The sequence below is a fragment of the Reichenbachiella ulvae genome (assembly GCF_025833875.1).
GTDB classification, from domain to species: Bacteria; Bacteroidota; Bacteroidia; order Cytophagales; family Cyclobacteriaceae; genus Reichenbachiella; species Reichenbachiella ulvae.
This window is the reverse complement of sequence record NZ_JAOYOD010000001.1, coordinates 1-230,686: the sequence shown is the minus strand read 5'-3', so window position 1 is coordinate 230,686 and position 230,686 is coordinate 1. Positions and strand designations below refer to the sequence as shown.

General features: G+C 41.3%; 163 protein-coding genes and 1 pseudogene (1 of these 164 cut by a window edge). 74 read left to right on the top strand and 90 right to left on the bottom strand.

What is annotated here, in order from left to right; genetic code table 11:
• Together N7U62_RS00820 and N7U62_RS00815 are read left to right on the top strand one after the other, a co-directional pair.
• Positions 1 to 586, top strand: partial view of a peptidase U32 family protein gene (locus N7U62_RS00820; protein WP_264135973.1) — the final stretch only. It extends 665 nt beyond the left edge of the window; the window shows 586 of its 1,251 coding nt (coding positions 666-1,251); its start codon lies off the left edge, out of view; the stop codon is at positions 584 to 586.
• A 3-nt stretch (positions 587 to 589) separates the two neighbouring features.
• The gene (locus N7U62_RS00815) at positions 590 to 817 is read left to right on the top strand and encodes a ferredoxin (protein ID WP_264135972.1); all 228 of its coding nucleotides are present in this window, start codon (positions 590 to 592) and stop codon (positions 815 to 817) included.
• A 43-nt stretch (positions 818 to 860) separates the two neighbouring features.
• Here the strand turns inward: N7U62_RS00815 and N7U62_RS00810 are convergent, their stop codons facing one another.
• The 3 genes from N7U62_RS00810 to N7U62_RS00800 form a co-directional block, all read right to left on the bottom strand.
• Entirely contained in the window at positions 861 to 1,544 is a 684-nt protein-coding gene (locus N7U62_RS00810; protein WP_264135971.1) for a lysoplasmalogenase, read from the bottom strand.
• Between the two features lies 1 nt (position 1,545).
• The gene (locus tag N7U62_RS00805; RefSeq protein WP_264135970.1) at positions 1,546 to 2,724 is read right to left on the bottom strand and encodes an MFS transporter; all 1,179 of its coding nucleotides are present in this window, start codon (positions 2,722 to 2,724) and stop codon (positions 1,546 to 1,548) included.
• Positions 2,725 to 2,833: 109 nt separating this feature from the next.
• A complete protein-coding gene (locus N7U62_RS00800) occupies positions 2,834 to 5,449 on the bottom strand; it encodes a putative LPS assembly protein LptD (protein ID WP_264135969.1) in 2,616 nt (871 codons plus the stop codon).
• Positions 5,450 to 5,720: 271 nt separating this feature from the next.
• Here N7U62_RS00800 and N7U62_RS00795 point away from each other — a divergent pair, with 271 nt between their 5' ends.
• The 4 genes from N7U62_RS00795 to hemE all read left to right on the top strand — a co-directional run bounded on the left by N7U62_RS00795 (position 5,721) and on the right by hemE (position 10,146).
• Complete coding sequence (locus N7U62_RS00795; RefSeq protein WP_264135968.1) at positions 5,721 to 6,506, top strand: N-acetylmuramoyl-L-alanine amidase family protein; 786 nt, start codon at positions 5,721 to 5,723, stop codon at positions 6,504 to 6,506.
• A gap of 8 nt (positions 6,507 to 6,514) precedes the next feature.
• Positions 6,515 to 7,462 carry an MlaD family protein gene (locus N7U62_RS00790; RefSeq protein ID WP_264135967.1) on the top strand — a complete coding sequence of 316 codons (948 nt, stop codon included), beginning with the start codon at positions 6,515 to 6,517 and terminating at the stop codon, positions 7,460 to 7,462.
• A gap of 107 nt (positions 7,463 to 7,569) precedes the next feature.
• Positions 7,570 to 9,039, top strand: a complete 1,470-nt coding sequence (locus tag N7U62_RS00785) for a tetratricopeptide repeat protein (RefSeq protein WP_264135966.1) — start codon at positions 7,570 to 7,572, stop codon at positions 9,037 to 9,039.
• 78 nt (positions 9,040 to 9,117) lie between these two features.
• A complete protein-coding gene (hemE, locus tag N7U62_RS00780) occupies positions 9,118 to 10,146 on the top strand; it encodes a uroporphyrinogen decarboxylase (protein WP_264135965.1) in 1,029 nt (342 codons plus the stop codon).
• On the opposite strand, the gene N7U62_RS00775 is transcribed toward hemE, so the two are convergent.
• From N7U62_RS00775 to N7U62_RS00760, 4 genes are all read right to left on the bottom strand, one after another.
• Positions 10,143 to 12,530, bottom strand: a complete 2,388-nt coding sequence (locus tag N7U62_RS00775; protein ID WP_264135964.1) for a response regulator — start codon at positions 12,528 to 12,530, stop codon at positions 10,143 to 10,145. The genes hemE and N7U62_RS00775 overlap by 4 nt on opposite strands.
• A 102-nt stretch (positions 12,531 to 12,632) precedes the next feature.
• The gene (locus N7U62_RS00770; RefSeq protein WP_264135963.1) at positions 12,633 to 13,826 is read right to left on the bottom strand and encodes a pyridoxal phosphate-dependent aminotransferase; all 1,194 of its coding nucleotides are present in this window, start codon (positions 13,824 to 13,826) and stop codon (positions 12,633 to 12,635) included.
• Positions 13,827 to 14,002: 176 nt separating this feature from the next.
• The gene (recR, locus tag N7U62_RS00765) at positions 14,003 to 14,617 is read right to left on the bottom strand and encodes a recombination mediator RecR (RefSeq protein ID WP_264135962.1); all 615 of its coding nucleotides are present in this window, start codon (positions 14,615 to 14,617) and stop codon (positions 14,003 to 14,005) included.
• Between the two features lie 9 nt (positions 14,618 to 14,626).
• Positions 14,627 to 14,902, bottom strand: coding sequence for an ATP-dependent Clp protease adaptor ClpS (locus N7U62_RS00760; RefSeq protein WP_264135961.1), 276 nt, complete (start codon positions 14,900 to 14,902; stop codon positions 14,627 to 14,629).
• A gap of 112 nt (positions 14,903 to 15,014) precedes the next feature.
• Here N7U62_RS00760 and N7U62_RS00755 point away from each other — a divergent pair, with 112 nt between their 5' ends.
• Complete coding sequence (locus N7U62_RS00755; RefSeq protein ID WP_264135960.1) at positions 15,015 to 15,515, top strand: C40 family peptidase; 501 nt, start codon at positions 15,015 to 15,017, stop codon at positions 15,513 to 15,515.
• A gap of 67 nt (positions 15,516 to 15,582) precedes the next feature.
• Entirely contained in the window at positions 15,583 to 15,927 is a 345-nt protein-coding gene (locus N7U62_RS00750) for a hypothetical protein (protein ID WP_264135959.1), read from the top strand.
• Here N7U62_RS00750 and miaA read toward each other — a convergent pair.
• Positions 15,924 to 16,844, bottom strand: coding sequence for a tRNA (adenosine(37)-N6)-dimethylallyltransferase MiaA (miaA, locus tag N7U62_RS00745; protein WP_264135958.1), 921 nt, complete (start codon positions 16,842 to 16,844; stop codon positions 15,924 to 15,926). The genes N7U62_RS00750 and miaA overlap by 4 nt on opposite strands.
• A 239-nt stretch (positions 16,845 to 17,083) precedes the next feature.
• Here miaA and N7U62_RS00740 point away from each other — a divergent pair, with 239 nt between their 5' ends.
• Positions 17,084 to 17,464 (top strand): DUF1987 domain-containing protein, encoded by a 381-nt coding sequence (locus tag N7U62_RS00740; RefSeq protein WP_264135957.1) that lies wholly within the window; start codon positions 17,084 to 17,086, stop codon positions 17,462 to 17,464.
• A gap of 45 nt (positions 17,465 to 17,509) precedes the next feature.
• Here N7U62_RS00740 and N7U62_RS00735 read toward each other — a convergent pair whose 3' ends face one another.
• Positions 17,510 to 18,847, bottom strand: coding sequence for a dihydrolipoamide acetyltransferase family protein (locus N7U62_RS00735; RefSeq protein WP_264135956.1), 1,338 nt, complete (start codon positions 18,845 to 18,847; stop codon positions 17,510 to 17,512).
• A gap of 60 nt (positions 18,848 to 18,907) precedes the next feature.
• On the bottom strand, positions 18,908 to 20,158 hold the full coding sequence (locus tag N7U62_RS00730) for a competence/damage-inducible protein A (protein WP_264135955.1): 1,251 nt from the start codon (positions 20,156 to 20,158) through the stop codon (positions 18,908 to 18,910).
• A 254-nt stretch (positions 20,159 to 20,412) separates the two neighbouring features.
• Here N7U62_RS00730 and N7U62_RS00725 point away from each other — a divergent pair, with 254 nt between their 5' ends.
• Both N7U62_RS00725 and N7U62_RS00720 read left to right on the top strand, forming a co-directional pair.
• Positions 20,413 to 20,769, top strand: coding sequence for a hypothetical protein (locus N7U62_RS00725; protein WP_264135954.1), 357 nt, complete (start codon positions 20,413 to 20,415; stop codon positions 20,767 to 20,769).
• An 88-nt stretch (positions 20,770 to 20,857) separates the two neighbouring features.
• A complete protein-coding gene (locus tag N7U62_RS00720; RefSeq protein WP_264135953.1) occupies positions 20,858 to 21,520 on the top strand; it encodes a hypothetical protein in 663 nt (220 codons plus the stop codon).
• Here N7U62_RS00720 and N7U62_RS00715 read toward each other — a convergent pair whose 3' ends face one another.
• The 4 genes from N7U62_RS00715 to truA form a co-directional block, all read right to left on the bottom strand.
• The gene (locus N7U62_RS00715) at positions 21,521 to 23,548 is read right to left on the bottom strand and encodes an NADPH-dependent 2,4-dienoyl-CoA reductase (protein WP_264135952.1); all 2,028 of its coding nucleotides are present in this window, start codon (positions 23,546 to 23,548) and stop codon (positions 21,521 to 21,523) included. It abuts the gene before it with no gap.
• Positions 23,549 to 23,684: 136 nt separating this feature from the next.
• Positions 23,685 to 24,131 (bottom strand): c-type cytochrome, encoded by a 447-nt coding sequence (locus tag N7U62_RS00710; protein WP_264135951.1) that lies wholly within the window; start codon positions 24,129 to 24,131, stop codon positions 23,685 to 23,687.
• Between the two features lie 47 nt (positions 24,132 to 24,178).
• Positions 24,179 to 25,153, bottom strand: a complete 975-nt coding sequence (locus N7U62_RS00705) for an SMP-30/gluconolactonase/LRE family protein (RefSeq protein WP_264135950.1) — start codon at positions 25,151 to 25,153, stop codon at positions 24,179 to 24,181.
• 96 nt (positions 25,154 to 25,249) lie between these two features.
• Positions 25,250 to 26,047: a tRNA pseudouridine(38-40) synthase TruA gene (gene truA / locus N7U62_RS00700; RefSeq protein ID WP_264135949.1), complete on the bottom strand. Its 798-nt coding sequence runs from the start codon at positions 26,045 to 26,047 to the stop codon at positions 25,250 to 25,252.
• Positions 26,048 to 26,156: 109 nt separating this feature from the next.
• Here truA and N7U62_RS00695 point away from each other — a divergent pair, with 109 nt between their 5' ends.
• A complete protein-coding gene (locus tag N7U62_RS00695) occupies positions 26,157 to 26,672 on the top strand; it encodes a hypothetical protein (RefSeq protein ID WP_264135948.1) in 516 nt (171 codons plus the stop codon).
• 81 nt (positions 26,673 to 26,753) lie between these two features.
• Here the strand turns inward: N7U62_RS00695 and N7U62_RS00690 are convergent, their stop codons facing one another.
• Positions 26,754 to 27,305, bottom strand: coding sequence for a hypothetical protein (locus N7U62_RS00690; protein ID WP_264135947.1), 552 nt, complete (start codon positions 27,303 to 27,305; stop codon positions 26,754 to 26,756).
• Positions 27,306 to 27,446: 141 nt separating this feature from the next.
• On the opposite strand from N7U62_RS00690, the gene N7U62_RS00685 reads away from it, so the two are divergent.
• From N7U62_RS00685 to N7U62_RS00620, 13 genes are all read left to right on the top strand, one after another.
• The gene (locus tag N7U62_RS00685) at positions 27,447 to 27,839 is read left to right on the top strand and encodes a gamma-glutamylcyclotransferase family protein (RefSeq protein ID WP_264135946.1); all 393 of its coding nucleotides are present in this window, start codon (positions 27,447 to 27,449) and stop codon (positions 27,837 to 27,839) included.
• A gap of 164 nt (positions 27,840 to 28,003) precedes the next feature.
• The gene (bamJ, locus tag N7U62_RS00680) at positions 28,004 to 28,618 is read left to right on the top strand and encodes a BamJ family beta-barrel-assembly machinery protein (RefSeq protein WP_264135945.1); all 615 of its coding nucleotides are present in this window, start codon (positions 28,004 to 28,006) and stop codon (positions 28,616 to 28,618) included.
• A gap of 205 nt (positions 28,619 to 28,823) precedes the next feature.
• Positions 28,824 to 29,654, top strand: coding sequence for an energy transducer TonB (locus N7U62_RS00675; RefSeq protein WP_318840599.1), 831 nt, complete (start codon positions 28,824 to 28,826; stop codon positions 29,652 to 29,654).
• A gap of 186 nt (positions 29,655 to 29,840) precedes the next feature.
• Positions 29,841 to 30,272 (top strand): hypothetical protein, encoded by a 432-nt coding sequence (locus N7U62_RS00670; protein WP_264135944.1) that lies wholly within the window; start codon positions 29,841 to 29,843, stop codon positions 30,270 to 30,272.
• Positions 30,273 to 30,355: 83 nt separating this feature from the next.
• Positions 30,356 to 30,691 (top strand): tRNA-binding protein, encoded by a 336-nt coding sequence (locus tag N7U62_RS00665; protein ID WP_264135943.1) that lies wholly within the window; start codon positions 30,356 to 30,358, stop codon positions 30,689 to 30,691.
• Positions 30,692 to 30,852: 161 nt separating this feature from the next.
• Complete coding sequence (locus tag N7U62_RS00660; protein ID WP_264135942.1) at positions 30,853 to 32,313, top strand: circularly permuted type 2 ATP-grasp protein; 1,461 nt, start codon at positions 30,853 to 30,855, stop codon at positions 32,311 to 32,313.
• A 24-nt stretch (positions 32,314 to 32,337) separates the two neighbouring features.
• On the top strand, positions 32,338 to 33,276 hold the full coding sequence (locus N7U62_RS00655) for an alpha-E domain-containing protein (RefSeq protein WP_264135941.1): 939 nt from the start codon (positions 32,338 to 32,340) through the stop codon (positions 33,274 to 33,276).
• Between the two features lie 2 nt (positions 33,277 to 33,278).
• Positions 33,279 to 34,133 carry a transglutaminase-like domain-containing protein gene (locus tag N7U62_RS00650; protein ID WP_264135940.1) on the top strand — a complete coding sequence of 285 codons (855 nt, stop codon included), beginning with the start codon at positions 33,279 to 33,281 and terminating at the stop codon, positions 34,131 to 34,133.
• A 70-nt stretch (positions 34,134 to 34,203) separates the two neighbouring features.
• Positions 34,204 to 34,734 (top strand): methylated-DNA--[protein]-cysteine S-methyltransferase, encoded by a 531-nt coding sequence (locus N7U62_RS00645; protein ID WP_264135939.1) that lies wholly within the window; start codon positions 34,204 to 34,206, stop codon positions 34,732 to 34,734.
• Between the two features lie 96 nt (positions 34,735 to 34,830).
• On the top strand, positions 34,831 to 37,242 hold the full coding sequence (locus tag N7U62_RS00640) for a methyl-accepting chemotaxis protein (protein ID WP_264135938.1): 2,412 nt from the start codon (positions 34,831 to 34,833) through the stop codon (positions 37,240 to 37,242).
• A gap of 108 nt (positions 37,243 to 37,350) precedes the next feature.
• Positions 37,351 to 38,565 carry a serine hydrolase domain-containing protein gene (locus N7U62_RS00635; protein WP_264135937.1) on the top strand — a complete coding sequence of 405 codons (1,215 nt, stop codon included), beginning with the start codon at positions 37,351 to 37,353 and terminating at the stop codon, positions 38,563 to 38,565.
• Between the two features lie 347 nt (positions 38,566 to 38,912).
• Positions 38,913 to 40,046: a T9SS type A sorting domain-containing protein gene (locus N7U62_RS00630; protein ID WP_318840598.1), complete on the top strand. Its 1,134-nt coding sequence runs from the start codon at positions 38,913 to 38,915 to the stop codon at positions 40,044 to 40,046.
• Between the two features lie 158 nt (positions 40,047 to 40,204).
• Entirely contained in the window at positions 40,205 to 40,747 is a 543-nt protein-coding gene (locus N7U62_RS00620; protein WP_264135936.1) for a mechanosensitive ion channel domain-containing protein, read from the top strand.
• Positions 40,748 to 40,784: 37 nt separating this feature from the next.
• Here N7U62_RS00620 and N7U62_RS00615 read toward each other — a convergent pair whose 3' ends face one another.
• Positions 40,785 to 41,717 (bottom strand): tetratricopeptide repeat protein, encoded by a 933-nt coding sequence (locus N7U62_RS00615; RefSeq protein ID WP_264135935.1) that lies wholly within the window; start codon positions 41,715 to 41,717, stop codon positions 40,785 to 40,787.
• A 120-nt stretch (positions 41,718 to 41,837) separates the two neighbouring features.
• Between N7U62_RS00615 and N7U62_RS00610 the strand changes: the two genes are divergently transcribed.
• From N7U62_RS00610 to N7U62_RS00590, 5 genes are all read left to right on the top strand, one after another.
• On the top strand, positions 41,838 to 42,536 hold the full coding sequence (locus tag N7U62_RS00610; RefSeq protein WP_264135934.1) for a 16S rRNA (uracil(1498)-N(3))-methyltransferase: 699 nt from the start codon (positions 41,838 to 41,840) through the stop codon (positions 42,534 to 42,536).
• A gap of 128 nt (positions 42,537 to 42,664) precedes the next feature.
• Entirely contained in the window at positions 42,665 to 42,796 is a 132-nt protein-coding gene (locus tag N7U62_RS00605; RefSeq protein WP_264135933.1) for a hypothetical protein, read from the top strand.
• 298 nt (positions 42,797 to 43,094) lie between these two features.
• Positions 43,095 to 43,610: a hypothetical protein gene (locus N7U62_RS00600; protein WP_264135932.1), complete on the top strand. Its 516-nt coding sequence runs from the start codon at positions 43,095 to 43,097 to the stop codon at positions 43,608 to 43,610.
• A 354-nt stretch (positions 43,611 to 43,964) separates the two neighbouring features.
• Positions 43,965 to 44,396, top strand: a complete 432-nt coding sequence (locus tag N7U62_RS00595; RefSeq protein WP_264135931.1) for a peptidylprolyl isomerase — start codon at positions 43,965 to 43,967, stop codon at positions 44,394 to 44,396.
• A gap of 211 nt (positions 44,397 to 44,607) precedes the next feature.
• Entirely contained in the window at positions 44,608 to 45,819 is a 1,212-nt protein-coding gene (locus N7U62_RS00590) for a porin (RefSeq protein ID WP_264135930.1), read from the top strand.
• A gap of 92 nt (positions 45,820 to 45,911) precedes the next feature.
• Here N7U62_RS00590 and N7U62_RS00585 read toward each other — a convergent pair whose 3' ends face one another.
• The 3 genes from N7U62_RS00585 to N7U62_RS00575 form a co-directional block, all read right to left on the bottom strand.
• Positions 45,912 to 48,407, bottom strand: coding sequence for a heavy metal translocating P-type ATPase (locus N7U62_RS00585; protein ID WP_264135929.1), 2,496 nt, complete (start codon positions 48,405 to 48,407; stop codon positions 45,912 to 45,914).
• 68 nt (positions 48,408 to 48,475) lie between these two features.
• On the bottom strand, positions 48,476 to 49,045 hold the full coding sequence (locus N7U62_RS00580) for a helix-turn-helix domain-containing protein (RefSeq protein WP_264135928.1): 570 nt from the start codon (positions 49,043 to 49,045) through the stop codon (positions 48,476 to 48,478).
• Positions 49,046 to 49,096: 51 nt separating this feature from the next.
• Positions 49,097 to 51,502, bottom strand: coding sequence for a TonB-dependent receptor plug domain-containing protein (locus N7U62_RS00575; RefSeq protein ID WP_264135927.1), 2,406 nt, complete (start codon positions 51,500 to 51,502; stop codon positions 49,097 to 49,099).
• A 210-nt stretch (positions 51,503 to 51,712) separates the two neighbouring features.
• On the opposite strand from N7U62_RS00575, the gene N7U62_RS00570 reads away from it, so the two are divergent.
• The 6 genes from N7U62_RS00570 (at position 51,713) to N7U62_RS00545 (ending at position 59,947) form a co-directional block, all read left to right on the top strand.
• Positions 51,713 to 53,206 (top strand): carboxypeptidase-like regulatory domain-containing protein, encoded by a 1,494-nt coding sequence (locus N7U62_RS00570; RefSeq protein WP_264135926.1) that lies wholly within the window; start codon positions 51,713 to 51,715, stop codon positions 53,204 to 53,206.
• Between the two features lie 114 nt (positions 53,207 to 53,320).
• A complete protein-coding gene (locus tag N7U62_RS00565) occupies positions 53,321 to 53,722 on the top strand; it encodes a RipA family octameric membrane protein (RefSeq protein WP_264135925.1) in 402 nt (133 codons plus the stop codon).
• A gap of 153 nt (positions 53,723 to 53,875) precedes the next feature.
• On the top strand, positions 53,876 to 56,503 hold the full coding sequence (locus tag N7U62_RS00560) for a PQQ-dependent sugar dehydrogenase (RefSeq protein ID WP_264135924.1): 2,628 nt from the start codon (positions 53,876 to 53,878) through the stop codon (positions 56,501 to 56,503).
• The gene (locus N7U62_RS00555; protein WP_264135923.1) at positions 56,487 to 57,368 is read left to right on the top strand and encodes a sugar phosphate isomerase/epimerase family protein; all 882 of its coding nucleotides are present in this window, start codon (positions 56,487 to 56,489) and stop codon (positions 57,366 to 57,368) included. The genes N7U62_RS00560 and N7U62_RS00555 overlap by 17 nt, the downstream gene beginning before the upstream one ends.
• A 10-nt stretch (positions 57,369 to 57,378) precedes the next feature.
• A complete protein-coding gene (locus tag N7U62_RS00550) occupies positions 57,379 to 59,583 on the top strand; it encodes a TonB-dependent receptor (protein WP_264135922.1) in 2,205 nt (734 codons plus the stop codon).
• A gap of 4 nt (positions 59,584 to 59,587) precedes the next feature.
• The gene (locus N7U62_RS00545) at positions 59,588 to 59,947 is read left to right on the top strand and encodes a transmembrane 220 family protein (RefSeq protein WP_264135921.1); all 360 of its coding nucleotides are present in this window, start codon (positions 59,588 to 59,590) and stop codon (positions 59,945 to 59,947) included.
• 15 nt (positions 59,948 to 59,962) lie between these two features.
• On the opposite strand, the gene N7U62_RS00540 is transcribed toward N7U62_RS00545, so the two are convergent.
• The 4 genes from N7U62_RS00540 to mce form a co-directional block, all read right to left on the bottom strand.
• Complete coding sequence (locus N7U62_RS00540) at positions 59,963 to 61,759, bottom strand: ATP-binding protein (protein WP_264135920.1); 1,797 nt, start codon at positions 61,757 to 61,759, stop codon at positions 59,963 to 59,965.
• Positions 61,760 to 61,880: 121 nt separating this feature from the next.
• The gene (locus tag N7U62_RS00535; protein WP_264135919.1) at positions 61,881 to 62,309 is read right to left on the bottom strand and encodes a hypothetical protein; all 429 of its coding nucleotides are present in this window, start codon (positions 62,307 to 62,309) and stop codon (positions 61,881 to 61,883) included.
• A gap of 89 nt (positions 62,310 to 62,398) precedes the next feature.
• Positions 62,399 to 63,433 (bottom strand): thiamine-phosphate kinase, encoded by a 1,035-nt coding sequence (gene thiL, locus N7U62_RS00530; protein ID WP_264135918.1) that lies wholly within the window; start codon positions 63,431 to 63,433, stop codon positions 62,399 to 62,401.
• Entirely contained in the window at positions 63,434 to 63,838 is a 405-nt protein-coding gene (gene mce / locus N7U62_RS00525) for a methylmalonyl-CoA epimerase (RefSeq protein WP_264140398.1), read from the bottom strand. It abuts the gene before it with no gap.
• 113 nt (positions 63,839 to 63,951) lie between these two features.
• Here mce and N7U62_RS00520 point away from each other — a divergent pair, with 113 nt between their 5' ends.
• Positions 63,952 to 64,278: a HesB/IscA family protein gene (locus N7U62_RS00520; protein WP_264135917.1), complete on the top strand. Its 327-nt coding sequence runs from the start codon at positions 63,952 to 63,954 to the stop codon at positions 64,276 to 64,278.
• Positions 64,279 to 64,282: 4 nt separating this feature from the next.
• Here N7U62_RS00520 and N7U62_RS00515 read toward each other — a convergent pair whose 3' ends face one another.
• Complete coding sequence (locus tag N7U62_RS00515) at positions 64,283 to 65,023, bottom strand: hypothetical protein (protein ID WP_264135916.1); 741 nt, start codon at positions 65,021 to 65,023, stop codon at positions 64,283 to 64,285.
• A gap of 508 nt (positions 65,024 to 65,531) precedes the next feature.
• Between N7U62_RS00515 and N7U62_RS00510 the strand changes: the two genes are divergently transcribed.
• On the top strand, positions 65,532 to 66,542 hold the full coding sequence (locus N7U62_RS00510; protein WP_264135915.1) for a potassium channel family protein: 1,011 nt from the start codon (positions 65,532 to 65,534) through the stop codon (positions 66,540 to 66,542).
• Positions 66,543 to 66,606: 64 nt separating this feature from the next.
• On the opposite strand, the gene N7U62_RS00505 is transcribed toward N7U62_RS00510, so the two are convergent.
• A complete protein-coding gene (locus N7U62_RS00505) occupies positions 66,607 to 68,982 on the bottom strand; it encodes a glycoside hydrolase family 3 N-terminal domain-containing protein (RefSeq protein ID WP_264135914.1) in 2,376 nt (791 codons plus the stop codon).
• Between the two features lie 59 nt (positions 68,983 to 69,041).
• Between N7U62_RS00505 and N7U62_RS00500 the strand changes: the two genes are divergently transcribed.
• Positions 69,042 to 69,806, top strand: coding sequence for an NUDIX hydrolase (locus tag N7U62_RS00500; RefSeq protein WP_264135913.1), 765 nt, complete (start codon positions 69,042 to 69,044; stop codon positions 69,804 to 69,806).
• Positions 69,807 to 69,812: 6 nt separating this feature from the next.
• On the opposite strand, the gene N7U62_RS00495 is transcribed toward N7U62_RS00500, so the two are convergent.
• The 13 genes from N7U62_RS00495 to N7U62_RS00435 form a co-directional block, all read right to left on the bottom strand.
• A complete protein-coding gene (locus tag N7U62_RS00495) occupies positions 69,813 to 70,292 on the bottom strand; it encodes a hypothetical protein (RefSeq protein ID WP_264135912.1) in 480 nt (159 codons plus the stop codon).
• Positions 70,293 to 70,438: 146 nt separating this feature from the next.
• On the bottom strand, positions 70,439 to 72,382 hold the full coding sequence (locus tag N7U62_RS00490; protein ID WP_264135911.1) for a glycoside hydrolase family 97 protein: 1,944 nt from the start codon (positions 72,380 to 72,382) through the stop codon (positions 70,439 to 70,441).
• 175 nt (positions 72,383 to 72,557) lie between these two features.
• Entirely contained in the window at positions 72,558 to 74,738 is a 2,181-nt protein-coding gene (locus tag N7U62_RS00485) for a glycoside hydrolase family 3 C-terminal domain-containing protein (RefSeq protein ID WP_264135910.1), read from the bottom strand.
• Positions 74,739 to 74,982: 244 nt separating this feature from the next.
• Positions 74,983 to 77,814, bottom strand: coding sequence for a TIM-barrel domain-containing protein (locus N7U62_RS00480; RefSeq protein WP_264135909.1), 2,832 nt, complete (start codon positions 77,812 to 77,814; stop codon positions 74,983 to 74,985).
• 42 nt (positions 77,815 to 77,856) lie between these two features.
• Positions 77,857 to 80,229, bottom strand: coding sequence for a glycoside hydrolase family 31 protein (locus N7U62_RS00475; RefSeq protein WP_264135908.1), 2,373 nt, complete (start codon positions 80,227 to 80,229; stop codon positions 77,857 to 77,859).
• A 5-nt stretch (positions 80,230 to 80,234) separates the two neighbouring features.
• Positions 80,235 to 82,709, bottom strand: a complete 2,475-nt coding sequence (gene galB, locus N7U62_RS00470; protein ID WP_264135907.1) for a beta-galactosidase GalB — start codon at positions 82,707 to 82,709, stop codon at positions 80,235 to 80,237.
• 10 nt (positions 82,710 to 82,719) lie between these two features.
• On the bottom strand, positions 82,720 to 84,267 hold the full coding sequence (locus N7U62_RS00465) for a cellulase family glycosylhydrolase (protein ID WP_264135906.1): 1,548 nt from the start codon (positions 84,265 to 84,267) through the stop codon (positions 82,720 to 82,722).
• Between the two features lie 91 nt (positions 84,268 to 84,358).
• On the bottom strand, positions 84,359 to 86,245 hold the full coding sequence (locus N7U62_RS00460; RefSeq protein ID WP_264135905.1) for a hypothetical protein: 1,887 nt from the start codon (positions 86,243 to 86,245) through the stop codon (positions 84,359 to 84,361).
• Positions 86,246 to 86,271: 26 nt separating this feature from the next.
• Positions 86,272 to 87,885: a RagB/SusD family nutrient uptake outer membrane protein gene (locus tag N7U62_RS00455; RefSeq protein WP_264135904.1), complete on the bottom strand. Its 1,614-nt coding sequence runs from the start codon at positions 87,883 to 87,885 to the stop codon at positions 86,272 to 86,274.
• A gap of 11 nt (positions 87,886 to 87,896) precedes the next feature.
• Positions 87,897 to 91,052, bottom strand: coding sequence for a SusC/RagA family TonB-linked outer membrane protein (locus N7U62_RS00450; RefSeq protein ID WP_264135903.1), 3,156 nt, complete (start codon positions 91,050 to 91,052; stop codon positions 87,897 to 87,899).
• Positions 91,053 to 91,397: 345 nt separating this feature from the next.
• Positions 91,398 to 92,318, bottom strand: coding sequence for an NAD(P)/FAD-dependent oxidoreductase (locus N7U62_RS00445; protein ID WP_264135902.1), 921 nt, complete (start codon positions 92,316 to 92,318; stop codon positions 91,398 to 91,400).
• Between the two features lie 168 nt (positions 92,319 to 92,486).
• Positions 92,487 to 92,951 (bottom strand): glycosyl-4,4'-diaponeurosporenoate acyltransferase CrtO family protein, encoded by a 465-nt coding sequence (locus N7U62_RS00440; RefSeq protein WP_264135901.1) that lies wholly within the window; start codon positions 92,949 to 92,951, stop codon positions 92,487 to 92,489.
• A gap of 67 nt (positions 92,952 to 93,018) precedes the next feature.
• On the bottom strand, positions 93,019 to 93,945 hold the full coding sequence (locus tag N7U62_RS00435) for a D-2-hydroxyacid dehydrogenase (protein ID WP_264135900.1): 927 nt from the start codon (positions 93,943 to 93,945) through the stop codon (positions 93,019 to 93,021).
• Positions 93,946 to 94,429: 484 nt separating this feature from the next.
• On the opposite strand from N7U62_RS00435, the gene N7U62_RS00430 reads away from it, so the two are divergent.
• The 5 genes from N7U62_RS00430 (at position 94,430) to N7U62_RS00410 (ending at position 97,403) form a co-directional block, all read left to right on the top strand.
• A complete protein-coding gene (locus N7U62_RS00430) occupies positions 94,430 to 95,077 on the top strand; it encodes a DUF4304 domain-containing protein (protein ID WP_264135899.1) in 648 nt (215 codons plus the stop codon).
• Positions 95,078 to 95,271: 194 nt separating this feature from the next.
• Positions 95,272 to 95,547 carry a hypothetical protein gene (locus tag N7U62_RS00425; RefSeq protein WP_264135898.1) on the top strand — a complete coding sequence of 92 codons (276 nt, stop codon included), beginning with the start codon at positions 95,272 to 95,274 and terminating at the stop codon, positions 95,545 to 95,547.
• Entirely contained in the window at positions 95,544 to 95,858 is a 315-nt protein-coding gene (locus N7U62_RS00420; protein WP_264135897.1) for a type II toxin-antitoxin system RelE/ParE family toxin, read from the top strand. Before N7U62_RS00425 ends, N7U62_RS00420 begins: the two co-directional genes overlap by 4 nt.
• A 293-nt stretch (positions 95,859 to 96,151) precedes the next feature.
• Positions 96,152 to 96,664, top strand: coding sequence for a signal peptidase II (gene lspA / locus N7U62_RS00415; RefSeq protein ID WP_264135896.1), 513 nt, complete (start codon positions 96,152 to 96,154; stop codon positions 96,662 to 96,664).
• Positions 96,665 to 96,893: 229 nt separating this feature from the next.
• On the top strand, positions 96,894 to 97,403 hold the full coding sequence (locus tag N7U62_RS00410) for a hypothetical protein (protein ID WP_264135895.1): 510 nt from the start codon (positions 96,894 to 96,896) through the stop codon (positions 97,401 to 97,403).
• A gap of 222 nt (positions 97,404 to 97,625) precedes the next feature.
• Here the strand turns inward: N7U62_RS00410 and N7U62_RS00405 are convergent, their stop codons facing one another.
• The 3 genes and pseudogenes from N7U62_RS00405 to N7U62_RS23185 all read right to left on the bottom strand — a co-directional run.
• On the bottom strand, positions 97,626 to 101,672 hold the full coding sequence (locus N7U62_RS00405; protein WP_264135894.1) for a hybrid sensor histidine kinase/response regulator transcription factor: 4,047 nt from the start codon (positions 101,670 to 101,672) through the stop codon (positions 97,626 to 97,628).
• A gap of 78 nt (positions 101,673 to 101,750) precedes the next feature.
• The gene (locus N7U62_RS23190; protein ID WP_404818029.1) at positions 101,751 to 102,125 is read right to left on the bottom strand and encodes a glycoside hydrolase family 95-like protein; all 375 of its coding nucleotides are present in this window, start codon (positions 102,123 to 102,125) and stop codon (positions 101,751 to 101,753) included.
• Positions 102,126 to 102,137: 12 nt separating this feature from the next.
• A pseudogene (locus tag N7U62_RS23185) lies at positions 102,138 to 104,231 on the bottom strand (glycoside hydrolase family 95 protein); the annotation flags it as partial.
• 286 nt (positions 104,232 to 104,517) lie between these two features.
• Here N7U62_RS23185 and N7U62_RS00390 point away from each other — a divergent pair.
• The gene (locus N7U62_RS00390; protein ID WP_264135891.1) at positions 104,518 to 105,564 is read left to right on the top strand and encodes an oxidoreductase; all 1,047 of its coding nucleotides are present in this window, start codon (positions 104,518 to 104,520) and stop codon (positions 105,562 to 105,564) included.
• 21 nt (positions 105,565 to 105,585) lie between these two features.
• On the opposite strand, the gene N7U62_RS00385 is transcribed toward N7U62_RS00390, so the two are convergent.
• Together N7U62_RS00385 and N7U62_RS00380 are read right to left on the bottom strand one after the other, a co-directional pair.
• Complete coding sequence (locus N7U62_RS00385) at positions 105,586 to 106,227, bottom strand: hypothetical protein (protein ID WP_264135890.1); 642 nt, start codon at positions 106,225 to 106,227, stop codon at positions 105,586 to 105,588.
• Positions 106,228 to 106,229: 2 nt separating this feature from the next.
• Positions 106,230 to 106,484 carry a hypothetical protein gene (locus N7U62_RS00380; RefSeq protein ID WP_264135889.1) on the bottom strand — a complete coding sequence of 85 codons (255 nt, stop codon included), beginning with the start codon at positions 106,482 to 106,484 and terminating at the stop codon, positions 106,230 to 106,232.
• 183 nt (positions 106,485 to 106,667) lie between these two features.
• On the opposite strand from N7U62_RS00380, the gene N7U62_RS00375 reads away from it, so the two are divergent.
• The 3 genes from N7U62_RS00375 (at position 106,668) to N7U62_RS00365 (ending at position 114,180) form a co-directional block, all read left to right on the top strand.
• A complete protein-coding gene (locus tag N7U62_RS00375) occupies positions 106,668 to 110,855 on the top strand; it encodes a hybrid sensor histidine kinase/response regulator transcription factor (RefSeq protein ID WP_264135888.1) in 4,188 nt (1,395 codons plus the stop codon).
• 216 nt (positions 110,856 to 111,071) lie between these two features.
• Positions 111,072 to 112,940, top strand: coding sequence for a sodium:solute symporter family transporter (locus tag N7U62_RS00370; protein ID WP_264135887.1), 1,869 nt, complete (start codon positions 111,072 to 111,074; stop codon positions 112,938 to 112,940).
• A gap of 79 nt (positions 112,941 to 113,019) precedes the next feature.
• Positions 113,020 to 114,180 carry an aldose epimerase family protein gene (locus tag N7U62_RS00365; protein WP_264135886.1) on the top strand — a complete coding sequence of 387 codons (1,161 nt, stop codon included), beginning with the start codon at positions 113,020 to 113,022 and terminating at the stop codon, positions 114,178 to 114,180.
• Positions 114,181 to 114,908: 728 nt separating this feature from the next.
• Here the strand turns inward: N7U62_RS00365 and araA are convergent.
• The 3 genes from araA to N7U62_RS00350 are packed head-to-tail and all read right to left on the bottom strand — an operon-like array spanning position 114,909 to position 118,792.
• Positions 114,909 to 116,405 carry an L-arabinose isomerase gene (araA, locus tag N7U62_RS00360; RefSeq protein ID WP_264135885.1) on the bottom strand — a complete coding sequence of 499 codons (1,497 nt, stop codon included), beginning with the start codon at positions 116,403 to 116,405 and terminating at the stop codon, positions 114,909 to 114,911.
• A 36-nt stretch (positions 116,406 to 116,441) separates the two neighbouring features.
• The gene (locus N7U62_RS00355) at positions 116,442 to 117,143 is read right to left on the bottom strand and encodes an L-ribulose-5-phosphate 4-epimerase (RefSeq protein WP_264135884.1); all 702 of its coding nucleotides are present in this window, start codon (positions 117,141 to 117,143) and stop codon (positions 116,442 to 116,444) included.
• Positions 117,140 to 118,792 carry a ribulokinase gene (locus N7U62_RS00350; RefSeq protein ID WP_264135883.1) on the bottom strand — a complete coding sequence of 551 codons (1,653 nt, stop codon included), beginning with the start codon at positions 118,790 to 118,792 and terminating at the stop codon, positions 117,140 to 117,142. The genes N7U62_RS00355 and N7U62_RS00350 overlap by 4 nt, the downstream gene beginning before the upstream one ends.
• A 307-nt stretch (positions 118,793 to 119,099) precedes the next feature.
• Between N7U62_RS00350 and N7U62_RS00345 the strand changes: the two genes are divergently transcribed.
• Positions 119,100 to 119,315, top strand: coding sequence for a hypothetical protein (locus N7U62_RS00345; protein ID WP_264135882.1), 216 nt, complete (start codon positions 119,100 to 119,102; stop codon positions 119,313 to 119,315).
• A gap of 235 nt (positions 119,316 to 119,550) precedes the next feature.
• Here N7U62_RS00345 and N7U62_RS00340 read toward each other — a convergent pair whose 3' ends face one another.
• The 14 genes from N7U62_RS00340 to N7U62_RS00280 all read right to left on the bottom strand — a co-directional run bounded on the left by N7U62_RS00340 (position 119,551) and on the right by N7U62_RS00280 (position 141,877).
• Positions 119,551 to 120,243, bottom strand: a complete 693-nt coding sequence (locus tag N7U62_RS00340; protein ID WP_264135881.1) for an NUDIX hydrolase — start codon at positions 120,241 to 120,243, stop codon at positions 119,551 to 119,553.
• Between the two features lie 108 nt (positions 120,244 to 120,351).
• The gene (locus N7U62_RS00335) at positions 120,352 to 121,341 is read right to left on the bottom strand and encodes a glycoside hydrolase family 43 protein (protein ID WP_264135880.1); all 990 of its coding nucleotides are present in this window, start codon (positions 121,339 to 121,341) and stop codon (positions 120,352 to 120,354) included.
• A 46-nt stretch (positions 121,342 to 121,387) separates the two neighbouring features.
• Positions 121,388 to 121,588: an HTH domain-containing protein gene (locus N7U62_RS23180; RefSeq protein ID WP_404818007.1), complete on the bottom strand. Its 201-nt coding sequence runs from the start codon at positions 121,586 to 121,588 to the stop codon at positions 121,388 to 121,390.
• 60 nt (positions 121,589 to 121,648) lie between these two features.
• Positions 121,649 to 122,641 (bottom strand): arabinan endo-1,5-alpha-L-arabinosidase, encoded by a 993-nt coding sequence (locus tag N7U62_RS00330; protein WP_264135879.1) that lies wholly within the window; start codon positions 122,639 to 122,641, stop codon positions 121,649 to 121,651.
• Between the two features lie 4 nt (positions 122,642 to 122,645).
• Positions 122,646 to 124,181 carry an arabinan endo-1,5-alpha-L-arabinosidase gene (locus N7U62_RS00325; RefSeq protein ID WP_264135878.1) on the bottom strand — a complete coding sequence of 512 codons (1,536 nt, stop codon included), beginning with the start codon at positions 124,179 to 124,181 and terminating at the stop codon, positions 122,646 to 122,648.
• 16 nt (positions 124,182 to 124,197) lie between these two features.
• Positions 124,198 to 125,739, bottom strand: coding sequence for an alpha-N-arabinofuranosidase (locus N7U62_RS00320; protein ID WP_264135877.1), 1,542 nt, complete (start codon positions 125,737 to 125,739; stop codon positions 124,198 to 124,200).
• Between the two features lie 15 nt (positions 125,740 to 125,754).
• Positions 125,755 to 127,773 (bottom strand): alpha-L-arabinofuranosidase family protein, encoded by a 2,019-nt coding sequence (locus N7U62_RS00315; protein WP_264135876.1) that lies wholly within the window; start codon positions 127,771 to 127,773, stop codon positions 125,755 to 125,757.
• 117 nt (positions 127,774 to 127,890) lie between these two features.
• Positions 127,891 to 129,426, bottom strand: coding sequence for a RagB/SusD family nutrient uptake outer membrane protein (locus N7U62_RS00310; RefSeq protein WP_264135875.1), 1,536 nt, complete (start codon positions 129,424 to 129,426; stop codon positions 127,891 to 127,893).
• A gap of 26 nt (positions 129,427 to 129,452) precedes the next feature.
• A complete protein-coding gene (locus N7U62_RS00305) occupies positions 129,453 to 132,536 on the bottom strand; it encodes a SusC/RagA family TonB-linked outer membrane protein (protein WP_264135874.1) in 3,084 nt (1,027 codons plus the stop codon).
• 252 nt (positions 132,537 to 132,788) lie between these two features.
• Positions 132,789 to 137,135 (bottom strand): hybrid sensor histidine kinase/response regulator transcription factor, encoded by a 4,347-nt coding sequence (locus tag N7U62_RS00300; RefSeq protein ID WP_264135873.1) that lies wholly within the window; start codon positions 137,133 to 137,135, stop codon positions 132,789 to 132,791.
• A gap of 232 nt (positions 137,136 to 137,367) precedes the next feature.
• The gene (locus N7U62_RS00295; protein WP_264135872.1) at positions 137,368 to 139,479 is read right to left on the bottom strand and encodes a TonB-dependent receptor plug domain-containing protein; all 2,112 of its coding nucleotides are present in this window, start codon (positions 139,477 to 139,479) and stop codon (positions 137,368 to 137,370) included.
• Positions 139,480 to 139,486: 7 nt separating this feature from the next.
• On the bottom strand, positions 139,487 to 139,996 hold the full coding sequence (locus tag N7U62_RS00290; RefSeq protein WP_264135871.1) for an STN and carboxypeptidase regulatory-like domain-containing protein: 510 nt from the start codon (positions 139,994 to 139,996) through the stop codon (positions 139,487 to 139,489).
• 80 nt (positions 139,997 to 140,076) lie between these two features.
• Complete coding sequence (locus N7U62_RS00285) at positions 140,077 to 141,249, bottom strand: FecR family protein (protein ID WP_264135870.1); 1,173 nt, start codon at positions 141,247 to 141,249, stop codon at positions 140,077 to 140,079.
• A gap of 79 nt (positions 141,250 to 141,328) precedes the next feature.
• Positions 141,329 to 141,877, bottom strand: coding sequence for an RNA polymerase sigma-70 factor (locus N7U62_RS00280; RefSeq protein WP_264135869.1), 549 nt, complete (start codon positions 141,875 to 141,877; stop codon positions 141,329 to 141,331).
• Between the two features lie 260 nt (positions 141,878 to 142,137).
• Here N7U62_RS00280 and katG point away from each other — a divergent pair, with 260 nt between their 5' ends.
• The 7 genes from katG to N7U62_RS00245 all read left to right on the top strand — a co-directional run bounded on the left by katG (position 142,138) and on the right by N7U62_RS00245 (position 151,902).
• On the top strand, positions 142,138 to 144,405 hold the full coding sequence (gene katG / locus N7U62_RS00275) for a catalase/peroxidase HPI (protein WP_264135868.1): 2,268 nt from the start codon (positions 142,138 to 142,140) through the stop codon (positions 144,403 to 144,405).
• 975 nt (positions 144,406 to 145,380) lie between these two features.
• Positions 145,381 to 146,652: a hypothetical protein gene (locus N7U62_RS00270; protein ID WP_264135867.1), complete on the top strand. Its 1,272-nt coding sequence runs from the start codon at positions 145,381 to 145,383 to the stop codon at positions 146,650 to 146,652.
• Positions 146,653 to 146,766: 114 nt separating this feature from the next.
• Positions 146,767 to 147,261, top strand: a complete 495-nt coding sequence (locus N7U62_RS00265) for a hypothetical protein (protein WP_264135866.1) — start codon at positions 146,767 to 146,769, stop codon at positions 147,259 to 147,261.
• 864 nt (positions 147,262 to 148,125) lie between these two features.
• Complete coding sequence (locus N7U62_RS00260; RefSeq protein WP_264135865.1) at positions 148,126 to 148,863, top strand: DUF6261 family protein; 738 nt, start codon at positions 148,126 to 148,128, stop codon at positions 148,861 to 148,863.
• 709 nt (positions 148,864 to 149,572) lie between these two features.
• A complete protein-coding gene (locus N7U62_RS00255; protein WP_264135864.1) occupies positions 149,573 to 149,998 on the top strand; it encodes an RDD family protein in 426 nt (141 codons plus the stop codon).
• A gap of 454 nt (positions 149,999 to 150,452) precedes the next feature.
• Positions 150,453 to 151,088 (top strand): hypothetical protein, encoded by a 636-nt coding sequence (locus N7U62_RS00250; RefSeq protein ID WP_264135863.1) that lies wholly within the window; start codon positions 150,453 to 150,455, stop codon positions 151,086 to 151,088.
• 478 nt (positions 151,089 to 151,566) lie between these two features.
• A complete protein-coding gene (locus tag N7U62_RS00245) occupies positions 151,567 to 151,902 on the top strand; it encodes a hypothetical protein (RefSeq protein WP_264135862.1) in 336 nt (111 codons plus the stop codon).
• On the opposite strand, the gene N7U62_RS00240 is transcribed toward N7U62_RS00245, so the two are convergent.
• Positions 151,892 to 153,283 (bottom strand): high affinity choline transporter 1, encoded by a 1,392-nt coding sequence (locus tag N7U62_RS00240; RefSeq protein WP_264135861.1) that lies wholly within the window; start codon positions 153,281 to 153,283, stop codon positions 151,892 to 151,894. The two genes, N7U62_RS00245 and N7U62_RS00240, sit on opposite strands and share 11 nt — an antisense overlap.
• A gap of 187 nt (positions 153,284 to 153,470) precedes the next feature.
• On the opposite strand from N7U62_RS00240, the gene N7U62_RS00235 reads away from it, so the two are divergent.
• Positions 153,471 to 153,824, top strand: a complete 354-nt coding sequence (locus N7U62_RS00235) for a hypothetical protein (protein WP_264135860.1) — start codon at positions 153,471 to 153,473, stop codon at positions 153,822 to 153,824.
• Positions 153,825 to 153,847: 23 nt separating this feature from the next.
• Here N7U62_RS00235 and N7U62_RS00230 read toward each other — a convergent pair whose 3' ends face one another.
• Complete coding sequence (locus N7U62_RS00230; protein ID WP_264135859.1) at positions 153,848 to 154,219, bottom strand: VOC family protein; 372 nt, start codon at positions 154,217 to 154,219, stop codon at positions 153,848 to 153,850.
• 304 nt (positions 154,220 to 154,523) lie between these two features.
• Between N7U62_RS00230 and N7U62_RS00225 the strand changes: the two genes are divergently transcribed.
• Complete coding sequence (locus tag N7U62_RS00225; RefSeq protein WP_264135858.1) at positions 154,524 to 154,760, top strand: thioredoxin family protein; 237 nt, start codon at positions 154,524 to 154,526, stop codon at positions 154,758 to 154,760.
• Between the two features lie 45 nt (positions 154,761 to 154,805).
• Entirely contained in the window at positions 154,806 to 155,783 is a 978-nt protein-coding gene (locus N7U62_RS00220; protein ID WP_264135857.1) for a permease, read from the top strand.
• A gap of 5 nt (positions 155,784 to 155,788) precedes the next feature.
• Here N7U62_RS00220 and N7U62_RS00215 read toward each other — a convergent pair whose 3' ends face one another.
• The 6 genes from N7U62_RS00215 to N7U62_RS00190 all read right to left on the bottom strand — a co-directional run bounded on the left by N7U62_RS00215 (position 155,789) and on the right by N7U62_RS00190 (position 162,048).
• The gene (locus tag N7U62_RS00215; RefSeq protein WP_264135856.1) at positions 155,789 to 156,070 is read right to left on the bottom strand and encodes an Rdx family protein; all 282 of its coding nucleotides are present in this window, start codon (positions 156,068 to 156,070) and stop codon (positions 155,789 to 155,791) included.
• 2 nt (positions 156,071 to 156,072) lie between these two features.
• Complete coding sequence (locus N7U62_RS00210; protein WP_264135855.1) at positions 156,073 to 158,487, bottom strand: mechanosensitive ion channel domain-containing protein; 2,415 nt, start codon at positions 158,485 to 158,487, stop codon at positions 156,073 to 156,075.
• Between the two features lie 370 nt (positions 158,488 to 158,857).
• Positions 158,858 to 159,364 (bottom strand): hypothetical protein, encoded by a 507-nt coding sequence (locus N7U62_RS00205; protein WP_264135854.1) that lies wholly within the window; start codon positions 159,362 to 159,364, stop codon positions 158,858 to 158,860.
• A 12-nt stretch (positions 159,365 to 159,376) separates the two neighbouring features.
• On the bottom strand, positions 159,377 to 159,889 hold the full coding sequence (locus N7U62_RS00200; RefSeq protein ID WP_264135853.1) for a hypothetical protein: 513 nt from the start codon (positions 159,887 to 159,889) through the stop codon (positions 159,377 to 159,379).
• A 306-nt stretch (positions 159,890 to 160,195) separates the two neighbouring features.
• Complete coding sequence (locus N7U62_RS00195) at positions 160,196 to 160,927, bottom strand: LytR/AlgR family response regulator transcription factor (protein WP_264135852.1); 732 nt, start codon at positions 160,925 to 160,927, stop codon at positions 160,196 to 160,198.
• Entirely contained in the window at positions 160,924 to 162,048 is a 1,125-nt protein-coding gene (locus N7U62_RS00190; RefSeq protein ID WP_264135851.1) for a sensor histidine kinase, read from the bottom strand. Before N7U62_RS00190 ends, N7U62_RS00195 begins: the two co-directional genes overlap by 4 nt.
• A gap of 253 nt (positions 162,049 to 162,301) precedes the next feature.
• On the opposite strand from N7U62_RS00190, the gene N7U62_RS00185 reads away from it, so the two are divergent.
• Positions 162,302 to 164,749 (top strand): TonB-dependent receptor, encoded by a 2,448-nt coding sequence (locus tag N7U62_RS00185; protein WP_264135850.1) that lies wholly within the window; start codon positions 162,302 to 162,304, stop codon positions 164,747 to 164,749.
• Here N7U62_RS00185 and N7U62_RS00180 read toward each other — a convergent pair.
• From N7U62_RS00180 to N7U62_RS00170, 3 genes are all read right to left on the bottom strand, one after another.
• Positions 164,746 to 166,128 (bottom strand): sensor histidine kinase, encoded by a 1,383-nt coding sequence (locus N7U62_RS00180; protein WP_264135849.1) that lies wholly within the window; start codon positions 166,126 to 166,128, stop codon positions 164,746 to 164,748. The two genes, N7U62_RS00185 and N7U62_RS00180, sit on opposite strands and share 4 nt — an antisense overlap.
• Entirely contained in the window at positions 166,125 to 166,811 is a 687-nt protein-coding gene (locus tag N7U62_RS00175; protein WP_264135848.1) for a response regulator transcription factor, read from the bottom strand. The genes N7U62_RS00180 and N7U62_RS00175 overlap by 4 nt, the downstream gene beginning before the upstream one ends.
• Positions 166,812 to 167,025: 214 nt before the next feature.
• Positions 167,026 to 169,086 (bottom strand): beta-N-acetylhexosaminidase, encoded by a 2,061-nt coding sequence (locus N7U62_RS00170; protein ID WP_264135847.1) that lies wholly within the window; start codon positions 169,084 to 169,086, stop codon positions 167,026 to 167,028.
• A 360-nt stretch (positions 169,087 to 169,446) separates the two neighbouring features.
• Here N7U62_RS00170 and N7U62_RS00165 point away from each other — a divergent pair, with 360 nt between their 5' ends.
• From N7U62_RS00165 to N7U62_RS00140, 6 genes are all read left to right on the top strand, one after another.
• Positions 169,447 to 170,151, top strand: a complete 705-nt coding sequence (locus tag N7U62_RS00165) for an ABC transporter ATP-binding protein (RefSeq protein WP_264135846.1) — start codon at positions 169,447 to 169,449, stop codon at positions 170,149 to 170,151.
• Positions 170,141 to 171,370 (top strand): ABC transporter permease, encoded by a 1,230-nt coding sequence (locus N7U62_RS00160; protein ID WP_264135845.1) that lies wholly within the window; start codon positions 170,141 to 170,143, stop codon positions 171,368 to 171,370. Before N7U62_RS00165 ends, N7U62_RS00160 begins: the two co-directional genes overlap by 11 nt.
• Before the next feature lie 2 nt (positions 171,371 to 171,372).
• Positions 171,373 to 172,635 (top strand): ABC transporter permease, encoded by a 1,263-nt coding sequence (locus N7U62_RS00155; RefSeq protein WP_264135844.1) that lies wholly within the window; start codon positions 171,373 to 171,375, stop codon positions 172,633 to 172,635.
• A 209-nt stretch (positions 172,636 to 172,844) separates the two neighbouring features.
• Positions 172,845 to 173,960: an efflux RND transporter periplasmic adaptor subunit gene (locus N7U62_RS00150; RefSeq protein ID WP_264135843.1), complete on the top strand. Its 1,116-nt coding sequence runs from the start codon at positions 172,845 to 172,847 to the stop codon at positions 173,958 to 173,960.
• A gap of 18 nt (positions 173,961 to 173,978) precedes the next feature.
• On the top strand, positions 173,979 to 175,415 hold the full coding sequence (locus tag N7U62_RS00145) for a TolC family protein (protein WP_264135842.1): 1,437 nt from the start codon (positions 173,979 to 173,981) through the stop codon (positions 175,413 to 175,415).
• 156 nt (positions 175,416 to 175,571) lie between these two features.
• Positions 175,572 to 177,881: an ATP-binding protein gene (locus tag N7U62_RS00140; protein ID WP_264135841.1), complete on the top strand. Its 2,310-nt coding sequence runs from the start codon at positions 175,572 to 175,574 to the stop codon at positions 177,879 to 177,881.
• Between the two features lies 1 nt (position 177,882).
• On the opposite strand, the gene N7U62_RS00135 is transcribed toward N7U62_RS00140, so the two are convergent.
• The 5 genes from N7U62_RS00135 to N7U62_RS00115 all read right to left on the bottom strand — a co-directional run bounded on the left by N7U62_RS00135 (position 177,883) and on the right by N7U62_RS00115 (position 185,300).
• Complete coding sequence (locus N7U62_RS00135; protein WP_264135840.1) at positions 177,883 to 180,093, bottom strand: hypothetical protein; 2,211 nt, start codon at positions 180,091 to 180,093, stop codon at positions 177,883 to 177,885.
• The gene (locus N7U62_RS00130; RefSeq protein WP_264135839.1) at positions 180,093 to 181,265 is read right to left on the bottom strand and encodes a DUF4249 domain-containing protein; all 1,173 of its coding nucleotides are present in this window, start codon (positions 181,263 to 181,265) and stop codon (positions 180,093 to 180,095) included. The genes N7U62_RS00135 and N7U62_RS00130 overlap by 1 nt, the downstream gene beginning before the upstream one ends.
• A gap of 3 nt (positions 181,266 to 181,268) precedes the next feature.
• Complete coding sequence (locus N7U62_RS00125; protein ID WP_264135838.1) at positions 181,269 to 184,037, bottom strand: TonB-dependent receptor; 2,769 nt, start codon at positions 184,035 to 184,037, stop codon at positions 181,269 to 181,271.
• Positions 184,030 to 184,752 carry a hypothetical protein gene (locus N7U62_RS00120; protein ID WP_264135837.1) on the bottom strand — a complete coding sequence of 241 codons (723 nt, stop codon included), beginning with the start codon at positions 184,750 to 184,752 and terminating at the stop codon, positions 184,030 to 184,032. The genes N7U62_RS00125 and N7U62_RS00120 overlap by 8 nt, the downstream gene beginning before the upstream one ends.
• 101 nt (positions 184,753 to 184,853) lie before the next feature.
• On the bottom strand, positions 184,854 to 185,300 hold the full coding sequence (locus N7U62_RS00115; RefSeq protein WP_264135836.1) for an RrF2 family transcriptional regulator: 447 nt from the start codon (positions 185,298 to 185,300) through the stop codon (positions 184,854 to 184,856).
• 535 nt (positions 185,301 to 185,835) lie between these two features.
• On the opposite strand from N7U62_RS00115, the gene N7U62_RS00110 reads away from it, so the two are divergent.
• Positions 185,836 to 186,255 carry a response regulator gene (locus N7U62_RS00110; protein WP_264135835.1) on the top strand — a complete coding sequence of 140 codons (420 nt, stop codon included), beginning with the start codon at positions 185,836 to 185,838 and terminating at the stop codon, positions 186,253 to 186,255.
• On the top strand, positions 186,255 to 187,382 hold the full coding sequence (locus tag N7U62_RS00105; RefSeq protein ID WP_264135834.1) for a sugar transferase: 1,128 nt from the start codon (positions 186,255 to 186,257) through the stop codon (positions 187,380 to 187,382). Before N7U62_RS00110 ends, N7U62_RS00105 begins: the two co-directional genes overlap by 1 nt.
• Here the strand turns inward: N7U62_RS00105 and N7U62_RS00100 are convergent.
• The 11 genes from N7U62_RS00100 to N7U62_RS00050 form a co-directional block, all read right to left on the bottom strand.
• Positions 187,379 to 188,302 carry a hypothetical protein gene (locus tag N7U62_RS00100; RefSeq protein WP_264135833.1) on the bottom strand — a complete coding sequence of 308 codons (924 nt, stop codon included), beginning with the start codon at positions 188,300 to 188,302 and terminating at the stop codon, positions 187,379 to 187,381. The two genes, N7U62_RS00105 and N7U62_RS00100, sit on opposite strands and share 4 nt — an antisense overlap.
• An 18-nt stretch (positions 188,303 to 188,320) precedes the next feature.
• Complete coding sequence (locus N7U62_RS00095) at positions 188,321 to 189,592, bottom strand: MBOAT family O-acyltransferase (protein ID WP_264135832.1); 1,272 nt, start codon at positions 189,590 to 189,592, stop codon at positions 188,321 to 188,323.
• 161 nt (positions 189,593 to 189,753) lie between these two features.
• Entirely contained in the window at positions 189,754 to 191,151 is a 1,398-nt protein-coding gene (locus N7U62_RS00090; protein ID WP_264135831.1) for an O-antigen ligase family protein, read from the bottom strand.
• 80 nt (positions 191,152 to 191,231) lie between these two features.
• On the bottom strand, positions 191,232 to 191,357 hold the full coding sequence (locus N7U62_RS00085) for a hypothetical protein (RefSeq protein WP_264135830.1): 126 nt from the start codon (positions 191,355 to 191,357) through the stop codon (positions 191,232 to 191,234).
• Positions 191,354 to 192,400 (bottom strand): acyltransferase family protein, encoded by a 1,047-nt coding sequence (locus N7U62_RS00080; protein ID WP_264140397.1) that lies wholly within the window; start codon positions 192,398 to 192,400, stop codon positions 191,354 to 191,356. The genes N7U62_RS00085 and N7U62_RS00080 overlap by 4 nt, the downstream gene beginning before the upstream one ends.
• A 116-nt stretch (positions 192,401 to 192,516) precedes the next feature.
• Positions 192,517 to 199,290: a fibronectin type III domain-containing protein gene (locus tag N7U62_RS00075; protein WP_264135829.1), complete on the bottom strand. Its 6,774-nt coding sequence runs from the start codon at positions 199,288 to 199,290 to the stop codon at positions 192,517 to 192,519.
• 37 nt (positions 199,291 to 199,327) lie between these two features.
• A complete protein-coding gene (locus tag N7U62_RS00070; RefSeq protein WP_264135828.1) occupies positions 199,328 to 206,041 on the bottom strand; it encodes a LamG-like jellyroll fold domain-containing protein in 6,714 nt (2,237 codons plus the stop codon).
• A gap of 5 nt (positions 206,042 to 206,046) precedes the next feature.
• Entirely contained in the window at positions 206,047 to 206,490 is a 444-nt protein-coding gene (locus N7U62_RS00065; RefSeq protein WP_264135826.1) for a hypothetical protein, read from the bottom strand.
• 199 nt (positions 206,491 to 206,689) lie between these two features.
• Positions 206,690 to 207,802 carry a glycosyltransferase family 4 protein gene (locus N7U62_RS00060; protein ID WP_264135824.1) on the bottom strand — a complete coding sequence of 371 codons (1,113 nt, stop codon included), beginning with the start codon at positions 207,800 to 207,802 and terminating at the stop codon, positions 206,690 to 206,692.
• A 7-nt stretch (positions 207,803 to 207,809) separates the two neighbouring features.
• Positions 207,810 to 208,685 (bottom strand): glycosyltransferase family 2 protein, encoded by an 876-nt coding sequence (locus N7U62_RS00055; RefSeq protein WP_264135822.1) that lies wholly within the window; start codon positions 208,683 to 208,685, stop codon positions 207,810 to 207,812.
• Between the two features lie 5 nt (positions 208,686 to 208,690).
• Positions 208,691 to 209,902, bottom strand: coding sequence for a glycosyltransferase family 2 protein (locus N7U62_RS00050; protein WP_264135820.1), 1,212 nt, complete (start codon positions 209,900 to 209,902; stop codon positions 208,691 to 208,693).
• Between the two features lie 420 nt (positions 209,903 to 210,322).
• On the opposite strand from N7U62_RS00050, the gene N7U62_RS00045 reads away from it, so the two are divergent.
• Together N7U62_RS00045 and N7U62_RS00040 are read left to right on the top strand one after the other, a co-directional pair.
• Positions 210,323 to 214,621, top strand: a complete 4,299-nt coding sequence (locus N7U62_RS00045; protein ID WP_264135818.1) for a T9SS type A sorting domain-containing protein — start codon at positions 210,323 to 210,325, stop codon at positions 214,619 to 214,621.
• 167 nt (positions 214,622 to 214,788) lie between these two features.
• Complete coding sequence (locus N7U62_RS00040) at positions 214,789 to 221,121, top strand: T9SS type A sorting domain-containing protein (protein ID WP_264135817.1); 6,333 nt, start codon at positions 214,789 to 214,791, stop codon at positions 221,119 to 221,121.
• On the opposite strand, the gene N7U62_RS00035 is transcribed toward N7U62_RS00040, so the two are convergent.
• The gene (locus tag N7U62_RS00035) at positions 221,122 to 221,856 is read right to left on the bottom strand and encodes an SDR family oxidoreductase (protein ID WP_264135815.1); all 735 of its coding nucleotides are present in this window, start codon (positions 221,854 to 221,856) and stop codon (positions 221,122 to 221,124) included.
• A gap of 710 nt (positions 221,857 to 222,566) precedes the next feature.
• Here N7U62_RS00035 and N7U62_RS00030 point away from each other — a divergent pair.
• The gene (locus tag N7U62_RS00030; protein WP_264135813.1) at positions 222,567 to 223,691 is read left to right on the top strand and encodes a hypothetical protein; all 1,125 of its coding nucleotides are present in this window, start codon (positions 222,567 to 222,569) and stop codon (positions 223,689 to 223,691) included.
• Here N7U62_RS00030 and N7U62_RS00025 read toward each other — a convergent pair.
• Entirely contained in the window at positions 223,678 to 224,562 is an 885-nt protein-coding gene (locus tag N7U62_RS00025) for a decaprenyl-phosphate phosphoribosyltransferase (RefSeq protein WP_264135811.1), read from the bottom strand. The genes N7U62_RS00030 and N7U62_RS00025 overlap by 14 nt on opposite strands.
• A gap of 75 nt (positions 224,563 to 224,637) precedes the next feature.
• Between N7U62_RS00025 and N7U62_RS00020 the strand changes: the two genes are divergently transcribed.
• A complete protein-coding gene (locus N7U62_RS00020) occupies positions 224,638 to 225,573 on the top strand; it encodes a sulfotransferase family protein (RefSeq protein ID WP_264135810.1) in 936 nt (311 codons plus the stop codon).
• Here N7U62_RS00020 and N7U62_RS00015 read toward each other — a convergent pair.
• The gene (locus N7U62_RS00015; protein ID WP_264140396.1) at positions 225,566 to 226,360 is read right to left on the bottom strand and encodes an endonuclease/exonuclease/phosphatase family protein; all 795 of its coding nucleotides are present in this window, start codon (positions 226,358 to 226,360) and stop codon (positions 225,566 to 225,568) included. The two genes, N7U62_RS00020 and N7U62_RS00015, sit on opposite strands and share 8 nt — an antisense overlap.
• Positions 226,361 to 226,800: 440 nt before the next feature.
• On the opposite strand from N7U62_RS00015, the gene N7U62_RS00010 reads away from it, so the two are divergent.
• Entirely contained in the window at positions 226,801 to 228,855 is a 2,055-nt protein-coding gene (locus N7U62_RS00010; RefSeq protein ID WP_264135808.1) for a PKD domain-containing protein, read from the top strand.
• Between the two features lie 119 nt (positions 228,856 to 228,974).
• A partial coding sequence (locus tag N7U62_RS00005) for a right-handed parallel beta-helix repeat-containing protein (RefSeq protein WP_264135807.1) occupies positions 228,975 to 230,686 on the top strand: 1,712 nt, incomplete at its 3' end.

Below are 230,686 nucleotides of genomic sequence, written 5' to 3'. Positions count from 1 at the left end.
AGGAAACGAGCTAAAGATCGACAATGAATACATCATGAGTGCAGCAGATCTCTGTACGATTGATTTCATGGACAAAGTGGTAGAAGCAGGTGTATCAGTCTTCAAAATTGAAGGACGCGGACGTGCAGCTGACTATGTCTACACCACTACCAAGTGCTACCGTGATGCGGGTGATGCCATCAATGAAGGCACCTATGGACCAGAAAAATTCACGGTTTGGAAGAAAGAATTAGAGACAGTATATAATCGTGGCTTCTGGGATGGTTACTATTTGGGCCGAAAAATGGGAGAATGGAGTAAAGTCCATGGTTCTAAAGCCACGACGAAAAAAATCTTCCTTGGAAAAGGAGTCAAATACTTTGGTAACATCAAAGTAGGTGAGTTCCAAATGGAAACACATACACTGGAATCTGGAGATGAAATCATGATCACTGGCCCAACAACTGGCATTGTCAAAACCAAGGTCGGAGAAATGAGAGTAGCAGATCAAGCAGTGAACAAGGTTAAAAAAGGAGACAATTTCTCTATCCAAATTGACGAAATGATCCGTCCTTCAGACAAACTTTATAAGATAGTACCTGCCTAAGGAATGTTCAAAATCACCCATTACAGAGACAAATGCATCGGCTGTTTTGCTTGCGTTGAAATCGCTCCTGATCGCTGGAGGATTTCAAAAAAAGATGGTCGGTGTACCCTGGTTGGTGGTAAACAAAAGAAAGGTATCTATCACGTAGATGCACACGAAGAGGAACTGGAAGAAAACAAACGCGCAGCTGCCAGCTGCCCAGTCAATATCATCAAGATCAATGGTAAATAACCATTAATAAAATTCTTGAATCTTGAATCTTGAATCTTGAATCTTAATAATTATAATGCTTTTGCAAACCATTGATGATATTCCATTGGGCAAGGATGTAAGTTGACATGATCCAAATCCCGGCATTCTGCATCGGTTCAAAAAACATATTGAGTGCCAGAAGGGAATCTGATAGCAAGAAAAGAATCGCCCCAAAAATCACGCCTCTCACACTATCTATATTGGATCGGTTATGCCTGTAAATAGCGGCTAAAACCATCGAGATTAAAATAGCTGCATAAACAGCTACTGGAATCTTCAGCCCTCCTAAATTGGACCAGATTGCCATCAACAAAAAGACAAACAAGAACACAAAAGGAATGGCATACAACACCTTTGCCAATGGATTGGGCCCTTGAGTATTTTCATTAACTGCATTGGAAAACGCAACGATGTAGGCGATATGTGCAACAGCAAAAGCCGCCAGCCCGATCATAAAATACATTTCCCCCTCATACATCAAGAACGAATCCCCAACAAAGGAAAATATCAAAGCCACTGCAGCAAAAAGAAAAGACGGGCTCAGTCTGCCAGTAGTCCCCTGTCGGAGGTAAAAAAGCAAAACAGGCATCAACATGGGTTTAGAAAAATGACGCACATGTTCCCATCCCATCATCAGTGCCAGTAACTCTACTACCACCACACCAACAAAAACGTACTGAGTTATCTTTTTCGAATTTAGCTCCATCTCAAATCTCATTTACTCGGGGCAAGTTACGCACTGTTTTAGAAAACAAATAGATCAACGCTGTGACAATACATACAGCACAAGTATAGAATACAATAGGAATATTACTCAAGTCATTTCCATAAACCCAGCCACCAAGCAGGGCACCCATTCCTATTCCTATCTCTAAAAAGATATACATAGTAGCCATGCCGCGTCCTCGATGCTTGTCATCACTCAAATCAATCGTCCAAGCAAAAATAGTAGGCGAGCACATCCCTACTCCTACGCCATACAGTACCGCAGTAGTTAACAACAAGAAGGCAGAATTGGCATTGGCCAACAACAGCAAAGCTGCGAGCAATATTGCACTACCCACTTTCAATACTGGCACACGTCCATATTTATCTGAAGCTTTGCCAGCCAGCAATCTCACCATCAGCGAGGCGATGGTAAAATAAGTAAAAAACAATCCCCTATTAGAAAGGCCCATTTGGTCGCTGATATCAGGAATTACCGTTACAATCGCACCGAATGCAAAGACCAAAAGCATCATCATAATCGATGGAGATAAAACCCTGGGCTCATAAATCTCTTCTTTTCTCACTACAAAATGTTTCCAGCCCACTCGCTCAGTATTCTTTAAGGTTTCCTTCATCCCTATCAAGATGAGAACAGAAAGTACCGCAAAAAATGCAGAGGTATAAAACATGATATCCAAAGAAAAATGTTTTGCAATCAGAGGACCTATCGAAGGACCAGCTGCCATTCCCATACTTCCAAAAAATCCAAGTACGCCCATGGCCTCTCCCCTTTTGTTCAACGGAATGATATCGGCTACATAGGCGGAGGTTCCGGTTGGTTTAAAACCTGTAGAAAAGCCATGAAACAAACGAAGGAGAAAAAAGGCCCAAAGCGTATTAGCAAAGGGATACAAAACACCCGCAACTCCACAAACTATAGCCCCCACTATCATGACAGGTACTCGCCCTACTCTATCAGCCAGCTTACCACTAAAAGGCCTTGAAAGACCAGCTGTCAAAGTAAAAAGCGCAATAATCAACCCTTTGTAGTCCCCTCCTCCCATGGTCTCCAGATGTGAGGGCAACTCAGGTATGATCATGTTGAAACTACTAAAAAAAAGAAAGCCACTAAAGCATAGCAGCATGAATTGAAGGGTATAAATGGAGTTGTTGTTCATGGATGCAAAAATAGAAGGCTCCCCCAAAAGGAAGCCACAAAGCCCATGAAATAAAGATTAAATAAATCACCCGGTCTTTCACGAGCAATCACTCCAAACTAAGAAACCATTAGAAACTGGTGTACGTAGACTGGCTTCTCTTGTCCAGCTTCAGATCCTTCAACATAGCAGAATTCACCGCAATCCTTACGTAATAAGATTGACGTGGACCAAACGGCACCCAGTTAAAGGAAATATTCCAACAGTGAAGATCTCTAGTCACATTGAGTCTGGTAACTGTAAATTCCTTAGCCTCCAGATCATAACCTGAGTTGAAATTCATTCTGGTTTTATCTGTGATACTCAAGGAACCACTAAAGTTTAACGTTTGAGTGATCGTATAATCCTCAAAACCTCGCTTATTATAGTTGAGAGAGTAGTTCACATTCAAACTCCAGGGAACATTCCACGGCACGTACATGTTAGGATCGTAAGAAATAAAATCATCTACATTACCAGCCTGAAATTTTTCATCCTCATTGATAAAACCATTGTTGCTGAAAGGGTCATTGGCATTCGGATCGCCTGTTGGATTCTTATCATTGTTTTTAGAGCCTTTAGGTTGCAGTTTAAAGCCGACAGACATGCTCGTTCGGGTCAATTGCCCAATACCCTTACCATTATTCCAGGCGAACTGATCTATTTGCCTCTGATGAACCTGATCCCCTCTGGATGTCTCCTGGATACTATCCAGTACATAAATATATGGATCGATCGTACCGCTCAAACTCACAAAGACCGCCCCTTTGAAAAAAGAAGTCCTGGCATTCCAATTGAAATCACTCAAATTGAAGGAATCCGCCAGAAAATTGTAACTGGTAGACATGGAGAGGTTATCGAAGATTTTGATCTTCTTATACTCCTCCACAGAATCAACTTTGGATTTGACCTTCATCTCGATATTATTATTCAGAGAGAGGGATACGCTCGCACTTTCTCCCAAAGATGGGCCTCCGTAGGCAAATCCTTGGTATTTGGACAATACCTGTGTTCTTCCACTTTCACTAGTTTGAACTTCCTGGTAAGTCCCCTTTGCAGGATCTCCAAAATCAGGGCTGTAACTAAAACCTACATTTGGAGTCATCACGTGTCTAATGGCCTTGACCTTCTCACTTCTGAAATTGTACATACCATAAAGTCGAGTGGACATAGATGCACCCGAACTCCACCAACCAGCTCTAGAAAATCCAGAAACCGTATCAACCTCTACACCTTCTAATTCCTGATTGTACTCGTAGCCCAGCTCCTGTGGATACCAAACCTCTGTATAGTTAAAACTTGGGCTTACAGTAAAGTACTTTAACATATTAAATGAGGTAGAAACTGGAATCTGATGTCTGGCCCCCATCTTGGCTCGACTCAGCAAAAGATCCATATTTTCTCCGTTGAAATTGATGACTTCATCTGACGCCACATTGGAGTTAACAACATACCCAGGTAAGTTAACTGGTGAATTGGTCACTTCACTCTTCGCAGACAATCTATAAGTAAATCCTAATTTGCCCAGCGCATTATTTTTCATATTACCCACATTCTTGAAGGGCTGAATTCTGGAAGCATTAAAACTAATCTCTGGGAGTGTCATATTTACCACTCCGGTACTGATGTTCTGGCTATGACGCGCATTCACCGTCATATTGAAAGGAGTCCCTTGAAAAGTCTTACTATAAGAAATATTAGAGTTGAACTGTGCATTGATACTTTGGGTATAATCATAACCTACGTTATTCGCATTGGCGCTATAGGTAGTCGTACCCCCCGATACTGAAGCTGAAAAACGAGAACTACCATAAGACTGTGGAGTATGGCTCCAGTTGACCCAAACATCCTTGGAAAAGGAATTATCCTCAAACTGCGGGCTCATTGTTTTGTTATAGCGCACTGCCAAATTTCCGTTATACCGATAGCGCTTTTTGTAGGTAGTCGCTCCATTCAAGCCATAACTACCATTGGTGTAGAGGTCTCCCGTGATTTTCAGATCCATATACTCACTGATATCGAAGTAGTAACCCGCTCCGCGCAGGAAGAACCCACGATTGTTATCCTCTCCATATCCTGGAAAAATGATCCCTGAATTCTTTTCTCTTGGAGAGGGGAACATACCAAAGGGAAACCCAATAGGTGTAGGAATTTCACCAAAATAAATATTGAACCAACCCGACAAAACACGATCCTTCGGTATCACTTTCAATTTGGTGGCTCTGATATAGTAATGTGGATGCTCCAAATCGCATGTAGTGTATTTGGCATCACGGATATACATCTCATCCTTTTCATTCTTTTTGACTCTAGCGCCATGCATGTATGCGCCATCTTGCTCAGTAATGATCCCATTAATCAAGGCCTTCTTGGTCTTGAAATTATAAATCATATCATCTGTCTCGTAGCTATCGCCTCCTTCCGTAAAGACCGGCTTCCCTACTTTTCTACCAGTACTATCATCCAAAATGTAAGTAGCTTGTATCGTATTCTCCACCCAATCCATCTCAATTCTCTCCCCTGTCAAAGAAATATTTCCATAATCTATACTTCCTTCACCATATAGGTACATTTTTTGATTGGTCAAATCAAAGTAGATCGAATCCTTGGATTGATAGTTGACCGTGGTGGTGACATCATTGCGGCTTTTCTTCTGAGGAACCTGAACTGTATCAGCTACTACAGAGTCCATTTGTGATGGAATCATAGCTAGAATTGAATCAGGCAGGAAACTACGATATTCAGGGTAGGCCTGGAGAGAATCTAAATAACCGTTAGAAATGAAGAAATCGACCTTTTGTAATACTTGTGCCGTGTCGATTGACAGGTTTTGTGAGTATCCTTTGACCCCAAAAAAGACGAGTGATAAACAGAGAAACAGGCATTTTATATTGGGCACTAGGATTTTCAGTTTCAATTAAAAATATACATTTTTGTACAAAAATATTGCCAATAAAGTTCTAAACAACTTCTTCCGAATGAAAAATGTCATAGTGATCGGGATTTTAGCAATTGGTCTTCTATTTGTCTCTTTTAACTCCACTGGAGTGAAAGATTATAAAATCAGAAAGATTGTCATAGATGCGGGACATGGTGGAAAAGACCAGGGTACCTCAGGTGATTTTTCGCTCGAAAAAAACATCGCGCTGGATATAGCATTGGAGACAGGTAAAATCATCAATGAATATTTGCCAGATGTAGAAGTGATCTATACCAGAAAAGACGACAGCTTTCCGTCCTTGTACGAACGCGCCGATATAGCCAACAACAATCACGCTGACCTTTTCATTTCGATCCATTGCAATTCTGCTCCATATAGCGCTACCGTGCATGGTACAGAAACTTACATCATGGGTTTACACAAATCGGATGAAAATTTTGAGGTGGCCAAGCGTGAAAACTCCGTTATCACATTGGAAGAGGACAGCAAAGGTCAGTACGAGGGGTTCGACCCCAATTCGCCAGAGTCCTACATCCTGTTTTCACTATATCAAAGTGCCTATCAGGAAAACAGCTTGAGATTAGCTCAAAATGTAGAAGATCAATTCAAAAACCGAGTAGGAAGACGAAGCAGAGGTGTTAAATCTGCAGGATTTTTAGTACTTTGGAAAACTAGTATGCCAAGCATATTAGTAGAAACAGGATTCCTAAGTAATGAGAAAGAGGAACGAGAGCTCAACGATAAGCTGCAGCAAACGTATATAGCCTCTGGGATCTTTAGAGCATTTAGAGATTACAAAAACGAATTAGAATCTAAAAACTAACTTCACTAGTGACCAAAGAAATCAAAGTCGGCCTTTTTGCCGCTATCTCGGGAGCAATTTTATATCTAGGTTTCAATTTTTTAAAAGGGAACAATTTCTTCTCTGACACCCAACAGTTTTATGCGATATATGACAACATAGATGGTTTGAATGTATCCAACCCTGTCATAGTCAATGGATATGCTGTAGGACGGGTTAGCAACATTGAGATCCTACAAAACCAAAACAACAAGATCATTGTGGAAATGGATGTAAAAGGAAGTCTGAAAGTGGGAAAAGGCACCTCTGCCATTTTGATGAACAGTGATTTTTTGGGGAGTAAATCCATCCTTCTTGAAATCAAAAACCACGATACACCACTCAATAGTGGAGATACTATCAATGGTGAAATAGACCTTGGACTAGCAGCTATATTGAATCGAGCCGAACCGTTGACAGACGATATAGGAGTCACAATCAGTCGATTAAATGAAATACTACTGGGAATGGAGGGTGCTGGAGAAGAACTCAAACAAACCCTATCCAACATCAATACCGCGGTGATCAGTGTCAACAAGCTGGTAGTACAAAACAACTCCAGGCTAGAAAAAAGCTTCAACAACATCAACGGTTTATTGGTCAATATTAACCAAAAAGTGGATATGTTAGAGCCTGTTCTAACCGGTGCAGATTCGACCCTTTCCAAGATCAACTCATTAGAATTGGAAAACACCATCGCGAACCTGAATCAAGTTATGATGGAATTAGACACTACCATCACAGCTATCAACGAAAGTCAGGGTAGTCTTGGTAAAATCATTAATGAAGACACGCTCTACAACAATCTAAATCAAGCACTTACAGACCTAGACAAACTACTGATCCATATTGATCAAAATCCAAAGCATTTCTTTGGACCATTAGGGCAATCTTCGAAAAAAATAGCAAAAGACAGAGAAAAAGCTGCGAGAGAATAATCAATGCCTAAGACTCGGATTTGGACTATTCCATATCTTTTTTATCCAATCCTTTCTTATCATATTTTTATCCTATAATTTGAGAATTATTATCAGCATAAACCAATATGTCAGCAGCATTATTTGGGCTCCTGCTCTATACTGTTAATTTTTTCGGCAATACAGAAATACCTGTCACTAAGACAGATTCTCTCAATGTTCAGCTTGACACTATTGTTAATGTTGAACAAAGAGTGGATGTATTAAAACTTCTGGTTGACGAAGAAATTGAAACAGATCCTGAAACAGCCTTACCTTATCTGGAAGAGCTTTTAGAAATAGGGAAAGAAAATAATGATATCATACTGATAGCGGATACTCATAACCAAATTGGGTATCTATGGTTTAAGGTCAGCAAGCTTCAACAGTCAACAGAGCATTACTTTAAAGCGCTAGATTACCTGGAAGATAAGCCTGATCATTATGCCTTGCTTTGCAGAATCAACAACAACATAGCCTGGAATTTTCAGCAACAACATGACTATCAAAGAGCCCTTGAATACTATAACATAGGGGAGAAATTCTGTAAAAAATCTGATGAGATTGCCATGGTGGCCCATCTACTCAACAACAAAGCAGTAGTTTATAAAAACTTGCGCCAGTATGACACAGCCTTGAAACTCATTGGTCAGGCGATGACACTCAACAAGAAGAATGGTGATGTCCAACGAGAGCTTCACAACCTCAACAATATGGGAGTTATTTACCTGGAACAAGGCAGATATAACCAGGCTAACAAGTATTTTAAACAAGCCCTGAAAATGAATCATGAGAGAAAAGACTATCATGAAGCTACTAATAACCTAATGAATTTGGGGCGCTCATTTTATCAACAAGGAAAATATGAGGCAGCAGAGGACACCTTAAAACATGCTTTGAACCTCTCTGAAATAACAAGATCCATACCTCAAAAAGAAGAAATATTATTTGATCTCTATGAAGTCAAAAGAGAGCAAAAGGAATTTGAAGAAGCGCTAAGCTTTTTCAAGCAATACCATGATCTAGAGGATAGCCTCTTCAAACGAGGACAATATACAGATCTGATCGAACTGGAGGCCAAATACAAGGTAGCGCAAAAAGAAAGAGTATTACAGGAATCTCAAAATCAGCTTCTCAAACAACGTTTTATTAGCACGATGTATCTGGTGGCTCTTTTCTTTGCAGCGGTTCTGATTGGCTTTCTAATCTGGGTATATTCTAGCAAAAAACGAAATGAACGAAAACTCATCGCTCTGTATATGGAAATAGATCAACAGAACGAAAAAATCCAGAGCATCAATCAGAATCTAGAGAAGACGGTCAACAAAAGAACCAAGGTAATCCAAGAACAGAATAACCAACTGAGGGAGTTTGCCTTTATGAATTCTCACAACATCAGAAGACCTCTGTCAAACATTCTTGGTTTACTATCCTTGCTGGCCGAAGAAACCGAACAGGAAAACGTGAAAGAACTAACTCGACTCGCCAAAGAATCGGCTGCTGAGATGGATCAAATCATCAAAGACGTCAATCAGCAGCTAAAAGAAGGAGAACTCTAGCGGCTCAGGACAAATTGTTCTGATTCCACCCTCTCCGATCAATATTGACATGTATATTTGCGGCAAAAATCGAGAACTATGACGCTAAAAAACGACTTACTGATTCGCGCTGCTAAAGGAGAGAAAGTAGAAAGAGTCCCTGTATGGCTGATGAGACAAGCAGGACGAATTTTACCAGAATACAGAAAAGTTCGTAATAGTGTCAGTGGATTTATCGAATTGGCAAAAACGCCAGAATTAGCTGCAGAAGTCACGATTCAGCCTGTAGATATTTTAGGTGTAGATGCTGCTATCATTTTCTCAGACATTCTGGTGATCCCGGAAGCCATGGGTCTACCCTATCAAATGATCGAAAAGAAAGGTCCCTGGTTCGAAAACACCATTCAAAGTGCTTCAGACCTATCGAAAATCAGAATAGCTGAACCAGAAGAGGATTTGGATTATGTACTAGAGGCCATCAAAATCACCAAAAAAGAATTGGATAGTAGAGTACCTCTCATTGGTTTTGCTGGCGCACCATGGACGATATTTTCCTATATGGTGGAGGGTTCTGGAAGTAAGACTTTCTCCAAGGCAAAAAAGATGCTTTACTCTGAGCCAGAATTGTCTCATCAATTATTGGACATGATTACCAAGAGCACCATATCTTACCTGAAAGCTCAAATCAAAGCAGGAGCCAATATTGTTCAGATCTTTGATTCGTGGGCTGGCATTCTGTCTCCGGAACAATACGAAACCTTCGGTTTAAAATACATCAGTGACATCTGTGACGCCATAGACGAAGTGCCGGTTACTGTTTTTGCAAAGGGGGCCTTCTTCGCGCGACAGCAAATGGGAGCGCTGAACTGCGAAACGATCGGACTGGATTGGAACATGAGCATCGCTGAATCTCGCCAGCTAATAGGAGATACCAAAACACTACAAGGCAACATGGATCCGTGTGTACTCTACAGTGATGACAAAGATATCGAAGCTCATACCATCAAAATGCTGGAAACATTCGGAGGACATAGACACATTGCCAACTTGGGACATGGCGTATATCCGGACATTGATCCCGGAAAAGTTAAAGTATTTATAGAGACTGTGAAGAACTGGAGAGCTTAGGTGCCAGACATTTCAGCCTCGCTCTGTTCGATGTGGTTTCTTATTTTGTTGTAAAGATCTTCAGGTTCGAATGGCTTAGTAATAAAGTCATTCATTCCACATTCGTAGACTTTATCCCCTACATCCAGCATCACAGAAGCTGTCAAGGCAAGAATAGGAGTTTTAAGTCCCCCTTTTCTAAGCTCACGTGCAGCGGTATAGCCATCCATCACAGGCATCTGTAGATCCATAAGCAATAGATCATAATATTCCGTGCTGCCTTTCTCTAGAGCCTCTCTTCCATTTTCGGCCACATCCACGTCTATATCCCATCTAGACAGAAATTTCTTGGCCACCATCACATTGACGGGGTTGTCCTCCACCAAAAGGATTTTCTTTCCTTCCAGTTGGTTCTTGTCTTCGCTTATAGTTTCTGTCACTCTTTCCTGGTTTTCGCTGATCTCAAAAGTCTGGGTAAAATAAAACCTCGACCCCTGTCCTTCAATACTGAACAAATTAATTTTAGTATTCTGAAGATCCAGAATCCTTTTTGTGATACTTAGTCCCAATCCAGTTCCACCATACTCACGTGTAGTAGAGGTAGAGGCCTGAGAAAAACTATCAAATATTTTAGTTTGCTTGTCTTTGGGAATTCCAATTCCTGAATCTTCTACAGTAAATTTAATAGAGATTCTCATTTTAGTCTGCATAATTACCTGAAGACTTAGTGTAACTCCCCCCTCATTTGTGAATTTAATCGCATTTCCGATCAAATTTGTCAAAATCTGACTCATTCTTAAGCCATCACACACAACGAACTTAGGGATCCCTTCATCACTAATAAAATTGAGATATATCCCTTTCTCTCTCGCTTTGGGCTCCTGAGCCTTTACAATATTGTGACATACCTCGACAATATTAGTATCCAGATACTCAAATTCGATCTTACCAGCATCCAGCTTGCTATAGTCTAACACATCGTTGATCAAGACATGCAAATGCTCCGCTGAGAACTTAAGCGTCTTCAAATCATCCACATGTTCCTTCTTAGGCTCATCACCGATGAGATAGTTGGTTAATCCAATTACAGCATTCAGAGGTGTTCTAATCTCATGAGAAATCATAGACAAGAAATCAGACTGTGATTTAGCGGCCGCTTCAGCCTTTTCTTTGGCCACCTCGATTTTCCTATTGTATTTATAAAACAGAATGATCGATTGTATAAAGAAGAACTGTTGATACCCAAAGAAATAAAACAACAAGGAAGATTTGAAATACCCAAAATACTCGAGTATAGTGGATCCCAAAACAATAAACAGTATAGTAGAACTGACCAAAGACAACTTAGATCCTTCTCTCTTTCTCACCACAGCCATCACATAGGTGCCGAACAAGTAGACAAAAGAGAACATCACATACACCGAAAATGGAGCCGCCAACTGTGTAAATACTTTAACAGGTAAGAACAGTGTCACAAGGATGCTGACCCCACAAAATAAAGAGGTAAAGTACAAAAACAGTTTTGAGGTTTCCTTCCTGTACAAATGATAAGAATAAAAGGAAAAGGATAAAGCGGAGAGATACATAGTGATATACTCCAGCTTTAAAGTCACAATCCAAGGCAAAGTAGGTACCAGGGAATGAAAAGTGTAATTACCCGACCCGATGGCTCTATAACTGTAGAACAAACAAAACAGTGCGTAGAAGAAGATTGGCATTTCGTGCCTTCCATAAGAAAACAGCACCATAAAAAACAAACCGACAAAGAACAAGCTGGCCGCCATGATCAGATCATTGGCTTCCTGTCGCCTTTTCTGGGTTTGCATCATCACCTTTTCTCCAAGAGTAATAGGTTCTACTGCCCCACCTCTGGAATGATCAAAATTGGCGATCTGAAGCACGATATCCAATGTGTCATTGGTGACTTTCAGATCGCGGGTAATCAGCTCCCAGTGCGGATAGGTAGTCGTTTCGCTCTTCCCTACCTGACCATTGGCAGAGATAAATTCTCCATTGATATAGAGCATGTAGGCACTATAAAAATGCGGTACAGAAACTGCCAACTCAGGAGTGACTGAATTCAACACCACCCTCAATCGATGAGTGGCAAAACCGTCAGGACCTATTGTATCATTCCCTATGATTTCTTTTTTCCAAAGTTTTGGAAAAGGACGGTAGATTGGATCTATTTTAGAGGAATCAAATTCGTTGGGATAGATGAGTCGCTCCCAGTAAAACTCCCACTCACCTGTAAGCTCCAGGGGCTGTGATTTCTGAAACTCCCAATCACGCAAATCCAACACGCCTTTTTGCGCCTTGGGCTGTTCTGCAGCCTGCAGGGTATTAGGATTCCCAAAGGACAGAATCCATAACAGTAAAAAACAAATCAGATAAGGAGCTCTCAAAGTAAACCTTTCATTAGTTGTGTAGGATAAAACTAATGAAATCAGGGGATAATAAAAGAAATAGCGAGCCTAAAGAAATAGACTCGCTACTTTAAGATATTATTATTTCAATTTGGCAACTGCCTCTTTCACACGTCCAATTGCTGTTCTCAGGTTCTCCTCAGATGCAGCATAAGATAGTCTCAAACAGTTAGGATCACCAAAAGCTTCTCCTGTCACCAATGAAACATGTGCAGTCTCCAGCAAGTATAGACAGAAATCCGTAGCATTGTTGATCGTAATATTACCATCTGATTTACCAAAATAAGCACTCACATCAGGGAAGAAGTAGAATGCGCCTTGTGGCATATTCACTTTGAAACCAGGAATATCACTCAATAGACCATGTACCAACTCTCTTCTGCGACCATATTCTTTCGACATCTCCTGAGTAGGACCTAAATCGGTGGTCAAAGCAGTATAAGTGGCTCTCTGCGCTATCGAACAGTTAGCAGAAGTTAACTGACCCTGGATCTTGTTACATGCCTTTGCCAACCAGGCAGGTGCACCGATGTACCCTACTCTCCAGCCTGTCATCGCAAAACCTTTGGCTACACCATTGACGGTTACCGTTTTGTCTTGCATGCCTTCGATAGCACCAATACTAGCATGTGCTCCCGAAAAATTGATGTGCTCGTAGATCTCATCAGAGATAACTAAAATATCATGAGGTTTCAATACCTCAGCGATTGCCTCTAACTCTTCCTGAGTAAATACTGAACCTGTCGGGTTACATGGAGAAGAGAAAATCAAGGCTTTTGTTTTGTCAGTGATAGCAGCTTTGATTTGCTCAGCAGTAGCTTTGAAATCATTTTCGATTCCTCCTTTCACCAATACAGGGGTACCTTCAGCCAATTCGATCAAGGCAGTATAGCTAACCCAGAATGGAGACAATACGATGACCTCATCACCTGCATCTAGAATTGACAAAAAGACGTTGGCAATAGACTGCTTAGCCCCATTAGAAACTACAATCTGATCCGCAGAATAATTCAGACCATTTTCTTTCTTAAACTTCTCAGAAATAGCCTCTCTCAAATCAGCGTATCCATTTACAGGTGGGTAAGCAAAATATTTTTCAGAGTCGATCGCCTCTTTAGCTCCTTCCTGGATGTGCTTTGGGGTTTTGAAATCCGGCTCTCCTAAGCTAAGACTGATCACGTCGATTCCTTTGGCTTTGAATTCTCTTGCTTTGGCTGCCATAGCCAAAGTGGCAGATTCTGCCATGTTTTTGATTCTGTTTGAAAGTTGTTCCATTTCTTGTTACAATAAATTTTGCTTGCGCAAAACTAGACAAGCTTTAATCAAGCTCGAAGGGAAAGGGTTTTAAAATTTTAACACTTCGGTTAAAGTTTGTTCAAATAAGGATAATATGAACCAAGAAGGACGAAATTCCGCATCATATAAAAAAATCAATGAATTAGGCTGGTTAATTACTCACCACTGAGGTAGGCTGTTCTTGTCACGATACTGCGCCCGAGAGTTACTTCATCTGCATATTCCAATTCTCCACCGATCGGGATACCTCTGGCAATGGTTGATATCTTCACTCCCGTTTCTTCTAGCTTTCGAGAAATATAGAATGAAGTCGTGTCTCCTTCCATCGTAGCACTAAGCGCAAGAATCACCTCTTGAACCTCTCCGGCAGACTCCTGAACACGTTTGATTAGCGAATCGATATGCAGGTCTTCCGGACCCACTCCCTCGATAGGGGAAATCACACCACCCAGCACATGAAAAGTTCCTTTATACTGACCCGTACTTCGTATAGCCAGCATATCAGGAGTGTCCACCACGACACAGATGACCGACTGGTCAGTATTGATCGTACGACAGGTGCAGTCAGTCGTATGAGAAATAATGTGACAGGTATCGCAGTATTGGGTCTCCTTCCGAAGCTTTAACAATGCCTCAGTAAGATCCTCTGTCGTAGCTTGTTTTTCTTTTAGTAAGTGTAGTGCGAGTCGAAGAGCCGTCTTTTTTCCTATTCCGGGGAGTTTGGATATTTCTCGTACCGCCTCCTCTATCAGTTCGCTTGGGAATTCCATTCAGTAAAGTTAGACAATGGAGGCATTGATACCCGCATCTATGATTCCATCTTTCATGGGTTTCAGGTCATCATATGTCCCTTTCTTTACTTCACATTTACCTTTGAAATGAATAATATATGTACACTGCTCTGCTTGAATACGTTCGTGCTTACATACCTTGATAAGCGTATCAATCACATGATCAAATGAGTTTACCTCATCGTTGAAGACAATTAGTCCTCTACCTTCTTCTTCCTTGATGCCAACCAGAAGTGACTCTTCCTGTTCGAATTGATAAGACATATCTTTATTTTTTTATCCGTTCACAAAATTAGAATAAAGACAATAAAGTCTAAATTTATTTTTCAGTATTGCAGGCAAAGTACGAAAATTGACAATGGCACGAAACTTGAAAATGGCAAGAGTAAAAAAAGTAGGAATGAAGCAAGTGGCACTGTTGTTACTTGGGCTGGGGTTGATCTTATCAGCACAAAGCACAAAGGCCCAAAGCAAAAGAAAGAGAAAAAAAGCCAACATCAAATTAGTAATAAGCACGGCCGAAGGATATAAAGGCACCCCCTATCAATATGGCGGCAACTCCAGAAATGGGATCGATTGTAGCGCATTGATGCAGAACTCCTTTTCCAAAGCGGGCTACCAAATCCCAAGAACCTCCAAGGAACAATCCAAATATGGAAAAAAGGTTGGCTGGAACCGGGTAAGACCAGGAGACATCGTTTTCTTCAAGTTTAAAGAGAAAAGAAAGAAATGGTACCATAGCGGACTCATCACCTCTGTAGATGGAGACAACATCTATTTTATACATGCATCCACCTCTCGCGGAGTAATCCAATCCAACCTGAGCAATGACTACTACAAGTCCAATGTCAAGACATTTCGAAGAGTTATCAAATAGTTAACATCGATACCATTCATAAGCTGTTATATTTTTCTTAAGTTTAGCTAAACAAGATAAAACAGTTATGACTTTTAGATCCACCTTAATCTGCGTCCTATTTTTAGGTGCAACTCTGCCTACTTTTTCTCAATCAGTTGCAGAGATTGACAGAGACGAATACTTTGCTGAACTGAATTTGACTGAAGAGCAGAAACCCGAGTTTGATACAATCCTTGACGAGTACTATTCAACTTTAGAAGAAATTCCTCATAATGAAACTTCGAAAACAGACATGCTCAAGGCATATATCAAGAGCACAAAGGTCAGAGATAAAAAAATGAAATCAATTCTAAGCAAGGAGCAGTTCAAACTCTTTCACCATCTAGAAATGGAATTGGAAAGAAGAGCACGGAAAGAATACAGGGGTTAATGTTCATTAACCCTATTTTTTTCTATCAACTGAATCATTTCTTCAGTCTGATCTCTTCTAAACCAGACTACTTCTTCGTCACGCTTAAACCAGGTCATCTGCCGTTTGGCGTATCGACGAGAATTTCTTTTCAATAAGCGAATTGCCTCTTCTTTGTCATATTCGCCATCCAAATAGCCAAAAATTTCTTTGTACCCTACAGTCTGAAGGGCATTAAGTTCTTTCTGCGGGTATAACTTCTCAGCTTCCTCGAACAAACCTTGCTCAATCATAAGATCCATGCGATCATCGATTCTCTGATACAGCGTTTCTCTGTTTTCCTCTATTCCAATTTTGGTCACTGTAAATGGACGTACGACCTCCTTCTGATTGGCCTGTCGAAAGGCGGTAAATGAAGCTCCACTACTGCGAATAACCTCCAGAGCTCTAATCACCCGCTGATGATTGTATCGATCTACTTGTTCATAATACTCCGGATCACGAAGCATTAATTCTTCCAAAAGAGGTTCCAATCCATTTTCTTCCCATTCCTGTCTGAGTTGTGATCTTAGCCCCTCTTCTACTTCTGGCATATCGTCGAGTCCATCGCATAGCGCCTTGATATAAAGCCCAGAACCTCCGACAGAAAAAGCAATGTCCGTCTTCTGATATATATCATTCAGGAGGCTTCTGGCGTCCTCAGAAAAACTTCCTGCATCATACTCCTCCACGATGGAATGTGAATCAATAAAATAATGCTTAGCCTGAGCCAGCTCCTTGGCATCAGGTTTGGCGGTTCCTATTTCCATTTCCTTATAAAACTGCCTGGAATCTGCCGAAATAATTTCAGCATCAAAATGATTCGCCAATTGGATACAAGTTGCCGTTTTACCTACTGCCGTCGGACCTACAACCACCACTAAATGAGGAATTTTCATGGCTCAAAGATAAGTTTTGACCTACGTATTTCTGGTAATTAATTTAGTATTTCAAAAGATAAAAGATATATTAGCAGAGCAGCCAAGTCAAGCACAGTAAGAATCTAAAACTAACTGTCTTTGGCGATGCGAGAGAAAAATATTCCAGAGAAACACCATCCACCTAAATGGAGTCAGCAACCGAAAAAATGAGTAGGTCAGGACTGAATAGTCCGCAAAAAAATGAGAAAAGTCCTACAATGAATAAAATCATATATAGACCTACGCGAATCACGCCTTTGATTTTTTTTGATCCGGAGAGAGGACTTTTGGAGCTAAGAGGAAAATCAAGCCCTGAAAATGCTATTGAGTTTTATGGGAAGCTATTACTCAGCCTGGAAAAATTTGCCAAGCAGGGAAATAAAAATCTGGTCGCTAATTTCAAATTCGAATACTTCAATACCAGCTCTTCCAAGTGTATCTTCGATATTTTACGAAAAATCAATTTAGTCAAAGAATACGGCCGTAAGCTATCCATCAATTGGTATTATGAAGAATATGATGAGGACATGCAGGAAGCCGGAGAGGACTATGCCGACCTGCTCGGTACGGAATTCAATTTTATAGAGACAGTATATTAAAAAATAGACCATTAGTTCAAAACCAATGGTCCAATCTTAATAATATCATACTGTACGGCTAGTATCGAACTGCTCCAGATAATCCGCCACTCTTCTGACAAACATGCCTCCCAAAGCTCCATCGACTACTCTGTGATCATAGGAGTGAGACAAGAACATTTTGTGTCTAATACCGATAAAATCACCTTCTGCTGTTTCGATCACGCTTGGCTTTTTCACAATGGTACCTAATGCAAGAATTCCCACCTGAGGCTGTACCAAAATGGGTGTACCCATCACATTGCCAAATGAGCCCACATTAGAAATGGTATAAGTACCATCACTCAGATCGTCAGCAGTCAATTTATTGTCTCGACCTCTTCTGGCCAGGTCATTGACTGCCAAAGACAATTCTTTGATACTCTTTCTATCGGCGTTTTTAATGACTGGCACAATCAAATTTCCGGTTGGCAAGGCAACCGCCATACCTATATTGATATTTCCTTTTCTTATAATTTTATCTCCTTTGACCTGTACATTGATCATTGGATAGTCTCTGATCGCATTGGCCACTGCTTCTATAAAAATCGGTGTAAAAGTCAATGGCTGCCCTTCTGCCTCCATGAAAGGCTTTTTGAACTTGTTTCTCCAATTGACCACCTCAGTAACATCCGCTTCCACAAAAGAAGTTACGTGTGGTGCGGTCTGTACAGATTCCAACATGCGCTCAGCTATCATCTTGCGCATGCGATCCATTTCTATGATTTCATCCTCACCAGTAAAAATCGCCGGTGAAGGTTGGATTCCCATTTTAGACTTAGGCTTACCATTTCTCTTTTCTCTGACACCTGGCTCCCGGTCGAAACTCTTAGGGTTCTTGGTTTTGAGTAAAGCCAAAACATCCTTTTTCGTAACACGGCCTTCTTTGCCTGTACCCTGGAGGGCATCGAGTTCTTTGATGCTAATCCCCTCCTCTCTCGCTATTGTCATGACAAGAGGAGAATAGAAACGACCCAATTCAGATTTTTCAGGCTCCTTGGGTTGCACTTTCTGAGCCGAAACAGAATGCTCTTGCATTGTCTCCTCAAGCATCGCTTCTGCCTCCACAGCCGCCTCTTCTACTTCCTGATCTACGGACTCTTCACGGGCTTGTACCTGGCTATCATCTACTTCCAAAATAGCAATTGGTTTACCCACTTCTACTACGTCTCCTTCAGCAGCCAAAATCTCCTGCAAAACACCCGTATATGTGGATGGAACTTCAGTATCCACTTTGTCAGTTGCCACCTCCAAAACAGACTCGTCTTGCTCCACAGTCTCACCTACTTTTTTCAGCCACGAAAGGATGGTTCCTTCCATGATACTTTCGCCCATTTTGGGCATCACCATTTCTACTTGAGCCATATCAGTACGTATTTCATTTTTGGGTTACAACCCGCAATATAGCCGAAAATCGACTAAAAATCACCCTTCGTTCAAGGTTTGACGAATGAAATCCAGGGCTTTTATCGCACTGTATTCGATGTTGAGAAGTCGGGTTCCGGGTGATTGAATTTTCTGCGAATAGAGCTTGCCGCCAAATGATATTGCCATCCAAACTGTACCCACAGGTTTTTCTTCTGTGCCCCCATCAGGACCCGCAATACCCGTAGTGGAAATTCCTATGTCAACCTTTAATTTTTTTCGCACACCTTCTGCCATTTCCTTGGCCACTTCCTCGCTCACAGCTCCATGTTTTTCCAGGGTTTTTGGAGAGACTTTTAGTTCTTGCTGCTTGATTGAATTGTGATAGGCTATCACCGATCCCAAATAATAATCAGAACTACCAGAAATGCTGGTCAACTTATGTGAAAGAAAGCCACCCGTGCAGCTCTCAGCAGTAGCGATGGTCAATTCTCTAGTACGTAGCAATTCGCCCACTGCCTCTTCTATCTCCAAATCACCAAAACCATAAACAAACTGCTGAATGGTCGGGAGCAACTTGGCAATTTCTTCATCCATTTCGCTTTTCAGCGTCTCTCTATCGTCACCAACTCCTGTTAATCTTAACCTCACCTGATTTCTTCCTGGCAAATAAGCCAATGCCAAATGATTGGGGAGCGCATCTTCCCACCTCGCTATCTTTTCTGACAACCAGGACTCACCGATACCAATCGTACGAATGACCTGATGCAGAATCACTGGTAAAGTAAATTTTTGCTTGATCTTAGGCAGTACAGTCTTGGTCATCATGGCTTTCATTTCGAAAGGCACGCCAGGCATAGAGACCACTACTTTCTTATCAATATCAAACCACATGCCGGGGGCAGTACCTCGCTCGTTGGTGATTTTCACAGAACCTTTGGGTAAAAACGCCTGTTGACGATTGATTTCAGTCAGCTCTTTCCCCATTCTTTTGAATATATCCTCCACGTCCTCCAAGGCACTATGGTTGAGTTCAAGCGACATACCAAAGCATTCTGCCAGAGCATGCTTCGTCAAATCATCTTTGGTAGGACCGAGTCCGCCAGTAATCAGGACCAGCTGACACTTTTCCAATGATTCTTTTACCGCCTCTTTTATTAGTTCACTTTTATCCGAAATCGAATATTTTCTTCTGACCTTGATCCCCAGATCATCTAATTGCTGGCTTATCCACTGAGAATTGGTATCCAGAATTTGACCATATAAGATTTCATCTCCTATTGTTACAATATCGGCAAATACTTCTTTCATTAAATCTTAAAACTAAAAGTGAACATTCATTACTTTGACCTCAAAAGGAACAACCCTATTAACTGAATTTGCTCCAAATTGTTCCCAAAAATTTAACAGCACGAATCTATCATTTTATCATCATGCTATTAGAATGGATGATAAATAAAGCTTTTTATCCTATGATAATTGTCAGTCTAAAAGAAATTAATACCCGTCTGGCTTCTCTTTCCTCCTTAGGATCAATAAATTGATCTTTTTAATAAAGATTCGAAATGTCATCAACTGTAAAACACGGTTTATTCCTCTTGAGCTTTCTTCTGCTGATAATAGGATGTACTCAAAAAAAGAATTCAGAAAAATCACCAGAGGAATTGAGCTCATCACTCTTCGAAGGGAATTACAAGGTGGGAGATTATGAAGCGATTGTATATTCTATGCACAGGACTTTTGAAATCGAAATGCAGATTTTTGCACAACCTATGATGTTCTATTTCGACAAGCTCGATGATGAAGGCAACTACATTTATCTTTCAGATGATCAATCTATGCGCTTTAGCATGAAGCCTGATCATAAGTCCGGAACATTTTACGAGATCAACGAAGCACCTCTACCAGTAAGTAAAGAATAAAGCGAATAAGCCAATTTTTCTTTATCTAACCTATCCAACTGAGCATATATGAGTAATATTGATGCTGAATTCAAATTACTTTTATTTTATGCAAAGAATTACTCTCCTGTTAAGTCTGACATGCGCATTGCTAGCCACAAGTTTGGTTGGCGAATTGAATGCCCAAAACCTAAAAAAACCTACCAAAGAAACGCAAGTAGACAAACTTTTGGTGATTGTTTTGGTTCGAAACATTGAAAATCGCCGTACGCTTGAACGAGAATTGGCATACGATTTTAAAGATTATGGTGTAGTGACTGTACTTAGCCACACGACCAGGCTAGCTGGTGCAGAGCATATTACTAAAGAAGATGCAAAGGCAGTATGTCAGGAACATGGTGCGGATGGTGTACTAGTAGTAAAGCTTGTTGATATGGAAAAACAAAATGCCTACTCTTACAATCAAAAAGAACAATACACTGGTGCGGGGACTCCTTCTGCAACTAGTAGTGGAGTGGTATTCACCAATAGAGGGACCTATTCATGGGGAACCTATGCTTATGGTAACTACTTTGATGCAGTAAGCTCCAACATAGTAGAAATACAATCTGATTTGTATGACGTGGGATCAGAACAAATGCTTTTTCAGGACGACTATAAATTTAGAGTAGGTGAAATCGAGGCTGCTATAGGCAAATTCTCAGGGAAACTCACAAAAAGAGTCGTTAAGTCCAAGCATCTGGCTACTGCAGGTAAAAAAGCAAAAAACTAATCACACTTTGGTTGCCAGACGCGTAGCTTGATCTATGGCGCGTTTGGCATCCAATTCTAGCGCTTCCGCTGCTCCTCCTACCTTATGTACAATTGCCCCTTTCTCTTTTAGCTGTTCATACAGAGAATCCTCTGACAATTGGCCCGCGCACAGAACGATATGATCCACCTCTAACATCTGACTTTTCCCATCTCTGGTATAGTGCAGACCTTGATCATCAATCTTATCATAAGTAACCGCTGTGATCATTTTTACTTTTTTGTTTTTTAGAGCCAAACGATGAATCCAGCCAGTTGTCTTTCCTAGTCTAGCTCCCATTTTCCCTTTGCTACGCTGAAACATCCAAACCTTCCTTTTGGACGCATGGGCTTTGGGTTTAATTCCTTCTATACCTCCACGCACTTCGTTAGTAGGGTCCACACCCCACTCTTTTAGGAATTCAAATGTATCCAAACTCACCTCTACTTCTCCTGCCGTCAGATACTCCGCAGTGTCAAAACCAATCCCTCCTGCACCTATGATCGCTACCTTTTCTCCTACTTCCATTTCATCTCTCAATACATCCAAATAGGACAAAACCTTTGGATGATCGACACCTGGTATCAGAGGCCTTCGAGGTTGGATTCCAGTTGCGACCACTATTTCGTCAAAGCCCTTAAGGTCGTTAGAATCAACCCTATGACCTAGTTTTAAGGTAACACCTGTCAACTCCAGTTTTCTAGTAAAATATCGGAGCGTCTCATAAAACTCTTCCTTTCCCGGAATCTTTTTGGCGATATTGAACTGCCCCCCGATTTCGTTCGCAGCATCAAAAAGTGTGACGGCATGCCCGCGTTCAGCTGCCGTAGTAGCAAAAGCCAATCCCGCAGGCCCTGCTCCGACCACTGCAATATTTTTCCTTTCAGTGACCGTATCTATCACAATTTCAGTTTCATGACAGGCCCTTGGGTTCACCAAACAACTCGCAATCTTTCGCTTAAACACATGGTCCAGACAGGCCTGATTACAAGCAATACATGTATTGATTTCATCCTCTCTGCCCTCGAGACTCTTAGCCATTAGTTCAGCGTCTGCGAGAAAAGGTCGAGCCATCGATACCATATCTGCATCACCATTAGCCAGGATATCTTCCGCAACCTGAGGCATATTGATTCGGTTGGTAGTAACAAGAGGGATCTGGACTTCCTCCTTCATTTTTTTAGTGACCCAGCTGAAAGCACCACGCGGTACCATAGTAGCAATAGTTGGGATTCGAGCCTCATGCCAACCGATACCTGTATTGATAATCGTAGCTCCTGCCTTTTCGATTTCTTTGGCCAGTTGAACCACTTCCTGCCAGGTACTGCCACCAGGGACCAAATCAAGCATGGACAACCTGTAAATAATGATAAAGTCCGGCCCCACCGCTTCCCGAACTGCTTTGACTATTTCTATCGGGAATTTGATTCTGTTTTCATAACTCCCCCCCCACTCGTCGATTCTTCTGTTCGTTTTACTAACGATAAATTGATTGATCAGGTAGCCTTCGGACCCCATGACTTCTACTCCATCATATCCGGCTTCTTTGGCCAATCTCGCAATGCGGGCAAAATCTTTGATCGTGACACGAATCCCTCGCTTGCTTAACTCAAAGGGCTTGAATGGAGAAATGGGAGATTTGATTGCCGAAGGCGCTACATTGAGGGGGTGATATCCATAGCGGCCCGAGTGTAAAATCTGCATAGCAATTTTTCCTCCTTCCTGATGAACTCGATCTGTGATGATTCGGTGCTGTCGGGCATGTCTTCTTTTGGTCATCCGGGCAGAAAAGGGACCGACCCAGCCCTGTCTATTGGGAGCAACTCCACCAGTTACGATCAACCCTACACCGCCTTTGGCTCTTTCACCATAAAAAGCGGCCATTCGTTCAAAACCGCCTTTGGTCTCTTCTAGCCCAGTATGCATTGAGCCCATAAGTGATCGGTTTTTGATTGTTGTAAAGCCAAGATCCAATGGCTCAAACAAATGAGGGTATTTAGTATCAATCATGCTATTGGGTTGTTGTTTCCATAAGTTTAGCGCTTTTTCTCATCCTAAACAATGTACAGACCCAATCTCCAGAAACCAAAAAGCCCAGCTGGTATCTTTCACCAACTGGGCCTTTGATTTTTCTTACTTAATTGAACTAATCCTCTTTGCTACGAACAGCTGCCACGTCTTGAGCCATGATCTCTGAAGCGTCATTGCCCCAGCTCTGTCTCACATAGGTCAGCAAGGCAGCCACCTCCTCATCAGATAGATAGGAAAAGGAATTCATTACACTGTTGTATTTGACGCTATCCACTTCAATTTTTCCTTCCAATCCATTCAGAACTACACCGATCAATGTTTCCTTGTCTCCAAGCACCCATTTAGTACCTATCAAAGGAGGGTTGACCCGTGCTATACCGGATCCATCCGCTTGATGGCAAGCCAGGCAATTGGATTTATACACCCTTAGTCCCTTTTGAATTTTCGGACTCATGGTTGTTTTGGCTTCTGCCACTTCTGCAGGACTTTGTTGTTGTTTTTTCTTGTCACTACTACAAGCAAAAAGCACCATTAAAGCGAGAATGATTGCGAAATGTTTCATATCTCAAATCTAAAAACTCAGAGGAGAATTACCCTATGCAAACAAAGTTATTCTGCGGCAAAGAAACTGGCTTGCACACCCTTTACTCCAGGTACAGCCACAAACACGCTACCTGCCAAAGGCAAAGAATCCAATTCAGCCTCACTCATATCTACCCTAGCTGAAGTGATAAAAAGTGAATCAAGATTTTCTCCTCCGAAAGCACAAGAAGTAATATTATGAGCAGGCACATTCACTCTGCCTGTTACCTCACCAGTTTCGGTATCGATTCGCAACACTCCATTTCCATTCCAGAGACATACCCATAGATTATCCTCAGCATCTATCGTGCTGCCATCAGGAAAACCATATTCTTTGAAATCCATCATGCTGCGCTCATTAGAGATGGTTCCTGTTGCATCGTCATAGTCAAATACACGAAGTTTACCGTCAGGCGTATCGATATAAAACATCGTCTTCTTTTCAGAAGACCAGACAATACCATTTGAAATAGTGATGCTATCTAGCATTTGCTCCGCAGTTTTATCACCAGCAATTTTGTAGAGCCCTGCAGCATCAGCGATTTGATTCAGATGCATAGAACCCACCCAAAGTCTGCCCGAAGGATCACACTTGCCGTCATTGAATCGAATGCTATCGAGGTGTGATTCAGGACTGGCGATCAATTCCAATTCTCCCGTTTCTACAGCATAATAATAGATTCCATCTTGCAGAGCCACTACAGCACGACCATCGGTACTTGGCACGATGGTTCCTATCCTTTGATCCAACTGATGAACGATCTGAGATTTATTACTCACATCCAGCTGAAACCACTTCTTGCCCTCAATATCTATAGACCATAACTCGGAGCGCTCGTGATTCCAAATAGCCCCTTCGCCCAATTGATTCTGATCTTCATAAAATAAAGTAGCCTCCCATTCAGGAATTGCTTTTGTTTCTTCAACTACCTCTTGTTTTGCTTCTTTTTGACTGCAAGCCACGGACAGAAGCACTAAACCAATAATTCCTATTCTCTTCATAATGTATCGATTGAGCACAAATAAAACAGGATGACTGCAATTAACAACCGGGTGAATCGCACAAAATCCGTAAAATTTACCCCACCACAGCAGGCATTAAAAGCCTATCTGATGCAAAATCAACCCTGAGGCGGGTGCAATGTATGTAAATGGTTCTGCTCTTTTTTCAAGAAGTGATTGATCGAATTCCTCCATACTGATGTTTCCTTTGCCCAATTCTATAAGTGTACCGATCATCAACCTAACCTGATGACGCATAAATCCCGGACCCTTGATACGAAAAGCATAGCTCTGATCAGGAAAAAAGCTAGCGGTATAAAATGTATTGGGCACTATTTCACTCAACTCCATTTCGCGCTCGAACTGCCGGCTCTCGGAAGGTCGGTAGACGTAGTTCTGAAAATTGTGTCTACCCTGAAATTTGCCGGCAGCTATGATCATCTGATCCAAATCCAAATCCCCATGAATATGACAGATGTACGGTGCTGAAAATGGATGATTCTTCTCTCCAAAAGAGAACAGGTATATATACTCTTTGCTCTTCGGATTTTGAATGATGTTGAATTTTTGATCCACTTCCTCTATGTTCAGCGCTCTGATATCAGCGGGCAAATTACGGTTGAGTTGAATAAGAAAATCATCCTTATCCAACTCTTCAAATATGAAAAGTTCGATATAGGCCTCATTGGCAGAGACCATGGCATCTGTCCGACCTGACGGGAGGATTTTATGATCCTTGTGCCCCAGCACATAGTTCAGTGTACGCTCGATCATGAGTTGTACAGTTTTGACATCTGGCTGCTTCTGAAAGCCATGATACCGAAACCCCAAATATTGTACTTTTATCAGATAGTAGTAGCGCTTAGTTTGCATCGTGTTTTCTCCTAAACCCATTATAGGAAACTCCTAATTTACAATAATAGGCAATAGAAAATGATTAAACCTCTTATTTCGGAAAGTAAAAACAATTGCTTTGTGATCAATATTAATAACTGATAAACTTATGAAATTTAATTATTTAATGATTGCAGCAGTTTTATTCATGACTGCACTAACTAGCTGTGACTTAGAAGATGTTTTGGATAAGGTAGAACTTAACCAAGATGTGACTGTTAATGAGATTTTCGAGGTAAATCTAACTGCGAATGATCCAACTACTTTTAGTGAAGAAAGAACATTTTCTACAGATGTAGAAGGTTTAGAAATCACTAAAATTGAGATTTCAGAATTAACTTATACCGTTAGTAATTATAGTGGTGATCCTCAGAATTTGAGCCTAGAAGTGTGGTTTGGTGATAATGCAGAGATGGGAGGAGTAACTGTTGATGGTGCAATATTAGAGAATGGTTCAAGCGACCTACTTTTACTAGTATCAAATCTTATTTTGACATCTTGGGAAAATTACTTGTTAGGAAACCCAGAAGCTACGGTCAACGTGTCTGCAACCATAGATGAGGTTCCGGTGACCTTTGATTTAGCATTAAATATGACTTTGAAGGTTACTGGTACTAAGAAATAATTATTTAAAGGTTTAGGCCTTTATTCAAAAAAGCCCCTCACAGAAATCTGTGAGGGGCTTTCATTTTCAACCAATTTGTTGTTATTCCCAGGTAATATCAAAAGTCGTACGATCATCTCCTTTGGATAGGGAAGACTTAATTTTCACCTTCAATCCTTTGCAGCCACAAATTTCAAGGGCCTTTTCGATCCACCCTCCGATTCGGTGCTCGATCAATTCATTATTCACAGGTAGCTGAGTCAGATGCAGCAACATCGACTTGTCAGTAGTATCTACCACCTCGATATTGGTCGGTGAGTAGAAGGTAGTCATGATTCGACTGGCTCTTTTTAGCATAAAGCTTGGGGTAGACACCAAAACAAACACCTTATATATTCCTTTCAAGGCAGCCTCTGCGCTGTATCGCCCAGATTCCCACGCGCCTTTTTTGGCATCTTCGTAAAACATCTCACAAAGTTGCTTGGTTGGATCTATCACCCCATCTTCTACAGGATACCACTTTTGTGGGCCTGGATTTTTTAGCAGCTCCAGGGTTTCTTTTGACAATTTACCCTTCCACGAATTGTAATCTGATGAATGTCTCTGCTTCACAAACTCATCGATACTAATCAACACTGATCCTCTTACTTCCATATTATTAACTTTTCAAATGACCTCTCAAATGCTGCTTTTATGAGGTGGACAAGGTCAAAAATAACTAAAATAATCATTTGAAAAAATCGAAAGACTCGTTCATCTATGTCCATATTTGTTAAAAACATTGACTCTAATCTTATGAATCGAAAGCTTTTTGTGTACGGCACCTTGATGAGCCCCTATGACAATCCCTTCGCAAAAAAACTACATGGCATGTCCCAAGTTTTAGGAGAAGCTAGTTTCAAGGGTCGCCTATACCGCATCAAATTTTATCCCGGTCTACTTCATTCAAATGACGAGAATGATAGGATTTATGGAGAGTTACTTCAGATCAATGGGGATATTGAAGACCTATTTGTGACTCTGGACGAATACGAGGGGGCCAACACAGGGAGTCCAGAAGGTGATCACTATAGCAGAGAACTGGTAGAAGTCGAGTTAGATGGACAAAAAGTGGAATGCTGGACCTACATCTACCTCAAGCCTGTAGATGAGGCCAAAAGAATCGAATCGGGTCGCTTCGAGGGCTAAGCCTTAATCGATAAGACCGTAAATGGCAGATTACCAAATTGCAAAAAATGCTAGAATAGCAGTTTAGACCCACACATCATTCACAATAAGTTTTCGGCATATCCAGAGTCTACTTATGGCTTCCCGGTCATTTCTTCTACCTTTGCACGCTAAATAAAAATAAGATGGCAACAGAATTAAAGAGCGAAGACCAAAAGTTTAGCTACGGATTGGGTCAAAGTGTAGGACAAAATTTTAAAAATGAAGGTTTCGGAGAGGCATTAGAAATTGATGCATTTCTTGGAGGACTTTCTGATGCATTCGCCGGACAGAGCGAATTGTCAATGGAAGAAATCAATGAAGTTCTTCAAAAAAGAATCGGTGAGATCAAAGCAGGAGCTCACAAAGAAGTAAAAGAAGCAGGTGAGAAGTTTTTGGCAGAAAATGCCAAAAGAGATGAAATCACTACGCTACCAAGTGGACTGCAATACGAAATCATCGAATCTGGCGATGCGGCAGGCACCAAACCAAGTGCATCTAGTCAGGTAACTACTCACTACACGGGTCAATTGATCGATGGTCGTGTATTTGATAGTTCTGTTCAGAGAGGTCAGCCAGCTACTTTCCCAGTAAATGGCGTGATAGCAGGATGGACGGAAGCCTTGCAGCTGATGGTACCGGGTGACAAATGGAAACTTTATATCCCGTTTGATCTGGCATACGGCGAGCGCGGCGCGGGTCAGGACATCCCTCCTTTTGCCGCATTGATATTTGATATCGAATTGATTTCTGTAGCTTAATACAGTACAGAACAGCAATATTTTCAGGACTGGTTTATTTCAGTGACTGGAGTCAAATTGGCTCTATTTCACGGAAATGAACCAGTCCTTTTTTGTTGCTGATACAAATCATATTTAGAGCCAGCATCCATCATTTCTAAGCCCCAGGAAAAGAATGAATTTAGGGTATCAGAAAGAAAGAAAACAACTAAAAAACCGTAAAGTCATGGAAGCTGCAAATACAACAAAAAAAAGAACCCAGCAGTGGAAACAAGAATTGATGAATACCAATGCCAATCGCGCAAAGGACAACACTGCAAATCAAGAAACAGAACAAATCGTTCTCAATCAAAAGGACTATGATGACCTCATGGACTGGAAAGCCAAAAGAGCCGAAAAGTTAAGACATCAAAGTAGCATGTTTTTCTTCATTGGATTGAGTATCGCCCTATTTTTGGTAGTTACTGCATTTGAATGGAAAACCATCGATGATGGTATCGTCACTGAATTGACCATGGATGCCAGCGATTTTGACGAATTGCAAGACATACCTCAGACGCTCCAAGCCCCTCCTCCTCCTCCAAAAAACATCATCCAGCAACCGGTGGTGGTAGAAGTGCCAGACGAAGTGATTCTTGAAGAAATCGATATTGACATGGATGTGGAAGTCACAGAAGAAATGGCAGTTGAAGAAGTACTTTTCCTTGACGATCCAGTAGAAGAAGAAACCGCTGAAGAGATATTCTTGATCGTAGAGGACAAACCAGAACCAAAAGGCGGAATGGCCGCATTTTACGAATACGTGGGTAAAAATGTAAAATACCCAGACGCTGCTCGTAGAATGGACATCCAGGGTAGAGTGTTCGTTCAGTTCGTAGTGAACAAGCAAGGTAAGATAAGTGATGTGACTGTGGTAAAAGGAATAGGTGCAGGCTGTGACGAAGAAGCCGCAAGAATCGTAGCTGAAGCTCCAGACTGGGTACCTGGCCGACAAAGAGGTAAAGCTGTAAGTGTGAGAATGGTCATACCTATCACTTTCAAATTAGCTAATAGATAAAACTTGAGAACATCAATTCTTTCTATGACTGGAGGGTAGCTAGCGGTGGCGCCCTCCTTTTTGTAGATACTATTCTACACTTTGTAGCCATCATGCATCAAAGTGATTTAACTAATCGGTCCTATTTGCTTTTATAGCTTATGGCATGCTTTTGACTCTATTGTCATCAAATCAAAACGGTTAGTTATGAAAACATATAAGAATCAATTATCCATTTTATCACTTATTGTTGGACTGGCTCTAATTTCTTCAGCATGCTCAACTCAAACGAAAGAGAAAGAAAAAAAGCTATCGGATGACTTTGAGCAGCAAAAAGAGGAGCTGGTAGAGAAACTAGAATCGATAGAAGAAGATATTGATGATTCTATCGATGAAGTAAAAGATAATATGAACATCGACGAAGGTCCAATCGAAAGGAACTTTGAAAAAACCATGTCTGATCTTGAAGATCGTAAAGAAGAAGTTGGAGAAGCTTTAAAAGAGGTAAGAAGTTCTACAAAGAAAGATTGGAAGAAAGTAAAATCGGAGGTGAGTGAAACCTACGATCAAATTGAGAATAAATTCGAAAACACGAAAGAGGATATCAAAGAACGTCTGGAAGAAATAACCAATTCTTAGTACCAAACAGATATAGTATCAATAATCCCTGCCATTTTTAGCAGGGATTATTATTTTACTACCAAATCAACTTGTTCGAACAAATGGAAACATTGAGTTGGAAGGAATTCCAAAAAGTAGATATGCGGGTAGGAACTATCAAAAGTGTAACCCCTTTCGAAGAAGCAATTAAACCCGCTTATAAACTTCAAATCGATTTTGGTGAATTAGGAATGAAAAAGAGTTCTGCCCAGATCACCCAACTCTATCAACCGGCAGATTTAATAGGCAAACAGGTCATTGCGGTTGTCAATTTCCCACCCAAACAGATTGCCAACTTCATGAGCGAATGTCTGGTTCTGGGCGCTGTTAATTCTAATGGTGAAGTCACATTACTAGAAACGGGTTTACCAACTCCAAATGGACTTCGGATTAGCTAATATGAAAAAACGCCACTTGTGATTGGTCATGATATTTATTATCATGAAGAAAATCATGCAATTACCTGTCATAAGAGGGATCACTATTCGACCTAATTCCGTCAATATGAGACTACATTTGTTAGGACAGCATTTACCCTTTACCAAACACTCGACACCCTATGAATGCACAGATTCTTAAATCATATCAGGTAGAGGACCATCTTTTAGATGAAGTATTCGACCATAAAGGACAGATACGAGCTCCTTATAAACGCCTCTACGATTACTTCAATAAATATGGTTCTGACGACTTCAAACGTGTAAATGAGGCTACAAAACTTTCCTTTTTATTACAGGGAATCACTTTTGCCACCTATGCGGAAAATCCTAAAGGGACAGAAAGAATCTTCCCTTTTGACTTGATGCCTCGTATTATCACTGGATCTGAATGGAAAGAATTGGAAAAAGGATTGATACAGAGAAACATCGCCATCAACCTCTTCCTCAAGGACATCTATAACGAAAAGAAAATCCTCAAAGACAAAATCGTGCCCTCTGAACTGATCTTTTCGTCGGTCAATTACAACAAATACATGGTGGATTTCGAACCGCCTGGAGGCATATACAATCACATTTCCGGAACAGATTTAATCAAGCATAGTGATGGGAATTTTTATGTCCTGGAAGACAATGTACGCTGCCCATCTGGTGTCAGCTATGTACTGAGCAACCGAGACGCATTGAAGAAATCTTTATCTCAACTATTCAAAGCACTAAAAGTCGGGACTGTATTCGACTATCCTGAGGCGCTATCTAACTGTTTGCATTCTGTAGCACCAGATGGTGTAGACGAGGCTACATGTGCCGTATTGACACCCGGAATGTACAACTCGGCCTACTATGAGCATAGTTTCCTGGCACAGAGCATGGGACTCGAATTAGTAGAAGGGCGAGACCTTTTTGTTGAAAATGGTTTCCTCTATATGAAAACCATCTATGGTCAAAAGAAACTGGATGTACTCTACAGAAGAATAGACGATGACTTTTTGGATCCTCTGGCATTCAATCCTGATTCGATGCTAGGTGTGCCCGGACTCATGGATGTATATCGCCAGGGCAATGTCAGCCTAATCAATGCCCCAGGAACAGGAGCCTCGGATGACAAAGCCGTCTACTCCTACATACCACAAATCGTCAAATACTATTTGGGTGAGGACCCTATCTTACAAAACGTACATACATACCAATGTGAAATCCCATCAGAAATGGATCACGTGGTAAATAACCTTGAAAAATTAGTCGTAAAACCTGTTGATCAAAGTGGTGGGTACGGCATCTTTGTGGGCAGCAGTGCAAGTAAAGCCGAATGCGAAGAGATGAAACAGAAAATCAAACAGGAACCACGCGAATACGTGGCTCAACCGATCATGAACCTGTCTTCTCATTCGACCTACATAGATGATACCAGCCAATTCGAACCTCGACATGTCGATCTTAGAGCCTTCACTCTTTTAGGCAAGGACTATGAGTATGTGCTCAAAGGAGGTTTGACCCGAGTAGCACTGAAAAGAGGCAGCCTGATTGTCAACTCCTCACAAGGGGGTGGCTCTAAAGACACCTGGGTAACAGAATTGGACTAATTTAAACGCGAGAAAGGAAACAATATGCTGGCAAGAGTAGCAGACAACCTATACTGGTTTGGTAGATATGTGGAGCGAGTAGAACACTTGAGTCGCTATCTCAATATTCAATATTTTTCGGCACTGGACACCACTTCAGATTTGCAGAGGGAAATGGCCCTCAATAGCATCGTACATATGGTAGGCCTGGACAAAGAAGCCGAAAACTACGATTTCGAAGAGGAACTATTGGTAGATGTGGCCATGGATGAAAAAAACCACACTTCTATCAAATCATGTACGCACTATGCAAGAGAAAATGCACGAGGTGCCCGAGATTTGATTTCAATTGAACTTTGGAACGCGATCAACAAGTTTTATCGTTTCATCAATGACTATCCCGAGGACTTTTATAAGACACAAGGACTCTACGATTTCACCAATACGACAATAGAGAATTGTGCCATCATCAAAAACAGGGTACAGTCTACGATGTTGCATGATGAAATATGGGCTTTTATCCGAATGGGATTGCAAATCGAACGAGCCTCCCAGATATGTCGCATATTGATTACCAAATTCAATGATATCAGCAAAATAGAAGATGAAAAGGTAAGTAAGTCTGTTGTTAGTTTTCAATTGGGTACCTTACTGAAATCCGCTGAAGGTTTGGACATGTATCATAGAGAATATTCCATTCTTCCCAAAAAGAAAGAAACACTGGAATTTATGGTTCTCAACGCCCGTTTTCCGCGATCTATTGCTTACAACATCAGTGCGCTACAGCAGCACCTGCTACAAATAAGCCCTAGAAAATCTACTGAAAAGAACTCAATAGAATGGAGCATTGGACGTATGAGTGAGTTTCTCAAATACCATACGGTAGAAGAATTTTCAGATGATCCTCTGACATTTTTGAACGATACGCTCAAATACCTCAACGAACTGAACAATAGGATCAGTCAAGAATACTTGAACCATTAAATATGTCTATCTACCATGTTAATTATCAAACTACCAATAAATATGAAAACCCAGTCAAAGAAGCGCTAATTGTACTTCTAATTCTTCCCAAAGCAGACGAAAGTCAGCAATTCATATCCTTCAGCATTGAAAACAATCTGAATTTAGATCATTTCTTGATGCCCAACATGTATGGCTTTGATCGCATCATGTTCAGGCCATCTCGTCCCTTCTCTCAGTTGGATATTAATTTTCAATGCCAGTTAGAGATGGAAGATATCAATCCATATGAAAACATTATTGAACCTCTCACTAACGAAAGCGAGATTATTCAGTCATTGGATTTCAAGATTGATCATCAACTCTTTCTCAAACCCACTCCATCTACTCGGATTTCAAAAGAATTATTACCAGATGTTTTGATCAAGTCAGACCATCAAAGTAGTGTTGAATTTCTGCAAACACTCAATGCCTTTATCTTCAATCAATTTCAATTTGAAGATCAGGTAGATAGCCTATCCAACGTTCCAGCAGACACTTTGAAAAACAACCACGGAGTTTGTCAGGATTTCGCGCAGTTTTTCATTGCTGTATGTAGAGCAAATAAAATACCAGCCAGGTATGTATCAGGCTACCTCAATCAGGGAGATGGCCATATCGGTAGCGCCATGATGCACGCCTGGGCAGAGGCCTATATACCAGGCACCGGATGGCAAGGCTATGACCCAACCAACAATCTGATGCGAGATAGTCACTATATCAAAGTCTGCCATGGTACAGACTATTCGGATTGTGCTCCTATCAAAGGTGTATTAAATACTCACGGCAGTAATGTGACTGACTACAAGGTCACCGTATCTCAGCAAGCGCAGCAGTAAACCAGGGCTGGATTTTACCGTAGGATATCCTTACCTTTAGGATAATCCTCAACTATATAATCCACCCGCTATGAATCCTTCTATCAAATACCAACATTTTAACAGCCCTGTCGGTGAGCTCGTCATCGGAGAGTACAACGGAGAAATAGTCCTGTGCGACTGGCGCTATCGCAAAATGCGCAAATCGATAGACCATCGAATTACCACAGCACTCAATACCACATTAGAGAAATCTACCTCGCCCCTCATCGAGCAATGCATTTACCAGTTGAACCAATATTTTGGTGGGGAACGTAGAATTTTTGACCTTCCAATTTCCATGATTGGGTCTGATTTTCAGAAACAAGTATGGAACGAACTACTGAAAATCCCCTTTGGCGAAAAAGCCAGCTATATGGACCTGGCCAAAAGACTGAACAATGAAGGAGCCATACGAGCAGTCGCTTCAGCCAATGGTGCCAATGCCCTGTCTATCATCGTGCCCTGCCATCGCATCATAGGCAGTGATGGTGACCTGACTGGGTATGCCGGTGGCCTGAATGCAAAAAAGAAATTGCTTGAATTAGAAGGAAGCCTTGCTCATCAGATGCAATTGTTTTAAGAGGCCTCATTCTTCACAATTGCTTAACGTTGCGAACTAAATTTCTGCCATAGATTCTTTCTAATCTTGCTCCATAATTATTGTAACCAGTTTAACATGGAGCTATTCAAAGGACTATCCGGCAAGTTTATCATTTCCTATGCGCTCACCCTTATCTTCGGTATTTGGGTCTATTTCGCTTTTCAAAACATCACTCGATACGAAAACATCAAAGACAAACTTCAGGGCATCCGCATCGGCCTGCTCGAAGCACGACAGCACGAGTATTTGTTTCTCTCCAAAGAATTCAGAGAAGTAGATTTTTTACAATCGGGTCAAAGCCAAAATCTCAACCTCAACAGAAGCATCATTGATAGCTTGCTTCAAGTCAACCACCAACTGACTCTATCTGAGCTGCTTTCTGAAGAACAGTCAGATTCTATCTCACAGCTATTGAAGCTTTATGACCGGACCCTCACGAAATTAGAAACCCAAATGTATGTCCGTGGATTCAAAGACCATGGACTGGAAGGAAAATTGAGAAAGGCCATACATGATGTGGAAGACACAGACTATGCCTACGACAAGGCTTTGATGCTGATGCTCCGCAGACACGAAAAAGACTTTTTCCTCCGACACGATCTCAAATATCAAAACAAATTCAACAGTGGGATAGAGGATTTAAAATCCAATGTATTGGCGTCCTCCGAAAATGATGCCGCAAAAAGAAACAACATACTGAAGCAAATCAGTAACTATCAGCGACTTTTCAACGAGATTATAGAAATGCACAAGGTGATCGGCCTCAGTGAGACAGATGGGCTTCAGGGAGAGCTGAATCAAATCGCCGATCAACTATCCAGTTCAGTAGAAGAAATGATCGTGACCGTGGGACATCGTGCCGATCAAAAGGTGACGCAAAACATCTGGGCCGTAGTGATTCTGATGGCGGTAATCATGACGATCGGGGTGATTATCCTTTACCTCCATGTTTTTAAAATCACCCGCAACATCAATATCATCAACGATAGTGCGAGCCGTCTGGCCATGGGGCGTTTCCCTCAACTTGCCCATGTCAATTCGGGAGACGAATTAGGCAAGGCACACCAATCTCTCAATACTTTGATTCAGGGATTGAGGGACAAAACTGAATTTGCCTCTGAAGTGGGACATGGACAGCTCAATTCACAATTGAAAGTACTAAGTGATGATGATCGACTCGGTCAGTCTCTTATCGACCTGCAAGACAACCTGCGACGAGCCATTCAGGAAATCCACCACGTAGTACGTCAGGCAGGCAATAATGGAGAACTCAAAACTCAGGTTTCTCTGGATTACAAATTGGGAGTTTGGGAAGATTTCAGCAAAGCCATCAACAAGCTATTGGCCTCTTTGACGCTACCTTTCGAGACCATCAACCAAATCGTATTGGGTATGGCCGAGGGTGACTTTACCAGGCGATATGAAGGAGAGCAAAAAGGAGAGTTCAAAAGACTCGCAGACAATTTCAATCGATCGCTGGATCAACTCAACGAAACCCTTTCTGCTATCCACAACCACGCAGAGGTCATCAACGAATCTTCCTCCGCCATGCTAGCCGCCAATGCATCCATGACCACCAGCACGGAAGAAATCGCCAGCGCTATCACGGAGATGAGCACCGGAGCACAAAATCAAGTGATGAAAGTAGACGAGTCTTCCGAACTGGTAGAAGCTGTACTTAGATCCTCAGAAGATATGGGGAATCGTTCTGAAAAGATCAATCAAGCTGCTTTCAGAGGACATGAAGATGGTGAGAAAGGTGCTGAAATGGCCAGAGAGATGGTCAAGAGTGTAGACCAAATCGCCATCTTCACTATGGAGGCCAACGAATCGATGCGTGTGCTTACAGAGCGCTCCAAAGAAATCTCACGTGTGCTCAAAGTGATCACCGACATATCCTCACAAACCAACCTGCTTGCCCTCAATGCTGCCATCGAAGCGGCTCAAGCCGGAGATGCAGGCAGGGGCTTTGCCGTAGTAGCAGAAGAAATCAGAAAACTGGCAGAAGACTCCAAGAATGCCGCTAAAGAAATAGAAGTGCTGGTGTCAGACGTGCAGAAAGATACCCAAACTGCCTCTGGCATCATCGAGCAAATGGATACTTCCGTACAATCAGGAGAAAGAGTATCCAAAGAAGCCGAAGAGGTATTCAACCGCATCGCGCATTCTTCTGCGGATACCCTGGCACTTTCTCGAGACATCCTGCAAGCAGCTCAGCTGCAAAAGGAAGACATCAACAAAATCGTGAGCATCACCGAAAGCATAGTCGTGATCGCGGAGCAAACAGCTGCGGGTACAGAACAAGTGGCCAGCTCTGCACACGAGCTTTCTTCTGGTATGAAGGAGTACAATAGACGCTCGGAAGGGCTTTCTGAAATCGCCTTTGAATTGCGAGACATGCTCAATCAGTTTCACATCAAACATACGCCCTACTACCTAAAAGAGTCGAGCACTAAAGCTCAAGAGATTCATGCCGATATGGTTTGAGTTTTTGGAGGAATGCTATCAAATCCCTAGCTTCGGAGCTCTAAAGACTAAATATCTACCTATGAAATTCAACACCTATCTCCTGTCCTGGGGCTTTGTGCGGTCCTATTGGCTTGCCAACCTCAGACTGAAACTAAAGAAAACAACGAAAACCTGGTCATCGATCAAGTGGCTAAGAACAGAATCGATTCTACGCTTCAATCCTTTGTATCAGAGGGCATGGTTGTGGGCGCCTCTGCCCTGATATTCGAGAAAGGCAAAGAAGCCTATTTCAATGCATATGGCTATGCAGACCGTGAGGCCAAAATCCCAATGGACAGAAACACCATTGTCACGATTTTTTCCATGACCAAACCCCTCACAGGAACTGCTCTGATGTCCCTGTGGGAAGAAGGAGCCTTCCAATTAGAGGAGCCTCTATCTAAATATGCTCCTGAGTTCAGCGATATGCAGGTAGCCACAGAGCTGCTGGACTCTGGCAAATGGAAGTTAGAACCTACTACCCGCCCTATCAGCATTGCGGATATCACACGACACTCAGCAGGTTTTTCTACCCGTAGTGATTTGGGATTGGATCAGGCCAATACCGCTGCAGATCTTTATAATCTGAACAACACGCTGAAAGATATGGCACAGGACCTCAGCCAACTCCCACTGGGCTTTCAGCCAGGTACTCGATGGGAATACGGTATATCTGTAGATGTACAGGCCTATCTGATCGAGCAGCTTTCGGGTCGTCCATTTGATGAGTACATGCAAGAGACCGTCCTTGACCCTTTGGGGATGAGCGAAACAAGCTTCTTCGTACCAGAAGACCGAAGACAAAGAATGGCAGCCCTCTACTTCAAAACAGACAGCAGTATCAACCGTATACCTGATGAGCAATCCCATGCCTTCAACTATGCCGAGTGGCCGATGAAACCCGGAGGATGGGGATTAACCTCCACGCTAGACGACTACATGAAATTCGCTCAGATGCTAGTGAATGAGGGTACCTATCGGGACAACACCATCCTACAACCAGAAACGGTAAAACTGATGGCTACCAATCATCTACCTGCTGTAGAAGACAGTCTATGGCTACCAGGCAAAGGCAGAGTAGGATTCGGAATCGACTTTGCCGTCCGTACGGAGGAGCCTCAAAACAGCGAAGAAATGAATGGAACGGTTGGAGAATTCTTCTGGGATGGAGCTGGCAGTACCCTCTTCTGGGTCGACCCTAAAAATGAATTAACTGCCGTTCTCTTTGTTCAGATCTTTCCTTTCAATGGCACGATCCACAAACAATTCAGGGATGCAGTTTATGGTCCTATAAAAGATTGAAAAGGTAAGAGGCTGTATGATTTATTTTCAGATGGCCTCTGACTTTTTCTGGTCTAACAATTCGTACCCAACCGCACAAAAAGGAATGACGAAAACTGATGGGATGTATTGGTAGCCGGAATTGAAATGCTAAAACAGTTGTGTCATCTCGACGGAAGGAGAGATCTAAGGCGGTCCTAAGGTCAAGAAACACAAGTGAATATACACGTCATTAGTAGACATTTAGTCAAGTTCAATTTATCAACTATAAAATCACCCCACTCTACATCCATACCCCTAGCTTGTTACCTGCCTATCCTATTCCCTGTTGGGTACAGAGATAGTTTTGATGCTAATAAATCAAAAGCATGAAAACACCTATAAGACTATTCGCATCGCTATTTTTACTATTAATGACTTTGCAAGCCAAATCCCAGGACCCCAACTTCTACATCTTTCTAGCCTTTGGTCAATCCAATATGGAGGGCCAGGGAACGATTGGTAGTCAGGACAAAACCGTAGACAGTCGCTTTCAGGTTTTGCAGGCTGTGGACTGTTCCAATCTGGAAAGAGTACAAGCAGAATGGTACCCTGCAGTCCCTCCCCTATGCCGGTGTTGGAATGGACTGGGACCGTCAGATTACTTTGGGCGCACGCTGGTTGAGACCCTACCTACAGCCGTGCGAGTAGGTATCATCAATGTGTCGATTGGAGGGTGTCGCATCGAATTGTTCGACATGGACATTTATCAGGATTACAAGAATACATACGAGGAAGACTGGTTTCAGGATGCGATCGCCAGCTATGGCGGCAATCCTTATCAACATCTGATCGACATGGCCAAACTCGCCCAAAAGGATGGCGTGATCAAAGGCATCCTACTCCATCAGGGCGAATCCAACAATGGGGACAATCAATGGCCCGATAAAGTGAAGAAAATCTATACTGACATGATCACCGATCTGGAACTGGAAGCCTCTGAAGTTCCATTGCTAGCAGGCGAAATGGTGCACGAAGATCAAGGAGGAGCCCTGTCTGGCATGAATGCTATAGTCAATCAACTGCCCGATATATTGGACAACGCCCATGTGATTTCATCCAGCGGATGCAGCGACAAAGACGACAATATTCACTTCGATGCAGCCGGCTATCGTGAGTTAGGCAAGAGATATGGAGAAAAAATGCTTTCCCTCCTGGACTACTCCAATATCACACTTGATGCCCCAGCCTCAAAATCCATCAATGGATACGAACTTTTTCCTACCTACCCTAACCCTACCTCAGACACTGCACAAATCAGTTTTCAACTCCCCAAGGAATCAAAAATTGAGATCAAACTGTATAGTATCACTGGGGCAGAAATGGCCCTGATTGCAAAGGAAACATTGGCTGAAGGCAAGCATGAGATCTCCTACAATTTCTCTTCTCTACCAAAAGGACTGTACTATTACACCTTACAAGCCAACGAGTATCAATTGAGTCAGAAAGTAAAAGTGGATTAGAAAATTTGGCCAAAGAATCAGAGCGCCATACGCCTAAAAACATTTCGCATCAATTCTTGTCAGAGATTCATCTAATCCAGTAAAATCTGCGTAAAATTGATGTGGAATTGGCGTGGTGCCAATTCCGATTTTTATCATCTAATTGGAATCAAATTTATATGTTCTCTGATTTATTCAACGAACCGAATACCGCTTACCCTACTTTCCAGTTGATCGGAACTGTGATCATCATTCTTTTCTATCTGGTGATTCGAAAGATCTTCCAAAAGACGATTCTCACTCGTTCTTTGCAACAAAACTTCGATCCTGCCCGATCGATTTATGTTCGCAAACTGGTAGGCTTTATTCTATTTATTATTTGCCTGGTACTGGCAGGTTTGGTTTGGGAGGTATCTTTCAAGGGGCTCTCTGTCTACATCGCTTCTGTACTTACCGTAGTAGGTGTGGGTCTATTTGCCAACTGGTCCATTGTGAGTAATATGACCGCCTCTTTGATTCTGTTTTTCTTCTTTCCTCTCAAGATAGGATCCAAAGTAAGAATCGTAGATGGCGCCAACTCCATAGAAGGAGAGGTGATCAACCTCTCCCTATTTTCGATCAAAATCCTGACACCAGAAAAGCAAATCGCCTACTACCCCAACAACATGGCCATACAGCGATACATCATTCATCTGGATGGGGATACCAATATTTTACCTTAGAAAAGAACTTGAGCCGAATGAAAATCATTCGGCTTTTTTATTCCACCAATCCCTGATACAGCTCCAAACTCTCCTCCATCGCAGAGTCCAACTCGAGTGCTTTGGCAAATGAGGCTTTGGCCTGATCAGTACTATCCACGGCAAGGTACCACTTGCCCAGGTTCTCATAGGCATAGGGATTGTCCTCATCGATTTTTAGACTCTTTCTGATCAGAGAATCTGATTCGTCCAATTTGCCCTGCAGCAGGCTGATGTATCCGGCATTGTTGATAAAATAAGGCTGACCACCTACCATACCCATCGCGAGATTGATCAAAGAATCTGCAGAATTGAGCTCGCCCTTTTCGGCCAGTACCAGCGCCAGAGAGTTGAGCACATAGGGTTCGTTTTGATGGATCTCCAGCGCCTGTCGCAGGTCTGCCTCCGCCTGATCATAGGCTCCCAGGTGGTATTGGATGATGCCTCGATTGGAATACGCATCGAAGTGATCGGCATCACGGGCAATCGCCTGACTGAAGCTCTGAAGGGCCGCTTCATATTCCTTTTCCTCCTCAAAGATCAAGCCCTCTACCACATCGATCAGCGCGGTATCTGGATATAGCGTACGCAAAAAGGTCAAATCCTCACGCGCATTTTCCATTCGGCCTAGCTCCAGATAAGTATACGCCCTGTTGAACAGCAAGTCGTGGTATTCAGGACGCTGACGATAGACTTCATTGTAGTCGGCCAGGGCAGCCACATATTTACCCATTTCGTAGTAGGCCACTCCCCTGTTCATGTATGCATCGGTGATCTCAGGGTCCTTCTCCAACACCTGCGAATAAAGAGCTACCGCATCTGCATAGTAGCCATCCTCCAGTTTCTTATTGGCAGTTTCGAATCTATATTTTATTCTGTTCTTTCGGTTGGCTGGACTACAAGCTGACACCATCCCCACCAAAATCAACACATACAAAAGGCTCTTTTTCATGCCGCAAATCTCCACATCCCGGATATAAAAGAAAAGTTTTTTGTCTGATTCCCCTACTGATCTTCGTCAGCAGACCAAAGAGTCAATCGGCTTTGATTATTTTAGCCAAAATTTCCGGATATGAATTTCTACTATCATCCCGATCCCGCATCAGACCTGACCCTAAGTCAGGAAGAATCCAGTCATGCTGTAAAAGTGCTCAGGAAGAAAACCGGTGACACGCTCCACCTCATGGATGGAATAGGAGGAAAATATGAAGCAGAAATCACGGAGGCCAACTTCAGAAAATGTGAATTCAAGATCCTGAAGAAGGAAGAGATGGCCCCCAGGGAAGCACAAATCCACATCGGCATAGCCCCCACTAAAAACATCGACCGATTGGAGTGGTTCGTGGAGAAAGCCTGCGAACTGGGAGTGGATCAGATCACGATATTCATCACACAGCATACAGAAAGAAAAAAAGTAAAGCTCGACCGACTAGAAAAGAAAGCCATCAGCGCCATGAAACAGAGCAAGAGTTTCTGGAAATGTAAGATCCACTGGGCTGACAAGTTTCCTGCTTTCCTTTCATCGACAATGGAAGAACAACGCTTCATCGCCTATGTGGAAACGGGCGAAGAATCGGCCCTGCGCCAGCTCCTACAGGCGGAGAAAGACACGATCATTCTCATCGGACCAGAAGGAGACTTCAGCCCTGAGGAAGTGAAGCTCGCGACCGATGCAGGATTCACAGCCGTAAACCTGGGCAAAAACGTACTACGCACCGAAACCGCCGGCATCATCGCCGCTCACACTTTCAATTTGATCAATGGGTGGTGAAATGACGCCTCCCTTACAATCGAGCCAGTGGTGCTGATAACTTAGAAGGTGCTACTGACAAGCAAATCAACGATACAGACAACTTAGCGAATGCCACTGCCTACTTAGCTAATGGTACTGACAACTCTGTGGACGACACTGACAACTCCGTGGATGATACTGACGACTTAGAAGGTTCCACTGACAACTCAGCCAATGATACTGACGACTTAGAAGGTGACACAGACAACTCTGTGGATGGTACTGACAACTCTGTCTAGTAATCAGGTTACTCAAAGTAACCTGATTACTAAGTGAGGCGTCCTAAAAATCGTTGACACGCATTACAAACATTCATGGCTGAAGCCTGGGGCAACTAACATAGATTTATCGTCAGAGTCTCTGAATCAATATTAACCCCGGCCTTTAGGCTGGGGATTTGACTAACCATCACAAATGGCTTTAGCCTGGAATAGAACAGCCTGCTTTAGTTTCTCAAAGCCTTTAATCGCTGGTTTAAACCAATAACTCATTATTTTTCCAATAAAATGTAATTACCTATATAAACAACAATTTAATATGCCATTTTCCATTAGTCCTATAGTATTCATCTTAGCATTACTAACCTATAACTCTACCTTCGGGCAAACCATTGATCAGTTAGAAGGAAAAACCTATAATTTCAGTACGGACTTTGATTATGATAAATGTGAGATTCTTGGCAGATGTGATTGCTGCTCAATGGAATTATACTTTTACGATGAAACAAATTTTATTCTATCTATCCCTTGTGAGGGCGATCTTATCTATATCAAAGGAGAATATACTCAAGACCTAAAGAAAATTAAACTCACCCCAGCTCCAACTTATGTTATAGACAGAACTCCTTACGGAGAAGCAAGTCCAGATGAAGAATATGGAACTTTTGTTATGCAAGAGTATAGGGATGAGTCAATTATCGAAATTTCAAATTGTGGCAATAATCAAATACTCATTTTAGGAGAAGATATTGGGATGCTCGAATCAGAAAATGAGTACTTAAAGAAAGAAATTGAACAGGAAAGTGAGATGATTCAATTACTCCAACTGAATTAATTAATCTCACTTCTGAAGTTTCATGGCTAAAGCCTCTAGATTTTCGCATCGCATACCCAGGCTGAAGCCTGGGGCAACTAACATAGATTTATCGTCAGAGTCTCTGAATCAATATTAACCTCAGCCTTTAGGCTGGGGATTTCACTAACCATCACAAATGGCTTTAGCCTGGAATATAAAGCATACCGAAGTATCTCAGAAGCGCTAAACATGAAGACCTGCCTATCGCACATTATGTCACCTAAGGCCTTTCCACCTAAATCCTTCAGCATTAATCCCTGAACTTTGAATCCTAACCCTCTCTCGATTGCGCAATTCGGCTTAAATTTGCCTCCCAATAAATTATTAAAGGAAATGACAGCAGAAATACACACTGCAAAGGGCGTGATGAAGGTCGAGTTTTTCGAGCAAGACGCACCAAAAGCAGTTAAAAACTTTACAGATCTAGCAAAAAAAGGATTTTACGATGGACTTACTTTCCACAGAGTAATTCCTAATTTCATGATTCAGGGTGGATGTCCTGATGGTACAGGTGCTGGCGGACCAGGCTACACCATCGACTGTGAGTTGGATGGTGATAACCAATACCACGACAGAGGCGTTTTGTCTATGGCTCACGCGGGTAGAAACACGGGCGGTTCACAATTTTTCATCTGCCACAACAGAGATAACACACAACACCTCGACAGAAACCACACCGTATTTGGTAAGGTAGTAGAAGGTGTAGATATCGTAGACGATATCAGACAAGGAGACAAAATGGAGAAAGTCGTAGTGATCGACTAATTAAACTCCAATTTCATTAAAAGCCCCGTATTTTCTGCTCTTGCAGAGGATGCGGGGCTTTTTATTTCTGCATAAAAATCATCCCTAAAAGCACGCATAGGCAATTACGTGATTCGAATTGGGCAAAAACACTTAGAAAAAAACGAGCGAATGACTGGATTGATACAGGTTGATAGCTACTCTACTTTTGCTAAAAAACAAAAACGTAACCATGAAGAAATTATTAACAATAGGCGCAATCCTATTAATATCTTCCCTAACACACGCACAGAGTTTTGAAGGAAGTGGGATCGGAAAAGGCATCAGATTCATGCCTCGTGACTCCTCCTTTTTCCTACAATGGAACACCAGGTTCCAAACGCAATATGTGGGCACCCTTAATCTGGATGACAATCAATATGAGGACGCTTTCACTATCCGTCGTTTCAGACTCAAATTCAAAGGATATCTATTGAACCCAAACATTGGGTACAAAGTAGAATTGGCACTATCCAATCGTGATCAGGGGGATTTTTTCTCTGAGCACAATGATGCCGCCAGCATCGTCCTGGATGCTGTATTGAAATGGAAATTTGCTCCTGGATGGCAGCTTTGGGTTGGCCAGACCAAGCTACCAGGCAACCGCGAGCGTGTGATTTCCTCAGGATCTCTTCAACTAGTAGACCGTAGTAGACTCAACAGTCGCTACAACATTGATCGTGACAAAGGGCTATGGCTTTGGCACGAAGACCAGCTAGGTCGTATGGTAGTCAGGGAGGTTCTTGCTGTCACTTCGGGTGAGGGCAGGAACATCACCTCTACCAACGAATCTGGCTATGACTATACCGGCCGAATCGAGGTGATGCCTTTCGGCAAGTTCAAATCCAAAGGGGATTACTTCGGAGCAGATTTGATGCGCGAAGAAAGACCTAAATTGTCTATCGGCGTGACTTACGACTACAATGTAGGCACCAGCCGCGAACGTGGACAGTTAGGCAGATTCATCCTGGATGCCAATGGAGATAGAGTAAACAGCGACCTGGCAACCCTATTCGCAGATGCCATGTTCAAATACAAAGGATGGTCCGTGATGTACGAATATGCCAACAAAAGAGTCGCACGAGGCGTGATCAACGGATGGGACTCTGATGGTAACGAACGCTACTTCTACACTGGTGAAGCCCATAACGTTCAGTGGGGCTACCTATTCAAAAACAACGTGAGTGTGGATGCCCGATGGACTCAAAACACCCCGACGGCCATCATGATCAACGAGGTAGAGGAGCAATCCATCATAGACGATCCAGAAACAAGATACGAATTGGGACTGTCCAAATACATTGCAGGACACACCCTAAAAATACAAGTCAGCACGGCCTATAGAGACCGACTGACTAAAGATGATGAAATGCTGTTTTTCGCACAAATGGAAATCGGCTTTTGATTGTCAAAGCTGGCAAGACGTGCCAGGCTTAACTATTAATTTTTTCTCTCTGCTACGGGCTTGCACGCTCGTAGCTATTTTTTGCCCCAATATCAGATGTTCTTGGCTTTCAGTCTCAAGGCATTGCTGATCACGGACACCGAACTAAAACTCATAGCTGCCGCAGCGATCATCGGAGACAGCAGCAATCCAAACACCGGATACAATATCCCCGCAGCGATCGGTACACCCAGTGCATTGTAGCCCAGAGCAAAGAAAAGATTCTGACGAATGTTTTTCATCACTGCATGGCTGAGCTTACGCGCTTTCAGTATTCCTTTGATATCGCCTTTGACCAGTGTGATTGATGCACTTTCGATCGCTACATCTGTACCAGTGCCCATAGCGATCCCGATATCGGCCAGCGCCAGTGCAGGTGCATCATTGATCCCATCTCCAGCCATGGCTACTTTTCTACCTTCGGCTTGCAGCTCCTTCACCTTGTCCTGTTTATCAGATGGGGAGCACTCAGCTATATAATCATCCAATTTCAACTCTTTCGCCACAGCTTTAGCAGTGTGCGGATTGTCACCTGTCATCATGATGATCTTCAAACCTGCCTCATGCAGCTCCTGAATCGCAGCGGCACTGTTGCTCTTGATCGCATCGGATATCACCACAAAACCAGACAGCAATCCGTCTACAGCTAACATAGGTACAGTATTACCCTTGGACTGTTCGTCTTCCGCAGCTTTGAGTAGCCTTTCAGGACAATCAACCGACTCTTCATCCATTAGCTTTCGATTTCCAATCAATAGCTTTTTACCATCCAGCATAGCACTGACCCCCATACCTGTATGGGATTCAAAATCCTCGACAGATAGCAAATCAACTCCCTGTTCATTGGCATAGCGCACCGTAGCTTCTGCCAGTGGATGTTCACTTTGCTGGTTCACAGATGCTATTAATTGCAACACATCATCCTCCGAATGATTCGATCCGCTGACCACCTGTTGCACAGAAGGCTTCCCTTCTGTGAGAGTACCCGTTTTATCAATTAAAAGGGTATCAATAGAATTGAAGCCTTCGAGCGCCTCCGCATTCTTGATCAAAACACCTAGCTCTGCTCCTTTGCCGACCCCCACCATCACAGACATGGGTGTCGCAAGACCCAAGGCACAAGGACATGCAATGATCAATACCGCAATGGCATTGACAAAGGCATAAACCAATTTAGGATCTGGTCCAAAAAAGTACCATAAAACGAAAGTCAATACAGACACAGCCACTACAGTTGGTACAAAATAAGCGGATATTCTATCTGCCAGTTTCTGAATCGGTGCCCGGCTCCTGCTGGCCTGATTGACCATATCGATGATTTGAGACAGCAAGGTGTCACTTCCTACCTTTTCAGCCTTCATCACGAAGCTCTCCTTACCATTGATGGTACCGGCGCTTACTGATTCCCCACTTTTCTTGTCTACAGGTATAGGTTCACCGGTAATCATTGATTCATCGATGGTGGATTTCCCTTCAGTGATCTGCCCATCTACCGGAACCTTTTCTCCCGGTTTCACACGTAGCTGGTCCCCTTTTTTGATTTGATCTATGGCTATGACCATCTCCTTTCCATCTCGAATGACGGTGGCCTGATTGGGTGCCAACTTCAGCAGCTCTTTTACCGCCGCATTGGTTTTGCCATGAGCACGTGCTTCTAGCACCTGGCCTAGCATCACGAGTGTCAGGATCACAGTAGCGGCCTCAAAATACATGTGTACCGCTCCCGATTCAGTTTTGAACTGTGCCGGAAAGACATCGGGGATCAACAATCCCACGACACTGAAAATCCAAGCCACCCCAGCTCCAATACCAATCAGGGTGAACATGTTGAGATTCCAGGTAATGATGGACTTGTAGGCCCGCTCGAAAAACATCCAACAGGTATAAAACACCACTGGCAATGACAGGGCAAACTGGATCCAATTCCACGTCTGCACAGAGAGCTGAGAAAGCACCGGTGCATTCGGAATCATCCCTCCCATAGCAATGATAAATATCGGTAAGGTGAAACCCACCGACCACCAAAATTTCTTCAGTAACCTTTTGTAGGTCTTGTTTTCCTGTGATTCGTCGGCTTCTTTAGGTACCAGATCCATCCCACATTTAGGACAGGACCCTGGGCCATCCTCCTCTACCTCCGGATGCATCGGACAGGTATATTTTTGTGCAGAGGTATTGCTACTGGCCTCCTCGACCAGGTCCATGCCGCACACCGGACAGTCTCCTGGCTGATCATAAGTCTTCTCCCCTTCGCAATGCATCGGACAATAGTACTTTCCAGAGCCATTCTGCTCAGGTTTCTTCTTCTTTATTTCTGGAAGTGGAGCCAAATTTGGTTCTGGCTTCTCTTCATGGATCTCATAGATCGATCCTGCAAGCGCATTTTGCAGTTGCTCAAAATTAATTTCTTCTTTTAAGTCGAGATGAGCGACTTTTTCTTTTAGGTCTACTTCGGCATGTGATACGCCCGGCACCTCGGCCAGTGCAGATTCTACATGGGATTGGCATCCCATACATGTCATTCCGGTGATGTGGTATTGCTTTGTCATAATACAAAATTGGGTACTTCCCTGATGAATGAAGTTACAGAATTATGGATACGATTTATAAGATTTTGCTAGATAGCGTCAATAGAGCGGCGCTGAGGATTCTTCAGTGACTTGAATTCACTGGGGGTCATTCCTGTTTCTTTTTTGAACTGAGCACTGAGGTGTGCTGCACTGCTATAGTTCATCTGATAGGCGATTTCAGACAATGTCAACTGCTGATAAAAAAGCAATTCTTTGACACGCTCTATTTTTTGCTTCAAGATATATTTCTCAATAGTGATCCCCTCTACAGCAGAAAACAGTCGACTCAAAGAACTGTATTCATGCTTCAGTTCTTGTGAGATCAAAGTAGAAAAATTTACCTTCAGTGCTTCGGATTGATGATGCACCTGCTCTATCACCAATGCTTTGATCTGGGCAATCGTTTGGGCTTTTTCATCCATCAGCAATTCAAAACCCAATTGGCTCAGGCGATCAGAGAGAACGGCACGTCGTTCGGCATCCAGAGGCTCTCGCAAAGCTACTGAGCCTAACTCCACTTTATCAGAATGGATTTGAAGCTCTTCCAATAGTTCTACCACAGAAGCAATGCATCTGGGGCAAACCATATTCTTGACATGTAGCGTTTGGGATGTCATAAGTATCAAGACGAATTTAAGCGCCAGAGGTTAATTTCTACCCTCCAATTATCAAAAAGTAGCCATTACAGAAAGAATGAAGTTCCTTCCGGCTCCTGATATCCCCGAACTGTAGGGACGATACCTTTGGTCGGTTAGGTTCTCTACTCCGGCATTCAGTGTCAGCAGCTCATTCATGGCGTACATCGCCTTTAGATTCAAAGTGTACCACGAGGGAGCATAAGTATTACCGGCTGCATCTAGTGCATAGATCTCCGTCTTCCCTTGTTCACTCACAGACAAATCAGCGTGTGTGACCTCTCCTTGATACTGCGCATTCAACTCCAGATTCAGTTTGCTGAGCTCGTAAGTCAATCGGCTGACGCCAAAAACCGGCGCTGCATGACGCGAAGGGCTCTTCGTGCCATCATCCATTTCTTCTTTACCCACCTGATAGTTGAGGTGAGAAGCAAAACCAAAGCCCACTGGTAGCTTCACATCCAAACCCGCCTGCAGTCCATAAACATGTGCTTTTGCTGCATTCTGAATCGCCTGCACCTGGCTAAGTACGCCATCATACATGAGGCTATCCTGCCCCTCTAAAACATAGTCCCTTCGGACCATCGCATGATTTAATATAGTGTAGTACCCAGTCAGATCCACTTTCACCCGATCATTAAAAACCTTAGCTACACCTAGATCGACATTGTAAGCATATTCGGCTTGAAGATCCGGATTAGGCACTACCACGGCTCCAGGCTCAGAATCAAAGACCTTACCCATATCATCTACATTAGGCGCTCGAAAAGCTGTACCCCAGTTGCTCTTGATCACCCAGGAGGCGGAGGGTCGATACACCAGACCAACATTTCCTGTCAGAGCTGCATCCTTTATTTCTGCCTCATCAAATGGGAAAGGATAAAAGGTGCTATTATCCGAAAAGTCTGCATCTAGAAGGAACACATTGTAGCGTAGACCTCCCTGCACAGTCAACTGATCGGTCATGCGATACTCCTCCTGAGCATAAGCCGCAATAGAACTCCACTGCGCATCAGGGTACCTGGATGGACCTGCAGTCTTACTCCCCGTTACAATGTCCCTTTGTTGCCCTTCAGAATTCACGTCATTCAGTACATACTCTAAACCATAAAACAAAGTATGTTTAGCTCCCAAAGCTTTGCTAAAATCCCAATTCGCAGAGTAGGCATCTACCCATTCCGAATTGGTTGTTTGATTGGTAGCATTGAAGGACCGATCGATTCTACTTTCTTCAAAGTTTTGCAAGGCCAATCTCAGGGTCATTTCATCATACAATCCCTTCGAGGCATGGTGATTGACTTCCAGGTGGTTCATCCGCCATTTTTGAGGACCATAATCCCACTGCCCATATCGTGGCAGGCCATTTCTCATGCGATTGTGGCGATCATATCTACCATACGAGGAAGTCTCGGAGTAGTGAAAGGCATACTGCATCGTCCAGTTGTCATTGGGAGCAAAACGCAACTTCTGCATGGTATTGAACTGAGAATAGGCCGATGGCATTTGCAGCAGTGGATCACTCTGCTCTACTACGACATCCTGTCCATTGCTTCTTTGCACATGGTAGGGTTTCACATAGTCTCTGGGACCCTGGCTACCCTGTCTCAGATGATCAAAGTCCCAATAGCTGAAACTGCCCACAAAGGCCCATTTCTTCCATCCCAGGTTCAGATCAAAGTGCCCGGTTTTCTCCTGATTAGCTGAAGCAAACCTGGAAAAAGCCTTGCCACTGATCATCGTATGGTCACCTATCGCAAATTGTGGCGTCAAAGTCTGAAAACTCATCACCCCACCGATGGCATCACTGCCATAACTGACCGATCCCTGCCCAAATAATATCTCGGTATTTTCTATCGCCAGAGGATCCTGATTGATCACATTCTGTATGTTACCACTTCTAAAAATGGCGTTATTCATTCGGATGCCATCTACAGTATACAGCAGTCGGTTGGTAGCAAAGCCACGTATCATGGGACTGCCTCCTCCTTGTTGACTTTTTTGGACAAAGACCTTGCCCGATATACCTAGTAGATCCGCAGCAGTTTGTGGATTTTGGAGGGCTACTTCCTTACTGGAAACAATACTGATTTTTGAAGGAAGATTGGAAGAGTTTTGATACCATCGAGTGGCAGACACCACCACTTCGTCCAGATTGAGATTGGTTGGCTCTAGATACAAAATAGAATCGGCTCCTATCAGTCTGGCAAAGCTCAGGACAAGGGTTTTGTAGCCTAGTGATCGTATTTCGATTGCTTCCGAACCCTCAAAAGGTTCGATCTCAACCTGACCATATGGGTTCGAAATCGCAGAGAACTTTTCGCTCGTCAATAGCACCCCTTCGATTCCTCTTTGCGTTTCCTGGTTCTTAATAGTAAGCCTTTGTGCAGAAGCCTGCCAAATCCCCAAACACAATGCAGCCAATAGCCAATATCTATTCATTAATTTCTCTCTCGATTGCCATTCGTTCTTTCTAGCAAAATTCTTGCCTTAGTCGATTTATCGATCCTAAACTTAACTTCTAGGCTGGAAGTTCCTTACAATTAAACAATGCTTCATTAAATAATCCAATATAGACTACCAACCAGAACAGCTTTTACACGTACATAGACATAGTTTTCAACACATTCTTCAATCCTTGGCCTATATCAAATGAGACTTTTATTTAGCTTCATTCCTCTTCTTTTCACTCTTCACCTCCAAGCCAACAGCCCGATCTCAGGGGTTGTCAAAGATGCAGAAACCAAAGAGGCACTTCCTTTTACTAATATCATCATCGAGGGACGACACAGAGGTAGTATCAGCAACAGCGAAGGGGTATTCGTATTGGATGAACAAGGAATAACAGCCGACGATTATGTTCTCTTCAGCTACATGGGTTACAAATCTCAAAAAATCAAGGTCTCCGAATTGCGATCCAGGCATGAGATATATCTGGAGCCAATAGCCATGAACCTGAAAGAAGTAGAAGTATATTCTAAATCTCAGAGTGCCGAAGACATCATCAAACAAGTGCGTAAAAATCTGGATGACAACTATCCAGAACCAGCCTACAAACAAAAACTATTCACCCACCGATACGAGCGGGTTCCATTTTCAGAAGATAATCGAATCACCATTAAGCGATCCAATTTTGACGGAATGGATCAGGACACTTTCGATGAAATGTACCGTGTGATGCCCAAGGAATTTACTGAATACCAGGATGCAGTAATGGGTCACTACTACTATGACGATGAACACAAACTAGATCCTATCGAAGGTGTATCTCTGGAAGAAGGAGCCATGAAGGAGATAGAAAAAGAAATAGAAGATCTACTAGGCGACTTTATGAAGGACATCGAAAGCACCAAAGAGGATGAAGATGTCTATTATAAATTCCGTACGGGTCTGCTCAGTTTCAAGGCTGACAATGAACCAAGCGACATGGACTCTACCTGGAAAGAGAACATGAATGACAGCCTGAACTACATCATCCCTACGCATCTGGTAGCTAGCGGCATCAAGTTCCTTTTCAATGATTATTCACGAATAGATGGTAAAAACTGGGAGTTCATAGAAGACCCAGGCAAGTTCGATTACGAGATAGAAAATGTGATCTACTACAACGAAGAAGTGGTTTACGTCATCTCATTCCAACCTAAGAGCAGAGGGTTGTTTCAGGGTAAGGTTTACGTATCTACATCGGACTACGGCATCCTTCAGGCAGATTTTGAATATGCGCCGGGCAAGGACAGCGAAAACATAGACCTACTGGGGGTGGCACATTCGATGAAGCACAAAAAAGCACGAGTGATCTTTGAAAAAGGAGATGAAGGGTATTTGTTGAAATACCTCAATGTGAAGCAAAAAGAATATGCCTCGATTGATAGGAAATTTTCGGTCATGAAAAAGCAAAAGCGATTCCTAATCGACAAAGAACTAAAAGAAATCAAAATGGATGCACATCTGATATTCAACATCAACAGCCAGTGGGAAATCTTAGTGCTGGACAGAGAGAAAATCAGTGAGGACCGTTTCGAAGCATTCAAACAACCCAAATCCATGAAGTTCAGAAAGGAATACAGCTATTCTCCCAATATCTGGAACAATAGAACAGTCCTGGTACCTACCTCCGAACTCCAAAAGTACACACGTACCGAATAAAGGAGCCTCTGAAGATAAGGGCAACAAGATTATGCTTTCAGTTTTGGGATAGTTAGTGCAGTCTGATTATATTCAATTGTGACCATTCGGGAAATGGACAAATTCAAATAGACTATGAAATCAGACGAACTCAGCAGGGCATGGACGCACAGGCAAATCTTAGAACTGAACTTTAACAACAGGCTCAATTTCTTCCTGTTATTTCAATCCATCCTGCTAGCTGCTACTGTCAATGGAATCGGACAGCACTACGACGAGGCACTGCTGATGGCTATCTGCATATTCGGAGCTGCACTAACGGTAATTTGGTGGCTGATTCAGAGCCGCGAGCACCACATGCTAGACAAAGTCAAAAACTATCTGCGAGAAAATGACATAAGCTATCGAGAAAGACGAAAATTGTATGAGAATTTCTTCATCAAATTTTCAGTCAACAAGCTTCTGAGTCGAGTCATTCCCCCTATGCTAAGCTCCATTTGGATCGCCTTATTTGTTTTCATCTTCATTCAAGGATAATAAGTCCTATTTGCATTCTCGCAAAACTAGACAAAGCTCCCAAAGCACATGGGGGAACAGATCAAAAGGGGCCTTCGTCAGAACAAAGTCTCTTCATTATTCACAATTAAATTGCTATCTGATTATGTTTGATTAGAAGTAAGTGAAAGACGAATGAAAAGCAATATTGCCCTAATTGCCATAGGAATTGTATTCCTTTTTGGCGCTTGCCAGAAAACTGGCTATGACGAAAATTCTATTCCTGACGAGCATCGCTTTACTCAGGAAGTGTTCTTAAAAAACCTAAATGAACCTGTAGAGTTAGAAGTTCTACCCAATGGCCAAATTCTCTACGTAGAAAGAAAAGGGGGAATCAAACTATATGACCCTGCAAGCATGTCCATGATCCTCACGGATAGCATACCCGTTTATTATGGTTTTGAAGATGGGCTCATGGGGATGGCTCTGGACCCAGATTTTATCAACAATCGCTGGCTTTACCTCTACTACTCCCCTCCTGGCGAAGAAGCCAAACAACATCTCTCTCGATTTACTTTTGATCAAAATGGAATCAGGGATGAAAAAGTCATGCTAGTGGTACCCACTCAACGAGATGAATGCTGTCATACCGGAGGGTCCATCGAGTTTGGTTCAGACGGGTTACTCTATCTATCTACGGGAGATGATACTAACCCATTCAAATCGAACGGTTATGCCCCCATTGATGACAATAAAGAAGGCAAAGCTTTTGACGCCAGACGTACTGCATCTAACACAAACGATCTACGAGGTAAAATTCTCAGGATCAAACCAGAAGCAGATGGTAGCTATACTATTCCAGATGGGAACCTATTCGTAGATGACGACCCAAAAACGAGACCCGAAATCTATGTGATGGGATGTAGAAACCCCTATCGTATCACCGTAGATCAAAAAAGAGGTTGGTTATTTTGGGGAGACGTGGGACCAGATGCAGGTGACAATGACTCCATCAGAGGGCCAAGAGGTCATGACGAAATGAATGTAGCGATGACTCCAGGCTACTATGGCTGGCCCATGTACATCGCTGATAATAAACCCTACGCCAAATGGGACTTTGCCAATGCATCAAGTGGCGGCTTTTACGATCCCGAAAATGCCGTAAATGAATCTAAATACAATACTGGAATCAAAAACCTCCCAAAACCAAGACCTGCGATGATCTTCTATCCTTATTCAGCCAGCAAGGAATTTCCTATGCTGACTTTAGGAGGACGAACAGCTATGACTGGCCCTGTCTTTTATCAAGAAAAAGGTATGGATTCAGAGATTGGATTCCCTAGCTATTTCGAACAAAGGCTTTTCATCTATGACTGGATGAGAAACTGGATATTCACGATTGAAGTCGATTCGACAGGTTCTCCTTCAGATTTCGTCCCATTCATGCCAAGTGTAGACTTCAACAACATCATCGACATGGATTTTGGTCCTGATGGCACGCTTTACATGATCGAATATGGTACTGCCTGGTTCAGGCAAAACGAAGATGCCAAACTGAGCAGAATCAAATTCAACAGAGGCAACCGTACCCCTGTGATGAATGTAAATATCTCACAGTCCATAGGCAGCAGTCCTTTGGAAGTTACCCTGGATGCTTCAAGCTCTATAGATCATGATGGAGACGCATTAGAATTTGTCTGGAAATTGGGAGACAAAGAAATTGAAGGCCCAGTATTCAATCATACATTTGAGGCCAACGGCGTGTATTACCCAAGATTGAGTTTGCGAGACGAGGCAGGCAACTGGCTCATGGAGTCATTCAAAATTGAAGTTGGAAATGATGCACCTGAGATTTCAATCGCACTGGAAGGAAATCAAAGTTTGTACTGGCCTGGAAGGGAAATCAACTATCAGGTTAATGTTTCAGACAAACAAGATGGAAGTTTGGGCAATGGAATAGCGCGCGAAGAGGTGAATTTTGATATCCAGTACATGGACGGTCTCGATCAGTCTCAGATACTCGGACATCAGCTTCCAGTGAGTTCCGGTGAATTACTGATCAGTGAATCTGACTGCATGTCTTGCCACAAAGTAAATGACAAATCGGTTGGCCCGTCTTTTGTTCAAGTAGCCGATCGCTATCAAGGTGATGCAAATGCCATGAACTACCTCACATCCAAAATCATCAAAGGGGGGAGTGGTGCCTGGGGAGATCACTCAATGTCTGCACACCCGGATTTTACACAAGAAGAAGTGGTCAGTATGATTGAGTATATCTTCACCCTGAATCAGGAAAAAGAAGCCTTAAAACCACTTCAGGGAAGCTATATTGCTAAAGAGGATGAGTATAAAAAAGAATTGGTCTTCAGCGCACAATATGCGGACAAAGGAGGCATGGGTTTGTCATCCATCTCGAGATTAACCACTCTTCAGCTCAAGCCCAACCAATTTATGGCTGGAATGGCGGATAGTCTAACAAATGCCCCGGCCAACAGACGAAATGTCCTGAATAGAGTTTACAATCAGGCCATTATGCAATACCCTGAATTTGATCTGACAGATATAGCTGCCATTGCCTTCAACATGAACTCAGCTGTGGACAATGAGATCAAGATCAGCATCCATATTGATAGTGAAGATGGTGAAAAAATTGGTCAGCTTATAGTTAACCAATCAGATTCTGATTGGACTGAAAGGACGATTCCGATCAAAAAAACCAGCGGTAAGCACAAGACCTTTGTAAGGATTGAATCTGACCTTGATGATAAAGTATTATTAAAAATCCGAACTATAAAATTCATTCCAAATGAACTTCAAGACTAATTTACTTCTAGGGCTTAGCATTGGGGCCTTGGCCTTTTGCAGTCCAAAAAAACAAACAGAAGAAAAACCGGAAACGACAATTGCCGATCCAAAAAAGGAAAGCACCCCAATCGGACTACAGTTGTATACGGTAAGAGATGCCATGGCCGCTAACCCAGACTCTACCTTAGAATTGGTAGCCAAGCTGGGATACAAACAGCTTGAATTAGCTGGTTATGCAGACGGTAAATTTTATGGAATGGCGCCCGAACAATTCAAATCCACAGCAGAAGGTTATGGCCTCTCCCCCATCAGTGCGCACATTAGTATCGATGCATTGGCAGAGAACCCTGAGTTGGCGATATCGGCCTCCAAAGCGGCCGGTTTGGAATATGTCGTTCTGCCGTGGCTGAGCCCTGATCAAAGAAACTCAGTGGCCCAGTACGAATCCCACATAGCGCTGATGAATAAGGTAGGGCCTATGTGCAGTGAAGCTGGACTTAAATTCGCTTATCACAACCATGCCTTTGAGTTCGACACCCTGGATGGACAAGTACCGATGGAAATGATCATCAATCAAACCAATCCAGAACATGTGGCAATAGAGCTAGACCTATATTGGGTGAGCAAAGCTGGTTTGGATCCGGTGGCTTTTTTCAATAAATATCCCGGTAGATTTAATCTATGGCACGTCAAAGACATGGATGATACACCGGAGCAGAATTTTACCGAAGTAGGTAGTGGAACGATTGATTATAAAAGTATCTTCGAAAATGCGGAAGTGTCAGATATGCAATATTTCTTTGTGGAACAAGACCGATCTGACAACCCAATGAAAAGTATTGAGATTTCGTATCAATACGTAGATGAATTATTGAATCAATAAGAAAAGCTGAATGAAAGTACTGGGAGCAGTCCTCTGCTTACTCCTAAGTGTCACGAGTCTGGCACAAAACATCGAAGGAATAGTAACCGACCATCAAAGCGGCGAACCATTGATTGGTGCCGCGGTTGGTCTAAAAAATGGTGAGTTAGGTGTAATCACTGACGCAAAGGGCTTCTTCCAGTTCAACGACCTGGTCCCTGGTCTCTATGAGCTAAAGGTGAGTTACCTTGGCTATCAAATCTTCATTCAAAAGGCTATCTGGGTCGAAAATGGCGAAACCCAGTACCTGGATATCAAAATGATCCCAAGTGCACATGCCCTTGACGAAGTAGTTGTGAGTTCCAACTCTTACGACCTTCATGATCCGGTTTCGAAAGTCTCTATCACTGAAGAAAAAATCAATCGCTATGCTGCGACCTATTATGATCCAGCACGCCTAATTCTGAGTAGTCCGGATGTGGCAGTAAGCAATGACCAAAACAATCAAATTTCCGTTCGCGGACTGTCTCCTGCTCTCAACGTTTGGCGTCTTGAAGGCGTAGAGATTGTCAACCCCAACCACCTATCCAATGCCGGGACTTTCAACGATCAACCTGCTGCTACCGGTGGTGGTGTCAACATACTCAGTGCCCAAATGTTGGATCAGTCCGAATTCCACATTGGTGCTATGGACAATACGAATAACAATGCTGTTGCAGGACTATTCGATATGGACTTTAGAAATGGAGCCGCAGATCGCCGCTATACTGCGCAAGCCTCCTTAATTGGTCTGGATTTTAGTGCTGAAGGCCCATTTAAAGAAGGAGGAAAAGCGAGCTACCTGGCCAACTACCGATATTCCTTTACGGGACTCTTAGGTTTGATGGGAGTCGATTTTGGTGGTGAGGTCATTGGGTTTCAGGACTTGAGTTTCAATGTTCACATTCCGCTGAAAGAGAATAGTAGCATAAACATTTTTGCCCTTGGAGGCCTTAGTTCTAATGATTTTGAGGCAAAAGACCCCAACGACTATGAAATAGAAAAAGACAAATCGGACATCCACTACAAGGGAAAAATGGGAGGGTTAGGTACTCGATATTCCACCTTGCTTAATAGAAAAACTCAGTTTCAGTTTACCAGTTTATTTTCTTCCAGCTCTCAGGAAAGAAATCAAACTACTTATCTAGACCTACTCACAGTGGAGAGCTTTCTGAATACGGCACAAGAAGAATCAATTTGGTCCAACAAAGCGGAATTTGCTCGACACATATTGAATAGCAATTGGAATATTGGCAGCTATTACAATCACTATAGACATAGCTATACCTCAGCAGGCACAGAAACTGAAAACTTCCAAAATGATCAAATGCTTTTGAGTCCATTTATCAATTGGGAAAAGAAGCTCTCACAAAACTTCAGCACCACACTTGGCTTGACCTATTATGTTCTCAACAGTAAAGAAAATTGGATTCAGGCCCTGGACTATAGAGGCAGTATCAGTTATCATAAGAATAAAACAACGATCAACTTAAGTGCTGGTAAATACAGTCAAATGATAAAACCAGGCAATTTATTTATTCAACAGTCGCTACCAATTGCCCTCAACTACTTTGAACCTGGATTTCATGAAAGTTATCGTTTTCTTTTAAGTCTGGAGCGAAAATTTCGTTGGGCAGATCTGCAAGTAGAGGGTTTTCACTATCTGTTTCCGAATGTACAAATTGTTAGTCGATTGACCTGGGATGGCACTCCTTACCAGGTATACCTTGATCAGGAATCAAAAGCCCAAACTACAGGATTAAGTATACGTCTGCAGAAAATGACTCCTTTATTCTATTTTGACTTGGGAGCCAGTGTCTTCAATTCAACCTATGCAGACGACATGGACAATCCCTATAACATTGATCATTCTATAAGCGCCTCTCTAGGGAAAAAATGGTTCTTCGGAGGTAATGAGGGTGAAAAGAAAGTATTGTCTATCAACCTGAAACAATTGTATCAGGGAGGAACCTATCAAGCTGGATATCAGAGACTATCCCCTTATCAAAGAACAGATTTTCGGGTGAAATGGTCAAAGAACAAAAATGGAATTATCAGGAGTTGGTCCCTCGACATCCAAAACCTGCTTAATACACAAAATGAGGGCTGGCGCTACTTCGACACTGTGACAGGCCAGATGGAAGTTCAGTATCAAATGGGCCTCCTTCCGATTTTGACATATAGACTTGAATTTTAGAAGAATGAAAACGAAAATTTTTAGCGGCATTTATGCGTTGATCTTTGCCGCCTTCACATACCTACAGCTCAACGATCCAGACCCTGTAATTTGGGTGGCTATTTATGGTGCGGTTGCATTTGCCTCACTTCTTAGAGTAGTGGAGGTTTATCATCAAATCGTATTTCTCACTCTTACGATAGTATTAGCGGGCTACTCGCTCTTATATATCCCTGGATTTTTCGAATATCTGATGCAGCCTAATAAGAATGAAATAGTGGGGGAAATGGTATATAAAAAACCCTATATCGAAGAAACTCGAGAATTCATTGGTCTGCTGATGGCTTCTGCAGCCAACTTCCATCAATTCAAAATGAAAGGTTAAGGCAACAATATGGACTTACAAAGGCAGGCTGACAAAAAAAGTACTGCCTTTGCCTGATTCTGATTCTAACCAAACTTGACCTCCAAGATCACTCACGTATTTCTTCACGATAGATAAGCCAAGACCTGTAGAGCTCTCTCCCGCGGTAGGTTTGGCACTCAGTTTTTTGAAGCGACCAAAAACATCCTTCATATCCTCTTCAGTAAAACCAGGGCCTTCATCTTTGATAGAAAAAAGGACTGTACGTTCTTCCTCCTCTGCCTTTATCACTATGGTCGATTTGGAAGGCGAAAATTTTATGGCATTGGAAAGCAAATTCTCAAGGACAAGAAACAGTAGCAAATGATCTGTTTGCATGATGGCATCAACACTGGGGTAATGAATGTCCAAATGGATCATTTTTTTAGAGGCAGCTTGCCTGTAGCGATTCACCACATCCACTATAATATGACGAACACCCACCTTCTCACGTAGGACAGCACTCTTGTTTTGCTCCAATGCATTTACGTCCAAAATCTTGGTAATCATCTGACTCATCGTCCGTGCAGAATCATCAATGATGCCCATAAACTTACGATCTTCCTCAGAAAGCTCATTTCCCTCTAGCATACTTGAGACACTGATAATGTGATTCAAGGGAGCACGTAGATCGTGAGCCAAAATGCTAACCAATTGGTTTTTATCCTCATTCAAGGCCAACAGCTGAGCATTTCTATTCATCAATTGCTCATTCTTTTGTTGGATATTTTCTTGCTGAGCTTCAATCTGCTTCTTTTGATTTCCCATCATCCGAGTCTTGCGAATGTTGTTAAAAAACAAAACCCCTATAACCATCAAAAACAATAAGGCGATCGCAATGCCCAGGATCAATATTCGCTTATATCCTTTTTCCTTTTCCAGCTGTAGATTGGCATTTTGAACCAGAGCCAGTTGCATCTCTTTCTCCTTGGTCAAAATCAGCGTTCCAAGCTGGTCATAGCCATACAAATAATCAATAAACTCATACAGCTCTGATCCGATGTATTTGGAAGCAATGGCCGCCACCTTTTCCTGAACCGCAGAATCTGCCAAAAACTCTGCAAATGGCTCATCCCAATCGGAATCCTTAGGTAACAAATAAGCATAACCCTGCCCCTTGACGGTGAAGAAATTCTGTCTGGACAATTTTCCTCCTCTCTTCACATCCATCATATAAATGGGAAGGTCTATAAATCCAAACAACCCCTCTTCCGAGGAAATCTCTTTCAATAGATTCTCATCACTTCCTATGTATCGAATATCAAAATCTACCGACAATCGATCCTGAAGATCTATCAATAAAGTCTCATAACTAGTCCCTTTAATGGTAACCGCTTCCATGGTATTGAGCATCTTGTATATCTCGTCATAGCCATGAACAATTGGAGAGCCTTCGCTGGACACTAGTACCGTAACATCCATTAGATAAGATGAACTAAATTTATAAAGCTCCTTTCGCTCGTCGGTGATCGAAAAGGCAGAAACCCCTAAATGATTGGCAGATGGGCTATTTTTTATTTCGGCCAGTATCCCTGCAAAATTTTCGGCTTTGATCCAGTTCAATTCAAGATCAATTCCCTTTCTGTTTAAAAGAAACTGTTGGAACTCCAGTAGGACCTCATATTCGAGTCCCTGCATCTCTCCATTGGTATCTTGCCAAATAAAAGGCACAGAAGTATCCCAATAAAGTTCAAGCTCCCCTTTCTTTTTCAATTGGGTATCCTCCCAGGAATTAGGAAATGCAAAAAAGGGCAAGGTCATGCCCAGAAACACAAACAACGAAAATCTCTTCATATCAATTAGATCCGATTCAAACAGCCTTTCGACTATCTGTATCAATTAATCTTTCAATACCACTTTCGCTGGTTGTGGTGAAAATATGGATAAATATAACAACTGTGAACTTAGATGAACTCTATTTGTCCTTCAACCAGTTGAATGCGTTGGAAAAAGATTGAAAATAAGTAACGTTCGAAATCCTCTTCTGCTTGATATCTTTTTGAATATCATCGACAGAGAATTTGGCAAAAATATCGTCGGGGAATACAGCAGCAGCAAATTTGACTCCTGAACTGATCATATCCAGAGTGAAATCACCTGAAATATATCTTTGAGAATGATCGTCCAGAACTTCAATCTCACGGGCATCGTAGAGGACCTTTTCGGCCCCCTCAAAAGTAACTGCGTCCAAAATCCTGGCTCCTACCGCCTTGATCTCTTCATAAGTACAAAAGCCTGTCCATTTACTCATAAGTATATGATCCTCTGGACTCCAGAAGACTTTAACATAAGGTTTGTCCAAATAGACGCGGGCATTATTAGTCAAGAGAGGTACTGCTTCCATAGATTGATTAATTAATTCTCTTGATCAAAATTAATTTTAATCTTTGAAAAAAAACACCGTATAAATGCATAAAAGCATAGGCGATTTTCTTAAAAATGCTTCCAACCCTGGGCTTCAAGCGGAACGGTATTACCACCTTTAGTCACCATTTTAAGGCCATTTTCTTGCTTATCCATGTATCCAATAGCCGATACATCTGGTAAATTCTTGATTTTCTCAAAATCAGATTGACTGATCGTGAAGAGCAATTCATAATCTTCCCCACCATTCAGTGCACAGGTTGCAGGATCCAATTTGAACTCAACGGCCGTATTGTATGTCATCTGATCTATAGGCAATTTATCTTCATATATCGTCACTCCCAGTTGCGACTGAGTAGCGATATGAAAGAGCTCACTGGCCAATCCATCAGACACATCGATCATAGCTGTCGGTATCACTCCTAATTCTTCTAGTTCGAAAATCAGGTCCATTCTGGCTGTGGGTTTCAGCTGTCTTTTGACGATGTACTCATATTCGGTCAAATCAGGCTGCATATCTGGATTGGTCTTGAACACTTCTTTCTCACGTTCTAGTACTTGCAGTCCCATCAATGCACCGCCCAAGTCTCCTGTCACACAGATGATATCCTTCTCCTCTGCATTTTTTCTATAGACTACCTTATCCTTGGGGGACTCTCCTATTACGGAAACCGATATAATCAAACCTGTCGGAGAAGATGTGGTATCTCCACCTACCAAATCAACAGCAAAGTCTTCACAGGCAAATCTTACACCTTCATAAAAGGCCTCTACCGCCTCGACAGAAAACCTGTTGCTCAAACCAAGGCTCACAGTAATCTGCTGCGGTTTACCATTCATGGCAGCAATATCGGAGACATTGACAGCCACAGACTTATAACCCAAATGCTGTAAGGGCATATAAGAAAGGTCAAAATGCACTCCTTCGACCAACATATCTGTTGAGAGCAATTTCACTTTGTCGCCGCTTTCTATCACAGCAGCATCGTCCCCTATCCCAATCAGGGTAGACGAGTTTTTGTTTTCAAATTTCTTGCTGATTTGATTAATCAACCCAAATTCACCTAACTCACCTATCTCAGTTCTTTTGTTCTCTTCTGACATTTACTCTTTGATTTCTTGACACAATTCTACCAACACACCATTGCTACTTTTGGGATGAAGGAAACAAATCCTTTTATTGTCCGCACCTAATTTGGGCTGATCCATGACAAACTCAAATCCCTCAGACTTCAATCGAGCGATTTCCAGTTCGATATCTTCAACCTCAAAAGCCAAATGATGTATCCCCTCTCCTTTCTTTTCAATGAATTTAGCTATCGCACTATCCTCTCTTTTGGCCTCTAGCAGCTCTACCTTGGTCTCCCCAAGTTGGAAAAAAGATGTTTCTACTGCTTCCGAACTTACTTCTTCGCTTTTGTATGGGGCTCTACCAAATAAACTTTCAAAAAGTTGATTTGATTTTTTGAGACTTTTGACAGCAATACCGATATGCTCTAATTTCATGATCAGGAGATAGAATCTTATTTAAAATAATTCTATTTAAATGCTTACTTTTGCAAAGAGAATGAAACTTTTTATCAAGCTAAAGAGTTCGACTAATAATATTGAAAACTAATATTATGCTGAAAGTATCAGAAAAAGCACAAGCAAGAATCATAGAATTGAAGAAAACAGAAGGTCACCCAGAATCGCATAATTTACGTGTAGCGGTCAAAGGCGGGGGATGCTCTGGTTTGATGTATGATTTGTCTTTCGATGATCAAATCACTGAAAAAGACGATGTCTTTGAAGACAATGGCGTAAAAGTAGTCGTAGACAAAAAGAGCTTGTTTTATCTTTTGGACACTACACTGGACTTTTCCGACGGTCTCAATGGCAAAGGCTTTCAATTCATCAATCCAAATGCCTCACGTACCTGTGGCTGTGGTGAAAGTTTTGCTGTCTAAGCAGTTATAGCTCACTATAATCAACAATTTTTACTGGCAGGAAGGGTCCTTCATACATATAGCAGGTAGCCACATCAGGCAAAGCTGACCATGGCAAAACCTCTATGTCTATCAAGTATGATTGACCTTCCTCAATTTCTAATTCACCTTCAAATTCTAAAGGTAAAAAGGAAAATCTTTTATAATCCGGGTTGATATTATTTGGACGCTTAGATTGGAACCAAAGTCCATTGGGTCCTGGCTGGCAGTATGTTCTCGCCACTTCAACTTCGATTTGCTTACCCTGAATCAATCCAGGAACATTTGGCGGCAATACATATTCCTTGAGATCATAACCATTGGTTAGTTTCACTGTGAATTCGTTTGAATCATTACTTCGAAATTGCCCTAAGTCTATCCCTAATTCCTCCACCCAAAGCGCCTCACAAAGCTGATTGGGAGCCTGATGAATTAAGGCTAAGGACAAACTTTCTTCTGTGTTAGTCCCTTCCACTATTACAAATGAATGATTGGGATCACAGCCCGCAAATCGAAGTTCCAGAATCAACGAATCTTCAACCCTTTGAACAGAATTAATTTCATACCACAACCCCTTTCGATCTCCCTCCGAAATGTCATCATACATCTTCGGGTTGTCTACGATGGTTAATGATTTATCAAGAAATTTTTGATCTATATTATCTATTGCTGATTCTTCACAAGAAAAAAGCAGAAGTATCAATACTAGGAAGACAAAGTTTTTCATAATCCTTTCGTTTTTCATTTCCTAGAAGACACCATACTCTACAACTTGGTTGGAAAACAAAGGCCAAATCCAATAAATCCTAAGGGCTTTTACCGGGTACTTTTCTTAAAAAATTCTCCTATCTATAGGGGAATCCCTTAATTTTTGTTAAAAAGTAGTATTATCCCTCGTTTTTGTTTGGGAATTCCATCCCTTATGGTACTTTTGTAATACGATAATTGAGAAACAAACAAGAAAATATTCATCTCAACTTTGCTTTGGCACGGTATTCGTTTAGAATATATTAACAAACAAAGTTAGATATAAAGATAAGTTTAGGTTAGGTTGGTTTAGGGGTTGCACCGAAAGGGCAGCCCCTTCTTTTTTGTCCTCTTTTTAAATTACTACCCCTTCCCCACTCCAGATATTTATTTTCAACTGCGAAAAGTCTGGTTTTCCCTAGCTGCATTTTGATTAGATTTGGAAATGTCTAACCAAACCCCATAAGCCCACTTTGAAACCTCTCTACATGAATAAGCAGCTAGAAAGCCTAATTGGCGCTTTCTTACTATTCATCATCAGTTTAGGCATTGGATTAGCAGGATTCTCATTTATTGAAGATCTGGAATTTGTCAATGCACTGTATATGACGATCATTACTGTCGGTACAGTAGGCTTTACAGAGGTCAAAGAATTGAGTCAGGCCGGAAGGATATTCACATCTTTTTATATCCTAATGAACCTTGGCTTATTTGCCTATGTGGTTTCGGTAGTATCCAGTTATTTTTTCGAGGGAAAATTAAAAAGCATATTTAAAAGCTATAAATCAAGTATGGAAATCAGCAAATTAAGCGGTCATGTCATCGTGTGTGGTTTTGGTCGCAATGGCAGGCGTGCATGCGAAGAACTACAAAAAAGCGGTAGAGAGTTTGTCATCATCGATAATAAAGCAGAAATCCAGGAGCTGATACCTGAATCTATGCGCTGGTATATTGGAGATGCTACGCAGGATGAAAACTTGAAAACCGTGGGTATCGAAAGAGCTTCTACCATCATCATCACTACACCTTCTGATGCTTCTAATGTCTTCATCACCCTTACTGCCAGACACCTCAACGAAGACATCAAAATCATAGTAAGAGCCTCAAATATAGAAACCGAAGAAAAACTCTATCGAGCAGGCGCTGACAAAGTAATCATGCCTGACATGCTCGGAGGTATGTTCATGGCACAGTTGGTAACTAAACCCATTGTTATCGAATTTCTAGATCTGCTCAATGGTGTATCAGGTACTAGCTACCACCTCGAAGAAGTGGGATATGAGGAGCTAAAGTCTCAATATCAGGACAAAACCTTGCGAGAGCTGAATATTCCAGCAAAAACAGGCGCCATCGTTCTGGGTGTAAAAGACAATATCAAGGGATTAATACCTGGACCAAGTGCAGACACTTTTATTGGTATAGATGACCACTTGATTGTATTGGGATCGGATGAAACCCTGAAGAAATTTATAAAAGAATACAAAAGAGGGCTTCTTTAAAAAGAAAAAAGACAGGTCGCCCCGTCTCTTTTCTTAAATCAGACTAAAGTGTTTTGTATTTGCTTCATTTAGAACTTAGTTCAGTGATTTCCTGATCTGCCACCAAAACTTTATTTACTTTTTCAACAATCAAATCCTTAGCCAGGGAGAAAGTTGCACTGGCGTTAATATTTTCACTAGAAGAACCAATCTGAACCGTATACTCCCCTGCTTCGGCTACCCATGCTGTTTGACTTTCGTCATATGAAGCCAAATCACGGGCTTTCAAAGTGAAACTGATCGTTTCACTAGCTCCTGGAGTCAGAAGCCCAGTCTTGTCAAAAGCACGAAGTTCCTTTGAAGGTTTATCCAGGTTTTTATCAGGTGCGGCGAGGTACAGCTGTACTACTTCCTTGCCTGCCAACTCTCCAGTATTAGTGATGGTCACTGTAGCAGTTATTTCCTCAGAGAAGTCTGAACCGCTAAGTTTAACTTCAGAATAATCAAAACTTGTATAAGAAATCCCGAATCCAAATGGATAGGCAACTGGCACATCAAAAGTTCCAAAATATCTATACCCAATATAGATCCCTTCTTCATAGTTGACTTGCGAAGGATACCCCATCGGCATAGGCCCCATCATGATTTGTTCTACACCAGGCAAGTTTTCTCCGGGGAAATTCTCAGCGCTCTTAGTATCTTCATACACCACAGGAAAGGTTGTGGGCAGTTTTCCAGAAGGGTTGACCTTACCCAAAAGCACATCGGTCAAGGCATGCCCAGCCTCCTGACCTCCCTGCCAGGCCAGTACTATCGCATCCACCTGATCTCTCCAGCTAGCCGTCTCAATCACATTACCAATGTTAAGTACCATGACAACTTTCTTATCCACTGAATGATAGGCGTCCGAGACTTTTTTAATCATGTCTTTTTCTGCGGCAGTAAGATAAAAGTCTCCCGCTAGCTCGCGATCCTGAAATTCGCCGGAGTTTCTTGACAATCCGATAAAAGCCACATCGCTCTGATCAGCCATTTCCTTCAACTTAGCATCTTCAAGGGCCATTTCTGGAATAGGAGGCAGTAGCGTAAAGAAAAATTCTTTCTTAGGTAGTTTCGCCTTTTCAGTTACAATATATGCTTCATAGTCACCCTTAAGGGTATTATCCACTGGGTAGCCAGCCTTTTCCAATCCCTCTACTAGAGAAACCGTGTATGCCTCATTGACATCACCACTACCCGAACCACCTGCGATAAAATCATAGGAACCAACCCCAAAGGCAGCTATCTTCTTTTGCTCAGATTGTACAGGTAAGGCCATTTCATTTTTCAACAAAACGATGCCTTCTGCCGCCGCTCTTCTAGCCAAATCCGAGTTGGCTCTCATATCTGGTTGATCCGAATATTCATATCCCGCGAATGATGGGGATTGCAAAACAATCTTTAAAATATGTCCCACATTGGTATCGATGACTTTCTCATCTAAGGACCCGTCCTGTACCGCAGAGATGATTTCTTCTCTTTGCTCAGGTCTGCCTGGCATCAACATGTCGTTACCTGCTCGCATTTGCTGAGCAGCATCATCTCCTGCAAACCAATCAGTCATCACAAATCCCTCAAAGCCCCACTCGTCTCTGAGTACGGTATTGAGCAACTCGCTATTTTGAGAAGTGTAGACTCCATTTACTTTGTTGTAAGAACTCATGACGGTCCATGGTTGAGCTTCCTTTATGGCAATTTCAAATCCTCTCAAATAGATTTCACGCATGGCTCTTTCACTAATGGTCGCATTGACAGTCATACGATTGGTCTCCTGATTGTTGGCTACAAAGTGCTTGATAGAAGTCCCCACTCCGTAAGATTCAATCCCATTGACAATGGCAGCAGCCATTTTGCCACTCAGAAGTGGATCTTCTGAGAAGTATTCGAAATTTCTACCCGCACGAGGATTTCTGTGAATATTCATAGCAGGAGCCAAAAGCACATCTGCTCCATACTCCTTCACCTCATTGCCCATGGCCTTGCCTACCTGCTCTACTAGATCAAGATCCCAGGTAGAGGACAATACAGTTGCTACTGGAAAAGCAGTGCAATAAAATCTATCGGAACTAGTAGAATCACGAATCGGTTCGATCCTCAAACCTGCAGGCCCATCAGCCAATACCATCGATGGGATGCCTAATGCTGGAAAAGGTCGCGTGTTACCCGCTGCACCTGGCACTTTATCTTCAATCTCGCCCACCATCATTCCGGGCAGATTCATACCAGTTCCTACAACCAAACTTACTTTCTCTTCCAGACTAAGTCGAGGAATAATATCCGCCACTCGTTGATCAAGTGAGGCTTCCGGATTCTCATAGGTTTCCATGGTTCCGTTCTGATTCAAATCTCTGTAGGCTATCTCAGTGCTTTGTGAACAAGCAACCATCAAGGCCATAAAAATAGGTGTGAGTAATTTTTTCATAATCTTCATTGCGTCATTATGACACAAACATAATTATTATTCAGAATTTTTCAACAACTTTGAACAAAAAAGAAGAAGTGGCGATTCAAGTAGAGGACTTACAACCAGGACTTTCCATCGACTGTGTCATTTTCGGATTTCACGAAAATGAACTTAAAGTTTTACTGCTCAGGCTTAAAAATTCTGACATTTGGGCTTTACCAGGAGGGTTTGTAAACAAGGAAATAGATGTCGATCAGGAGGCTATTCATGTATTGAAAAACCGCACAGGGTTAGAAAGTATTTTTCTGCATCAGTTTCACCTGTTTGGATCTGTTAGCAGGAATAACACCTATCACACCAATCATCTGATCGAACAAAAACTACTCGACCCTAACCTGAAGGAATGGTTTGCGCAGCGGTTCGTCACGGTGGGTTATTATGCACTGGTAGAATATTCGAAGGTGGAAGAACCCACCCCAGACTTGCTATCTGAAGCATGTGAATGGTGCGCGATCAACGACCTCCCAAATCTGATGCTTGATCACAAAGACATCATTCTAGAGGCACATGCGACGCTGAAAAAGGAGTTGAATCATCAACCCATCGGGCTAAATCTATTGCCTGAAAAGTTTACCATCCCGGAGTTACAGTCCCTATATGAGACAGTGTTGGAAAAGAAATTGGACCGAAGGAACTTCAGAAGAAAAATGCTCGGCTATGATATACTGATTCAAACCAATGAAAAGCGAACTGGAGTAGCTCATAAAGCCCCTGATCTATACAAGTTCGATCAGGAGAAATATCACCTCGCCATTAGTCAGGGTTTCAAAAGTGGTTGGTAGAGGAAATCAACTATAATCCTCAACCTCCAGCTGGAAGAAGGCTACAGCTGGTTCTAGGGCTTTCAGGAGTTTATCCTTATTGGTGTTCCCTGCTAAAAACACTTTTTCTTCATTTTCAAGTTTCACAAAAGCAATGAATTCTCTGGAACGTATTGTAGAACCCGTCGTGACCTGAGTATACATATACTGTGAAGTTTTTCTGGCATTGATATATAATTTGACCGCCTCATTGTAGGAATACCAGGTGCCCATTTTAATCCACAAAATGGAATTATAGATTCGATACCGCTTCTTCCTTTTATCAAATACTACTCCGGTATAGCCAGTCAACAAAACCAAGCCAATAATCAAGGCTATCGGAAAAGCGACCGGTGCATATAGCAAAATGACTAAACTCATGAACATCAGTATCCATCCTACTACGCGGAAGTGCGATGGAAACAACTTTTCAGTTTCAATATCTAAGGTTTCTTGTGGATCTGCCATTATAAGAAATTCTACTTTTCAGGATGTATAAATCTATTCACTTCCTAATTATTTTCACTCTGCCCTGAAAAAAAAGTGACCCGAACCGAATCATTGCAAAGCAATAAACGGCCCAGGTCAGCAACACACTTATCTTAAGGTTTCGACTACAACTGAATTAAAAATCCACCATTAGGCTTTAGGCTGATGGGGTATTCACCAGTTTCCGGAATAGACACCTCCTCCTGCTTCCAGGATCTTTTTTCTTCTCCATCAGTAATTACAGTACCGCTCAACCCCTTGAGGAATGACAAATCGAGAATCAGGTCCTTCGCCTTATCTTCTCCATTGATTCCGCTAACGAACCACTTATCACCGCTTCTACGTGCCATTACAGCCAACTTGCCCGGATAGCCATCGACAAAAACCGATTCATCCCATTTGACAGGCACGGCTCTCATGACCTCCCGTACATACCCTGGATGATTCTTCATCCCATTGGCTGTCTCTGCATAGTGCTGAATCCCTGAAACAAAAAGCACCGAAGTGGCCAACTCGAATGCGTTAGTTGAACGTCGCTCTATGTTAGGAATCTCAGACAAGGATACCGGAGTAAAATCCATCGGATCGAATACGTTTCTAGTGAATGGTAGCATCGCACAGTGAGAAACAGCAACATCCGCATTTCGCTGATCAAAGGTGATAAACTCCATGCCTTTAATCGACTCCATAGACATCAGGTTGGGATAGGTTCTCTGCCATCCTCTTGGTAAGGTACAACCATGAAAATTGACGGCAATACCAGCTTCAGCGGCATCTTTTAATATATCGTGATAGTACTCGATCACTGACTGACCATCGCCTCCAAAGAAGTCTATCTTTACTCCAGCAATACCCATTTCGCTAATTCTTTTAAATTCTTTTAAACGAGCATCACTTGTCAACATCATATCCTTTGGAGTCAGTGGTGTGGAGTTCCAATCACCTGCCGAATTGTACCAAAGAAGCAATCGGACGTTGCGCTCCGAAGCATAATCTGCTAGCATTTTTATGCTATCATATCCTATTTGCTTTTCCCACAGTGCATCAATGAGACAGTATTCCCATCCCATATCCGAAGCATAGTTGATGAATCGTTTTTGAACCGGCACTATCGTGCTATCATCTTTCAATATCACCCAGCTCCAGGCAGCGCGTCCAGGCTCTACCCATGAAAAATCTCCTTCGATGGCTGGTGCAGCCAAATCTGTACCCAGAGTCGATTCCGTTATGGTTTTCAAAGAGCCTATAGCCAATACTCTCCATGGACTATACCATGGCAATTGAGACTGTGGATTCAACTCTCCGTCAAAAATCACTTCCTTTTCCTGAGGAAAACCAACCTTGTACTCACCATTAGGAGAGTTTTGCTCCAAACGAGTCGCACAGTAATTGGCTTCTAAGCCAGACTCAGATACCAATACCCAGTTGTCTCCCACATTGAATAAGGCTGGATAAACCCACCCAGCAGCAGTCGGGCTAGACTGACTCACGGAGATGTCCATTAGATAGTTTTCCTCATAGGATGGATTGGTCTGACTCCAACCTGACTTGGCTTCAGCACATGGCTGTAACCAGGCTTTGGCATCATCAGGTAGATTGAAGGTAGTGCGCTCTTCATTGATAAATTTCACATCCTCGCTTTCCCCTGGGAAGTAATAACGAAAAGCCACCCCATCGTCAGACAACTGGAATATTACCTCCATCTTGTCTCCAGATGCATTCTCAAATGAGTAGACCTTTTTGTTGGCCATGTAGTGAATCTTACGTTGTTTTCCATGCTTCAGCTCATAGTTGTCATGTACCATCTCTACCTCCGAAACACCGGTAAGCTGAAGAGCAGTGGAAAGATCTACATCTTCGCGTTTCACTCCTAGTTGAGAGGGCTCCAGTACGATTTGGTCGTTCTTCTTTACACTATAGCTGGCTTGACCCGCCTCGTCGATAGCCACCTCTACGGTCAGCGAAGCGTCAGGGCTAGACACACTCAGATCCTGCTCTTTTTCTGTCGGAGAGCAGGCCACACCCATCATCAATCCGATGAGCGCCAAAAAAATAGAATTTCTTAACATGCTTGTGTTTTTAGTTTTTCATAGTTTCGACATAAAGTTACTCAGATTTTATAAAGTGTAGCATACACACTTTAAAACAAAAAGGGCACCCAATTCTGGACGCCCTTTCAATTTTTTATTACTCTTTTTGATAAGGGTTTTAGCCCTATTGAACGTGAGGTATGATCAACTTCAATCAGTTCACCTTCACGGTCAAAACCTCAGAAATATCATCTGAAGCCTGTCCCACGTAGATTTGATAGCTTCCTTTCTCAATCTGCCAGTCACTAATAGATTCGTTGTAGTAGGCCAAATCCCGCACAGCAACTTCCATTTCTATTTCCTGACTCATCCCGGCTTCTACGATCACCTTTGCAAAACTCTTTAATTCCTTGGTTGCGCGCTTCACCTTTGATTTCTTCTTACCCACGTAGAGCTGCACCACTTCCTTTCCTGCTCTATCTCCCGTGTTCTTTAGCGTCAGTGTTACCTTGATGGTTTCGTCTAGACCATATGTACTGGCCTCAGTTTTCACGTCAGAGATTTCGAAATCAGAATATGTCAAGCCATAACCAAATGCATATTGAGGGGTTATTTTCTTCGTATCGTGCCAACGATAGCCTACCAATATATCCTCCTTATACACCTGCTTGATACTATCTCCTGGGTAAGAAATCTCACCATATGAATGAGCCGCATTGTCGTTCAGCTTTTTAGGGATGGAAAAAGGCATCTTACCAGATGGATTCACATCGCCACTGATCACATCTGCCAATGCATGTCCGGCCATGCTACCCAGGTACCAGCCTTGCATCAGGCCTTTTACTTCTGATAGCCACGGCATTTCGACCGCATTACCGCTGATGAGCACGAGCCCTAGATTAGGATTTACCTCTGCGATCTGCTTCAACAATTCGTCCTGACCGAATGGCAAACCATATTCCAATCGATCACCTCCTTCACAGTCCTGGTAGTGGTTTTTGTTCAACCCTCCGAAGAACAGCACCACATCCGCGCCCTTCACGGTTTCAAGTGCTGCAGCCCTCAGAGAATCAGCATCGTATGGAGATGGAAGTTCTCGTCCATAAACAGGTGCACCAGAGGCATAACCCATGCTGTATAGGATCTCCGCGTTTTTATATCTTTCTTGAATCCCCTGCAAGGGAGAAATTTCAAACTGTGCCTTCAATTCAGAAGATCCACCACCCTTGGTCATCATGCGAGTAGCATTCTCTCCGATCACTGCTATTTTCATTTTCTTTTCAGGATCGATAGGGAAGAAATCATCCTCATTCTTCAACAAAACGATGCCTTCAGTGGCCACTTTTCGCGCTACTTCATGATGCTCCTTGTTATTGACTCTACCGAGCGGACGATCACTATCCAAACTCGTACGGTAGATCAAACGCAGGATTCTTCTCACTTTATCATCCACCAATTCTTCAGCCAACTCCCCATCCTTTAGTTTTTTCTCAAAAGGGTCAGCCAGGTAATAATTGCTGTAAGCAAAGGCTGTAGAAGAAGTCAAGCCATTGGTCCAGGTACCCATCTCTATATCCAGGCCATACTTGGCTGCTTCATCGGTATCGTGTGCTCCACCCCAATCGGTGACCACCACTCCATCAAAGCCCCAATCTTTCTTGAGGATATCATTGAGCAGTATCTCGTTGTGGCAGCAGTGCTGTCCACGAAACTGGTTGTAGGCTCCCATGATCGACCAGGCTTCTCCCTCTATTATCGCCGCTTTGAAAGCAGGCAAGTAGATTTCGTATAGTGCACGGTCGCTGACCTGTACATCGATGTGTCCACGCCATTTCTCCTGGTTGTTCAGCGCATAGTGTTTCACACATGCAGCTACACCATTCTTCTGTACATTTTGGATATAGGGCACCACCATTTTGGAAGCCAAAAATGGGTCTTCGCCCATGTACTCAAAGTTTCGACCATTGAGTGGCGTACGATAAATATTGACTCCTGGTCCTAACAAAATATCCTTTTCGCGGTAGCGTGCCTCCTCTCCTATCGCCATGCCATAGTCTGCAGACAATTCAGGATTGAAAGAAGCAGCCAGGGCAGTCAAGGCAGGAAAAGCAGTGATAGAATCGTTGGTCCAGCCGGCATAGCCCCAGTTGTCCCAGTTGATCTCAGCTCTGACGCCATGTGGTCCATCGGACATCCAGACTTCTGGTATCCCCAAACGTGGCACGCCCGCGGAAGAGAACTTCGATTGTGCATGGCACATGGCCACTTTTTCTTCCAGCGTCATCAGGCTGAGAATGCTGTCGATTTTCGCTTCTCTTACCTCAACTGCACTTTGTGGCAAGGCAGCTGAGAAAGAGCCAACGATTATAAATAAAGACAAAAAGTATTTCTTCATTGTATTTGAATTATGTGGTTGGGTGCTTGTTGTTTAGCCTTCCCCAATTTCCTTAAAGGATTGGAGCTAATAGTTATCATCGTCATTTCGACAGAGCAAAACGACAAGACCTGTCTACCAACAGGCAAGAATCTGGTTCGAAAAATGCTGAGGCTATCTTGCTCTCTGCCATCAGAACACCAGACTTCTCGTCGTAGCTAAGAACTACCGTCCCTAGCTACTCCGTCGAAGTGACGATGCATGATTAAAACTTCACCTCAGTTGAAGATCCGTCGTATTTCACTTCTTTATAATCACTCAGGTCATCAATAGAGCCTGGTTGATCTTTGGAAACTACAATTACTCTAAAAGTTCTTTGCTCCAGCATACCGCTAAAACTACCCTCACGGTCTCCAATCGTCAGCGTTTGATCCGCTTCAGACCAGCTCAGATTGATGTTGGTGTACTGACCTTTTTCATAGTTGTAGTTGGTTCCCTCATCTTCATAGAGATCGAATGTCACATCTTCACCTGCGTATACCACTACCGTGATCGGATCAGCTGGCTTTTCTGTTGTGTACTCAATCTCAGGACCAAAAGTCAAGATTGAACCGGCCTTTGCGAACATTGGCATTCTCTCATAGTCTGCTTCAGCTACTATTTTCTGACCTCCATCAAAGAATTTGCCCGTATAGACATCATACCAACCCGCAGACTGTGGCAGATAAACTTCTCTTTCTCTGGCCTGATACTCGTACACAGGTGCCACCATCAGAGATGGACCAAACATGTACTGATCACCTATGTCATATACATTCTTATCAGAGGTAAAATCCATCGCTAATCCACGCATCATGGTGTAGTCTTTGGTGTAAGTCCAACCTGTCAGCGAGTAGATGTATGGCATCAGCTTATATCTCAGCTTGTTGTAGTAGAGCATAGACTCATATGCCGGGTGTCCTTCTGGCGCGATATTATATACCTCGCGGAATGGGAACTGTCCATGCACTCTGAATAGCGGAACAAAAGCGCCGAACTGGTACCAACGTGTATTCAATTCTCTCCACTCCTTCAGGTCTTCACTTCCTTCAGTCGCATTTTCATATCTTTTCTCTACACAGAAACCTCCGATATCCTGCGTCCAGTAAGGCAAACCAGACATGGCAAAGTTGATACCAGCAGAGATCTGAGATTTCATATCTTCCCATCTCGTACCGATGTCTCCACTCCAGGTCACAGCTCCAAATCTCTGGATCCCTGCAAATCCTGATCGAGTCAAAATGAACACTCTCGTATCGTTATCAACAGAACGCTGACCTTCATAGATTCCTTTGGCATTGGCCAAAGCATAAGCATTGAAATATTCCGTAGATGGTCCTAATGCGGTAGGAGTCATCAGTGCTTTTCTGTAATCTATACTTGCATTGGATAGGATATCTGGCTCAGAAGCATCCATCCACCAGGCATCAAAACCTTTGGTATATAGTTTATCATGGATCTGCTTCCAGAATAATTCTCTGGCTCCCTGATCGTACGCATCATAGAAAGAACCTATATAACCAGGATAAATCCAATCCTTCACGCTGTCTTCAACGGCTCTCATATACATCCAGCCATTTTCCTGAAACTCCTTAAAATGCTCAGTATCCTTGTAAAACTTAGGCCAAACAGATACCATGATCTTGGCATTCATCTCGTGTACCTGATCTATCATACCCGCAGCATCTGGGAATCTCTCTAGATCGAAATCGTGGCTACCCCATTTCGTCTTTGGCCAATAAGACCAATCCAATACGATGTTATCGATTGGGATATGTCTCTCTCTGAATTCTTTCAATGCTCCTAGCAATTCGTCCTGCGTTTTGTAACGCTCGCGGCTCTGCCAGAATCCCATCGACCACTTAGGCATCACTTGCGCCTTACCTGTTACAGTTCTATACTTGCTGATCACATCATCCATGTCGTCACCCGCCATGAAGTAGTAGCGAATGTTCTGTCCCATTTCAGAGTTGAAAGCGATTTGCTTTTGCTCCTCTGGAGCTACTGGTGACAAAGCCTTCAGTCCAATGTAAGACACACCGCCATCAGGAATCCACTCTAATTTGATATCGTATTTCTCACCCGCTTTCATGTCCACGTTGAACTTAGCTACAGACGGGTTCCATGCGGTTCTCCACTTGTAGAATTGCAGCTCACCATTCACCCATAGTTTGGTGTATCCCGCGTAGTAGCACAGGAATCTGAACACGCCACTTTCGTCTGCTTCGATCTGTCCTTCCCAGGTGATTTTGGCATTAGAGAAAGGAAAATCTTTTGGAAACTTCTCAACCGTTTCGAGGTTCTCATAGTCGATTTGGCTTTCCTGCTGCTGAACAAATACATGATCAGAATTTTTATCATCATAGTAGGTAGCCGTCAAGCCGCCTTCTTTCCCATCTGCTCCATAAAGCTTGAATTGATCGATGTTGCTGTAAGGTCTCTCGTCCCCAAAGCGTGTCAGAGAATAGTTGTCCCAAAGTATACCATAGTTCTCTGTCGACATGATGAAAGGAATAGACACTTTGGTGTTGTATTGGAAAAGCTCCTCATTCTTTCCTTTGTAGTTCATTTCATCGGCCTGATGCTGACCTAGACCATAAAGTCCCTCGTCTTCTGGAGAATCGAAACGCTGGCTCATGGTATAGCCCGTTTCACCTTCTACGGTGATCGCCTCGAAGCTGCGGCTGTCCTCCGCCATGATGGCATTGCCTGCTGCATCAGCATAGGCCACATGGCCTGTTGCCTGATCGATGGTAACGGACAATTCAGCTGAACTCAATACCAAATGGCCATTTTCCTCTTTTACCTCGAATGAAACCTGATCTTCTACTGGCACTGCAATCAGACTCGGTGTAGAATCCCACTGCCCATCAGCAGATGCCTCCACTTTGACTATGTCAGGTGTGACAAAACTTACTCTTACACTTTTAGCAGTTCCATCAGTCGGTGAAACCACTACTCCATCTTCTGTTTTTTGATATTTTGAGGCTCCCCCTTGCTGACATGCGAAAACCGCTACTGCCATTAGCCCCAACACCAATTGTTTGATTGTCTTCATTGTGTTGCTCATTGTTTGAGTCTTAAATTTAACCTATTGGAATTATTTTAATTCAAAACTTATTTTTCCTTCGAAAGGATCATCTACCAGTTTTTTGTTTCCATTTTCATTCACTACTTCGATGGTTTTCCAACTATCTTCTCCCGGAATAAAAAGTCTACCCTTGGCCTGATCACCATAACATTTCAACGTGATCTCTTCCCAATTCATATCTTGTGTACTCTGTGCAAGCCCGATGTGCGGGATCACTGCCCCTTCTCGCACTAGTACGACGATCGGGATATCCCCTGCTTCGATGCTATGCCATCCCCCTTTGTATCGAATACCTGTCTGATAATCTACCCATGCTCCCGAACCTGGCAGATAGACCTGACGTTCATGGCCATTTTCGAATAGCGGCGCTACTAACATATCCTCCCCAAACAAGTACTGATCGTCCACTAACCAGGCGCCCGGGTCCTCCGGAAACTCGACGAACAAAGCCCTCAACATAGGCAGACCATTATCACTTGCATGCTTGGCCTGTGCATAGATATAAGGCATCAATTGATAGCGCATATTATCTGCCTTTCGAAAAGCAGACATAAAATCTTCTCCAAATTCCCATGGCTCAGTAGGTGGCTCCCCATGACTCCTGACATGAGAGGTAAGCATCCCAAAAGGTGTCCATCGTCTGTATAGATCCTCTGGAGTGGCCGTCACAAAGCCTCCTATATCGTGAGACCAGAAGGTAAATCCAGACAATCCAATAGATAAACCACCGCGCAATGTAGCAGACATGGCTGTATTGGTGGTTGCCGGATCACCACCCCAGTGAACGGGATAGCGTTGGCTACCGGCCCAGGTACTTCTCGCCCATATAAAGGGATGACCTGTCACTTCTTCCGTTACGTCAGCAACTGCCTTGTTGTATCTGAGGGGATACAAATTATGCTCATAAAAACCTGTTCTGCCATTAGAGTAAATACCAGTTAATGGTGCTGCTTCTCCAAAATCCACTTTGATCGCTCCTACCCCCATATCGAGTAGGGATTTGATCTTTTCCTGGTACCATACTACCGTTTCGGGATTGGTAAAATCCAAAGTGGCATCCTCATAAGGAATATTTCCTTTTCTGTCTTTCACGACCAGCTCCTTCTCAATCAACTCAGGAAACAAGGAGTTCTGAGGTGTGAAATAGGGCAATTGCCAGAGTGAAATATGAAACCCATCGCTTTTCAGGTCACGAATCATCTTTTCTGCTTTTGGAAATCGCTGATCGGCAAATTTGTAATCGCAGCGCCAGTCGACCCCAAACCACCCCGTATCAAAGTGAATGACATCCGAAGGGATTTCATTCTCACGGAGTTTTTTAGCTACTTTCATTCCTTCCTCTTGAGAGAAATAGGTGATGCGACTCATCCAAAAACCAAAGGACCAAAGAGGTGGCATACTGGCTTTACCTGTCAGGTCTGTGTACTCATCTAATATCTCTTTTGGCTCGCCCAAAAAGAAGAAAAGATCCAACTCATCATCTCCAATCATCATACTGTTGGCGGCATTGAAATACTTGCCAAAATCGCAAGTGATCGGTGTAGAGTGATGCATAAAAACACCATAGCCCCTGCTACTCATATAGAAAGGAATCGGCTTGTACATGGTCTCATTCTGCACACCATTGCCATCGTCGGTCATTATTACCACCTTGGATCCGCGCTTGTTAAAACTGGTATATGACTCACCACAACCATAGATTTTTTCGCCGGGAGACAATGAAAATACCGCATCCATACTGCGAGAATAATCCTCTGCACGACGTACATAAGAAAAAGGAACGACGGGAGTATAAGTATTCGTTACGTCAGATTTGTGAATGGTACTGGTGAGTAGCTTGCCATCCGTATCATATAGATAAATATGCCAGGGTTTCTCAGTGATGACCAGCTTACCAAACTCACTTTGGTATTCATGCCCCATATCTGTTCTGCTATATATCCATGATGAGTTGTCTGCAACTACCTTCCCATCGACCAGCATGATGCTATTCTCCTCTTGTGTAAACTGAGGGCCAGAAGTCATTTGGATTCTGATGGTCCTGGGGGACACAAAAGTGATCGAAAATGGATGCTCAGGAGAAACCGCATACTCAGTAGTCGGAAACTCATTGGCTTCTTGAGGAGCCAACACCGACAGCATGTTGTTAAATGCCTGTCTCGTCTTGTAGCCGTGGCGCAGGTATTTGACTTTGCCTTCTCCGGTCTTCGGATCAAAGGCAGTTAACTCGTCTGCCAGGTAATAGGTGTTTTCAAAACTGCTAAAACCACCACTGATGTCCACTGGCTCGTTGAGCATACCTGTGTTTTGAATTTGGGCCTGGCATATCCCAAAACTCAAACTCAATAAAAATAGGTTTAAAATCGTCTTTCTTAATATCATAATCATCATTTAGTCGTGATGACCACCGAAGCACTGGTCAAATGAGCCGAATGGGCCGTTAACTCAATCTGTCCTGCTTCTTTGCCAGCTTGTACCACTACCAGACACTTGCCAGCCATGGCCTTCATTTTTGTTCCTTTGAGAGACAAATGGCTGGTTGGATCTCCGTTATCTACTCCGACGATTCGGCCATTGCCTTTAATTTCGAATTCGATAAGATCAGTCGCTACAGGGACGACTCTGCCCAAATCATCCTGCACCTCTACTGTGATAAAACTAAGATCCTTGCCATCTGCATCGATGGTGCTACGATCAGTGGATAGGGCTATCTGACTGCCCTCGTTGGTTGTCTCCACAACCTCAGTCAGAATCGCCTTACCACTTTTTCTAGAAACAGCCTTTAATGTCCCTGGCTCATAAGCCACACGCCACATGACATGCAACTCTTCGCCTTCTTTTGATTTCGTTCCGAGCGACTTTCCATTGAGAGAAAGTTCCACCTCGTCTGCATGATTATAATAAACCCATACATCTACTGAATCTCTATTTGCCTCTTCCCAGTTCCAGTGTGGATAGACATAAAGCACGTCTTCATCCGTCCATTCAGATTTGTACATATAATAGACGTCTTTCGGGAAACCTGCCAGATCGATTACTCCAAAATATGAGCTTCTGGAAGGCCAGGTGTATGGAGTAGGTTCACCCAAATAATCAAATCCCGTCCAAATAAACATACCAGACAGCTCGTCATGTTTTTTAATAATCTTCCAGGTCTCCTCGTGCGTAGAGCCCCAGGGAGCACTGACTTGATCATAGGCCGATACGGTATTGCCTGGGTTCCCTTGATCAAAAGGAATATCCCAACGAATCGGCCATCTCTTCAATGTATCGGATTCAGCATCATAATAGCCCCTTGTCATCAACCCAGAGGTGGTCTCTGTAGCGATAAATGGCTTGTTAGGAAAATTATCTTTGTGATGCGGGTAGGTCTGATGCGCATAATTGTATCCGATGACATCAATTCCTTCGGACTTAGAAATGGAATTGTAGCTTACTTCAAACTGTGTCGTCACCCCTGCATTGGACATATTTACCGGCGGATTCATCCCAATGGTAATGGGTCTTGTGTCATCCAGTCCTTTTACAATATCGTATAGTTCTTTGGCTATTGCAGGTCCTTTATCTCCCCACTGTTCCAAAACTTCATTGCCCGTACTCCACATGATGATACTAGGGTGATTTCTGTCTCTTTTGATGAATTCTACCAAATCCTTCTTATGCCATTCGTCCCAGTAGAGTGAATAGTCGTAGGGCGATTTATTCAAACTCCAAATATCAAATGACTCGTCCATCACGACAAACCCCATTCGATCGCAAAGTTCGAGCAATTCAGGTGCTGGCGGATTGTGAGCGGTACGTATACCATTTACCCCCATCCCTTTCAAAATCTCTAATTGTCTTTCGATCGCACGTTCATTGATCGCAGCCCCTAAACAACCCAAATCGTGGTGCATACACACCCCTTTGATTTTTACTTGCTCGCCATTGAGCACAAAGCCCTTGTCTAGATCGAAAGCAAAAGATCGAATACCTGTAGTAGTTTGGTACTGATCTACAATAGATTCATTTACCTTGATTTCAGTAAATAAGGTATAGAGATAAGGTTTGTCCATACTCCACAACTGAGGAGATTTCAATTCTAGCTCATGATCTATGGTATTACTTCCTTTGGCTAGTTTGATAGAACTCATTTTCTGAGCAACTACTTTATTTTCAGCATCCTTTAGGATTGAATACACTTCAGCACTTTGGGGCGTATCTCCATCATTGATCACTGTCGTATTGACAGCCAGGGTTGCAGATGCTTCGCTCACCTTTGGAGTGGTAATATAGGTTCCCCATTGCGCAACGTGAATCGGTTCTATCAAGACCAATCTGGTATTTCGATAAATACCGCTCCCAGAATACCATCTGGAATTAGGCTGCTTCGAGTTATCAACTTTGACAGCTATAACGTTTTCCTTCTCGCCAAAATTTACAAAATCTGTAATATCATATTCGAAGGAAATGTATCCATTGGGTCTTTTACCGAGATAGGTCCCATTGATCCAAACTTCGCTATTCATATAAACCCCATCGAACTGAACAAATACGCGTTTGCCTGCTTTGTTCTGATCCAGTTTAAAAGTCTTGCGATACCAACCTATTCCTCCAGGCAAAGCACCTCCTCCAGCAGTCGCTGGATGATCTTCTGAAAATTCCCCTTCGATACTCCAGTCGTGCGGCACATCCAATGTCCTCCACGAGGCATCATCATAGGATGAATTGCTGGCATCCATAGTGGAGTCGGCCAGAGTAAATTGCCAATTTTCATTGAAAGATATTTCCGTCCGAGGCAAAGAAGTCTGACCGCAAGCTGCGATCAGACTTACCAAAACTATTATTATATGAAACTTTATGAATTTTATATTCCTTCCCATCATCTGGTTGTTATTCTCCTGCACTTATGATTGCATCCAATGCTCCCTGATTAGACACTTCTGCACTATTTCTATTAAACAAAGCAAAACCATTGTTTCCGCGACTTCCATTGTCCCAGTAGACCGGCACCATACCATTGGCTAATGCTGTTTTGGTTACATAGTTGAGGTAATAGTTTCTTGCCTCATCATGCTCTGCCTGACTAGGATAGTTAGGGTCAGATATGCCAGAGACATCTCTCCACAATGCACCGTACTCTCCGAGTAAAACAGGATATCCTTTGTACACAAAATTGCTTTTCATTTTACCAAACTGCTGATCCACCCAGTCTTCCTGTCCCCAACTGTCGATATAGTCGCTTTGATCCTTGTAAGGCTCTCCCCAAAGTGGCTTTCCAGAACTAGTCTTTTCATCCAAAGAAAAATTGTATGGGTCATAATAGTGCACCTCTACCATCAATCGTGATTCGATTTCATCATCTGGGATAGTAAATTTATTAACCGTATGATCAATGTTGGTATTGAAGCCCTGAACGATAAGGTGACGGTAAGCATTGCGCCCACCTGTAGCTCGTACTGTAGATACAAAAGTCTGATTGAAGGAATTCTGAACCTCTGCCTCCTCATTTGTAGGAGGGTCATAGTTGGCCTCATTTCTCACCTCATTGGATCCAGCGAAAAGCAAGTGATCATCGTAATCACGGAAAAACACCCCAATCTGCTTCCAGAATGCTGCCAATTTGGTATTGATTGCGTCTTGCTCTGAGTAAAATGGATGGTCCATCCAGCCACCATCCCAATGCACGTTGATCACCACATACATTTCATTGTCCAGCGCGTAGTTGACGACTTCTTCCACACGCAGCTTCCATTCATATTTGATTTTGAAAGTCTCCTGATCCTCCAGCATGTGAGACCATGAAACTGGAATTCTGATGGTGTTGAATCCAGCTGCCTTCACAGCGTCTATCAATTCTTTAGTCACGACTGGGTTGCCCCAGATGGTTTCGTTTCCAGATGGCGGATTGGCTTCTGCATTGATGGCCTCTAATGAGTTGCCCAAATTCCATCCCTTACCCATAAGCTGTGACAGTTCAATAGAAGTTAAGTCACGCATGTCCGTATTGTCAGGTTCGATATAGTCAGGTTTGTTGGGTTCGTTTGGATCTACTGGTTCTTTATCCCCAGCCTCCTGGTTGACTGTGATAACGATATCTTCTGCTCCATCAGCAGAAAGTGTCAAAGTCATCGTTCTAGTTTCATTGATGCTATTTTCTTCTGCATTGATGGTCACAGTAGCATCTCCTTTGGCGGTTTGTAAGGTGGGCTTGCACCAGGCGTCTGCTCCGTAACTGATCGTCCATGTAGCATTGCTGGTAATAGATAGCTGATCTGACCCTCCCTCAGCAGGGAAGTCAAAAGTATTTTGGTCTATGGTTAAGGTGGTTTCAATAGGCGTTGGTTCCTCACCTCCTTCTTCCTCTTTGCAGGAAAGTGATAAAAGCAGTACGAATGTGAGTAAGTAGGTCAGCATGCTATGTGAAAAGTGTTTCAACATTTATGTGGTCTTTCTAATAGTAAGTTGATAAAAATTAGAGTAGAAACCCGGGAGAAATCTCCCGGGTTTCAGGGGTATTTTGATACTCTATTTAGTAGAGCACTATTTTATCTATGGTAGCAGATACTGCTGCCAAGTCTGCAATATCAGTTGCCATACCACTCATGTCAACAACAAATACAATCACACCATCGGCAGCTGATCCTGGAGTATAAGTAACCGTATAGGTTCCATCTCCTGTCACAGATGTTACTGCCCCATTTCCATTGGGTGACCAATCTGAATCTGCATAGTACATAGAGGCGTCATAAGATCCAGCCGCACCATCATTCAATGTGATACCTGATAGAGTAAAGGTTACCTCAATGGAAGAAGCAAAAGATAAATCGCCGGTATTTAAACCTGGATCTGATATTGTAGATCCAAACTCGTTATAGATCTCCAATCTCAAATTACCATTGCCTTCCAAGTCACCAATGACCAATTTAGAATTGTCAAAGGCAACCTCAGTTCCTGCAGGCTCCTCTCCACCACCAGATCCAGCTGCCACATTAAAATGAACAGCTAAATACTCAGGCTTCTCTGGATCTCTTTTTCCTAACCATATCCCAGTCACATTGCCAAAAGCATCAGTATCCGCTTTGATAATTCTTAGGGCGTTTTCAGCAGTAGTTCCAAAAGTGAACCAGCCTCCCAAGCCTGAGAAAAAGGTTATGTTTTGATCGAAGATGATGTTATTCTTATCATCGACAGTATAGCTACCAGTCAATTCTCCTTCGGAAGTCATCGCTACGTAGGTACCTTCAGTATCACTCACTCTACTCAATTCAAGCTTTGTCGCTGAGAACAAATCTGCGTCATAAGGTGGTGCCCAACCATCGAATGCAAAGCCATCTGGATCATCACCATAAGATACTACAGGGTTCAAAGGAGTGCCATCCAAACCAAACCAGTTGTATGGATAATTGGTATCCATCGCCCAAGTTTTAGTAGTTGACACATTGGTGGTCAAATCATCATTGGCATTTCCATCGTATGGAGGCTCTGGATCAGGCTGATCTTCTGGCACCCAGTTTTCTGCGTACTCTTTTGAGATATAGTTGAACACCAACATTGCCTCACCATCACAATCTGCACTTCTCAAGAATCCCAGCTGCATGGTGTTTTCCGTCAATGAGAAAACTCTCGCTTCTGTCCATTTTGGTACACATGCATCAGTATTTGGTGAATGCAAAGGGGTCACATCCGTTGAGCTCAGCGTTTTAGCATCCGCATCAAGGAAAAACACACCGCTTTCTTCTCCTCTACCCGGGATCATCAAGTGATTGGCAGTTAAATGGGCACCATCAATCAAATCGAAGGTCATAGAACCATAATCGCCCTGGTCTGCTATCCAAGTGTTGCCCGGCCAGTCTGGATTCCAGTTCCAGCAATCTCCACCATAGCAACCAATAGATTGCGAACCATCAGGAGAAGGTCCTCCCCCTTCTAACCATCCATTGTCTGTACCGTAGAAATACTGAGGTCCTGCAAAGTATTTAGAAACCCCGTCTGCATCCAGATCCAACAACCAGGTTTTAGACTCACCTACTCCTCCAGTCAATAGCTCCCATAGGGGATCATTGATATAGTCGAAATTATTAGTTGTAATCTCTAGCTGTACAGTATCTACTGCTACGAAACCACCAGCAGCCAATACGCCGTAGTAGAATTCGTATTCTCCCGCAAATGGGATTCTTACTGTATCAACCACTCGCTGCGAACGTCCCTGAGGAGTAGTCCATAGTGGCGTCATCCCGGGATTAGTGCTTTCCAAAATCACCATATTGGGATCTGCTGGATTCTGTGTTACGCTTGCTTTGTTAAGCTCACTTACCATTGGCGCATCCTCCAGGGTAAATTCCTCTGGTGTACATGACCATAGCAGGGTAACTGCTGCCAGTAGTACACTTAAATATTTATGCATGAATCTTTTCATAATCTTCATCTTTTAGTCTTTCACAATTATTGCCAACCTGCATTTTGATCATATTTACCATCCACACGCGTGATCTGGTTTTGTGGGATCATCTGCAAGCCACGGGTAGCTCTCAGGTTATCTCCAGAAATGGTTTTGGTAGCATCTTCTCCCCCATTCTGAACCGTCATACTTACATTGACTGCATTAGCTGCTTCGTCAATTCCATATCTGAGCAAATCCCAGTAGCGAATGCCTTCAAAAGCAAATTCCAATCTTCTCTCTCTCCTGATGTTATTCTCAGTAGCAGGTACAGAAGTAAGACCCGCACGCGTTCTTACTGCATCTAGATAATCCTGCGCAGTGGCAGCACCTAACTCAGCAGCCATCAACAGCACGTCTGCATACCTCACGGCTACATAATCCTGATATTGACCAATTTGGAAATCTGTACCTCCATTGGCTACAGCAGGATCTGAGCCATCAGGGTTCGAGATCGGAGTATATTTTTTGTTGGTATATCCGGTATACTCTCTTTGGTTACTGTTATCAAAATCAAGACCTTCCTGGCTAATCGCGATGATTGATGCATCTCTTCTTGTATCACCATCTGCATAAGCGTTGTAAAGTGAAGGCAATACCGTACAAGCACCCCATCCTCTACCGTATGGGCTAAATGACTGCTCTCTCAAGCCTAACATAACCAACCAGTGGTTACCATCAGGATCTCTTTCACTGTCTCCATAGATAGATGTGATATTATACTTGATAGAAAAAACGGTTTCTATGTTATCCTTACCGGCATAGGTAGTTTCCAGACCATCACCTGCCTCGTTTGGCATAGTAGATGCCGCTGGCCACAAGTTTTTGAAATCTGAAACCAAATCGTAACTTCCTGACGCGATTACATCCTCCAGGCCTTGTAAGGCTAAGGCTGCATTTACATTGCCATTGTTACCTGGCAATTCAGTCTCTCCATAGTAACCTGAGTAAAACAAATACACTCTAGCCAAATAAGCTTTAGCCGCCCATTTTGTAATTCTACCTGCAGTAACTGTTTCTGAACCGTTCTCAGCAGCAAAAAGCAAATCTTCAGTAATTTGACTGTAGATATCTACTGCGTCTGACTGTGGTACATATCCCGTAGTAGGCTCGGTCAACAATGGAACACGCTCCCAAAGTCTCGCCATATCAAAGTAACAATATGCTCTGATGAATCGAGCTTGTGATTCGATACTGTTTCTTTGAGCTTCATTTCCAGTCCAGTCGATATCATCTATTTTGCTCAAAAGCACATTGGTACGATAGATGACCTTGTAGAATGCTACCCAGTTGGCATCAAAAATATTGACCTCTCCAGGTGATACATCTAAACTAAATTCGTCAATTACCTGATAGTTGAACCCATCGCTGTGTGCAACACCGCCAAAGCAGTTGTCAGACATTACCTCTGCAGCTACAGGTACGGCAACTCCTCCACTGGAGTATAGAAGCTGAAGACCACTGTAGCAACCTACTAGTGCGGTTTCCATATCTTCAGGAGAACTATAGTAGTTTCCATCGGTCAATTGCGTAATCGGCTCAGTATCCAGGAAGTCCGAACAACCTACAGTCGACGATGCAATTCCTAATACGAGTATATATTTAAATATTTTCTTCATGATTTTTCAGATTAAAAGTTCATGTTCAAACCAAGCATATAAGTCCTAGCTCTTGGATAAAAGCCCAGGTCAATTCCTGAAGAACCATTCTCTACACCATATCCAATCTCTGGATCCATGCCGTCATACTTAGTGAAAGTAAAGGCATTTTGAACCGTAGCGTATATTCTTAATTTACCTATGTTTTCAGTTTGGATCAGGTTCTTGAAATCATAACCCAATGTCAGGTTGTTGATTCTGAAGAAGTCCCCATCTTGGATATAATAATCAGAAACAATTCTTAGGTTCTCATTTGTCTGAGTTACTCTTGGGATAGAGTTAGAAGTTCCTTCTCCATGCCATCTGCCCAAAGTAGCCTTGGTGTAGTTAGCATAGGCATTGTGGTTTCTGTAAGACTGAACGATTTGGTTGCCAGCTACCCCATAACCCAATACTGAAAAGTCAAATCCTTTGTAATCAAATCCTAAAGACAAGCTGAAAGTAAAATCAGGATTTGGATCACCTATCATAGTTTTATCCGCATCGTTGATGATACCGTCACCATTTCTATCTACAAATTTTAGATCACCTGGTTTGGCATCAGGTTGGATTACTACTGTGCCACTTTCTGTAGCAGAGGTATGGCTCAAAACTTCCTCTTCTGTCTGGAAAACACCTAAGGTCTCCTGACCCCAGAAGTAACCAATTGGATAGCCTGACTCGGCTCTTCTGTAAAACTCTGGAGAGTTGTCGAACAGCATATTTTTAAGACCATGTACGATACCATCATCCGTCGGCACTTCTGTTACCTCGTTTTGATTGTAAGATCCTACCGCGCTGATCCAATAGTTGAAATCATCTCCTACTCTGTCATTGTAGCTCAATGCCAACTCATATCCTTCGTTCAGTACATTACCACCATTGATGACAGGAGCATCTGCACCTTCAGTGGCAAAGCCTGGAGCATCTACTAACCAATCGTAGGTGTTCTTTTGATAGTAATCAAAGTTGATTTCCATCTTACCGTCTATCAAATAGGCATCAAATCCCACATCGATTTGCTCTGAAGTCTCCCACTTGATATTGTTGTTTGACAATCTACTCACATAGGCACCTACTGCATTGCCAGAAGCATCGTATCCTGCCGAACCAAAATAGTAGTTAGACTTGTTGATCACTACTGGAGACAAATACTGGAAGTCGTCAATATTTTGGTTACCCACTTGACCCCAGCTCGCACGTAGCTTGAAGAAGCTAACTGTATTTCCTATTCCATCCCAGAAGGATTCTTTAGACAGTACCCATCCTGCAGATACTGAAGGGAAATAACCCCATCTGTTGTCTTCAGAAAACTTGGATGAACCATCCGCTCTCAAGGTTGCATTCAAAAGATACTTGTCTCTGAAATCATATGATAAACGACCAAAGTATGACTGTAACTTCTGATCGTTATTTGGGGCTCCCTGATAGTTCAATCGAGTCAAATCTGTGTTGGTCGCATTGTTGATATAAGCATGCTCCAAATCTGAAACTGTCAAGTCTGCGTTGGATGTACTCATCCAAAGACCTTTGTTCACCCACATATATGTACCCACCAGAGCAGTCAATGAATGATCTCCAAACTCCATGTCATAAGACAAAGTGTTGTCCAAGGTCAAAGCCAAACCCTGACTCATGTTTTGAGTAGCCTCGTCGTTGGTTCTGAAGGCGTAGATAGATAAGTCATATACAGGTCTGTAAGATCTTCTTTGCTCTGCATAATAATCATAAGCAAATCTTGATCTCAATTTCAATCCCTTGACAGGCTCTATCTGAACATAAAAATCACCTAGCGCCTTTTGGTTTCTATTGTCATTTTGATTGTTCAACATCATACTCGCGTATGGGTTGTTTTCTCCTGGGTTCCATGGTTGCCATTCTTGCCCCTGATACATCACACCCGCATTGGCAGTGTTGTTCAGGTAGTTACCTGCATCATCGTACATCGGTAGGAAAGGACTGACACCAAATGCTCCTCTAAAAGAGTTGTTGTACTGATTTCCTACTGAAATACCGTTCTTCTTCATGTAAGAAAAAGTCAGGTGCTGACCTACTGTCACAACATCATTCCAAAATTTATGCTCTGAGTTGAGACGGAAAGAAAAACGCTCATAGTCAGATACGTCTGGTCCACCCACGATACCTTCTTGTCCCGTATAGCCAGCAGACATAGAGTAAGTAGATTTTTCGCTACCTCCCGACACACCTAATGCATAGTTTTGCATCACGGCATTGTCATAGATCATTTGGTCTACCCAATCTGTACCTGCTCCCATCTGTGCGATAGAATCCTGAGTGAAGTAAGGTAAGTTGCCAGAGTTGATCGCAGCTTCATTCATGATCGTCGCATACTCCTGTGCATCTAGCATAGAGATCTGACGAGTCGGCTGCTGTATACCATAGTAGCTATCAAAAGTCCACTGTGCTTTACCAGCACTTCCTGTTTTGGTAGTGATCAAAACCACCCCGTTGGCAGCTTGCGAACCATAGATCGCAGCAGAAGCCGCATCCTTCAATACGTCGATGCTGGCAATATCGGAGTTGTTGAGGTAAGAAATGTCTCCTGTCTGAACACCATCCACGATATATAATGGCCCAGTGTTATGGATGGTACCTACACCACGAATGTTGATTTTCAAACCTTCGCCTGGCTGACCAGAGGTAGAAGAAATGTTAACCCCTGCCACTTGACCCTGCATGGCCGAAAGTGCATCAGTAGTACTCAATGCCGTCAGCTTGTCACCTTTGACCTGGCCTGTGGCGCCCGTTACGAGTTTCTTTTGCTGAACCCCATATCCGACAACTACCACTTCTTCCAGAGCAGTTACATCTTCTTCCAGACTCACGTCTAGTACCGACCGACTCCCAACAGAAATCTCCTGACTGACATATCCGATAAAAGAAAATACGAGAATAGGATCTGAAACATCCTCTTTAAGGTTCAAAGAAAAGTTACCATCCAGGTCCGTCACGGTACCTGTCGTACTTCCCTTCAGCAATACTGTCACACCTGGTAGTGCTTCTCCGTCAGTGCTTGAACTGACTGTTCCTTTTACAACCTGACTTTGGGCGAGCAACTGTCCCGACCCTAAGAAGGCTAGTGCAAAAAGACATAAATAGAATGCTTTAAGCTTGTAGTTTTTTAGCATAGTCTTTCTTTTAAATAGTTTATTAATCACGTTGATCTGCATCAACAACAATTCAATATTATCTGATTGTTAAACCGGAGAGGGTAATGCTTTGCTTATGAATGGGGTCAAAAATGTAATCCCCCTTAAAAAACCCTGTTTAAACGCAGTTTTGAGGAGATTTTTTTGAATCTGGGGTAGGAATTGTTGAATGGGAAATAAACAAAAGTGACCCACGGGTTACTTCATCACTAGGATATGGACACACGAAACTATGTTCAGGAAAGAGAATAAGAAAGGCGAGTTAATGAACTGAAGGAGAGTCAAAGCCGGGCATGTGATCCACCCCATGCCGGGCTCATCTGATTACTTACGAGACAAAAACTCCTCCTCTATCAGATCTTTATTGATCACTGCCCCAGCGAATGATCCTGACTGCACTGCATTGGCGACAGAGCGAAATGGGCTGGTACAATCACCACAGGCATAGACTCCATCCAGACTGGTCTTTTGCATCCTATTGACCACCAGGTAACCTTGTTCATCCACTTCACATCCGAGTTGATTGGGAATCTGACACTTCTGCTCAAAGGGCAAACGCACATAAAGCGCATTTAGACTTTCCTTAGATCCATCCCTGAATTCTATGCCCTTTATTTGCCCCTGATCATGCGATACCTCTACCACTTGCTTTTCATTGATCAGGATTCCTTTATTTTTCAATGCTGTGACCTGCTCTGTTTTGAGACTTGATTCACCCTGGGTATAAAGTGTCAGGTCAAAGGTCCAATTCGATATCAGCTTGCCCATCTCAAAAGCAACTTCACCACTGGCTAGAATCCCCGTCTTTTGATTGCGTACCTCATACCCATGACAATAAGGACAATGAATGACCGAAATCCCCCAGCATTCCTTTATACCTGGAATATCAGGCATCAAATCTCGAATACCAGAGGCAAAAAGTAGTTTCTTCGTTTTGAATCGCTCCCCCTTATCTGTCTCTATCTCGAATCCCCCATCCAATTGCCTTCCATTCAAAGCCAATCCTTCATAAAACGAAATGGAATCATAAGCCAATACCTGCGCTCTGGCCTTGCCAGCAATGATCCCTGGCGCCACTCCATCTTGCGTGATAAAATTGTGCGAATGAGGGGTCTGCGCATTGCAGGGCTGGCCACTATCGATGATTAGTACTTGCCTCAACGACCTGCCCAAAGCCATAGCTGCTGATAAGCCTGCATAACTTCCTCCTATTATAATCGTGTCGTATATTTTGATTTGCTCCATGCGTTTTTAATTATTTAAGGAAGCAAATGTAAAGGCATTGCTATTTTATGCAACAATGTTGCATTTATTTATTGTCAACATCCAATCACAAGACAAATGATAGATTTTCGACAGCAGGTTCTTGAGTAAAATGGCATCACATAGCTTAATAACGCCTCATTGATGTCTTCACCTCGCCACTACTTTGATCAATCGATCGATGCGCCGCTTGTTCTCTTGCTGTAGCAGAGAGGGATAGAGATTGAGTAGCGTGTTGGCGAGCATAATACTGAATGTTGATACCCAATGCATCAGAAACAATTGGTACACGGCGAACCCTGCCACAAAGACAAAGCCGATTAAATGACCGATCTCTGCAGTGGTCATTTCTTTGCGCAGGTCATTGAGCTGGTCCAGATTCAATTTGGCCGTTGCTTTCAGTTTCTGATTGAAAAATTTGAAAGGGGTGTTCTTTACGATCCATTTGAATACCCCAATGCCCATGTATCGGTTAAGCCTCTTGCTTTCCACAAAGTTGAAGTGAGCCAATCTTTGATATTGAGGCAGCTTCATTGCTATTGCGTTGAGGATCAATCCAACGATCCATGAAATAAAGCAGATAGAGATGCTGAAAATGAGGTGATTTAAGGTCATTGGGCTTGGTTTTGATATAATTCGGTTAAAATTATTTGATCATCAAAGACTTTACAAATCAGAACTATCAATACTCCTCCTCCCTATTCACAAACAACTCGTTGGACTGTCCCCTCTGATAGGCTTGGTAGGCTGATGCGAAACTCTCAATGATATCGGGCATACTCGTGGGGCCAGACTGATGTGGGGTGACCCAAATCCGCTCATCATCCCAAAGAGGAGAAGACGATGGCAATGGTTCGACGTTAAAGACATCCAGAGTCGCTCGCCTAATCAATCCAGCATCCAATGCATCCAGGAGCACTTGATCTTCAACCGTATTTCCCCTACCGATATTGATAAAATGGCTATTTTGGAAAAGGGCAAAAAAGGAGGCATCCAACACCCCATTGGTTGCTGAAGTCTTAGGCAAGGCATTGATCACGATATCAAAGTGCGCTGCCTTGATTTGATCCAGCTGATCCATGGACAGTACCTGATCAAAGGCCTCCGGATGACGCAAGGATCGATTGAGGCCAGCTACACTTTTGCAAAGCCCTTTCAGTGTTTGGGCAATGCCCTGTCCAATAGAACCGGTGCCTAATATCAACACCTTCTGATCGTAAAGGTTGACCTGTGGCAATTGCTGCCATCGTTTTTGTGCCTGATTGTGTCGGGTGGGAAACACCTTTTTGAGATCGGCCAGGATGTAGCTGAGACAGTACTCCCCTATTTTGACTCCCATGCTGCCCGTGGTACGTGATATCTGAATCTCACTAGGTAGGTGATCCATCGCCAAGAAAGCATCTACCCCAGCCCCAAAAGAATGAATCCATTTCAATTGAGACAAATCACAGCCTGTTAATTCATTGAAGCCCGCATAGGCCTGTGCAGTGGGAATCTCCTTGCTCAATTCCTCTTTGGTAGACGGCCGATAAACCGATATGTCAGGATAGGTTTCCCTGACATGATTTTCAAATTCGGCAGATAGGTTTCCATAGGTGAGTAGTTTCATACTTTGGGTTATTGTCTCAGGGCAAAGATCCACTTTTTGGTAGGATTACTGCTCACAAAATTGACATTGTCTCCCTTCATCCTGACACAGTTCACTGAATAGACCCCACACTTTATTGAACAGACTCTTGCACTTAGGCTTCCGGGCGTTACAGTTGGGACTTTGGGCGTTACAGTTGGAACTTTTGGCATTACAATTGGGTCTAGAGCCTTTACAATTGGGCTTTCGGGGTTTGCAGATGGAAATATAGGCCTTTCGTCCTGAATTTGGTTGACAGGTAGATGGCTTGACAGTCTAGCAATCAGGCTACTCAGAGTAACCTGATTACTTTTGGATATACAAAGAATGTCAGCAGCCTACCTCCTGCAGCAAAGATTCTAGAAAGAGTTAAAAAGAAATAATGAGAACTGTTCTCATAATCCATTAAAATAGAGGTGTAATATGCTCTTTGCGTATTATACAGTTGTTGGCAAGAATTTTCTACATGAAGAGTGAGAACTACAAAACCTTAGACTTATTTCAGAGCATCCTGCATAAGGAACACCTGAAGCCCATTGGTTTCAAGAAAAAGCAACGGAATTTCAACAGAATAGTGGATGATGAAATCACCCAAGTGATCAACTTACAGATGTGGCAATCAGCCCCAAATGAAACTGAAATTCCTGGATTAAGACCGAACCTGTCTGGCCAATTCACAATTAACCTAGGTGTGTATCTACCCATTGTTAATTCAACACTTTCGGACTTGCCAACTCCGAAATTCATTGCAGAATACACTTGTCACATTAGAACTCGATTAGGTGAATTAGTAAACAGTCAAGACGAATGGTATAGCATTCAACCTGAGAATAATGAATTAATCGAAGAACTGACTGGAAAAGGATTAGACTGGTTCAGTAACTTTTCGTCTTATGAACGGATTCTAGAATATTTCGAATCAACGGGACAATTGGACTTTAACACAATTGGGAGATCTAAGCTTCTTGCAGCAATCATTCATAAACACCTGAACAATGAGAAGAAAACGGAAGAACTATTAAACTCAGCATTTTATGAAAATCAGGGACATCCGTTTCAAGGGTATTTGAAGGAACAAGCTGAAAGACTCGGAATAAAAATAACATCTCGCTAACCAGTGGTATAGCGAATGGACAAATTGCCCATCTGATATTTCAGCTGCAACTCGACCGTGATATCTTCCGCTCAGAAATGACAGTGCTTTCAATTGACTTTAGCTCACAGGATTTTTTTCTTTCTAAACGCAGTGGTTAATTGATTCTTTGCAAGCAATGTCAGATTTCCCTAGATTCGAAGTATTAGCCAGCGGTGGGCATACAAATCGCTAGCTTAGCGATAGCATCTACATCTTCAGACAGCAAAATTCGTTACCTTTATATCATGACTCTTGAACAGAAAAAAATATCACTTATTAACTGGATTGCGAATCTGGAAGATGAAGTAGTTCTTGACCAAATTGCCGGAATTCAGAAATTATCCTTTGAAAATCTTCCAGACGCTATTGTTCAGCTTTTGAAAATTGCTGAGGCAGAACCTGATGATAGTTTAACAGTTCATACATCAGTTCGAGACATCCTAAAATGAAAGAAGTCCGATGGACCGAAACGGCCAAACAAACTCTAATTGAAACTTCTAATTTCATCCGCGATCTTTGGAATGTACAAATACAAGAGAACTTTCTAGATCAACTTGAATATCGTATCAAACAACTTCAACAAAACCCCGAACTTGGCCCAGCGTTTGAACAGACGGATTTCAGAAAACTAACAATTCACAAATCAGTATCATTGTTTTATATCAACAAAAGAGACTTCATTAAACTTCTTGTAATTTGGGACAACCGATCAGATCCAGACCAACTATTCAAAAAATTGACAGAGGCCAGCAGAAACTGATTTAGATTTTATGGTAGATACACGAGTTGCAGAACCTTCCCAATATCTTCTCACAACTTGAAATATATAGACCTTGTGTTAGATGAGGGCAATGTAAGAATTGATGGCTGGAAAGAAAAAAGCAAGTAACATGACCTAGAGTAACTGTGAGAACTGATCCTTTAGCCAACCTCTGTGGAATGCAGCTCTCATCGATTCACTGGTTGGTTTGGTAGATTTTCACTACTTTGGCTGTATGATCAAAAGACACGTATACGCTGATTAAAAGCAATCGAACACACACGACGAAAATTATGAAGATATTAAAAAAGGGAATCAGAAATGTAATGGTCATCACAGTCTTATTGTCGAACATCGGATGTGATCAAATTTCTAAGAACGTTGCAAGAGACTATATTAATTATGGCGAGAAGATCTCAGTAGTATCTAGCTACTTAACTCTAACAAAAGTAGAAAACTCAGGTGCATTCTTAAGTCTTGGGAACACCTTACCGAACTTCATAAAAATTCCTTTGCTTACAATTTTTCCATCACTAGTTCTAATTGGAATGTTAGTCTTCATACTCAGAAAGAGAAAAATGGACTTGAACTATTCATTGCCAATTGCCTTCATTATAGGAGGTGGTATAGGTAACCTATATGATCGAATACTCTATGGATCAGTGACTGACTTCCTGCACATGAATTTTCAATTCTTTCAAACGGGAATTTTCAATATGGCTGATGTCTCGATAATGGTGGGAATATTCTGGTTGCTGGTAATCCAAATTAACACTAAGAAGGATAAGCCTATAGAAAGCTTCTAATAAAATGAAAGGCATGTGTTTTCGTGGCTTTTGCCAAGAGTATCTTAACTATTCCGTTTCGTCTGCCCGTGAGTAAATTTTGTGCAGTTTGGTAATCTCAGTTTACGGGATTTTTCTCTTTCTGAACGCGGAGCATTGTAGATACTGTTGCGGAGGTTGGGCAGTTTCTTTACATTAGAGGTGTTTAAAATAGAAATGGCCACCCGCCTATCTGGTTGATAAAAGAACAATGAACGAAACGATCAAGTCAGAATCTTTGAGCTATTATGGACTAATTGTATTTGGATTACTCTTTGGGATGACTTTTTTCATTGGCGGTTTAATAAACTGGCTCGACCCAAATGGAACAGTAAACATAAATGGTGTGATTGAACAGTCAAGCATCATTAACACTGCTCCGATTATTATACTTGGATTAGGAGCAATAGTTGCTGTTACCTACTATCGATCCAACCTTGGTCTTGCCGAGCTCTCAAACACTTCTATTAAAATTAACTTTCTTAGGAAGAAGTTTCAAGTAGACTTATCTAGTATCAAGTCAGCCGAAATAGTTTCATTTATCAACGGATATGCAATAAAACTGCATCTTAGTGACGGTTCAAGTTTAAAGATTCAAACTGATCAGGCAGGCTTCAAATTCTCAGACTTCTCTAACCTCAAAAGATCCTATTATCGAACCAGAATGTGGGAGTATCTGAAAGAGAACAACGTAAAGTTAATTGAAGAGTATAGCATATAACCTCGTATAGGCACGAATACCAATAGCTGTGTGACCGATTCAATGCCAAAATTAACTCCCCGGGAGACTTGCCCCCCTTCCCGGGTGAATATGGAGCCGTCCCGGGAGACTTCTCATGCTTCCCGGAAGACTATGCCCCCTCCCCGGGAGACTTTGGAGGCGTCCCGGAGGACTTGTTCCTCTTCCCGGGACGATTGGAGGCTGTCCCGGGCGCCGGGAGTGCTATTTCCCCTGCTTTTCGGCCATATACTGCGATGGGTACATCTTGTAGACCGACTTGAAGTAGCGACTAAAGAGCTTCGGGTTGTTGTAGCCTACGGCATAGGCCACTTCGGATACCGTCATTTGGCTCTTGGTCAGGAGCTCAGCGGCTCGTTTGATGCGGATGTTTCTGATAAAGTCCATCGGAGTCTCTCCGGTGATCTTGAGCATTTTTTGGTACAGATAGCCTCGGCTGAAGCCCAGTTCATGACTCATCTCCTCTACCCCAAAATCTGAATTAGACATGTTCTTCTCTACCAGTTCGAGTGCGTCCTGAACCAGTTTTTCGTCTCTCGATACGACTTCTATTTTTTCCGGTTCAGCTTTGACACGCTGGCTCGATTCGTTGACCCGCTTCTGAAATTTAAGCGCAGAACTGATGGTACTGGCCAGGATCTCGAAGTTGACGGGTTTGGAGATGCACTCGATGGCGCCAGCTTCCAGCCCCATGATCTTGTGCTCTTCAGAGGTCTGCGCGGTAAGTAGTATCACGGGGATATTGGAAGTACGCGGATCATTCTTGATTTTCTTACATAGGTCCAGGCCATTCATCACTGGCATCATCACATCCGAAATAACCATATCCGGATGCTGAGCCACTATTTTCTTCCATGCCTCCTTGCCATTGAAGGACTCAGACACATTGAAGTATTGCTTCAGGTTGTCCTTGAGATAGAAACGGAAATCCGCATTGTCCTCCACTATGAAGACATTCGGTTTGTTCTCATCCCTTTCCTTCTCCTCACTGTCTTCTACTGGGATAGGGCTGGTTTCTCCTTCATGCTCGTCCAGCTCTTCCTCCATGTGATCCACCTGCTTCAGCGGCAGTTCTACAAAGAAGGTACTGCCATCATCTTTTTCGCTTTCCACAGATATATTACCACCATGTAGCTCGACAAACTCCTTGGTGATGGACAGACCGATTCCCGTACCACTATTGATCATGTTGGGTTTGATCTCACTCTGGATGAAACGATCGAAAACCGCTTCCTGCTTATCGGCCGGTATGCCAATGCCCGTATCGGCTACCGATATCACGACATGCCCCTTTTCGTTCAGCTCCAGGGCTATATCTATTTTCCCTCCCTCGAAAGTAAACTTAAAGGCATTGGACAGCAGATTGAATAGAATCTTGTCCATCTTATCCTTGTCGAAAGAGGTATAATACTGCGTCAGGTCACTCTCAAAACTCAAAGCGATGTCTTTCTCTTTGGACAGATCGGAAAATGAATCGACCACATCCTGAATGAACTTCACCAAATCCCCAGAGGAATAATGCAAGCTATGCTGGTTGGCTTCCATCTTCCTAAAATCCAGCAACTGATTCACCAAAGTAAGCAACCTTTTGGCATTGCGATGGATCACATGAAAATCCACCTGACGGATATCATCAGGGTGCTTGATCATCCGCTCGATGGGGGTCAGAACCAGCGAGATCGGGGTGCGAAACTCATGACTGATATTGGTAAAGAACTTCAACTTCATCAGGTCCAACTCATGCAAACGCTGGGCATCCAACCTTTCATTTTCGATTTTGGCCTTTTCACGCTCGCGTCGTACAATCAGCCCTCTCGTCAAAAACAACAAAACAAATAGAACTATGAAATAGAAGATGTATGCCCAGATGGTCTTCCAAAATGGCGGATGTATCAAAATCCCCATAGTCAGCTCCTCTTCACTCCAGACGTTGTGGCTATTGGAGGCTCTGACTCGGAATCGGTAACTACCCGGATTGATATTGGTATAGGTCACCTGTCTGATGTCTGCCGATACCTTGAGCCATTGGTCATCGAATCCCTCCAGTCGGTATTCATAGTTGTTGCCACTGGCCTGATCGAAGGTAAGTGCGGCAAACTCAAAGCCAAAGGAGTTCTGATCATAGCGCAGTTCCAGCTGGTCTTGCTCATTGAGGTTTTTCTTCAGGATCACTTGCTCATTGATTTCCTCAAGTGGCTTCACTGGCTGGCTGTTGAGATAAAACTGTGTAAAGACCAACAATGGCGGCTGATCATTGACATCAATTTTTTCAGGATGGAAAAAGTTGAGGCCATTTTGTCCTCCGTAGGCCAGCATCCCATCCTGCGTAATGATCCCCGCCCGTTCGTTGTAGTAGTTGCCCTGTAGTCCGTCCGAAACACTATAGGTCTGTACAGACAACTCGCCTTCATCAAAGGTCAATTTAGACAGTCCATTGTCTGTACTAATCCACAGGTTTCCTGTTTCGTCTTCCAGTACCGACATGATGATATCAGAAGCCAAGCCATCTTCTTTGTTATATACCTCAAAGGCATCCTCCTCGGGCAGATAGCGATTGAGACCATTGAGTGTTCCTACCCATATATTACCCCTGCTGTCATTGAGCAGGCAGACTACACTGTTGCTACTGAGCGAACCGGGTAGTGAATCTGAAACAGAATAGTTCTTAAAACTGTTATGCCTTTGGTCATAGACACTCAGCCCGACACCTGTCGCTATCCAGATTCGATTTTGATCGTCCTCCGTGATGTCGGTAACGTAGTTGGTCGGCAAACCAGAATCTGTGGAATAGTTTTCAATCTCTCCTGTTTCAGTATCGAGGCGATCCAATCCACTGAGCAGAGTTCCCAGCCAAAGGTCCTTTTTACTATCCTCATAGATGTCCCAAATATTGTCATCCGAAATTCCTCCGGCCTCTCCTTGTCTATACTGGGTCAATCGGCCGTTTTTGTACCTATACAGTCCCTTGGTGTAAGTTCCCAGCCACAGCGATTGATCGCTGGAATAGTACATGCTCACAATGATATCCGGCACTCTGGCCGATTGACCGGATTGCAAGACATTCATTGGTTCTATCTTTTTGGTCTTTTGATCAAAACGCAACAGTCCCTTGCCATTTGTCCCTATCCAAAGATCCCCACTAGCGTCTTCGGCCAAACTCAATATATCATTGTATGAGGGATCTTCATTTGGGTATTTGTAGTGGGTAAACTTGCCCGCCTTTTCATTGTAATAACTGAGCCCCTTACGGCTTTTGCCAATCCAAATGATGCCCTGACTGCTGCGCAGCATAGAGATGATACTATTGTTTCCGATACTGGCAGGGTTATTCGCCTGGTACCTGTAATTCTTCGTCAGCCATTCTTCCTTGTTCACGACAGTGATCCCACCATGATCTGTTCCTACCCAAATAAAACCATCTCCATCTTCAATTAGCGTTCGGACGATGTTGCTACCCATTACTTTTTCGTCCAATTGTTTGATATCACCATTGGTGGTGTTGTAGTAGATCAGTCCTAGCTCACCGCCTGAGCTGTAGAGCCAAATGTCCTGATTCGAATCAATAAAAAAACCAAGTGAACCGATATTGGCCGTCGATTGACTCAAGTCAAACTTACGAGTGACCTTGGCTATTTGTGTATTGATCACATCAATGGTCCCATTACGATATAGAATCCAGAGATTGTCCTCATCATCCATTTGGATATCGCTGATCTCTACATCAGACAATTCGATGTAGCTATCCGACTGGCTATTTATATACGTGGATATCCCCTCATGATCGTATCGGATCAGTTCTCTGCCATTCACCAAAAACCAGGAAGCATTTGCGGATTGAACGATTTTATTGAGCGTGGGAAGGTCGTCAATCCCCACTCGATCTGCCCAGTCCTGACTGGAGACAAACTGCTCCACTCGTGGATCGTAGATGGCTATGCCCTGCCCAGTATTGATCCAGATGGTGCTATCCGGTCCATTATCGATCCAAATGATGGCGTTGCTGGGAATAGAATTCGGGTCCTTGGCATCATGATAGAAGGTCTGAAAGTGATAGCCATCGTAGCGATTGAGGCCTGAGAGAGTGCCTACCCAAATGAAACCATATGGGTCCTCCAAAATACAATCTACCTGACTGTAAGACAGTCCCTGATCCGTCCCTACTTCATCGAATGATATTTCTTTTTCCCACTGACCATAGAGCCAGGTGGGTAGACTCAAAACACATGCTACCGTCAGGTAAATAATCCTCATAAATTTCTCGATGTACGCCACATTTTAATCAAAATTAAGCTAATCTACTTTCGAAAAACCTACAATTTTTCATTGATTTTATAAGGAAGGTTGAATTGAGTATGTCTGTCCGCGTTGTGTTTCCCATTGATACATGTAATATTTTTTGGATTCTGAAATTCCAGCTTCGCCCTCACCCAAAACAATAGGCCTGGCAGAAGCAATAGGTTCCATCAACGGGTTAGAATCAGGTGTTTCTACCCGTTTTGCCCCCGGGATTTCCAATGGCCACTCCGAAATAATCACGCACAACCCTCCTAGTGCTGATTTGACCTCTGCACTTTCCATGACCCCTTTGGACCATTTAATATCTACTTCAAAACCCCCTCTGGCTTTCAATCCTTTCACTTCACCTCTGTCCCAGGCAGTTGGCAGGGCAGGTAGTAGATGAATACCTCCCGCGTGAGACTGCATGAGCATCTCCGCTACTCCAGCGGTAAAACCAAAATTGCCATCAATCTGAAAGGGCGGGTGAGCATCGAATAGGTTGCCATATAGTCCGGGACGATCCCATTTCTCTCCCTCGACATCTGATGTTCGAATCAGGTTGTTCATGATCTTCAAAGCATGATCTCCGTCGAGTAACCTGGCCCAAAGGTTGATTTTCCATCCCATCGACCAACCAGTGGCCTCATCTCCGCGCTTGAGCAGCGATTGCTTACACACTTCGAATAGCTCTGGCGTATCCCAGAGGTTGATTTGATTGCCTGGATGCAAGCCATAGAGATGGCTGACATGTCTGTGGTGCGGGTCAAGTTCCTTGTAGGGCTGATCCCATTCCAGCAAGGTTCCATCCTCTCCAATCTTAAGGGGTCTTAGCTGCGCGATGGTTTGGTCTAGTGTCTTGAGGAAAGCATTGGATGGGTCGAGTAGCTCCATGCTTCTTCTGCATCTGACCAGAATCTCTCGAGTCAAAGTCACGTCCATGGCAGTCCCTTTCGTTAAGCTCACCGCCTTGCCTGCCGAACTATAAAACTGATTTTCTGGTGAAGTACCCATCGCAGGCTCCAGGTATCCCCCACCGTTTCTTTCCAACATCCCGATCACAAACTCCGCCGCTCCTTTTATCTCGGGAAGGTAGGACTTCAAAAATTCCTTGTCGCCAGTATAATAATAATGCTCAAAGACATGCGACATCAACCAGGCTCCACCCATCGTCCAGTTGGACCACATCGGATCTCCCGCCACTGGACCGGTATGCGCCCAGATGTCTGAATTGTGATGAGCAACCCAGCCATCCAATCCATAGTTTAGCTCGGCTGTTTTCTCTCCGTTTTTGGCCAGGTCATGGATAAAAGACAACAAAGGCTAAGTCGTCTCGGACATGTTAGTGACCTCCGCAGGCCAGTAGTTCATCTCGGTGTTGATATTGATGGTGTAGTTGGATCTCCAGGGTGGATAGATGTATTTGGACCAGATCCCCTGCAGGTGCGCAGGCTGCCCACCTTCTCTGGACGATGAAAGCAAAAGGTAACGGCCGTAATTAAACAATAGCTCCACCATGGTCTTGTCCTGGGTTTCGGCATAGGTATCAATTCTCACATCCGTATCCATAAGGCTGAGGGTATCGGCCTCTGCCAGATCTAATGAGACCCGGTTATATATGGCTTGATAATCAGCCTTATGTGCTTGATTCAGCTCTCCGAAGCTGAGAGGCAATACTCTTTCCATGTCTGCTTTCGCACCAGCCGCAGGATCTTTTCCTTCATAACCTGGCGACTTAAAACGTCCATTGAAGCTGGTACCGCAAGTCAGAAGTAACAGCGCCTCATCTGCTCCTTTCAACTGGACCGAATGATCCGTAAAGGAGAGCTCGCCGCCCTGAGGAATGATCTTCAGCCAAACCTCTGCCTCCATACCTTCTCTATCCCAAGTACTATCACTCCAGGTTTTGCACCTGATCTTCAACATTTCGTCTTCAACAAAAACCTTATTTAATACAATGCTGGAAAAAACCGCTTCAAAAGAAAGGCCTGCTTCTTCTTCACTTTTCAGCTCATATGCGATGACATCATGAGGATAGCTGGCTATCGCTCGGGAAGTGATGCTGTTTCCGTCCTTGATGTAAGTCTGAGAATAAATAGCTGAAGAGATATCCAGAGATCGATGATAATCCGCAACCTCTCCCTTTGGGAAATGAATCGCCAGATCGGCTAGAGGTTGGTAAGGCTCTGTATCCTTGCCTTGCATGTTTCTCACCAGACTGTCTGCCAAATCGTGATTCCCCTCCTGCAGGGCCTTCTTCACTAGGGGAAAGAATTCTTTAGCCTTAGGATTGTTCCAGTCAGAAGGTCCTCCTCTCCAAAAAGTATCATGGTTCAACTTGATGGTATCAGAGACGGGATCACCAAAAATCATGGCCCCAAAACTCCCGTTCCCAATAGGCAAAGCATCGGTCCATTTGGTAGCGGGCTGGGTATAATGCAATAGGTGTGAAAGTCGGTCATCACCGGTTGGTTCATCCTCACAGGACAATGCCGATGCAGTAAAAAAAACGATCAGGCAAGTAAAACTTACCATCGCTTGAAATCTCTTTTTTAGTCTCTTCTCCTTAATCATAATTGCTATGCCTTTGTCGGTGACATCATTATTCCCAAAAATCAGGGCAAGTTACCCCTCTAGTGTCTCACCGCAGGTAAAGAAATGAATACTCCTGTGGTAATAAATGTTTTTTCACCACTTTTTTCTTATCTTCACAACATGATTATTTGATTACGATTAATCAATAAGCGTATGATGTGACTATTTACTATTTGGACCACCAACAAAGTTGGTGGTCTATTTTTTTGAACTCATCTCTCAACTAATGAAAACCATCCAAACAGGAATTGCCTCATTCGGGATGTCAGGACGTGTTTTTCACGCCCCTTTGATTCACTGCCACCCTGCTTTCAATTTAAAAACTATAGTAGAAAGGAGCCCCAAAGGCTCTAAACAAATCTACCCGGAAGTAGAAGTTGTTACTTCTTTCGACGAATTGATTCAGGATTCAACTATGGATTTGATCATTGTCAATACACCGGACACCACTCATTTTGACTTTTGTCAAAAAGCCCTGAATGCGGGCAAACATGTAGTGGTGGAGAAGCCTTTTACCGTGACAAGCGCTGAAGCAGAAAAGCTCATCCATCTTGCTAAAGAAAAAGGATTGATGATCAGTGTATTTCAGAACAGAAGATGGGACAGTGACTTTCTCACCGTCCAGAAGGTGATCAAGGAGCAAATGCTGGGTAGGCTGGTTGCATTCGAATCCCACTTCGATCGCTATCGCAATTTCATCAAACCCAACACCTGGAAGGAAGAACAAGGTACCGGGGCAGAAATCGTCTACAACCTGGGCACGCATATGATAGATCAGGCTTATGTGCTATTTGGTATGCCTCACAGCGTATTTGCTGAGATAGGAACACAACGCACCGGTGGAAAAGCGGACGACAGCTACAATATTATCCTAGGCTATGATGAAGTCTCTGTAAATCTCAAGGCCAGCTATCTGGTGAGAGAAGAAGGACCAAGATACCAACTGCATGGCACTGAAGGCTCATTCCTCAAATGGGGCATGGATCCGCAAGAAGCAGACCTGGCAGCAGGAAAACTCCCAGGTTCTGATCACTGGGGAATGGAAGATAGACAACTATGGGGTAAGTTGAATACGGAAATCAATGGTCTACATGTGACGGGTCGAGTGGAGTCACTCCCAGGCAACTACATGATGTACTATGAAAGCATTGCCGACACCTTGCAAAATGGCACTGAGTTAGTGGTAAAACCTGAGCAGTCTCTAGATGTGATCAAAATCGTAGAAGCGGCAATCGAAAGCAACAAAAAAGGCAAGAAAGTACTTCTTGCCTGATTCATATTGTTTCAAAAGATTTTATTCATCCACTTCTTGATCTGATTTTTCTTCCTCTTCATCTGCTTCGTCATCCTCTTGCTCAGCGTCTTTTCGCATTTCTTTGCCTTTGGCCAACTTATACTCGAGGTCTTTCACACGCATCTCGGCGTTTTCTATTTTGCCTTTCTGCTCCTCATACTCCTCATCGCTGATCTCTCCTGATTCTTTCTTCTCCTCTAGATTCTTTTTACTCTTCTTTATTTTCTCTTTGGCCTTTTTCACCTTTTCTTCATTTTCAGAAATGGTTTCGTCCAGCTCTTGCTTCTTTTCTTCAGACTTCATTTTAGCCTCTGCTGCTCTGGCCTGCCCAAATTCCTTACCTTTTAGGTCTCCTTTGTTTTTACCATAGGCATTGCCCTTTGCCGAATCGGATTCCATTTTTTCATCCTCGTCTTCCTCATCTTCCTCTACATCACCCTTTTCTTTCACCTTGTCCTTCTTGACCTTATCTTCTTTGTCTACTTTCTTTTCATCCTTTTTGGATGACTGAGCCTTATCTGGTTTTTCTTTGGCTTCTTTCTTTTCCTTTCCTTTTGGAGTAGTGTCCTGAGCCACTGCACCTGTCGAACATAGCAATGCCAGTACCAACACTCCAATCCATAGTTTCAAGCTTTTCATCATTCTTAGTTTTCTAGTTGATCCAATGCTTCATCGAGTGCTTGGGCTGACTCTTCAATTTCAGTGCTAAGGCTATCCACAGTTGCGGCCTGTTCCTCCAGCTCTTCTACCTCTTCGGAGGTCATGTCTACTGATGCTTCTTCAGTCGTCATTACTTCTTCGCTAGTCATCTCCTTTTCGGAGGCACTATCTGTTTTTTTCGTTCCGCAGCTAAAGAGCATTAGCAGCGCTACAATTCCTGTTAATGTTAGATTCTTCATGTTCTAAAGATAGGAAAAACTATGAATCAAATGGATGATGATGGAGCCAAATTGGTAGTGCGGAGCTTATACATTTTTTATCATTCCTTATTCCATCCTTCTTCCCTTCCTTATATTTATCTAATTTAGAACGAAGTAGCATTGACTCCTAACCTACCTTCAGGGAAAAACTAGACTAAAAGCATGTATTACTGGATGAAAGAAAAGCATTGTCTTGCTGCCATGGCTCTATTGCTATCGATTTCGGCGTGGGCCTCTGATAGCTATCAGCCAAAAATCGCTAACCCCATGCAGGAAGAATGGCGCTATGCCTTTTTCCCAGAGTTAGACAACCAGGGGCTCAGAAGCATCGCGTCAGTCCCTGGAAAAGATGAAGTCTGGTTCGGTTTGGATTCGGGAGTTGCCAAATATGACGGATACGAATGGCAATACTTCTCCTCCCAGCATGGGCTAAGTGGCGATGCTGTCCAAAAGGTATTCGTAGACCGAGATCAAAAGGTCTATGCCGCCACCCGAAGGGGACTTTATATCAAAGAAGGTGATGAATGGAGAACCTGTTTTCCTCTTCCTCCATCCCCAAAAGTAAATTTCAAATCCATCGAGCAATTAGAAAGTGGTCGTTTGGTTGCAGCCACGGATCAGGGCGTTTTCCTATACGACGAAAGCAAAACGGTACTGTTAAGCAATCCCAAACGCATCGTTACTTTTAAGAGACAAGAACCTTCCATTCACTATTTGGCTATTCCTGACGAATTATTACTAAATGGAAAATTCGACAATTTCCCGGATATTCATGAAGTAAAACCCGGGGAACTCTGGATCGGAATCACATACAAATTGGAAGATGAAAAAGGGGATATCATCATCCTAAACGAGAAGGACTTTTATGCAGAAGACATTGCGCAAAGCGGCTTGCTCAGCAACTACTACGACATAGACCTGGGCTATGAACAGCATATCATGCAGGCTTCTAACGGGGACATCTGGATCATCAACAAATCCAACAAGAGCCCGGCTTTACGATTCAGAAATGACCACTGGAAAGCCATCTACTATGCACGACCATTCGGTGATGACGAATACTCTGAAAATATACTGGAAACCGACGATGGCAAAATATGGATCAGTGGAATCGGTAATCTTTATTCATTGGATCCGGACGGCACCTGGCACAAATACAACTCTGAAAATTTTAAAATCCCTCACGGCCATATCGATATTCATAGTAGCGACAATTCTAAGCTTTGGATATTTGAGAAAAAGTCATCGGTGACCCGTGTGGACTTATCTCATGACAAATGGCTGACCTACGAGGGACTCAACTATCAGGGAAAAACTGCGGCTGGAAAAACCTGGTTTCTGGACTTTGAAGGTCGGGCCATAGAGCAATCTGCCAATGGCTGGCGTCAATTTGATCCGCAGGACGGCTTGATCGAATCACCTGTGAGTTTATATATAGACTCTAAGGATTATGTCTGGGCAGTAGGTAGCCACCAGGGAGTGGCGGCCGCCAGTATCTTCATCGACGACAGTTGGGTCAAAATGAAATTCGACTCCATGAGTTGGAGCGTTGACTACCGAGCCATCTTCGAATCCAGCGATGGTTCTATCTGGCTGGGAGGTAGCCCTGATGTTTATTTGGAAAAAGGACAATCCGGTGGCTTGGTGCAGATCATCAATCCACACAGCCAGGTTCGTCACCCTGTCTATCACAAGGGTCGCCTCAATGGACTCAACCAACTCAATGCCTATGGTATCACCCAAAGCAAAGATGGTCGTATGTGGATTGGCGGAACTGCACTTTGTTTCTTTGACAAAGTATCCTGGAAATACCTGGACATACCTGACCTAAACGACTTTGTGAACGATGTGCAAAACGATGATCAAGGCACCTTGTATGTAGGCTCTCGCCAACATGGATTATATATATACGAGGACAATGACTGGACCAACTACTCGATCAACAATGGACTAGTCAGTAACAACATCATCAGTGTAGCCACTTCATCCGATGGTGATGAAATATGGGTAGCTACCGACAAGGACATCAGCTATTTCAATGGCAAAGTTTGGACCAACAACATATTCCCTGATGAGCTAACCCTTTCTTTCGAAGGAGGCACTATCAAGACCAATGATCAAAACGAAGTATGGGTCAGCCGTTCGCTACGTGAATGGAAGCGTAGAGTCTATACCGACAGAGAGCCTTCACAATCTGCCAAAGACAAGTTCAACTGCTATCGATTCATCAAAGACAGTATAGCTCCAGAGACCTTCATTCAGGTTTATTCGGAAACGGTAGAAAACACCGGTAATACCTCTATATTTTGGTCTGGCCGCCACTTCTTCAACAAGGTCAATGCAGACCAATTGAGTTATTCATACCGCATCAATGATGAGCCCTGGTCCAAATTCTCCTCCAATACCAACCATACATTTCTAGGATTGCAAAATGGAGATTACACCTTTGAGGTCCGAGCCATCGATACAGAAGGCAACATCGACCCCACTCCTGCACGCATCGAATTCAGCGTATTGCCTCCAGTCTGGAAACAACCCTGGTTCATTAGCCTCATTGGTTCTTTGCTATTGGTGATTGGCTATTTCATATATGTACTTATGAAAAAGCAGGAGGTATTGGAAAAACTTAACCGCTCACTTCAATCGGCCAACTGTGAATTGGAGTCGCGAAATGAGGAAGTACAAAAACAGAAAGATTCCCTCGAAGAAGCAGTGCAGAAAATTGAAGAACTATCACAAGCTAAAGTCAAATTCTTCACCAACATAACGCACGAATTCAGAACACCACTTAGCTTGATATTGGGGCCTATCAACAAACTGGAGAAAGACAGCACCCATGATTCCAAAGAACTGAGTTACTATCACATCATCAAGCAAAATGCCAAGAGGCTACAAAAACTTATCAATCAACTACTCGAAGTGCGCCGAATAGAAGCTGGAAACCTAGATCTGGTACTGGCTAAAAATGATGTAGTGGCTTTCATCAAAGGGATCAAAGATCTTTTCAACAATCAGGCAGTAGACCGAAATATCAATCTGCAGTTTGCAACAGACTTTGAAAAACTCGAAATCCTCTATGATCAGGATAAAGTCGAAAAGGTGCTATTCAATTTAGTCTCCAACGCATTCAAACACACCCCAAATGGAGGCGACATTAAGATTAGCATCCTGCAATCCGAAACTTACTTGAAAAAAGACAGTGATCTGGAATTTATAAGATTGGTAGTCGAAGACAGCGGTACAGGGCTGGACAAAGACATCCTGGACAAGGTATTCGAAAGATTTGCAGTTGGACACAACGATGTAGAAGACCAAAATGAAGCCAATAGCGGCATTGGACTTTCCTATATCAAAGACTTGATCGAGGCACATCAAGGCAATATCAAAGTAGAAAGCGAAACAGGAAAAGGTACCCGATTCACAGTTTTCATCCCTCAAAACCTCGAAGCAGAAGGCCATATCATGGCGGAAGACTTTGAGTATCAGATGCTCAATGGTGCTCCTCATCCATCAGAATCCAATGAAGAAGATGAAGACCTGAATCTAAAACTGGCCAATGCCAGCGCACATGATACAGAAAAGCAAACGATACTGGTAGTAGAGGACAACCGAGACATGCTCGCTTTCATCAAATCACTACTCTCGGATCAGTTCAACGTACTATCCGCCAACAATGGCGAACAGGGTTTTGATACACTGAAAAGCGCCTATGTGGATCTAGTCGTTTCTGACATCATGATGCCCAAAGTGGATGGGATTACATTTTGTGAAAAAATCAAGTCGGACCCGACTGTGAGTCACATACCTGTGATTCTGCTTACAGCCATGGCCATGAACAGCAAGCGCATCGAGGGTTATGAATCGGGTGCGGACAGCTACATCGTCAAACCATTCGAGCCAGAGTTGCTCAATGCCCGTGTAGAAAACCTACTCGACTCTAGAGAAAAGCTCAAGGTCAAATACGCCGATAATCTCAAATTCAAACCCAAGGACATCAAGGTCACTTCTGTAGACGAGGAGTTTATTGAAAAGCTATCCGCGATGCTGGAAGATCATGTCTCCGATGCCCAGTTTGATGTAGCGCGTATGTGCGAAATGGTCAGCATGAGTCACATGCACTTTATCCGTAAAGTAAAACAGTTGACTGGCAAGAAGCCTGTAGATCTTTTAAAGTCTTTCCGTTTGACCCGAGCGAAACAATTGCTCTCTCAGGGAAAGATCAACGTATCTCAAGTCGGGTACATGGTAGGCTATGACTTACCTAACTCCTTTACTCGTGCGTTCAAAAAAGAATACGGCATCTCCCCTACTCAGTTTGTCCATCAGATCAAGGACAAGGCTGAATTCTGATTCTTAAGACCTAATAATAGGACCCAAACCGTTGAATCCTGCTACAAAACATGGCATGAAAAAAAAGCGTCGATTTAATTAAGTGTACATATTACACTTTATATCTTTTTATATATATTTGGGTTTTAGTGGTATTTTGCGCGTGACCAAGTGAAGAGAATGAGTAAGAGTATCACTACCTAGTTGAATTAATTATAAAAGACTAAATCAAATAAAATGGGATTTTCGACATTAGACTACATAGTCTTCGGTATCTACTGCCTGGTAATCGTGGGCATTGGATTATGGGTTTCCAAACCTAAAAAAGGGCAAGACAAAACTGCCAATGAGTATTTTCTGGCGGGTAATTCTCTTACCTGGTGGGCCGTTGGTGCCTCCCTTATTGCAGCTAACATTTCTGCAGAACACTTCATCGCCATGTCTGGTTCTGGATATGCGATTGGATTGGCGATTGCAGCATACGAATGGCTTGCAGCAGTAACTCTCATCGTGGTAGCGAAATACTTCCTCCCTATCTTTTTGGAGAAGAAGATTTATACCATGCCGCAGTTCATCAACCAGCGATTCAATAGATCAGTGAGTTCATTCTTCGCGATCTTCTGGCTTTTAGTTTATGTATTCGTTAACCTGACTTCAGTCAGTTACCTGGGTGCTCTTGCACTCGAAAACATCATTGGAATTCCATTGTTGTATGGAATCATCGGTCTTTTGGCCTTTTCAGGGATCTATTCAATTTATGGAGGTTTGACTTCTGTAGCATGGACTGATGTGATTCAGGTAGTATTCCTAGTAATTGGTGGATTGTTCACTACTTTCCTGGCATTGGACGCAGTAGGAGCAGGATCTGTTATCGACGGTTTTGGTGTGATCTATACCAAAGCAAATGACCACTTCAGAATGGTAATCGAAGAAGGCACCTCTATGGTTCCTGATGGATCAGGTGGATTCAAAGACACTTTCAAAGATCTACCAGGTGTAGCTGTGATCTTTGGTGCGATGTGGTTGACCAACCTGGGCTACTGGGGCTTCAACCAGTATATCATTCAGAAAGGTTTGGCTGCCAAATCAACCAACGAAGCAAAAAGAGGTTTGATCTTCGCAGGATATTTAAAGATTTTAGTTCCACTATTGGTGGTTATCCCAGGTATCACAGCTTATGTATTGGTCAATGAGCACACACCTGAGCAACTGGCTGCCTTGATCGGTAAACCAGTAGAAATGATTGGAGAAATAGGCAAATCTGATGAAGCCTACCCTTGGTTGTTGAAAAACTTCGTACCAACAGGTATCAGAGGTTTAGCCTTTGCCGCACTAGCAGCTGCGATCGTATCATCGCTTGCTTCTATGATCAACAGTACTTCTACCATCTTCACGATGGATATCTACAAAGAATTTTTTGACAATGATGCTTCTAATAAGAAATTGGTACTTGTAGGCCGTTTGGCTGCAGTAGTGGCATTGGTTATTGCGGTATCTGTTGCGCCGTTGTTGAGCAATCTGGATCAGGTATTCCAGTACATTCAGGAGTACACAGGATTCATTTACCCAGGTGTAGTAGTAGTATTTGCTATGGGTCTGTTCTGGAAGCAAATGACTTCTAAAGCAGCACTTTGGACTACTATCGTGACTATTCCAATTGGTATCGTTATCAAACTGACTATGCCTGAGATACCATTCATCATGCGAATGGGCTATGTATTCATGATTCTGTGTACACTGGCTTCAGTAATCAGCTTCATGGACAAAGGCATTAAAATCAAGTCTCCAGCAGCTGATCCAGATGTAGAAAAGCTTTCTATCAAGAGTTCTTATATCCTCATGGGATTAGGTGCGATCTGTATTGTAGTTGGCGCATTGTTTAGCAATAGTTTAAGCCATTTGGGTATGGAATCTATCCTGATGATGGGAATGTTACTAGGCATGATCGGTGTGATCTTCTATACCAACTTCAAAATTGATATCGAAGATCCAAAAGCACTGAAGCTTGAAGATCCAAAAACATTGTTCAATACGAACGTAGGATTCAACGTAGGAGCCATCGGCATCATTGCTATCGTAGCAATGCTCTACGGTGTGTTCTGGTAAAAACATTAAAGCCCGACAGACTATTCTGCTCGGGCTTTTTTATTTTCAGCTCTCAAGAAATTAATTCCAAAGACAAATTATGAAAAAGACAATATTACTCGCAGCTACCTCCTTGATAATCTGGAGCTGCTCTACCCCTAAGAAACAAGAAGAAAAGACAGTCGAAGCGCCAGTAGAAAGCGGCCTTACGGTATCTTCCTCTGATTTTGGTCAAATGCCTGATGGCAGTGCCGTCTCTCTTTTCACTATGAAAAATGACAATGGTGTGATCGTAAAGGTGACCAACTATGGTGGAATCATTACTTCTCTCATAGCTCCTGACAAAGATGGCAACATGGGCGATATCGTATTAGGTTACGATTCACTTAGTGGTTATTTGAAATCAAGCCCTTACTTCGGTGCATTGATCGGTCGCTATGGCAATCGTATTGCTGATGCCAAATTCTCACTGGATGGTGAAGAGTACCAATTGCAAGCCAACGATGGCAAAAACCACCTACATGGAGGAGTTAAAGGTTTTGACAAGGTCCTATGGGATGCCAGTAGCTTCAAAAACGAAACCAGTGCAGGCGTAGTATTCAGCAGAGTGAGCCCTGACGGTGAGGAAGGCTACCCAGGTAACTTGACTGCAGAGGTGACTTATGCATTGAACAATGACAATGAGCTGACTTTCGAATACAAGGCGACTACAGATAAGAAAACTGTAGTGAATCTAACGAACCACGCTTACTTCAACCTGACTGGAGATCCAAGTCAGACGATCTTGGATCACGAATTAGAACTACCGGCCAACACTTTCTTGTCAATCGATAATACTTTGATCCCGACGGCTCAAACAGCGGTAGAAGGCACTCCATTTGACTTCACCTCAGCTACTTTAATAGGTGCACGCATCGGAGAAGAAAATGAGCAATTGGCATTTGGAAAAGGATATGACCACTGCTGGGTATACACCGATTCTTCTGATAGTTTGAAATTCGGTGGTAGCCTATACGATCCTAGTTCAGGACGTTTGATGAATATCTACACCATGGAGCCAGCCATTCAGTTTTACAGTGGCAACTTCCTGGACGGAAAGCTAACTGGAAAAGGCGGTATCAACTACCAATTCAGAACTGGGCTTTGCCTGGAGACTCAGCATTACCCAGATTCTCCTAATCAACCTGAGTTCCCAAGCACAGTTTTGGAACCAGGTCAAGAATATTATACCAAAAGCGTATACGAGTTTACGACCAAGTAAACTCTACTACTCGCTTACAGCTAAAAAAGGCATTCGATGGTTCGAATGCCTTTTTTGCTTATACATTTTTATAAGCCCAATTGATAGTGCTCCTTAGGTTTTATCAATCCCCTCTGCCTGTATTCAACCAACAATCGTTTTGTCATTCCGACGCAGGAGGAATCTAAGCGATGAATACAAATTCAATAGTACACAGTAACTCCATATAAGACCTTTATTTGAGGTTCTGAGGATCGCTTTAGATCTCTCCCTCCTGTCGAGATGACACTTTTTTTTAAGTCATTAAATATTGGCTCCTATGGAGGATGCCTATGGCATGCGGTTGGGCACCAAATGTTAGGTCTCGAAGTGACGTCCATTTAAACAGCGTCATTGTGACGAGCGAGGCACGAGCGACGTGACAATCTCATTCGACAACCTCTGCCCCCACTATCTCCCTCTATTAGAGTTGACAGGACTGACTAGCTTTCATTACTGTCATGTTGACCGCACAACTATGCTACACGCTTCGTGCAGCTATAAGGACACGATCTGTGTAGTACTAAGGGCACAATGTCTGCAGTACTAAGGGCAAGGTATCTGCAGTACTAACTACACAGTATCTGTAGTTATAACTACATAGTCTCCGTAGAGGCTGAAACCTTGCCGGTTCAATATAGGATAAGCACAAAACAAAAAAGGCACTCCTGGGAGCGCCTTTTTGATTATGAATTACTAATTACTAAACTCTACTTTCCTTGTCTGTACACATCGTTGTGCTTCAACGTATCTTTAAAATCTCTGATGTTTGTATCCTCATCAATTGTTACTATCTCTAGATCTACCATGTCTGCATAGTCTTCCAGGTATTCGTTACCCAGGTTTTGACTATATACTGTGTGGTGTGCTCCACCAGCCAGGATCCATGCTTGAGCCGCGATCTCCAGGTTTGGTTTCGCATCCCATAGTACACGTGCAGTTGGCAAGTGAGGAAGCTCCTGAGTTGGCTCGATGCCTTCCACATTGTTCACGATTAGTCTCATACGACCACCCATGTCCACTACAGAAGCGTTAAGCGCTTTTCCACCAGCAGCATTGAATACCAAACGAACTGGATCTTCTTTTCCGCCAATTCCTAGTGGGTGAATTTCACACTTCACTTTCTCAGCAGAGATAGATGGACAGATCTCCAACATGTGCGATCCCAATACCAAATCCTTCTCTGGAGTGAAGTGGTAAGTATAATCCTCCATGAAAGAGTTACCACCTTCCATACCAGCAGCCATTACTTTCATCGTACGAGTCAAAGCAGCTGTTTTCCAGTCACCCTCTCCAGCGAAACCATAGCCATCAGCCATCAAACGCTGTGCTGGGATGCCTGGCAATTGCTTCATGCCGTGTAGGTTTTCGAAAGTATCTGTAAAGGCAGTGAAACCACCTTCTTTGAAGAAGCTTCTCAGACCGATCTCGATCTTAGCAGAATCCTCCAAAGACGCTCTCTTAGCTCCTCCAGCTTTCAATACATCTTGCATGATGTAAGTCTCCTCATACTCCTGGATCAAAGCTTTCACTTGATCTTCAGTAGCAGAGTTGATGTGCTCCACCAAGTCACCTACTCCATAGCCATGTACTTCATAGCCAAATTTGATTTGTGCTTCTACCTTGTCGCCTTCAGTTACTGCTACCTGACGCATGTTGTCGCCGATACGAGCCACTTTACCAGTCTGTGCATCCTGATGAGCGCTAGCCACTCGTGTCCAAACGTTGATCTGCTCTACCACGCGCTCGTCTTTCCAGTGTCCAACGACTACTTTGCGCTGGATACCCAAACGAGAACAAATGAACCCAAACTCACGGTCGCCATGAGCAGACTGGTTTAGGTTCATAAAATCCATGTCGATCGTCGACCATGGAATCTCTGCATTGAATTGTGTATGAAGGTGCAGGAATGGCTTGTTCAAAACTTTCAATCCACCAATCCACATTTTCGCCGGAGAGAAAGTGTGCATCCAGAAGATCAAACCAACACAGTCATCCGCGTTGTTAGATTCCAAACAAACTTTTTTGATTTCTTCAGGAGTAGTTACTACGCCTTTGTACTCGATTTGTACGGGTATTTTGGCATGGGCATTCAGCGATTTTGCGATCTCCTCAGAGTGTTGAGCTACTTGCTTCAAGGTCTCTGGACCGTAAAGGTGTTGACTACCCGTTACGAACCAAACTTTATTTTTTTCTATTGATATCATCTCTTATCTGTTTAATCTTTCAATTCTGTTTTCAAATCATGATTGGCCGTAGTAGGCGCCTTTGCCGTGCTTGCGCTCGTAGTGCTTTTGCTTCAAGGATTCCTTCAACCTTGGCGCTTCTGGATGGATTGTCTTAGTGATCCATGCCATCTTAGCTACTTCTTCGAGCACTGCACTGTGGTATACCGCTTTCTTCACGTCCTTGCCCCAAGTGAAAGGAGCATGGTTCGCCACGATTACCATTGGTACTTCCTCAGGGGTGATGTTTTTGTCTTTGAAGCAATCCATGATCTGAAAACCTGTTTCATACTCATAGTCTCCTTCGATCATCTCATCCGACATCACAGGCGCACATGGGATATCAAAAGCCAGGTGATCTGCGTGTGTTGTACCGTAGATCGGAATATCCAACTGCGTCTGTGCCCAGGCAGTCGCATGTGTCGAGTGCGTATGCACGATACCTCCGATATTTTCCCAATGCTTGTAAAGCACAGCATGAGTTTTAGTATCAGACGAAGGTCTCATATTTCCTTCCACTATGTTGTTGTCGAAATCAACAATCACCATATCTTCCGGCTTCAAATCCTCATAAGGAACACCACTTGGCTTGATCGCAAACACTTTCTTTTCACGATCCACCGCACTGGCATTACCGAAAGTAAACAGTACCAAGCCTAGCTTAGGCAACTGCATATTTGCCTCGTAGGCTTCTTCCTTTATCTTTTGATATTGGCTCATTTCATCGTTATTTTTTCTACTGCTTCTCCTAGTTCGCAGTATTTCTTATACAATGCATTGTAAACTTCTGCTCTCGCTGGGTTAGGCTCATAGGTCTTGTCGAAACCACCTCCCATTTGCTTCATGGCATCTTCTACTTTTTCGAATCTACCAGCCGCTGTAGCAGCAAACATCGCAGCACCTAATGCACAAGTCTGATCAGACTTACCTACTTTGATTGGCATCTGCAGCACGTCAGAGAGCGTCTGCATCACGAAGGTCGACTTCTTAGCCACACCACCCAGTGCAATTACTCCTTTGATCGCTACGCCTTCGTCTTCGAATCGCTCCGCAATTCTTCTTGCTCCAAAGCAAGTCGCTTCTACCAAACTCTTGAATATGCGAGGGGCGTCAGTTCCCAGATTGATTCCTGCTAACACACCTTTCAATTCCTGATTGGCATCTGGCGTACGTCTACCGTTCATCCAGTCCAGGGATACATTATCTTTTGCAGTAGGCTCTATAGCCGCAGCAGCATCTGCCAGTGCAGGGATGATTTTGCTATCTACCTCTTCTGCATATTTTTCTTTCAATTCGTCGCTTAGGTTCTCTACTGGCCACAGTAGCAAACGCTTGAACCACGCATACACATCACCAAAAGCAGATTGTCCTGCTTCCAGACCTAGCATACCTGGGATCACAGATCCATTGACCTGTCCACAAATACCTTTCACCAGGTGCTCCTTTTCTTCCAATGGCGCTACCATGATATCACAAGTAGAGGTACCGATCACCTTACTCATATAACCCGGCTCGATCTCTCCTCCTACTGCACCCATGTGACAGTCAAATGCACCTACAGCCACGCATACGGATTGGTCCAAACCTAGCTTAGCAGCCCACTCTTCAGATAGCGTCCCTACAGATTGATCAGCCGTAGCTGTCTCTTCCAATAGTTCGGTCTTGAAATCAGCAAAACTAGAATCGATTTTTGTCAGGAATGATTTAGGGGGTACTCCATTGTAGTCTTTGTGCCAAAGCGCTTTGTGACCTACTGCACAAACCCCTCTTTTGACATCTTCCGCCTTGTTACCACCTGTCAACAGGAACGGAATCCAGTCACAGTGCTCTACCCATGTATAGGCCGCATCTCTGATTGAGGCATCTTGTCTGTTGGTATGTGCGATTTTGGCCCAGAACCACTCAGAAGAATAAATACCTCCTACATATTTCAAATAATCTTCGTCCGAATCAGCATTGATAGCATTGATCTCTGCAGCCTCTTTCACAGATGTGTGATCTTTCCACAAATGAAACATCGCATTTGGGTTCTCAGCAAATTCAGGCTTAAGCGCCAAAGGCGTACCATCCGCATCCACAGGCACAGGTGTCGAGCCTGTCGTGTCTACTCCAATACCAATTACATTTTTTCTAATATCATCTCCAGCCTCAGCAAGCGAACGTGTCACTACATCTGTCATAGCTTCGATATAATCCAGCGGGTGCTGTCTAAATTGATTATCATGAGGGATACAAAATTCTCCCTTCATCCATCTCGGGTAGTTGCAAACAGCAGTTGCCATTTCTTCTCCCGTCTCTACATTGACTACCAGCGCTCTTACACTGTCAGACCCAAAGTCCAGACCAATGGTATATTTTGCCTCTTTCATAACCTTAATTCTCTGTTTTCAATTCGTGTACATTTCACACTTACAATACAAATATACAACTTTTCTATAAAGTGTCAATTTTACACTTAATAATTTTCATGGAATTATCAGAATCCTATAAAAATGAGAAATCTTCTGATATAAGCAATAGAATACCCCCTTTGCTGAAGTTAAGAGTAACTCTTATCCACCTAGGTAATTCCCCTAATTTTCAAACATTTCCTCTTTAATACAATTTTTTATTGAAATATTACCATTAATTTTGTTCAACAATATATTAGATAAATAATATTCAACCACTACTGCTATGAAATCATCGAGAAAAAGAATAAGCATTACGATAGGTATTCTGTTCCTATTCGCCATGAGTCTATTGAGTTCATGCGCTTCCAGAAAATACCAAACAGAATGGATGGATGTGGCACACGCCAAAAGATTGGATAAGAAAAAAGGTCATCAATCAAGAAAAATTCAGCGTAACGCACACAACTATCCCAAATCAACCAAACGCCATCAAAAATAGCAGGTAAGAGTCAGGTGAAATATGAATTAGGACGATTAAATGTAGAGCTCCTAAACTGACTATTCAGATCTAAGCCTCTTTCGTTAAATGACCGATTTACTTTCATGAACCTCGCGTTCATAGCCCTAACCGATCTAGCGTTTAAGATCCTTTATTTCACCTGATTCCCTCTTATCCTTTCAGACCCAGAAAGAATTCTAATCTTTTGATTCAAAATGACGTTAACGCTGGAACTCTAGGGTTTCACTTGAAATTTGTTACCTGTTTTTAGCTGTTGCTGGTACTTCTCTGGATCGAATTGATAAAGGAAGGCTCCTTTTTTTCCGCTGGTTCTTTTCTTCTCATCGAGTTTCACAAGGATATCAAGAGACCCAATTCTTTTGATGAAATTACGCTTGTCCATTTCCGTTTCGAAGATAGCTTCGTAGAGGGATTGCAATTCGGGCATGGTAAACTTCGGAGGCAAAAGCTCGAATCCTACTGGGTAATGTTCGGCTTTATATTTTAGTCTTTGATGAGCACGTTCGACCATTTCGTTGTGATCGAAAATCAAATTTGGAGTATCTCCCAAATCGAACCATGAAGCATCATTCTGCTTAATCAATTCCTCATCATGGTCTTCGATATTGATGAGTGAATAATAGGTGACACTGATCGTACGTTCTACTGGGTCACGATCTACCGAGTTGAAGCAATACAGTTGCTCGAGAAAGACATCCTTCAGTCCTGTCAAACTAGTCAAAATACGATTAGCAGCATCATCTAGACTTTCTTCTCTCTTTGCAAAACCACCCATTAGAGACCACTTCCCCTTTTCAGGTTCAAAATCCCTTTTGATGAGCAACAGCTTTAATTTGTCGCCATGGAATCCGAAAATGATGCAATCTACCGCCACAAGTAGGCGATCGTATTCTTTATAAAGTGTCATATTTACACAAGTATAAAGCAAAGTCCCTTTAGAAAAAAGGATTCAGCGTGATTGGAACAATGAAGATGGCAGGTAAGATTCAACCTATCACCTGTTTTTATATAGCTTTTATAAGGCAGCTACTCCTTCGGTAGTTCGAATCACTGGCTGTATACTGCCATCCTCATTAAAATTGAGTTTTTCGATGCAAACACTTCGTCTAAACTCACCTCCAGTTGGCAACTGACCGTTGTGATAAACAAAATACCAATTGCCTCTATACTCTACCACTCCCTGATGATGTGTGGGTGAATTAGGTAAGGTTCGATTCAGGTTGCCCATCACCTCCCATGGTCCCTCTGGGCTATCAGACATAGCATAATCAATTTCCTCAGGAAAGCGTGCGGAATATACCAAATAATACTTTTGGTCTCTCTTGAAAACCCATGGCGCTTCTGTAAACTCTGGCAATAGGATTGTCTGAATCTCACCATCCAATTCGATCATATTGTCCTTTAGTTTAGCCCACTTCATTACGGAATTGCCCCAATAGATATAAGCCGATCCATCCTCATCTACGAACACAGCAGGATCTATGTCATCCCAAAAAATATCTGTCTGTTTGGTCATATCATTGGTGACCAAGGCCTCTCCTTTGGCATCTTTCCAGGGTCCAGTCGGGTGATCTGCCACAGCCACTCCTATGGACTTACCAGGGATTGAACCATGTTCTACCGTTACATACCAATAGAACTTCCCATCTTTCTCAACTGTATGTGCAGCCCAGGCATGACCATTGGCCCATTCGAAATCAGTAGTTTTCAAAACTGGTCCGTGTGACTTATAATTCCTCATATCAGTTGTCGAAAACAACAACCAGTCATTCATCACGAATCCTTCACCACCCTGCACTTGTTCGTCGTGTCCTGTATAGATATATAAGGTATCATCATGTACGAATGGTGCAGGATCAGCAGTAAAAACATCTTTGATAATTGGATTCCCTATATTTTCTAACAAATCATTATTGTTAGTAGATTCTAAATCCCGTTCTCTTCCATCCTTCGCACATGAAACCAACAGAAGAATGATAATTGGTATGTGTAGTATATTTTTCATCCTATTTTAAATAATTTCCTTTTTGATCCAGGTGAACCAATACCTATCATTGTTCCAAAACATATCTGGATATCCTTCTAGAGTATTTAATATTATATCCTTTTCTCCTGAGGTCATTAATCATTTTTCTGACCGTCCTCTCAGAGCACTCAAACTTCTCCGTCAAATCATACGGGGAAGTCAGAGCACCTTTCTTAATCAACTCCAGTACGTATTCCAGACGACTCCAATAGCTGAAATAGTCCATAAATCATGCTTTATTTTAGCACTCTACCAACTCCTCTAGCCTAATCTTGAATGCTGATTATTATTTCTCAAGGTTGATTTTTTCAGGCCAGCCATCAGCCGTCCAACTCAATTCTTTTATAATCAATTTGGCATGACCATCTGCCTGCGTATCATAGCCATGAAAAACCAAATAATCCTTACCATCGAAAGTGTAGGTACTATTATGCCCTACTCCGGCAAAACGGTCATTTCCTTCCACCACCAAAGTGCCTCCTCCCTCATTTAGGGGCTTTCCACTTTGATCTATAAATGGTCCTGTTGGATTTTCTGATCGACCAACTACTACTTTATAAGTACTTTCCTTGCCTCTACAGCAGTAGTCCCACGATACAAACAGATAATAGCTCGTGTCTTTCTTGAAGATAAAGGGTGCTTCTATGGCTGCATCACCTGGATTCTTATCATCTAATTCAAAACTTCTTTCCCTTCTGGCTATTGTTTTCCAAACTTGAGGTTCAGCGACTTCAGTTCTATTTGGTATCAACTTCACCGCTTTCATTCCGTCCCAAAATGAACCGAAAGCAAGCCAGGGATATCCATTTTCATCCACAATCAAATTAGGATCTATGGCATTCCACATGTCTCTATAAGGTACAGATTGTACCACCTCACCGTGATCCACCCATTTGTAATTAGGGTCATTTGAATCAAGGGTCACATTAGTAGCCAGTCCTATGGCAGAGGTGTTTTTAGCAAAGGAAGAAATCGAATAATAGAGATAATACTTACCATCATAAAACGAAATATCCGGTGCCCAAATATGTCCAGAAAAACCGCTTACAGTTTCTGTAGCCCATTTGGGAGGGTTATCAAAAACTCGTTTTTCATTCTTCCACTCCTTTAAGTCTTTGGAAGAGTAAACCGTTATTCCCCAACCTGTGCAATACAAGTAATAGGTATCTCCCTGCTTGATCATTACTGGATCATGCACCCCTATGTCATAGACGCCCTGCGCCCATGATATGGAAGTACTAAAAACATACAATAAAACCCAAACGATTACTTTTTTCATTTCTTTAGATTTTTTTACCCCAATAAGCCACACCATCTGTAGTCAGGCCTGTAAATAATATTGTCTCTGCTACTTCATTTTCCCAATCTCTACCTCTTTCAACCTTGAGTTGAAAAGGTGCTGACTCGCCATCCAAAGTAAACGTCAACCAAGGGGCTGAATATGTCCAGGTTCCAGTCGAAGCACCAGACAAGGTTCCATCTGAATTAATTATCAAATCAGCAGAATTTTGAAAACCAGGGTTGGTTTGTTCATCGGCATAACCAGGCACCACTTCATAGCCCAAAATAATTTGCTCCCAATCTCCAACCAATTCACTTTGATCCACAGGGGTCTCTTCTTCTGCTGCATAGCGTTCAGGACTGACCATTGGCCAACCATCCTCTGTCCAGTGAATCTGACGGATGTGAAGCAACATATAATAGCTATCTATACCTGGCCTACCCTGATGTCCCATGTAGAACTCCTTGGATTCCTTGTCGATAAAGACCGAGGGATGGGAAACACCCTGCCAACCAGAATGCCCTTGAAAACGGTAAGGAGTAAGAATCATAGGTAAATCATCAATCTCCTCATTCATATCTCTACCCAGATAATCATAAAACGGACCATCAGGATTGTCTGAACGACCTACACGAACATTGTACTTAGTTTGCAGCCAATCATAGGCAATGAACATGTAGTACTTATCAAATTCTTCATTGTAAATAATCTCAGGACCTTCAATATTACCATTGATAGAATTGCCTGTAAAAGCTCGTTGGGCCACTCTTGAACCCTTATACCCTGGACTTAATGGCAAACCTGATTCTGGATCTAACTGAATTTTATATATCCCGTCCCATGCAGAGCCATAAAAAAACCAATGAGAACCGTCCTCTGCCACCGTAACAGTCGGATCAATGGCATTTGTTTGTCTTGTAGCATTATCAGTTGAAGTTACTACAAGTCCCCGCTCTGTAAAAGGACCATATGGTTTATCGGAAACCATTAATCCAATTGCACTTAATCTAGGAGTAGGCGAAGACAAAGAATAATACACACGATATTCATCTTTGTATTTCATAGCGTATGGCGCCCAAAGATTCCCGAAAGGTTCACCACCATTTGATACTATATGATTGTATCCTTTTGGCGGATAACCATTTCCGCCAACTACCCAGCCAACGAACTCCCATTCTACCAGGTTTTTACTTCTGCGAATGTTATGACCAGGTCTAACAGTAGCCCCATAAGCTACATCTGTAGTGTAGCAATAGAAAAAGTCACCGTTATCAATTATTGAAGGATCGTGCACATTGTAATGCGCCCAGTCATAAATATTTGATACCGGAGCTATCTGAGCATAAGTATCACTAAACTGAGAAAAATCAATTGGTCCATCACCTAATTTGGAATCCAGGGTATCAGGCTCTGTTGGTTCTACAACCTCTGGATCCTTATCATCAGTTTTTGATGGAGTTTCATCATCACAGGAGGTAAATACCCCCTGTGTGATTACTAAACCCATTACTATTACATGAAATATTTTCTTTCTCATCTGCCTGCTAACTTTCTTATTTCAGTTCCAATACCACCACTGAAAATGGCGGCAAAGTCACTTTATACTCACCGTTCTTTCCTTTGAAACCGGAAAATTTCTTTGGCGAAATCTTATCTGCCTCATCAAAATCATTGTAATCTTCCAATTTATCTGAAGCCAAGATTTCACCTGTCATCTTTTTATTATCAGTACCATCCAGATTCAAGATTACTGTTTGTGATTCTTTAGCATCAATATTGACTAGCGATATGTGAATCGCGCCAGATTCATCCTTAGATGCTGAAGCAGATACTGCTGGCAATTTCTCTCCTTGAAATTCATAATCAGAAGTCTCTAACTCTAATGGCAACAACACGGCATCCTGATGTACATTGTACATTTTCATCACGTGATAAGTAGGAGTCAAAATCAATTTTTCCTCATTGGTCAAGATCACCGCCTGCAATACATTCACAATCTGAGCCAGGTTAGCCATTTTGATTCTGTCGGCATGGTTATTGAAAATGTTGAGAGTAGCACCAGCGATCATAGCATCTCTCATGGTATTTTGCTGATAGAGAACTCCCATGGTTTCGCTCTCTTTGGAATCGTACCATCCGCCCCACTCATCGACTATAAGGTCTACTCTACCTTCTGGATCGTATTTATCCATGATAGCGATGTGCTTAGTCACTAACTCCTCCATGAAAAGAGCAGCCTTCATGGTTTTGAAATACAATTCTTCACCGAAATTCTTTGCAGGGCCTTTCTTACCCCAATCAATTACAGAGTATGAGTGCAAAGCAACTCCTTCGATCAATGGCTTTGGTATATCGCGCATCAATACTTCTGTCCACTGGTAATCGGCACCATTTGCACCTGAGGCTATTCGATATAGTCCATCAGAATTGGTCCAATCTGTCATAAATGTGCTGTACTGTCTGTACAGGTTCGCATAAAACTCAGGTGCCATGTTTCCACCGCAACCCCACATTTCATTACCTACACCCCAGTATTTTACATTCCATGGTTCTTTCTGTCCATTTTCGATTCTAAGACCCGACATTGGGCTACCTCCTGGGTGATTGACATACTGCACCCAATCAGCTAGTTCTTTAACTTGACCACTTCCTACATTGCCAGCTAAATAAGGCTCTGCACCGATGCGCTCGCATAGATTCAAGAAGTCGTGTGTACCAAAGCTATTGTCTTCAACACTGCCACCCCACCATTGATTAACAATGCTTGGTCTTTTGGCAGGGTCCCCAATACCATCCATCCAATGATAAGTATCTGCGAAACATCCACCCGGCCATCTCAAAACCGGAACTTTAAGTTCCACCAATGCATCAATGATGTCATTTCTAACTCCGTCAGTATTAGGAATAGTAGAATCATCTCCTACATATATACCGTCATAGATACATCTGCCGAGGTGCTCCGCAAAATGACCGTAGATATTTCTATTGATTACATGTTCACCTTCTGTTGTTTTAACTGTAACTGTGGCATCCTGAGCCCAAGCCTGAACTACTAACAGGACTAGAGCCAGTGTCGATAAAATTCCTCTTCTCATTTTTCTCTCTATTTCTTATTTAGCTTCTATTCTCAATACTGTGAGTGAGTAAGGCTCTAGATCATAAGACAACTTGCCTCCTTCTACCTTTTGAGACTCACTTCTTGGACTGATTTTATCTCCTTCTTCAAATGTATTGTAAGCCTCCATGTCTTTACTTGACATCACCTGGGCTGAAACTGTGGCACCCATTTCTGCTCCCAACACATCAAAACTTGCGTTAACAGACGCATTATTGGTGTTAACAATTTTGATAATTAATTCACCAGCATTTTCATCTCGGGTAGCAGAAGCATACAATCCATCCTGCCCAGTTACTGGCTTATTGTCTTTTTCTAAAGGAATTACATGCGTACCTGGATTGTTAGAATACAACTTTTGTACATAGTAATTAGCTGTACCATACGAATCCAAATTGTTGAACCAGATCAAATCTGGTGTCCATTGCCATCCGTCTGCATGTGCAAATAGGGGCGCATATGAAGTCATGGTAACTAGGTCTGCATTTCGCTCTAGCCCCGTAAGGAATGCTGCTTCTGAAAGAGCAGTTTCCCAGTTGTTTTTATTATCTGGGCTTGCGACTCCCACACTTTGTGCAGCCCATTCGCCTACGAAAAGCTTAGAACCTGTGCGCTCATAGCTGTCGTACCAGTCTGCATTTTCCATAAACCAATCAGGATTGCGATAAAAATGCTCATCCACGATTTCAGGCTTCAATCTTTTCCATTCTTTCCAGAGATATTCAATTTCTTCTTCTCCATTAGGGAAGATAGATCCATCAGATCCGGTCGCTGCTATGATCTGTATATCCGGATACTGTGCTTTGATAGCGTCCACTATTGGCACATATCTCTCGACATATTGCGGACCCCATTGTTCATTTCCTACACCTAGCATTTTGAGATTAAATGGTTCTGGGTGTCCCATTTCGGCACGCAATTTTCCCCATTTGGTATCTGTAGAACCATTGGCAAATTCGATCAGATCAAGCGCATCTTCTACATAAGGATCCAGTTGATCTAATGGTACCAACTCCCCAGTATTGAACTGGCAAGCCATACCGCAATTTAGGATCGGCATAGGCTCTGCTCCCAAATCTTCGGCCAATAAGAAATATTCGTAAAATCCAACACCAAAACTTTGATAATAATCTGGTGCAGGTCTGTGGTCAAATTCAAAATTCCAACGATTGATAGTAACCACTCGTTCATCCACATCTCCAACAGTATTTTTCCATTGATATCTCTGTGAAAGATCAAACCCCTCCACGATACATCCACCAGGGAAACGTAAAAAACCCGGGTCTAAATCTGCAAGCAGTTGAACAAGATCAGCTCTCAATCCATTTTTTCTTCCTTTCCATGTATCAGACGGAAAAAGAGAAACCATATCAATATCGACAGTACCAACTCCTTCGAACCATATGTTCATAGTACCTTTTGCCTCCGTTTTAGATGGAGTCAAAGAAGTGGTCAGTGTTTGCCATTCATTATTAATTCCTTCGACCCGACTGTTAGCAATGACCTGGCCATTTGAATCCAACAATTCAATTCGAATCGCAGAAACATTTCCATCAATATCTCTCACCTGAATGCTAAAATCATGAGGAAGACCTTCTTTGAGTCCCATTCCTCTAAAACCTTCATTCGCCAATCCAGCTCCCGAACCCGGCTCATCGATTTGTACTCGCATGAACCTTGCATTTCTTGGATTATTGGTATTAATAGGAAAAAACCGAACACCAAGACCTTTATCCTTGAGTTCAGTCCAGCCACGCAGGGGTTTGTCAAATTCAAAAGATCGGTTTTTAACTAATTCGGCATATAACCCGCCATCTATAGCAAAGTTGATATCTTCGAAAAAGATACCATACATAGTTGGTTCTATTTTTGCTATGGTTTCGTCATAATTGACCTGAAAAGAGGCAGACATAGAGTCTTCTGTTGTCTTAGTATCTGACATTGCAGTACCACAACCATAAGCAAGCACGGCTCCAGCTCCTATTCCTAATAAGTGTTTTAAAATTCTGTTCATGGTTATTTCATTTCTGCCAAGACATGACAATCCAGTCGCAAAGCAATTAGATATTAAATGCTTGGTATAAGTACCGACAGTATAAACTGCCGGCACTTTTCCCTCTATTAAAAGTTATTAATTATTCCACCCAGGGTTTTGCTCCACATTGGGGTTAGCGTCAATCTCAGCTCTAGGAATGAAATAGAATTCCCTTCCTGGAACATATGCATTGAATTCAGAATCGTGCGATTGAAGCTCTGCTAACTTTGTAGGATCTTGTAACCAACCCCATCTTCTGATGTCATCAAATCGGTGTCCTTCAAATACAAACTCCAACAATCTCTGATGTGCCAATTCGTCAAATATTTCCGCTTTCGACATTGCAGCCATTTCTGCCTCTCTATCTGGCAAACCAGCTCTATCTCTAATCATTTGAATATAAGATGCAGCAGCAGTATTATCACCTAACTCAATTTGACACTCGGCATACATAAGAAGGATGTCAGCATATCTCAATAGGCGTTCGTTTATCCCTGATCTCCAATCAAACTCATCTGCAATGGTCAAATAGTTTTGATATTTCTTAGGGAAAATCAATCCAGAACCAGGGCCATAATATGAAGCAAAATCATTTCCATAAACAGTAGCTCCTGGATATTCATAAAACATAGTAGCATCCAATCTAGCATCAACACCACCCGTGGTAGTAGGCTCTACAAAAAATTGATCAAACGCCCATTGAGTAGGAACTACATCAGACCAGCCAAAACCAACAGGGGCATATGTAATCGCTCTAGCAGTAGTCTTGGACCATGTGGTTGCTGGCTCACTTACCCAACCTAATTCTGTACCACCTACTGATCTATCAAATTGAATTTCGAATATTGATTCAGCATTGTTTTCATAAGCCTCCGTGAAGTTGTCCAAAAAATTCGGCATCAAGCTATAACCCATTGCCATCACTTCTTCAAAAGCATCTGCAGCTTCTGTATATCTCTGATCGAAAAGCAAACATTTACCTAAATAACCATAAGCTGCACCTTTAGTAGCTCTACCAAGATCAGCAGGATCATCATAGCTCTCTGGTAAAAGTGATGCTGCCATTGCAAAATCATCTATCACTGACTGTCTTGCTTCCGCTGGATCGGTTGTAGTTCTATATGAATCTTCAGGGCTCAAAAGCGCCTCTTCATATATGATCACATTGTTGAAGAAATTAACAAGATGATGATTGTAAAAGGCTCTCATAAAATAAGCCTGACCCAACAACTCCTCTCTTCGAGCGGTATCCTCCCATTCAATATCATCAATCTTAGAAATTACCAAGTTGGATCTATGAACACCACCATAAAACACAATCCAAATCCATTGTTGCATCAACTCATCACCGGGATGAGTAAAAGTTCCTGCCAAACCAATAACTGGCCAAGGACTATCACCTCGTACATCATCGCCTCGTACGTCTAGAGCAATAGAAGCAAATCTTAACCATGATCCATCATAGTACAAATTTTGATAAATAGCATTCACGCCTTTCTCAAAATCATCTTCAGTTTTCCAAAATTTCGCTGCATCGGGTTGATTAGGATTGGACAATTCCAAATAGTCTTCCTGACATGAAAATGCCGAGAATAGGACTAATACTACTAATATATATTTTAGACTTTTCATTTCGATTCAATTTTTTAATTCACAAATTAGAATTGAACTTGAACTCCCAACATGAAAGTTCGTGGAGTAGGAAATCCTCCAGTAAAACTGTTAAAAGCTTTATTTGGAGCATCAGACATGGCTATACCTCTATTGAATAAGCCATCGTTACCGAATTCAGGATCTGTTCCCTGATACTTCGTAAATACCACTGGGTTAAGTACTGAACCATAGATTCTGAACTTAGAAATTCTTGCTCTGGAAATAATAGATTCTGGAAGTGAGTAACCTAATTGTATTGAAGAAATTCTTACAAAACTACCGTTCTCTAACCATCTATCTGAAGCTCTTCCGTTACCATTAGGATCACCAATAACCATTCTGGGAATATCCGTTTGATCCCCTTCCTGCTGCCATCTATCCAACAAAGCTCTGTCATAATTAGCATAACCAGCCCCGTTCTCTAAGGACACTCTTACCATATCCAAAACCTTGTTTCCTGCATGACCATGCCAATTCAAGTTAAAATCAAAATTCTTGTACCCTGCCGTGATACTACCACCATAGTAGTATTTTGGGATTGCACTCCCCAAATAAACTCTATCATCTTGGGTGATTTCACCATCACCATTTACATCTGCAAAAATAAAATCACCAGCAGCTGTATTTGGTTCTTGGTACAAGCCATCCGGAGCACCTGCATTTAAAGCATCAACTTCCTCTTGAGTTTGGAACATACCTTCAATTTTGTAACCATAGAATCTACCAATTTCCGCACCTTCTTCCGTAATACTAGTGTTACCATGAATTGGCTCACCATTACCTAAGCTTACTACTTCATTTTTAAGAGTACTGAAGTTAGCATTCACAGAATATGAAAAATCACCCTTTGTATCACTTATTCCTGCAACAAACTCTAAACCACTATTTTTAATTCCACCTGCATTTACCCAAGGAGTTTCCCATGGATACAAGCCAGTGTTATTTGGAACAGGCAGCTGCAATAACAAATCTTCAGATTCTTTTTCATAGTACTCTGCAGAGAATGTGAACTTATTATTGAACATCGCCATATCAACACCAAAATTTCTGGTTATCACAGTCTCCCACTTCAAATCTGGGTTACCGAATCTCAATTGAGTTGCTCCAAAAGCCAATTGCCCCCCAAATACAGCATGAGCATTTGAGTTGACGTAAGTAGAATAATTATAATTGGCAAATTCCTGATTACCTGTTTCCCCATATGAAGCTCTTAGTTTTAAGAGATCTAGAAAAGTAAGACTTTGCATAAAAGATTCCTCAGAAATTTTCCATCCCCCGGAAACCGCTGGAAAGACACCATAACGAATGTTTTCACCAAATCTTGAAGATCCATCACGACGAATTGATCCTTCAATAAAATACTTATTAGCAAAATCGTATTGTAATCGTCCAAATAAAGATGTCAACCTATTTTGTTGCTCGCCACCACTCACATTATATTGCTGAGCATTATTTATAACGGTTGGTGTCAAAGGATCAATAACAACAGCATGAGCATTCAAAGTAATTGACTTGCCATTCAATACAGTGTTACCTATTAATGCGTTAACCCTATGTTTTCCAAAAACATTAGCATAAGTCAAGGTATTATCAATAGTTGTTAAATAAGCAGTTCCTCTCCAGTCAAAAAACTCTCCATCTGGATCATTAAACGTCGTACCGAAATCATAAACAGGTTGTTCTCTTGTATCTCTCCAATCTGTTCTTTCACCACTTACACTAGTCTTAAATTTCAGTCCCTTAATTATCTCATATTCTAAATAAAGGTTACCTACCGTTCTTATTCTAGTTCCTTTATTAACCAAAACACTATTGATACCAATAATATTATTAGTCAATGATCTATGTAATACACCATCAGGTCCACCATATCCATTCAACATATTCTCATCATAGATAGGCATCGTTGGGATTGCTCTAGTTAAATCCTGAACCCAGTTCCCATCTTTTAGGAATGCCGCAAAGTCTCTATCTTCATTACCTATTTGCAAAGACTGACCTATCTTAAGTTTACTACCCAGATTGTGATCAGAATTAATTCTTAAGGACAAACGCTCGTAATTAGGGCCATTTCCTACTGCTGTGCCCGTTTGATCAAAATAATTCAATCCTAGATAAAAATTAGAATTTTCATTTCCTCCAGAAAGTGAAATGTTGTGTTCCTGTATCTTGCCTTGCTTGTATCCTTCTTTCTGCCAATCTGTATCTATATCAGTAACATAATCTGGAGAATTTGGATCATTCGTCGGCACTAAAACCAATTCAGAATTATATGGCATTGCAGCAGTCACTGCCTCATTATTCAATTCCTGATACTCAGCAGCATTAGTCACATCATAAAGACGAGTTACATTCTGAACACCGTAGTAGGCATTATAATTAACTTGTAAACCACCTTTCTTTCCTCTTTTAGTCGTAATGATAATTACACCATTGGCACCACGAGAACCATAAATAGCATTGGCTGCACCATCTTTAAGTACCTGAATAGACTCAATATCCTGAGAAGGTACCTGGCTAATTGGTGTTTGAATTCCATCTACAATGTAAAGGGGATTGTTATTTCCAAAACTAGCTGTACCACGGATCTTAACTTGAGGTTCGTTCCCTGGCTCTCCACCACCTTGAATAGACACACCTGCTACCTGTCCTTTCAATGCATTTCTAACATCATTAGAAGCATTCTTAGTTACAATTTCAGGATCTGCTGTTGCAATAGAAGTAGTCACATCTGACTTCTTTTTTGTACCATAACCAATCACAACAACCTCTTCTAATGAAGCTACATCAGCATTTAATTTGATATCTACCGTTGATCTCGAACCAACCGCGATCTCTTGAGATAAATACCCTACAAAAGACACAACCAATACTGCATCTGGTCCACTTACTGTAATACTATAATTACCATCAATATCAGACACAGTTCCATTGGAAGTACCTTTTTCTAATACCGTTGCTCCTGGCAGAGCATCGCCCATTTCTGCATCCACTACTCTACCCGTAATCGACGAGCCTTGAGCAAAAATGGAAGTACTCACTAATATCATTAGCAAGCACAAATAGAAACTTTTAGTAAAACTTTTCATATCATACTTAGTTCTTAATAGTTAAACATTTAGTCATAACACGTCGGGAAAACCCCGATCGTGATTGTAAAGATTAGAATGGAAGGGACAAATCAGGTGGAGCCATGTGTATTTAGATTGGACAATTGTTCATTTACCTGTATTTCAACGATTTGCAAACTGTGTTTTGACAGATAATCTACCTGTCGTAAACATAAATCCACCCTTACACATACAATCCATGGCCGACTGTGTGGAAAAGTGAAAGTGTAATCATTGAAAGAGCTTTTCCTGGTACTTTTTGGGCGAATATCCAAAATGCTTACTGAACAATCTGGAGAAATATTTAGGATCATTGAACCCTACTGCGTAGGCTACTTCCGAAATATTCTTATCTCCCTCTCTCAGCAATTCCTTGGACTTCTTCATCTTGAGGTGGTTGATAAACTCTGAGGCTGAATGTCCTGTAAGGGAAGTCAATTTCTTGTGCAGCAAACTTCTACTGATCCCCAATGCGGTCACCAAATCCTTAGATCCGAATTCAGAATTAGAATACTGCTCTTCTACCAACTGAACCGCTCTCTCCATGAATCTTTGATCTTTGGTATTCTGTGCAACAGCTGCTGGCTGTATTTCGTCCTCTTGCTGAAATTGTTGACGCAGTCTTCTCCTAGACTCTATCAAATTGGCAATTCTTGCTTCCAGCAATTCAAAATTGAAAGGCTTAGGCAAATAGTCATCTGCTCCGATTTGCAATCCTTCAATTTGATTTTCGACAGATGATTTTGCTGTAAGGAGAATGACCGGTATGTGACTCGTACTAAAGTTGTTTTTGATGGAGGTGCACATTTCAAATCCATCCATCTGGGGCATCATCACATCACTGACGATCAGGTCAGGATTATACTTTTCAGCAAACTCAAGCCCTTTTAATCCGTTGCTGGCTTCAACTATATTGTATTTTTCGCTAAGCCTAAGCGAAATGAATTTGCGAAGATCCAAATTGTCCTCTACTACTAGAATGGTCGACTTATCATCATTGATAGAAAGCTCTTCCTTTTGCTCAGGCTCCTCCCTTCGGATCATCAACTCATTTTTCAAAATCTCTATCTGAGATTGGATATTGGGTTGATCAGGTTGAACGAAGCTCAATTCCTCTCCTGATTGATAAATGCTTGGAAACTGGATTTCGAAAACCGAACCTTCACCTATTTCACTACTTACGAAAATGTCTCCATGATGAGCCTTAATTAACTCTTCAGTAATCGCCAAACCAATACCTGATCCGCCAATTTTGAAGGCATCCTCAGACTCAATTCTATAAAAACGCTTGAAAATCAAAGGCAAATTCTCCTCACTGATACCTGATCCACTATCAATGACCTTGATACTTACTACCTCCTGACCTTGCGTGTTTTCATCTGAATCCAAGTTCAATCGACTTTCTTCCGCCTTCAGTACCGCCAACTGTACTTTAATCGCTCCTTTGTTTGGTGTATACTTAAATGCATTGGAGAGCAAGTTGTAAAGTATATTCTCTATTTTCTCCGAGTCAAACCAAACCTTATCGGGTATTTGATGAGCTTCAAAACTAAAGTCAATTTCCTTGATTTCTGCCAAAGGAGTGAAGGCTTCAAAGATCTGACGGGAAAAATGTTCAATATTACCATGGCCCACTTTTAATTCTGATTTACCCTGCTCAATCTTTCTAAATTCCATGATCTCATTGATCAAATGGAGCAATCTCTTGGCATTTCGATTAATGACCTCTAAATTATTCTTAACCTCCTCACCAAAGCTATAATTGTTCATCAAGCGCTCTAAAGGTCCAATAATCAAGGTCAGAGGAGTCCTGAACTCGTGAGAGATATTGGTGAAAAAGCTCAATCGAAGCTGACTGACCAATTTCAGTTTGTTATTCAATTCTAGCAATTCATCCCTTCTTTCACCAATCTCACGATTTTTACTTTCCAACTGCGAATTTTGCCCTTCGATGAACTTCTGCTTTTCTTCCAGTGTGGCGTTCGTCTTTTGCAATTGCATAGATTGGTAGGTCAAGGCCTCTTTCTGACGATTGATTTCCTCTGTCCTTTCTTGCACCTGTTTGGCTAGTATCTCCTTTTGTCTTTTCAAACTATAGGTCCTGAAACGGATATAAGCAACAAATCCCGTGGCTATAAGTATCACTGCCAACAGCTGAAACCAAACGGTTTCCCAAAAAGGAGGTGAAATACTGATTTTAAGTTCTGTGGGGGACTCATTGTAAATACCATTCGGACCAGCTGCCTTGACCTTAAAGGTATACTCGCCAGGCTTCAGGTTGGTATAGCTTGCAAAATGTCTTTTGGAACCGATATAATTCCACTGCTGATCAAATCCATCCAAATAATAGGCATAGGTGATCAAATCTGAATCCAAAAAATTGAATGTCGAAAACTCCAGCGACACAATCTTCTCCTTATATGAAAGGGTAATCTCTTTGGCTTTCGAGATTAAGTTTTCTGTTACCTCAACTCCATTGTAGGATTGATGCGGAACCACTGATTGGTCCAGTAGTTTCAGGTCAGTAATGACTACCTCCGGCTGATCAATTTCTTCACTGATCCAGTCTGGATGCAAAACATCCACACCATTCATTCCTCCAAAATAGAGTTTACCCTCTTTATTTTTGAATGTGGAAGACCAATAATATTGATTATTCAATAACCCATCAGAGACATAAAAATTCCTACAAGTTTCCGTTTTAGGGTCAAAACGACTCAAACCATAATCCGTACACAACCACAAAAAATGATCCCGATCTTCCTCAATACCAAATACGATATTGTTACTGAGCCCCGATTGAGTATCATAGCGAGTGATTCTCACCGATTTGTCATTGATTTTAATTTTGTTGATCCCCTGACCATAAGTACCAGCCCACATGTTGCCCACATGATCCTCTATGAGCGAAATCACATAGTTACCGCTAATTGAATTAGAGTTATTGTCCTGGTGACGAAAGGTTTGAATGCTTTCATTGGGTTGTAGCGGATCAAGACGAAAGAGTCCTTCACGGGTTCCTACCCACAGCTTTCCCTGATAATCTATCGTTAGACATCCCACTCCGGATACCAAAACTTTCTGATTTACTGGTTGTACCCGCAATACATCACCAGTTTTTCGGTCCAGACGGTATAGTCCTCCTAAGGTACCTATCCATACATAGCCCCACTTATCCTCTATAATTGAAGAAATAAATGGATTGATGATGCCTGAATCAGTTTCCGCCAAGGTCTGGAAGGGACCATCCGAGCGACCTTCTGGTAAAACATTGATGCCCTGACCCCAGGTCCCCACCCAGAGCTCACCATTTTTCATTCGGTAAATCTTGGTAATAAAATTGCTAGAGATCTGCCTCTGACTCGGAGAGTTGAATTGAAAATGTACAAACTTTTGAGTTTGCTTATTGACCCGATTGAGACCACCGCCTGCTGTCCCTATCCATAAGTATTCCTCATCTTCATAGATAGAATTGACCGTACTATGACTAAGACTATTTGAGTTACCGATTTCGAACTTGATCTGTTCAAAACTGTTCTGTCTGGAGTTGATGATGTTCACGCCTCCCCTTTCTGTGCCAATCCAAATGTTCTCTTCATCATCAATCATAAGGCAATTCAAGAAATCATTATTCAAGCTAAAATTGTCTGTAGGATTGTTCCTGTAATTAGATAGCTTCCCTGTATTCCTATTCATAATAGTGAGCCCCCCCAAAGTGGCAATGAGCAAATTACCATGACTCTCTTCCAGGTTCATGACCGTATTGTGCAACAAACTATTATTAGGGTCATCAGGCTGGTAATAGTAGCGAACAAAGGCATCTCTGATCGGATCATATTGATTCAAACCTACCTCGGTAGCTACCCATAACTGACCATCTCTGGTCACATGTAAATCATGTATCAAATTGGCGGACAGGCTTTCAGGATTCGTCTCATCAAATTGGTGCTGACTCATGATTTCGCCTTCTTTATTGAGTGTATATAGAGCAGAATCAGTCCCTACCCATACTTGACCTCTGGTATCTTCTACTATGGCAGAAACCACTCCACCGTTCAACCCTTCTTTTTGATTGAGGTAAAGATGACGGATCAAGGTAGTTTCACCTTTCGAATTATTGATTTTAAGAGAGGTCAATCCTTCGCTTGAACCGATGTGTAATTCTCCTTTTTTGTTGGAGTAAATAGAATGAAAAGAAGATTGATTAGAAACACCATACTGGCTCAAATCAACTAAACGAAAAACCTTGCGATTATATAGATACACAAATAGGCCTTTGCGCGTACCGACCCATATGTTGCCGAATTGATCCTCCTGTAAAGCATAAACAAAATTATTGCCGAGCGTAGATTCGCCACCAGCACGACTATCAAAAGTCTCGAAAGTGTAGCCATCATATTTGCAAAGACCATTCCAGGTACCCAACCAAATGTAGCCCTGGCTGTCCTGCAACATGCAGTCTACCATGTTTTGCGCCAAGCCATTCTCTGTAGTCAAATGCTTGAACCTGTAATGCTGAGACCAGATAGTATGGAAGCTAAACAGCAGAACAACCCATATCGCAATCCTTTTACTCATTGTCAATAATTTTATCTCTCAACCATATTTGAATCAGACCGATTCATTTTCATGCCTGTCAAAGGTAATTATAAAGTGTACTTATTACACATAATAGTAAAACTACCTCTGCTACTAGGATAATTCTTCGGGATGGATATCCTTAAGATAAGATTTTTTCAAGAATAAAAGGATTGCAATCGAGCTAGTTTAGCAAAAAGATAAAAAAGGACAATAAAACTCAGTCATGGATCTAAAACTCAATGCGGTAGTTCAATATTGGTATTAGACCGGCCATGGGGTATAAGTAAACTTCCTCTTTGACACTATCATAGTCTTCGTACCAGATATTCATGCGATTGGTCGCATTTTGTACGTTCAGGGATATGACATGCTCTGATTTGGACTTGTAAAAGTGAAGCTCTGCCCCAATATCGAGCCTCAAATAGTCCTTTGACTGAACAGGAAACAAATCCCCTTCCTGATAAACTGTTTCTCCTTCGAGGATGGATTGCTCCAGATCGACGGGGACATAGCGCTTGCCTCCTGACCAAATCAATTTGGCATTTAAACCGATCATCTTATTATCTCCCCATTGAAATTCCTTACCGCCTACCAGATTGTTAATGAAACCGACATTGTAGCGACTGTCTCTCCATTTCCCATCTGCCGCCTGATATTTGGAATCAAACAAAGAGGACGTGATCAAAAAGTAATAATTGTGGGTGAAGTACTTCTGCAGGGTCAATTCCAGGCCGTAGTTGCGGCCTTTACCTATATTGGCCAGGGTATCGTCTGGGATCAGTCCTCCGAAGATCGGCGACCAGAGCTCATCAGGGTTGGTAGACACAGGCAGGTTCATGATATACTGAAAGTAGCCCTCTGCTTTGAAAGAAAAGTCTTCCCAAAATTTCTTTTCATAACTGGCGACAAAATGCACTGCTTTGGTCAATTCCAAATCTCCATTAGGGTAAGACACATTACCCAGATCATCAGTGGCTTTCACGAAGTAAACGGGCAAATTTTCGTGTCTGCTATGAAGCCCTGCTCCTATACTCACCTTTTGATTGTGATTCAGGGCTACTGACAGCCCCAGTCTTGGCTCCAGAGAATTGTCCCTACTGAGAGCGAAATGTGAATAGTGCAAGCCATAAGTCATAGAGATATCGTTGGTAAACTTGTACCTGGCCTGAAAGTACAACTGATAGAGCTGCGTCTGATCATGACTATCCAGATAGGTGTCCCATGCATCTGTGTCTTCCTCCCTTTGTCTGGTGTAGTAATTGAGATTGAGCGAGTTATATATCCCTCCAGCGCGCATAGTGGTACGACTGGACAATTTCCTGTTGTAATAGGAGCTAATACGAGTCGCTCTGTTTTGAAGATCGTCATTGAATTCGGGTCTCATCTGTCCCTGGTCATTCATCTCCTCATAGTCCTCGCCACTGAAACTCATCGAAGAAGAAATCACCGTACGCACATAAGATTGTTGATCCAGAAAGATTTCGTGACTTAGCCCGGTGGCATACATCCCCGTTTCGGTCACATCCCTATATCCATCTTCCAGATTTTCTCCGAGTTCAGGGCTAGGTATAAATTCTTCATGTACGTCTGATAAGCCACCTATCCCCCAGAGAGAAAAGGTCCCTATTCGCTTGGTTGGAAAGTTCAATTTAAATGAGAGATCTTGATAGTTAGGCAAGGCATTTTCAGAGATCTCAAAATTCAGATCGTTGAGAATCGACAAGGTGGAATAGCGATAATTGAAGAGGAAGGACCCATCATAGCCTTTCTTGAAAGGACCCTCGGCCGAGAGATCAACTCCCAATACTCCCAGCTGTACCGTGTATTCATTCTCACGATTGTTTCCCTTTCTTAAGTTGATATCAAAGACACCCGAAAGCGCATTGCCATACTCGGAGGGGAAAGCGCCCGTGTAGAAGTCAGAGCTTCCCAGCAGATTGGCACTGAGAATACTCACTGCACCTCCAGAATAGCCCTCTTCGGCAAAGTGGTTTGGGCTGGGCACCTCCACTCCTTCTACCCTCCAAAGCAGCCAATTGGGAGAGTTGCCACGAATGATAATCTCATTGGACGCATCATCGCCAGTAGATACGCCAGCAAAGGACTGTGCCATGCGGGCCGGATCGCTGAAACTCGCTGCATAGCGTTTGGCCTCCTCGGCATTGAACACCTTAGCGCTCACAGTAGCCATGTCATTGAGTGGTTCATCCCGATCTACAGATACAGTCACCCCTTCCAGCGCCTGCACTTGCTCTGTCAGCTCGGCAGATAACACCACTTCCTTAGCCGAGCCTACCAGCACTTCTGGCAACACGGCATCTGCATATCCCACATAGGACATACGGATATCATATTCTCCCTACCGGTACATTTTCGATCACAAAATTGCCGTCAATGTCTGACACAGCTCCCAGTAGCGGTTGCGTACCCAGCACTGCCACAGTCACATAGGGCAGCGGCAATTGCGAATCCCGATCCAGTGTTTTGCCCCGGACAGTCTGTTTCAGTCCCGATCCATTAGCAGATTTGGCTTCTCCCTTGGTGGCTATCACGATTTTATCTCCTACGCGCTCGTAGGTTAGGTCTTTACCCTCCAGGGCCTGATCCAACACCTCTTCTACTGTTCCGTTCTGGATGTCCACACTCACGTTTGTTATTTGCTGCACCTTCTCGTGATTGAAAATGAAGACGATATCTGTTTGCTCCTTGAGCGTGAGAATCACTTGCTCTAAAGTCACGTTTTGCATCCGTAGACTGATACTTCTGGATTGGCCATAACCAAACTGCGTAGACAGCAGAATGATGATAGCCACCAAAGTCCCCGCGATGAGGATAGAGGTTTTGATTGATTTTTTCATAGTTTTACTTTGAGATTGAGTTTTAGAACTTGATTAAATTAATTTCAGAGGGAGGTGTTGCAGCACTTCCCTTTTTTTGTTTATTGAATGATTATTGTTTTCTCTTTGAGTTTGAATTGCACCTCGGCGGTCTTCTCTAGCAGGGTCAATATCTCCAATAGCCCTTCCTGATTGTCGAATTGAGCAGTAAAGTGATAGTGCATAGCTGCCTCGTTTTCGAACTGAAATTGAAAATCATACCAGCGCGCCAATCGCATCATCACATCATGTAGATTATCATTGCTAAAGACCAGTTTCCCCTCTTTCCACAAGGTGAAAGGTTCAGTATCGACCTGTGAGACCTGAAGCTCCTGCCGATTCCAAACGCTTTGATCTCCGGGTGCCAAAATCTGAGACTCCACCAGCGATCCTTCTTCTTTGACTTCCACCTGGACTTTGCCCTCCACCAGCGTGGTAGCCATCGACTCTTCATCATAGACAGACACATTGAAGGAAGTACCCAGAACCCGAACGTCTATATCACCTGCATGCACACGAAAGGGGCTGCCCGTATGTGTCACCTCAAAATAGCCCTCGCCCGTCAGATACACTTCTCGTTGCTTAGCATCAAATGCGACGGGATACCTAAGACTGGATTCTGAATTGAGCCATACATGGGTACCATCTGCTAACTCCAATTGATAGTGCTGGCCTCTAGGCACGGTCAGTTCATTGTAGATCAACTCCTGAGTAGCATCTGCAGGATCAGCTTGTGTCTTATACACCAAACTCTCCGCATCGTTGGTGATCTCAGCTCTGCCCTGAACGATAACAGATTGAGTAGGCTGATTGAGTGCTAATTTTTCTCCATTGGCCAGCTGAAGCGTCACTGACTTGGGTGGCTGGGTGATGATCTGCTCCACCTCCGACAGGTCTTTGTACTCGGGTCGGAAGGCCAGAAAATAAAAGAGATAGACGATAGCCAATGGAAGCAGTACAGCCGCAGCGTATCGGAAATATTGCGCGACGGGCCACTGGACCGTCTTAGTGGCTGACAGCCTGTCCTCTAGCTGATCCCAGTTGCGCTGCTTGTCGAACATCGCGTAGATCTCTAATCGATCCATCTGACGATCGGTGCTCTCCACCCTCTCCAGCAGAGTTCGATTGGCCTCCTCTCGATCGCACCAGTCCTGCAGTCGGCTCAGACCCGTGACGTCTATGCTTCCTTTGATTTTTTGAGCGATGAGCTCGGCTATTTCAAATTGTTCTTCCATGTTTTATTTCCTTACAGATCTAAAACAAGCAAGCCCCAAAAACGGGTGAAGAGAAATTGAAATATTTTTAAATCAGGAACTAAAAAGCCAACATCAGCACCTCAAAGCTGGAGCCCATTCCTTGCCTCAGCTTGCTGTATCCTAACTTTTTCTGGGTTTTGACGGTATTTTCAGAGACGGAGAGTTTTTCTGCTATTTCCCGGTTTTTTAGTCCATTGAGTACCAGCAGCATCACTTGTTTGCAAGAGTCGGGAAGGGTTTCTATTTCCAGATGCAGCTTACCGAACACCTCCTCTTCGATCACACGGGCACTAAAAAACTGCTCTGATTCCAATTCGTAAATGAGCGCCTCCTGGTTCTTTTCTCTTACCACCTGATGTTTGAGTTCATTGAGGCACTTGTTGCGCAGCGAAACGTAGAGAAAGGACTTAATCGCCATGTGATGCTCAAAATTGGTTCTGGCCTCCCATAGTGAGACGAAGACATCCTGAACCAAATCCTCTATCACCTGAGTATCCCGCAGGTATTTGTACCCAAAGCCACACAGAGCGTGAAAATGCTGATCAAAAATGGCTTGAAAAGCCTTTTTATCGCCCTGGGCCAATTGAGATGGGATGTCTGCGTTCAAAGTAAGTTATCAGTGAGGTTTTGCAATTCTAGCGAATAGTTACCTTATCTCACACTAACAACTCGCTTTCCATTCAAGCCCCTTACTTTATAGTTATAACCTATCAATATTCTGCATTCAAAGCTTGAATCCACAAGATCTATATCAATCTCATAAGTTTCCTCTATCACACTATCGAAAAAAGCGTTTTGATTCCGTTCGCAAGGCAGCCAAATCCCTCCACTTTTACATCACAATCAATAATTAAAACAACTACATATATGAAAAAGATACTCGCATTTGCTTCGCTTATCGCGCTGAGCTGGTTCCTCCCAGCTTGCCAACAAGAAGCTGCCAAGGAGGAAATGTACGCTGAGGCTGATGGTAAATCAGGAGCTACTAAAAAAGAAAAGAAAACAACGAATAAAGACTGGTGGCCCAACCAGTTGGACCTAAGTATCCTCAGACAGCATTCGTCCCTATCTAACCCAATGGGTGAGGAATTCAACTACGCCGAAGAATTCAACAGCGTAGACTATGAAGCACTGAAAGAGGACATCAGAAAAGTATTGACAGAGTCACAGGAGTGGTGGCCAGCGGATTTCGGACACTACGGTGGTTTGTTCATCCGTATGGCATGGCACAGTGCGGGTACTTATCGTACTGCAGATGGACGTGGGGGATCAAGAGCTGGACAACAGCGTTTCGCACCTCTTAACAGCTGGCCTGACAATGCCAATCTGGACAAAGCAAGGCGTCTGGTATGGCCTATCAAGCAGAAATATGGCAACAAGATCTCATGGGCTGACTTACTGGTATTGGCTGGTAACGTAGCACTGGAAGACATGGGCTTTGAGCCTTTCGGTTTTGCTGGAGGTAGAGAAGACACCTGGGAGCCAGAACTAGACATCTACTGGGGAGCGGAAAAAGAATGGTTGTCAGATGCCAAACGCTATGACGAAGAGCGTGACCTGGAGACACCACTAGCCGCTGTACAGATGGGATTGATCTATGTGAATCCAGAAGGACCTAACGGCAACCCTGATCCGATGTTGGCTGCAGAAGACATCAGAGCGACATTTGGTCGTATGGGTATGAACAACGAGGAGACTGTAGCCTTGATCGCTGGGGGACACACCCTGGGTAAAGCCCACGGTGCAGGTCCTGCCTCGAACGTAGGCCCAGATCCAGAGGCCGCTCCTATCGAAGAGCAAGGTTTCGGATGGAAAAGCAAATACAAATCAGGAAAAGGTGCAGATGCGATCACTTCCGGTTTGGAAGTAACCTGGACTCCTACTCCTACTCGTTGGAGCCACTTGTTCTTCACTAGCTTGTTCGAAAACGAATGGGAATTGACCAAGAGCCCTGCGGGTGCACACCAGTGGGTGGCCAAAGATCCTAAGATGATGGTACCGGATGCCTTCGACAAGGAGAAGACCCACAAGCCGACCATGTTTACTACAGACCTTTCATTACGATTTGACCCAACTTTCGAAAAGATCTCACGCAAATTCTATGAGAACCCTGAGTTGTTCAATGATGCCTTCGCTCGTGCATGGTTCAAGTTGACACACCGTGACATGGGACCTAAGACGACCTATTTAGGACCTGAGGCTCCAGACGAAGATTTGATCTGGCAAGACCCAATCCCTGCAGTAGATCATCCATTGGCTAGCCAATCAGATATCGCAGGATTGAAGAAGACGCTTTTGAACTCTGGCTTGACAATCAACGAAATGGTGACGACTGCCTGGGCTTCTGCTTCGACTTACCGTCACTCAGACAGAAGAGGGGGTGCCAACGGCGCACGTATCAGACTCGCTCCACAGAAGGACTGGGAAGTAAACAACCCAGCACAATTGGCTAAAGTATTGGCTGTATACGAAAAGATTCAGAGCGACTTCAATGCGAAAGCAGCACCTAAGAAAATCTCTATGGCTGACCTGATCGTATTGGCTGGTGATGCAGCGGTAGAGCAAGCAGCAGCTAATGCTGGATACAAAGTAGCCATCAACTTTGTGCCCGGTCGTATGGATGCCGTTCAGGAGCAAACAGACATCGAGTCGTTCAACCTGCTGGAGCCAATGGCTGACGGATTCCGTAGCTACCTGAGGACCAAATATACCCTCTCTACTGAGGAACTATTGGTGGACAAAGCACAGCTACTGACGCTGACAGCTCCTGAAATGACTGTTCTGGTAGGTGGTATGCGTTCGTTGGGTGCCAACTATGACGGCTCGTCTAAGGGCATCTTCACCGACGATACCAATGCGCTGAAAAACGACTTTTTCGTGAACTTGCTGGACATGAGCACAGAATGGAAAGCCGCTGACGACACAAAAGAAAACTTCGTAGGCGTGGACCGTAAGTCTGGAGCAGAGAAATACAAAGCGACTCCTGCAGACCTGATCTTCGGATCTAGCTCTGAGCTGAGAGCATTGTCTGAACTATATGCGCAGGCCGATTCAGAAGAGAAGTTTGTGAAGGACTTCGTAGCTGCCTGGGACAAGGTGATGAAGCTAGATAGATTCGACTTGATCTATCAGTAAGAATTGGTTAAAGTTTGATTAAGATGAAGAGGCGGCTCGGTAGGGTCGTCTCTTTTTTTGTTTATTATTGGGCTGTATTGCAAATACTTGGGAAAATCAGCATGCTTTTAAAAGCGCGCTAGTGGACAATCATCATTTATAGGGCTCATTAGACAATCACATGTCAAAAATCTTAACGGTATATTTCTATTATTTCTTAGAAAAGGTTGATGGTGATCGTAAGATGTCAACTTTCAAAGCCTGTTTGGTATTATCATTTAATTTCACAATGAATGCATTCTTTATCTTTCGTTTATTACAGCTACAATTTGATGGGCTTAATTTTTTAGATTTTAATGGCCCAAAATACTTTGGAGTATTGATAGTAATGCTGTTGATTTCTTATTCATTACCAATAAAAAAGAAAGCAGATATCAATTATCGGAGCAAAATATTGGCTTATACCTATATTGTTGTTTCCCAAATATTAATGTTCTATTCCTTAACGATATGAAACCTCGGTTCCGGCCATACTCCCTCCCGCAGGTTCTCCGAACCTGTGCAAAAAATGACCCAAAGGCTTCCAGCCGTGACAATTGCAGCATGCCAGCGATAAGCTACACGGGCATAGCCCTACAGTCCATATGGATTACAGGTTCGGAGAACCTGCAATAGTGCTGAGTACATCGCCCGCCTGCCGGATCGGGAAGGAGGCATTAGACAAGCAGCCAGAGGTATCAGCATTCTACAAGACCAAAACGTGCTAAAAATAGCTACTAGCAGCGCATCTTCTACTCTGCCTGTTCGATCCTTCGACATGGCTCAGGATGACAGGAAGAGAGACATCCCCTCCCGCAGGTTCTCCGCATTCCGGAGGACAGAGAGAACCTGCAATAGAAACAGCTCCCAGTAATCGGATGACTAGCATTTGCCCTTTTCCACAAGATTTTCTAGATTAGATAATTATGAAACCGACTAAATCTATCCTGACCAACCATGCCCAAGAAGAAAAATAAGCGCAAAAAATCCAGCAAGAAACATCTGGGCCATAAGGCCATGGTAAAGCGCCACATCAAAGAACGTTACGCTCAATTCTGCAAAAAAGTAGATGCCGTACTAGAGGACATAGAGGCTGAAGAACTCCGTGCTGATATGTCCAAAGAAGATTTGAGACTGATGTATATCCTACGTTTTCAATCCCCCAGAGTAGAATCTGCAGAAGAGTTTCAATTTCATCCCAAGACGATCAAGGACTTCCAAAAGGTTATAAACAAGTATATGGAAGACAATACATTCAGTCTAGAGGGCAGCGACCAAATACTCACATTTCATGATTACTTCAATGTAATCAAGAGCCTCAACTGCTGGGTGCACTCCATGGAAAAGGAGGAATACCCCAGTATAAGTGTATATATCAAAGAAATAAAACCGATCGACGACTATTGTAATCTAAGCAACAATGCAGAGCGACATTTCTTCGTATTTCTACAGATGCTAAGCAAGGAGATCACCCCAAATCCTTTCAAAGAGTTATACTTCTTTACAGCGCAATACGAAGAACAAACTCATCCAAGACGATCCTATGGATATAAAGTATATATACACGGTGCTACCCCCACTATCAAAACAGTAAAACTAGATAGTCATAACCGTAGCGTCTGCATGTATCTCGCAAATGGCAATGGTAGTGCGGCTGTGCCCAAATTAAAAGCTTCGGATATCGATCCTAATAGCCTAATCAGGAACCTGGAGCTGCCTGTCTATTATCAAAAGCATGTCATGGGTCGATTGTACGAGCGGGTAGATTGTTTTGATCGCAACCTCATGAGATGTTGCATGGATCAATCTCTCCTATCGCCTAAACTGACGCCCATTAGCTCTACCAGGGCTTTATTGACCTATTCCTTTTATGGTTTCAAGCTGGGCTACTTCGTAGTAGAGGTCATAGACGGGATCGCTCTGCTACGTACCTTCCTTTTCCTCACCAACGATGATACACCTGAAGGGGATCTATTGAAGCGAAACCTGGGTATAAGTAAGCTCGATAAAAAGTATACCGGATTAGATCGGCTAAGCACCTTCTTGCACTCCGACATCAAGGAAGACAAACAGCTTCACGACCTCTTGAAGGCCTCCAATTGTGATCATCTCCTGCATGCCCATTCGTGTATAATGGAATTCTCAAATCAATCAAGCTCTGCCTTCGATGCAGACAGCATGAAAAAATACCTGATGGTGGAAGAAGAGAGCCTATCTGAATCTGCATGAGTATATACTTGCAATAACGAGAGAGATGAGTTTAATTTTAACTTTACTTCCACGTGCCAGCGAACGGCTAAGAATGCTTGTCATTTATCAAAAGGACACTAATATAGAATTTATATGAAAAAAGATTATGGCAATCTGATTTATCATGCTTTATTAAACTCGCTCCCTCTATTAGGAATATTTTTCCTAATCAAAAAATGTATTGACGAAGCTGAAGCCATTCCATTCTTTATCTATTGCTCCTTTCTAATATTAGTCTTGGTGATTACCAGGCTAAGAATGATCGAAAGTTATTGCATAGACGGTAACACCATAACAATCAAAAGGATTCATAACTCTGAATCATTTCAGTGTACTGAGATAAAAGAAATCAATTACACAAAAAGCGGTTCAATAGAAGTGCATTTGAAGAACTCTAAAAAACATTTCTTGTCATCAAACAACTCAAAAGAGCTACCGGCATTTACTGAACATATTGTCGAATTAGCACCAAACCTTCCTTCTCCTAAAGAAGTTGATGTAATTGTCAAACAACTATCTAAAAAAGACAAACTCCTAATTGTAGGATTGCTGACCGGACTGATAGTTTCTTTTTTTCTTTCTTTCTAGAGCTTTCAGTATCGCAAAAGATGAAAATTCCCTCCCGCAGGTTTTCCCTGTCCTCCGCAGGAGGGCAAACCTCCGGAAACAATACCTCGCAGACTTCTAGCCGTAGCACTCGCGGCAGGACAGCGATTACCCATACTTACCCCAGTCTTCAGACTGGGAGCCAACCATACGCCCCACAGAGGGCTTTAGCCATAAATCCTTTCTCATATTCAAAAACATCTGCGACTCGAATAGTTCTAGGCTAAAGCCGGGTTAATGCAATTTCTAATCCACAGGCTGAAGCCTGTGGCTAGAGCTATCACCTCTCTCTTATAAAGTGTAGCGGATGACCACACATTAAGGCCCCACTCGCCCTCGTTTCCAAACGGGGATGTACGAGAGAAGCGATCCTGGCCGACCGGCAGGCGGGTGCATCGCGATTTGTCCCATCTCTCGCTATTTCCTGCCAAATAACAGTTAACTACTTGTGCATTTACCAATCATTGCTTACATTAGTAAATAATGAAGCCAGCCAAACTTTTCCTTCCTTGCTACTCTAGTAGCGATCCACAAGACGATTTTAACCAGTATTTTCACATTGTAGCAAAGCCGCTGCAATCTGCAGCGAGTGCTTACAACATCTCGCAAACGCCCTGCAAATTGCAGCGGCTGTTTTCAAGGCCTAGCAAGCTTCCTGCAATTTGCAGGAGACTTGTTACGTGCTATCAGCTCTTCCTGCAGATTGCAGGGACAGATTTAGAACCTAGCAAGCTTCGCGCAATTTGCAGCGGCAGATTTAGCTTCATAAATCCGCCCCACAGCTCCCCGATAGGTGCTTTACAACCCACATAAGCAAACTAATTTTTAACATAAACTATAATAATTATGATCAACCGTATCACCCAAATGCACTTGAGAAACACCGAACATTCACAATTCTTCAGCGATGTGCTGGGTCTCATCCAACGCCAGGATCCGAGCGTCCTCAAAGTGGAAGAAGCCTACAACCTACTCAAAAGCGAACATGACCAGCTGGTAGAGCTGCTCAATCCCGAAAAAGGAAGCCAGTTGACCGAACAGATCGAAGAGGCCGACGACCTTCGGGACGAACTGCTCGTCGGTATCTACAAGATCGTAGATGGCACCACCGCCCACTACAATCCCACTCAGCGAGCCCATGCCGAGACACTGCTCCGCAGTCTGGATCTCTTTGGCGGTATGGGGCTGGCCCGCGAAAACTACCAGAGCGAAACGGCCGGTATCAGCAGTATGCTCTCCGACTGGGACAGCAAAACAGAGCTGACAGAAGCCGTCGCGGCACTCAAGCTCAAGGGCTGGCAAAATGCCCTGACCCTAGCCAACGAGCAATTCAACGACCTCTACCTCAGTCGCACCGAAGAGACCAGCGACATCAACCCGGTAGGTGTCAGAGAGCTCAGACTCAAGATGAAGGACGACTTCTACGACCTGCGCGACCTGATCACCGCCTACTACACCATCCACAAGGGAGCAGAACCCTACGCCACTACCATCAAGCAACTCAACACCCTGATCGACCAATACAAGCAGCTCCTCAAAAGCCGCAAAAGCAAAGTCAAGGAGCTGATCGAAATAGAAGACTAATTGCATTCATTATGTCCATCGAGGCGACCCCAGCGGGTCGTCTCTTTTTTTGGCTATTATTGGGGGTGATTTAAAGCATTAATCAAAACCATGAATTAGAAATGAAAATCCGAGTTCAGTTACCTATAAACAGGAGTCATCGAATAATATTAACATATATTAGTCTTGTTTGTTTTTTTCTAATGATTTTCGGATTAGCTTCAAATAGTATTTACCCGTCTTGGTTTGTCAAACCCCTCGTATTATTATTCTTCATTAATACAGTTACATTATCTCTTATACCCCGATTCAAAGAAGTAATATGGGATCATTCAACGGCAAACATTGAATTAGACAAACAAAGCATTCGGGCTGATGAAATAGTAACATTAGAGCTTCAAAAAGGATCTGTCTTTTTTAATGAAAGTATGATCATTTTTAATCAGCCAGATCATAAGTTAAAAAGCATGGTAAGGTTCGTTCTCTCTGAGAATAATGTGTTAGAGCAAGAAATATTAGTCAAAGATGAAAAGTATTTTCAAAAAATAAACCAGTTCGTATCTCAATCGAAATAATAACTATTCTGTCGGACTTTTGTAAAGCATGCTGATTGATACATCCCCGATATTATATCATCTCGACCACCTCCTCCCTCTGGCGCACTTTTGTAAAGTGTTCTGGTTTACACAGGTATTTGCAATACGAGGGAGATAAACTTAGATTTAACCCTATGACCGAATCGGTAATTAACTATACAAAAGCAAATGTTTATGACAGAGCTGTTTCATTTATAATAGACCATATAATCATAACATTCATTTGGGGACTTTCATCTTTTCTTATATCTGGATCAGATATGCTTGAATCAGATTTTGATCCAACAGGTTTAAGAAACACCATGTTAGGTACCATTCCTTTTATTCTTTTGCTCTATTTCTGCAAAGATCTACTTTATGGTAAAAGTCCAGGACGGTGGCTTATGGGAATCATGGTTAGAACAGAAGAAAGTTATCAATTACCTTCCAAGAAACAATTGTTCATCCGTAATCTTTACTTGGTTATTTGGCCTATAGAATACTTAGTACTTGCAGCTAGTGAAGACAACAAAAGATGGGGAGATGAGAAGGCTAATACAGTGGTTGTATACACCCCCTAGCGACCATAAGGATACAAACCCTACTAGGTGTAGTTTGCAACTACATCTCACTATCATCTCTCCCGCAGGTTCTCCTGACCTCCGCAGGAGGGCAAACCTGTGGAAACAATGAGCCAGAGGCTTAAAGCCGTGACAATTACAGCAAATTAGCGATCACCCAAACTTACCCCAGTCTTCAGACTGGGAGCCAACCATACGCCCTACAGAGGGCTTTAGCCTTAAATCTTTTCGCCCTATTCAAAAACATCTGCGACACCAATAGTTCTAGGCTAAAGCCAAATCAATTTCTTTTCTAATCCACAGGCTAAAGCCTGTGGCTAGGCTATGCCGCTCTCCTAGAAGTAAAATAGTCTCGTCACTAGCAATCACTTGCAATGAAAAGAATCGCTACCTATCTTCACCCACCTAAATATCACAACCGATTGGATCCATTATAACCTTAATTCAATTCAGTATGAAAAACATCACCGGTGTACTAGTTCTACTCGTTTTTGTAACTTCTTGTAGCTCAACCCATCGAGAAACAGCCAATCAAGACAGCTCCGTAGATTCACTTCTCACAGCTGTTGTCACAGAGCAAGCTACTGACATCATCGTACCAGAGGAAAAAGAACCAGAGGAAGTTGAACCACAAGAAAAAGAACCAGAAGATGACTGCATCTTTGATCAATCGACCCAGACAGACGAATTTTTAAAGGGGATCAAAGAACTGGAAAACTATGAATGGGACGACATAACCAAAACGGCTACAATTCCACTAGACAATGGTGACACCTTATATGTATCAAGAGGGGGCTGCTATAGCTTCGGTGTTTCGGCGCTTTTGAAAACCACACAAAACACATCCCAATACGCCGACTGGAATCAGGTGTTTGAACAAGCACTTTGGATGTCGGAGGTTCTACAATCAGAATTTGCTCACGAAGAACTCAAAATCGATATCGAAAGCAACAAAATAGAGATAGAGAGCTATGACGATCAAGAAGTAGTAACCTTCTCTGACGAATACCTACAGAGCAACCACTACGAATTGACCCGAACCCTGGGAGAAGAAGCAGTGACCATAGAGTTGAGCTATTATATCAATTAAGCACTGGCTCTATACCCTCCCGCAGGTTTTATAAACCTGTGGAAACTATAACCAGGAGGCTTCCAGCCGTAACACTAGCAGCAGGCCAGCAATAACCCATACGGGCACAGCCCTATAGTCCATATGGATTACAGGTTCGGAGAACCTGCAATAGTAGAGCAGCAAGCCAGCGATCACCCAAACTTACCCCAGTCTTCAGACTGGGAGCCAACCATACGCCCCACAAAGGGTTTTAGCCATAAATCCTTTCTCATATTCAAAAACATCTACGACACGAATAGTTCTAGGCTAAAGCCAGGTTAATGCAATTTCTAATCCACAGGCTGAAGCCTGTCGCTAGGGCTATGCCCTACACTAGATGTACCCAGTTCCCTCAACACTTTGCATGGTGAGATATCGCTGCACCCATTTTCTACATCCTCGATTCCAACCATCCCATCCCCATGCGTGTCATAGAGAGGAGAAACAAAGAAACAAAATGATCAAACACATATACTGGATAGCTATCATAGGCATGCTAGCGACCGCAAGTTGCGAAGAGGAGAATGAGTCTGGAGAAATTGAAGACTGCCTTCAATCCCATCTCGAGCAAAACGACATGGTGGCCTACGATGATCAGGAGATTAGTTGTCAGTTCTTTATGGTTCAGTACCTCTACCTAAACAAGCAATACTACCTGCTAGGCAATCACTGTGCTGATATGGTCGTCTACCCTACCGACTGTGATGGCAATCAACTATGTCTAAATCAAAATGAGACTTGCGATTTTTATGAAAAGGCCGAGCTAATCGGTATCGTGGGGATTAGGGAGTGAGGTTCTCATTCCTATCAGGCCTCACCCAACTCCCGATAGGCAAAGTAACTGTGCTGGCGGCCAGTCCATATATCGTGGCGTCTATCTGCGTGTCCATGACATAGCAGGTCAACCAGACCGCTGCCCCAGAGCCCATGGACAGCCATGCACCGAAGTGGGAGGTTCGCTTCCAAAACAAACCTGCAGTAAAAGGCACGAAGACCGACACCAGTACCAGACTTAGCGAGGCAGCCACCAGGGCTACTATATCTGAGTCGTTGAAAGCAAAGAAGCACGAAACTGCCGCCACCAGAATCACACTCAGTCGGGTAAACAGCAATAGTCTTTTGTCTGGCAGATTGGGGAAATAGGGTTTGATCAGGTTCTCTCCCACCACGGTAGCGGGTGCGAGCATAGCTCCACTTGAGGTACTCAGTATCGCAGATATCATGGCACCATAAAAAAGAATCTGCACCGGCAGACTGGTAAACATCCCCACCAGAGACAGAATCAAACCTTGTCCATGATCACCCCCGATGAGTTCAGGGTGAAGATGAGCACCAGCCAGCGCAATCACCAGAGGTATCGAAGGCACGACCAATAGCAAGAAGGCTCCCAGATAAAGCCCATTTCGAGCTGCCAATTCGTCCCTGGCAGAGAACACCCGCTGGTATATCTCCTGTACCGGAATACAGCCAGCTGTAAATGCCAATAAGAGCGTGATGTAATCATTCCACTCCTCGATCCCCCCAGACGGTATCAAACGAAAGAAAGACCTGGGCTGATGAGAAAATAAGTCTACCAACCCATCGGTCTCAGACATCACAGCGAAATAGAGGATCACCAGACCCAGCAATATCAAAATACTCTGCAACATATCCGTATAGGACACCGCCCACATGCCTCCGACATAGGTGTATAAGATTACAATAGAAGCACCCAACACTATGCCTATATCTACGGGCAAGCCCATTACCGCTTGAAATAAATATCCTAGGGCGACCAACTGAGCAGCAATCCAGCTCGGATAGGACAACACCATAATGATTGATACAGCCAGATCCATCTTAGGACCATAGCGCTTGCGAAAGAAATCTCCTACAGTGACCAAATCCATTCGATAGAGCTTGCGAGCATAGAAGTAGCCCACGACTAGTAGAGTGAAGACCCCAGTAATGGTGAGCGTCAGAAAGGAAATAAACCCATCCTCCACAAAATGCCCAGGATTGGCCAGGACCTGACTGGAACCAAACCAGGTTGCAAACAAAGTCACCCCGACGAAGGAAGTGCTCAGGCTTTTGCCCGCCAGTGTAAAGTCACCCGAGGACTTGATTTTTCGAGAGGCCCAAAACCCGATAGCGAGGGTAATCAGTAAATAGAATACAATGAAAAATATAAGCAAGGCTAGGTAGTTAATTAGGTGAGTAGACTAAATCCAAATTATTAATCCTTAGGAAGATAAGCATTATTTTCAAAGCTAGCGTAGTGTATTCTCTTGCAGCATGTATTTTTCCAGTCGCCAATTCCAACAAAACTCTTTGATCATGAATCAATATTTTTATTTTTGAGGCAAACATTAATTCAGATTTATGGCAGGGTATGAGCTCATCAGGCATCAGGGAAAAGAAATTCTAATCGTCGACTATACCGACATGAGCAAAGAGGATATTCTAAAAACCATGGAAGAAGCCACAGCCTATGCACTAGATCTCAATAGACCTCTACTGCGCTTATCTAATATGACAGGCGTATTTGCCGTAAAAGAAGTGCTAGAAAAGGCCAAAGAAAGCGGCAAAGTCACCAGCCACCTCACCATCAAAAGAGCTGCAGTGGGCATCACGGGCGCCAAAAAAGTACTATTCAATGCCTACAATCGATTCACTGGCAACCACTCCAGAGCCTTCGACTCTGTAGAAGAAGCCAAAGATTGGTTAGTTTCTTAGTCGACTATTAACTATTCACTATATCAAACATGCTGATCGATCAATATGGCATTGCCATCTGGATCAATTAGGGTGATACTAGCAGGACCACTGCCAGTAGGCTCGGCTTCACTTGCCAAATCGACCCCCTGATCTTTGAGGGATTTTTGTATCTGTCGTATATCGTCGAACTGCTCCAATGCATTGGCATCAGCATCCCATCCAGGATTGAAGGTCAGGATATTGCTGTCGAACATCCCCTGAAACAAACCGATCAGAGTACTCTCATTCTTCATGATCAGGTAGTTCATCTCGATGTCCCCACCGAATACAGTAAAGCCAAGTTTTTCATAAAATGCTTTGGAAGCATGGATGTCCTTTACGTTGAGACTAATAGAAAAAGCGCCGAGTTTCATATCAATTGAGTTTAGGTAATGAGATTGAGGCTTGAAGCCATTGGCTTCAGGGATTAAATTAAGCAAAAAGTAAAAAACAACTAACTCTTTAGATACAAAAGATACCCATAGGCACTGCTTCCTCCTCAACTTTCAACAGGGAATCAGGATGAGAATTCACGGTCAATTTTATCTTCAAATGTGACTTTAGTCACATTTATTCTCCGATCACTGGGCTAGATTCACATCAAGAAAAAGACGGTAGAACTTTGGGGTATTCCCTCATAAAAGAACAATCCTTTCATTCACAAAAAACACCAAAAAAATGAGCGTAGCAATTAAAATATTAGGGACCGGATGCCCAAAGTGTCAATCCATGACCCAGGTGGTAAAAGAAGTGGTGGCCGAAAAGCAAATAGATGCCCAAATTGAAAAGGTAGAAGATATAGAAGAAATCATGAAGTACAATGTGCTGTCCACGCCTGCCATGGTAGTCAATGACACCATCAAAATAAAAGGGCGGGTACCCTCTAAAGATGAAGTACTCGCACTGCTCAGCTAAAGAGCCAAAACAGATCACGACTTTTCTAAAGAAACATAAGCAGGCATGTTTGAATGGGTACAGCATTTGGCAGATTGGTTGGTTTACCAAGCCCTCAACCTCAACCCAAATCAACACTTAGCAGCGGCGCTGAATTTCTTCATATACGATACAATTAAGATTATCATTCTGCTGGTGCTCGTCATATTCCTCATGGGAGTCGTGAATAGCTACTTCCCCATAGACAAGGTCAAAAATTACCTGTCCAGAAAAAAACTGTATGGCTCAGAGTATCTGATGGCAAGCCTCTTTGGAGTGGTCACTCCTTTTTGTTCCTGCTCATCAGTTCCTTTGTTTATTGGTTTTGTAAAAGGCGGCATCCCGCTTGGAGTTACCTTTTCTTTTTTGATCACATCCCCACTGGTCAACGAGGTAGCCATTGGACTTTTTGTTGGCCTGTTTGGGTTAAAAACTACCCTCATCTATATCCTAAGTGGCGTGCTACTGGGTACGCTATCGGGAGCCATACTTCAGAGTTTAAAACTTGAAAGCTACCTGAGTCCATGGGTCAAAGAGCTTCTATCCAATGCCCAGAGAGAACAGGACATTTTCCAATCTGAAGACCAAAGCCTTAAAAATCGCCTACCTATTATCTGGGCAGAAGTGCGAAAGGTTCTTGGAGGAATTTTACCTTATGTAATTTTCGGCATTGCCATTGGGGGGTTGATGCATGGATATATTCCTGAAGGTCTCTTCGAAAGATACATGAACAAGGAAAATCTTTTTGCAGTCCCTATCGCGACCCTTGTGGCTATTCCCATGTATTCTAATGCATCGGGGATTTTGCCTGTCGTTCAAGTGCTGGTCAGCAAGGGAATCCCACTCGGCACTGCGATTGCCTTTATGATGGGAGTGGTTGGTTTGTCCTTACCAGAAGCCATGCTGTTAAAAAAAGTGATGACCGTAAAGCTCATTGCTATATTTTTTGGCGTTGTGACCCTCTGTATCATCCTATCTGGTTACTTATTTAATCTGCTCCTATAGCCTAACTATTTCTCCTTTCGGTCACTATGTCCCAGATCGCGCTCTGGAGAGACTTCATCCCGAATCATCTGCTTCAGTATCTTAATATCCGGAAACCTTCCTTTTTCTTGTCTCGAGTAAAGCAATTGGCCATTGAGGTAGATATTGTAGATACCACCGGTGGTAGGACGCAGCTGCATCTCCTGGATTTCGTCCGGAAAGGTTTGTAGTAGTTCCTGAGCCATCCAAAATGCACGCAGTTGCCATCGGCAAAGGGTGCAATATTCTATTTTCACGATGTTTTCCATAGTCATTTCAGCTTTTCCTCGGACAAATCGCCTCTATCAATCTTCACAATGTTTTGCTCCAGAATCTCTATGCCCGACTCTTTCAAGATAGCATGAGCACGCAGCGCCACTTCACTTTTAGCAGCCAGTATATCTCGATTGACCCAGTAGTAGAGTTTGAAATGTGCAGATTGCTTATCTATCCCTTCGAAATAGGCCTTGGGTGCAGGATCCTCTAATACGGGGTCCACTTCCTCCGCTGCCCTTTGCAACAGATACAATACCAACTCCAGTTCCACCTCTGGTTTTGTTCGGATTTCAAAAATCAGTCGTCTCTGGTCGTCGCTAAGTGTATGGTTTACCACTTTCTGACTGATCAGGTCTGAATTAGGCACGATCAGCACGGCACCATCATATTGTTGGATTTTGCTGGATCGAATCCCAATAGACGCCACTACCCCCTCTATGTCATCCAACTTTACTATATCCCCAATGGTGATGGGTCTTTCGAAAATCAGAATCAAGCCTGAAATAAAATTGCTAACGATGTTTTGTAATCCAAAACCAATACCCACACCCAAAGCACCAGCCAAGAGTCCAAGGTTCTCGAGGTTAAATCCAAGACTAAATAAAGCAAGGAAGAATCCACAAGAGATCAGAACATAATAGGTCATGCTGCTGATAGCCATCGGCACCCCTTTACTGAGGCGAAACCTCGACAAAATTTCGTCCTTGAGAAGCAATCGAATCAACTGAGCAATTCCAAATGACCCAACAAGTATGACGACAAATGAAATTACCCCCAAAATGGTGATATTGACATGCCTGACTTCTACTCCTAGTTCAAGGATGCTATTGACGAATTCTAGCACAAAGTCAAGTAAAAAGAACCAGGCTAGGGTGAAATAGATCCAGCAAAAGTAATATCCGATTTTAGCCAGCTGGCTAAATTTCTTAATCGTCCAATCTTTATACTGTGTGATTAAGATTGACTTTTGGGCTATAGGTGTATTGACAAACAACACAAAAACTGAAGTGGTTGTAGAATAAATCACACCAAATAAAATGGCAATTAATATGGAGTTAACCGTGGTAGCGTTGATTAAAAATGCCAGATATAGGTATCCCACAGCATTGGCTATGGCTGATACAACCAAAGCGGCTAGAAAAACGGGGGCCATAAAACTCATCAGTTTGAACCAAAGGGCTTGATAATTATACTGCTCGACGATCCTTGCCTTATTGCGAATGAAATAAATCAAATAAGCCATGAGCGTCAGGTTAACAAAAAGCTGAAAGACACGATACATCAAATCATTGAGAATGTACAAGTCTGTAAACCGCATAGAGATGTAGTGAATGCTGATCAGGTATACCGCCAGCTGAAGAGGCTTAGCTATTATTTTGGAAGATATAACGATGAATAACAGCAATATCACCGTACTAAGTACAATTTTTATAGGCAATGGAATCGATGGCAGGCTACCTAAAGTCAGTAACAAGGTGTAGAATAGCGAGGACAACAAGGGATGATCAAATATGGCTTGCCCCAATTCCAGTTCTTTGATATGGAGTGTCTCTAGTTCAGCTCTATTGCTCCTTAACCAGAGGATAACCCCCAAAATCAGAATAAAAGGAATGGACAGGTTAGTGAAAAAATCCCACTCCTCAGTAAGAAATAATCGCGACTCTCTTAGGTTATAAGCCAGATAATAATCTCGATACTCCTTTCGGTCTCCATTTTTCAAAGAATCGTTAGGTAGATTGAAAAGAGAATATTCCTTCTGAAAAACCAGATTACTAAACTTCAGCTTTAACAACTGCTCCAGATTATCTCTTTCGGTCTCAGCAGACAAAGTCAAATCTACAATCCTGTTTTGCAGATCCAAAGAACGACTTAGGCTGTCTGAGACTAGTTTACTGTTTGCATCCAGATAGTCCAATATAATCTTGGTACGGTCAAGAATATTATCTGGGATCTCGTCAGCTTCTTTTAACTTCACCCGGGTCAACTCCCATTTTTTCTTTTCTGTGCTCAGGTCATCTCGAATTTTACCCAAAGCTTCCGTGTAAGTCGACAAAACCTGCTTCGGAGCTTGTGTTTTGGCAATAAACTCATCCCACTTGATCAAGTAAGATTCGATGAAAGAATAACCATAGTTGCGCTCTGTGGCATAGGCGGTAAACCCTTTGATCTGCTCCTTTCTTTTGGCAAGCGAATCGATTTTCACTGCATTTTGATGTGCCACCGGCTGGGCTATTACCTTAAGGTATTCTGCATTAATCTTACTGACCATCTTTTCTGATTCAACTGGTATTTCAGAAAGAGAATACGGCTTCAGCTCTTCTTGTTCTTTCAGTTTCGGTTCCTCTTGAGCTATCGTAGATAGAGAAGATAAAAACAAGAAAAAAACCAGGGTGAATCTGTTTGAGATCATAAGCCAAAATCAGGTGTCTGTTTGCAGAAATGAAGATAAGCAATCATGTGGAAATCTGAAGCGATGTAGCCCAAAATAGCAAACAATCAAAAAAAGAGCAGTTGATCCGTGCGATCTTTCTACTGGTCCTTCGGTCCACCTAACTGTACGATGCGAAAGCACATAATTCAAGTATCAGAACAAAAAAAAGCGACCTTCTAAAGGTCGCTCCGATTCACGCTATTTATTATCTTAAGCTCGTCATCTGAAGTTGGCTATCAGATGCAAGCGAATAGTAGTCATATTTTTTTTGTAAGAGAATTCAGCCTTTTCCATTCCGGAACATGGGTGCACTAGTTTCAGCAGATTATTATCAGCCCGTGAAAAGCGATTACTGAACCTCGTTAGCCAAACTGATCGTATTCGGGACCTTCTCAAATACCACTTTTACAAGCCCTCTCGCCTTGACATCAGTGCTAAAATGGATTTCCATTTGATCCTCCGAAATTTTCTTGATTTGATAGTGCTCTGGTGAAGCTCCTTCTTCATGTAGTTTTAGGACATGTCCGCGTCCCTGCAATCTATAGTCAAGTCTACGATGTACCCCATCTCCATTAACCAATACCACTTGTCCATTTGGGTAAAATGACCATAGCTCAGCCTGATGAAAGACCAGACCCTGACTGATTTCATGTTTCATCTGCTCATTAATCTCCGATGAAATGACAGAATAGTGATCATGCATTTGATCTAATTCTTCGTAGTGCCAGGCTGTTTCCTTCCAGGTTCCCACGATGTGATCATGGGGTTTTTCTCCATGCATGAGCATAGCAAACAAGCCTGCTATCACCACAGTACCTGTCACTAGATATACAAGAAAAACTTTAAATGTTATCATACTATTGGGTTACTAAAAATCAAACGATTCATGGTTAAAAAACAATTTCACCAAGGGATCAAATAAGGTAGTATCAGTCACAGACTCGCTATCCCAATCTATGGCTGAAACAGGACGATTACATTTATTAGCATATGGCCTAAGATCAAAACTGCGATCATGGCGTTTGACAAATTCAACTCCGGGTTGATAATAAACCTCATCAATTCCCTCCTGATCCAAATATCGATTGAACTCAATCTGTCTTGGAATCGAAAACAGCTCTTTTCTAATCGAACTCAGGTCAGAAGAATACTTAGATCGTATCATTTCGCAGGCAGAGCGAAAATCTCGATCATAGATTTGCTCCAAAACTTTTCGTTTGGAATAAAACATCAAATCTATAGTTGAGTCTGGCAGGTACACACCTTGCAGAAAGGTAACACCAACCTTTTCCTCAAGAATGCGGTGTCTAGCTACAGCCACCTTCATTACATTTAATATGTCTATGTTTCCATCAGTAAGGAACAAGATATGCCTGTCCATGACTCTTTATAAGAATGATTCAAAACAAATGTACGTGGTGACCATTAAGACGATCTTAGGAAGAGATTAAGATGAGATTAGAATTTATTAATCCAGCTCTAATGGCCTGAATCAAGGAAAATCACTCCCTTTTAATTACGTTTTTTTCAATCAGGACGAAAATAAATTTGTCAATACTCTATATGTAGGCAAACCAGACACACAGGCAACCCTCACCTAGTTCAAAACTCCCTGATTATGTTTATGCAAATGAGACAACAATACTAGTGACATTGTCAGTTCAATCGCGGCATTTCAAAATAGCTTCTACTTTTTCCAAAGTCTTTCTCCAAGTACCGCTTGCATTACAGCTTCCCTGTAGTTTCGACTGATAGGTATTCGGGCACTCCCAATGATCAGCTGATTATTTTCTACACATTGAACTTTTGGCAAAGCAGCAATAAAAGATTTATGTACACGCATAAAAGCAGGGAAATTGAGTTTTTCTTCAATTCCCTTCATGTTCAGCAAGGTCACAAATTTGCCCTGCACTGTATGAATCGTCACATAATTTTGCATCCCTTCGACATAGAGGATGTCGTCAAAAAATATCTTATCGAACCTATAATCACACTTGATGAAAAAATAATCCGGCTGTTCGACCTCCAATGGAGTCTCCATAGATCCACGAATTTTGAGCTCATGATATTCCTTGACCTTACTGGCCGCTTTGAAAAAACGGTTAAAGGTAATGGGCTTGACCAGATAGTCTAAAACATCCAATTCGAATCCCTCTAGGGCATAACTAGGATAAGCAGTAGTCAGTACCACCATGGGCGGTTCTTTAGTCATTTTCAGATATTCGATACCATTCATCACAGGCATCTGAATGTCTAAAAAAACAAGATCCACTTTTTCTCTTTCCAATATTTGAGTCAGTTCCAAAGGGTGACTACCACTACCCACGGGATTCAAAAAATCTACCTGACTCACATAATCCATGATGCAGGTACGAGCCAGAGGCTCATCGTCGATGATAACACAATGGATCTTGTTCATGAAGCACGTGAGATTATTGTTTGACTGGCTAGTGATATGCTTAGTTTGATCTGGAATCTACCAGATTCTGAATTCACGATCAGATCGTGACAATTTGGGTATAATAGTGCTAGCCTTCGCCTTACATTTTCTAATCCTAATCCACTGAAAACCACTGCTTCTTTGGCTTGCTCAGAAGTAGCCGTACTGCTGTTAACTACCTCAAAGCACAATTGGCCTGCATTCAAAGTCATTTCAATTTTTATCCAATTCTTTTGCTGGTTGTGCTGGGACACATGCTTGAAGGCATTTTCAATGAAGGGCATCAGGATAAAAGGAGCAATCATTTCACCATTGACATTTTGTATGGGTAGCTTGACCTCCACTTCAAAATTCTCATTGAGCCGTAGTTTTTCCAATCCTATAAAACTTTCCACATATTCCAATTCCCTGGACAATGGTATCTGTGCTTCGTTACACTCATACAGTTGATAGCGAAGCAAGCTCGAAAATTTGGCCAAGGAGTCAGTCGCCAGATCCTTGTTTTTGTTGATCAACACAAAAATTGAATTGATTGTATTGAAAAGAAAATGTGGGTTAAACTGCGATTTCAAAAACTTCAGCTCAGTTTCAAGTTTTTCTTGCCTTAAGGCTTGTTCTCTTCGTTGTGACTCGACAAAGTTCTTAGCCAATTTGATACTCATCCCTAGTGTCATACTTGCCAGGGAAGAAGGAAAAGTATTGCTCAGAAATAAACGATAAGGATTAGTAAAATTTTTTCCAGAACCGAAAACCTCCACCAGGGTCTTATCTACAACCATGGCACTTAAATAATATCCAGACAGCACCACGCCTGCCATGACAATCACCGTTAGGATCAGCAAGAAAACAAATAAGAGGTACTTGCCCTTTTCGAGATAATTTGGAATCAGATAATACAAACAAAAATAGACCCCCAATGCTTGAAAGACCACATAAAAGCTGTATTTGATATTGTATGGTGTCGTAAAGATAGAAGAGAGTGTATTAAGTGGGTCACCTTCATACACCATCCACCAAAGAAAATGGTAGACCATCCAAAACACCAAATGATGGATTTTGAAACGAAAGATCCATTGAAATTGAGAAGGCACTATCTGCATATATGGACTAATCACACAATCAAAACTAAGCGAAAAAACAAAACATATAGAAAATCATGTACGAGTGGTAGAAATTAATTGACGAAATGCCTCAAAATCATGTAACCCGCACCAGCCTCAGCCTAAACACATCACCCTGCTTACCTACAGTTGTAATTGGTATTTGGTCAACGGTTTTGGGCATGTCGTCAATCTAAATTCATTGATCTGATACTACACATTTGATTTGAGCATGAATCAAATATACTTTTCGATGAAATCTTACCTACTTTTAGTTTTCTCCCTATCAACCTTTGCATCATTTGCACAGATCAGCGGTGCAATTACGGACTCTAATCAACAATCGGTACCCTATGCTAATGTTTTGCTCCGGTCAAGCAGCGACTCAAGTCTGGTCAAGGGAACAGTAACAGATCTCAATGGCCAATTTCAACTCACAGACATCCAAAATGGTCATTATTTTCTGACATTGACCTCAATCGGTTATCAGGACTTCCAAAGCAGATTTTTTGAAATCAACACAGCTCAAACAAGTCATCATTTTGGTCAAATCACCATGAGAGAGGACGCAAAAGTACTGGAAGGTGTAGAGGTACGTGCTCAAAAACTTCAAGTGGAACAAAATCCTGAAGGCATGGTACTCAATGTCGAAAATAGCCTCATAAGCAAGGGAAGCTCTGCTTTGCAGCTACTAGAACGTTCTCCTGGGGTCATCCTCGATCAACGCAACCAATCACTTACGCTCCATGGCCAAACGGGAACATTGATCATGATAAATAGTCGCCCGGTACGCATGTCCTCCGCAGAAATCACCAATCTTTTAAGAGGGATGAGCGCTGACAATGTTAAAAGTATCGAGCTTCTCACTAACCCTTCTTCAAAACACGATGCTGATGGTGGTGCAGGCATTATTAACCTAGTCTTGAAAAAAAATGAATCAGAGGGCACCAATGGTTCCTTTTCGCTGACAGGAGGCTATGGCTATGGTCAAAAAGAAGTTGCGAGCATCAACCTAAACCACCGAAGAGGTGCCACTAACCTATTTGGGAGTTATGCATTGTCTAATGATGACAGCTATTGGCAATGGAATGGTATGGGGACTAACGACATGCCGGTATTTGGAGGCGTCACGCGCTATGACACCTGGGATCGAACCGAATTAAACACCTTGAGTCACAACCTACAACTCGGAATAGAACGTGAATTTGATCACAATCTGTTTTTGGGCAGCAGCATGATGTACAACCATGCCAACACGGATCAAGAAGAACGGGTAGATACCGATAACTGGTTTCCTAATGATCCATATTTCCATAGTAAAAGAGTGATCTCTGCAGTCAACACATGGGACAATCTCAATGCCACAGTATATGGGGAATCCAAACTTTCAAATCAGGGTAAAATCAGCGCCGACCTGGATTATCTTTTTTACAAAAACAACATGCCTACACGAGTAGAAAATCAATATCAAAATAGCCTGGGCGAAACCGTGACACCTGCCAACGATATTTTTCTGGATAGCAACAGAGGTCAAAGCGAAACAACCATCCACATAGCCATCGCTAAGGCAGACTATGAACAAACTATCGGCGAAAAGACCAAACTCGAAACCGGTATCAAAGCCACCTACTCCAATACAGACAATTTTGCGGCAATCGAGGGATTTCAAGATGGACAATGGATAGTAGATGCTCGTACAACAGCTCAATCCAACATCGAAGAAAAAATAGGAGCAGCATATGCTTCTTTCAACTTTGAGTTGGACTCTAACACACACATTACAGCGGGTCTACGATACGAACATTGGCTGAGAGACTTTGGTGATCCGGAATTAGATCAGAACAATGGGCGCCTTTTCCCCACTTTGTTTGTATCCCGTGCACTTACTGCCAAAACCAGCCTCCAGTTTGCATATAATCGACGTATTTCGCGTCCCCTTTACAATGATCTGGCCGCCAACTTGCGCTACCTTAGTCCTACTTCGGTATTTTCTGGCAATGCCAGCTTGAAACCGACGATCACAGACAATTTCAGATTGAGCTATCTGATAAATGACATCAGCCTGGCGCTGGTCTACACATACGAGGAAAACCCCATCGTAAGACATCAGCTTTCGCAACGTCCCGATTCGGAACTCATCGTCATCTCTGCCCAAAACCTGGCCTACCAGAAAAACTATGCCATTCAGTCCAACCTGCCCATTCAAATCGCCAAATGGTGGAGTATCAATACCGGGGGATCTATGGGTTACAGATCGTTCAAGCTTTCTCACACAGAGGAGCAAATCGAAAAAACCTACTTTGTTTACAACACCTACGCCAATTCGACATTTAGTTTGCCATGGGATATGTCTATGGAATGGTCCGGTTTTTACAACTCTAAGCACTATTATGGGAGCATGAAGGCCAAGGGTTTTGGCCAGGTCAATTTTGGAATCAATAAAAACTTCAAAGACAACTGGGGGAGCCTTCAGTTCACTATCAATGATGTATTTCAAACATTACAATACCAAAACCAATATGGTGCTTTGACAAAGGAAGCCTACGACGGTCAATTTAATGTCATATATGAACCCGAAGCAAAGGTCAATAGAATCTACAGGCTGACCTACAGCAAGACCTTTGGTAGCAATAACATCAAAGGTAAAAAACAAAGAAAAGCAGGTGCCAATGAAGAGCGATCCCGAGTCAACCAAAACTAATTCGATTGAACACGACCAGGAGGCAAAATCACGCGTACTACTGTGCCTTGCCCTTGTTCAGAATTGACCTGGAGTTTTCCATTATGGATGTTGATGATATTTCGTGCTAATGGGAGCCCAATACCAAAACCCTCGTGGTTCTTGGTATTGGATGCTCTAAAGTAGGGATCGTATATGAATTGTAACTCCTCTTTAGGAATCCCTATCCCAGTATCTTTGATCAAAATAATCACCTGTTCTGCTGATACACCGAGTGCCACTCTTACCGGCTGATTATCTGAGTATTTGCATCCATTCAACACTAGATTGGACAGAGCCAAATGGAGCAAGGGTTCATTCCCAACAACCTTCAAGAGCATGTGATTTTCTGGAAGAAGGCTAAAATCAATGTTCACCTGACTATTCGGATTGATCTTTTCAACAGTTTCCTTCACATCCAGAATCAACTGATCGATTCTCAATGCACCAAATTCCTGTTTCTTGCCATCATAGCCTGTTTGTGCCAGCATCAACAATGCACGTGTCTTTTGATCTAGTTTTTCTGCCTGATCCAAAATGGCCGTCAGGGTTTCGATATAGTAATCCACCCCACGTATCTTACTTAGCGCTACATCAGCTTCCCCTATAATTGTCGTCAGGGGAGTATTCAATTCATGAGAAGCATTGCTGATGAAATTCTTTTGACTTTCGAAAGAAGTCTCTAGTCGATTGAGCATATCATTAAACGTCTGAGTCAATCGGCTAATGGTATCATCATTTTCAGATTTGATATCCAATCGAAGATGCAGATTGCCTGAACTAATCTCTTTCACTTTTCCGATGATATCATTAATTGGCTTTATTATCTTTCTAGAGAAAAGGAATGAAATGAGCAAAATGATAAAAAAAGCAATGACCAGAGATACAATCAGCAGATTGCGAAAAAAGCGAATGTGGTGAGTGATGAAGTAATTCTCAGCAGAAGCTATCACTAGGTATTTCTCACCTACATAAGATTCATAAATCATACCATAGTAAAATGTCCGTCCATCATTGTACATGGCTATTTCATTCTTTAGGATCTCCTCTACAAAATCATCCTTGTAATGATCCAACCTCATGATATCAACATCCAATTCTAAATCACTTAGTTTGAAAATATCAATATGCTCGCGCTGAAGTTTTTCGAGATATTCCTGTCGCAATTCACGAATCACATCTACCTCAGATTCGTGTTCCACTTCGGATTTTGCCAAGGTAATCGCTCTGATTTCTAATCGCTTATAAAAATCAGAGAAGGAGTAATTAGAAATCGAATAGTAAATAAAACCACTGAATATCAGCGTGTAACTGAGGAAAACTGACAGTAGAACGAGTATGATTTTATTCTGAATTTTCATTCTTCCTCCCTCATAACATATCCCATTCCTATCACTGTATGAATCAACCTATCCCCCTGATATTTTTCCAGCTTCTTTCTAAGGTAATTTACATATACATCGACCACATTGGTCCCCATATCAAAATCCACTCCCCAAACTTGTTCTAATATGGCCACTCGGGACAAAACACGTTTTGGATTTTTGACAAACATCAGTAACAGGCGATATTCCGTAGATGTAAGAGAAATAGGCTGCCCATTTCTAGTCACCTTTTTAGTATCGTCATCAATCAATAGATCAGCAAAGACATACTCATTATCTGATGAGGAATCTAAACTCTGCGAACGCCGTAGCAAAGTTCTCATCCTTGCCAGCAGTTCCATAAATTTGAAAGGCTTAGCCAAATAATCATCTGCACCAGAATCGAGACCTATCACCACATTTTCAGTACTCCCTAATGCGGTTAAAAATAAAATTGGTGTTTCGATCTTATGTTCGCGAATCGCCTTACACACCTCCAGGCCATTCATCGTTGGCAGCATGATATCTAGGATTATCAACTCGTATGTATTGGCCAGGGCAAAATCAAGTCCCTGTTTACCATCCATAGCTACAGTGACACCATAGCCCTCTTCTTGAAGTCCTTTGTTGATAAAAGAACAAACATGACTATCATCTTCAACTAATAATACTTTCTTCACGATTTTGAATTCTTGAACGCAGCGTTACGAGCACGCCAAGATAGGAAAGTTAAAGATTCTAGACCATTCTTAACAGAGACTTAAAAAGCATATTATCTAATTCTAATGGAATTTTAATGAACCCAACCAGTAAGCTCTCCAAAAAATAGGGCGCTGCAGTCTCACACCACAGCGCCTATCACCTCGACTCTATTTTTAAACTAATAAACTAAAACTAATCTTGGTTGGAACGAATGGTTTGGGTCATCTCGACCAGCTCTGCCACTGGGTCGATGATCTGCAACTCTACTCTTCCACTTTGACTCTTTGCCTCCTCCAGGTGTTGGAGGGCTTCTTTATACCATTTCTTGCTTGGTTTTCGTCCCGAATCAATATGCTCGATGGCGACCAGCGCATCTTGAGAAAGGATTTTCAAGTTGGCACTATGAGGCAATGCCTGATCCAGTATCGGTGATTGCAAAACAATCGCTCGAAGGGCCTCATCGTTGGATTCCCATAGATTAAATTGAGCTACCAGAGCATCTGAACCAATTTTTCTGTCTTTATAATCCTCCACCAAATAATCCATCTTCAAAGCATCCAAGGCATCAGCAGTAGTAGCATCAGCTAGTTTGGTATAGGGAGAAAACACATCGTACATAAAACCTCCGGCGTTTCTTGTATATCCCTTCATCGGCTCCAATACATCTACCAGGATTCGAACAGGTTCTACATTTCTTGAATTGGCAAGGTTCCTCAGTAGGATATCCTTGCCCGCAATATGCTGCAAGCCATAATGCTCTAAAATCAATGAAAGCTTGAACATTCTGCTGTACATATCTCTAACATCCCGTATTTCAGCAGGTGACCAAAAACGTTCTGCTATCGCACCCATTCTAGGCCAGATTCTGCTATCGACTGTCAATGGAACCACCAATTCACTCCACTGTGTCGCTTCACCACCCAGAATATTGTTTTTCATCTCGTCCTCTAATTCATATCCAAAATATGGGTCTCTGAGATAATGATGCGACGCTGGTCGCATCAGATCTATATAGTATCCATTGGACAGCACTGTTTTGTAGCCTTGTCTGGCTGCAGCAAATAAGGTGGTGGTATCCGCCAAATCTTGCCCCCCTCCTCTCCAGGAATGAATCACCGTCTCTTTCGGGATGCCTTCCGTATGGATTTCATCCCAGCCCATCATGTATTTATCATACTTGCCTAAAATCTCGAAGAGATGTTGATTGAAATAAGTCTGTAGCTCATGATTGTTTTTTAGTCCATTGGCTTTCATGAAAGCCTGTATCTCCTGGTTTTGATCCCAGTGATGTCCTTCATTTTCATCTCCCCCGATATGGAAATAGGGATCTGGAAATATCTCAGCAACCTCTCCAAACAGCTGATCCAAAAACTCATAGGTTTCCTCCTTGATAGGATTCAAAGTAGGATCGAAAACTCCGGCATTTCGAACCAGCGAGTAAGTCGTGTCTTTGCTTCCCAATTCTGGAAAGGCGGTGAGCAGGGCTGAAGCATGTCCTGGCACATCGATTTCGGGCATTACTCGTATCCCACGGTCTGCAGCATACTTTATGATTCCTTTTAGCTCTTCTACCGTATAGTATTGCCCTTCTGAGGCCAACTCATTCAGCTTAGGAAATTTCTTTGACTCCACTCTATAACCATGGTCATCACAAAGATGAAGATGCAGCACATTCAGCTTTACAGCTTCCATGCCATCCAAATTCCGCTTAATCACACCCACCGGCTGAAAATGACGTGAGGCGTCTATCATCAATCCCCTCCATTGAAATCTTGGCTCATCTACTATGTCTACCTGTGGCAAATAATAGCCTTTTTCATCTATGGAAATGAGTTGAAACAAGGTTTGAAATCCACGGACAGCACCAATATCGGTAGTAGCTAATAATCGGATCTGGTTCTCATCGATGGTCAGTTGATAGCTTTCATCCTCACCTAACAGCACCTCTCCTTCTCTTTCTACCTCAATAATCAAGGAAGCAGAAGCATTAGAATCTGCCGCTGTGATCCAGCCCTGGTCTAAGAACAAGCCTGTTCGGTTGGTCATGCGATCGATGTATCGAGTAGAGGCGGCAATGAGTCTGGGTGACTGAAAACCCATCATCCCCAACTCAAAACTCTCATCTAATCTAAACTTCCCCTCTCCAATCTCGATTTGCTTAGGCCATGGCATCAGATTCTCAATACCATTTGTATTTTGTGCCATCACAGCACTACTCCAAAGACAAACGATCGCAAATAATATCTTCTTCATTATTATCTATTCATTTCATGCTCAATCCCTGAGAACTATCTCTGCCGAATACTGTTCAGTAGGGATTGAACTCATATTCACAAGTATAAAAGTATTTGTCTCCAAAATGGGGGAGAAATATATTAGCTAAGAAGGGTATATCTAACGCCGAACGGTAAATTCGAAAAACCGTCAATATAACGGAAATGATGTCTGCTAGAAGCAATTAATGGATATAGGCAACCTTTGACTTACAGTTCGCATCTTGTAGTAAAGAAAAGATTTTTACATTTTTTAACTTTAACTGTAATAAAGCTCAGCACCCCGATACTAATAGGCCAAAGGTCAATTTAAAAAAACTTAAAACAATCCATCCATCCCATGATAGAAGTTAAAGACGTACACAAGTCTTATCAAATGGGTAGTAATTCCTTGAAAGTATTAAAAGGGATTAACCTACATATCGAAGAGGGAGAACTCGTAGCGATTATGGGTTCGTCCGGATCAGGGAAATCAACTTTACTCAACATACTGGGAATGCTAGACGAGGCAGATACAGGTGAGTACATCCTGGACAATGTCTTGATCAAAAACCTGAATGAAACTAAAGCTGCCAACTACAGAAACAAATTTTTGGGATTTGTGTTTCAGTCCTTCAACCTGATCAATTACAAATCTGCCACCGACAATGTAGCCCTTCCCTTACTTTACCAAAAAGTAAACCGAAAAGAAAGACATCAAATAGCGCTTCAATATCTGGAGAAAGTAGGCCTGGGACAGTGGGCAGATCACCTACCAAGCGAAATGTCTGGGGGACAAAAACAAAGGGTTGCCATTGCCAGAGCACTAGCAGCGACTCCCAAAGTTCTGTTGGCAGATGAGCCGACGGGGGCATTAGATTCCACTACTTCCTATGAGGTGATGGATTTGATTCAAAAGATCAACGATGAAGGCAAGACCATCTTGATCGTGACACACGAAGAGGATATTGCTCATATGTGTAAGCGCATCATCCGACTGAAGGATGGGGTCATTACAGAGGATACCAAAGTCGAACAAGTTAGAGCAGAAAAACATGTTCAGTAGAGATCGCTGGCAAGAGATATTTCAGGCCATATCCAAAAACAAACTTAGAACCTCCTTATCTGGCTTTACCGTTGCATTAGGGATTTTCATATTTGTGATACTTTTTGGATTTGGCAATGGATTGAAGAACACTTTCCAAGAGTTCTTTATGGATGATGCGACCAATACCATTTTCATCTATCCCAACCGAACCACTATGCCCTATAAAGGATACAAATCCAACAGGCAGATTGAGTTTGACAATGAGGATTTAGAAGTGATATTAGAAGAATTTGCTCCATTCATCCAATATATCACGCCTCGTATCTATCGCAATTTCGAATTTAAATACGAGGGTGAATCTAACACCTACCCTGTTCGGGCTGTAGCCCCTCCTCATCAATTTTTGGAAAAAACCATCATGATGAAAGGACGCTATATCAATGAAAAGGACATTCTAAAAAAAGAGAAATACATAGTGATTGGTAGACTCATAGAGCAAGATCTTTTCGATGGTCAAGATGCCCTTGGAAAGTTCATTGATATGAGAAACAGTAACTATAAGATAATAGGCGTATTTCAGGACGATGGTGGAGACAGAGAAGAGAGAACAGCATATATGCCCTATACCACGCTGCAGCTGAATGAGATGAACAATGACAAAATCAATCAAATCGTGATTGGTTTCAAACCAGAAATCGGCTATATGGGTGCCATGGGATTCTATTACAAGCTTCAGGAATTCATGAAAGAGCGCCACTTTGTTAATCCAGAAGATCAAGCAGGAATCTATTTCAGAAATGTAGCAGAAAACTTCCAGCAAAATCAGCAATTGGCGACTGTGCTGCAGATCATTGTTTCGCTAGTGGGACTGGGTACACTAATCGCTGGAGTCATAGGCATTAGCAACATCATGGTGTTCACTGTCAAAGAGAGAACCAAAGAACTGGGCATAAGAAAAGCACTGGGAGCCACACCTGCTACTGTAACAGGGATGATCCTTCAAGAATCTATTTTTATCACCATTATAGCTGGCTATTTAGGGTTATTTGCCGGTGTGATGGTGTTGCAGTCGGTGGGCGACAAGCTCAAAGATTATTTTATTACGAATCCTTATCTGGACATGAATACAGGTATAGCAGCCACACTCGCACTCGTTTTGTTCGGAGCTATAGCAGGCTATATACCCGCACGAAGAGCAGCAAGGATCAAACCAATCGTAGCACTAAGAGACGAATAAGTATGGGTTTTATTTTCAGTATAGACACCTGGCAAGAGATTTTCGATTCGATTCGAAAAAACAAGGCTAGAACCATCATTACGGTGATTGGAGTACTTTGGGGTATTTTCATCTATATCGTACTTTCAGGAGCTGCCAAAGGCATGGACAATGGGTTCGAACGTGAATTCAAAGGCATGGCCATGAACAGTATGTTTGTGTGGACTCGTAATACGAGCGTTCCCTATGACGGATTTAAAAGAGGAAGATACTTCAGTCTGAAGTTGGGAGATGTAGACATTTTAAGATCTAAAGTTCCTGAAATTCAATACATCGCGCCTCGAAACAACACAGGAAACTGGGGCAGTGCGCCAGCCATGACTGTCTATGGCACCAAAAGCGGATCCTATACCACTTATGGAGATTTTCCCATCCTGGCTAAGATAGATGCCAAGAAAATATTTGACGGAGGGCGATTCCTCAATGATCGAGATATTGAGAATGCCAGTAAAGTCTGTGTCATAGGAGAAAGAACCCGTGATGAGCTCTTCGAAAAAGATGAAAAGCCTGTAGGGAAATTCATCAGAATTGATGGAATATTTTTTCAGGTAGTAGGTGTCCACAAAACCACAGAAGGTGGCGGCATGCAAAGTGATAGTGATATTTATATCCCATTTACCACCTTCAGCAAACTCTACAACAAAGGGGATCGGGTAGGCTGGTTTGCAATTGCAGCTTATCCAGAAGCTGATGTGATTCAGGTAGAAAAGGACATCAAAAAAGTACTCAAGGAAATCCATAGAGTAGCACCAGAAGACGAGCGAGCCATTGGTTCATTTAATCTGGGCGAAATGTTCAACCGAATCATGGGATTCACCAAAGGCATGACATTTTTATCTCTGGTAGTGGGAGTTGGAACCATTTTGGCCGGTGTGATCGGTATTGGCAACATCCTTCTTATTTCGGTCAAAGAACGAACCAGAGAATTAGGAATTAGAAGAGCATTAGGTGCTACTCCTGGTGAGGTTAGAGGACAGATCTTATTAGAATCTATCTTTTTGACCATGATGGCAGGTTTTATGGGAATCATACTTGGTGCGGTGGTGCTCAGTGTGATCAACTCAGCCACTCAAGGAATTGATTTCCCCTATACCAATCCGACCGTACCGTTGGAATGGATATTTGGAGCATTGATCCTAATGGTGTCTTTGGGGACGCTGATAGGGCTCATTCCTGCTCAGCGAGCTGTTAGTATTAAACCTATAGACGCACTAAGAGAAGAATAAATCGAAAACTCAATTAATAATTAATCAAGCATGAAAACATATAACCAACTGAACAGATTGCTCATGCTGAGCCATGACTTAATGAAAGAAGTCTGTGGTAAAACCAAAACAATTCAAATCAAATGAAATCTAAATAAGTACTTCATTCCAGCAGGGTGAAGTATTTCATAGAGATTCCAAGTGACCTATTAAAAACAGATTACATACAAATGAAAAAGGTACTAAAAGTTTTATTGATCATCATATTCCTGGCGGGTGCAGGATATGCTGCATACTTCTTTGTCAAATCCAATCAAAAAGCGGTCATAGAGTTCGAAACGGCCAAGGCTTTTAAGGCAACTATCCAAAACAAGACAGTGGCTACCGGAAAGGTAATACCTGAAGATGAGGTGGAGATTAAACCCAACCTTTCAGGTATCATAGAGGATGTGCTACTAGAAGAAGGTGAGGAAGTGAAAACAGGCGACTTGATTGCTAAAATCAAGGTCGTCCCGAATGAAGCCTCTCTCAACAGCGCCAAAGGGCGTGTTAGCAATGCAGAAATCGTATTGAAAAATGCTGAGTTGGAATACAACCGAAACAAAAAACTCTACGAAAAGGGTATAATTGCTGATCAGGCCTTTAACAGTGCGGAATTGAGCTACTCGCAAGCCAAGCAAGAATTGGCTAATGCGAGAAATGACCTGCAAATCATCAAGCTAGGTACAGCAGGTGGTGGAGCAGCTAATACCAATATCCGTGCGACTGTGACAGGGACGATCATCGACATCCCAGTTAAAAAAGGAGATCAGGTAATCGAAAGTAACAACTTCAACCAAGGGACTACCATTGCAATCATCGCAGATCTGGACAAAATGATTTTCGAAGGAAAAGTAGATGAAGCAGAAGTTGGGAAGCTAAAAGTAGGTATGCCGCTAAAAATAAGTTTGGCAGCCATCGACGATCACGAATATGACGCCATTCTGAGATTTATCGCTCCTAAGGGAACAGAAGAAAATGGAGCAGTACAATTCGAAATCAAAGCGGATGTAACGCTTTCTGGAGATCAATTCGTACGTGCCGGTTACAGTGCGAATGCTACCATGGTACTTGAGAGCAGAGACTCTGTCCTTTCGATCAAAGAAGAATGGGTACAATATGTCCCTAACTCGGACAGTGCTTTTGTTGAAGTGAAAAAAGGAGAGCAAGAGTACGAAAAGCAATACCTCAAACTTGGTTTATCTGATGGCATCAATACCGAAGTGATTTCTGGTGTCAGCAAAGAGGATGAAATCAAAGTTTGGAATAAAACAGAGCCCGTCAAAAGAGGTGACTCCAACGGATAATCAAAAATGAAGCTAAGAATGAAATTGAATATAAGCCTAGCAACGCTCGCGCTACTATTTAGTCTGAGTGCTTCTGCACAAGTAAAAAAATGGACTCTGGAGGAATGTGTAACCTATGCATTGGAAAAGAACATTTCGATACAGCAAAGTCAATTGGACGTACAAACTGCGGAATACAATAAAAAGAGTGCTATGGGTAACTTCTTACCCTCAGTCAATGCCAGTGCAACCCACAACTGGAACAATGGTTTGACACAAGATGTAACCGATGGAACACTAAAGGTTCAAACTACCCAAAACACTTCAGTCGGTTTAAATGCAGGAGTTAACCTTTTTCAGGGTTTGACAAATCTCAACACGATGCACCGCGCCAACTTGCAGATACTGGCCAACCAGTATCAAATAGATGGCATGAAGGATGACATTGCACTGATGGTGGCCAATTCTTTTCTGCAAATTCTGTTCAATAAGGAAACATTAAAAGTTCGGCAATCGCAATATGACTTGACTCAACAAGAATTAGAGCGAACCCAAACTTTGATTGCAAATGGCCAGTTACCAGAAGGGGAAATCTATGAACTAGAAGCCAACTCTGCTAGTCAAGAACAACAGATCGTAGTGGCTGAAAACAACGTAAGACTGTCGCTGATCAATCTGGCACAACTACTGTTGATCAACGATTATGAAAATTTCGACATCTCTACGGAGGATTATGACATCCCTGCTTCGGTCATTTTGGACACACGCCCATCTGATATTTATCAGAAAGCGCTAGAGATTAGAAATGAGGTCAAAGTGAGTGAGACCAATGTCGAAATAGCTGAGGTCAACTATGATCTAGCTGTAGGAGGAATATCTCCTACTCTTTCAGCATTCTATTCTTACAATACTCGAGCCTCCTATCAGGATAGAGCTGGCACTCCAATTGTAAATCCAGCGGATCCCACAAGCGATCCCATTTTAGGGTATGTGACTAGCACACAAGAACCCGTAAGAGTACCTACTATCACTAGTACTACCGTTTCTCCTGATCCTATTTATGATCAATTTGATAGAAACGGCGGACATGTATTTGGCCTTCAGCTTCAAATCCCCATTTTCAATGGCTTTCGCAATCACGTAAATATGCAGACGAGCAGAATAACATTAGAAAAGGCACGTTTGCAATTAGAAAACACAAAGATAGACTTGGAAAGCACTGTGTACCAATCGTACAATGATGCACTCGCTGCTTCCAAAGCATACGTGGCAGCCGAGAAGACCCTGATCGCCCGTCAGCAGGCCTATGATTATGCTCAGGAGCGATTCGACGTTGGGGTTATCAATTCCTTCGAATTCACTCAGACACAGCAGCAATTAGAGGCTGCACAGTCAGAATTGGTGAGAACCAAATTTGACTATATTTTCAAGATCAAAGTATTAGAATTCTTTTTTGGTATCCCGATCACAGAATAATACAAAATAACCTTAATACTATGCGGTGGCATATCTATTATTAATAGATTTGCCACCGCTTTGATTTTATACCCACCTGTAATTGATTGCTTCTAATTCTAGTATTTTCCATGAAGAGGACTATCTTAGGAAAGAAAACCGACTAGAATAGATCATTTGAAACTAAATAAAACTATAAAAGGACTCGTGAAAAACTACTTTAGCATATCCTTATTCATTCTTTTAGTTATTTGCTCTTCTGCTATGGCGCAAGACATCAATCAGGCAGAAGAATTACGAATTAACCAGCTACTTGAAAAAGGAAGGAAGAACTTTGCTGCTGGAAACGACAGCTATGCTATGAGCCTGGCCAAACAAGCCGAATCACGAGCTGACAAAATAGAAAATGTGCAATTGGCGTGGGAAGCGCGTAACCTAAAGGGGGAAATTTACCTATCCCAGGAAAAATACCCGGAAACAGTCAACTTATTCATGAATATGGCGATGACTGCCGAACACAGGCAGAACTATTCCATATCCGCTAATGCTTATTTCTCTCTAGCCAATACATTTTCAAGTCTTAGTGCATTTGATAAAGCGACAGAGTATTATAACAAGGCCTATGAGCAATTTGAAAGAATAGATTACGAACTGGGAATGATCGAAATCTCACTGGCCTCTGGATACAATTCGATTAGAGCTCACCTACTTGATCAGGCAGAACAAGAGTTTCAAAACCTTTTGGCCCTTGCCTTAAAAGACAGCATCGAGTATTTCGAATTTGAGGCTTATGATGCCCTGATTGAAATCTATGATGCTAAAAACGACCCTCAAAAAGGAGCGAAATATGCCAAACAGTATTATGATCTGATCAAGAAGGAAGGCAACAGCGAGAAATCCAGTTTGCTAGCCTATCATTTGTCCCAATTTTACGATCAGATGAAACAGGCAGACAGATATCAGGAGTATCTGGATATAGCTATCAAAAGCTACCCTAAAAATCGTCAGGCCTATGAATCACAACAAATAAGCTTTGATCTACCCAAGAAGCTTTCTGAATCTGAAGTGAATAAGGCTCAGCTATATGCCCAAAAACTGGAAAAGAATGCACTTGACATCATCAAACGAGAGGAAGCTGCCATTTTAGAGAAAGAAGCGAGCATATTAGACAATGTACATAAGCAGGAAAAAAAGCAATTATCAGATTTGGCACATGACTACCTTTTGGGAGACAAAGAGCTAGATCATTCCGCTTTGGCTACTGAATACACGCATCAGGACCTACTTGTAGCTCATCACGAATATGAAAACCGTGAAAGACAAGCAGAACTGGCCAGATATAAATTGGAATCAGAAGTGAACCGCCTTGCCAAGGAAGATGAAGAAAATAAAAGAAAGATTGCTGAAGAAGAAAAGCTGATTCTGGAGCAGGAAGTAGAATTACAGAATCAGCAAAGGCTCTACTACATAACCATTTTAATAGCAGTCGTTGTTTTGATTATCATCCTAGGGATAGAGTACGTAAGAGTAAGAAGGCTCAACAAGCTTTTGGCACAACAACAAAAGACCATTCAGGAAAGTAATGAAAAACTTACTGCTAGTAACGTTAGCATCAAGAAATTTAACAGCGATCTACAACTCGCACAGACTGAGCTGAAGCAGAGCTTGCAGAAAGAGAAACGCATTAGAATGGAGCTTGAGAAGGCCCATAAAGACTTAAAAGAAACGCACGATAGTTTGATCCAGGCAGAGAAAATGTCAGCTCTTGGTATGCTTACTGCCGGTATTGCCCACGAGCTCAAAAATCCAATCAACTTCATCTCTAATGGAGTGCTGTTGATTGAAGAGAATGCAGAAGAAGTTTTCAATCACATCCAAAACACTAGTGGCTCGAATGATCAGATCGAAGAGCTAAAAAGTGACATCAGCGAATTGATTCAGGATACCAAATTTGGTACTACGAGAATTCAGGAGATTGTTGAAGGGCTGAGAGTTTATTCCAGAAAGGATGAGGTCGAATTTCAGAAAGCTGATGTAGTTCAGGTCATGAATGCAGCTCTATTGATTTTAAAACCCAAGTACAAACACAAGGCAGAAATTGTCAAAAAGTTTGACGAAAACGTTCCTCAGATCGATTGTTTTCAAGGAGAAATCAATCAGGTCTTTATCAACATCATCGGTAATGGAGTAGATGCACTTGAGAAACATGGCACCATCACTATTACCATCAACAATTTGGATAATAAGTATGTAAGAGTCATCATTCAAGATGATGGAACAGGAATCCCAGATGATGTAAAAGCCAAGATGTTTAGTCCACTATTTACGACTAAAACTCAAAGTGAAGGTACAGGCCTAGGGCTTTCTATTACTGCGGACATCATCAAGAAGCACAATGGCAAACTCCAACTCAAAACCAAACTAGGTGTCGGAACAGCCTTTATCATCACTTTACCTGTAGACCAACCTACTAGTACTCCTTTGTAAATCAAGGGAGTTGCTTTTCAACAATAAAGGTAGATCGATGTGAATAGGGATTGCCTGTACTTGTAATCCCTTCTATTCGGATTTCATATTCCCCCTCTACCATGGAGGTTTTAAACTCAATGTTCAGCTCATCCGATTCTGTATTGATCGAAGGATTCCAGTAAAGCAGATCATTGAATTTAGGTGCTCTTTCTTCTAGTTCTGTCGAAGTAACTTCTGAAGTACGCTGAAGCTCCGAAAGATCCACTTGATGTCCAAAAGGTTCAGTATCACCGCCATCTCCCTCAAAAGTATGAATGGAGATAATTCCATCAAACATCACGTCCCCCATAAAGTACCTACGATCCAACACATCTATTCTTTCCACCAAATAGGGTGAAAGCTTAAGAACATCTTCCGAGGTTGAAAAAGCACCATCTAAAAGGACCATCGTCTCAACATCTGCCTTATCATTATAACTTAGATCAACAGTCCTCATATTGAGATTAAACTTACTTTCATTCTTACTCACCCCTACTTCATAAACCAATTCGATAAAAGTATCTCGCATGGTTTTGAATCTAGTATAATCATCTAAAACATAAGATTTCATACTACCAAAAGTAGATATGGCTCTTGTTGAATCCTGATATTCTTCAACCTCAAAATATGCGTTCTGAATTTGATTGGCAATTGCCCGCTGAGTAATCTTTGCCAATCGAACAGAGTCAATTGACAATGAAGGCCCTGTCATTGGTTTATAATTCTTATAGTATTCATCAAAAATCTCAACTTGATACTCCTGATCTTCATCATTCAGAACTTTTACAACTCCTTTTTCATTGGCAAATAGAGGATCATATTTAAGAATAAATTGACCCTTCTTGTCAACTTTATAGGCATCCAGTTCCATTTGAGATCCCTGGAAAGATAAAGCCACATTTACGTCTTCAAAGTCACCCTTGTTCGAGGTGACTTTGCCTTGAACAATACCAGATTTGTACTCTGGCATGAATTTCACAGAATCAACCAATTCAGAATCAAACTCCCAGTTACTCATTATCATCATTTGATCAAGCAATTGATCGTTAAGCTCCTCTTTATAAATCGCTCTCTCTTGATTCATTGAATTAGGAAACAATGCAATCACCTCTAACTGATTGATACTTTCATATCCATATATCTTTTTTACAGAAACCGAATAGACACCTTCTGACGGAACATCCACTTTCTTTTGGACATAGCTATCCACACCATAAACCAACGGTTTGATCTGCTTTAGATTATTCAATCTGCCATTCCAAAAAACTCTTTCATTGCTGATCATGTTATCAATATATAGCCGCGCGATCAGCTTACCTTCTGGTAATTCTTTCTTTGTCAAAATATGTTGAGACTGCATGGTTGAATTAAATCTCTGTACCATTTCCGCCGGACTCCATATCTCCAAAACTCCGATTTTATCTGAATTAACATTATTGGATTCAACCTTTAGTAGGAGGTTTTCTCCACGATCAACAAGGCTCAACTTGGTACAATTCTTACAAGGTGCAGGTAAATCAATAAATTTAAAACTAGATGGCAACTCAAGAGCTACTTGATAATTCGATTGCTGATCAGTCATAAATGAGACAGTAGCTATTCCTTTATCATTAAATATAAGGTCAGCTATCTTTTCACCTCCCTTTTTAAGCAATCTTGCTTTCAGCTTGGCAGGTTTCCCCCATTGATCTAATAATGTAAGAACAAGCTGATTTTCCAATCCAGCAGCAAAGCTCCCACCCTCGAAATAATACTTCAAATCATATTCTGACTCCTCTTCGTTTTCAGCATTAGCATAAGTTTTATATGGATTAACAATTGAGATAACCTTTTCGTATCGTTGATCAAAATTTTTCATCCATCGAGTATAGGCCACCACTCTATAATTTCCTGTTTCCAAATCAGTATTTAGAAAAATATCTCCTGATGATCTTCCTTCTTTTTGAGGAAATTTCCCCTGAAACACAGAGTTACCTTTGGCATCTACCAATTCTATGTATATCAGGGAACTCAACCCTGACACTCTACCTGTTAGTTGGCTATAGGTGAATGAAGAAAAATTTAAGTTTTCGCCCACTATCAAATCAGTTGAGGACAAATGAAGGTAGATTTCTTCCTTGATATTTTGCTGAGCTACAGTGACTCCAGTTCCCAGTAAAAAGCCGAATATTACGAATGCAATTTTTTTCATTACTCCCAAAAGTCAGGTTTTTCTAATACACCATAGTTTCTACAATCGCTACATGAGGAAGGGACCACTGCTACACTAGTCAAAGAAGGATCAGTGTAAGTGAATACATTTTTAGAATAGCCCAATCCATCATAAAAAATTAGGGAATCTACAGCAACAGTATCAGCATACTCATTATAATCACAAAAACTATATCTTGATGGAACAAAACCCTGACTTCTAAAAGAGCCTGCTGGAAAATACCTGAAACCTGTAGAAACAGCTGCCACCTCGAAATACCCTAAAACAGGAAATGCCTGATCCGACACGTTACTTATATTCCCTAAAACAGTCCCTTTTTGTTTATCAAAAAAGCTTCCTGAGGACTCATTATTCTCTTTTAAACTTTTATAGTATTGGTATGCTCCTGGTGATATACTGAGCTGCCTAACCGTCAGCGAATAATTAAATCGCAACTGTGGTTCATTATCCTCCACATATACAATTGGAAATTCAGATAAACGATTTTTTGATTGACCACTAGTCGTTTCGGTTAAAAAATCCGTCGACTCCCTAGAATTGTAACAAGTTGCAATGCTTGGTCTCCTATAAATCAGAGAATCTTCCGCTTCCAAATATTCATACATTGAAGGGTATGTCACATTAATTGAAAAATCTTCTTTATACTCAAACCTATAACTAGAAAAAGCCTCATTATCATTGTGGTTATCCACCATGAACTGCACTCCTTTCAGGTTCCGATCGTCATCAGAAGAAGGTCTCTCTATATATCTGCCGTATATACTATCTATAGCCACTGGTTCTGGCATTTTTTCTGGCAATGATTCGAACTCCTGACCATCTATCGTGGTAATTTTAAGTACATAACTCAATCCAGGGCTACCGCCAAATTGCTCGACAGATTGATATACACCGGGATCTGAAGTTTCAATAAAGGGGTATTCCTGACCTTCAACTTCTTGAACAGAAATCACAGCACCCGTCAAAGGAGTTCCTTCTGTACCATCTAATGGATAAGACTGAAACAATCTCACCTCTTGAGTTTTTACCTCATTTGTTAGTGACACATCCACCACCATCACTTCTTCGGTATCCTTTACTTCGAAATCATAAGGCTCTACACAAGCATATATACCTGCAATCAATATTGAAATATGTAGTATCCTTTTCATGTATTAGAATGTAAAATTATAAGTGATGGTAGGGATAGGAGTTGGAAACACAGACATCTTATATCCTTTGACCTCTCCCTCCTCAACTCTGAAAAAGGTTGAGTAGACATTGTCTCTGCCTAGCAAATTGTAAACTGAGAATGACCAGAATGAATGCGCCAACTTCTTGATCTTGTGATTCCCTTCAATGTTAATACCCAAATCCACTCTGAAATAATCAGGTATTCTATAAGCATTTCTTTCAGAATACAACAAGTTTTCTGACCCTTGGTAATTGTATTTACCAGTAGGATAAGTAGTAGGAATACCTGTTGCATAAACAACATTGAGCGTCATCGTAAAACGACGAGTGAACTTATAGTTGGTTACCGAATTGATATAATGAGGCTTGTCATAACCGGTCGGGAAATAATTCCCTCCATTGATGATTTCGTCTGGGAAATCTCCATCTAATTGAATCAAAGACCTGGAATAAGTATAATTAACCCAACCTGTCAACCATCCTGAAGACTTCCTCAATGACAATTCTACTCCATAGGACTTACCCGGCCCCTGTAGCAAATCTGTTTCGATTGCCTTATTGAACTGAAGGTCTGCACCAACTTTGAAATCTAGAAGATTCTGAATCTGTTTATAGTATACTTCAGCAGAGGCTTCAACCATATGCTTCCCATAAAAATTCTTATAGTACCCAACAGAAAATTGATCTGCTATCTGTGGTTTGATGTGAGCATTGGACAACCTCCACATGTCAGTCGGAGCTATAGAGGCAGAGTTCAACAGCAAGTGTATGTTTTGCCGAGTACGATTGTAGCTGGCTTTGACCGAGCTAGTTTGGTTTAGAGAGTATCGAGAGGAAAGACGAAACTCTGGTCCCCAATACGTCTCAATTATTTCATTGTTCCCATATTCATTGCTTCCGATTCTGGAATTTGGATCAATAGGCAAACCTTCCGCATATTGATTTACTTCACCAGGTCCCAGCACATTAAAGACTGAAAGCCTTACCCCTCCTTCTACAGAAATTTTGTCGGAGGGGCTGTACAATGCAGATACATAAGGAGCTAGTTCCAAACCTTGCTCATCCCCCACCTCATCTCTCAATATCAATGATTCTGAACCAGTTGGTGTTTTCACTCCCGGAGTTACACTTGTGTGCTTGGCCTGCAAACCGAATTTATAATTCAATTTTTCACTTACGAAATAGTCAAACTTAGCTGACAGTTGCGATTGTTTTACCCCATAATCAATCCTAAAGGCTTGAGTTGGAAGCAAGTCATAGCCTATATTGTAATCGTACTGGCTATATCCCACTTGAAAATCTGCCTGTAACCGATCGTTAAAAACATGTCTCCAATTGGCCGTCAACAGTTTATTTTGATAGGAAAAATCCGTGTATGACAATAAGGTGTCCGATGACAACTGAAAACTATCGTGACTGAAATATCCCGTGACAGACACTGAATTATTATCATTGATATCATGATCTATCTTGGCAATTACATCATAAAATGACACGTCGTTATTCTTCAGTGGTGAGTCTTTGATCTTATTGAGTACATAATCAGAATATGTAGCCCTTCCCCCTACCATGAAAGTAGGGCCATTCTTGAATGTAGGACCTTCGAGCATAAATTTTGAAGTCACCGGGCCTATGCCTCCAGCCCCTTTGAACTTCTCCTGACTTGGTTTTTTGGAAGAAATGTCAAAAACAGAAGACAATCTCCCACCATATTCGGCAGGTATTGCACTCTTGTACAATTCCATTCCTGATAGTGCTTCTGAATTAAAAACTGAGAAGAATCCAAAAAAGTGATTGGTATTATAGACGGGAGCACCATCCAAAAGGAACAAGTTTTGATCTGCTTTTCCTCCTCGTATGTTAATGCCTGCTGAGCCTTCTCCTAGATACTGTACACCAGCCGTAGTGGTAGCGACCTTAACCATATCCTTTTCTCCCAACAAAGCAGGTACAATCTTCATGTTTTCTGGTTTAATCTTGGTCATGCCCATCTGGGGACTCTTGGTATTGGCTTCTCTCTCTGCGCTCACCACTACCGAGTTCAAAGCAATTACATCCACTTGCAAATTAACATCCAATCGCCCGTCAGAGTATACCATTAGCTTCCTGTAAGTATTCTTCATATTCACAGATTGAATCAATATGTTTCGACGACCATTGGGGACGTTCAAAGAATAAAATCCTTCTTCGTCTGTCGTAGTGCCCGTAAATGGGCTTTCGATGTACACATAGGCATCTGGAACAGGATCTCCACTTTCAGACTCCAGCACATATCCGGCTATGGTGCTTCTTTCACCATTCACATAGAGTTTACGGTTTCCAATTTCAATCAGAGTCTCCTCTACTCCCAGATCCTTATTTCTTTTTTCTTGAGCAAATACAATTTCTTCCGAATTTAATCCATCTACTTCTCGGCCTTCTTTAAAAGAATTCACGATTAGCGGTTCGGAGATTATTTCTTTATTGTTCAATAATATCACATAGTCTCCCATGGCGTAAAAAGTCAACCTTGTATGACTTAATAACTGCTCTAACTGAGACTCAAAATCATCTTCTATGGACCAGGATTGGGCCACCTTTACGCCTTCTATCCATTCCTTTTTATAGCTGAACATTTTATTACTATTAGACTCAATAACCTGAATCATTTCTGATAGGGATACAGAGTCTGACTTGACACTTCGATCACCTTGAGCCCGAAGAGAATAACTGAATAAACAGATAAAAGAAAGTAAGAGTAACTTATTCATAATTATTCACGAATTGTTCGCAATAAACAATCAGGTTATAAATGGATGTTTCGTTTTTACCCTTAACTCCATTTCGGTTGGCAAATGATCTTATTTCCTTCTTATGTGATGGAAACATTTTATAAAGAGTCCTCCTATTTACATACTTCTCATAATGCCCACCGACATCAATGAAGTATTGATTTTCCTTTAAGTATTGAACCTCCATATCATTCACCGTCTTGGTTTTCAAATGTTTAGCATAGAGTGACAAATTCTCTCCTTTATAAATTTCTTCATAAAAACCAGGACCATAGAATATTGAATCACTATTAATATTCACGAAATGCTGACCATGAATAAAAAATTCATCCACCGCCCTCTGATTTGGTTCAATCGGTTGATAGTTGGACCTAAAAACCCCACTATTCTCAACAATCAAAAGATCTTCATATATGTTATACAATATTCGAATACTATCGAACTGCTGTCCATACATATACACAGTACCAATATCCCAAATTGGACTAGCCAAAAACTGATGTTGTCTAGGGGTTTGTGGATCTATATGATAATAGCTACCATTTGCAATTGGAGTATTGTTCTGTCCTAGAACTTCTTGATACCAAGATTCAATACCCTCTTCCAAATCCAATAAAGCCACGGATATCTGCCCATAGGAAATTAAAGGAAAAAAAATGCACATCAGTGCAGTCGTAATTACACGGTTTATCATTTTTACAGGTCGATTCAACATTAATAATTAATGTATCATTAGAATAGAGGGGACTGCAATTTATAAAAATAAAACTGTCTTCAAAGAAATCTATCAGCGAATTAATACCCTTCCTTTAATTGTTCTAATCCAATTCTTCCCTCCAGCTTTGCTAAGGAAGCAATAGTGGAACTGTCGAACATAGTTTTCAGATTATCCTTTATTGTTTGCCAAGTATCATGGGCGGGACAAGGGTTCTCATCGCTACAACCAGCTAACCCCAGCATACATCCATCATAAAAACCCTCATCTTCAAAGGTTTTGATAATGTCTCTTAGATAAATCTGATCCGTTTTCTTACAAAGCATCACGCCACCTGTAGGCCCACGATGCGACACAAGTATCCCATCTCTAGCCAGAGTTTGCATGATTTTGGTCAAAAAATGGAAGCTAATACTCAGCTTTTCGGACATTTCACTTATGCTAGTATACATATCCTTGCTAGCGTGTCGATCTAGATAAAGTAAAGCTCTGATGGCGTAGATACTACTACTATTTAAAAGTTTCATCTGATATTAGGAGTAATTACTCTGTAATTTAATTACTACGAATATTAAATTGCACTTTACCAAGCTGTGATTTAACTACCTTAAGAATGCTAATAATCAGCTTTTGACAAATTAATAATTGGTGTTTCCTGTATGAATAATCTGTTTTTAGTACTCCTTTAGCCAGCTTTTTGTTAAAAATCTAAAACCCCTAGCCTACTAGAAATCACCGAATCCCTAAAAATAGGGATGATTATTACTCTAAACCGGTGGTAATTTCAATCTTAATCAACCAACATGCACAAATAAAATTGAACAAAACCAAGATTTAATAGTGGCATAGGTGAAAAAACCTAGAAAAGGTATGTTTTTGTTTTTTTTACTTCGTCTAAAGTTTGCGATCAATTGTATAAAAGCTAGATTTGTAAACGCATGTACTAAATCACTATTATCAGCTATATAGAGTCATAAGCTTTTAATAAAAGTAAAACTCCAACAACCTCAACCAGTTATGATGAATACTAAGACGTAGTTTCACCATAAAGAAAATTAAACCATGTACCTAACAAAAAACCGCCGTAACCAGAAGAAATCTGTTTTGTTAGTTGATGACAACAAAATGATGTGTCAATTGACTACAAAGATTCTAGAACAGAATTATACAGTACATCCTTTCACTAGTGCCATAGAGGCAATACAATGGCTTTCAGAAAGTGACAAAATACCCAATGTTGTCGTTTCAGATGTAACCATGTCAGAAATGAGTGGGTTAGAATTTGGTCAATACTTGAAACTCAACGGACTGTACAGCCATATACCTTTGGTCTATATTTCAGGCCTACCTGAAGATGAAGTAAAGTATATACCTATTTCAGTAGACTATAGCGCTTATACCCAAAAGCCGTTTTGTCCAAGCCAATTACTGCAAACAATTGAACATGTAACTAACGAGAGTAGTAACAAAATTCAATCGTAGTGAACGAGACGGCCAGCTTAGAAAGTAACTTGGATAATAAGTCCAAGGTGGAGTATCATGTTTCCAATATTCAAGAAACATTGGATCAACCTATAATCATTTTTTTAGGCGAATCCTTGTTTAAACAAATTTTGGACACCGAAAATGGGAAGTATGAGTTGATCAATGCGCAATCACCTGAGCTATTGATCAATTTAATTGTTAATTGGAATACGTACTACAGTAAGAAACCTGAGGCTATACTTCTTTCGGACAATGTTCTTTCTAAGCTAAACGCTGAAAAGCTTGAAAAACACAAGAAAAATTCTAGCTTTAAAACTGTCCCCTTAATTGTATTCTCTGATAGAAAAAATGAGCAAACTAAGGATTTAGCTAGAAGTATTGGCGCTGACGAATATTTTCATAAGCCTATTAAATTCAAATCATTAATACCAAGAATAAAGTTTTATAAAAGGTTAAAAGAAGCAGGTTTTTCAAAAGAAGACTCAATATTAAATGAGGACAAGGAATACAGTATGTACTTTCTCAAACGTACTTTTGACATAACTGTATCATTGAGCATTCTGCTTCTAGTTTCACCTTTACTATTCTTGACTGCATTAATCATAAAGCTCGAATCAAAAGGTCCAATCTTCTATATTTCGAAGCGAGCTGGTACTAATTATAAGATCTTTGATTTTTACAAGTTTAGATCTATGCAAGTAGATGCTGATTCCCAACTTGAAAAACTTAAAGAGACTGCCAACCAATATCAGGATGGTAACCAATTTGTCAAAATCAAAAACGATCCAAGAGTTACACGAATCGGGAATTTCATTAGAAACACGAGTATTGATGAGCTACCTCAGTTAATTAATGTACTAAAAGGTGATATGTCAATTGTAGGGAATCGACCCTTACCACTATATGAAGCTCAATTATTAACCACCGACGAACATGCTGAAAGATTTCTAGGGCCTGCTGGAATAACTGGTCTTTGGCAAACTTTAAAAAGAGGAAAAGGAGACATGTCTGCCGAAGAAAGAATTATGTTAGACAGGATTTATGTACGAAAAAATTCACTGCTTTTTGACTTCAAATTAATGCTAAAAACCATCCCAGCCCTTATTCAAGCCGAAAAAGTTTAATTATTCGCAGTTAACATATTTTGTTCTTTAACGATCAATTTTTCAAGTCTAGCACTAAAGTCTGAAACACCTTTTCTATTTAGATGATTGTAATTAGTAAACATTGAATAATCCTCATTATAAATTGTTCTAAAATCATAATAGGGTACTTTTAGATCCTCGCATATCAATTTAAATGCATCTGCATTTTCAATATGAGCCTCAGTTTCCGCAACACTTGCTAAGGGAGCAGTAAAGAGAATTATTTCAATACCATTCTTCTTACATAAATCAACCACCCTATTTAGATAAGCGTACTCTCCATCTAAATCAAATAGATACTCACTAGTATTCTTTGCACCTACAAAGTCAGGGTTTGGATAAAAAAAGCTCCCAGCTTCATCATGATCTGGGTTAGAAATCTCTAACAAATGATTCAAAAAATTATGTGGGCCCCAATCAAAATTGTATTCAGCATATCTAAGGTAAGGGATGTATTTATATGCATACCATTCTAAACCGTACTTCTTGAAATGATCAAAAACAATTGGCTGTCTTATAAAAGGCATAAATCTAGGCCTCGTAAATTTACCAATAGCCTCATCATTTGAATTATATGAATCAATCTGGAAAAATATCTTATCAAACTTATTATCAGCATCTAACAAAACTTCAAACACAAGAGCTTGTGTAGAAATCAAACTTCCATCTATCCCTAAATTTATCCCATTTAGCCCTGTACGTTCATTTATTGATTTAACGTCCACAGTAGTATATGCTCTTGAACTGCCCAATACTCCATAATCATATGTCCCGCCTTTCAAATTCATCAACCATTGTTCCTTACTGTAATCTCCTTTTTGATAAACACTGGTAAACAGTAGGTCCAAAAAGAGAAATATCACTAACAGAAGAGTGACCAATAAAAGTGTCTTTTTCATAATGATCTTCATATAGACTTAGAATTGAAAATAAATAAAATCACTCTGTTCTCTAAAAACACCATAAAAGGCGATAATTACAATTATCCCTATGTATGATGCCATACGCAATGACGATGTCCTATAAAATGTATTTCTGAATGATTCCAACTTAAACATTTTCTCTCCAATTAGTAGTATTAATATAAATGGAATCGGAATTACAACATTAAACAAATCCCTTAAACGCATCGACTTAAAATCCGCCAGACCAGTACTAAAATCTAAAGCGTTTCCAAAAATCACCCAAACATCTCCAACTTTATTAGCTCTAAAAAACACCCAAGCTATCGTTACAATTACAAATGTCCATATTATGGCTAGGTAACGGTTCATCTTAATCGGAAACAACTCGAACTTAGAGGAAACCGCCTCAACAGCCATAGCTAGGCCATGAATCGCACCCCAAATGACAAAAGTCCAATTCGCACCATGCCATATACCAGAAATAAAGAAGGTGATAAACAAATTAAAAATCCATCGTGGCGTAGTGGTTCGATTTCCTCCCAGAGGAATGTACACATAATCCTTAAACCAAGTAGACAATGAAATATGCCATCTAGACCAAAACTCTTTAATAGACTTTGAAAAATAAGGAGAATCAAAATTTTTCATTAAATCAATTCCGAATATTCTTGCAGCACCGATGGCCATATCAGAATACCCACTAAAGTCACAATATATTTGAAATGAAAAAAACACCATTCCAATTACTACACTCAACCCATGATACTCTCCAGGGGCATTAAAAACCTCATTGACAAAATAAGCTGCTCGATCTGCTATCACCATTTTCTTAAACAGGCCCCATAACATCAAACGCAAACCTCTTGATAGATTCTCAGGTATAATATCTGAAAGCTTTTTTAATTGGGGTAATAGATGCTGAGGTCTCTCAATTGGGCCTGCTACTAATTGAGGAAAAAAGGAAACATAAAGAGCAAAAATTCCAAAATTCCTTTCTGGTTCAATTCTTCTGTGATAAACCTCCAAAGTATAACTTAAGGTTTGAAAGGTGTAAAAACTAATCCCTACAGGCAGCAACAAGTTCAACATACTATAACTGTACTCATATCCAAATAGCCCCAGAGTATCAGCCATTGCATTATTAAAAAAATCATAATACTTAAATGAAAATAATAGCCCCAGGTTCGCAATCAAACTACACATAAGGAGAAACCTTCTTTTGTGAATATTTTCAATTTTCCCCATTCCAATGGTAACCAAATAATCAACTACCGTTGAGAACATAATTAGTACAATGTAAATGGGATTCCAACTCATATAAAAATAGTAGCTGGCCACTAACATTAGTACCCACCTGTGTTGTTGCTTTACTATGGCATACAATAAAACAACGATGGGAAAAAAAAATGCAAAATGAAGGGAATTAAATAGCATGTTTGTTTAGGTTAATTTTCAAAATCCAAATCTTTCATTCTGGACATAATCCCCATCACAGGGTAAAAAATATATGACATTGGAATCGCCGTGGTAGCAATTTGGGCATATATAGACACTGTTACAGCAAAAGTAAAAATTACAAAAGCCAGCGTATACATCTTTAGCTCCTCATTTTTTAAATGAAAGTAATTTACAATTCCATTCTTCAATCCTACAAATAAAAATATCATGAATATCGCCAAGCCAATTGGACCAATCTCCAGGGCTCGTTGTAAATAACCACTATCAGGTGGAAAACCAGCCAAAACATGGCCAGGGTTATACTTTTCTCCCAAAGGACCAGTAGTAACTAAACCTCCCCCAAGAGGATGCTGATGTATATAAGATTGAATATATTTTCTATTCTCATCACGCACCCCTAATGATGGATCATCAGAATCAAAAGTAGATCGAATTCTTGCAATAGTAGGATTTTGAATAGGTCCAAAAAGAATAAAAACACCCAAAATTCCGCCAATTGCAATTAAAATCATAGTTCTTGGTTTAGTAATACTCATCAAACCGTACATCATCAAACCTGCCGCAAACATGGCATACGCTGTACGAGTACCTGAGTAACCCATTGCCAGTAGCATAAAGGGCACACAAATCCCTGTAGTCCACCTTAAAACAGAATTTTTAGTGGTTATACAAAGAATGAGACAAACTAATCCTGAAGATGACATAAAAATACCAAAAGATGCAGGATCAGTTAACAATGAAAATTTTCTAAAACGTCCAGCAACGAAAATTCTTTTATATCTTAATTCTTCAGCTCTAACCCAAGCCTCCTCGAAAGACATTAAACCAAACCATTCTTGAACACACCCATATACTGCACTAATAAAAGCCAAAGACAACCATAAAATCAAAAACGTCCTTAAAAATCTCTTATTGACAACATACAACACCAAAGCATAACAGCACAGAATACTAATACTTCCTTTTAGGACAAACATGGTCCCCACTATTGACACGCCGTTTGGATTAACTATCTGAAAAACATTGAATGCTAAAATGGCCAGCATACAATAGGTCACACCATTCCATAAAAAACCGTAAGAGAAATCCTTACGCATCAACTTTTTCAAAACAATCACCGATATACCCAATATGGGTAATATTTGCATAAAGAGCCCCACTGGTACATTTATCTGATATTTTCGTTCAGGGAGGATGAATATGAATGGAATTAGAATTGATAAAAAATATCCATACTTCGGAGATATAAATACAAGCAAAAAAACTATAGATCCAATTAACAAACCTAGAATACCAATTGATAATTGTAAACCAAGCTTTGCGCTTACAATCGCAACAAACACGGAGCTTATTACAAAAAATAATGTCCCTATTGGAGTATCCATTTTCTTTACAAGAAAATGTTTTATTAAAAATCCCCGGAGATTTTCTAGCGACTGATAATATAGAGATCTTAAACCCTGCACTAGAAAAACAAAACTTTGATATATAAAAAGACCAATAAAGTAGCTACAAAAAGAACAACCACATTTTTTAATAGCATCTCTGTTTGTTCCTTATTCATTTCTTCTTTTTTCTTTCTCTTATTCATGATTTAGTGAACTTTCGATTCTTTAAAGAAATGAATTTAGATTCAAAAAAACGATAACTAAAATAAGAGACTAAGTAGCATATAACTAAAAACACCACAAATGACAGTGCCCTATTATCAATCACTTTCCCAATGTACTTCCGATACAATGCAAACAACACCCAGTGATACACATATAGCCCATAAGAAACCTTTCCTATTTCGACCATTATTCTAGAATTGAATAGTCTAATCAACCAATCACTGCTATTTCCTTTAATGGCATATAAAATTAGTAACAACGATAATAAATTGATCAGTGTATAACTCCAGACATGAGAATAGAGTTCCATATTGCCTATAGGAAATCCCAAACTTGTCCATGAAACAGATTCTACTTCTCCAAATAGCAGCATGTTCACAATTCCTGCTACTATAAACAAAAGGAAGCAACCGATCATCAAAGGTTTCACCTTCCATTCCCTTTCATCCAAAGCAAATACAGGTATTGCCGCACCAAAAGCAAAACCATCTAATTGCATAGGTGTTAATCTATATATGATTTCACCAATCTGTGATGCTTCAAACTCCCCCTCCATTATTATCCCAGCTAATAGTCTTAATACTGGACTCAAAAGAACAATGCCGATGATGACGAATTTCAAAATCCTCCTATTGAAAAAGAAAATTATAAAAGGCCAAATGAAGTAAAATTGCTCCTCGACTGAAAGCGACCAAAAATGAGTAAATAAAGTATCAAAATGCAATTCATTGAAAAGCGGAAAATAATTGTAGGTATAGGTAAACAAATAAGGAGAAGTTGAAAGAAAATCTCTTGGATATCCAGCAATTACAAAAACTCCAAGCACCAAAAACAGGTACAAGTAATAAAGAGGAAAGACTCTTAAAGATCTCCTCCAATAAAATCTTTTTAAGTAAAAAGATAAACTCGCCTCTTTTTTATCCTCTAAAAGAATCGATGTTATCAAAAAACCCGATAGTACGAAAAAGAGTTGAACACCAATCCAACCCACTTCTAATAAATAATAAAAATGAAAGAGCATAACCAATAGTATTGCTACTGCCCTTACACCATCCAATCCTCTGAGGTATTTCATAAGCAAAAGAGGATGCCTAAACTATCGATTAGACATCCTCATATGTTCAGGTTATTATGAATTTACTTTTTAACGAATCGTTCGACGACATGCTGTCCTCCAACTTTGACCGAAATTAAATAAAGACCGGGACTTAATGAATTGATTTCTTCTTCAATTGTTACTTGTGTATTGATAGAATTTAGGAATTTATTAAAGCTGTATACCCTTACACCTTGAAGATTAATTATATCAATATATGCCACGTCTGCAGGTGCATCATTCATATTAATAATCAAATAATCATCAGTTGGATTCGGGTACATCCCTAACTGCAAGGTACTGAGGCCATAACGAACCTCATAATTACCGTTAGTCACGGAACTATTTTTGCGTGCAGCTGAAGAAATTCTTCCCGACACCTGTTCTGTACTTCTAGGTAAGGCTTCAATTACAAAAGCATTGAAAATAGCCCAATTAGAACTCGGATCTTCCTGGACAGTAAACATTATCTCGCCATTCTCATTGGGCTCGATTCCATATATGGTAGACACCTCTGTTGTATTATTGGTCTGACTATTAGAAACTGTCATTCCTCCAGCAGAGAATTGAGTAATAATGTTGTAATTAGTAACAATTGATCCAAAAAATTTAAGATTATACTTATAGCTAAGATCCAAGCCCTTAAGTACATATTCTCCTTTCGGATCTAATCTATCATTGAAGTAGAAGGACCTCATCACTTTATCTGGGAAAACACCAGAATCGTCTCCAGTAGTAGCCCCCCAATCATTACTTCCTTGCATTCCTGTAAGGACCTCCATCTCAATCCCTGTCGGGTTACCATTGTTACTATAGAAACCAGTAAACACATCACCCGTCTGACCAGACACACTCAAATTATTCCATGGCTCATTCTCGTCATAGGCTACATCTCCGTTCACATTAACATACACATAGTAAGCAATTGTAGAAGCCTCAACAACAGTGGTATAATCAGAGTATTCATTACCAGAAAACTTGGCTCTAACTCTATAGTAATAAATCCCGCCTCCTTCTAAACCAGAATCTACAAATGAAGTAACATTTGCACCAACAGTACCTACGGTAGAATAAACACCATTCAGCGAGGTAGCTCTCTCAATTTGAAACTGGTTCTCATCAAAAGAATTATCCGACCAGTTCAGCTCAATTTCTGATTCTGATAAACTAGAAGCTGTTAAACCTGATGGGTAAAAAATACTCGGATCACCAGTATAGGCTTCCAAAATCAGCCCATTGATATATCCAACTGTAGCCCCGGCTCCTTTTGACATAGTAATTAGAACTTCTCCGTTAGAATTAGCCACTACATTATCAATAACTGCCAGGTTAGATGTATTTGCCTGAACATCCAGTGATTTAGTCACACTACCAATGGAATAGTTAGTTTCTCCATTGTCAGTTATATTTAAACCACTAAAGGTTGAATTACCTGAAAATTTGAATTTATACTTATTGTTATAATCCAGGCCTGAAACTTTCAATTGCACAACATCTGGCGCTCCAAAGACACCCCAATAATAATATTCCTGTAATACATCATCAGGTACAGCGCCGCTATCATCACCAGTAACAGGGGCCTCATTGTGGACTCCTCCAAATGAGGACAATAATGTAATGCTTACTCCTGAGTTATTTCCTACCTGATCTAACAGTCCACCAAAAACGTCTCCTTGAGATGGCGCTTTAGATGTATTATTCCATGGAGCCGCTTCATTATTATTTTTCCCAAAATTCAATCGTACAGAGTAAAGAAGCTCTTCGTCTACAACAATAGATAATGGTTCAGTACTAAAACTACCTTCGTTATCCGTTGCGACTATCGTAAAGCTATAATTACCAATATCACTTTCATCTGGATTCATAACTAAGTCACCTCCAGTTCCAAATTGATTGAAGACTACAAATGATGGCAAGTTCATAAAAGTAACATCTACAGTATTACTTGGATCATCTGTGACATCAAAGACCAAAATAGTTTCTTGATTCACATAAGCCATTTCTACACTCTCCACTATATTTATAACTGGGGGGGTGTTAGGTATACTTAGTGAAACTTCATTAGAGACAATTGATTGCCCATTCGAATTATATGAACTGACTACATAAAAGTATTCAATGCCCTGAGAAATCTCTGAATCTAAAAAGGATTCCACTCCTTGACCAACACTCCCAATAAAATCATATGGACCACCTTGATTTTCTGATTTATAAACATTAAACCCCTCTTCATTGAACGGGGCATCTATCCACGATAAAGAAACATTTCGTCCAGACATTTCTGCAACAAGATTTCTCGGCTCTGCTGGCACTTCATCAAAACCCAAGGCAGTGGAAATAGAAAGACCATTCAAATATCCCGTGGGAGTACCATCAGACGCCTTCGACATGGTTACTATAACCTCACCTTGAGCATTTGACACGACACCTTTAAAGTCAGCTGTTTCCGAAGTATTCCCCTGCACATAGACAGACTTCTCTATTCCATTCACAGTATAGACGGTCGTACCATTATCCGAAGTACCAGTCCAAACTGAACTTCCCAATAAAGATATATCATAGGACATGTCTGGATCCAGATTTGAAAGTTTCACATCCACAGTTTCGGGAGCACCAAAAATCCCGAAATAATAATAATCCCTTAGGACTGCATCTGGGAAAATACCAGAATCGTCTATTGTTAAGGCACCTTTATCATAAGTATTCCAACTATTAGTTAAAAATTCAAAAGATATCGGTTGTGAAGCACCATCAACAGATGGAACTTGCACAATACCCAAACCAGAAACGTTAGTCCATGGTGATGCGGCACTAATAGTTTTTGAAATATTAATTAAATACTGCGTGTTTGGGTCCTTATCGCTTACATTGACCTGAAAATTAACTTCAGCAGTAGCCCCTTGCTGATCTTGAACCGAAATAACACAATCATACACCCCATGATTGGTATAATCTGGTGATATATGCAATGAACTTTTCCCATCAATACTTACATTCAGAGTGATAAAATCGGGCAGGTTACTTGTCCAAGTTAAATTTTGAGCTCCTTCAAAATCCGTTGCGATAATTTCTAAAAATAATGACTCACCTTCCTCCAATATTTGATTATTCATTGAAGTCAGAGTAGGTAAATTATTGTCATTAACTGTCAAATTGAAAGAAGCGGAAGTTTCTCCTCCATAGCCATCTGAATAATCGATAGTTATTGAATACACTCCTTCATCTTCAGCCCTGGGAGTTAAAATTAACAAACCAGTTCCGTCTCCATAATCGACAATTTCACCAAACGAAGGTAAATCCGTCGATGAAATAACTAAGGCATCATTATCAGCATCAGTAGCATACAGATTAAGCTCAAAAGTACTTTCAAACTTAACAGTAAAATCCTTTATTGTATTTGTCTGAGGTATTGCATTCAAAGTAGCCACATCAAAAGAATTACTTTCGGTAGAGCCTCCATCATTTACCCCCACAACTTTATAATAGTATGTAGTATGTACCTGTAAACCCTCCTCTTGATAATAAGTCGAATCACCTTGAGGTTCAAGAGTTGCAATAGGAAGGAAGTTAGAATTATCTAAAGACCTATAGAGTTGATACTGTTCAGCAGAGGCATCATTCAACCACTTAACCGTTAATTGATTTCCTTCAACCTTATCAAAAACAAGTTCTGAAACAATCGCTGGTACGGGAGGCAAAGGAAGTGTTGTCACGGAATAATGCCGACTGGAATTTCTAACAAAAGAAGTTCCTGAAATGGTAAATTCTCCATTATTGTTTCCACCATTGAAATAATCAGCAAGAAAAACCAAGTCTCCACTCACAAACCCAGCAGCAATACCAAAAACATCACTATTATCTCCCTCTAAACTTTGTATTTGATCTGCACTGTAATCAACAGCTGCTAACAATACGTCAGTGGGTTCTGGTTCGAATGAATAATAGCTATTGTTATTATCATAGTACCAAGCATCACCTATCCTTTTTATCGCAACCAAATGGTTACTATTATAGGAATAAGGCTTATCAGAACTGAATCTCTCGAATACATCTTCAACTGAATACATGATATAACCATTACCCGTTGCATTGTCTTGGGCAGCAATCCCATGCTGTATTTCACCGATTTGAGATTCTAAAGAAACTACAGGATCTGAGCTTCCATACTGATTATTTGCTATTACTTGATAAATATAAGAAGTACTTCCTTTAACAGACTGATCTTCAAAAGTAGTAACATTCGCACCTACTATTCCAACAGGCTCAAATGGACCTGATAACGACTCTGATCTGAAAATTTGAAAGCCAGTTTCATTGTTACTATTGTCCTCCCAATTCAAGGTTAATTGATTATAAGTAACATCAATGGAGCTCAATCCAGATACTGAGTTTGGCGCTGATCCTGCAGGTGTATATTCATCTACCAAATATGCATCAGGTATCAATTGTCTACTGGAAACCCCATGAGGGGTATTTTTCCAATATACCTGAAGTCCATAACCGCCGCCCCCCTGATAAAAGGCAAGATGAATTGGATAAGATCCAGGCTCTGAAAAATAATAAGTTCCCTCTCTGTATCGCATCCCATGAGAGCCATCATTATTTACAACTAAGTTGGATTCTGTATACTCACCGATATATAACTTAGAACCATCGTCAGATCTGGTTTCAAAGGTATAATTGCCAGCAACAGGTATGTTAATAACACCTGAAAACAACAAACCATAATCTGAAGTCACGGGACTAACAGAAATATCAAAATTTGAAACTGTACCTGTTTGAATTGGGGTTAACTCACTAAAGTCTGGAAGATTTGAACCCCATGTCTTTTCATAGTATCCATAGGTAAGTCCTGAAGTCAGTGGAACTGCTATCAATTGCTCACTAAATGGAGATTCGTTTCCTGTCAAATCTCTTGCTTTTACCATAAACTGGTATGGTTCACCTTTGTTAAGGTTGAACATAGTTACGGTGTTAGACTCTGTTACTTTTGACTTAATACCATTTTTGTATACGTCGTATCTGTAAACAGCCACATCGTCTGTAGATTCATCCCAAGTCAAAGTAACCTGATCGGGAAAGGTACTAACAACTCTTAAATTCATTGGTACTGAAGGAGGTTTACTATCTACCAAAGTTTTCACATGAGCCTCTTCAGAGACTGGTGCCGAAGTAAATTCATTGATAGGTCTAACCAGATAATAATAATCTGTATTGGCCTTCAGATTTTCATCCGTATAATTCAAGGCTTCTGAATTAGCAACATAAATTAATTCATAACCAGAACCAGACGCTTCACTTCTAAAGATTTCAAAGCCAGTCACTGGATAAGCAGTGGCTGCATTACTTGACCAAAGTATCTTAACGCTCGATTCTGAAAGTGCAAATGAAGCTACATTACTAATTGAGGCAGGCCGATTACTTCCATTAGCAGATAACACTTCGAATATCTCTGAATCATTACTTGAACAACCGAATTTCTCTTTGACTCTTGCAAAGTAATTACCAGATTGCTGAGCGTTAAAAATTCTTTCACTGCTAACAGGGTTAGCAGTGCCTTGCATATACCATTCGTACTCAATGTACCCCTCAGGCAAAAGCAATGACACCCCCATGCTGCCGTTGGGGTCTGGAATAATATTCGTCTGTAAACTTTCTGTAACGATATCAGGAGTATTCGTAGCATCCTTTTCCTTTACCTCAATGGCTCTAGCTGACCATTCACTCCACTCCCCATTCTCTTGGAATCTAACATCGTATACCCCAAATTGAGTAACTGTTAACTCATTTGTCGTTTCACCCTCGATAACCTGACCATCTTTTCTCCATTCATATGATTCAAACCCCCCAGTAATGCCCAGGTTAGCAATTACATCTTCACCAGGACAAAATTCATATTTGGTTATAAATTCATATTCGTCTTTATGATCTCCTGTAGCGATTAGTGTTAGTTCACCATTAAGCACAACCGGATTAGTAAGATTAGCTCTTAGTATAAATGGCCAAAAATCTGCCTCATTGTAATGAGTATACCAAACCCCATGCCCAAGGTTATGATAAAGCGTATATCTAATATTACCACCTTCCTGAACTATTCTATTCACCAAATTCCATGAAGTTGATGGACTAGGAGCCCTATCCTGAGCACCTTGTGAAAGCCAAATCGACTTATATTTATAAATTTCAGCATCAGCCTCATAATTGAAAGATGCTGCCGCCATAGGTAAAGCAGCGGCTATAGTCTTAGGATATTTGGCTAAATATTTCCAAGTACCTTGGCCTCCTGCCGAAAGGCCATGGATGATCACCCTATTTTGATCTAAATGAATTTGCTCTGGAAAATGAATAGTTAGCAGTTCATGAATTGCATCATAATGACCATCTGCCCAAAAGCCGCCTGTATTCTGTGGGAAAAACAGAAAGCCATTAAAATCACCATTTTTCACGTGATATTCATGATCACCACCACCATGCTTGATATTATTTTCATTGTCGTAGATTTCTCCACCTTCACCACGACCATGAAGCATGATTATCATAGGATATTTAGTATTACCACTAGTATCATAGTTCTCAGGAAACCTCAATCTAAATGCCATCCCATTATAGTAATAGCATTTAAAGTTATCTGTATTCCAATTGAGTCTTTTTGTTCTAACCCACTTACCAATCTCATTCAAAGGAGGTTTGACAGGTGGATTATTCTCGTCATACTCAACAATTGGATCGTTCGGATCAAGTACTTGAGCTGACATGGGAAATACTAACAAACATAATATGATCGCTAATATTCTTTCAAGTAGAATTCTTTTCATTGCTGTGCTATTATTCGGTGCAGGTTACTATATACTATTAATACTTTACTATTTTTTGGGTCAGTTGGCGATCACCGGTTCCTACAGAGAGAATATAAATCCCTTGATTTAAACCGGAGATCTCATTATTCAATTCAATAATCTGATCATTATCAAAAGAATAATCACGGGCAAATACTACTCTACCCTGTATATCTAAAATTTGAACTTTTGTATTTTCTATATCCAATCCGTTCACTAAACTGATAAACATATGATCACTAACAGGGTTCGGAAAAACCTCTATTAAAGGAGACTGAACTCCAAAATGAACATTTTTATTTCCTGCAATATTGGCGGCAACACCACCATTCAGGCTTCTAGCCATTGGATCTCCAGAGTCTATTGGGTAGGCTTCAAGAACAAACGCATTAAAAATGGCCCAATTGGATGAGGCATCCTCCTGAACATAAAATTCTAATTCTCCATCTTCGTTTGCTTCCAGACCATAAATAACTGAGACTTCAGACACATTATCAGTCTGATGATTTGCTACTTTTTTTCCTCCAGATGAGAAGTTGGTAATGATGTTTAGGTTAGTTACAATAGAACCGAAAAACTTCAAGTTATAACCAAAACCAGCATCAAGTCCCAGAAGTCTAAAGTGACCTGGTGCTTCCAGCCTATCATTGAAATAGAAACTCTTCATCACATTGTCAGGGAACACTCCTGAATTATCACCAGTGGTCGCACCCCAATCATTGCTCCCCTGCATACCATTGACAACTTCCATCGCCATTCCAGTCGGATTTCCATCTTGATTGTAAAAACCAGTAAAAATATCACCAGAAGCAGCCTCCACACTTAAATTATTCCAAGGGACAGCCTGTTCATAGTCTGGAACACCATTGATATTGACAAAAACGGTATATAAAATAGTACTGCCAGAAACTACCTCTGTGTATTCTGAATACTCGGTTCCTCCTAAAAATGCCCTAACTCTGTAATAAGAAATTGAACCCGTAGACAAATTAGTATCTGTAAAAGTAGTTACATCACTAGAAACAGTACCAATACTCGTGTATACACCATTCAAATCCTCGGCACGCTCAATTTCAAAGCTCACTTCATTGAATGAATTATCATTCCAAGACAATTCAACACTTGAGGAAGAAAGAGAAGAAGCAGTCAAATTACTTGGATCAAAAATGCTAGGATCACCTACAAATGATTCTATTACTATTCCATTAATATAACCGACAGTTGCGTCAGGTCCATTAGTCATAGATATAATTACTTCTCCATTGCTATCTGCTACTACATTCTCTATGGTAGCCACATTTTGTGTATTACCCTCAACATATAAGCTCTCAGATTGATTACCAATTGCATATTCTGTATGTCCATTATCAACCACATTCAGTCCTCTAAAGACTGAACTGCCCACAAAACTGAATGAATATTTGTTGTTATAATCCAGGCCAGACACCTTCATTTGCACAGTATTGGGAGAACCAAAAACTCCCCAGTAATAATACTCCTGGAGAACATTGTCAGGAACTACTCCTGAATTATCTCCTGTTGTCGCCCCCTCGTTGTACTGACCACCAAATTCAGTCAGCAAGGTTATACTGACGCCAGTATCATTACCGTCTTCATCAAGTAGAGAAGAAAAAACATCTCCTACTGCAGGGTTCTTTGCTGTATTATTCCATGGACTGGATGCAAGACTATTTCTACTAAAATTGACAGAAATTCCATAGACTTTTTCCTCTTCAACATTTACAGTTATCGATTCAGATGTAGTCAAACCCATATTATCTACGACATCAATATCTACAGAGTAAACACCAATATCATTTAAACTTGGGTTAAATGTTAGAGTCCCTCCATTTACTGAAGGAGTATACATACCAAAACTAGGTAAGCCCTGAACTTCAATTGTAAATTGATTGTCCGGCATATCTTCTACAAGAAATTCTAGATTAGTAGATTGATTGGCATAGGCAACCAAAGTGTTTTCTACTGTAATAATTGGTGGTGTATTTGGAATCAAATAGCTTGTTATATTAGAACCTGCAGATTCGCCATTTTCATTGTACGAGGTTACGTAATAGAAATACTCCACACCTTGAGTAACATCTGCATCAGCAAATGATTCCGAATTTGCCAAAATTTGGGCTACCTGAGTAAATGGTCCCCCTGAAGAAACTGACTTATAAACATTAAATCCATCTTCATTGAATGGGGCATCAATCCAGCTCAATTCTAGTACTGCGCCATTTAACTCAGATGCTAACTCTCTTGGTTCAGATGGAATTGTATTGGCACCTAGTGCCGTGACTATCTTCATTCCATTCAAATAACCTACCGGTGTGCCTGCTGCTTTCGACATGGTAACAATAACATCTCCTGCTGCATCTGAATATATTCCATTCAAATCGGCTGAATTGTCGGTATTTCCATCTGCATAAACAGAAGCACTTTCACTACCTATTGTATAGACTGTGGTTCCATTATCGGCAGTTCCAGTCCATACACTACTCGCAACAAAGGAAAAATCGTATGGCACATTTGGATCTAGACCAGAAATAAGTACATCTACAGTTTCAGGTGCTCCAAATATTCCGAAGTAGTAATATTCCTTCAAAACTTGATCAGGCACCACTCCTGAGTTATTTCCAGTCTGGGCTCCTTGGTTGTAGGCTTTCCAGGAGGTTGTCTGTAACTGAAATGAAATACCCGAATCATCTCCATTTTCATCCAACAAAGCATAACTATTTACAGAAGAAACATTATTCCAAGGAGTAGATGCCGCAACATTACTCACAAGATTTACAAAGATTGAGGTGTTCGGATCAATATCATTAACAGTTATGCTAAATTCTTCTGTTGCAACAGCTCCGTCTGCATCTGTAAAACTCAATGAAACAAAATACTCACCATGATCAGCATAATCAGGTGAAATTGTAATCTGCCCATTACCAGACGCATCTAATTCCACTAGGCAAAAGTTTGGAACATCTACCTCTGATACTAAAAGTTCAACTCCTTCTGCATCCTCTACAGTAAACGGTACCATTAGAGTTGAACTTTCATCAATGACAACATTGTCGATTGATGTAATTGTTGGAAGATTGTTACTATTAACTACAAGACTAAACACCGAACTTGCAACACCTCCAAAGGCATCTGCGGCCTCAATAGTTATGTCTAAATATGTGCCTTGATCAGTTGATGCTGGCGCAAACCTTAATAAACCACTACCATCACCATAATCAATAACCTCCCCAAATGTCGGAATATTTGACCCCGATAGAGTTAATATGTCACCATCTTCATCTGTAGCCAAAATCGGTAGTTCAAAGATTGAACTGTGATGCATGGTAAGGTCATTTACTTGGTTAACCATTGGAATATGATTAAGAGTAAAAGCACTTGTACTGTTAGATTCTGATACACCCCCAGCATTCACAGCTGCTACTTTGTAGAAATATTGGATATTCGTACTGAGGTTTTGATCCTGATAAGATATTGCTCCATCATTACCCTCAATCTGAGCGATTAATTGATAATTTGTCTCATCGTTGATCGATCTATACAATTCAAAGTAATCTTCGTCAGTAGACTGATCTGTGAAACTAAGTTCAATTTCCTCATAAGAAACTGAAGAAACACTTAAATCATTAACTGCTACTGGAGCGGCTGGCAATGGCCAGGTAGTAGCACTGTTTTGAGCGCCACCTAAACTAGACAACTCTTCTACAAAAGCATCTGCGGCTATATCAAAAACATAAAAATCATCAATCAAACCAGTAAATCTGTCCGAAACAACATCAAACGCATTACTGCTATTGGTTCCTCCCAGTCCACCATCATTTCCATGACTGTTTACGATCGAATAGCTAATATCATTTCTCTCGGCAGTAAGGCTTCCATCAATATAAATCCGTGTGCTTCCATTGTCAAAAACCCCCATAAAGTGATGCCAGGTATTTCTGCTTATTGGGGCTAAAAGAGGAAATATTGCATGACCATTCTGTACTGTCAAATCTATATTGTCTCCATCTATACGAACACCAATACCATTAGTAGATCCACCTTCGTCATATATATCTTGAACACCAGAGACATCAAAGCTTTTAAACCAAAAAGCAATAGATCTTTGAGTAAACTCAGAATGAATAAACTGATTCCCATTATCCATATTCAGGTAACTAGAACCATCAAACTCAATGGCATGAGACCCTTCTGCTTTGTCGATATCATTGAAAGAAATATTTCCAGAAACACCGCTTTGAACTCCCAAACCTGATTCATCAAGAATCTCACCATTAAATTTAAAATTGGCAATTGAAGCGACACTCTCCAAGGTTACTTCCGATTTATTGTAATCTGAAATAGCAACTACTTGATATGAATAGGTAGTTTCAGGACTTAAATCTATATCAGAGTATGAGGTAACATTGGCACCAACATTTTGGATTGGCAAATAAGGTTGTCCTTCAGTTGATCTAAAGATTTGGAATTCAATTTCATTATCTGAATTATCTATCCAAGAAATATCTATTTCATCATAAGATGTTGCTACAGCATTGAGTTCAGTAGGTGCCAAAACTTCATTATCCGGGATTGTAACCACCTCGGCAGGATTCATTAACGCTTGGATATCAGTAGCGGACAAAGCCACATCATATATCTGCAAGTCATCAATTCTCCCTATGAAATTGCTGCTATTCTGATCAAATGCATTACTACCATTAGTTCCTCCTAGGCCTCCACCATCACCATGTGCTGATATTTCAGTGTATGGCAAATTGCTATCTATGGCTGCCTGAACACCATCAAGATACAAAGTCATCGTTCCATTGTTGAAAATGGCCGCTACATGCACCCATGTATCAAGAGAAATGGTTGAAGTAACAGACCTAATATCATGATTATCTTGAACGGTGAAATCAATTGTACTGCCGACAGTTCTAATAGCAAAACCATTGGTGGACCCTCCTTCATCAAAAACATCATGGTTTCCAGATAAGTCCAATGACTTCATCCAAAATACTACGGTACGCTCTGCTACATCATTGTGAATAAACAAGTCGTTCCTATCCAAATCTAAGTAATCACCATTACCATCAAATTCTAAACTGGAAGCTCCCTGCATGAAGTCCGTTGAATAAACAGGATTACCATTGGTACTTGTAGAAGTTCCATTACCAGACAGGTCATCAGTCGAACCTTCGAATGGAAAAATTGCGAGCGCATTGGTATTTACGGTAGTGACCATTACAACTCTTTCACTTTGAGCAGACACATTACCCGTAATGTCTCTGGCTACTACATAAAACCTATAAATATTGTTAGGTAATAAATTATAAACTGTGGCCTCTGACAATTCAGTCGACAATACTTTAGCTCCTTCCTTATAAACATCATAACGATAGACACCAACATCATCCGTCGCATCATCCCAGTCTAAGGCAACACTGTATGAATTAGAAGATACCACATGTAAATTAGTTGGTGGGGTTGGATTTACGACATCAACTAGAGTCTCAATCTGAGGGGTTGAAACAGCATTTGACGCTGCATTCTCGTTAATAGCCCTTATTTGATAAGTGTATTCTGTATCAGGCTCTAGACCCTCATCTATATATTCTGTGGCACCAGAGGCAACTTTATCAACAAATTCCAATGCATCTCCAGCTTTTTCTCTGAAAACCTCAAAATATGAAGCTGGATTTTGATCATTTGGATCCGTTGTCCATATAATTTTTATTTCGGTTTTGGATAATGCTAATCCATTGACACTTAATGGATCCTCAGGTCCATTAGCAGCTAAGGCATCTATAATGTGTAAGGGACTTGAATCATTACTAGAACAACCAAAATTCTCAGTAACCTTAGCTACATAATAATCTGGTTCTGAAATAGTCACAATACGATCAGTACTCACCAATGAGTTGTCTGACACCTTTCTCCATTCATATTGTGCATATCCCTGAGGTAATTCTAAATCTACTGAAACACTGCCATCAGGACTAGGGAGAGCAACACTTTCATTTTCAACTAACTGAATATCTGGAGTTTCTGTTGCAGGTTTCAACTTGATTTCAACTGGAGCAGGAGACCACTCACTCCATTCTCCATTTTCTAAATATCTAACATCATAGACACCAAATTCAGTAGCTACAATTTCGTTAGTTGATGCATTTAACAGCTGGCCATCTTTCCTCCATTCATAATCATCAAATCCCGCAGTTAAACCTAAAGTCACAGCCACTGTTTCACCTGGACATGGTTCATTCCTTGGAACAAACTCATAAACGACCTTACTGGAATTATCAAACACATTAAAATAATTTCCAGTAAGAACCACAGGGTTGGCTTTATGCCTACTTTCTATATATGAGAAATAATCTGACTCAGCATATCCATTATTAAAAATACCATGTCCACCATTTTTGTACATGGTATATCTAACATTATTGTTAACAGTATTTAATTTGGCGATATGAGATTCTGTGAATTCAGGAGAAGGTGAATCATCTAGTTCACCTTGAAAAATCCAAATAGGCACATGTCTCAAAGCCTGTAAATTATCTGTTGAAGTACTCTTCACACCTGACATAGGCATCAAACCCGCATAAGTTTCTGGGTGATCTTGAACAAAGAGCCATGTATTTTGAGCTCCACCTGAACGTCCGTTGATTACTATTCTACTTTTATTAACATTTAATTCCTCAACAATTTGATCAAAAATGATCTCCATGTTTGCTATATGAGGCTCACTAAACCAACCATTGTTAGACTGAGGAGACAATACAAAACCATCATATTTTCCTTGATTAATCGCATTTTCATAGGCCTGGCACCTGAATTATTCAAATGTCTCTCGTTCATATACTTATCGCCATTACTAAAACCCAAACCATGTAGGATTAGAATAATAGGATATTCTTCCGCTCTATTCGGATCATAATTATTTGGAAAACGTAGGCGAAAAGCCATACCATTGAGGACATAACATTTCCATTGATTGGTATTCCAGCTTACTCCGGGAGTACGAACCCATTTCGCAATTTGACCTGTGGAAGGATTAGATGGGGGATTTGCTTCATCATAATCAACGATAGGATCATTGACGTCAAAAACTTGGGCAGATAGAGAGAGGGATAATAGTAAAGATACTATAGTAAATCCCAGACGCAAAAAGTTCATAGGTTAGTGGTTTAGATCTTGGTTATTAAAATTGAACTTTACGCTGGCTGTTCTAAAGTCTTAACAAAGCTACCACTATCTTGAGATAATTATAAATTATAAGCCCGTTTTTAATTATTTACTTCTAATAATACAATAATAACTACTAAAAGTAAAATTACTTAGGGCTTAATACCCAAAACTAGGTAGTACATTTTTTTTATAGAATTCTTTGGTAGGCTCCCTCAGTCTTCTCAACCATTTGTTCAACTGAAAAAGACTTCAATATCATTTGATAAGCGTTTTCACCCATACTTGATAGTCGGTCTTGACTAGAAGACAAATCAATCATCGCTTTTGCCATTTCATCCACATTTTCCTTTTCTATTAAGACTCCTACGTTATCATTGACAATTTCTTTAGAACCATCTACGCGAGTAGCAATTACAGGCTTTTTCATAGCCATCGCCTCCAATATTCCAATAGGCAAACCTTCCCATAAGGAAGGAAGACAATAAATATCAATTGCACTTAATATAGCCGGCACATCAGCTCTAAATGGCAACATTTTAACCTTTTCGTGCAACCGTTCCTTAGTCACAAACTCTCTAACCTCCTGTTCTAGCTCTCCACTGCCCACCATCAACAATCTCAAATTGGATTTTTTTTCAAGAGCTATTTTAAATGCCCTCAATAGGGTTAATGGATCTTTTTGAAAAGTCATTCTCGCTAGAAAACCCAACCAAATCTCCCCCTCCTTCTTTCCGATTTCAGTAGCAATACTGAAAGAACTAATTGAATGATCAAATTTTTCTAGAGACACACCATTGTTGATCACAATTGATTCAAAGCCTCTCAACTCTTTTTTACCTGTACTCCTATTAGATTCAGACACGCAAATATTTAGGTTCGTTCTTCGAGCAATGTAACCTTCAATTTGCTTTCTCAGAAATTTCACAGGCCAACTTTGATTCAAATTGAATGACCAGCCATGAACGGTATAAATAACGGGCTTCCCTACCTTTTTCGCCGCTTTCAAGACATTAGAAGCTGCTCTGGTACCATGGGCATGTACAATATCAATATCGCGTTCTTTAATAAGGCTTATTACGCTTTGGACCACTTTCGTATCAAAAGGTCTAGTAGTATGAATAACATGTGTCTCAATCCCACTATCTCTAAGTGCAGTCACCATCTCTCCATCTGTAAAGGATAAAACGATCGGTTCGAACAATTCTTTATTAAGTCTAGTGGACAAATCGTAAACATGCGTCTCTCCTCCACCAACCATTCCTTGTCGAATGGATTCAAGAACTCTTATTTTTTTGGTCATAATAAGGTTAGTTTTTCAAATGCCAGTAATAAGCATTCACAAAGGCTTTGAGTTGCTTTTGATCTCTCTTAATCAAGTATTGCAAAGATTTAAGTGGTAATACGAACAACCAGGAATAAGAAAAAAACAAAAAGTTTTGAAAAAAATCTCTATGTCTTCGGCAAAACAAAATTCTATTTCTAGTCAAATAATAAGTCTTGAGCGGGTTACCTTTGCCAATCGACATAGACTCTTTGTGATAAATCTTGGCTGCCTGATCAACCCAAATTTCGTATCCAGCCTCCTTGATACTTTGACTCCAGTCTACCTCTTCATAGTATAAAAAAAACAACTCAGGCATCAACCCTACATTATTTACTACCTCTCGACTGGTCATCATAGCCGCACCATGTGCATAGGGAGTTGGGATGAAAGACTCGAACTCCCCATTATCTTCTCTTTTGTTACCAACTGCCTCATTCCTTAAGGTCAGCTGAGTCAATTCTGTGTACCCTGCATATTGAATTATGTTGGTATTATGATAAACAATTTTGGGAGATAGAAGCCCGATATGTGGATTTGACTGAAATTTCTCAATGAGATCTCCGATGAGTGTTGGGGTAACTTCAGTATCATTATTGACAAAAAAGTAATATTCTCCATTTGCCAATTCAACCCCCTTATTGTTTCCTCCAGCGAATCCAAGATTCTGCTCTGAACGATAATAATTCACCTTATTCCCCAGTGAATTTAACTTATCAGTTGGATCAACTCTTGATGAATTATCAACAATAATTAGTTCCCAATTTTCATATTCCGACTCCTGTAGAGACGCCAACAACTCAAGAGTGTAATCTTCAGTATTATAATTGATGGTAATCAATGAGACCAGTGGCTGCTTCATTTCCATTATTTAGAATTTACTACATCCTCATCCACTTCTACTTGGCTATGTTGGGTATGAATAAATTTCTTATCCGCTCCTTTTAGTTTGAACAAAAGCAAAAACATAGACCAAAAAGTTTGTGGTAAACTAAGCATTGATCTAAATAGTTTCTTACCAAACATCCTTCTGGGCATTGCCATCAACATTGCAACCACATACAAAAGAAATGTACCACTCCAATACCAATAAGGTAGTTGTAAAAAGTCTGACAATAAATAAGTCATCAAAGACAATAGGAAGAGGCAACCCAAATTAATAACTCTAGGAAGGAATAAATTGTGAAGCACCGCAATATTAAAATAATCAAAACGTCCTTTGATCAAATTCAAAGAACCTTGCCCCAAATACTTAAGAAGGTATTTGTATTGACTTGACAACCACCTTCTTCTCTGATTTTTAAAATTATCAATGGAATCAGTTTTCTCATCATAGACCAAAGCGTGATCTAAATACAAAATCCTATTGCCTCGCTCAATAATTTTCAACTGAAGCACCTTATCGAACCCTCCAATCGCCTTTATCTCCTTTAAGCATGATACCACCTCATCAATTTGAAAGGCCATACCCGAGCCAATTAAGGAAGCAGATAAACCAATCGCGTTTGGGCCTTTCCTAAAAATATGATTATTGATCGCCTCGCTGGCCCCATCTAAAACTGCCAAATCAGTATTGGAATTTTTAGCTACCCTCCTTCCTTGTATGGAAGAGTAACCCATCTGGGCATAATCATTAACAATGGCTAAGAAGTCCTTTGCAAAAATATTATCAGCATCACTTATTACAACCATGTCATATTTGGAGGTATCCATCGAATCCAAACAGAAGTTAAGAGATTTGGTCTTGGTACTGCTTTCGAATTTGACTTCAACGAGCTCAACATCCTTCCCCCTCAATGCGACCAAGGTTTCTGGCTGCATATGGTCAGCTATAATGTAAACATCATAAAAATCACTAGGGTAATCTATCTGTAACATAGAGTCAGCTACAGATAGAATAACTGCATCTTCCTTATAAGCTGGAATCAGAATGGCAAACCTCTTAAATGTGTTTTGATTGATTGATGAAGATTTCCTTTTATAAAACAGACCGAAAAAGGAAAAAAAGAAAACATAGGCTGCTGAAGCCAGAAAAAAGGCAAATATGGCAACCTCAACAGAAAAAAGAACAACGTGCATTGTTTAGTAGTTAAGCTAGTTAGAGATTTCTATACGCTGGCACAACTTTGTGTCTTAGCATTACATTAAATATTAAAGACACGAAATTTGTACGAAAATATAAAATAGGATTGGCCTATCGATCTATTGAATAAAGAAATTTGAAAGATCCTAAAAAAACCCTTAAATCCATCAATTATTTAATAATCCATCCTTGAATAATTACATTCCAATCTTGAGAAAATAAATAGCTAGGGTGAAGCTATCTACAATTGGATTAGAATCCCTAAGTTTGAATTCCAATTATTGATTCACACACTGTGTGTTTCAGACAATATTTCATCAAAATATTGGTTTATTATTAAGTGATCAATATTATTTAATAACCTGAAATGATTGACTAATTGGAAGCTTTTGCATGTATGGAAAGTAGACTTTAAGATGAGAAAAACCACCTTATTTAACCTATTCTTAATATTGGCTGTTTTTTCTGTCAATGCTCAAAACCCTGGAGGGATTGGGGATACAGAATTAGTTTTATGGCTCAAAGCAGATGCTGGTACCTCTACAACAATTGACGGAACAGAATTGGACACATGGACTGACCAAAGCCCTACAGGAACAAGTGCTACTAACAATGGCACACCAGAATACCGAAACAACACAACTGACAATCTTAATTTCAACCCTGTTGTTGATTTTATCAATCCTGACGGTGATTATTTCACGACTACCGCGACAAGTCTTCTAGGTGCAGGAAATGCATATACGAAAATTGTGGTGACAATTATTGATAATACCACCATCAACAACAATCTAATTTCCTCTGGGGCTTCAGGTAATCATGCTTTATTTATCAATAATGCCAGTGGTGATGCTCCAACCCTTTTTCATGGCTCTCCCATTCTTTCGGGCAGCTCGATTACTTCTGGATCACCCTATATTATTTCAGGTAGGTTTAGAGGAAATACAGGGGGCACTTTGGACAACATTCTAAATCTCAATGGAAACCAGATAGCAAGTAACACATCCACAACCTCCTTCACGGATGGTGGAGCCATTCAGATAGGAGCCTTTCAAAATGGCAACAATATGGATGGAAGAATTGCCGAAGTGGTTGTTTACAACAACGAAATTTCTGACTCAGAACTTGCACAGGTTGAAACCTACTTGGCAATCAAATACGGCATTAGTCTCACTAGAGATTATATAGCCTCAGATGGGACTACAATCTGGATAACAGGAGGAGGATTTGACAATGACATTACCGGTATAGGTTATGATGTTAGTTCCTCATTGGACCAGCAAAAATCTAAATCAATGAATAGTGATGGCATCATTACTTTGGACAAGGGAGGGGCATTTTCCAGCGATGAACAATTTGTAATCATTGGTAATGATGACGGATCACTTCTTGCTACTCAATCAGGCATTCCAAGTACAGTCAATTTTAGATGTGGCAGAACATGGTACTTTTCCGAATTAGGAACTGGTGGAGATGCGGGTTCTATCTCTATTACTTTTGACATAGCAAGTTTAGGATTAGGAGGAGCAGTTGCTAGTGATTTTAAATTACTAGCAGACACTGATACTGATTTCACAACCGGAGCGACCGAAACAGCCGCAGACATACTTTCTAATAACACAATTACATTTAGCGCTGTTGATCTGGATCATGGAACTTACTTTACTTTAGCCACCACAGGGGAAGCACCCGGTGGATTAGGCTCAGATTTAAGGATGTGGTTCAAAGCAGATGCAGGGGTAAGTCCATCCACTGATGGAGCCACTATAACCTCCTGGGCAGGACAAAGTAATCTGAGTGCTACGGCTACTCCTAGTGGAGATCCAGCCTATGTGGACAACTCTACTGATAACATCAACTACAACCCATCTGTGGATTTTGACGGCACTGGTGACTTCTTCACAACCGATCAAATAGGAACGATCGGAACAAGTTCTGATTACACCAAATTAGTTGTGGCAGTTTTGCACAATACAACAGGAGCCAACAACTTAGTGTCGGCGGATGATGTGGGCAGTAGTCATGCCATCTATTTTAATGGGAGTAGTACCCCAACTATATATCAAGGAAACACCAATTTCTATTCTGGAGGCACAGTTACAGCCAATGAACCAGTACTAATTGCCGTTAGATATGGCTTCAATGGTTCACTTAACAACATTATCAATATCAACGGACTTCAATCAGTAACTAGTCCTTCCTCATCTCAACAACCATTCTCAGACAATGGAGGAATAAACCTAGGTACATTCAACAGTCAAAATGCGAATGTTCTTAATGGCTACATCAGTGAAGCCATCATTTACAACGAAAGTCTGAGCGACGCAGAAATAAAACAGATAGAATCTTACCTTGCCATCAAATATGGAATTGCTCTGGACCAAAGTTCTCCCACTGACTATGTCAATTCAAACGGAACTGTGATTTGGGATGCTACTACTAATTCTGGTTATGACAATGGGTTAATTGGGATCGCTCGGGATGATGCATCTGGATTAAACCAAGGGAAGTCGACTCTTCAGGTCGGAAACAATTCCTTTACGGTTGCAAGAGGAGATATCACGACCCCTGAAACATTTGCTCAAAATCAATCATCCATTATTCTGGGACACAATGGACAAGCGTTAACCGAATCTGCCACAGAAATCCCAACATCAGGAATCGTTACTTCAAGACTAGGTATTGAATTCAAATTAGACATTACAAATTTCAGTGAAACACTAGATCTACTCATCGATTTGGACAATGCTACTGGGGTTACATTTAACAATCAGATGGAACTGATGATAGACGAAGATGGAGATGGAGATTTCACTACTGGATTTGTAAGAAGAATTGGCGCCAGCAGTTCAGATAATACAGAAAAGACCGTTTATTTCGACAATATCACTATCAATGATGGGGAAGTAATTACATTGGGAACCCAAATCGCGGCTCATGGTCCAGGAGGTATAAGTAGTAATCTCGCTGTCTGGTTCAAAGCCAACGAAGGGGTGATTGGTTCATCACCAGTCACCACATGGTCAGATCAAAGTTCTAATGAAGATGATGCTGCTTCAACTGGCACAGGCCCCAGTTACACTGAAAATGCAATCAATTCTAATCCAGCGTTAAGATACAGTGGTACAGAAGATTTATTCACAACGACCGTAGATGACGGAACCAATAGCTCTTTTGATATATTTGCTGTTGCAAGTGCCAGTGCATTTAGCGCTACCTCAGAAAACAATGGGATAATCCAAGGCTCCGCTACCTCATTTTCAAGTTCACAAAACATTGGAATGTGGATCACAGAAAATGGAGAGCTTTCAGGTAGGGTAATTCAAAATGATGCTACAATAGTAGATTATCCAACAACTACCATTCTTACTACTAATACTCCTTACCTATTAAACAATTTCGCTGATGGGGCCGGAACTAGTGGTCAATTGATTAATGGATTGTCTGCAAGTGTAGCCCAAGTTTATAACAATACAGTTGGAGATTGGAGTGCATTTGGTATAGGCAGACAAGAAAACGACGAATGGCAAGGAGACATTGCTGAGGTCATAGCTTACAATCAAAAATTATCGACCAATGACCAACGTCAGGTTGAATCCTATCTGGCATTGAAATATGGCCTAACTATTGACCAAAGCTCTCCATCAGATTATTACGATTCGCAAACCACTACTATTTGGGATGCCACCACATTTTCAACTTATAGCAATGACATAGCCGGTATTGGCCGAGATGATTTTTCAGATTTGGACCAAAGGTCTTCAAGGTCAGCCAACTCTGACTCTCGAGTGATCATAGAAAAGTCAAGCGGATTTTCTACAGACCGAGTATTTTACATCTGGGGCAACGATAATGATGTGATGGAATCAAAAGATGAAACTGATTTTCCAGGTGGAGAAGGACTAGAAGGTAGAGTTGCTAGAACATGGCATATTGAAATTCAGAATGATAATGGAAATGTGGACGTCACCTTTGATTTGAGTGGGCTTCTTCCCGTAAACACATCAGATTTGAGGCTATTAATTGATCAGGATCAAGATGGTTTATTCAATGATGAAACGGTCGCAGGATCTGGAATCATTAGTGGTGCAACTAATCCAAGTGCAGGTCTTTACCAGTTTTCTGGTGTTAACCTTGATGATGGTGACAATTTCACTATTGCTACAATTGACATGACTAATTCACCACTGCCAGTTGTATTCAGTGATTTCTCATTAGAACTTATCAATCAAACTGTAGTTATTGATTGGATTACAAGCTCTGAAATAGAAAATAACTATTTCGAAATTGAACGATCTAGTGACCAAAGAAATTGGATATCTATACAAAGAGTCAATGGAGCTGGAAACAGCAATCAGGAGCTGCGATATTCTATTCAAGACTTGCATCCAAATCAAGGAACCAATTACTATAGGATAAAACAAACAGATTTTGATGGGTCATTCTCTTTTTCTGATACCAAGAGTATTTATCTCACCCCATTTATAGAGTTATTCCCTAACCCAGCCAAAAACAATATTAATGTTGCGATTAGAAGCTCAAATTACGTGAATATTGTTTTTCAAGATTTAGCAGGTAAGCAAATTAAGTTACCCGTTTCACAGAACAATAATCAGTATTCTTTGAATACTCAGCATCTTCCTTCAGGTCTGTATTTGATTACAATTAGCACAGAGACTTATCAAGTGCAACGCAAAATTGTTATCAATAAATAAGCCCTATTGATACCCAGAAGTGTCTAATTAATGACATCTCATCTATGCCCAATAACAGACTCTTCTTGTGTTATGATTAAGTTAATCTGTTAAAATACAGCTTACTGATTTTCTATCTCTTAGAAATTCGGTTTAATTTTGAATTTAGTCTACCTAATATTAAACTTATGTCCCTGTTTACCCAACGAAACCGTTTGGTTTCGGTAGTATTATTCTATACCCTTTTCATTTTCACGACCTCTACATTTGCCCAATTAGGGGGAAACCAGTATCTCAATACCATGAGACATTCGGTGAACAATGGTGGAACAACTGAATACTACATTTATTATCCGGAAGATTACGATTCGCACCAAAACAAACCGCTGCTCATCGCGCTTCACGGCAATGCGGAAAGAGGAGGTAATGTAAGCCGCATGCTAGGTAATGATGGAGAAGGATCAATAGCTTATCTGGCCAACCAAGGCCAGGATTTCCCCTTCATTGTTGTATCTCCACATCAAAAAGCTTGGATAGGTGGAACCCAATATCCTAGCTGGAATTTAGAAATTATTGATCAGTTAATTGATCATGTAGTATCTGAATTATCAATTCACCCTTCTAATGTTTTTCTAACGGGATACTCTTCGGGAGGTGGTGATTCCTATAGATACCTTCTTAATTATCCAAACAAAATTCGTGCAACTGCTGTAGTGGCTGGATTATCCAATTGGACGTCCACCTATGGATATAACTTGATTAATGCTCCCTACCCTTGTCAGCTTAAGGATCATATTCTGAGGTTGTGGCACGGCAATCAGGATTCAGTAGTACCATATTATCAATCCGCTAATTTGATTAGTGCTATCAATGATTGTAGCCCATCTGCTCCCGTATCGCCGGTGCTGGACTTGGTGAATGGATATGATCATGATCCATTAAGAGGATATGTCTACAACAATACTACGGGAGCCAACAATATATATGAATGGCTACTTCAATATCAACTAGCTACCGATGATTTTGACCCGCCAGTTACAGAGAGTATCAATCTTAATTCGATAGATCAGACATCCGCCACAGTCCAGGTTGAATTCAACGAACTATCCTATTTATTCTATGGGTTTTCTCAGGATTCGTTATTAACCCCATCAACTGAAAATTTACTTGATGGCAATCAAGGCATGTTTGATCGAGTTGGAACAGTAAATGGTCTGGCTCCCTCCATTAGTTTTGGATCTCTTTTGCCTGATCAGTCCTATACTCTATACTTTATTGCAAGAGACAACGCGGCTACCCCAAATTTACAAACAGAGATTTCATCCTTTACCTTCACAACTCCAGCTCCTATACCTGATACTGACGCTCCTTTTTTTACTGAGCAACCCAACTTAACTGTTTCGAGCACTAGTTTAGAGGTAACCTTTGAAACTGATGAACCTGGTTATCTTAGATGGGCCTTATTCCTTGGTCAACAAACTGATTTAACTTATTCAGAATTGGCGCATCACCCAGAATCAATACTGGCAAACGAAATCCAAAGTGAGGATGGTGGATTTGAACTTGCCGGTCTAAGTGAAGACAAAAATTACTTTTTGTATTTGGCTGCTACGGATTTTGTTGGAAATTCACAGCATATTGTTTCTGAATTTCCATTCAGCACTCTACAATCAGGAACTGGTCTCACTCCTGATAAAACTATCAATATTAATATCAGCAATTCGAATTCAGTAAGCGTAGCAAATTGGAACAATGTAAATCTTAAAGGGTTCAATAATACTATCACCTTTTCAGATCTCGAAGATACAAATGGAGAAAATACACCAATAGACCTTCACGCATTCCATAAAGTAAACAATTCTGTAATCAACTCTGTTGCGGACAATAGCAGTGCACTAAATAATGGGATTTACCCAAACAATGTACTTAGATATGCTGCCTATACCTCGACAACTGGTATGGTTCAGCTACAAGATCTCGATGTAGAACACTTTTATACCATTACTATTCATGGAGGAAGAAGTGGTAGTGGTAGCAGACCTACAAACTACAACGTGAATGGCCAGAGTCAAGTATTAGAATGTGTCAATAATAAAACCGAAACTGTAACTTTTGATAAAGTCAGCCCAAATGAAAATGGACAAATAGACATTACCTTTACCGGAACAGGTACATGGGGTTACTTAAACGCCTTGATCATGGAGGAATATGTAAGTTTAGTGTCCTCAGACACGACTAAGCCAGCTACTCCTATTTTCACTGGGTTTGAGAATTTTCAAGATAAGGCAGAAATTTTCTGGTCAAGTACCTCACTTAATAAAATCAAAACATTTAATCTTTATTCATCCGAGAACTCCATCTCAAACTCTTCTCAGATTGAGCAAATAGGTATAGAGGACAGCAGCATAATTATCATTGATAGGACCAAATTTTATTTCATCTCCGAGGTGGATCAATATGGCAATGAATCAGATCTCAGCGAATCTATAAAACCGACTCCTGCAGACACTATTGCTCCTGCTCAAGTACAGAATTTTTATGCAACTCCCTATTATCCTGACTCTATTGTTCTTAATTGGGATCCAGTTTCTGATGAAGATTTAATGAATTACCTGATCTTCAGATCAACTAATCTCGAATCGCTTCCAAGTACTGCAGCGTTCGCATCCACCCCTAATTCCAATTTTACTATTGATATCCAGAATAGCAAAACTACCTGGTATTATAGTATCATAGCACAAGATAGTAGCGGTAACTATTCAGATTTTTCTGAAGTAATCAGTTTTACTACACCAGATATAGTCGCTCCATCTGTACCAACGGCCTTCATCTCCGAAATAGACATAGACAAAATCACTATTGGATGGAACTCAGTACCTGACCCAGATTTATATTCTTATAAGATCTATTCCAGTACCATTTTCGAGTTTAGTCCAAGCGAAAGCACGCTTATTGAAATATTATCAGCAAATGACACTGTATCAAACATCAATTCCTTAAGTTCTGATTCAGAATACTATTTTGTGGTATCTGCTTTAGACAGTGCATTAAACGAAAGTTTCAGTACTGTTTTATCTGCAAGAACACTGTCTATTCCAGACACAATTGCACCCACTCCACCTTCGAACATTTCAGCCATTCAGGATTCTTTATCGGTAATTGTAACATGGTCAAAAGAGAATTTAGAGAGTGATTTTTCAGGTTTTCAATTGGAACGGTCAGATTCAAATGAAAATGTTAATATGTCAGTATTTGTCACCGACACATTCTTTATTGATTCATCAGTACAACTTTATATTCCCTACACTTATAGAGCCTATTCAGTCGATTCTTCGGCAAATATTTCAACTTCTACTCCAGCTTTCAATATTACTCTTGAAGATAGCTTTGCTCCCATTTATTTACAGGAACCTAAAGTAGAATCTGTCGGAAAGGACGAAGTAACCATGACGGTACAATTAAATGAGCCCGGTGAAATAATAATTCAAGTTTTGACAGCTGGAAGCCCAACCCCTTCTTTATCGGAGGTGATTTCCAATCCGACTTTGATTAAAAATACAGATGGCAGTTCAGAAATCCTTATAGATAATTTATCCTCTGGTAGTAATTACGATATTTATCTAGCTGCCAGAGATACCGTTGAAAATTTAACAGATCAGCTTTCATTGGTTTCTACCAGCACCCTTTCTTCCAATCAAGCTTATCCATTGTTGACTATTAAATACAATGCTGATGGTAGCTATCAACTGATACCAAAAATCAACGATAGTTCAGTCTTGTATGAGAGTCCTTTTGTGGTGGGTATTGGCAGTAGTACACTCAATGGCACGGGGCCTAATACCGAACCAGAAAAACTAAAGAACAGAATAGATAATTGGCTAACTAACAATACGAGCAATCCAAAGTGGTCTGAAATGGCAACTGGTGGATGGAGAAGTGATATGTTCTTACCAGACGAATCAGGCAGTAGCATCACTAGGCATCATTACAATATAGATGCAGTAATGTCCATGAGACCAGACATTGTATTCATTTCTCTGCCGAGCAATGACCAACAGAATGGGGTCAACTCTGCACCTCAATTCGTTGAAAACATACTTTCAATCATTGAAAGAGCAAATGAAAATGGAGCTTATGTTTTTGTTCAGGACACCAACCCCAGAGATGGATTTGACCTAACAGCCAGACAGCGCTTAATTGAAAGTGCCGAACTATTGGCACAAAACATCGATAGTATGCTATTGGTCAAAACTCTTGAAAAGTTATCGATAACACTCTCAGGCGATGACAGGGCCAAAGCGAAACCAGAATATGCGTCAGGAGACAATATTCATTTAAATGGCGCTGGTCATGAGGTGATTTTCGATGAACTCATAAAAAAAATGACTGAGTTTTTTACAGCTGAAAATATTTCTACAATTGAATTAGAAAGATCATCAATTTCACCAACAAGCGGGTTTGCAGTTATTGATTCTAATCTATTATTAGATGGGGAAACGCAACAAAGATTAGATGATCAGGTTTACTACTATCGCGCAAGAGTCAAATTTGATGATGACACCTACTCAACATATAGCAACACGCTATCCGTTGAGAAGCCCTTGGATATTTTAGAAACGGATCAGATTATTAAAGTTAATTTAGGTCCTAGTCACACAAATAATTCGCAATGGAACAACTGGAATCCAAGTTCTCCAATAGCCGGAGAGACGCTGATATTGCAAGACACTGTTGGGAATCCAGCTGGGGTAGAAATAGAAATCATCAATGATTTTTATGGCGCAGGAACCAATGGCTATAGCTCGGGCAGTTCATATCCAGAATCTGTTATGGAAGGGAATTGGCAAATTAGAAATTCAAATTTAACACCTCCGGTATTAAGTTTAAAAAACCTGATTCCCCATGCGACCTATAATATTCAAATATTAAGTAGTGTTTCGACTTTCCAAGATAATAGACGAACTGGTGCTTGGTGTCAAGATCAAATCGAAGGAGTAAATAGTGGAAACAACAATGGCTCAGAAGTAATAGAAATCAATGGACTAATACCAGATGCTAATAATATAATTGAAATTGAGTTCAAAGCCCCCTGGTATGGGGCAGGGTTTATCAATGGTATCATTATTGAAAGAAAACCATCTGAAGAATTCATAATACCAGTTGATTCTGTTACTAATCTGATTGTTACCGAAATCACTGGGTCTACATTAAGTTTCGAATGGACTTCTGAGGCTAGCTCTTTTAATGTGTACAAGTTCCCCGATTATTCAACACCCTACACTACAGTTGACACACCTAGCTTTACCGACATTGGACTATTTGAAAAAAACACATATCAATATAGGGTATCCAGCATCAATGAGATTGGGATTGAATCTGATCTTTCAGAAGAAATAATTATTCAAATTCCTGACATTACGGCTCCTGAAGCGATTACTAACTTTAGTCTCACAGAATCAGGTCAAGGTAATATCGATTTATCATGGAATAACTCAATTAGCGATGACGTTTATGAATATTGGATTTATCAAAGCACAAATAATTTAGATTATTCTTTGATACATACACTTTATGAAACTAATTATTCAATTAACAACATTCCATTTGACACCAGTTACTTTTATGTTATTGCTGTTGATTCGGCATCTAATAAATCTAATCCTTCTGAAGTAATAAGCTACACAAACACCTCTACATCTGGACCAATCGTATTATCGAAAGTTCAGATTAACATGAGTAATTCGAACAGTTTGAGTGTGCCTAATTGGAATAACGCAAACCTTTCAGGCATCAGCGGATCAAGGGCTTTCAATAACTTATTAGACACGGCCGGTAATACTACAAGTATGACTTTCATAGCCTATAATGGGAATGGCTCTATCATTAACAACGTGGCTAGCAATGGTTCAAGTCTCAATGGAGGTATTTATCCAAATCAAGTAATACAATACGCTGCCTATTCAAGTGGAACTGGAATTGTTGAATTATCTAATTTAGATAATGATCATGAGTATACGATCCATTTGTTGGCTGGGAGATCTGGTACTGGTAGCAGAATCACTAGATTTACTATCAACAACAATGAAACACAGGATGTAGAAAGTGTAAATAACAATTCGGAAATTGTTATTTTCGAAAAGGTTACTCCTATCAATGGATCCATAGAAATACAGTTTCAAGAGCTTCCTCAATGGGCCTATTTGAATGCTTTGGTAGTAATAGAATATGCCCCATCAGATAATGGAGCAAGAACAAACCAAAGCCAAATAACCAATCTAATTGATGAGTCTGATATCCAGATATATCCTGTACCTTTTGCAGAATATCTAAAAATAGACATGAAGCAAAATGTAGATTGGGCTAAGATCAAATTATATGATCTAGCTGGTAAAACGATTTATGAAGCTATAAAAAGTGGCAAGGATATAGATTTGGATATGTCAGATGTCGGTTCTGGAACCTACATCCTACATATCAACTCTATTTCTGAAGTTTATGTCAGACAAATCATCAAACGATGATTAAAGGTTTAGTTTTTTAAAAATGGGTTCGGGGATATTTCGTATGATCAACATGACGTATCTCCAAACCCATTTGACATAGACTGTATTTTTTTTCTTTTTAATGGCCTTAATGATAGTTTCAGCAACGTAATCTGGAGAGGCAGTCAATAAAGCTGGCAAATCAAGATCAGCCGTCATTTTAGTATCCATAAAACCCGGCTTTACCGTCATAACATGAATTCCTGTTTTTCCAAAACGATTTCTTAATCCAGATAAATAGGCAGTTAAACCAGCTTTAGCGCTTCCATATAAATAATTGCTCTTTCTGCCTCTATCTCCTGCCACCGAGCTAAATACAGCCAACACACCACTCCCCTTTTCTTCCAACTGATTAGCCAATTGGTTACAAATTGAAATAACCCCAGTGTAATTGCTGTTAATAATATTTTGACATTCCCCCCAATGATTTTGAGCCTCTATTTGATCTCCCAGATATCCAGCGAATACCACAGATGTAGCCGGTACTGAGCCAAGGTCCTTCATGAATTGTTCATGAGAATCAAACTCACTCAAATCCAATGAAAGTAACTTAACCTTTACATCATATCGAATTTGTAAATCTGCAGCAAAATTCTCTAGCTCTACAATTCGCCTGGAGGTAAGAATCAGATTAGTTCCAACTTTGGCATATCTACGAGCTGCTGCCTTAGCCACATCACTAGTGGCTCCAATTAACAATACAGTATTCATCATTTGTTTTAGTTCTAATATTTTATGCTGATTGAAAACTAGGTTTAAGGCATCTGATCTGCTCAATCAGAACATGCTCCAATCCAACCTCTAAATAATAAGTTTTATTAACACTTATCAATTTTTATCGAAATGATATTTAGCAAAGAATATATTTTCTTAACTATGCAATTCAAAACAACCTTCTTCTAATGACTAATACTACTTCTTGGATGAGCCGATTAAAAGAATTGGCCACAATAGAACTTAGCGAAAAACAGGTTAGAATTCTTTCGCTTTCTATGATAATTATTTTCGCAATTGTACCCTTGTTTACCACCTTTCCTTATAGGGTCAATATTTTCCTTTCATGGGAAGGAGCTTATAGATTATCAGAGGGTCATATTCCCTACAAAGATTTTGGACTCCCCATGGGGTTCGGATATTGGATAATTCCCGCCCTTTTCTTTAAAATATTCGGACCTTATTTTCTAAGTCTAGTCAAAGCTCAAGCATTCATTAATATAGTTTCTGGACTCGCATTTTACTCTATTCTAAAAAGTTTTAAAGTCAATCCAGGCATTAGAGTGCTATCTGTTTTTGTCTATTGCCTTTCTTATTCATTCTTCAACTTTTGGCCTTGGTATAACCACTCTGTTATTGTTTATGAAGTATTGGGGTTTTCTTTCCTTCTCAAATTTTTACTGAGAAAGAAAAACTTGAAGAACAACCTAATGAATATCATTTTAGGTTCGCTTTTCTTGTTTTTGTCATTCTTTACTAAGCAGGATGGTGGTGCCTTAGCCTTTTTAATAGCGTTTTTTCTTTTCTCCTACCACGCCATTCTGGACAAAAACTGGAAGGATATAGCCTTGTTCCTAGGGCTATATGGCCTTTGGATAGCTGTATTCTTTTTACCATTTGTAGCACACGGTATTGGATATTGGTTTAATCTGGGACAGGAGCCTCATAACTCAAGAATTCGACTCATAGATTTTATTGAAGTCATTTTAACTGAGTCAATGTGGGAAAAGTTTTATCTGGCTGCTATTCTGGCAGTTTTCATGGTAAAGGCTCAACATCTGAGGGCCTATTTAAACAATAAGCCAGACTTCACTTTTTTCTTATTCGCATTGGGTATTTTGGTGGAAGCACTATTATTTCAGGTGACGAGTTATACCCCGCCAAACAACAATATTTTCTTTCACAGCTTTGCTTTTGCCTTCTTATTAAGTCAATTGCAAAACAAGTTTAACTTTAGTCAAATCAAGAACTTAGCTCCAATCTTAGTCTTGGTCATGATTTGGTGGTCTGGCACGTATTCAAAATATATCATCAGAATCGCAAAAAGAGCCTTGCCTGAATCTAGTTCTGTAGATTACGAAGAGATTTCGCGAAACAGCTTCATGATCAAAGAGGAAAGCAATACTGTAAAGCGCTCAGAGTGGATTTTCTCAGACCTTCGAGCTTTCCGCGGAATTTACATGCCAGAATCCACTGTTAAGGGAATAGAACGTGTGATGCAGATGTCAGAAATTAAAAAGAATTCTCCATCCGTACTTAACATGACCGAGCTAACTCCTCTTGCATATGAGATAGGCTTTGAATTAGAAAAAGGGAAACCTCTCTGGTACCACAAAGGGGTAGGAATATTCCAACCCCAAGTAGATGAATATGTTCAGGAAATAAAAGACGGGAAATATGAAATGGTACTTTTCGAATACATACCTACACTAAACAATTTCTATCCAGATGAAGTAAGAGAAGCATTGAAGGAGTACTACCAATTGAAGGATAGTTTCCTTGCTCCAAGGACTCCTACCAATGCAGATATTGAGGTTTACGTCAGGAAAAAATAGTTAAATCCTTAAAGTAGATCAAAAGGTAAAAACTAACAACCCAACCCAATATGGCCATCTGAATAAAGCGGTCTTTATAGAGTACTTGAGTAGGTGATCCAGTGTCATTCTCTACTAATCCCAGTTGCAAATAGCGCAGGATCCCTACTAATACAAAAAGTGCTGTATAGAATAAACGATAGGTCCCCATTCTCTCGATCACTTCTGGAGACATGCAGTACATAAGATAGCTGACAAAAATAACTCCAGCTACCAGAGATAACGCAACATTAAGAAATTCTAGAGAATAGGTTTTGGCTACTTTTCTCATATCTTGCCCAGACTCTTGTTTGATGATGAGATCGTCCCTTCTTTTAGCTACAGCCATCAATACCGCCAATAAAAACACCATGACGATGATCCATTGAGAAAGTGGTACATCTGAGATAATCCCACCAGCCTTAATTCTGAGCACAAACCCAATTGCTACTATAACAATATCAATGATCGATATCTCTTTCAATTTTAGGGTATAAGCCAAGTTCATTAAAAAATATATCAACAAGACAAAGGCAAATTTCAACTCTACTAAATAGGCTATTGTGCCTCCACTCAGTACTAGTAGCCCAAAAATCATTATCGCTGCAGAGATAGAAATATCCCCTGAAGCAATTGGTCGTTCCTTCTTCTTTGGATGTAATCTATCCGCCTCTACATCCTTCAAATCATTGATTACATAAATTGCACTAGCGATCAGGCTAAAAGCCAAAAAGCCCAGTAATAGATTGGGATAAAGGTTGTAGTCTGTAAGTTGACCTGAGAAAAATAGTGGGATGAAAAGAAAAGAATTCTTCACCCAATGCTTGATACGAATTAATTTTAATACTTTCAATGGTTAGTATTTGGTTTATTTCTTTCGGCAAAGTAAACAAAATATCAAATTAGCGGTATCAAAAATCCTATAGTTATGACATTAAATAATCAATCTTCTAAACTACCTCATTTTCTTATCATTGGAGCAGGGAAATCTGGAACTACTGCATTAGAAGCTTATCTTAATCAACACCCTGATATTTATCTACCTGCAATAAAAGAACCGAACTTTTTTGCATATGAAAAGCACCATGCTGAGGATTTTAACGACCAAGAAACCATAGATCACTTTAACAACTCAATTACTGATTGGGATTCTTACCTTCAATTATTCAAAGATGCAGCAAATGATCAGGTGATAGGTGAGATTTCCAACACTTATCTTTGTATGTCTGAATCACTTGCAAACATTAAAAATCATCTTCCTGACACCAAATTGATTGCTGTAATCCGACAACCCGCAGAAAGAATATATTCAAGGTATATGCATCTCCTTAGAGTTGATAAAGCGCCAGAAGGAAATTTTGATGAAGATGTGTTGGACAAATCATCAATTTGGTGGCAAAGAGCAGATTTAATCAACGAAGGTTTTTATTATCAACACCTCAAACGGTTTTATGAGGCCTTTGACTCAAAACAAATCAAAGTATTCTTACATGAAGATCTGCTATTCAATAGAGACAAGACGTTGGCTGATATTTGTACATTTCTAGATGTAGATCCATCATTCACTTTTAACTCTACAACGGCCTATAACAAGTCAGGTGTGGTCAAGAATCAATTTTTCAACAAATTAGTCGGAAATAAGAGTGTCTTAATCAAAGGCCTTAAAGGAATATCACCAGCCGTTTATTCCAAAATCAAAGGGAATAGAGTTTTAAAGGACACTATTGAACGTCTTCGAAATAAGAACATTAAAAAAAAGAAAATGTCAGGAGAGGTCAAAAAGCAAATCACAAACATTTACAAAGAAGACATCAAAAATCTTGAGGGTCTTATTGAACGTGATCTAAGCAGTTGGCTCAATTAACACTTAATTTGGCCCAAATGGGTTTGTGTTCTGAATAATCGAAATTGCTTAATGTTTTGAACTCCATAGATCGGATGGAGTGGGAATAAAACAAATGGTCAATTCTAAATGCCAATAAAGGAATTTTACTGTAGTAAGTAAGTCCCAAGCCATTTCCAGATTCTTTTTGTCCATTTGCGAACCGAGAGGCTAATTGTTTATAAGTGTAGCTGTACTGATTGTCATTAAAGTCCCCTACAACTATAATTGGGATATCAGAATTATCAATAAAAGCCGAAATTGTGTTCAACTGATTCTGTTTGATTCTATTGGTATTGGTGTAAGTATCATAAAAGTAGCTCAGAATATTTCGATTTCCTCTCCTACTCAAGTGTAATTCCATTGAATTCAAATGCACATTTATCAATCTTATGGTGTCCTCTTTGATTTTCAGATCTGTATAAATGGCTCCATTATATCTATTTTCGGATTGAACAATAATTCCTGCTTTTACAATTGGAAACCTCGAAAAGGTGATCAACCCTCTATTTAAACCATTGTCGTGTCTTGGACTAGACATTAAATAATACTGATAACCAAGCTCTCCAAATCGGGTTATTGAATTGTAAATTTGAGAGTTCTGATCATTAAAAAACTCTTGAAAGCAAATAACATCCGGATTTAAATCCTTGCATAAATTTTGTACTCCCAACACATCTGAGTTTAAATAGGGATCATTATAGCCTTCCTGAAAAACATTTCTAACCCGAAAAAAACTTACATTATAGTCTAAAACTGCAAGGTTCATCGAAGAAGAATCATCCACAGCTTTACCACTTATGGAATAAAACCCGGAAAAAACCCAAACAGATATAATCATTACAGCCATATAAAGAAGGTACCAACTTCTTTGCTTGTAGAACATCAACAAGGTGAAAACCAACATCAACAAAGCCAGTATGGGCAAAATAACTGAGGACAAGTTGGTTAATGGAAAATAGGACGGATCAATAAATGTTAAAACAAAAACAGTTAGAAGAGAAACAGCCCCTACAGCATAAAAATTCTTGAAACACACAATTAAACAATTACGGGTAGAAAATATGACTTTGACAAAAAACAGGTCAATACATGTATTATAGCAACATTAAGATCGCTCAGACAAAAAGAAATGAAAATTAAGAAACCTTAGCTTTCAATTGTACTGTAGAATAAACAATTTTACCAATCCAATAAAAATCTAAAATAATGAAATCTACCTTAATCTTAAACTGCATCCTTCTTGCCTTTTTTCTATTTACCTCATTTCATAGTAAAGCGCAATGCGATTGTGACCACACAATCAACCCTAGCTCCAATCTTCAAGTCCTAAATGGAGATGATTTTAACTACCAACCCGGTGACACCTTCTGTTTGATGGGTGGTCAGTACAATGCTCTTAGATTGATAAATTTTAAAGGGACTGCCGAAGCTCCGTTAACTTTCATCAATTGTGATGGTGCTGTCAACATTGTCTCTGACCAATATACCGGAATGCAATGGAGAGAGTCCGCCTATGTAAGAGTGACTGGTACAGGAGACGAAAACGAAGAATACGGTATTAAAGTAAGCGAAACACCAACTGGTCGGGTAGGTATTTCAGTTACTTTCCTAAGTACAGATTTCGAAATTGATCACACTGAAATTTCAGGAACTGGATTTGCCGGCATCATGGCCAAAACAGATCCAGAATGTAATGATGATAGAACATGGAGAGAAAATTTCACCATGTACAATATTATTGTTCGTGATAATTATATTCATGATACTGGTGGAGAAGGTATGTATTTGGGCGGATCTTTTGGTTATGAAACAACTAGTAAAAGTTGTGATGGAATAGATGATCCTTTCGCTCATTTTATGGTAGGTACCAAAGTCTATAACAACTACATTGAGGATACCGGATGGGATGGTCTTCAGGTGTCATTGGGAGATGAAACAACAGAAGTCTACAATAACACTATCTATGGTTATGGTACCAGTAAGGAAAACAACCACAATGCGGGTATACAATTAGGTTCTGGATGTACTGGGAAATTCTACAACAACAAAGTCATTCAAAAACCAGATTATGCATTGGAAGATCAAACAGGTATTCAAATCATCAATGCGCTTTCAGGACTAACTTTTTTCAACAACGTAGTAGCCTACTCTGGTGAGTTCGGTATCTGGATCCACCTTAGATTCAGTGATGCTTCCATTGATCTGGACAAGTCCTACAACTTCATCAACAATACCATTATTGAACCAGGAGGAAACTCAGGAGGAAATTACGGTACGGGCATTTTTTGGAACACTTGTATTCCAAATGGTGGAGATTGCAGAGACTATATCAAAAATTATTTTGCTAACAATATCATCGTAGATCCCGGAATCAATCTGGACAATAGTGGTTTTTGGAAAAGTGCAGAAGAGGCTTTTATCGATTACAATGCAAAAGCACTGAGAGAAACAGCGGTCAAAGTAACTAACCTCTTTGCTAGAACTACTGCATCTGGAGTCAACAACCTTACTGCTGACATCAAGTTCGCAGACCCTAGCAATGACAATTACAGCATTTTAGAAGGATCAACTGCTATAGATGCAGGTACGGATGTGAGTAGTTATGGAGTTTCATTCGATTTCAACAATGGTGCACGTCCTTTCGGGTCTGGGTTCGATATCGGTGCATTCGAGTTTGGTGCCACTAATCAAGCCCCCATAGCCAGTATCAGCGTAGACAAAGAAACAATCAACTCAGGTGAAACTGTTAGCTTAAACGGAACTGCTTCTTCTGACCCGGATGGAAGTATTATAAAATATGCATGGACAGTTAAATCTGGCCCCTCTAGCCCTACCATACAAAATGCTGATCAAGCTTCGGCTACTGTTACTATCAATGAACCAGGTGAGTATGTCATTTCTTTGGAAGTGACCGATGATTTAGATGCCTCTGCTAGTGATGAGATCACTATAACAGTGGAATCAGCTCCTTTATCTGTCGGTGATGCATTGAATAACCCATCATTGATCACATCCATCTACCCTAACCCAACGAATTTCGGTATAGTTAATCTCGAATTGAATAAAGAATCAGGTAGCCTAATTGATATTGAAGTATTCTCTATAACGGGCGCTAGCCTTTTTAGAAATAGAATAACATACATTGAAAATAATACTCAAGTAAACCTTTCTCACCTTATACAAGGTGAAGGCAGCAATATGGTCATGATCATGATTAAAGGTGACAATGACTATGCTGTAGAAAGAATTATTTTAAAATAATACAACCACAACACAAACGAAGGTTAATCTTTGAATTAAAAAAGGAGCTCATTGGGTTCCTTTTTTTAATTCAAAGTTCATCAAGAAAAAGAATTCTTTAAAAACAACCTATCTAAACCATGAAATCTACCTTAATCTTAAACTGCATCCTTCTTGCCTTTTTTCTATTTACCTCATTTCATAGTAAAGCGCAATGCGATTGTGACCACACAATCAACCCTAGCTCCAATCTTCAAGTCCTAAATGGAGATGATTTTAACTACCAACCCGGTGACACCTTCTGTTTGATGGGTGGTCAGTACAATGCCCTTAGATTGATAAATTTTAAAGGGACTGCCGAAGCTCCGTTAACTTTCATCAATTGTGATGGTGCTGTCAACATTGTATCTGACCAATATACCGGAATGCAATGGAGAGAGTCCGCCTATGTAAGAGTGACTGGTACAGGAGACGAAAACGAAGAATACGGTATTAAAGTAAGCGAAACACCAACTGGTCGGGTAGGTATTTCAGTTACTTTCCTAAGTACAGATTTCGAAATTGATCACACTGAAATTTCAGGAACTGGATTTGCCGGCATCATGGCCAAAACAGATCCAGAATGTAATGATGATAGAACATGGAGAGAAAATTTCACCATGTACAATATTATTGTTCGTGATAATTATATTCATGATACTGGTGGAGAAGGTATGTATTTGGGCGGATCTTTTGGTTATGAAACAACTAGTAAAAGTTGTGATGGAATAGATGATCCTTTCGCTCATTTTATGGTAGGTACCAAAGTCTATAACAACTACATTGAGGATACCGGATGGGATGGTCTTCAGGTGTCATTGGGAGATGAAACAACAGAAGTCTACAATAACACTATCTATGGTTATGGTACCAGTAAGGAAAACAACCACAATGCGGGTATACAATTAGGTTCTGGATGTACTGGGAAATTCTACAACAACAAAGTCATTCAAAAACCAGATTATGCATTGGAAGATCAAACAGGTATTCAAATCATCAATGCGCTTTCAGGACTAACTTTTTTCAACAACGTAGTAGCCTACTCTGGTGAGTTCGGTATCTGGATCCACCTTAGATTCAGTGATGCTTCCATTGATCTGGACAAGTCCTACAACTTCATCAACAATACCATTATTGAACCAGGAGGAAACTCAGGAGGAAATTACGGTACGGGCATTTTTTGGAACACTTGTATTCCAAATGGTGGAGATTGCAGAGACTATATCAAAAATTATTTTGCTAACAATATCATCGTAGATCCCGGAATCAATCTGGACAATAGTGGTTTTTGGAAAAGTGCAGAAGAGGCTTTTATCGATTACAATGCAAAAGCACTGAGAGAAACAGCGGTCAAAGTAACTAACCTCTTTGCTAGAACTACTGCATCTGGAGTCAACAACCTTACTGCTGACATCAAGTTCGCAGACCCTAGCAATGACAATTACAGCATTTTAGAAGGATCAACTGCTATAGATGCAGGTACGGATGTGAGTAGTTATGGAGTTTCATTCGATTTCAACAATGGTGCACGTCCTTTCGGGTCTGGGTTCGATATCGGTGCATTCGAGTTTGGTGCCACTAATCAAGCCCCCATAGCCAGTATCAGCGTAGACAAAGAAACAATCAACTCAGGTGAAACTGTTAGCTTAAACGGAACTGCTTCTTCTGACCCGGATGGAAGTATTATAAAATATGCATGGACAGTTAAATCTGGCCCCTCTAGCCCTACCATACAAAATGCTGATCAAGCTTCGGCTACTGTTACTATCAATGAACCAGGTGAGTATGTCATTTCTTTGGAAGTGACCGATGA

Excerpts from the sequence above, each read along its gene's own strand:
- N7U62_RS00815 (WP_264135972.1), top strand. The coding sequence starts at position 590 with ATGTTCAAAATCACCCATTACAGAGACAAATGCATCGGCTGTTTTGCT.
- N7U62_RS00810 (WP_264135971.1), bottom strand. The coding sequence starts at position 1,544 with ATGGAGCTAAATTCGAAAAAGATAACTCAGTACGTTTTTGTTGGTGTG.
- N7U62_RS00805 (WP_264135970.1), bottom strand. The coding sequence starts at position 2,724 with ATGAACAACAACTCCATTTATACCCTTCAATTCATGCTGCTATGCTTT.
- N7U62_RS00800 (WP_264135969.1), bottom strand. The coding sequence starts at position 5,449 with ATGATTCCATCACAAATGGACTCTGTAGTAGCTGATACAGTTCAGGTT.
- N7U62_RS00795 (WP_264135968.1), top strand. The coding sequence starts at position 5,721 with ATGAAAAATGTCATAGTGATCGGGATTTTAGCAATTGGTCTTCTATTT.
- N7U62_RS00785 (WP_264135966.1), top strand. The coding sequence starts at position 7,570 with ATGTCAGCAGCATTATTTGGGCTCCTGCTCTATACTGTTAATTTTTTC.
- hemE (WP_264135965.1), top strand. The coding sequence starts at position 9,118 with ATGACGCTAAAAAACGACTTACTGATTCGCGCTGCTAAAGGAGAGAAA.
- N7U62_RS00770 (WP_264135963.1), bottom strand. The coding sequence starts at position 13,826 with ATGGAACAACTTTCAAACAGAATCAAAAACATGGCAGAATCTGCCACT.
- recR (WP_264135962.1), bottom strand. The coding sequence starts at position 14,617 with ATGGAATTCCCAAGCGAACTGATAGAGGAGGCGGTACGAGAAATATCC.
- N7U62_RS00760 (WP_264135961.1), bottom strand. The coding sequence starts at position 14,902 with ATGTCTTATCAATTCGAACAGGAAGAGTCACTTCTGGTTGGCATCAAG.
- N7U62_RS00755 (WP_264135960.1), top strand. The coding sequence starts at position 15,015 with ATGGCAAGAGTAAAAAAAGTAGGAATGAAGCAAGTGGCACTGTTGTTA.
- N7U62_RS00750 (WP_264135959.1), top strand. The coding sequence starts at position 15,583 with ATGACTTTTAGATCCACCTTAATCTGCGTCCTATTTTTAGGTGCAACT.
- miaA (WP_264135958.1), bottom strand. The coding sequence starts at position 16,844 with ATGAAAATTCCTCATTTAGTGGTGGTTGTAGGTCCGACGGCAGTAGGT.
- N7U62_RS00740 (WP_264135957.1), top strand. The coding sequence starts at position 17,084 with ATGAATAAAATCATATATAGACCTACGCGAATCACGCCTTTGATTTTT.
- N7U62_RS00735 (WP_264135956.1), bottom strand. The coding sequence starts at position 18,847 with ATGGCTCAAGTAGAAATGGTGATGCCCAAAATGGGCGAAAGTATCATG.
- N7U62_RS00730 (WP_264135955.1), bottom strand. The coding sequence starts at position 20,158 with ATGAAAGAAGTATTTGCCGATATTGTAACAATAGGAGATGAAATCTTA.
- N7U62_RS00725 (WP_264135954.1), top strand. The coding sequence starts at position 20,413 with ATGTCATCAACTGTAAAACACGGTTTATTCCTCTTGAGCTTTCTTCTG.
- N7U62_RS00720 (WP_264135953.1), top strand. The coding sequence starts at position 20,858 with ATGCAAAGAATTACTCTCCTGTTAAGTCTGACATGCGCATTGCTAGCC.
- N7U62_RS00715 (WP_264135952.1), bottom strand. The coding sequence starts at position 23,548 with ATGATTGATACTAAATACCCTCATTTGTTTGAGCCATTGGATCTTGGC.
- N7U62_RS00710 (WP_264135951.1), bottom strand. The coding sequence starts at position 24,131 with ATGAAACATTTCGCAATCATTCTCGCTTTAATGGTGCTTTTTGCTTGT.
- N7U62_RS00705 (WP_264135950.1), bottom strand. The coding sequence starts at position 25,153 with ATGAAGAGAATAGGAATTATTGGTTTAGTGCTTCTGTCCGTGGCTTGC.
- truA (WP_264135949.1), bottom strand. The coding sequence starts at position 26,047 with ATGGGTTTAGGAGAAAACACGATGCAAACTAAGCGCTACTACTATCTG.
- N7U62_RS00695 (WP_264135948.1), top strand. The coding sequence starts at position 26,157 with ATGAAATTTAATTATTTAATGATTGCAGCAGTTTTATTCATGACTGCA.
- N7U62_RS00690 (WP_264135947.1), bottom strand. The coding sequence starts at position 27,305 with ATGGAAGTAAGAGGATCAGTGTTGATTAGTATCGATGAGTTTGTGAAG.
- N7U62_RS00685 (WP_264135946.1), top strand. The coding sequence starts at position 27,447 with ATGAATCGAAAGCTTTTTGTGTACGGCACCTTGATGAGCCCCTATGAC.
- bamJ (WP_264135945.1), top strand. The coding sequence starts at position 28,004 with ATGGCAACAGAATTAAAGAGCGAAGACCAAAAGTTTAGCTACGGATTG.
- N7U62_RS00675 (WP_318840599.1), top strand. The coding sequence starts at position 28,824 with ATGGAAGCTGCAAATACAACAAAAAAAAGAACCCAGCAGTGGAAACAA.
- N7U62_RS00670 (WP_264135944.1), top strand. The coding sequence starts at position 29,841 with ATGAAAACATATAAGAATCAATTATCCATTTTATCACTTATTGTTGGA.
- N7U62_RS00665 (WP_264135943.1), top strand. The coding sequence starts at position 30,356 with ATGGAAACATTGAGTTGGAAGGAATTCCAAAAAGTAGATATGCGGGTA.
- N7U62_RS00660 (WP_264135942.1), top strand. The coding sequence starts at position 30,853 with ATGAATGCACAGATTCTTAAATCATATCAGGTAGAGGACCATCTTTTA.
- N7U62_RS00655 (WP_264135941.1), top strand. The coding sequence starts at position 32,338 with ATGCTGGCAAGAGTAGCAGACAACCTATACTGGTTTGGTAGATATGTG.
- N7U62_RS00650 (WP_264135940.1), top strand. The coding sequence starts at position 33,279 with ATGTCTATCTACCATGTTAATTATCAAACTACCAATAAATATGAAAAC.
- N7U62_RS00645 (WP_264135939.1), top strand. The coding sequence starts at position 34,204 with ATGAATCCTTCTATCAAATACCAACATTTTAACAGCCCTGTCGGTGAG.
- N7U62_RS00640 (WP_264135938.1), top strand. The coding sequence starts at position 34,831 with ATGGAGCTATTCAAAGGACTATCCGGCAAGTTTATCATTTCCTATGCG.
- N7U62_RS00630 (WP_318840598.1), top strand. The coding sequence starts at position 38,913 with ATGAAAACACCTATAAGACTATTCGCATCGCTATTTTTACTATTAATG.
- N7U62_RS00620 (WP_264135936.1), top strand. The coding sequence starts at position 40,205 with ATGTTCTCTGATTTATTCAACGAACCGAATACCGCTTACCCTACTTTC.
- N7U62_RS00615 (WP_264135935.1), bottom strand. The coding sequence starts at position 41,717 with ATGAAAAAGAGCCTTTTGTATGTGTTGATTTTGGTGGGGATGGTGTCA.
- N7U62_RS00610 (WP_264135934.1), top strand. The coding sequence starts at position 41,838 with ATGAATTTCTACTATCATCCCGATCCCGCATCAGACCTGACCCTAAGT.
- N7U62_RS00600 (WP_264135932.1), top strand. The coding sequence starts at position 43,095 with ATGCCATTTTCCATTAGTCCTATAGTATTCATCTTAGCATTACTAACC.
- N7U62_RS00595 (WP_264135931.1), top strand. The coding sequence starts at position 43,965 with ATGACAGCAGAAATACACACTGCAAAGGGCGTGATGAAGGTCGAGTTT.
- N7U62_RS00590 (WP_264135930.1), top strand. The coding sequence starts at position 44,608 with ATGAAGAAATTATTAACAATAGGCGCAATCCTATTAATATCTTCCCTA.
- N7U62_RS00585 (WP_264135929.1), bottom strand. The coding sequence starts at position 48,407 with ATGACAAAGCAATACCACATCACCGGAATGACATGTATGGGATGCCAA.
- N7U62_RS00580 (WP_264135928.1), bottom strand. The coding sequence starts at position 49,045 with ATGACATCCCAAACGCTACATGTCAAGAATATGGTTTGCCCCAGATGC.
- N7U62_RS00575 (WP_264135927.1), bottom strand. The coding sequence starts at position 51,502 with ATGAATAGATATTGGCTATTGGCTGCATTGTGTTTGGGGATTTGGCAG.
- N7U62_RS00570 (WP_264135926.1), top strand. The coding sequence starts at position 51,713 with ATGAGACTTTTATTTAGCTTCATTCCTCTTCTTTTCACTCTTCACCTC.
- N7U62_RS00565 (WP_264135925.1), top strand. The coding sequence starts at position 53,321 with ATGAAATCAGACGAACTCAGCAGGGCATGGACGCACAGGCAAATCTTA.
- N7U62_RS00560 (WP_264135924.1), top strand. The coding sequence starts at position 53,876 with ATGAAAAGCAATATTGCCCTAATTGCCATAGGAATTGTATTCCTTTTT.
- N7U62_RS00555 (WP_264135923.1), top strand. The coding sequence starts at position 56,487 with ATGAACTTCAAGACTAATTTACTTCTAGGGCTTAGCATTGGGGCCTTG.
- N7U62_RS00550 (WP_264135922.1), top strand. The coding sequence starts at position 57,379 with ATGAAAGTACTGGGAGCAGTCCTCTGCTTACTCCTAAGTGTCACGAGT.
- N7U62_RS00545 (WP_264135921.1), top strand. The coding sequence starts at position 59,588 with ATGAAAACGAAAATTTTTAGCGGCATTTATGCGTTGATCTTTGCCGCC.
- N7U62_RS00540 (WP_264135920.1), bottom strand. The coding sequence starts at position 61,759 with ATGAAGAGATTTTCGTTGTTTGTGTTTCTGGGCATGACCTTGCCCTTT.
- N7U62_RS00535 (WP_264135919.1), bottom strand. The coding sequence starts at position 62,309 with ATGGAAGCAGTACCTCTCTTGACTAATAATGCCCGCGTCTATTTGGAC.
- thiL (WP_264135918.1), bottom strand. The coding sequence starts at position 63,433 with ATGTCAGAAGAGAACAAAAGAACTGAGATAGGTGAGTTAGGTGAATTT.
- N7U62_RS00520 (WP_264135917.1), top strand. The coding sequence starts at position 63,952 with ATGCTGAAAGTATCAGAAAAAGCACAAGCAAGAATCATAGAATTGAAG.
- N7U62_RS00515 (WP_264135916.1), bottom strand. The coding sequence starts at position 65,023 with ATGAAAAACTTTGTCTTCCTAGTATTGATACTTCTGCTTTTTTCTTGT.
- N7U62_RS00510 (WP_264135915.1), top strand. The coding sequence starts at position 65,532 with ATGAATAAGCAGCTAGAAAGCCTAATTGGCGCTTTCTTACTATTCATC.
- N7U62_RS00505 (WP_264135914.1), bottom strand. The coding sequence starts at position 68,982 with ATGAAAAAATTACTCACACCTATTTTTATGGCCTTGATGGTTGCTTGT.
- N7U62_RS00495 (WP_264135912.1), bottom strand. The coding sequence starts at position 70,292 with ATGGCAGATCCACAAGAAACCTTAGATATTGAAACTGAAAAGTTGTTT.
- N7U62_RS00490 (WP_264135911.1), bottom strand. The coding sequence starts at position 72,382 with ATGTTAAGAAATTCTATTTTTTTGGCGCTCATCGGATTGATGATGGGT.
- N7U62_RS00485 (WP_264135910.1), bottom strand. The coding sequence starts at position 74,738 with ATGAAGAAATACTTTTTGTCTTTATTTATAATCGTTGGCTCTTTCTCA.
- N7U62_RS00480 (WP_264135909.1), bottom strand. The coding sequence starts at position 77,814 with ATGAAGACAATCAAACAATTGGTGTTGGGGCTAATGGCAGTAGCGGTT.
- N7U62_RS00475 (WP_264135908.1), bottom strand. The coding sequence starts at position 80,229 with ATGATATTAAGAAAGACGATTTTAAACCTATTTTTATTGAGTTTGAGT.
- galB (WP_264135907.1), bottom strand. The coding sequence starts at position 82,709 with ATGGGAAGGAATATAAAATTCATAAAGTTTCATATAATAATAGTTTTG.
- N7U62_RS00465 (WP_264135906.1), bottom strand. The coding sequence starts at position 84,267 with ATGTTGAAACACTTTTCACATAGCATGCTGACCTACTTACTCACATTC.
- N7U62_RS00460 (WP_264135905.1), bottom strand. The coding sequence starts at position 86,245 with ATGAAAAGATTCATGCATAAATATTTAAGTGTACTACTGGCAGCAGTT.
- N7U62_RS00455 (WP_264135904.1), bottom strand. The coding sequence starts at position 87,885 with ATGAAGAAAATATTTAAATATATACTCGTATTAGGAATTGCATCGTCG.
- N7U62_RS00450 (WP_264135903.1), bottom strand. The coding sequence starts at position 91,052 with ATGCTAAAAAACTACAAGCTTAAAGCATTCTATTTATGTCTTTTTGCA.
- N7U62_RS00445 (WP_264135902.1), bottom strand. The coding sequence starts at position 92,318 with ATGGAGCAAATCAAAATATACGACACGATTATAATAGGAGGAAGTTAT.
- N7U62_RS00440 (WP_264135901.1), bottom strand. The coding sequence starts at position 92,951 with ATGACCTTAAATCACCTCATTTTCAGCATCTCTATCTGCTTTATTTCA.
- N7U62_RS00435 (WP_264135900.1), bottom strand. The coding sequence starts at position 93,945 with ATGAAACTACTCACCTATGGAAACCTATCTGCCGAATTTGAAAATCAT.
- N7U62_RS00430 (WP_264135899.1), top strand. The coding sequence starts at position 94,430 with ATGAAGAGTGAGAACTACAAAACCTTAGACTTATTTCAGAGCATCCTG.
- N7U62_RS00420 (WP_264135897.1), top strand. The coding sequence starts at position 95,544 with ATGAAAGAAGTCCGATGGACCGAAACGGCCAAACAAACTCTAATTGAA.
- lspA (WP_264135896.1), top strand. The coding sequence starts at position 96,152 with ATGAAGATATTAAAAAAGGGAATCAGAAATGTAATGGTCATCACAGTC.
- N7U62_RS00410 (WP_264135895.1), top strand. The coding sequence starts at position 96,894 with ATGAACGAAACGATCAAGTCAGAATCTTTGAGCTATTATGGACTAATT.
- N7U62_RS00405 (WP_264135894.1), bottom strand. The coding sequence starts at position 101,672 with ATGAGGATTATTTACCTGACGGTAGCATGTGTTTTGAGTCTACCCACC.
- N7U62_RS23190 (WP_404818029.1), bottom strand. The coding sequence starts at position 102,125 with ATGCAGTCTCACGCGGGAGGTATTCATCTACTACCTGCCCTGCCAACT.
- N7U62_RS00390 (WP_264135891.1), top strand. The coding sequence starts at position 104,518 with ATGAAAACCATCCAAACAGGAATTGCCTCATTCGGGATGTCAGGACGT.
- N7U62_RS00385 (WP_264135890.1), bottom strand. The coding sequence starts at position 106,227 with ATGATGAAAAGCTTGAAACTATGGATTGGAGTGTTGGTACTGGCATTG.
- N7U62_RS00380 (WP_264135889.1), bottom strand. The coding sequence starts at position 106,484 with ATGAAGAATCTAACATTAACAGGAATTGTAGCGCTGCTAATGCTCTTT.
- N7U62_RS00375 (WP_264135888.1), top strand. The coding sequence starts at position 106,668 with ATGTATTACTGGATGAAAGAAAAGCATTGTCTTGCTGCCATGGCTCTA.
- N7U62_RS00370 (WP_264135887.1), top strand. The coding sequence starts at position 111,072 with ATGGGATTTTCGACATTAGACTACATAGTCTTCGGTATCTACTGCCTG.
- N7U62_RS00365 (WP_264135886.1), top strand. The coding sequence starts at position 113,020 with ATGAAAAAGACAATATTACTCGCAGCTACCTCCTTGATAATCTGGAGC.
- araA (WP_264135885.1), bottom strand. The coding sequence starts at position 116,405 with ATGATATCAATAGAAAAAAATAAAGTTTGGTTCGTAACGGGTAGTCAA.
- N7U62_RS00355 (WP_264135884.1), bottom strand. The coding sequence starts at position 117,143 with ATGAGCCAATATCAAAAGATAAAGGAAGAAGCCTACGAGGCAAATATG.
- N7U62_RS00350 (WP_264135883.1), bottom strand. The coding sequence starts at position 118,792 with ATGAAAGAGGCAAAATATACCATTGGTCTGGACTTTGGGTCTGACAGT.
- N7U62_RS00345 (WP_264135882.1), top strand. The coding sequence starts at position 119,100 with ATGAAATCATCGAGAAAAAGAATAAGCATTACGATAGGTATTCTGTTC.
- N7U62_RS00340 (WP_264135881.1), bottom strand. The coding sequence starts at position 120,243 with ATGACACTTTATAAAGAATACGATCGCCTACTTGTGGCGGTAGATTGC.
- N7U62_RS00335 (WP_264135880.1), bottom strand. The coding sequence starts at position 121,341 with ATGAAAAATATACTACACATACCAATTATCATTCTTCTGTTGGTTTCA.
- N7U62_RS23180 (WP_404818007.1), bottom strand. The coding sequence starts at position 121,588 with ATGGACTATTTCAGCTATTGGAGTCGTCTGGAATACGTACTGGAGTTG.
- N7U62_RS00330 (WP_264135879.1), bottom strand. The coding sequence starts at position 122,641 with ATGAAAAAAGTAATCGTTTGGGTTTTATTGTATGTTTTTAGTACTTCC.
- N7U62_RS00325 (WP_264135878.1), bottom strand. The coding sequence starts at position 124,181 with ATGAGAAAGAAAATATTTCATGTAATAGTAATGGGTTTAGTAATCACA.
- N7U62_RS00320 (WP_264135877.1), bottom strand. The coding sequence starts at position 125,739 with ATGAGAAGAGGAATTTTATCGACACTGGCTCTAGTCCTGTTAGTAGTT.
- N7U62_RS00315 (WP_264135876.1), bottom strand. The coding sequence starts at position 127,773 with ATGAACAGAATTTTAAAACACTTATTAGGAATAGGAGCTGGAGCCGTG.
- N7U62_RS00310 (WP_264135875.1), bottom strand. The coding sequence starts at position 129,426 with ATGAAAAGTCTAAAATATATATTAGTAGTATTAGTCCTATTCTCGGCA.
- N7U62_RS00305 (WP_264135874.1), bottom strand. The coding sequence starts at position 132,536 with ATGAAAAGTTTTACTAAAAGTTTCTATTTGTGCTTGCTAATGATATTA.
- N7U62_RS00300 (WP_264135873.1), bottom strand. The coding sequence starts at position 137,135 with ATGAGTAAAAGGATTGCGATATGGGTTGTTCTGCTGTTTAGCTTCCAT.
- N7U62_RS00295 (WP_264135872.1), bottom strand. The coding sequence starts at position 139,479 with ATGTCCTATGTGGGATATGCAGATGCCGTGTTGCCAGAAGTGCTGGTA.
- N7U62_RS00290 (WP_264135871.1), bottom strand. The coding sequence starts at position 139,996 with ATGAAAAAATCAATCAAAACCTCTATCCTCATCGCGGGGACTTTGGTG.
- N7U62_RS00285 (WP_264135870.1), bottom strand. The coding sequence starts at position 141,249 with ATGGAAGAACAATTTGAAATAGCCGAGCTCATCGCTCAAAAAATCAAA.
- katG (WP_264135868.1), top strand. The coding sequence starts at position 142,138 with ATGAAAAAGATACTCGCATTTGCTTCGCTTATCGCGCTGAGCTGGTTC.
- N7U62_RS00270 (WP_264135867.1), top strand. The coding sequence starts at position 145,381 with ATGCCCAAGAAGAAAAATAAGCGCAAAAAATCCAGCAAGAAACATCTG.
- N7U62_RS00265 (WP_264135866.1), top strand. The coding sequence starts at position 146,767 with ATGAAAAAAGATTATGGCAATCTGATTTATCATGCTTTATTAAACTCG.
- N7U62_RS00260 (WP_264135865.1), top strand. The coding sequence starts at position 148,126 with ATGATCAACCGTATCACCCAAATGCACTTGAGAAACACCGAACATTCA.
- N7U62_RS00255 (WP_264135864.1), top strand. The coding sequence starts at position 149,573 with ATGACCGAATCGGTAATTAACTATACAAAAGCAAATGTTTATGACAGA.
- N7U62_RS00250 (WP_264135863.1), top strand. The coding sequence starts at position 150,453 with ATGAAAAACATCACCGGTGTACTAGTTCTACTCGTTTTTGTAACTTCT.
- N7U62_RS00245 (WP_264135862.1), top strand. The coding sequence starts at position 151,567 with ATGATCAAACACATATACTGGATAGCTATCATAGGCATGCTAGCGACC.
- N7U62_RS00235 (WP_264135860.1), top strand. The coding sequence starts at position 153,471 with ATGGCAGGGTATGAGCTCATCAGGCATCAGGGAAAAGAAATTCTAATC.
- N7U62_RS00230 (WP_264135859.1), bottom strand. The coding sequence starts at position 154,219 with ATGAAACTCGGCGCTTTTTCTATTAGTCTCAACGTAAAGGACATCCAT.
- N7U62_RS00225 (WP_264135858.1), top strand. The coding sequence starts at position 154,524 with ATGAGCGTAGCAATTAAAATATTAGGGACCGGATGCCCAAAGTGTCAA.
- N7U62_RS00220 (WP_264135857.1), top strand. The coding sequence starts at position 154,806 with ATGTTTGAATGGGTACAGCATTTGGCAGATTGGTTGGTTTACCAAGCC.
- N7U62_RS00215 (WP_264135856.1), bottom strand. The coding sequence starts at position 156,070 with ATGGAAAACATCGTGAAAATAGAATATTGCACCCTTTGCCGATGGCAA.
- N7U62_RS00210 (WP_264135855.1), bottom strand. The coding sequence starts at position 158,487 with ATGATCTCAAACAGATTCACCCTGGTTTTTTTCTTGTTTTTATCTTCT.
- N7U62_RS00205 (WP_264135854.1), bottom strand. The coding sequence starts at position 159,364 with ATGATAACATTTAAAGTTTTTCTTGTATATCTAGTGACAGGTACTGTG.
- N7U62_RS00200 (WP_264135853.1), bottom strand. The coding sequence starts at position 159,889 with ATGGACAGGCATATCTTGTTCCTTACTGATGGAAACATAGACATATTA.
- N7U62_RS00195 (WP_264135852.1), bottom strand. The coding sequence starts at position 160,927 with ATGAACAAGATCCATTGTGTTATCATCGACGATGAGCCTCTGGCTCGT.
- N7U62_RS00190 (WP_264135851.1), bottom strand. The coding sequence starts at position 162,048 with ATGCAGATAGTGCCTTCTCAATTTCAATGGATCTTTCGTTTCAAAATC.
- N7U62_RS00185 (WP_264135850.1), top strand. The coding sequence starts at position 162,302 with ATGAAATCTTACCTACTTTTAGTTTTCTCCCTATCAACCTTTGCATCA.
- N7U62_RS00180 (WP_264135849.1), bottom strand. The coding sequence starts at position 166,128 with ATGAAAATTCAGAATAAAATCATACTCGTTCTACTGTCAGTTTTCCTC.
- N7U62_RS00170 (WP_264135847.1), bottom strand. The coding sequence starts at position 169,086 with ATGAAGAAGATATTATTTGCGATCGTTTGTCTTTGGAGTAGTGCTGTG.
- N7U62_RS00165 (WP_264135846.1), top strand. The coding sequence starts at position 169,447 with ATGATAGAAGTTAAAGACGTACACAAGTCTTATCAAATGGGTAGTAAT.
- N7U62_RS00160 (WP_264135845.1), top strand. The coding sequence starts at position 170,141 with ATGTTCAGTAGAGATCGCTGGCAAGAGATATTTCAGGCCATATCCAAA.
- N7U62_RS00155 (WP_264135844.1), top strand. The coding sequence starts at position 171,373 with ATGGGTTTTATTTTCAGTATAGACACCTGGCAAGAGATTTTCGATTCG.
- N7U62_RS00150 (WP_264135843.1), top strand. The coding sequence starts at position 172,845 with ATGAAAAAGGTACTAAAAGTTTTATTGATCATCATATTCCTGGCGGGT.
- N7U62_RS00145 (WP_264135842.1), top strand. The coding sequence starts at position 173,979 with ATGAAATTGAATATAAGCCTAGCAACGCTCGCGCTACTATTTAGTCTG.
- N7U62_RS00135 (WP_264135840.1), bottom strand. The coding sequence starts at position 180,093 with ATGAAAAAAATTGCATTCGTAATATTCGGCTTTTTACTGGGAACTGGA.
- N7U62_RS00130 (WP_264135839.1), bottom strand. The coding sequence starts at position 181,265 with ATGAAAAGGATACTACATATTTCAATATTGATTGCAGGTATATATGCT.
- N7U62_RS00125 (WP_264135838.1), bottom strand. The coding sequence starts at position 184,037 with ATGAATAAGTTACTCTTACTTTCTTTTATCTGTTTATTCAGTTATTCT.
- N7U62_RS00120 (WP_264135837.1), bottom strand. The coding sequence starts at position 184,752 with ATGATAAACCGTGTAATTACGACTGCACTGATGTGCATTTTTTTTCCT.
- N7U62_RS00115 (WP_264135836.1), bottom strand. The coding sequence starts at position 185,300 with ATGAAACTTTTAAATAGTAGTAGTATCTACGCCATCAGAGCTTTACTT.
- N7U62_RS00110 (WP_264135835.1), top strand. The coding sequence starts at position 185,836 with ATGTACCTAACAAAAAACCGCCGTAACCAGAAGAAATCTGTTTTGTTA.
- N7U62_RS00100 (WP_264135833.1), bottom strand. The coding sequence starts at position 188,302 with ATGAAAAAGACACTTTTATTGGTCACTCTTCTGTTAGTGATATTTCTC.
- N7U62_RS00095 (WP_264135832.1), bottom strand. The coding sequence starts at position 189,592 with ATGTTCTCAACGGTAGTTGATTATTTGGTTACCATTGGAATGGGGAAA.
- N7U62_RS00090 (WP_264135831.1), bottom strand. The coding sequence starts at position 191,151 with ATGGATACTCCAATAGGGACATTATTTTTTGTAATAAGCTCCGTGTTT.
- N7U62_RS00085 (WP_264135830.1), bottom strand. The coding sequence starts at position 191,357 with ATGAATAAGAGAAAGAAAAAAGAAGAAATGAATAAGGAACAAACAGAG.
- N7U62_RS00080 (WP_264140397.1), bottom strand. The coding sequence starts at position 192,400 with ATGCTCTTTCATTTTTATTATTTATTAGAAGTGGGTTGGATTGGTGTT.
- N7U62_RS00075 (WP_264135829.1), bottom strand. The coding sequence starts at position 199,290 with ATGAAAAGAATTCTACTTGAAAGAATATTAGCGATCATATTATGTTTG.
- N7U62_RS00070 (WP_264135828.1), bottom strand. The coding sequence starts at position 206,041 with ATGGAGATCATTTTTGATCAAATTGTTGAGGAATTAAATGTTAATAAA.
- N7U62_RS00065 (WP_264135826.1), bottom strand. The coding sequence starts at position 206,490 with ATGAACTTTTTGCGTCTGGGATTTACTATAGTATCTTTACTATTATCC.
- N7U62_RS00060 (WP_264135824.1), bottom strand. The coding sequence starts at position 207,802 with ATGACCAAAAAAATAAGAGTTCTTGAATCCATTCGACAAGGAATGGTT.
- N7U62_RS00055 (WP_264135822.1), bottom strand. The coding sequence starts at position 208,685 with ATGAAGCAGCCACTGGTCTCATTGATTACCATCAATTATAATACTGAA.
- N7U62_RS00050 (WP_264135820.1), bottom strand. The coding sequence starts at position 209,902 with ATGCACGTTGTTCTTTTTTCTGTTGAGGTTGCCATATTTGCCTTTTTT.
- N7U62_RS00045 (WP_264135818.1), top strand. The coding sequence starts at position 210,323 with ATGAGAAAAACCACCTTATTTAACCTATTCTTAATATTGGCTGTTTTT.
- N7U62_RS00040 (WP_264135817.1), top strand. The coding sequence starts at position 214,789 with ATGTCCCTGTTTACCCAACGAAACCGTTTGGTTTCGGTAGTATTATTC.
- N7U62_RS00035 (WP_264135815.1), bottom strand. The coding sequence starts at position 221,856 with ATGATGAATACTGTATTGTTAATTGGAGCCACTAGTGATGTGGCTAAG.
- N7U62_RS00030 (WP_264135813.1), top strand. The coding sequence starts at position 222,567 with ATGAATATCATTTTAGGTTCGCTTTTCTTGTTTTTGTCATTCTTTACT.
- N7U62_RS00020 (WP_264135810.1), top strand. The coding sequence starts at position 224,638 with ATGACATTAAATAATCAATCTTCTAAACTACCTCATTTTCTTATCATT.
- N7U62_RS00015 (WP_264140396.1), bottom strand. The coding sequence starts at position 226,360 with ATGAACCTTGCAGTTTTAGACTATAATGTAAGTTTTTTTCGGGTTAGA.
- N7U62_RS00010 (WP_264135808.1), top strand. The coding sequence starts at position 226,801 with ATGAAATCTACCTTAATCTTAAACTGCATCCTTCTTGCCTTTTTTCTA.